185 protein-coding genes and 2 pseudogenes are annotated in these 230,686 nt (G+C 41.8%); 98 read left to right on the top strand and 89 right to left on the bottom strand.

Going from position 1 to position 230,686, the window contains the following annotated elements; genetic code table 11:
• Window positions 1-53: 53 nt before the first annotated feature.
• Complete coding sequence (locus CDG76_RS25530; RefSeq protein WP_094351691.1) at window positions 54-314, top strand: hypothetical protein; 261 nt, start codon at window positions 54-56, stop codon at window positions 312-314.
• A 46-nt stretch (window positions 315-360) separates the two neighbouring features.
• Here CDG76_RS25530 and CDG76_RS25525 read toward each other — a convergent pair whose 3' ends face one another.
• Both CDG76_RS25525 and CDG76_RS25520 read right to left on the bottom strand, forming a co-directional pair.
• Window positions 361-1,323 (bottom strand): aldo/keto reductase, encoded by a 963-nt coding sequence (locus CDG76_RS25525; protein WP_094351690.1) that lies wholly within the window; start codon window positions 1,321-1,323, stop codon window positions 361-363.
• 307 nt (window positions 1,324-1,630) lie between these two features.
• Window positions 1,631-1,936, bottom strand: a complete 306-nt coding sequence (locus tag CDG76_RS25520; RefSeq protein WP_094332552.1) for a small RNA NsiR4-regulated ssr1528 family protein — start codon at window positions 1,934-1,936, stop codon at window positions 1,631-1,633.
• Here CDG76_RS25520 and CDG76_RS37695 point away from each other — a divergent pair.
• Window positions 1,935-2,084 (top strand): hypothetical protein, encoded by a 150-nt coding sequence (locus CDG76_RS37695; RefSeq protein WP_190240981.1) that lies wholly within the window; start codon window positions 1,935-1,937, stop codon window positions 2,082-2,084. The genes CDG76_RS25520 and CDG76_RS37695 overlap by 2 nt on opposite strands.
• Before the next feature lie 17 nt (window positions 2,085-2,101).
• Here the strand turns inward: CDG76_RS37695 and CDG76_RS25515 are convergent, their stop codons facing one another.
• The 3 genes from CDG76_RS25515 to CDG76_RS25505 form a co-directional block, all read right to left on the bottom strand.
• Entirely contained in the window at window positions 2,102-2,356 is a 255-nt protein-coding gene (locus tag CDG76_RS25515) for a hypothetical protein (RefSeq protein ID WP_094351689.1), read from the bottom strand.
• A 338-nt stretch (window positions 2,357-2,694) separates the two neighbouring features.
• Window positions 2,695-5,802: a phosphoenolpyruvate carboxylase gene (locus CDG76_RS25510; protein WP_094351688.1), complete on the bottom strand. Its 3,108-nt coding sequence runs from the start codon at window positions 5,800-5,802 to the stop codon at window positions 2,695-2,697.
• Window positions 5,803-5,886: 84 nt separating this feature from the next.
• On the bottom strand, window positions 5,887-6,141 hold the full coding sequence (locus tag CDG76_RS25505; RefSeq protein WP_094351687.1) for a hypothetical protein: 255 nt from the start codon (window positions 6,139-6,141) through the stop codon (window positions 5,887-5,889).
• A gap of 465 nt (window positions 6,142-6,606) precedes the next feature.
• Between CDG76_RS25505 and CDG76_RS25500 the strand changes: the two genes are divergently transcribed.
• From CDG76_RS25500 to psbA, 3 genes are all read left to right on the top strand, one after another.
• Window positions 6,607-9,621, top strand: coding sequence for a DUF1574 family protein (locus CDG76_RS25500; RefSeq protein WP_094351686.1), 3,015 nt, complete (start codon window positions 6,607-6,609; stop codon window positions 9,619-9,621).
• A gap of 54 nt (window positions 9,622-9,675) precedes the next feature.
• The gene (locus CDG76_RS25495; protein WP_094351685.1) at window positions 9,676-11,175 is read left to right on the top strand and encodes an MBOAT family O-acyltransferase; all 1,500 of its coding nucleotides are present in this window, start codon (window positions 9,676-9,678) and stop codon (window positions 11,173-11,175) included.
• Window positions 11,176-11,537: 362 nt separating this feature from the next.
• Window positions 11,538-12,620, top strand: coding sequence for a photosystem II q(b) protein (gene psbA / locus CDG76_RS25490; RefSeq protein WP_094351684.1), 1,083 nt, complete (start codon window positions 11,538-11,540; stop codon window positions 12,618-12,620).
• A gap of 83 nt (window positions 12,621-12,703) precedes the next feature.
• On the opposite strand, the gene CDG76_RS25485 is transcribed toward psbA, so the two are convergent.
• Both CDG76_RS25485 and CDG76_RS25480 read right to left on the bottom strand, forming a co-directional pair.
• A protein-coding gene (locus CDG76_RS25485; RefSeq protein WP_223265378.1) for an IS630 family transposase occupies window positions 12,704-13,581 on the bottom strand; the annotation gives its coding sequence in 2 pieces (ribosomal slippage) (window positions 12,704-13,249 and window positions 13,252-13,581; 876 coding nt in all).
• A 176-nt stretch (window positions 13,582-13,757) separates the two neighbouring features.
• The gene (locus CDG76_RS25480; RefSeq protein ID WP_094351683.1) at window positions 13,758-14,093 is read right to left on the bottom strand and encodes a hypothetical protein; all 336 of its coding nucleotides are present in this window, start codon (window positions 14,091-14,093) and stop codon (window positions 13,758-13,760) included.
• Window positions 14,094-14,864: 771 nt separating this feature from the next.
• Between CDG76_RS25480 and CDG76_RS25475 the strand changes: the two genes are divergently transcribed.
• Window positions 14,865-15,857: a metal ABC transporter solute-binding protein, Zn/Mn family gene (locus tag CDG76_RS25475; protein WP_094351682.1), complete on the top strand. Its 993-nt coding sequence runs from the start codon at window positions 14,865-14,867 to the stop codon at window positions 15,855-15,857.
• A gap of 366 nt (window positions 15,858-16,223) precedes the next feature.
• On the opposite strand, the gene CDG76_RS25470 is transcribed toward CDG76_RS25475, so the two are convergent.
• The 15 genes and pseudogenes from CDG76_RS25470 to CDG76_RS25400 all read right to left on the bottom strand — a co-directional run bounded on the left by CDG76_RS25470 (window position 16,224) and on the right by CDG76_RS25400 (window position 65,201).
• Window positions 16,224-16,721 carry a DUF427 domain-containing protein gene (locus tag CDG76_RS25470; RefSeq protein ID WP_094351816.1) on the bottom strand — a complete coding sequence of 166 codons (498 nt, stop codon included), beginning with the start codon at window positions 16,719-16,721 and terminating at the stop codon, window positions 16,224-16,226.
• A 109-nt stretch (window positions 16,722-16,830) separates the two neighbouring features.
• A complete protein-coding gene (locus tag CDG76_RS25465) occupies window positions 16,831-18,414 on the bottom strand; it encodes an HlyD family efflux transporter periplasmic adaptor subunit (RefSeq protein WP_094351815.1) in 1,584 nt (527 codons plus the stop codon).
• 87 nt (window positions 18,415-18,501) lie between these two features.
• Window positions 18,502-21,513, bottom strand: coding sequence for a peptidase domain-containing ABC transporter (locus CDG76_RS25460; protein WP_094351681.1), 3,012 nt, complete (start codon window positions 21,511-21,513; stop codon window positions 18,502-18,504).
• An 815-nt stretch (window positions 21,514-22,328) separates the two neighbouring features.
• Complete coding sequence (locus tag CDG76_RS38590) at window positions 22,329-24,797, bottom strand: putative Ig domain-containing protein (RefSeq protein ID WP_094351680.1); 2,469 nt, start codon at window positions 24,795-24,797, stop codon at window positions 22,329-22,331.
• Window positions 24,798-25,340: 543 nt separating this feature from the next.
• Window positions 25,341-27,302 (bottom strand): beta-propeller fold lactonase family protein, encoded by a 1,962-nt coding sequence (locus CDG76_RS25450; RefSeq protein WP_094351679.1) that lies wholly within the window; start codon window positions 27,300-27,302, stop codon window positions 25,341-25,343.
• Between the two features lie 267 nt (window positions 27,303-27,569).
• Entirely contained in the window at window positions 27,570-31,862 is a 4,293-nt protein-coding gene (locus CDG76_RS25445; protein ID WP_094351678.1) for a non-ribosomal peptide synthetase, read from the bottom strand.
• Window positions 31,862-35,125: pseudogene (locus CDG76_RS25440) on the bottom strand (non-ribosomal peptide synthetase); the annotation flags it as partial. The gene CDG76_RS25445 and the pseudogene CDG76_RS25440, both read right to left, overlap by 1 nt.
• A gap of 65 nt (window positions 35,126-35,190) precedes the next feature.
• Entirely contained in the window at window positions 35,191-36,333 is a 1,143-nt protein-coding gene (locus CDG76_RS25435; RefSeq protein ID WP_094351676.1) for an acyltransferase family protein, read from the bottom strand.
• Between the two features lie 429 nt (window positions 36,334-36,762).
• On the bottom strand, window positions 36,763-37,023 hold the full coding sequence (locus CDG76_RS25430; RefSeq protein ID WP_094351675.1) for a hypothetical protein: 261 nt from the start codon (window positions 37,021-37,023) through the stop codon (window positions 36,763-36,765).
• An 87-nt stretch (window positions 37,024-37,110) separates the two neighbouring features.
• Window positions 37,111-42,069: a type I polyketide synthase gene (locus tag CDG76_RS25425; RefSeq protein ID WP_094351674.1), complete on the bottom strand. Its 4,959-nt coding sequence runs from the start codon at window positions 42,067-42,069 to the stop codon at window positions 37,111-37,113.
• Window positions 42,070-42,072: 3 nt separating this feature from the next.
• The gene (locus tag CDG76_RS25420; RefSeq protein WP_094351673.1) at window positions 42,073-44,100 is read right to left on the bottom strand and encodes a non-ribosomal peptide synthetase; all 2,028 of its coding nucleotides are present in this window, start codon (window positions 44,098-44,100) and stop codon (window positions 42,073-42,075) included.
• A 611-nt stretch (window positions 44,101-44,711) separates the two neighbouring features.
• Window positions 44,712-47,387 carry an alkaline phosphatase family protein gene (locus CDG76_RS25415; RefSeq protein ID WP_094351672.1) on the bottom strand — a complete coding sequence of 892 codons (2,676 nt, stop codon included), beginning with the start codon at window positions 47,385-47,387 and terminating at the stop codon, window positions 44,712-44,714.
• Window positions 47,388-47,791: 404 nt separating this feature from the next.
• Window positions 47,792-53,998: an esterase-like activity of phytase family protein gene (locus CDG76_RS39440; RefSeq protein ID WP_317616138.1), complete on the bottom strand. Its 6,207-nt coding sequence runs from the start codon at window positions 53,996-53,998 to the stop codon at window positions 47,792-47,794.
• 619 nt (window positions 53,999-54,617) lie between these two features.
• A complete protein-coding gene (locus tag CDG76_RS25405) occupies window positions 54,618-60,074 on the bottom strand; it encodes a phytase (RefSeq protein WP_094351671.1) in 5,457 nt (1,818 codons plus the stop codon).
• 108 nt (window positions 60,075-60,182) lie between these two features.
• Entirely contained in the window at window positions 60,183-65,201 is a 5,019-nt protein-coding gene (locus CDG76_RS25400; protein ID WP_223265377.1) for a choice-of-anchor I family protein, read from the bottom strand.
• Between the two features lie 284 nt (window positions 65,202-65,485).
• Here CDG76_RS25400 and CDG76_RS37675 point away from each other — a divergent pair, with 284 nt between their 5' ends.
• Window positions 65,486-65,644, top strand: a complete 159-nt coding sequence (locus CDG76_RS37675; RefSeq protein WP_190240980.1) for a hypothetical protein — start codon at window positions 65,486-65,488, stop codon at window positions 65,642-65,644.
• Window positions 65,645-65,730: 86 nt separating this feature from the next.
• Here CDG76_RS37675 and CDG76_RS25395 read toward each other — a convergent pair whose 3' ends face one another.
• The 12 genes from CDG76_RS25395 to CDG76_RS25350 form a co-directional block, all read right to left on the bottom strand.
• On the bottom strand, window positions 65,731-66,513 hold the full coding sequence (locus tag CDG76_RS25395) for a COP23 domain-containing protein (protein ID WP_094351670.1): 783 nt from the start codon (window positions 66,511-66,513) through the stop codon (window positions 65,731-65,733).
• Window positions 66,514-66,748: 235 nt separating this feature from the next.
• Entirely contained in the window at window positions 66,749-67,495 is a 747-nt protein-coding gene (locus CDG76_RS25390) for a Uma2 family endonuclease (protein ID WP_094351669.1), read from the bottom strand.
• A 278-nt stretch (window positions 67,496-67,773) separates the two neighbouring features.
• Entirely contained in the window at window positions 67,774-67,944 is a 171-nt protein-coding gene (gene psb34, locus CDG76_RS36515) for a photosystem II assembly protein Psb34 (RefSeq protein WP_143854172.1), read from the bottom strand.
• Window positions 67,945-68,177: 233 nt separating this feature from the next.
• Entirely contained in the window at window positions 68,178-68,348 is a 171-nt protein-coding gene (psb34, locus tag CDG76_RS36510) for a photosystem II assembly protein Psb34 (protein ID WP_143854171.1), read from the bottom strand.
• A gap of 530 nt (window positions 68,349-68,878) precedes the next feature.
• Entirely contained in the window at window positions 68,879-70,510 is a 1,632-nt protein-coding gene (locus CDG76_RS25385; protein ID WP_094351812.1) for a mucoidy inhibitor MuiA family protein, read from the bottom strand.
• Window positions 70,511-70,631: 121 nt separating this feature from the next.
• The gene (locus CDG76_RS25380; RefSeq protein WP_094351668.1) at window positions 70,632-71,573 is read right to left on the bottom strand and encodes a LysR family transcriptional regulator; all 942 of its coding nucleotides are present in this window, start codon (window positions 71,571-71,573) and stop codon (window positions 70,632-70,634) included.
• 239 nt (window positions 71,574-71,812) lie between these two features.
• Entirely contained in the window at window positions 71,813-72,601 is a 789-nt protein-coding gene (locus tag CDG76_RS25375; protein ID WP_094351667.1) for a BMC domain-containing protein, read from the bottom strand.
• 57 nt (window positions 72,602-72,658) lie between these two features.
• Complete coding sequence (locus CDG76_RS25370) at window positions 72,659-73,432, bottom strand: transferase (protein ID WP_094351666.1); 774 nt, start codon at window positions 73,430-73,432, stop codon at window positions 72,659-72,661.
• A gap of 182 nt (window positions 73,433-73,614) precedes the next feature.
• Entirely contained in the window at window positions 73,615-75,621 is a 2,007-nt protein-coding gene (locus CDG76_RS25365; protein ID WP_094351665.1) for a ribulose bisphosphate carboxylase small subunit, read from the bottom strand.
• Window positions 75,622-75,695: 74 nt separating this feature from the next.
• Window positions 75,696-75,998, bottom strand: coding sequence for a EutN/CcmL family microcompartment protein (locus tag CDG76_RS25360; protein ID WP_094327600.1), 303 nt, complete (start codon window positions 75,996-75,998; stop codon window positions 75,696-75,698).
• 6 nt (window positions 75,999-76,004) lie between these two features.
• On the bottom strand, window positions 76,005-76,349 hold the full coding sequence (locus CDG76_RS25355; protein ID WP_010995041.1) for a carbon dioxide-concentrating mechanism protein CcmK: 345 nt from the start codon (window positions 76,347-76,349) through the stop codon (window positions 76,005-76,007).
• 92 nt (window positions 76,350-76,441) lie between these two features.
• Complete coding sequence (locus tag CDG76_RS25350) at window positions 76,442-76,750, bottom strand: carbon dioxide-concentrating mechanism protein CcmK (RefSeq protein ID WP_012410633.1); 309 nt, start codon at window positions 76,748-76,750, stop codon at window positions 76,442-76,444.
• A gap of 658 nt (window positions 76,751-77,408) precedes the next feature.
• Here CDG76_RS25350 and CDG76_RS25345 point away from each other — a divergent pair.
• The 4 genes from CDG76_RS25345 (at window position 77,409) to CDG76_RS25330 (ending at window position 83,152) form a co-directional block, all read left to right on the top strand.
• Window positions 77,409-79,265 carry an NAD(P)H-quinone oxidoreductase subunit F gene (locus tag CDG76_RS25345; protein WP_094351664.1) on the top strand — a complete coding sequence of 619 codons (1,857 nt, stop codon included), beginning with the start codon at window positions 77,409-77,411 and terminating at the stop codon, window positions 79,263-79,265.
• A 124-nt stretch (window positions 79,266-79,389) separates the two neighbouring features.
• On the top strand, window positions 79,390-80,907 hold the full coding sequence (locus CDG76_RS25340) for an NADH-quinone oxidoreductase subunit M (RefSeq protein ID WP_094351663.1): 1,518 nt from the start codon (window positions 79,390-79,392) through the stop codon (window positions 80,905-80,907).
• A 287-nt stretch (window positions 80,908-81,194) separates the two neighbouring features.
• Window positions 81,195-82,325, top strand: coding sequence for a CO2 hydration protein (locus CDG76_RS25335; protein ID WP_094351662.1), 1,131 nt, complete (start codon window positions 81,195-81,197; stop codon window positions 82,323-82,325).
• Window positions 82,322-83,152: a class I SAM-dependent methyltransferase gene (locus tag CDG76_RS25330; protein WP_094351661.1), complete on the top strand. Its 831-nt coding sequence runs from the start codon at window positions 82,322-82,324 to the stop codon at window positions 83,150-83,152. Before CDG76_RS25335 ends, CDG76_RS25330 begins: the two co-directional genes overlap by 4 nt.
• 40 nt (window positions 83,153-83,192) lie before the next feature.
• Here the strand turns inward: CDG76_RS25330 and CDG76_RS25325 are convergent, their stop codons facing one another.
• On the bottom strand, window positions 83,193-83,660 hold the full coding sequence (locus tag CDG76_RS25325) for a GNAT family N-acetyltransferase (protein ID WP_094351660.1): 468 nt from the start codon (window positions 83,658-83,660) through the stop codon (window positions 83,193-83,195).
• 435 nt (window positions 83,661-84,095) lie between these two features.
• On the opposite strand from CDG76_RS25325, the gene CDG76_RS25320 reads away from it, so the two are divergent.
• The 7 genes from CDG76_RS25320 to CDG76_RS25290 all read left to right on the top strand — a co-directional run bounded on the left by CDG76_RS25320 (window position 84,096) and on the right by CDG76_RS25290 (window position 90,139).
• Complete coding sequence (locus tag CDG76_RS25320; RefSeq protein ID WP_094351659.1) at window positions 84,096-84,602, top strand: hypothetical protein; 507 nt, start codon at window positions 84,096-84,098, stop codon at window positions 84,600-84,602.
• Between the two features lie 228 nt (window positions 84,603-84,830).
• Window positions 84,831-85,154, top strand: coding sequence for a DUF6464 family protein (locus CDG76_RS25315; RefSeq protein ID WP_094351658.1), 324 nt, complete (start codon window positions 84,831-84,833; stop codon window positions 85,152-85,154).
• 291 nt (window positions 85,155-85,445) lie between these two features.
• Window positions 85,446-86,708 (top strand): ABC transporter substrate-binding protein, encoded by a 1,263-nt coding sequence (locus tag CDG76_RS25310; RefSeq protein WP_094351657.1) that lies wholly within the window; start codon window positions 85,446-85,448, stop codon window positions 86,706-86,708.
• Window positions 86,709-86,715: 7 nt separating this feature from the next.
• Window positions 86,716-87,666, top strand: coding sequence for a branched-chain amino acid ABC transporter permease (locus tag CDG76_RS25305; protein ID WP_094351656.1), 951 nt, complete (start codon window positions 86,716-86,718; stop codon window positions 87,664-87,666).
• A gap of 14 nt (window positions 87,667-87,680) precedes the next feature.
• The gene (locus CDG76_RS25300; protein WP_094351655.1) at window positions 87,681-88,283 is read left to right on the top strand and encodes a Uma2 family endonuclease; all 603 of its coding nucleotides are present in this window, start codon (window positions 87,681-87,683) and stop codon (window positions 88,281-88,283) included.
• A gap of 53 nt (window positions 88,284-88,336) precedes the next feature.
• Window positions 88,337-89,293 carry a branched-chain amino acid ABC transporter permease gene (locus CDG76_RS25295; RefSeq protein ID WP_094351654.1) on the top strand — a complete coding sequence of 319 codons (957 nt, stop codon included), beginning with the start codon at window positions 88,337-88,339 and terminating at the stop codon, window positions 89,291-89,293.
• A gap of 54 nt (window positions 89,294-89,347) precedes the next feature.
• The gene (locus tag CDG76_RS25290; protein WP_094351653.1) at window positions 89,348-90,139 is read left to right on the top strand and encodes an ABC transporter ATP-binding protein; all 792 of its coding nucleotides are present in this window, start codon (window positions 89,348-89,350) and stop codon (window positions 90,137-90,139) included.
• 2 nt (window positions 90,140-90,141) lie between these two features.
• Here CDG76_RS25290 and CDG76_RS25285 read toward each other — a convergent pair whose 3' ends face one another.
• Entirely contained in the window at window positions 90,142-90,981 is an 840-nt protein-coding gene (locus CDG76_RS25285; RefSeq protein WP_094351652.1) for a DUF4351 domain-containing protein, read from the bottom strand.
• A 160-nt stretch (window positions 90,982-91,141) separates the two neighbouring features.
• Here CDG76_RS25285 and CDG76_RS25280 point away from each other — a divergent pair, with 160 nt between their 5' ends.
• The 8 genes from CDG76_RS25280 to CDG76_RS25245 all read left to right on the top strand — a co-directional run bounded on the left by CDG76_RS25280 (window position 91,142) and on the right by CDG76_RS25245 (window position 97,091).
• The gene (locus tag CDG76_RS25280) at window positions 91,142-91,873 is read left to right on the top strand and encodes an ABC transporter ATP-binding protein (RefSeq protein WP_094351651.1); all 732 of its coding nucleotides are present in this window, start codon (window positions 91,142-91,144) and stop codon (window positions 91,871-91,873) included.
• A 35-nt stretch (window positions 91,874-91,908) separates the two neighbouring features.
• Window positions 91,909-92,148 carry a type II toxin-antitoxin system Phd/YefM family antitoxin gene (locus CDG76_RS25275; RefSeq protein ID WP_094351650.1) on the top strand — a complete coding sequence of 80 codons (240 nt, stop codon included), beginning with the start codon at window positions 91,909-91,911 and terminating at the stop codon, window positions 92,146-92,148.
• A complete protein-coding gene (locus tag CDG76_RS25270; RefSeq protein WP_094351649.1) occupies window positions 92,145-92,537 on the top strand; it encodes a type II toxin-antitoxin system VapC family toxin in 393 nt (130 codons plus the stop codon). Before CDG76_RS25275 ends, CDG76_RS25270 begins: the two co-directional genes overlap by 4 nt.
• Before the next feature lie 34 nt (window positions 92,538-92,571).
• Window positions 92,572-93,135, top strand: coding sequence for a Uma2 family endonuclease (locus tag CDG76_RS25265; protein WP_094351648.1), 564 nt, complete (start codon window positions 92,572-92,574; stop codon window positions 93,133-93,135).
• Between the two features lie 162 nt (window positions 93,136-93,297).
• A complete protein-coding gene (locus CDG76_RS25260) occupies window positions 93,298-94,440 on the top strand; it encodes an endonuclease NucS domain-containing protein (RefSeq protein ID WP_094351647.1) in 1,143 nt (380 codons plus the stop codon).
• A gap of 244 nt (window positions 94,441-94,684) precedes the next feature.
• Window positions 94,685-95,332 (top strand): histidine phosphatase family protein, encoded by a 648-nt coding sequence (locus tag CDG76_RS25255; RefSeq protein WP_094351646.1) that lies wholly within the window; start codon window positions 94,685-94,687, stop codon window positions 95,330-95,332.
• An 85-nt stretch (window positions 95,333-95,417) separates the two neighbouring features.
• Window positions 95,418-96,443, top strand: a complete 1,026-nt coding sequence (locus CDG76_RS25250; RefSeq protein WP_094351645.1) for a glucokinase — start codon at window positions 95,418-95,420, stop codon at window positions 96,441-96,443.
• A 45-nt stretch (window positions 96,444-96,488) separates the two neighbouring features.
• Entirely contained in the window at window positions 96,489-97,091 is a 603-nt protein-coding gene (locus tag CDG76_RS25245; RefSeq protein WP_094351644.1) for a hypothetical protein, read from the top strand.
• A 65-nt stretch (window positions 97,092-97,156) separates the two neighbouring features.
• Here the strand turns inward: CDG76_RS25245 and CDG76_RS37665 are convergent, their stop codons facing one another.
• The gene (locus tag CDG76_RS37665) at window positions 97,157-97,315 is read right to left on the bottom strand and encodes a hypothetical protein (protein ID WP_190240978.1); all 159 of its coding nucleotides are present in this window, start codon (window positions 97,313-97,315) and stop codon (window positions 97,157-97,159) included.
• Between the two features lie 455 nt (window positions 97,316-97,770).
• On the opposite strand from CDG76_RS37665, the gene CDG76_RS37660 reads away from it, so the two are divergent.
• The 7 genes from CDG76_RS37660 (at window position 97,771) to CDG76_RS25220 (ending at window position 103,777) form a co-directional block, all read left to right on the top strand.
• Window positions 97,771-97,938 carry a hypothetical protein gene (locus CDG76_RS37660; RefSeq protein ID WP_190240977.1) on the top strand — a complete coding sequence of 56 codons (168 nt, stop codon included), beginning with the start codon at window positions 97,771-97,773 and terminating at the stop codon, window positions 97,936-97,938.
• A gap of 15 nt (window positions 97,939-97,953) precedes the next feature.
• The gene (locus CDG76_RS25240) at window positions 97,954-98,340 is read left to right on the top strand and encodes an NACHT C-terminal helical domain 2-containing protein (protein WP_223265376.1); all 387 of its coding nucleotides are present in this window, start codon (window positions 97,954-97,956) and stop codon (window positions 98,338-98,340) included.
• A 303-nt stretch (window positions 98,341-98,643) separates the two neighbouring features.
• On the top strand, window positions 98,644-99,099 hold the full coding sequence (locus CDG76_RS25235) for a response regulator (protein WP_094351643.1): 456 nt from the start codon (window positions 98,644-98,646) through the stop codon (window positions 99,097-99,099).
• Between the two features lie 325 nt (window positions 99,100-99,424).
• Window positions 99,425-99,583 carry a hypothetical protein gene (locus CDG76_RS36505; RefSeq protein WP_223265375.1) on the top strand — a complete coding sequence of 53 codons (159 nt, stop codon included), beginning with the start codon at window positions 99,425-99,427 and terminating at the stop codon, window positions 99,581-99,583.
• 396 nt (window positions 99,584-99,979) lie between these two features.
• The gene (locus CDG76_RS25230; protein WP_094351642.1) at window positions 99,980-101,449 is read left to right on the top strand and encodes an efflux RND transporter periplasmic adaptor subunit; all 1,470 of its coding nucleotides are present in this window, start codon (window positions 99,980-99,982) and stop codon (window positions 101,447-101,449) included.
• A gap of 255 nt (window positions 101,450-101,704) precedes the next feature.
• Complete coding sequence (locus tag CDG76_RS25225; protein ID WP_094351641.1) at window positions 101,705-102,922, top strand: ABC transporter permease; 1,218 nt, start codon at window positions 101,705-101,707, stop codon at window positions 102,920-102,922.
• A 243-nt stretch (window positions 102,923-103,165) separates the two neighbouring features.
• Window positions 103,166-103,777 (top strand): hypothetical protein, encoded by a 612-nt coding sequence (locus CDG76_RS25220; protein ID WP_094351811.1) that lies wholly within the window; start codon window positions 103,166-103,168, stop codon window positions 103,775-103,777.
• An 86-nt stretch (window positions 103,778-103,863) separates the two neighbouring features.
• Here CDG76_RS25220 and CDG76_RS25215 read toward each other — a convergent pair whose 3' ends face one another.
• Entirely contained in the window at window positions 103,864-104,232 is a 369-nt protein-coding gene (locus CDG76_RS25215) for a Dethiobiotin synthetase (protein WP_094351640.1), read from the bottom strand.
• Between the two features lie 209 nt (window positions 104,233-104,441).
• Here CDG76_RS25215 and CDG76_RS25210 point away from each other — a divergent pair, with 209 nt between their 5' ends.
• The 4 genes from CDG76_RS25210 to CDG76_RS25195 all read left to right on the top strand — a co-directional run bounded on the left by CDG76_RS25210 (window position 104,442) and on the right by CDG76_RS25195 (window position 108,056).
• Window positions 104,442-104,678, top strand: a complete 237-nt coding sequence (locus tag CDG76_RS25210; protein WP_094351639.1) for a hypothetical protein — start codon at window positions 104,442-104,444, stop codon at window positions 104,676-104,678.
• Between the two features lie 468 nt (window positions 104,679-105,146).
• A complete protein-coding gene (gene psaC / locus CDG76_RS25205) occupies window positions 105,147-105,392 on the top strand; it encodes a photosystem I iron-sulfur center protein PsaC (protein WP_015175986.1) in 246 nt (81 codons plus the stop codon).
• 392 nt (window positions 105,393-105,784) lie between these two features.
• A complete protein-coding gene (gene glmS / locus CDG76_RS25200) occupies window positions 105,785-107,665 on the top strand; it encodes a glutamine--fructose-6-phosphate transaminase (isomerizing) (protein WP_094351638.1) in 1,881 nt (626 codons plus the stop codon).
• A 190-nt stretch (window positions 107,666-107,855) separates the two neighbouring features.
• Window positions 107,856-108,056 carry a hypothetical protein gene (locus tag CDG76_RS25195; protein ID WP_190240976.1) on the top strand — a complete coding sequence of 67 codons (201 nt, stop codon included), beginning with the start codon at window positions 107,856-107,858 and terminating at the stop codon, window positions 108,054-108,056.
• A gap of 3 nt (window positions 108,057-108,059) precedes the next feature.
• On the opposite strand, the gene CDG76_RS25190 is transcribed toward CDG76_RS25195, so the two are convergent.
• Genes CDG76_RS25190 through CDG76_RS37650 form a run of 3 tightly spaced genes read right to left on the bottom strand, consistent with a single transcriptional unit; the run spans window position 108,060 to window position 109,719 of the window.
• Complete coding sequence (locus tag CDG76_RS25190) at window positions 108,060-109,406, bottom strand: LLM class flavin-dependent oxidoreductase (RefSeq protein ID WP_094351637.1); 1,347 nt, start codon at window positions 109,404-109,406, stop codon at window positions 108,060-108,062.
• A gap of 18 nt (window positions 109,407-109,424) precedes the next feature.
• Window positions 109,425-109,574 (bottom strand): hypothetical protein, encoded by a 150-nt coding sequence (locus CDG76_RS37655; RefSeq protein ID WP_190240975.1) that lies wholly within the window; start codon window positions 109,572-109,574, stop codon window positions 109,425-109,427.
• A complete protein-coding gene (locus tag CDG76_RS37650; RefSeq protein WP_190240974.1) occupies window positions 109,567-109,719 on the bottom strand; it encodes a hypothetical protein in 153 nt (50 codons plus the stop codon). The genes CDG76_RS37655 and CDG76_RS37650 overlap by 8 nt, the downstream gene beginning before the upstream one ends.
• A 916-nt stretch (window positions 109,720-110,635) precedes the next feature.
• Here CDG76_RS37650 and CDG76_RS25185 point away from each other — a divergent pair.
• The 5 genes from CDG76_RS25185 (at window position 110,636) to CDG76_RS25165 (ending at window position 115,980) form a co-directional block, all read left to right on the top strand.
• On the top strand, window positions 110,636-112,294 hold the full coding sequence (locus CDG76_RS25185) for an FAD-dependent oxidoreductase (protein WP_094351636.1): 1,659 nt from the start codon (window positions 110,636-110,638) through the stop codon (window positions 112,292-112,294).
• A gap of 13 nt (window positions 112,295-112,307) precedes the next feature.
• A complete protein-coding gene (locus CDG76_RS25180; protein WP_094351635.1) occupies window positions 112,308-112,649 on the top strand; it encodes a 4Fe-4S binding protein in 342 nt (113 codons plus the stop codon).
• 169 nt (window positions 112,650-112,818) lie between these two features.
• Window positions 112,819-113,814 (top strand): sulfonate ABC transporter substrate-binding protein, encoded by a 996-nt coding sequence (locus CDG76_RS25175; RefSeq protein WP_223265392.1) that lies wholly within the window; start codon window positions 112,819-112,821, stop codon window positions 113,812-113,814.
• A gap of 26 nt (window positions 113,815-113,840) precedes the next feature.
• Window positions 113,841-115,550 (top strand): fumarate reductase/succinate dehydrogenase flavoprotein subunit, encoded by a 1,710-nt coding sequence (locus tag CDG76_RS25170; protein ID WP_094351633.1) that lies wholly within the window; start codon window positions 113,841-113,843, stop codon window positions 115,548-115,550.
• A 61-nt stretch (window positions 115,551-115,611) separates the two neighbouring features.
• A complete protein-coding gene (locus tag CDG76_RS25165) occupies window positions 115,612-115,980 on the top strand; it encodes a pentapeptide repeat-containing protein (protein ID WP_094351632.1) in 369 nt (122 codons plus the stop codon).
• Window positions 115,981-116,371: 391 nt separating this feature from the next.
• On the opposite strand, the gene CDG76_RS25160 is transcribed toward CDG76_RS25165, so the two are convergent.
• Window positions 116,372-116,914 (bottom strand): REP-associated tyrosine transposase, encoded by a 543-nt coding sequence (locus tag CDG76_RS25160; protein ID WP_094351631.1) that lies wholly within the window; start codon window positions 116,912-116,914, stop codon window positions 116,372-116,374.
• A 100-nt stretch (window positions 116,915-117,014) separates the two neighbouring features.
• On the opposite strand from CDG76_RS25160, the gene CDG76_RS25155 reads away from it, so the two are divergent.
• The 9 genes from CDG76_RS25155 to CDG76_RS25120 all read left to right on the top strand — a co-directional run bounded on the left by CDG76_RS25155 (window position 117,015) and on the right by CDG76_RS25120 (window position 124,947).
• Window positions 117,015-117,242 (top strand): 4Fe-4S dicluster domain-containing protein, encoded by a 228-nt coding sequence (locus CDG76_RS25155; RefSeq protein ID WP_012408944.1) that lies wholly within the window; start codon window positions 117,015-117,017, stop codon window positions 117,240-117,242.
• A gap of 19 nt (window positions 117,243-117,261) precedes the next feature.
• On the top strand, window positions 117,262-118,224 hold the full coding sequence (locus CDG76_RS25150; protein ID WP_094351630.1) for a HEAT repeat domain-containing protein: 963 nt from the start codon (window positions 117,262-117,264) through the stop codon (window positions 118,222-118,224).
• Between the two features lie 19 nt (window positions 118,225-118,243).
• Complete coding sequence (locus CDG76_RS25145) at window positions 118,244-119,038, top strand: DUF4058 family protein (protein WP_094351629.1); 795 nt, start codon at window positions 118,244-118,246, stop codon at window positions 119,036-119,038.
• Window positions 119,039-119,102: 64 nt separating this feature from the next.
• The gene (locus CDG76_RS25140; RefSeq protein WP_094351628.1) at window positions 119,103-120,185 is read left to right on the top strand and encodes an Mrp/NBP35 family ATP-binding protein; all 1,083 of its coding nucleotides are present in this window, start codon (window positions 119,103-119,105) and stop codon (window positions 120,183-120,185) included.
• Window positions 120,186-120,207: 22 nt separating this feature from the next.
• A complete protein-coding gene (locus CDG76_RS25135; protein ID WP_094351627.1) occupies window positions 120,208-120,807 on the top strand; it encodes a hypothetical protein in 600 nt (199 codons plus the stop codon).
• Window positions 120,808-120,914: 107 nt separating this feature from the next.
• A complete protein-coding gene (locus CDG76_RS38585; RefSeq protein WP_223265374.1) occupies window positions 120,915-121,640 on the top strand; it encodes a type I restriction enzyme HsdR N-terminal domain-containing protein in 726 nt (241 codons plus the stop codon).
• The gene (locus tag CDG76_RS25130; RefSeq protein WP_223265373.1) at window positions 121,598-124,459 is read left to right on the top strand and encodes an N-6 DNA methylase; all 2,862 of its coding nucleotides are present in this window, start codon (window positions 121,598-121,600) and stop codon (window positions 124,457-124,459) included. The genes CDG76_RS38585 and CDG76_RS25130 overlap by 43 nt, the downstream gene beginning before the upstream one ends.
• A gap of 15 nt (window positions 124,460-124,474) precedes the next feature.
• Window positions 124,475-124,684, top strand: coding sequence for a hypothetical protein (locus tag CDG76_RS25125; protein WP_094351626.1), 210 nt, complete (start codon window positions 124,475-124,477; stop codon window positions 124,682-124,684).
• Complete coding sequence (locus CDG76_RS25120) at window positions 124,681-124,947, top strand: type II toxin-antitoxin system RelE family toxin (RefSeq protein WP_094351625.1); 267 nt, start codon at window positions 124,681-124,683, stop codon at window positions 124,945-124,947. Before CDG76_RS25125 ends, CDG76_RS25120 begins: the two co-directional genes overlap by 4 nt.
• A 230-nt stretch (window positions 124,948-125,177) precedes the next feature.
• On the opposite strand, the gene CDG76_RS25115 is transcribed toward CDG76_RS25120, so the two are convergent.
• The gene (locus CDG76_RS25115; RefSeq protein ID WP_094351624.1) at window positions 125,178-126,050 is read right to left on the bottom strand and encodes a CmcJ/NvfI family oxidoreductase; all 873 of its coding nucleotides are present in this window, start codon (window positions 126,048-126,050) and stop codon (window positions 125,178-125,180) included.
• 45 nt (window positions 126,051-126,095) lie between these two features.
• A complete protein-coding gene (locus tag CDG76_RS25110; protein WP_094351623.1) occupies window positions 126,096-126,767 on the bottom strand; it encodes a glutathione S-transferase family protein in 672 nt (223 codons plus the stop codon).
• 1,040 nt (window positions 126,768-127,807) lie between these two features.
• Here CDG76_RS25110 and CDG76_RS25105 point away from each other — a divergent pair.
• The 3 genes from CDG76_RS25105 (at window position 127,808) to CDG76_RS25100 (ending at window position 131,446) form a co-directional block, all read left to right on the top strand.
• Window positions 127,808-129,124, top strand: coding sequence for an MFS transporter (locus CDG76_RS25105; RefSeq protein ID WP_094351622.1), 1,317 nt, complete (start codon window positions 127,808-127,810; stop codon window positions 129,122-129,124).
• A gap of 820 nt (window positions 129,125-129,944) precedes the next feature.
• On the top strand, window positions 129,945-130,220 hold the full coding sequence (locus tag CDG76_RS36495) for a twin-arginine translocation signal domain-containing protein (RefSeq protein WP_143854170.1): 276 nt from the start codon (window positions 129,945-129,947) through the stop codon (window positions 130,218-130,220).
• 335 nt (window positions 130,221-130,555) lie between these two features.
• Complete coding sequence (locus CDG76_RS25100; RefSeq protein ID WP_262984364.1) at window positions 130,556-131,446, top strand: formylglycine-generating enzyme family protein; 891 nt, start codon at window positions 130,556-130,558, stop codon at window positions 131,444-131,446.
• 48 nt (window positions 131,447-131,494) lie between these two features.
• Here the strand turns inward: CDG76_RS25100 and CDG76_RS39205 are convergent, their stop codons facing one another.
• On the bottom strand, window positions 131,495-131,629 hold the full coding sequence (locus CDG76_RS39205; RefSeq protein ID WP_262984363.1) for a hypothetical protein: 135 nt from the start codon (window positions 131,627-131,629) through the stop codon (window positions 131,495-131,497).
• Here CDG76_RS39205 and CDG76_RS25095 point away from each other — a divergent pair.
• From CDG76_RS25095 to CDG76_RS25085, 3 genes are all read left to right on the top strand, one after another.
• A complete protein-coding gene (locus tag CDG76_RS25095; RefSeq protein ID WP_223265390.1) occupies window positions 131,567-133,189 on the top strand; it encodes a sulfatase-like hydrolase/transferase in 1,623 nt (540 codons plus the stop codon). The two genes, CDG76_RS39205 and CDG76_RS25095, sit on opposite strands and share 63 nt — an antisense overlap.
• A gap of 118 nt (window positions 133,190-133,307) precedes the next feature.
• A complete protein-coding gene (locus CDG76_RS25090; RefSeq protein WP_094351620.1) occupies window positions 133,308-134,180 on the top strand; it encodes a bile acid:sodium symporter family protein in 873 nt (290 codons plus the stop codon).
• A gap of 166 nt (window positions 134,181-134,346) precedes the next feature.
• Window positions 134,347-135,426 carry an NAD(P)H-dependent flavin oxidoreductase gene (locus CDG76_RS25085; RefSeq protein WP_094351619.1) on the top strand — a complete coding sequence of 360 codons (1,080 nt, stop codon included), beginning with the start codon at window positions 134,347-134,349 and terminating at the stop codon, window positions 135,424-135,426.
• 75 nt (window positions 135,427-135,501) lie between these two features.
• On the opposite strand, the gene CDG76_RS25080 is transcribed toward CDG76_RS25085, so the two are convergent.
• Both CDG76_RS25080 and CDG76_RS25075 read right to left on the bottom strand, forming a co-directional pair.
• Complete coding sequence (locus tag CDG76_RS25080; RefSeq protein WP_094351618.1) at window positions 135,502-135,708, bottom strand: hypothetical protein; 207 nt, start codon at window positions 135,706-135,708, stop codon at window positions 135,502-135,504.
• 219 nt (window positions 135,709-135,927) lie between these two features.
• Entirely contained in the window at window positions 135,928-138,237 is a 2,310-nt protein-coding gene (locus CDG76_RS25075; protein WP_094351617.1) for an FAD/NAD(P)-binding protein, read from the bottom strand.
• Window positions 138,238-138,596: 359 nt separating this feature from the next.
• On the opposite strand from CDG76_RS25075, the gene CDG76_RS37645 reads away from it, so the two are divergent.
• The 13 genes and pseudogenes from CDG76_RS37645 (at window position 138,597) to CDG76_RS25010 (ending at window position 150,822) form a co-directional block, all read left to right on the top strand.
• A complete protein-coding gene (locus CDG76_RS37645; protein ID WP_190240973.1) occupies window positions 138,597-138,746 on the top strand; it encodes a hypothetical protein in 150 nt (49 codons plus the stop codon).
• 177 nt (window positions 138,747-138,923) lie between these two features.
• Complete coding sequence (locus CDG76_RS25070; protein ID WP_094351616.1) at window positions 138,924-139,286, top strand: GIY-YIG nuclease family protein; 363 nt, start codon at window positions 138,924-138,926, stop codon at window positions 139,284-139,286.
• Between the two features lie 474 nt (window positions 139,287-139,760).
• On the top strand, window positions 139,761-140,114 hold the full coding sequence (locus tag CDG76_RS25060; protein WP_094351615.1) for a hypothetical protein: 354 nt from the start codon (window positions 139,761-139,763) through the stop codon (window positions 140,112-140,114).
• Window positions 140,115-140,427: 313 nt separating this feature from the next.
• Window positions 140,428-141,741: a Tudor-knot domain-containing protein gene (locus tag CDG76_RS25055; protein ID WP_094351614.1), complete on the top strand. Its 1,314-nt coding sequence runs from the start codon at window positions 140,428-140,430 to the stop codon at window positions 141,739-141,741.
• Window positions 141,742-142,026: 285 nt separating this feature from the next.
• On the top strand, window positions 142,027-143,145 hold the full coding sequence (locus CDG76_RS25050) for a phosphotransferase enzyme family protein (RefSeq protein WP_094351613.1): 1,119 nt from the start codon (window positions 142,027-142,029) through the stop codon (window positions 143,143-143,145).
• Window positions 143,142-143,681, top strand: coding sequence for a DOMON-like domain-containing protein (locus CDG76_RS25045; RefSeq protein WP_094351612.1), 540 nt, complete (start codon window positions 143,142-143,144; stop codon window positions 143,679-143,681). The genes CDG76_RS25050 and CDG76_RS25045 overlap by 4 nt, the downstream gene beginning before the upstream one ends.
• A gap of 472 nt (window positions 143,682-144,153) precedes the next feature.
• Window positions 144,154-144,297: pseudogene (locus CDG76_RS25040) on the top strand (chaplin); the annotation flags it as partial.
• Between the two features lie 170 nt (window positions 144,298-144,467).
• Window positions 144,468-144,779 (top strand): rodlin, encoded by a 312-nt coding sequence (locus CDG76_RS37640; RefSeq protein WP_223265372.1) that lies wholly within the window; start codon window positions 144,468-144,470, stop codon window positions 144,777-144,779.
• Between the two features lie 58 nt (window positions 144,780-144,837).
• Window positions 144,838-145,755 (top strand): peroxiredoxin family protein, encoded by a 918-nt coding sequence (locus tag CDG76_RS25030; RefSeq protein ID WP_094351611.1) that lies wholly within the window; start codon window positions 144,838-144,840, stop codon window positions 145,753-145,755.
• A 397-nt stretch (window positions 145,756-146,152) separates the two neighbouring features.
• Window positions 146,153-146,392, top strand: coding sequence for a hypothetical protein (locus CDG76_RS25025; protein ID WP_094351610.1), 240 nt, complete (start codon window positions 146,153-146,155; stop codon window positions 146,390-146,392).
• Window positions 146,389-147,660, top strand: coding sequence for an ATP-grasp domain-containing protein (locus tag CDG76_RS25020; RefSeq protein ID WP_094351609.1), 1,272 nt, complete (start codon window positions 146,389-146,391; stop codon window positions 147,658-147,660). Before CDG76_RS25025 ends, CDG76_RS25020 begins: the two co-directional genes overlap by 4 nt.
• A gap of 737 nt (window positions 147,661-148,397) precedes the next feature.
• Entirely contained in the window at window positions 148,398-149,402 is a 1,005-nt protein-coding gene (locus CDG76_RS25015) for an SDR family oxidoreductase (RefSeq protein WP_094351608.1), read from the top strand.
• A 232-nt stretch (window positions 149,403-149,634) separates the two neighbouring features.
• Complete coding sequence (locus tag CDG76_RS25010) at window positions 149,635-150,822, top strand: MFS transporter (protein ID WP_094351607.1); 1,188 nt, start codon at window positions 149,635-149,637, stop codon at window positions 150,820-150,822.
• A gap of 400 nt (window positions 150,823-151,222) precedes the next feature.
• On the opposite strand, the gene CDG76_RS25005 is transcribed toward CDG76_RS25010, so the two are convergent.
• From CDG76_RS25005 to CDG76_RS24875, 25 genes are all read right to left on the bottom strand, one after another.
• Window positions 151,223-151,792 (bottom strand): PIN domain-containing protein, encoded by a 570-nt coding sequence (locus CDG76_RS25005; RefSeq protein WP_190240972.1) that lies wholly within the window; start codon window positions 151,790-151,792, stop codon window positions 151,223-151,225.
• A 254-nt stretch (window positions 151,793-152,046) separates the two neighbouring features.
• Window positions 152,047-152,520 carry an excisionase family DNA-binding protein gene (locus CDG76_RS25000; RefSeq protein WP_094351605.1) on the bottom strand — a complete coding sequence of 158 codons (474 nt, stop codon included), beginning with the start codon at window positions 152,518-152,520 and terminating at the stop codon, window positions 152,047-152,049.
• Window positions 152,521-152,888: 368 nt separating this feature from the next.
• Window positions 152,889-154,538 carry a GMC oxidoreductase gene (locus CDG76_RS24995; protein ID WP_094351604.1) on the bottom strand — a complete coding sequence of 550 codons (1,650 nt, stop codon included), beginning with the start codon at window positions 154,536-154,538 and terminating at the stop codon, window positions 152,889-152,891.
• Window positions 154,539-154,675: 137 nt separating this feature from the next.
• Entirely contained in the window at window positions 154,676-155,809 is a 1,134-nt protein-coding gene (locus CDG76_RS24990; protein WP_094351603.1) for a glycosyltransferase family 4 protein, read from the bottom strand.
• A 32-nt stretch (window positions 155,810-155,841) separates the two neighbouring features.
• A complete protein-coding gene (locus CDG76_RS24985) occupies window positions 155,842-157,311 on the bottom strand; it encodes a glucose-6-phosphate isomerase (protein WP_094351602.1) in 1,470 nt (489 codons plus the stop codon).
• Window positions 157,312-157,358: 47 nt separating this feature from the next.
• Window positions 157,359-158,309 (bottom strand): glycosyltransferase family 2 protein, encoded by a 951-nt coding sequence (locus CDG76_RS24980; RefSeq protein ID WP_094351601.1) that lies wholly within the window; start codon window positions 158,307-158,309, stop codon window positions 157,359-157,361.
• Window positions 158,227-159,429, bottom strand: coding sequence for a glycosyltransferase family 4 protein (locus tag CDG76_RS24975; RefSeq protein ID WP_094351600.1), 1,203 nt, complete (start codon window positions 159,427-159,429; stop codon window positions 158,227-158,229). The genes CDG76_RS24980 and CDG76_RS24975 overlap by 83 nt, the downstream gene beginning before the upstream one ends.
• A gap of 280 nt (window positions 159,430-159,709) precedes the next feature.
• Window positions 159,710-160,702, bottom strand: coding sequence for a glycosyltransferase family 2 protein (locus CDG76_RS24970; protein ID WP_094351599.1), 993 nt, complete (start codon window positions 160,700-160,702; stop codon window positions 159,710-159,712).
• 51 nt (window positions 160,703-160,753) lie between these two features.
• The gene (locus CDG76_RS24965; RefSeq protein WP_094351598.1) at window positions 160,754-161,914 is read right to left on the bottom strand and encodes a glycosyltransferase family 4 protein; all 1,161 of its coding nucleotides are present in this window, start codon (window positions 161,912-161,914) and stop codon (window positions 160,754-160,756) included.
• A gap of 281 nt (window positions 161,915-162,195) precedes the next feature.
• Complete coding sequence (gene hepA / locus CDG76_RS24960) at window positions 162,196-164,046, bottom strand: heterocyst formation ABC transporter subunit HepA (RefSeq protein WP_094351597.1); 1,851 nt, start codon at window positions 164,044-164,046, stop codon at window positions 162,196-162,198.
• 196 nt (window positions 164,047-164,242) lie between these two features.
• A complete protein-coding gene (gene hepC / locus CDG76_RS24955) occupies window positions 164,243-164,962 on the bottom strand; it encodes a heterocyst development glycosyltransferase HepC (protein WP_094351596.1) in 720 nt (239 codons plus the stop codon).
• Between the two features lie 1,113 nt (window positions 164,963-166,075).
• The gene (locus CDG76_RS24940; protein WP_094351593.1) at window positions 166,076-168,307 is read right to left on the bottom strand and encodes a GumC family protein; all 2,232 of its coding nucleotides are present in this window, start codon (window positions 168,305-168,307) and stop codon (window positions 166,076-166,078) included.
• A 125-nt stretch (window positions 168,308-168,432) separates the two neighbouring features.
• Window positions 168,433-169,533: a glycosyltransferase gene (locus tag CDG76_RS24935; protein ID WP_094351592.1), complete on the bottom strand. Its 1,101-nt coding sequence runs from the start codon at window positions 169,531-169,533 to the stop codon at window positions 168,433-168,435.
• Window positions 169,534-169,794: 261 nt separating this feature from the next.
• Window positions 169,795-171,108 carry an NAD(P)H-dependent oxidoreductase gene (locus CDG76_RS24930; RefSeq protein WP_094351591.1) on the bottom strand — a complete coding sequence of 438 codons (1,314 nt, stop codon included), beginning with the start codon at window positions 171,106-171,108 and terminating at the stop codon, window positions 169,795-169,797.
• Between the two features lie 346 nt (window positions 171,109-171,454).
• Window positions 171,455-172,000, bottom strand: coding sequence for a dTDP-4-dehydrorhamnose 3,5-epimerase (gene rfbC, locus CDG76_RS24925; protein WP_094351590.1), 546 nt, complete (start codon window positions 171,998-172,000; stop codon window positions 171,455-171,457).
• Window positions 172,001-172,132: 132 nt separating this feature from the next.
• Window positions 172,133-172,978, bottom strand: a complete 846-nt coding sequence (locus CDG76_RS24920; protein WP_094351589.1) for a phytanoyl-CoA dioxygenase — start codon at window positions 172,976-172,978, stop codon at window positions 172,133-172,135.
• Window positions 172,979-172,999: 21 nt separating this feature from the next.
• Window positions 173,000-173,842, bottom strand: a complete 843-nt coding sequence (locus CDG76_RS24915) for a phytanoyl-CoA dioxygenase (protein WP_094351588.1) — start codon at window positions 173,840-173,842, stop codon at window positions 173,000-173,002.
• Window positions 173,843-173,892: 50 nt separating this feature from the next.
• Complete coding sequence (locus CDG76_RS24910; protein ID WP_094351587.1) at window positions 173,893-174,900, bottom strand: glycosyltransferase family 2 protein; 1,008 nt, start codon at window positions 174,898-174,900, stop codon at window positions 173,893-173,895.
• A 38-nt stretch (window positions 174,901-174,938) separates the two neighbouring features.
• Complete coding sequence (locus CDG76_RS24905; protein WP_094351586.1) at window positions 174,939-175,892, bottom strand: glycosyltransferase family 2 protein; 954 nt, start codon at window positions 175,890-175,892, stop codon at window positions 174,939-174,941.
• Between the two features lie 221 nt (window positions 175,893-176,113).
• Window positions 176,114-177,142: an NAD-dependent epimerase/dehydratase family protein gene (locus CDG76_RS24900; RefSeq protein ID WP_094351585.1), complete on the bottom strand. Its 1,029-nt coding sequence runs from the start codon at window positions 177,140-177,142 to the stop codon at window positions 176,114-176,116.
• Window positions 177,143-177,571: 429 nt separating this feature from the next.
• Window positions 177,572-178,786, bottom strand: coding sequence for an L-2-hydroxyglutarate oxidase (lhgO, locus tag CDG76_RS24895; protein WP_094351584.1), 1,215 nt, complete (start codon window positions 178,784-178,786; stop codon window positions 177,572-177,574).
• Window positions 178,787-178,965: 179 nt separating this feature from the next.
• Window positions 178,966-179,739, bottom strand: coding sequence for a glucose-1-phosphate cytidylyltransferase (gene rfbF / locus CDG76_RS24890; RefSeq protein ID WP_094351583.1), 774 nt, complete (start codon window positions 179,737-179,739; stop codon window positions 178,966-178,968).
• Between the two features lie 492 nt (window positions 179,740-180,231).
• Window positions 180,232-182,394 (bottom strand): tetratricopeptide repeat protein, encoded by a 2,163-nt coding sequence (locus CDG76_RS24885; RefSeq protein WP_094351582.1) that lies wholly within the window; start codon window positions 182,392-182,394, stop codon window positions 180,232-180,234.
• A gap of 57 nt (window positions 182,395-182,451) precedes the next feature.
• Complete coding sequence (locus CDG76_RS24880; protein ID WP_094351581.1) at window positions 182,452-183,234, bottom strand: PP2C family serine/threonine-protein phosphatase; 783 nt, start codon at window positions 183,232-183,234, stop codon at window positions 182,452-182,454.
• A gap of 51 nt (window positions 183,235-183,285) precedes the next feature.
• Complete coding sequence (locus tag CDG76_RS24875) at window positions 183,286-183,960, bottom strand: vWA domain-containing protein (RefSeq protein WP_094351580.1); 675 nt, start codon at window positions 183,958-183,960, stop codon at window positions 183,286-183,288.
• Window positions 183,961-184,707: 747 nt separating this feature from the next.
• On the opposite strand from CDG76_RS24875, the gene CDG76_RS24870 reads away from it, so the two are divergent.
• The 10 genes from CDG76_RS24870 to CDG76_RS24825 all read left to right on the top strand — a co-directional run bounded on the left by CDG76_RS24870 (window position 184,708) and on the right by CDG76_RS24825 (window position 196,655).
• Window positions 184,708-186,093: a response regulator gene (locus CDG76_RS24870; RefSeq protein WP_094351579.1), complete on the top strand. Its 1,386-nt coding sequence runs from the start codon at window positions 184,708-184,710 to the stop codon at window positions 186,091-186,093.
• A 101-nt stretch (window positions 186,094-186,194) separates the two neighbouring features.
• Window positions 186,195-186,350, top strand: coding sequence for a type II toxin-antitoxin system VapB family antitoxin (locus tag CDG76_RS39705; RefSeq protein WP_317616141.1), 156 nt, complete (start codon window positions 186,195-186,197; stop codon window positions 186,348-186,350).
• Window positions 186,351-186,485: 135 nt separating this feature from the next.
• Entirely contained in the window at window positions 186,486-186,983 is a 498-nt protein-coding gene (locus tag CDG76_RS24860) for a hypothetical protein (protein WP_094351578.1), read from the top strand.
• A gap of 284 nt (window positions 186,984-187,267) precedes the next feature.
• Complete coding sequence (gene pheT, locus CDG76_RS24855) at window positions 187,268-189,718, top strand: phenylalanine--tRNA ligase subunit beta (protein ID WP_094351577.1); 2,451 nt, start codon at window positions 187,268-187,270, stop codon at window positions 189,716-189,718.
• 72 nt (window positions 189,719-189,790) lie between these two features.
• Window positions 189,791-190,117 carry a hypothetical protein gene (locus CDG76_RS24850; protein WP_223265371.1) on the top strand — a complete coding sequence of 109 codons (327 nt, stop codon included), beginning with the start codon at window positions 189,791-189,793 and terminating at the stop codon, window positions 190,115-190,117.
• 240 nt (window positions 190,118-190,357) lie between these two features.
• Window positions 190,358-191,923, top strand: coding sequence for a P-loop NTPase fold protein (locus CDG76_RS24845; protein ID WP_094351576.1), 1,566 nt, complete (start codon window positions 190,358-190,360; stop codon window positions 191,921-191,923).
• Window position 191,924: 1 nt separating this feature from the next.
• Complete coding sequence (locus CDG76_RS24840) at window positions 191,925-194,240, top strand: WD40 repeat domain-containing protein (protein WP_094351575.1); 2,316 nt, start codon at window positions 191,925-191,927, stop codon at window positions 194,238-194,240.
• Window positions 194,241-194,243: 3 nt separating this feature from the next.
• A complete protein-coding gene (locus CDG76_RS24835) occupies window positions 194,244-195,368 on the top strand; it encodes an AAA family ATPase (RefSeq protein ID WP_094351574.1) in 1,125 nt (374 codons plus the stop codon).
• Between the two features lie 65 nt (window positions 195,369-195,433).
• Complete coding sequence (locus tag CDG76_RS24830; protein WP_094351573.1) at window positions 195,434-195,703, top strand: YciI family protein; 270 nt, start codon at window positions 195,434-195,436, stop codon at window positions 195,701-195,703.
• A gap of 157 nt (window positions 195,704-195,860) precedes the next feature.
• Window positions 195,861-196,655 (top strand): Tab2/Atab2 family RNA-binding protein, encoded by a 795-nt coding sequence (locus CDG76_RS24825; protein WP_094351572.1) that lies wholly within the window; start codon window positions 195,861-195,863, stop codon window positions 196,653-196,655.
• Between the two features lie 135 nt (window positions 196,656-196,790).
• Here the strand turns inward: CDG76_RS24825 and CDG76_RS24820 are convergent, their stop codons facing one another.
• Window positions 196,791-197,690, bottom strand: coding sequence for an aspartoacylase (locus CDG76_RS24820; RefSeq protein ID WP_094351571.1), 900 nt, complete (start codon window positions 197,688-197,690; stop codon window positions 196,791-196,793).
• A 199-nt stretch (window positions 197,691-197,889) separates the two neighbouring features.
• On the opposite strand from CDG76_RS24820, the gene CDG76_RS24815 reads away from it, so the two are divergent.
• Both CDG76_RS24815 and CDG76_RS24810 read left to right on the top strand, forming a co-directional pair.
• Window positions 197,890-199,140: an AGE family epimerase/isomerase gene (locus CDG76_RS24815; RefSeq protein ID WP_223265370.1), complete on the top strand. Its 1,251-nt coding sequence runs from the start codon at window positions 197,890-197,892 to the stop codon at window positions 199,138-199,140.
• A 56-nt stretch (window positions 199,141-199,196) separates the two neighbouring features.
• Window positions 199,197-199,784 (top strand): Uma2 family endonuclease, encoded by a 588-nt coding sequence (locus CDG76_RS24810; RefSeq protein ID WP_094351570.1) that lies wholly within the window; start codon window positions 199,197-199,199, stop codon window positions 199,782-199,784.
• Between the two features lie 185 nt (window positions 199,785-199,969).
• Here CDG76_RS24810 and CDG76_RS24805 read toward each other — a convergent pair whose 3' ends face one another.
• The 3 genes from CDG76_RS24805 to CDG76_RS24795 form a co-directional block, all read right to left on the bottom strand.
• The gene (locus CDG76_RS24805; protein WP_094351569.1) at window positions 199,970-201,298 is read right to left on the bottom strand and encodes an ATP-binding protein; all 1,329 of its coding nucleotides are present in this window, start codon (window positions 201,296-201,298) and stop codon (window positions 199,970-199,972) included.
• A gap of 94 nt (window positions 201,299-201,392) precedes the next feature.
• Window positions 201,393-202,727 (bottom strand): tellurite resistance TerB C-terminal domain-containing protein, encoded by a 1,335-nt coding sequence (locus CDG76_RS24800; protein WP_223265369.1) that lies wholly within the window; start codon window positions 202,725-202,727, stop codon window positions 201,393-201,395.
• Between the two features lie 223 nt (window positions 202,728-202,950).
• Window positions 202,951-204,300, bottom strand: a complete 1,350-nt coding sequence (locus tag CDG76_RS24795) for an ATP-binding protein (RefSeq protein ID WP_094351567.1) — start codon at window positions 204,298-204,300, stop codon at window positions 202,951-202,953.
• 87 nt (window positions 204,301-204,387) lie between these two features.
• Between CDG76_RS24795 and CDG76_RS24790 the strand changes: the two genes are divergently transcribed.
• The 3 genes from CDG76_RS24790 to CDG76_RS24780 all read left to right on the top strand — a co-directional run bounded on the left by CDG76_RS24790 (window position 204,388) and on the right by CDG76_RS24780 (window position 208,196).
• Window positions 204,388-204,708, top strand: a complete 321-nt coding sequence (locus tag CDG76_RS24790; RefSeq protein WP_094351566.1) for a TMEM14 family protein — start codon at window positions 204,388-204,390, stop codon at window positions 204,706-204,708.
• Between the two features lie 1,099 nt (window positions 204,709-205,807).
• Window positions 205,808-207,049, top strand: coding sequence for a phosphotransferase family protein (locus CDG76_RS24785; RefSeq protein ID WP_094351565.1), 1,242 nt, complete (start codon window positions 205,808-205,810; stop codon window positions 207,047-207,049).
• 61 nt (window positions 207,050-207,110) lie between these two features.
• Entirely contained in the window at window positions 207,111-208,196 is a 1,086-nt protein-coding gene (locus CDG76_RS24780; protein ID WP_094351564.1) for a T3SS effector HopA1 family protein, read from the top strand.
• Between the two features lie 76 nt (window positions 208,197-208,272).
• Here the strand turns inward: CDG76_RS24780 and xth are convergent, their stop codons facing one another.
• The gene (gene xth, locus CDG76_RS24775; RefSeq protein WP_094351563.1) at window positions 208,273-209,055 is read right to left on the bottom strand and encodes an exodeoxyribonuclease III; all 783 of its coding nucleotides are present in this window, start codon (window positions 209,053-209,055) and stop codon (window positions 208,273-208,275) included.
• Between the two features lie 457 nt (window positions 209,056-209,512).
• On the opposite strand from xth, the gene CDG76_RS24770 reads away from it, so the two are divergent.
• The 5 genes from CDG76_RS24770 to CDG76_RS24750 all read left to right on the top strand — a co-directional run bounded on the left by CDG76_RS24770 (window position 209,513) and on the right by CDG76_RS24750 (window position 212,839).
• Window positions 209,513-210,583, top strand: a complete 1,071-nt coding sequence (locus CDG76_RS24770) for a glycosyltransferase family 4 protein (RefSeq protein ID WP_094351562.1) — start codon at window positions 209,513-209,515, stop codon at window positions 210,581-210,583.
• Window positions 210,584-210,639: 56 nt separating this feature from the next.
• Window positions 210,640-210,840, top strand: coding sequence for a hypothetical protein (locus CDG76_RS24765; RefSeq protein ID WP_094351561.1), 201 nt, complete (start codon window positions 210,640-210,642; stop codon window positions 210,838-210,840).
• Window positions 210,841-211,050: 210 nt separating this feature from the next.
• Window positions 211,051-212,073: a zinc-dependent alcohol dehydrogenase gene (locus tag CDG76_RS24760; RefSeq protein ID WP_094351807.1), complete on the top strand. Its 1,023-nt coding sequence runs from the start codon at window positions 211,051-211,053 to the stop codon at window positions 212,071-212,073.
• A 69-nt stretch (window positions 212,074-212,142) separates the two neighbouring features.
• Complete coding sequence (locus CDG76_RS24755) at window positions 212,143-212,403, top strand: hypothetical protein (protein WP_094351560.1); 261 nt, start codon at window positions 212,143-212,145, stop codon at window positions 212,401-212,403.
• On the top strand, window positions 212,393-212,839 hold the full coding sequence (locus CDG76_RS24750) for an HNH endonuclease (protein WP_094351559.1): 447 nt from the start codon (window positions 212,393-212,395) through the stop codon (window positions 212,837-212,839). The genes CDG76_RS24755 and CDG76_RS24750 overlap by 11 nt, the downstream gene beginning before the upstream one ends.
• Before the next feature lie 18 nt (window positions 212,840-212,857).
• On the opposite strand, the gene CDG76_RS24745 is transcribed toward CDG76_RS24750, so the two are convergent.
• Together CDG76_RS24745 and CDG76_RS24740 are read right to left on the bottom strand one after the other, a co-directional pair.
• Complete coding sequence (locus CDG76_RS24745) at window positions 212,858-213,439, bottom strand: hypothetical protein (protein ID WP_094351558.1); 582 nt, start codon at window positions 213,437-213,439, stop codon at window positions 212,858-212,860.
• A complete protein-coding gene (locus tag CDG76_RS24740; protein WP_223265368.1) occupies window positions 213,402-213,896 on the bottom strand; it encodes a Panacea domain-containing protein in 495 nt (164 codons plus the stop codon). Before CDG76_RS24740 ends, CDG76_RS24745 begins: the two co-directional genes overlap by 38 nt.
• Before the next feature lie 167 nt (window positions 213,897-214,063).
• On the opposite strand from CDG76_RS24740, the gene CDG76_RS24735 reads away from it, so the two are divergent.
• A complete protein-coding gene (locus CDG76_RS24735) occupies window positions 214,064-214,828 on the top strand; it encodes an ABC transporter ATP-binding protein (protein WP_094351556.1) in 765 nt (254 codons plus the stop codon).
• 65 nt (window positions 214,829-214,893) lie between these two features.
• Here the strand turns inward: CDG76_RS24735 and CDG76_RS24730 are convergent, their stop codons facing one another.
• The gene (locus CDG76_RS24730; RefSeq protein WP_094351555.1) at window positions 214,894-215,424 is read right to left on the bottom strand and encodes an orange carotenoid protein N-terminal domain-containing protein; all 531 of its coding nucleotides are present in this window, start codon (window positions 215,422-215,424) and stop codon (window positions 214,894-214,896) included.
• Window positions 215,425-215,646: 222 nt separating this feature from the next.
• On the opposite strand from CDG76_RS24730, the gene CDG76_RS24725 reads away from it, so the two are divergent.
• Window positions 215,647-216,021, top strand: a complete 375-nt coding sequence (locus tag CDG76_RS24725; protein WP_094351806.1) for a hypothetical protein — start codon at window positions 215,647-215,649, stop codon at window positions 216,019-216,021.
• Between the two features lie 297 nt (window positions 216,022-216,318).
• Here the strand turns inward: CDG76_RS24725 and CDG76_RS24720 are convergent, their stop codons facing one another.
• Together CDG76_RS24720 and queG are read right to left on the bottom strand one after the other, a co-directional pair.
• Window positions 216,319-216,954 carry an HAD-IA family hydrolase gene (locus tag CDG76_RS24720; RefSeq protein ID WP_094351554.1) on the bottom strand — a complete coding sequence of 212 codons (636 nt, stop codon included), beginning with the start codon at window positions 216,952-216,954 and terminating at the stop codon, window positions 216,319-216,321.
• Window positions 216,929-217,903 (bottom strand): tRNA epoxyqueuosine(34) reductase QueG, encoded by a 975-nt coding sequence (queG, locus tag CDG76_RS24715; protein ID WP_094351553.1) that lies wholly within the window; start codon window positions 217,901-217,903, stop codon window positions 216,929-216,931. Before queG ends, CDG76_RS24720 begins: the two co-directional genes overlap by 26 nt.
• 238 nt (window positions 217,904-218,141) lie before the next feature.
• On the opposite strand from queG, the gene CDG76_RS24710 reads away from it, so the two are divergent.
• Window positions 218,142-218,573, top strand: coding sequence for a ketosteroid isomerase family protein (locus CDG76_RS24710; RefSeq protein WP_094351552.1), 432 nt, complete (start codon window positions 218,142-218,144; stop codon window positions 218,571-218,573).
• Window positions 218,574-218,773: 200 nt separating this feature from the next.
• On the opposite strand, the gene CDG76_RS24705 is transcribed toward CDG76_RS24710, so the two are convergent.
• From CDG76_RS24705 to CDG76_RS24695, 3 genes are all read right to left on the bottom strand, one after another.
• A complete protein-coding gene (locus CDG76_RS24705; protein WP_094351551.1) occupies window positions 218,774-219,199 on the bottom strand; it encodes an ATP-binding protein in 426 nt (141 codons plus the stop codon).
• A gap of 3 nt (window positions 219,200-219,202) precedes the next feature.
• Entirely contained in the window at window positions 219,203-220,876 is a 1,674-nt protein-coding gene (locus CDG76_RS24700; protein ID WP_094351550.1) for a SpoIIE family protein phosphatase, read from the bottom strand.
• A 163-nt stretch (window positions 220,877-221,039) separates the two neighbouring features.
• Window positions 221,040-221,759: a response regulator transcription factor gene (locus tag CDG76_RS24695; RefSeq protein ID WP_094351549.1), complete on the bottom strand. Its 720-nt coding sequence runs from the start codon at window positions 221,757-221,759 to the stop codon at window positions 221,040-221,042.
• 423 nt (window positions 221,760-222,182) lie between these two features.
• Between CDG76_RS24695 and CDG76_RS24690 the strand changes: the two genes are divergently transcribed.
• Window positions 222,183-222,938, top strand: coding sequence for a WecB/TagA/CpsF family glycosyltransferase (locus tag CDG76_RS24690; protein WP_094351548.1), 756 nt, complete (start codon window positions 222,183-222,185; stop codon window positions 222,936-222,938).
• A 205-nt stretch (window positions 222,939-223,143) separates the two neighbouring features.
• Window positions 223,144-223,890: a cell division ATP-binding protein FtsE gene (gene ftsE, locus CDG76_RS24685; protein ID WP_094351547.1), complete on the top strand. Its 747-nt coding sequence runs from the start codon at window positions 223,144-223,146 to the stop codon at window positions 223,888-223,890.
• Between the two features lie 91 nt (window positions 223,891-223,981).
• On the opposite strand, the gene CDG76_RS24680 is transcribed toward ftsE, so the two are convergent.
• On the bottom strand, window positions 223,982-224,755 hold the full coding sequence (locus CDG76_RS24680) for an armadillo-type fold-containing protein (protein WP_094351546.1): 774 nt from the start codon (window positions 224,753-224,755) through the stop codon (window positions 223,982-223,984).
• A 186-nt stretch (window positions 224,756-224,941) separates the two neighbouring features.
• Window positions 224,942-225,526, bottom strand: a complete 585-nt coding sequence (locus tag CDG76_RS24675; protein WP_094351545.1) for a hypothetical protein — start codon at window positions 225,524-225,526, stop codon at window positions 224,942-224,944.
• Window positions 225,527-226,139: 613 nt separating this feature from the next.
• Here CDG76_RS24675 and CDG76_RS24670 point away from each other — a divergent pair.
• Window positions 226,140-227,036 (top strand): alpha/beta fold hydrolase, encoded by an 897-nt coding sequence (locus tag CDG76_RS24670; protein ID WP_094351544.1) that lies wholly within the window; start codon window positions 226,140-226,142, stop codon window positions 227,034-227,036.
• A 145-nt stretch (window positions 227,037-227,181) separates the two neighbouring features.
• Here the strand turns inward: CDG76_RS24670 and CDG76_RS24665 are convergent, their stop codons facing one another.
• Entirely contained in the window at window positions 227,182-227,715 is a 534-nt protein-coding gene (locus tag CDG76_RS24665; protein WP_094351543.1) for a DUF4330 domain-containing protein, read from the bottom strand.
• A 393-nt stretch (window positions 227,716-228,108) separates the two neighbouring features.
• Between CDG76_RS24665 and CDG76_RS24660 the strand changes: the two genes are divergently transcribed.
• Window positions 228,109-228,972, top strand: coding sequence for a M48 family metallopeptidase (locus tag CDG76_RS24660; protein ID WP_094351542.1), 864 nt, complete (start codon window positions 228,109-228,111; stop codon window positions 228,970-228,972).
• Window positions 228,973-229,163: 191 nt separating this feature from the next.
• Here CDG76_RS24660 and CDG76_RS24655 read toward each other — a convergent pair whose 3' ends face one another.
• Window positions 229,164-229,919 (bottom strand): metallophosphoesterase family protein, encoded by a 756-nt coding sequence (locus CDG76_RS24655; RefSeq protein ID WP_094351541.1) that lies wholly within the window; start codon window positions 229,917-229,919, stop codon window positions 229,164-229,166.
• A gap of 270 nt (window positions 229,920-230,189) precedes the next feature.
• Here CDG76_RS24655 and CDG76_RS24650 point away from each other — a divergent pair, with 270 nt between their 5' ends.
• Complete coding sequence (locus CDG76_RS24650) at window positions 230,190-230,474, top strand: DUF2470 domain-containing protein (protein WP_094351540.1); 285 nt, start codon at window positions 230,190-230,192, stop codon at window positions 230,472-230,474.
• The last annotated feature ends 212 nt before the right edge of the window (window positions 230,475-230,686 follow it).

The following is a 230,686-nucleotide window of genomic DNA, read 5'->3' as shown; positions in this document are numbered from 1 at the left end:
TAGCGGACATGATATAACGGGTTGAGAGTAAACACCCGACTTTTGGGTGTTAAGTGCGACTTTTAACCAAGTCGCGATGCGATCGCTTGCCCAATAAATATATAGCTAGCGATCGCTCCACAGCTTTTATAATCTTAAATTCATTAATAAAGTTGCTAGAATCAGATGATTATGTACCAGTGATTCTAGTCTGGATTGGTCATAATCGCGCACTCCGAGCCAGAGAGAATAGTTTTAAAAGTTACTGGCGGGATGCTTGGGTAAAAATAAATTTTGCTAGGGAGCGAATGAAACCAGAAAGATATCAGCGGTAGCATAGTCGATGTGTGAAGTTCCTCCACGGACAACACTAAAAAAGCATTATGCTGACATCAATTGCTGGATACGCTGTGGTTCTTCTCCTAGCCAATCTGGATTTTGGGCAGTGCTGTCGAAGATTGATGAGGTTTTGAACGGCTCAAACTCGCCGCTTGATGCCGCTTCTGCCGTTTTTGCTAAGAGCGATCGCACCTGCTCATCATTCATTGGCTGGAACGTCCGCACTGCTTCAAAAGCTTGCTCTAGAATTTCCATGCTGTCAATTCCGGTAATCACAACCGATGTCGGCAGATTCAAAGCATAGTGTAAACATTCAATTGGTGTTACAGTTTTTGACCGTAAAAGAATACCGTTTGCCAAGCTTTTCATTCCCAGAACGCCGATGTTTTGTTTAACTAGCTCTGGCACAACCAGCTTTTCAAAGCTTCGGTAGTGGGCATCCATCACATTGAGAGGCATCTGCACTGTATCAAATTTAAACCCATTAGTGGCTGCAACTTCCAGCATGTGCAGATGAACATAGGGGTCTTTATGCCCAGTAAAACCTATATATCGAAGTTTGCCAGCTTCCCGTGCCTCAATCAAGGCAGCATTCGCCCCTTCTTCGTGAAAAACTCGATGCGGGTCTTCGTGCCGCAGGATTTCGTGGTGCTGAACCAGATCGATGCAATCAACTTGCAAGCGTTGGAGTGATTCGTCTAGCTGTTTTGCTGCTACTTTTTTAGAGCGACCATCGATTTTCGTCATCAGGAACACTTTATCTCGATAGCGATCGCGCAGCGCTTTGCCCATACGAATTTCGCTGACTCCACCGTTGTAATCCCAACTGTTATCCATAAAGGTGATGCCGCGATCGATAGCTGTTCTCACAATGCGGATAGCCAGTTGCTCATCAACGTGCTTCAAGGCGATGTGCCAACCACCCAATCCGATGGCGGAAACTTTCTCTCCTGTACTACCGAGTACTCGATATTGCATTTCTGAATTTGACGTAGTTCCTGACATGTGTTCTCCAAGTCTTTCAGCTATTACTCAAGTACATATAGCCATCTGCCAATTCAAACACAAGGCAAAGCTGACAATATCTTGCTGAAGATACACTTTTTGAAAATATTAAGAGAAGAATCAAGAAGCCAAAATACCGATGGCAATTTAAGATGTGTGAGGTAAAAAATTGAATTGATGTGTTAAGCCCAGACGTGTGGCGGTAGGGAATTAGCAGCATTACGCTGTGCGAAGGAGGTCAGAGTTTGTCGCCAGACATAGCTAAAGTAGCTTATCTCAACGAACTCCTAACTCCTAACTCCTAACTTTATTTACCACTATAGAAAAAGGCAATTTCTTTCTCTTTTAGGGGCGCGAAATCGGCATCTACAAGTAATTGGTCGAGTTCTGCTTGGGGAATGTGTTTTGCACCAATGCGCACAATGCGCGATCGCATCGTATTAGATACACCACTGCGCTGTCTATTGCCTTCTAGCGCCATAACTTTACCATAAAGTTCTAGCTTGGCAGGGGGAATGGGAGAACCATCAAAATCAATTCCCTGTGCGATCGCTTCATCAATCGCATCAGCTCCTGTAGTAGTTTGATTCCCTGGGTTAGTTTCGGTAGGCATGGTGATTTACTCTTCTTCGCTATGGGTAGATTTTACCAGCCTTGCTGACACCAAAGTTGCCAACCCTGAAACTCATACCAATTTGAAAATCTGTAGAGACGCGATGAATCGCGTCTTTACCCAAGGATGTGTTGCAATCATTAATTGAATTGGTATCACATTAGATTAATCACGAGCTTGTCGCGTCACCACACCACCAACAAACGCCCCTAATATAGTTCCTGTCCATAGTCCTGTTGTACTACCTTGCCATATTGCGCCTGGTGTCATCCAAGCGTTGCACATCTCCTTGAAACCCCAAGGTTGGTTTTGACACTTTTGGCTATGCAGCATCATGGTGATTTGCCCACTGGTGTAAGCGCCAAAAAAACCTGATGACAGTGCCAAGAAAGTGCAAATTAAAATTCTATTTTTTGTCATTTGTCATTTGTCATTGAGAATGGGAAAAGGACAACTTATATCTTGCACCAGGCGACTAGAAGTCACGGCTACACAGACTTGTGTTGAGCGGAGTCGAAATACAAAACCTGCCTCCGCAGGTTGAAAAGACTTGATTTTGCGTTAGTCCGCCTACGCGGACTTCTCTGCGAGACGCTGTTCGCGTTCGTTTATATAGCCGCGATTTCTAATCGCTAGGGCTAGGTGCAAAATGTGAGACAAGGGGACAGGGGCAGAAACTTGTTGCAAGTTTTCACTTAAGTCATTTTGTCATCTTGTCCCCTTGTCTCCCTTGCCCCTCCGCTTCTTCCCATTCCCCATCAACCTGTATTTCTCATCCCGGCTGCAATACCATTAATAGTTAACAATGCTCCTCGCAGTAACTCGCCTTTGCTGTAACGAGAATGAATCACTCCAGAAGTAGCAGCAGTATTTTGGGACTGCCGTAGACGCTTGAGTAGTGAAACTTGGATAAATCCCAAGGGGACAATTGTCCCATTACGTAACTGCACAGATCGTTGCAATACCGGATCGCCATCTAACAGTCGATTGTGATCGGTGATTTTTAACACCAAATCCCTTGTCAGATAGAACTCGCTAGCAATTTGGTCAAAAACCTTGCCAAAACGAAGTTGATCTTCTGGTTTTGAGAGTTCTTGGACGTAGTGGTGTGCCATTTGCATATCTACTTTTGCCAAAGTCATCTCGGCCTTAGAAATCACCATCTTGAAGAAGGGCCATTTAACGTAAAAGTAGCGTAGCAATTTCAAGTGTTCTTCTGGTTCTGCGTTCAAGAATTCTTGTAACGCTGTGCCAACGCCATACCAGGAAGGAAGTAAAAAGCGAGTTTGCGTCCAGCTAAATACCCAAGGAATAGCTCGCAGACTGCTTAAATCTTTCTTACCAGATGGACGGCGTGCGGGACGGGAACTAATTTGCAGTTGGCTAATTTCTTCAATGGGGGTTACTTCGTGGAAGAAATCAACAAAATCAGGCTGTTCGTAGATTAAAGCACGATAATGTTGACGCGATCGCGCTGCTAATTCTTCCATAATCTCATTCCAGGGTTCGATATCATCAAACCCTGTTCGCAGCAGGCTGGCTTGAATCACAGCAGTAGTGATGGTTTCCATGTGGTACAAAGCCAAGTCCAACAAGGAATATTTGGAAGCTAAAACTTCTCCTTGTTCAGTAATCTTGATTCGCCCATTGATACTATGACCTGGTTGAGCTAAAATCGCTTCGTAAGCGGGGCCGCCACCACGTCCCACAGAACCGCCGCGTCCGTGAAAAATCCGCAAACTTAGATCGTAGTTTTCTGCTATTTGTTGCAGTGATTTTTGAGCTTTATGAATTTCCCAATTGCTGCTTAAAAAACCAGAGTCTTTGTTGCTGTCAGAATACCCCAGCATTACTTCTTGCAAGTTTGTGGGAAGCGGAGAGGAGGTAGGGGAGCAGGGGAGCAGGGGGGCAGGGGAGGCAGGGGAGGCAGGGGGGGATGAATTTTCATCGGTATGCTCTGCTTTTGTCTGTTCGTAGCCGCCGGCTAATAAAGCGCGATATAAGGGGAGTTCAAACAGTTTCCGCATGACGCTTCTGGAGCGTTGTAAATCTTCTACTGTCTCAAATAGGGGGACTACTTGAATAGTTCCGACGGCAATGGCGGGGTCAAAAAGTCTGGCTTCTTTGGCTAACAGTAGTACTTCTAGCACGTCGCTCACATCGCGGCACATACTGATAATGTAAGTTTGGCAGATGTTGAGACCAAATTCTTGTTGGAGCGATCGCACGACGCGAAAGGTTTCAATTACATCGTTGGTTTTTTCCGAAAATGGCAATTCTGCCGGAATTAATGGCCTGCGGGTTTGGAGTTCTCCTGTGAGCCAAGCAACTCTTTGCTCCTCGGATAGTTCGTTGTAAGGTTGGGGTAATATTTGCAGGTATTCCAGGATCTCATTCAGCGCATCGGCGTGGCGAGATGATTCTTGGCGGATATCTAACTGTGTCAAGTTAAAGCCAAAAATTTCTACCTGACAGATGAGATTTTCTAATTCTCGACAACTTAAACCTGTTTCTGTCAAGTTGCGCTGAATCATTCGCAGTTCTGCTAAAAAATCGGCTCCCGAACGATATAGGGGGCTATCTTGATTTGTCGGCGTTTCTCGATTGTACAAAGCTAAATTGCGATCGCGAGTATTTTCCAGCCGTTTCAGTACGTAAGCCAGTTTCAGCCGATAGGGTTCTTGTCGATAACGCAGTGCCAGTGCGTCATATACCTCACTCAACTGGGACTGATCCAATTCTAGAGATTCCAGTAAGTCTGGTAAAACATCACTCCAGTGCATCGACACACTCAACAATTCAATCAGATTTTTCACTGACTGAATATATCTCCCCAGCACCATTTTGCGCTGATAGCAAGCTGTTTTCCAGGTGATTTCGGGTGTAACTGATGGGTTCCCGTCTCTGTCTGAGCCTACCCAGGAGCCAAAAGAGCAAAAGTTTTTACTCGGTGGTTCTAGCCAAGGAAAGGTATTGGATAGAGTGTGTTTGAAACGTTTATACAGTTGGGGAATGCCATCAAATAAAACTTCTTGGAAGTAGTGCAGGGCATAATCTACTTCATCTAGCACTGTGGGTTTGAACTGGTGAAGTTCGTCTGTACGCCACCACAGGCGAATCTCTTCAAGCAATTGTTCGCGGACATCTACTGCTTCCCAAGGATATGCTCCTGGCGTAGTCCCAGAGTGATTTTCCAAGGTATCCAGTTTTTGCAAAAGTTGTACCACCTGTCGCTGCTTATCTCGGATGGTATGACGAACAATTTCCGTCGGATGCGCTGTAAAAACTAAGCGCACATCCAGATGTGCAATTAAACGTTGAATTTGCTGGGGCGGTACATTCAGTTTGAATAAATAGGGAAACAAGGCAGCAAAAGTACCTTTTGGTTTGACTTGCGCCTTTTCGAGATAATTCTTTTTGAGAAAGGCTGCTGCTATTCCCTTGCTAACAGGCGCGTCATCTTCTCTTTGATTAGACGAATAGTTAACATTAGACGCTGTTTCCGGCTCTATTTCCTCTGTTTCTGCTTCATAACGGCTCAATTGCTGCCGTTGTTCGTATTCCTGCTCTATGATGTTAATCAGCTGAAAATACAGAGCGAAAGCACGAGCCGCGCGTATTGCTTCGTTGATATTTAGTTGTTCAATTAATTTGACGGCTGAAGATGCTTGGTCATTTGTTGCTTGTCCTTCTGGCGAACATAAATCGCGCAACTGACGCAACAAGTCCACCATATTTTGACCACATTCTTGCCGGAGAACTGACTCCCACAATTCTTCCACTACCTGGAGACGATGGCGCAAAAATAATTCCGACACCGGGTATATATCAGCAGTTTGAGACGAAGAGTATAAAAGGGAACCCATATTCTCTATTCTTGTAAAGCTAATTACTGTTTACGGTTCTAGGTTTTGCACTTAATGCTCACCGGGTTGTTCCTGAGCAAATAATTATTTGGTGTATATCTTCTCATCTTGATTGATTTCGTGTTCATCTGGGAAATCTAGATTGGGTAGGCGATCGCCTCGAAATAATTCTTCACTAGCTTCTCCTATTGCTTCTAGTGCTCTTACTGTAGTTTTTCCAGTAATCAGCAGCAGTAATATAGACGCTGTACCTATTTGTAAAAGGAACGATTGAGGAATGGGAAATAAATCCAGATTGGATGCGGGTTTAGCTGAAGACTGTTGGTTGGTAGGAGGCATTGCTAATTTTTGGTTATGGGAAGCATGAGTAAGAAGGAGTTAGGAGTTATGAGTCAGGAGTTAGGAGTTAAGATGACTCCAACGATAAAGGAAGGGAGTTTAATGAGATAAGCTTATTGTTTGTTTCGCCCGTCAGGGGCATTAGAGCAGTGGGACGCAAATCCGGCTTTCAAGGAAAAGTTATCAACCAGTCATATAGAATTATTCTGACTCCTGGCTCCTAACCCCTAACCCCTAACTCCTAACTCCTAACTTCTGATTTCTGACTCCCTATTAGTAAAATAAACGCAAAACTCAACATTAGTCAGACTTGCAACCTATACAAGACTATCTTGTCCGATTTTGTGAGCTACGAAGGTAACAAAATTGTTAAAAAAAAACGTCAGAGTGTGATAGACCTATGGTTCTAGTTTACAAGTGCAGGCACTATCCCCCAACCATCGCTTCCTGTAAAGTTAACTGAGCATGAAAACAGTATTACCAGATCGCCAGCAATCCTTAGTGCAATGGGTGAGCCAAGCAACAGGGATCAACACTTTCGGAGTGAAAGTCCGGTTGCGGGGAAATGACCTTCATATTCTTTGTGAAGGTACAGAATGTCCGCAGCGTTGGCGTACTTTGTCTGATTTGCTGCAAGCACTACAGCAAACAAACTTAGATATCCTCACAAGCAGCGAACAAACTTCAATATATCAAGTATTTGTCTATGGCCGCAGAAAAGGGGAACAGCGCCCCTCATGGTGCCATCGAGTTCATTTGAATCAAATAGATAAGCATCTCGATCAGGTGCAACAAGCGCTGCTAGCAGACTCGGAAAAATCAAAACAACCGGGTGGGGCGCTAATTGTCTCTAACGAAAGTTTGGCACGCCAAGGCAATCCAGAAGCGATCGCTCGATATCTGAGCGAAACTCTGAGTACGTTAGGTGTATCGGTACAGGTAAAGATTAAGCTATATAAGCCCAAGAATTCTCAGCCAGAAGAAAATCGCCTGTGGATATTTTGCCAATCAAGCTATAGCCCTGATGCATCGTTGCTTGCCGAACCAATAGCACAAAAGTTGCGTTATCTCAAGCTTTCCGGCTACCAAGATGCCGTAATTGTTTCTCAGGTGAGCGGCGAAACTGCCCCTGATTGGCTGCTGCGGATAGATTTGACGCCACCAGAGGTAATGCTTAAAGAGTGGGCGCGTTGGGGGGATGTCCAAGCGATCGCTCGATTATTAACTGAGGTACTATCAGGATTAAAAGTTGGTGTCCAAGTTTCTTTGAAAGAATCAACGCTACATATTTTTTGTATCCCAGCTTTCGATCCTTTAGGAACTGCCCCGATCCCAGACAAGGTAGTGTGCTTAGAGGCGATTTTACCGCAGCTAGAAGCGATCGCTCCTCAAGGCATTCTCGCCGCCACCATATACGGACAAAAAGCAGGCGACAAGGAACCCACTTGGATTGATTGGCTGGCTTTACCCGCAGCAAACCATCCCGCCTTTGCCCTATCACCACTAGATTTGGCAAATACTGGCGATGAACCAGCGATGGTATTTTTACTAGAGCGCTTACTCAATCCTGATTTGGATTGGCGACTATTGACAGGTGGAATTCGCGTACTTCTACTGAACAAAAATCGTTTATTGCACATTATGTGTGATGCACCTGTTTGTCCACAGCGACAACAAGTAGCGAGTAAAATTACGCAGTTTATCCGCCAGTTAAAAATTTCCGGTATTATGGGAGTACGTATCTACGGTCGCCGGGCTGGGAATAAAGAACCTTTTTGGCATTATGGCGTCGATCTTGAACATCGCCAACGTTTAGTACCAGAAGCAACCCCAGAATTTGCTGCTACTTCTATATACATTAACGATTTAGTAACACCTGAGACTAGTGAGCCAATTTTGCGCCCAGACTTAACGACAGAAGAAGTTCAAAATTTTGTAACAGAAGTAGCGCGAGATTGGATAGCAACGGCGAGTTCAACTGCGAGAAAATTCCTGTTGAAAAGCCAGCTATTTACCGAAAGCAGCGAGTCAGCGGAACGTAACCACGATCTTCAAGGAATTAAAATTGCTCTAGTTTGGGGAACACTGGGATTATTGCTCACCCTCCAAACTGATTGGGTATTGGGTCGAATTATTGCACTTAATACGCCCACGCCAAAAGTAGCTAGTGCCACCCTCCCATCTTCATCTTCCGAGCAAAAGGCATCTTTGACATCTGGGAAAAATCAGACTGAGAAAACGACATTTTTTAGTAGTACTTCCAAGACAAAATCTCCTCCAAATCAGAGTTCTGTATTTAATGCTTCGGAATTTACTCAGAGTGATGATACCCCAAAAAATAATTTAGCAGCCGCACCACTGAAGGAAAAAGCAACCGCAACAGCTATTCTTTTAGCAGCGCGATCGCAGATGCCAAGTTTTAATGTCAGGCAGTTAGACGAGCAACTAGCACTCTATAAACAGCGTTTAGCTAGAACTGGTAGTCCCCCAGATGTGTTGATTATTGGCTCCTCCCGCGCCCTCAGAGGAGTAGATCCCGCAGCACTTTCTAAAGCTTTAGCAACTCAAGGCTATCCAAATCTTGACGTGTTTAACTTTGGGATCAACGGTGCTACGGCACAAGTTGTAGACTTTGTGATTCGTCACGTACTAGAACCATCAGAACTACCCAAAATAATTATCTGGGCAGATGGGGCGCGTGCTTTCAACGGTGGGCGCGAGGATATTACCTTTAAATCCCTTGCGGCATCCGTTGGTTATAAGCAAGCATTCCAAAAAACACCAACCACTGCAAATAGCAATGATTTACCTGAGAATACAGTAAATTCGGGAGAAGAAAAGACAAAGGAAGAAAAACAGGAGATTAGTACTTATGAAGCCGTCAATCAGGCGTTAAATCAGGCTCTAGCCTCTGTTTCTACCAGCTATCAAAACCGCGACCAAATTAAAAGTTTACTACAAAAACAATTGCTCGTATTTGGTAATAATCAGACAGTTGCATCACAAAAACAGTTGACAGACGGTACTTCAGATGAAAGTATTTCCCAGCAAGCCGTTGACTTTGATGGCTTTCTACCCTTGTCTATTCGCTTTAATCCCGCGAGATACTATCAAAAACATTCTAGAGTTCCCGGAAATTATGACAACGACTATAAATCTTTCCAAGTAGAAGGACAGCAAGATACTGCTTTTCAAGAAGTACTTCAGTTTACCCAGTCTCAGAAAATCTCCTTAGTGTTTGTCAATATGCCTCTGACGGCAGATTATTTAGATCCAGTGCGTAAACAATATGAGCAACAATTTCAGCAATATATGTTGCGTTTGGCTGCTAATCCCAACTTTATTTATCGTGATTTGAGTCAACAGTGGCCAAAAGTAAATGATTTCTTTTCCGATCCTAGCCACCTCAATCGTTTTGGTGCATACGAAGTCTCGAAAAAGCTAGCTAACGATCCGATGATTCCTTGGCCAGTGAAGTAGGAAGTAGGGAGTGCGGAATGGGGAGACAAATGACAAATGACAAATGACTAAAAAATGAACTTTATATCAATTTTTTATGGGCTGTTCCTATTGAGTGTGTTAGGAATTTACTGGTCTTTAGCACAACATAAATTGCGATTGTGGACGCTGCTAATTGCCAGTTTGGTTTTCTATTCATCTTTGCACATTCAATACATACCATTACTATTAGCATTAACGTTTATCAATTTCCGTATAGGGCTGGAAATTGGTAACAACACATCACCAGGAAAACATTCTCTTGATTGGCAAATTTCTAATGAAGAGTGGCAATTTGCTCAAGTTGATTGGAATCGTCGCCGTCTAAAAGTTTTGTGGGTGGGTATAATTCTAAATGTTTTACTGCTATTAGCTTTTAAGTATTTTACCCCTTTATTCAAGTTTCTTTCTCATGTGCAAACAAACTCACCAGATAGCTCTTTTAAGTTAATTGCACCCTTGGGAATTTCATTTTTCACCTTTGAATGTATTGCTTATTTAATAGATGTCTATCGCGGTGCCCCTGCTACTGATAATTTTCTTAAATTTGCTACATACAAATTATTCTTCGCCAAACTGATTTCAGGGCCGATTACGCGCTATCACAACTTAGCAAATCAATTTAATACACTAGAATTACCCAATACCAATAGAGTAGCTGAGGCGCTGTGGTTGATTGCTAGGGGTGCAGTCAAAAAAGGTATTTTTGCAGACCACTTGGGAATTTTTGTAGATTTATGTTTCGGTAATTTGCAACGGGCCGGTAGTACGGATCTCTGGTTAGCTACATTCGCTTATGGCTTGCAGTTATATCTAGATTTCAACGGTTACGTAGACATTGCCCGTGGTAGTGCTATGCTTTTCGGCTTGGTTCTACCTGAAAATTTCGACTTTCCTTATTTCAGCACCAATATTTCCGAATTTTGGCGGCGCTGGCATATAACTCTGGGAGATTGGCTACGTAACTATGTCTACTTTCCCTTGGGTGGTTCCCGTCGGGGTTTAGTCCGTACCTGCTGGAATTTATTTCTTGTAATGCTAATCGCTGGTATCTGGCACGGTGCTGCTTTGGGTTATGTCGTTTGGGGTATACTCCACGGATTAGCTTTGGTGGTTCATCGACTTACAGATTCTATAAGCGATCGCTTTGAAAATCTAGAACAATTCTGGCAAAATCCTCTAGGGATCTTTGTCGCTTGGTTTTTAACTCAATTGATGGTTTTTACCTCTTGGATTTGGTTCCGTCTACCTAATCTCCAAGACTCTTCTTTAGTAATTCGACATCTTTGGGGTTATCCGGCTGACGCCCAGTTTGCTGAAAAGGTCTATGTGGAAGCCTTAAATATGAGCCAATCCCAACTCGCTTGGGTACTTCTAGGTTTAGCTGCGCTTATGGCTGTAGTCTATGCATTCAATCGAATGCTGAAGTTAGAGTTTAACTGGCCCCTTAAGCTTGTCTTCGTGCCCCTATGTTTTTACGCTGTTTGGTTATTAGCTCCTGAAGGCAGTTTGCCCTACATCTACTTTGATTTTTAACTGGACTATCAGACAATATAGAGCTTATTATTTCGTTACAAATTGACGAGACTTAAAATGTTTCTCATAGCTTCCTTGTAAAGAAGTGTAAAGGTAAATAACTAAGCGATCGCGTCATTGAAAGTGATAGCTAGATTGTATTTAAAATGGCTTAAAAAGCCTTAATCCATTACTTTCATGACTATATGTTTATAGTAGAAAAACTTTACAGTTCGATGAGCTTTATTAAAGTATTTTATTACAGAGTATTAAGTCACAGATCGCGTCCAAGTAAATTCATGTAGACTGTATTTCAACAGGCGAAAATAAACTGCGCTTGTTCCATATTTAACAACCCATTGCACTTATAAAACAATAAAACAATGACCACAACCTTACAACGGCGCTCTGACGCTAACGTATGGGATCGCTTTTGCGAGTGGATCACCAGCACCGACAACCGTATTTACATCGGTTGGTTTGGTGTACTCATGATCCCAACCCTACTAGCTGCTACAACTTGCTTCGTGATTGCTTTCATCGCTGCTCCTCCCGTGGACATCGACGGCATCCGCGAACCAGTTGCAGGTTCTTTGATCTACGGAAACAACATCATCTCTGGTGCAGTTGTTCCTTCTTCAAACGCTATCGGCTTGCACTTCTACCCAATCTGGGAAGCAGCTTCCTTAGATGAGTGGTTGTACAACGGTGGTCCTTACCAGTTGGTAGTTTTCCACTTCTTGATCGGTTGCGCTGCATACCTCGGTCGTCAGTGGGAACTTTCTTTCCGCTTAGGTATGCGTCCTTGGATCTGCGTAGCTTACAGCGCACCTTTGGCTTCTGCTTGTGCAGTATTCTTGATCTACCCCATCGGTCAAGGTTCTTTCTCTGATGGTATGCCTTTGGGCATCTCTGGAACCTTCAACTTCATGATTGTGTTCCAAGCAGAACATAACATCTTGATGCACCCCTTCCACATGTTAGGTGTGGCTGGTGTATTTGGCGGTTCATTGTTCTCTGCAATGCACGGTTCTCTAGTAACTTCTTCCTTGGTGCGTGAAACCACCGAAACCGAATCTCTTAACTACGGTTACAAATTCGGTCAAGAAGAAGAAACCTACAACATCGTTGCAGCCCACGGCTACTTCGGTCGTTTGATCTTCCAATACGCTTCCTTCAACAACAGCCGTTCACTGCACTTCTTCCTCGCAGCATGGCCTGTCGTCGGTATCTGGTTTACCGCTTTGGGTATCAGCACAATGGCGTTCAACTTGAACGGTTTCAACTTCAACCAATCAATCATTGACTCTCAAGGTCGCGTCATCAGCACTTGGGCAGACGTAATCAACCGCGCTAACTTGGGTATGGAAGTAATGCACGAGCGTAACGCTCACAACTTCCCCCTAGACTTAGCTGCTGGTGAAATTACTCCTGTAGCAATGACTGCTCCTGCTATCAACGGTTAATACTTAAGTATTAGCTAAATAAAAAGCGCCCTCCAGAAATGGGGAGCGCTTTTTAGTTGTAATTATAGCTGTAGCCACATGAGTTAGGACGCTGCTTGCTTGAGAACGGTTTCTATTGCATCACGCAAATTATCGGATTTGAGTAACAACTTACGAACCCTACTTTTCAGCCATGCCCAACACTTTTCAATCCGATTGAGGTCTGGCGAGTAGGGCGGAAGGTAGATGATCTGGCATCCGGCGGCTTCAATTAATGAAGCAATGCGACCGCCATGATGAAATGTCGCATTATCTACAATCACCCACTCACCCGGACGCAACACTGGAATCAAACAAGTTTCTAGCCAGGTTTCAAACACGGTTCGGTTACACGCTCCCTCAACGGTAAATGGTGCAATCAATTGCCCCTCCCGATACCCAGCAATCATATTAATGCGACCTTGCCGCCGACCTGATTTAAGGTCGTAGAAGCGTTTCCCAACAGGAGAGTATCCGTAGCCATAGTTGTCGCGTTCATCCATGCCAGACTCATCAACATATACTAGATGTGATGCTTTCGGATTTTTCAGTTGTGCTAAAAACGCTGCCCGTTTGGCTTCGTCTCGTTGGCTATATCCGTAAGTTTTTTTTTACGCGAATGTCCAATCTTTTGTAATGCCCTGGAAATCGTGCGCTGGCTAATCTTTCCCTCCCATAACTGTGCCATCTCACTCTGAGTTTTATCCCCATGCTCTTTGACAAAGGAGCGAAACTTCTGCCAATCACCGATTTTGCTATTGTCTGACGATGCTTTCCTGTGTTTGGGCTTAACATCACCTGTTTCGGCTTTGCGCTGAAACCATAAGTTAATTGTGTTGCGACTGATATTGAACAATTGGCTGGCCTCACACTTTTTGAGACCATCTAATTCAATCGCTTGCATAACTTTTCGCCGGAAATCATCGCTATAAGCTTTTGCCATTGGGATGGGGTAGATGCAATGCTAACTCTTATAGTTTACGTCCTAATCTTTATGGCTATGGCTATACTTTAAAACAGGCCAAATAAATTCTCTAATAGATTTCCCTCTATAGCGATGCTTCCACATCACAAAGGCATCGTTATACAGGAACCTATCCCACTAATAATTGACATAACTCATTTTGCAACTTTTCTTTTCCCAGATATTAACTCTAGCTTCAGAAAATAACGCTGCCAGATTTGCCGCCCTAGCAAAAGTAGACTGATAATTTGCCGCACTTGTTGAATTTGTATTTGTAACGCTTGATTTCTCTGCCGTAAGTCATAAATATTCTGTTGGCTGAGATAAATATTTTCGGGTGCTTTATTCAGTGCTGCATTGGTACAACTTTCATAGGCGGTTAACCTATCTGCTATATATGCTAGCTGCTGCTTAAGTTGCCACACCCGCCAAGCCACATAGAGTAGTACCAGTGAAATCAGGGTGTTAATTATGACAACTAAAATTACCATTGTTTATCTTGACCAATATTAGCTTTGAGGAATTGTTCTATATACTTGATTTGGCTCTTATTTAATGATGAAGAAATTAAAGGATAAAATTTGTGGTACAAAGTACATCTGTATTCTGGCAATAAAAAGTAGTTAGATAATGCTCTAAGCGATATTGAAAGACTTTACTAGGTGAAAATTAGTGTAACAAAGGCTGATGGCTAAAAAATCGCCAATTTGCCAATTTTGTAACAATGATATGTCCACTCCTCGCAAAACCACAGCTACAATTGCCTTAGATTCACGACTTGGTTTGCGAAATCAACCCGTATGCTTCATAAGCCCCATCATTACTACCTCCCACTCCTTAACCTGATAATCCTAGCCAATTTGAGAGCTTTGTGGGATGTAAGCACAATGGTATAGACCCTTCAACAGATGGTGAGAGAACTACACTACACTCCTTGGAGACTCCCCAGCATCGCCTTTATTATTGTGCTTCTACCTCTACCAGTTTTCCAGTCTGTCGTGTGCAGTTAACTAATATTTTGCCTGTAAAAACCTCACTAGTGGTTCACTAACCAAAAATTGCTGGACGTGGACTTGGGAAACAGATAAGTGATAGAGGAGAAAGTCTCTTAATTCCTCTTCCCTTAACCTTTACCCCTTTCTTTGCCGAAGGCTTCCCCCTCAGCCATAAACCTCTTCCCTGCTGAAGACTTTCCCCTGGTATTTTACTAATACTTTACCAATAATGATTATCTTTTTTTATACATCCAGTAGGAGTTGAGGATGTCAAAAAAATCACCATTGAATAATTTCTTCCCAGCTATTCTTGCTACCTTGACAATTGGATTTGTTGGGTGTGGAAATCAAGCTGTAAGAACTACATTCACTCAGACTAACACCCAGGTAAATGAGAATCTTCCCCAAGTTGTAGCGACTACAAGCGTACTGTGTGACTTAACCAAGCAGGTTGCTGGAAATACAGTTAACCTCACCTGCTTAATTTCTCCTACCGCCGACCCCCAATTTTATAAGCCAAAACCGGAAGATCGTAAAGCCATTGAGCAAGCTAATCTTATTCTTTATAATGGCTACAATTTTGAACCAAATTTGATCAAGTTAATTAAAGCGACTAAAAACCCTACACCAAAAATAGCTGTCGCTCAACTAGCAGTGCCTAAGCCACAAAAATTTCAGGCAGGTGGTAAAAATATAGCCGATCCTCATGTTTGGCACAATACCAAAAATACTATCAGAATGGTGGAGGTAATTAATAGTAATTTGAGAAAATTACAATCTAGTGATGCAGAGGCTTATAGCAGTAATACTAAAAAAATTACCAATGAACTCACTCAGCTAGATAGCTGGATTAAATCAAGAATTGCCAGTATTCCTACCAAAGAACGTAAGTTAGTTACAACCTCTGATGCACTGAGTTATTACGCCAAAGCATACCGTATTTCATTGGCAGGAGGATTGCAAAGTATTAATACTAATGAAAAACTGACGGCAGAACGAGTCAGCAATTTGGCTACCAACATTAAACGGGCTAAAGTATCAACGATTTTTGCTGAGGTGGAAATCAATCCTAATTTGATTCAATCTGTAGCCACAGAAGCTGAAGTGAACATTTCTGACAGAAAGCTATATACTGAAGGACTTGGTGAACCAGAAAGCGATGCGGACACTTATCAGAAAATGATGATTGCCAACACACGCACAATTGTAGAAGGACTAGGAGGGACGTATTTGATGTTTGAAACGAAAGCTGCTAGGTAGCTAGAACATCAATTCAGTAATCCTAAAAACTCAGTTTATTAGTAGTAAGTTGGGTTGAGGAATGAAACCCAACATTTAATCCTTGTTTATGTTGGGTTTCACTGCCGTACCCCTACGGGGAAGCAAGCTACAACCCAACCTACTGGCGTGTCAAGACTAAATTTGTGCATTAGCAAACTCTTGTGGGATGGGCTTCTAGCCCGTCCTAATTGGCGGGCAAGATGCCCGCCCCACAAGAAAATTTATTGCAACATTTTAGCCTTGACACGCCACTACATTGATAGATTTTATTATCCAAAATTTAAAATCGTTAGACTCAACGCTCATGACAAGTCCAAAATCTAAAATCTAAAATCCAAAATCGATTCACCATCCCCAAGTACCAGGAGCGCCTTTAAATGGCCCAACAATATCACTGGTTATCCAACCACCGTAGAAGTTACCTGGTTGTGGTTGCACCTCTTCGCCATTAACGTAGCATTTATCCATTAAATGAGCATAAAAAGCTACATAGTCCTTGATGGATTCAAAGACTGGTGTGGGTTTGGGGTAGAACCAGGCAGCATTATGGACTTCTTTATCACCAACTCTGATTGTGTAGTAACCAGCACTTCCCTTCCACTCACAAAAGCTAGATTGCGGAGTCATCTGTAGATATTCCATTTTGATATCCGCTGGGGGAATGTAGTAAGAAGGAGGATGACTGGTTTCTAAAACACGTTTGGCGCTGTGAGTATCTACAATTACTACTCCGTTAAAGATTATTTGGATATGTTTGGTTGTGTCCTCCAAAAGAGGAGGACGGGGATAATCCCAAACTGATTCTTGTCCGGGAGCAGGTTCGATGCGTTGAAAATTAACCATCATCAAGAGTGTGGAGTGCTGAGAGAGAAAAAAGTAATCAGTACTGATGTACTTAGTGAACTAGCAACTCTCCTTGTAGAGTCACTGCGGTCTTTTAACTCAACCCTCTTTATCGTACCTCTTTAAGAGCATCAACTTGCTTGGTAAACAACTCCGTGAATAAACTAAGCACAGTCCGTTCTTCGCGCACTTTTATATTGGCACTGATGGACATACCTGATTGCAAGTTAACTTTTTTGCCCTTAATCACGAGGGATTGTTTATCTAATGAGACTTTTGCCGGAAATCTGTAAAACTGATGGGTTTGGTCTGGCGGTAATGCGTCTGAACCTATCCCAGTCACTTCTCCCTTGATATCGCCAAACTCGCTGTAAGGAAAGGAGTCAATTCTGACATCTACTTTCATACCTTTTCGCACAAACCCAATATCTTTGTTAGTGATGAAAACTTCAGCAATATAGTTTTCATTGGGGACAATTTGCAACAGTTTTGTCGTTGGAGTTGCGACAAACCCAGGATTTTTTGCTTGCAAATCGAAAACTGTTCCAGCTACAGGTGCGCGGAGTTCTTGATATTTAACATTTAACTGTGATTGAGATATTTTACTATTGACATCTGCCAAACGCTGCTCATTTTCCAGCACAACTTTCATGAATTGGCTATCGATTGTGGCAATCTGCTGTTTGTTCTGGGCTATCTTATCCAAAATGTTTTTATCAGAAACAGCCACCGTATTGCTTAACTCTTGTTGTCCTTTTTCTATATCAAACTGGAGGCGTTTCAGTTCCTCACCTAGTTGCGCTACTTCTGCCGTGCGGTTTTGAACTTCTTGTTGCTGGTTAAGATACTGAAGTTGAGAAATTCCACCTTCTTCTGCTAATATCTTCAGCTTATTTAAAATCCCCTCTTGAATAGCTAAACTTGATTTACTATCTTCCAGCTTAATTTGATTTTGAACCAGTTGTTTTTTGGTCTTTTCTACTTCTAATCGTGCTGCGGAAGACCGAGAGTCTAATTCCTGTTTGGCAACTCGTAGAAGTTGTTGTTCATCAATTCCTACTCCAGAATCTTGACCAGAATTTTTTAATTGAGTGCGGAATAATTGATTTTCTGCTACTAATCCTGCCCGACTTTTCAACAGAAAAGCAGTTTCTTGTGGCAAGTTACCGCGCAGATATAACGCTTCAGATCCATTGGCAGTACTTGCATTCATCAATCGGCGATAAATCTGGTTTTCCTTCATTAATGCAAGGCGAATTTTATTCAAAGAATTTAATTCGGCAACAGAGGCTATGGAATCAAAAGTTAGCAGTAAATCACCTGGCTTCACTTCTTGTCCATCTTTTACATTAACTGTTTTCACCACTCCGCTCACAGGAGCCTGAACTTCTTTGACTGTTCCTTGGGGTTTTAATTGCCCTGTTGCTGGCACTACTTGCTCAATTTTTGCAAAATAAGCCCAAGCAATTCCAAAGCAGGCTAGCCCCACTAGTGTAATCATGATTGTACGCGACCAAATTGGAGATTGGCGCAAGACAATAGATTGCTCAAATTCCTGATTGTTTAAGTTAGTTAAAGACTCTTGAGCAGCTTTTTGTTGTTTTGTCAGTAGCTGTGAATCGTGCTTCACTCCATTTTTGTGATTGCCGTTTTTCTGATTGCCGTTGAGGTGATTCCCATTAAGTTGAGTCATAACAATTTTGGATTTTGGATTTTGACTTTTTTGTAGAGTGGGCAATGTTTCCCGATGCCAAAAACCTTTGCCCTCAAGAATGACTAATTACAAGTTTACATCTTGTTGCTGATACAGGTAATAATAATGACCTTTAGTAGCCATTAATTCTTGATGGCTACCTTGTTCTATAACCCTGCTGTTATCCATAACAACAATCATGTCTGCATTACTGACGGTGTTCAGTCGGTGGGTAATAAAAAATACTGTATCACCCTTGAATGCTTTGGCTAAGTTGAGACATATTTGCCGTTCTGTGGGATAATCTAATGCACTGGTTGCTTCATCTAAAACTAATAATTTTGGTCGTTGTAAAACAGAACGAGCGATCGCAATTCTTTGTCGTTGTCCACCTGAAAGTGCAGAACCCCGTTCTCCCACCCGCGTGTTGTAACCGTTTGGTAAGTTCATGATAAACTCGTGGGCGCACGCAACCTGAGCCGCTTCGATAATTTCTTCGGTTGTGGCATCGGGATTGGTTAGGGCAATATTTTCCTGAACGCTGCCGTCAAATAATAATGTCTCTTGGGGAACTACGCCAATTTGTCGTCGCAGCGAATAAAGTTCCACTTTGGCGATATCATAACCATCAATCAAAATTCTGCCGGACTCAGTTTCGTAAAGTCTCAGCAGTAATTTCATCATCGTACTTTTACCAGATCCACTTTGCCCGACAATGCCGACAAATTTCCCTGGCTCAAATTCGAGGTTGACATTAGAAAGTTGCAGAGGACCACTTGTGCCAAACCGGAAGGAAACATTTTCATATTTCACTGCTCCCTTAATGGTAGGTAAGGGTATATTGTAGCGGTCTGTTTCTCCTTCTTGTGGGGTATCGACAATATCGCTTAAACGCTCTAGAGACAAGGCTGTTTCTTGGAAGCTTTGCCAGAGTTGAGCTAAACGTAATATTGGGCTGGTGACGTAACCCGATATAATCCTAAAAGCAATTAATTCGCCTAAAGTTAATTCTTGTTGCAGTACTAAATAAGCTCCTACCCACAAAACTAGTAAGCTGCTAAGTTTGTTGAGAAAGTTGCTGGTAGAGTTAGCGAGGGTAGAAGTCACAACTGTTTTAAAACCAGCGGCGACAAATCGGGCGTAACGCTCTTGCCAGGAAAAGCGCGATCGCAATTCGATATTTTGCGCTTTTACTGTTTGAATTCCTGACATCACCTCCACTAAATAAGATTGAGTTTCGGCATTGCGTTCGGCTTTGGCACGTAACTGTCTGCTAATGGTGGGAGAAGCAATTAAGGTGATGACGACAAACACAGGAATTGTGCTTAACCCGACTAATGTGAGTTGCCAACTATAAATCAGCATCACACCGATATAAACTACCGAGAATAGAGCATCTAACCCCACCGTTAAGGCAGTACCCGTGAGGAATTGGCGGATATTTTCTAGTTCGTTGATGCGAGTCGAAAGTTCACCCACCGGTCGGCGTTCAAAATAGCGCAGCGGTAAACGTAGTAAGTGGTCGATGATTTCCGACCCTAAACCCATATCGATCCGATTAGTGGTATCGACAAATAGGTAGGTTCGTAAGGTAGTTAGTACTGCTTCAAATAGTCCGACTACTAATAGCAAAACCCCCAAAATATGTAGTGTGCCAATACTATTTTGAGTGATAACTTTGTCGATAATTAACTGAACGACTAGGGGATTTGCCAAGGCTGCCAACTGCACGAAAAAGGAAGCAATAAAGACCTCTATCAGGACTCGACGGTGCTTTGATAAATAGGGTATGAACCACCGTAAACTAAAGCGTTCTTGGGGTGTTTGGTTGGTAGCAGTCAGCAGTAATACCCTAACTTTGGGCGGAAAGTCAGTTGGATCGACTTCTAATTGTTCAACCAATTGAGCGGGTTTGCAGCGCACAATTCCTTTTGATGGAACACCCACAACCACGGTATTGGCATCTACTTCATATAAAACGGCAAAATTATCACCGTAGCGAATCAGCGCTGGTGTTGGAATGCGCGTCACTGAAGCGACTGGTAACTCTATCAACTGCGCCTTGAGTCCAATTAACTCTGCCAAGTAAGCAGTAACTTGAAACGATATAGTCCCCTGACGTTTGACTTGCTCAGTTAAGATGCGGCGAACTACCTCTCGACGAAACGGCATTTCTAGGTACTTCGCGATCATTTGGAAGCAGGCGAAGGCTGAATTTAGTTCTCCTTTACCGCCAAAAAATGGGTATTTTTGTTTTGATGAATTCTTTGAATTTTGGGGGGCTGTTTGTGGAACTATTTCGTCTGATGCGTAGGGAATAATCTCTAGTTCGTCAGCGCTATCTCTATCTACTCTGGTTTCAGTTACCGCAAGTTCTATCTCATGACTATCTTCTAAGATCAAATCTGACGGATGTATACCAAGCAACCGTGCGGGGTTTTGACTGATAACCTGAATCTTGTCTCTGTCATCGTCTGATTCTAGGCGATCGCCAGGTGACAAATCCGTGACTGTACCACCGCCACTCACAAACCAAACGCTTTTGCTATCCAGTTGGTTGAAGGGAGTTTTTCCTGAAGGGAGATAATGTATTTTCGCCTGTGGTAAGGCTTTTTCTGTCAGTTCTCTGAGATTTAAAGTAGCGATCGCTTGCTTTTGCCAATAGGAAGCGAGAATATCGAAAACTTCTACCAAATAACTGCGGTTCTTACGAGCTTCGGCAAAAGCTGGATATGAAGCTAGAAAGCTAAAATATGCTGTTGCACTCAAGGTTAAACATACTACTTCGGTGGAAGCGATCGCTGTTTCACAGGCGATATCGCGCAACAAACCAATTTCGCCGATAATTTCCCCAGGTTGCAATAATTTTAGGGTGATTGGCAATTGCGTCTGGGGGTCATATCCCAACAGCCGCACTTGTCCCTCATAAATGATGGTGATGCGTTCCGGGAGACTTTCTTTACCAATGATTTTCTGGCCTATGCGATAGCGCCAGGCTTGCAGTTGTTCTGATAGATTAGCGATCGCTCCATCTGGCAACTGCTCAAACCCCTCTAGGGTGGTGAGAAATTCGGGAAAAGTGTTCTTAATATAAGTCATATAAAACAAGTTAAAGTGAGGAATTAAGTCGAAAATATTAGGGAGTATCTCTTTTACTAACAGTGGCAGTGTTTGGTTTTATGCCAGCAGTGACAAGACTTCTGTGGAATTCAGGTGTTTAAATGTGTAACAGCACAGAGGGAAATTTAGTCTAATTCCAGACCTGTATTTATATCACACGGTTACGATTGTTACGCGTTTTTCAAAATAAAGCATACTGTAAATAGATCGAGGACAAGTTATCACTTGGTTAACGCTACATAATTTATACAAATAAAATCAATCTTTAGTATTGCAACTATGCAAGATGGATACTTATTATCAAACCAAAACAAATAAACGTGCTTGTTAAATTTAGCGCTGTATATTTTACTTTATGATAGTCAACATGAAAATATCACAGATGCATTCCTAAGTAAATACCCTAGTTAAGAATTATGTAATAAAAAAAAACTTTAAATTTATGAATTATTTTTGACAAATTCTTGAATACAGGGATTGACAATATCACTAATGGCGAAAAACAGGAGCTTTCCTCGTTAAAAACCACCTATACCCTAATTATGAAATAGTTCTCCATCACTTTTTTGCTAGCTTAATTTAATAAAAATTAACTGGAAAAGTAAAGAGGAAGACTCTTTGTTAGCCTAGAGGAATCAACTATTAAATTTATGAAGAAAAGACAACAAGTGCCTTCAGTAAATTTACTAATTTAATTAATAGCTAGTCCATCTCATCGCTATGCAGAAAACAACCTCACCTCGCAACTAGGATGAGGTTGTTCGATTTTGCTAAGTAATTACTCGTATTTTATACTAAGCAAGATTAACACTCAAATTGACCTGCACAATCACATCGTTGTAATCTTTATCACCACCATTGGCTAAATCTTCAAAACCAAAGGTGTTATTTCCCAACAGCCGAATGTGATCTACCTTATCTGAATTAGCACCCAAGAATGTGAAGTAAACATTTTTATTGGCATTACCATTGAGAATTGCATCGGGTCTGCCATCCACAATAATAAATGGTGCAAACAAAGAATTCGGCTCGAAAGTGCCAGTGTAATTTGCAGTGCCTTGGTTGCCCACCGCCAAGTCAATGCCTGCAACACGCCCACGCACAGCAGCTTCGGCGTAGCCAGCCTGCCCAACAAGAATATCTGCTGTGCCATCACCGTTGGTATCAATACCACCATTTTCATCAGCTACCTGATAGAAGCCGACAAAGTTATTGTAAGATGCCTCTCTGTTGACTTGAAACTCAGCTGTTACCGATTGTGTTACACTCCGTAAATCAATCAGTTCGCCTTGATATTTGCCTTGCAGACCAGTACCTAAAGATACCTCTTGATTGGTTGGCTGAATATTTACTACCAAATTCTGAAAATTAAGAGAAAACCCTTGATCTTCTATGTTGTTATTTGTACCTGAGGGAAAAAGCACACTTGAGAAGGGGGTTTTTCCAGACAGTACAGACTGAGTAGTACTGTTGGATACCAGATAAAATCTGAGTTTGGTATCAGAGTCGAATTCTAATATGTTTTTCAGGTCGGCAAGATTAAAACCATTAGGCAGATTAGCAAGAGCGGAGAAAACCACCTTTGAACGCAAAAGAGCCGCTTGCGTATAGCCTTCTGCACCAGGGGCTATGCCGTTAATCCTACCTTGTTCATCGTCAACAGTAAATACATTTAGTTCGTTCACCTCTTTAGAGGTGTTGTTTCTAATCTTGATTGAGAGTTTTCCTTTATCACCTTTAATGTTCAGCTTAGTTTTGACACTAAAGATATCGCCTGTAATTTGTGTCACTACAGCAGTATCGTCAGCAACCGCAAGTTTAAACACATCAGTGGCTTGCTCTCCAGCAACATCCTTAGCTATGACTTTGATGTTCAAGCTACCTACGTCCTCATTCTCAGGAGTACCACTGAAGGTAAAGGTAGTAGGATTGAAGTTCAACCAAGTAGGTAGTAGGTCATTATTTTCCAGGGTTGCAGTGTAGGTGAGGATGTCTCCAACATCCACATCACTAAAGGTGTCAGCTGGGATGGTGAAATTGAAGAGTGTGTCTTCAGTAACTTGTTGGTCTGCAATTTCTTTTACTAAAACTGGAGGATCGTTGACATTCTTAACCGTGATTTTAAACACATCACTGGCTTGCTCTCCAGCACCATCTTGAGCAGTAACTTTGATGTTTATACTACCTACGTCCTGATTCTCAGGAGTGCCACTGAAAGTCTTGGTAGCAGCATTGAACTTCAACCCATTCGGTAGAGGCTTATCGTTGTCCAGAGTTGCAGTATAGGTAAAGCTATCTCCGACATCTGGATCAGTGAAAGTGTCATCTGGTACAGTGAAACTGAAGAGAATACCTTGGGTGGCTTGTTGGTCTGCGATCGCCTTGGACAAGACTGGAGGAGTATCAACAGTAAGTTTAAACACATCACTGGCTGTTTCTCCACCAACATCCTTAGCGGTAACTTTGATGTTTAGACTACCTACGTCCCCATTATCGGGAGTACCACTGAAAGTCTTGGTAGCAGCATTGAACTTCAACCCATTCGGCAAAGGCGTATCGTTGTCCAGAGTTGCAGCGTAGGTAAGGCTATCTCCGACATCTGGATCAGTGAAAATGTCATCTGGTACAGTGAAGCTGAAGAGAATACCTGGGGTGGCTTTTTGGTCTGCGATCGCCTTGGACAAGAGTGGAGCAGTTAGTACTGAAGCGTAGGCTGCCATTACTTTTGGCTGAAACGCCAGAGTAGGAACAATTGCCCCCGTAGAAACTTCCAGTTCCCAGTCACCACCTAATGCAGTACTCCCCGTTAAATCATCAGACGCCGCTACTACTGCACCTGTCAATTCACTCAGACGCTGTACAAATGCTTTACCTTGCTCTGTTTGCCCGACTTCGCAACCATACAACAGCAGTTGTGCATTTGCACTCAAAACATTTGCCCAGTCCATTAGTTGCCAAGCATAATGGTTGAGGGTTTCGTAGCTGAGTTGACTGTTTCCCAGATAAACTTGCCCTGGTGCGCCGTGAGAAACAATGTGTAGGCTGTTGATTTCCCGATGAGTTGCCAGCACTTGGCTAATTTGTTCAATGCCATTCTGGTCAGGGTCTAAGACTACAACAGAGGTGTTCGGCAATACACCTGCTACCAGACTTTGGTAGTTCTCAACCTGTGAGTCGATGAAAACTAAGTGAGTAGCAGGTATTTGCTCATACAAGTCTTGAGTTGGCTCTTTTGCGATCGCAATCGGGATAGTGTCTGACATAATTACTCTTAATTAATTAATAGTTTTTTGGTTACAGCCGTTACGTACCATATCCTGTAAATCACGTAGAAGCAGTATTTTTTTGGCATAGCCAAGGAGTCAATTATTAAACTGATATAAGAATCATATTTGATTTCTGAACAATATTTTAGATAAAATCCTGATAAAATGGGCTTTTCAGTCTCAGGATGTTTTCAAAAATTAAATCGGAATCCTAATATAAATATAAAAAGCTAATGGTAAACTTCAGTAAATATACTGCCTAAACCTTCGGATCGATATTACCATACCATCAATAATAATAAATGGCGCAAACAGAGAATCAGCTTTGAAAGTCGCGGTGTAATTAACTGTCCCTTGGTTATTCACCGTCAAAAAATGCCTGTAACACGCTGATGCACAGGTTTAGGACTGATGCAAAGGTTTTATTGGCGATCGCATTTATACATATATGAGTCCATGTAATCACCATGCAGAAAATAACCTCACCCCTTAACCGGGATGAGGTTGTATTATTTTTCTAAGTAATTACTCGCCTTTGATCTAGGCAATATTGACACTCAAATTTACTTGCACAATCATATCGTTGTAATCTTTATCACCACCATTGGCTAAATCTTCAAAACCAAAGGTGTTATTTCCCAACAGGCGAATGTGATCTACCTGATCTGAGTTAGCACCCAAAAATGAGAAGTAAATCTTCGGATCGTTATTGGCATTATTATCGAGAAACTTATCCGCTTTACCATTGATAATAATAAAGGGTGCAAATAGCGAATCAGTTCCGAAAGTGCTGGTAGATGTTGCCGAACCTTGATTGCTCACCGTCAAGTCAATGCCTGTAACACGCCCACGCACAGCTGCTTCGGCATAGCCTGCTTGTCCTACGAGAATATCTGCCTTACCATCGCTATTGGTGTCAATGCCACCATTCTCATCAGCCACCTGATAAAAACCGACAAAGTTGTTCAATGCAGCTTCTCTATAAACCTTGAAGTCAGCTTTTACCGATTGTCCTACACCCCGTAAATCAATCAGTTCGCCTTCCTTTTTGCCTTGCAAACTTGTACCCAAAGATATTTCTTGATTTGTTGCCTGAACCGTTACAGCAAAATCTTGGAAGTTGAGAGAAAAGCCTTCTTCTCCTGTGTTGGTATTTGTGGCTGAGGAAAAAACGACACTTGAAAAAGATGCTTTTCCAGACAGTACAGCCTGAGTAGTACTGTTGGATACGCTATAGAATCGGAGTTTGGTATCAGAGTCAAATTCTAAGACATTATTCACATCGTCATGCTTGAAACCTTTGGGCATATTAGCAAGGGAGAAGAAAATCACCTTGGAGCGTAAAAGAGCAGCTTGTGTATAGCCTTCTGCACCAGGGGCTATGCCATCAATCTTACCTTCATCATCATCAACATTAAATACACACAGTTCATTCACCTCTTTAGAAGTGCTGGTTTTAATTTTGATGGAGATTTTTGCTTTATTGCCTTTAGTCTTCAGCTTAGTCTTGACACTAAAGATATCGCCTGTAATTAATGTGAATAGAGTAGTAGGAGTATTTTTATCGGCAACCCCAAGCGTAAATATATCACTAGCTTGCTCTCCAGCAATATCTTTAGCAGTGACTTTGATGTTTAGATTACCTACATCCTTATTTGTCGGAGTCCCACTGAAGGTAAGAGTAGCAGGATCAAACTTCAACCAAGTAGGCAGTAGGTCATCATTTTCTAGAGTTGCAGTGTAAGTCAGGGTATCTTCAACATCTACATCGCTGAAGGTGTCAATTGGAAGGGTAAAGTTGAAGACACTATCTTCGGTGGTTTCTTGGTCAAGAATTTCATTTGCCACCTCTGGCGTATGATTGAAAGGCGCACTAAACAACGCCACCGCCGAGTCATCATATCCAGCAGTATAGAGATATTTGCCATCGGAGCTGAGAGTTACAGAAACCGCACCACCAAGTCCATCGACACCATCTGTATCATCTTTTTGAACTTCTACAAAACTCAGCTGGCCTGTTTGTTGATTGCGCTCAAACACCGCCACCGCCGAGTCATCATATCCAGCAGCATAGAGGTATTTTCCATCGGGGCTGACTGTGACAGAATAGACACCACCAAGCCCATCGACACTACTGATACCATCTTTTTGAACTTCCACAAAACTTAGTTTGCCTGTGGTTGTATCTCGCTCAAACACAGCTACAGCCGAGTCATCATATCCAGCAGCATAGAGGAATTTGCCATCGGGGCTGACGGTGAGGGATTTAGCACCAGCAAGTCCATCGACACCATTTGTATCATCTTTTTGAATTTCTACGAAACTCAGTGCGCCTGTGGTTGTATCCCGCTCAAATACCGCTACAGCCGAGTCATCATATCCAGTAGCATAGAGGAATTTGCCATCGGGGCTGATGGTGAGGGATTTAGCACCAGCAAGTCCATCGACACCATTTGTATCATCTTTTTGAACTTCTACAAAATTCAGGATTTTCTGCGTCATATTTCCCTTGAGATTGCAAAATAGTTTGTAAAAGTAATGTTCTTTTCTAGCAAAGACAAGAATGTACTATATAGCTTATTGTCTGATTTTTATTCAAACCTCAGTATATATACTATGTATTTTCCAGCTTATAACTGATGCAAGGGCTTTAGTGGCGATCAAATTTATACATACATCGTTGAAATTATTACGCGCAAATAAAACAACCCCATCCCGGAAGCGAGATGAGGTTGAAAGCTATAACTATTTCTGCAAATTAAATGAATTTTAAATGTCTACAATAGCTCGATCTATACAAGCCCTCATCTTTTCAGATAGAGTTCGGACATGGGGTTCTCTAAAAATAGAGTCGTGGTTTCCTGGGACATTTTGAATATCCAAACCTCCTAAGACCATTTCACTCCAACCCATTTGGGGGTCAACCTCCCGTTTTTCCAATGCAACGCGCTCTTCTGCTCGGAATACAGTGACTCGACCTGGATAAGCTTTTAGAACGTATTCTCTGGCTGCCTGTTTATTGGCCTCTTCGATTGTTAATTTCCGGTAGTTATAAGGTACAGTCCGCCAAATTCTTAAGGAAAATTTAAAGATAAATTTTCGGAACTTTTCTTGAAGTTTATACTTCAGCCAAGAGCTTTTGTTCCTGATTTGCTCAAGCACGTAATTAGTCCCAAGTTTTGTCAGGTTGTCCCAATGCTGAGAAACTCGCTTTTCTAATGGCGCTTGTTTAATATAATTTGGGCCAGTAGTATCAAATAAAGCTAACAGAGCTACTTTTTGACCTTGTTTTACGAGTTGTTGAGCCATCTCCCAAGCTACTAGTCCGCCAAAGGAGGAACCACCCAAAAAATAAGGGCCTTCAGGTTGAATAGTTTGTATCTCTTTGATGTAATGAGCCGCCATTTGTGCAAGCTTGGTAAAGGGAGCTTCTTTCCCATTTAATCCTCGTGCTTGTAGGGCATAAAATGGCTGATTTTCACCTAAATGAAGTGATAAATCTCGGTAGTAGAGGACACTTAAACCAATTGCATGGATACAAAAGAGAGGTGGCTTGGAACCGTTGGGCTGCATTGGTACTAGTGATGACCAAGGCATCGATTTTTCTGAGTTGGTACTAGTACTACTCTCAACCTGATTATGGCTTTCTGGCAAAAATCCTTGCTGGCGAATAATATTAGTTAATTGCTCAATGGTTGAAGATTGCAAGAGAATAGCTAGGGGCAGATTTAGACCAAATGTTTTTTCAATCTGAGAAAACAGATGTACTGCAAGTAATGAGTTTCCACCCAAATCAAAAAAGTTGTCTTTTATGCCAATGGGATGAATACCTAAAAGGTTTTCCCAGATTTTAGTTAACTGAAGTTGTAATGGATCTTCTGCTGTGGCAAATATTTTTTCTATTTTAGAATTAGTTGGATTCAGCGCAGATAAAGCTTTGCGATCGACTTGGTTATTAGCATTCAATGGCAGAGAATCGACGATGAAAAAGGCAGAAGGCAACAAATGTTCAGGTAACTTTTGCTGGAGAAAACTCAGCAGTTGCTCACTTCCAAAACTTTCTCCTTGTTTGGGGACAACATAAGCAACTAGACTTTTATCGCTAAGAACATCTTCTTTGGCAATCACCACAGTTTTTTGTACGCCTGGATATTGACCCAAAATTGTTTCAATTTCAGCCAACTCAATGCGAAAGCCGCGAATTTTTACCTGATTGTCTAAGCGGCCCAGAAACTCAATATTGCCGTCACTTAAGTAGCGTCCTAAGTCACCAGTTCTGTAAAGGTATGCTCCAGGTTCGCTGCTAAACGGATTGGGGATAAATTTCGCAGATGTTAATTCGGGACGATTAAAGTAGCCTTGGGTAACACCGATACCGCTGATGTAGATTTCACCAGTTACACCAATAGGGAGAAGTTGCGATCGCCGATCGAGGATGTAGATTTGGGTATTGGCGATCGCTTTTCCTATGGGAATTTCTGACCGAGTGCTGTCTTCAATGGCAGTCTCTGGATCGTAAACCGTTGCAGTTAAAGTTGTTTCTAGCGATCCATAAGCATTCAGCCAGCGTACTTGCTTGCCAACTTTTTCTACCCAAGTTAGATAAGCATGGCGTGAGACTTTTTCACCACCAACTATGACTAAGCGCAAACTGGCTGGTAAATTTTGTGGAGATACAGATGGCTCTTTAATTAACTCATACCAAAAAGCAGTAGGTAAATTGACAACGGTAATCTGTTGTTGAGCAATAAATGGGAAAAACTGCGTCGTCGATTGCATCTCCTGAGATTGGAGAATTGCAGTAGCACCAGTAATCCAAGTGGGAAAGAGTGATTCAATGAATGTATCGCAGCTGATACTAGGTATGAGTAGTAAGCGATCGCTCTGAGTCAACTCCCAAGTTTGGCTTATTGCCAAGCTGTGGCTGACAAGATTATGGTGGGTAATAGCTATACCGTTGGGTTTTCCATTGGAGCCGGACACATACATTACACAGGCGAGAGTCCGATCTGTGCCATAACTTTCTGGATTTTCAGTCACGTGTACGGCAATAACTTCCCAATCACTATCCAAACAGATAGCTTGTGCTTGATGCTTGGAGAGCTTCTCAACTAATGAGCTTTGGGTTAACACCAAAGATATTTGGGCATCTTCTAAAATGACAGCCAGACCATCTTGCCCAGATGTCGGAGCAATCGGTACGTAAGTTCCACCGACTTTCAAAATACCCAACAGCCCCACAATCATCTCCAGGGAAGGCTCTAGATAAAGACCGATGAGTACCCCCGATTCTACCCCTAAAGTTTGCAAGTAGTAGGCTAGTTGATTTGCCCTCTGGTTAAGTTCCTGATAAGTTAATTGCTGATTTTTATAACTGACTGCAATATTATTTGGAGTTTTTTTAGCTTGAGTTTCAAACCACTGATGGATACAAGTATTCTGGGGATAATCAGCTTGTTTGCTATTCCACTCAACTAACAATTGATGTTGTTCAGGTGCTGTCAATAGGGGTAATTCAGCAATCGGGCGATCGGGATTAGCAACAATACCTTCGAGTAAAGTTTTGAAGTGTGCCAACATCCGCTCTATTGTACTGGCATCAAACATCTCGGCATTGTAATCAAATACCATGCCCAGACCATTATCCTGTTCCCGCAAAACCAATGTCAGATCGTATTTGGTCTTGCCATGATAGATGTAGCCAAATAGAGAAGTGATAGTCAAATCAGGTAGTTGCACTGATGCCATGCCACGACCATTTGACCAAGGAGGATTGAGGGAGAATTTTACCTGGAATAGAGGTGAGCTATTGCGACTTCGCTGTTCTGGTCTAAGTTCTTCAATTAGCTTCTCAAAGGGTAGGTCTTGATGGGTATAAGCCTCTAAACAATCCTTACGCACTCGGTCTAATAATTCTCGGAAAGTTGGGTTAAGAGCAAAGTTACTCCGCAGTACAAGAGTATTAGAAAAAAATCCAATCAGCCCCTCGGTTTCAACTTGTCCTCGACCTGCACTTGCAAAGTTAATTAGTAGGTCTTCTTGTCCAGAATAACGGTAGAGCAATAGCTCGAATGCTGCCAGTAGAGTCATGAACAGGGTGACACCCCATTTTTGACTCATGTCTGTTAGGGCATGGTTTAGCGCCTTTGATAGCAGCAGGGCTGCGCGATCGCCTCGATAGGTTTGCACTCCTTGAGGACGGGGGCGATCGTAAGGTAACTCAATGATGGGTAAATTGCCTTCTAGCTTTTGCTTCCAGTAGTTTACCTGTGACTCTAAAACCTCTCCCTGGAGCCATTGATATTGCCAATTGGTAAAATCAGCATACTGTACTGGTAAGGGAGTTAAAGGAGAAACCTGACCTGCTGATAATGCTTTATAGATGGTAATCAGGTCTTGATAGAACAGATCGGATGAAGCACCATCACAAACTATGCAGTGCATATTCCAGATCAGCAGATGTTCGCGATCGCTTAATCGCAGCAGTAACACCCGCAAAATCGGCCCATTGCCTAAATCAAAGGGTTGATGAGCTTCTTTAGTTGCCAGTAGGTGAGCTTCCGCCTCTCGTTGTTCATTTGCTACTTGCCGCAAGTCAATTATTGGCAATGTCAAGGAAACATCGGTGGCAATTACTTGAGTAGGCTTGCCATTCACTGCTGGAAAAGTTGTCCGCAGAACTTCATGGCGACGGACGACTTCTCTTAAACTTTCCTCTAAGACAGCAACATTCAGATTCCCCGTAAAACGCACCACAACTGGCATATTATTTGAGGAACTATCAGGTTCAAACTGATGGAGGAACCAGATCCGTTGCTGACCAAAGGAAAGCGGCAAGTTGCCATTCCGTTCACAAGCGACAATTGGGGGAATTTGTGAACTGGCGGCTGTAGCAATTTGTCGGAGAAAGTTGATGATTTCGGCTTTTTGAGTTTTTAACTCGGTCAGCAATTCCGGTGTGAGACTATCTTTTGCGGCCCGATAGCGTAAGCGATCGCCTTCTAGCCAAAGTTTGACATCGCGCTGACGTAGCTCAGATAGTAGTTCATTTAATGTTTTCATAACTCACCTTCTTCATAATCATCAGCTGTTTCACTCTCAGCAGCTTGAACGCCTTGGGTTGCCCACCGCAGAGTTTCCACTCGTTCAGCCAAATCCGCTACCGTTGGTAATTCAAATAAATTGGACATCAGAATTTCTGCTTGCAAGGCTTGGCGCACTCGAGAAACCACTTGAATTCCTAATAGAGAATATCCACCCAATTCAAAAAAGTTGTCGTTAATTCCAACCTGCTTGACATTAAGAACCTGCGCCCAGATATCTGCAATCTGCTGTTCAATGGGAGTGCGGGGCGCTACATAATTTGCCTCCAGTTCTGGGCGGGAAGCATCTGGTTTTGGCAATGCCTTGCGATCGACTTTGCCATTGGGGGTTAACGGCATAGCTTCTAGTGCCATAAAAATCGTTGGCACCATAAAGTCAGGAAGCTGTTGTTTCAAGAATCGACGCAACTGCGAAATCACTTGCAAGCTATCTTGACCAGTTTCGGCAACAATATAACCTACTAGACTAGTCTCATTAGGAGTGTCTTCTCGAACGATTACAACGGCTTCTTTTACTCCTGGATGTTGCAGGAGTGCGGTTTCAATTTCACCCAATTCTATGCGGAAACCACGCAATTTTACCTGATAGTCGATACGACCCAAGTATTCAATATGTCCATCTGGTAAATAACGAGCCAAATCTCCAGTTTTGTATAAACGCGATTCCGGGTTTGGGCTGAAGGGATTAGAAATAAATCTTTCAGCAGTCAGTTCGGGACGATTCAGATATCCCCTTGCTAGTCCTTCGCCACCAATATACAACTCACCTGATATACCAATGGGAACGGGTTGTAAATGGGAGTCTAAAATGTAGATTTGCGTATTAGCTAGAGGGCAACCAATGCCTATTGCTTTATTTGCCGTTGTCACCTTGTAGCCTGTTGACCAAATCGTTGTTTCTGTAGGCCCGTACAGGTTCCACAGACAAGCTCCCTTCGGTAATAATTGATTTGCAAGGTCTCTAGGTAAGGCTTCACCTGTGGAAATCATCTTCAGTTGAGGACTACCTTGCCATCCGGCTGCCAGTAATAGCCGCCAAGTAACTGGTGTCGGTTGCATAAAGGTTGCCCCGGAGGTGGTTAGCGTTTTTAACAGTTGAGTGCCGTCAGCCGCAACTTCACGGCTCACCAACACCAACTTCGCACCTACAGACAGGGGTAGAAAAATTTCTGAAACGGCAATATCAAAGGATAGGCTAGTAACAGACAGGAGAGTATCCTCAGCGGTTAAACCGGGTTCTTTAGCGATCGCATTCAGGAGATTAACAGCACTCTGATGTTGAATTTGAACGCCTTTCGGTTGACCTGTCGAGCCAGATGTATAGATGACGTAGGCTAAGTTATGGGAAGTGACGTTATGTGTTGGGTTATCCAACCCGTAATCTATGGATTGCCAGTTGCTATCAAGGCAAACAATCTCTGCTTGATGGTTGGGTAGTCCCGATTTTAGCTTCTCTTGCGTTAGTAGCACTGACACCTGAGCATCTTGCAGCATGAAAGCTAAACGTTCTTGAGGATAAGCATAATCTAATGGTACGTAGGCTCCCCCGGCTTTGAGAATGCCTAAAACTCCTACAACCATTTCCAAGCTGCGCTCGACACACAGGCCAACTAGAACTTCTGACCCGACTCCTAAGCTTTGGAGATAATGGGCTAGCTGATTGGCTCGCTGATTCAGTTCGCGGTAGCTAATTTGTTGATCTTCAAAAACTACAGCGATCGCATCTGGAGCCTTCTCCACTTGAGTTTCAAACAGCTGGTGAATGCAGATATCTTGGGGATAAGCTGTTTGAGTATTGTTCCATGTTGCTAATAACTGTTGCTCAACTGCTGGCAAAATTGGCAATTTAGCAATAATTTGATTAGGGTTAGCAACTATGCCCAATAACAAAGTTTCAAACTCTGCCATCCGGCGGCGGATAGTGTCAGCGTCAAATAAATTAGTGTTGTACTGACATTCCAGAATAATTTCACCATGCGATTCCGTAGCATTGATAAACAGTTCAAAATTCTCGAATGCGCGGGGATTGGAGAAAAATTCTACCTCTAAATCGATAAAGGGAAGTTGATCGCTGTCTAAGGCTTGATCGACATTAAATATAATTGGTACTAAAGGAATGCGGCTAGAATCCCGTGGTAATACTAATTTTTTGACCAGACTGCCAAAGGTAAATTGTTGATGATCGTAAGCATCTAAGACAGCCGATCGCCGCGATCGCAAGTAGTCACTGAACGATTTTTCGCTATTAATCTGGCTACGCAATGGTAATAAATTTACACAGTGACCTACGAGATTATATTGCCCTAAAGCAGCTTGTCCGGCGGCTGGAATACCTACAACCAAGTCGTTTTGTCCTGTTAGACGGTGCAGCCAGACCTCGAATCCTGACAAGATGGTGGTCATAAAGCTACAACCGAGTTTTGTCCCTAGTTGTTTCAGGTTGGCAACTAGTTCGGGATTTAAGTGCCAATCTTCGCGGGTGGCGTTAAAGGTTCTGAGTGGTGGACGGGGGCGATCGCTAGGGAAATCTAGTACAGGTACAGAGTCAGCGAATTGTTGCAACCAGTATTGTTCTGTAGCGATCGCTTCTGGACTATCCGCCTCTTCTTCCTGCAAAGTCGCATATTCACTTAAGTAGTCTGGTTCTGCCAATTCAGGAATAATACCCTGTTGCAAGCCAGAATAAAGTTTACCCAAATCTGGCATCAACACCGCCCAAGACCAACCATCACAAATAATATGATGGGCTGTCAAAATAGCTAGATGCTGCTGCGGCTGCAATTTGACAATTTTTGCGCGAAATAGAGGGCCATGTTCCAAATCAAAAGGTTGCTCTACCTCTTGTCGCCAGATACTAGCTAATTTTTCCTGTTGTTCCTGTGGTTCTAGGTTAGAAAGTTCAATAATAGGGATTTCAATTTGCCGATAAGCAACAATGCAGAGTGTATTGCCATCTGTGCTAAAAGTTGTCCGTAGTGCTTCATGACGTTGTACTAACTTTTCCACCGCAGATTGGAAAACTTTGACATCAAGTTCGCCTTTTAGTCGCAGAGATTGAGACTCGTTATAAGCACAATTAGCAGCATCCCCCATTTGCACAGAAGCCCAAATTTCTTTTTGTGATTCTGTGGCGGGGGCGGTTAGAAGTAATTCTCCATCTGCAAATGGATCAAAATCAACCGCAGTTAATGTGGATTGGTAATCTACAGGTGATAAGGTCATAAAAGTTTATTATTTTCTCAGTTTATTGAATGTGGTTAAATCTCAATCTTTTTTTTATACTGACTTTAAATACCTTGTTTACCCAAGATTGTAGACTTTAAATAATTACGTGTAGGAACTTCTACAAATCTATATGTCAATGATGCAGCCAGTAAGATAATCATAAGAAATACTCCTAAAGATGTCAATGCTTGATATTCTGTGAATCCTTTACCAAAAGCATCGTGAAATTTATAAAACCAGAAAAAATTTAACAATTCTTGAAAAAACCAATGAACCATATAAGTTGAGTAAGATATAGTACCGATATATAGCATTAACTGTGAATTTAAAATTTTTGATATCACACCATTGTTGTTGATAGATACAGATAAAATCAGTAGAGAAAAAGCTGGTAAAATTAGCCAATCATGAATGTTACGAAAATGATGCCAGTAGTAATGCATAATCAAAATTATCCAAGTTATAGCTATAATTGCCAAAAAATTAAGATTAAAATGCTTTTTATAATTACCTCTAAGGTAAACTTTATAAGTTATAATACCAAGTATGCATTCTAGCCCGCATCTAGCTATTGAAGGGATGCCAATAATAGTATCTAAATTGCCACGGGTAAAGGTAATTAGTAGTAATATACTAAAAAGAGTAAAAGTATAAATTATAAAATCATTTTTAGGATTACTTCTTAATAAAAATAATAGCAAAAATGGAAATATACAATAAACAAAAAACTCTACACTAATTGACCAGGCTGGTTCATTCCAATAGGTATTACACCATAATAAAGGTGGGCATTTTAGGTCGAATGCTTGTAAAAGAAAAATATTGGCAACAAGAGCCGTTAAGTTAAATTTACCAGTAAAAGCAGAAGTATTTAGTAAGAATATTTTGGTAATTTCTAATCCAATAAATAGAAAAACAATAAATATATGTAGAGGATATATTCTAGCCAAACGCGAGAATAAATACGAGCGATAGTGATTTAAACTTACTTTTAAATAAAAATTATCTGCATAAACGTGGGTCATGATAAAACCACTCAGAATAAAGAAAAAGTCAACCGATAAATATCCATTTTTAAAAAAATCGCTATAGCCTGATAAAGTTGAACCTGTTTTCGGTAAACCGTAGTAAGAAAAATGGTGTACAACAACAACCAAGGCTGCAATACCACGTAGAGAAGTGAGCGATTTTATGTGTTTATACATTGAGTTTTTTGGTTTTAATTTCTACCTATAGCAATCCTATCTAAGTTGTGAAAATTATTTTTTTAACGTAGACGCGTAGTTGTTTGCCGTAGGCTACCGCAGAGGATGTAACGATCGCTCTTGCATAAAAACAAGCTACGCGGAGCGTCTAAAATAGAAAATTTCACAAATGATTTAGAATTGCTATAGAACACCGATTCAGTATTCAGGCTAATTTAATAATTAGTCATTTGAGAAAATTTAGATTTTTTTCATAATCCAGGTCATTTGCTTCCGAAGGGGTTTACCTGTAAGCGTTTCGAGTTCAGTTACGATCTGATTGAGCAAGGTAGCGTATTTTGGGTCTACTTGAAAATCTTCAAGCATGACCCAAGAATCCGATTCTCCAATATGTGCGATCGCCTCGTTAATTTGCTTGATTCCAGGTCGCTAATTCCACTTTTGCTTAACAGGAACTTTGCTGATATAAGACTGGATTTTATTTGTTTTACCCTGACTTAGCATAGTATTTGCAAGCTCAACTAAGCGGGGGATCTCAAACAAAGGGTATCCTGCAAGATTATGCGAAAACATGAAGTGAGAAGAGTTAAAGTTTTCCCGAAAGTTTGAAACATCAGTTTCAATGATTTGTTCAGGAAGCTTCAGATCGGACTTTATAGAACTCGGTTCAAGTAGATTATCAACTGACATACAAAACCTGGATAGATGAGTATTTACTATTTGCAAAAATTACAGACACTCATTACACTTTCTATGCACTTGATTTTTTAAAGCACTTCAGAAAACACTTGCGACTTGTAAATATTTCCCAGGCCGCTCGATATCGGGGATATACCAAGCGGGGTTCCCTTGGGGATCTCGTCCTAATTTGGCATCAGGTTGCGGAGGACGATTACGTAAACTGTTATTGGTAACTTCGCGGTTTGTTACTTCTATGGGCGGTGCAGACAAGAAGCCAGCAGACTGCATTTCGGCAATACTTTCTTTAAAGGCTGCCATTACAAAAGCGAGATCGGCTTCGGAATGGGCTGTCGTCAAGAAGCAAGGACGGTGATCCCAAGTATGCACTCCCTTATCCCGCAGCAAGTAAAACAGTAAATCTCCGTAGGGAAACTCTGGTAAAGACTTCACCATGAACAGGGAGCCGAAATTATAAGCTGTAAACGGAGCCTGAACTTGCTGGAAATAGCCCATAAGTTCCGCTACAAACTTATCGGTTCTGGCATTGAGATTTTGCTGCAAGCTGGGGCCACTCTGTTTTAAATGCTGAAGTACTGCTTTGGCGGCTGCTAGTGCTAAAGGATGGCGGACGAAAGTGCCGGCGAAGTAAGTCACGCCTACTTCTGGAACGGAGTCATCGCCAAACTGCCAAAACCCACCATCTAAAGCATCCATATATTGTGATTTGCCAGCAATGACTCCAATTGGTAGCCCACCGCCCACAATCTTGCCGTAGGTTGCTATGTCCGCCTTGATACCGAAATGCGCTTGAGCGCCACCTGGATGAATTCTAAATCCGGTAACGATTTCATCAAAAATCAGAGCAATACCAGCTTCTTCCGTGAAATCACGCAATTGCTGGAGGAATTCTTTAGGCTGGTATTCAGGGCGACGGCTTTGCACAGATTCCACCATCACTGCTGCTAACTCATCAGCCCGATTTTTGAGGATTTCTAGAGACTCAGGCGAATCATAGTCCACCACCAAAATATTCTCCACCATTTCCGGTGGGATACCAGGAGCAGCCGGAATTGACCGGAGTTTCTTTGTACCCCGAACAATTACTTCATCCAAAATACCGTGATAAGCTCCAGAAAAGATGGCGATTAAGTTACGTCCTGTGATGGTGCGTGCCATCCGCATCGCTCCCAGAACGGCTTCCGAACCTGTGTTGCAAAAGGCTGCTCGGTCAAAGTTGGTCAACTCACACATTAGCTTTGCCACTTCTCCAACTAAGGGAGTTTGCGGCCCAATTTCCATGCCGAGTTTGAGTTGTGCTTCAATTGCTTCGGTAATGAAAGGTGGCGACCAACCAAACAAATTCAAGCCAAAGCCATTGCTTAAATCGACATATTCATTGCCATCAACATCCCAAAGTTTAGAACCAGATGAACGAGATACCACGATGGGGTAAACCATCTCTTTCATCGTCGGGTTAAACCCAGAAACAGTTCTTGGGTCTGCCAAATAAGGGCGATGAGTTTGAGTATATTCTTTGGATTTTTGAGTTCGTTTTGTATATCTTTGGATAATTTTGTCTAAATAAGTGCGTTGTTGCACTGTGAGAGTTTTAGTCTGAGTCTTTTCAATTCGAGCAGCCGCACCGAATGCCTTTTTAGCACCATTTGACTCGGTATCTACAGATACTTGTGATTCTTTGCTGGTTTGGGTTGGGGGGATAGATACAGCCTTTTGTGGCTTGACACCATTATTTTGAGATGTCGCCGCAGGTACAACTGGGACTGTTACAGATTGACTGCTATTACCCAATAACGCCAATTGCTGGCTCATAATTTGTAGCTGCTGATTAATCACACCTTCTAGAATGCTACTAGATGCAGCAGGTTGGAGGGAAATCTTAGGTGCAGATCCATTTGATCCATTTGTATGAACTTCATGAACTACCAAGGTGGGTGATGTGTTTACAAGTGCAGGTTCTGGCAATAGGGCTTCTGGAACGATATCTGCAACGGTTTCTGTTAATCCTAATTCGGATAAAGTTTCGGGAGACAAAGCTGAATTTATAAAGTCAGCCAGTGTTCCTAAATTGGGGTAAATTTCTAGTAACTGCCTAAGTGTTACTTTGACTTTAAATTTTTTCTTTAACGCTAGCCCGACTTGTGTCAGAGATAAAGAATCTAATCCTATTTCTAAAAACGTTGTCGAGTCGTCAATACTAGCAATTTCCAATCCTGAAGTTTCTTCGATAATTTCTTTGAGCAGTGGAATAAGCTTTTGCTGAGGGGATGTTGTCATAGTTTGGGCCTTTTCTAATAATTGGGGATTTAAAAGTTTGGGAGTTGCTGCACGATTGGGATGAGGTGGAGGATCAATCCAGAAGCGTTGGCGTTCAAAGGGATAAGTAGGTAGAGGAATTCGTTGTCGCGTTTCCCTTTGATAGAAGTTGCTCCAGTCAATAGATACTCCTGCTAGCCACAGTTGTCCTACTGCCTTGAGTAATGCCGTCCATTCGGCTTCGTTCTCGGCGTTATCACCCAGAGAAGGAATCGCTATCTGTTGTTTAATATCTTTTGCTTGTTGGCGGGCTAGGGTTGTAGTTGTGATTCGCGGCCCCACCTCTAAAAGCAAGCGTTCTGGTTGCTGCCATAAGGTTTGTACACCCTCCGCAAATCGCACAGTCTGACGCAGATGTGTAGCCCAATACATCGGATCGGTTGCTTGCTGGGCTGTAATCCAGTCGGCGGTAACTGTGGATACAAAGGGAATTTGGGGTGGCGATAATTTAACCTTTCCAACTACCTCTGCAAAGGGGTGAATGATACTATCCATCATTGGGGAGTGGAAAGCGTGGGAAGTGTGTAAATGGCGACAAACAACTTCTTCGCTTTCTAATTGTTTTTGCAGAGTCGCGATCGCCTCTGTGGGACCAGAAACTACACACAGAGAAGGGCCATTAATTGCAGCGATCGCTAGTTCTGCACTCAATCGCGGCTCTACCTCTTTGGCTGGTAGGCGCACTGAAAGCATAGCCCCTGCCGGTAACTCCCACATTAAGCGACCGCGAGTTGCAACTAACATCAGTGCATCTTCTAAGGTAAATACACCCGCTATACAAGCAGCGACAAATTCGCCAATGCTGTGGCCAATCATGGCTTGGGGCTTGACTCCCCAACTTTGCCACAGTTGCGCTAAAGCGTATTCAATGACAAATAATGCTGGTTGGGTAAAGCAGGTTTGCCGCAGGGAGATAGCCGCAGTTTCGCGTAGGCGTAGCCCGCCGTAGGCATCGCTCGGTGCTGGATAGATGATTTCTCGTAAATCCCTGCCCAGTAAAGGCTTAAGCATTTCAGCACATTCATCCACTGCTTCTTGAAATACAGGTTCGTGGTTGTAGAGATTTAGTCCCATGTCCACATATTGCGATCCTTGTCCGGGGAACATGAAGACAACGGCTGGATTGCGAATTTCTGTATGACGGGTATTTACTTGATTTGGATCTAAAGATTGGAGAGCTGCGATCGCATCTGTAATATCGTGACAAACTATACTGCGTCGGTAGTTAAAAGCTTTGCGTCCTCGCTGTAAGGTATAAGCTACATCAGCTAAATTAATTTCGGCATTGTATTGCAAATGCTGCTGTAAATTAGCTGTTGCAGCCTCCAAAGCTTGACTAGTTTTTGCCGAGAGCAACAATAGCTGCTGTGGACGCGAAGATCCGGAACTTTGGATTTGTGGCGCTTCTTCTAGCACAATATGAGCATTAGTACCGCCCACACCAAAAGAACTTACACCAGCTCGTCGCGGAGTTTCACCCTCCGACCATTCAGCTAGTTTGGTATTTACATAGAAGGGGCTGTTGGCAAGGTCAATCTTGGGATTAGGAGCCTCAAAATTTAAACTAGGTGGGATCTTTTTATAATGCAGGGCGAGAGCGGTTTTAATTAACCCTGCTACTCCAGCCGCCGCAACTAAATGTCCGACATTGCTTTTAAGAGAGCCGATCGCACAAAATTGTTTAGCATCTGTATGCACCCGGAATGCTTGCGTCAGCGCTTCAATTTCAATTGGGTCGCCTAAAGGTGTAGCTGTGCCGTGAGCTTCAATATAAGAGATGGTTTCTGGGTGGAAGTTGGCATAAGCTTGGGCCATTGCAATGGCCTCTGCTTGCCCGTCTACACTGGGAGCGGTAAAGCTCACCTTATCAGCGCCGTCATTATTAATACCAGAACCTCGAATTACAGCATAGATGCGATCGCCATCATTGAGTGCATCTTCTAAACGCTTCAGGACAACCACTCCTGCGCCATTGTTGAACATTGTGCCCTGAGCGCTGGCATCAAAGGGACGACAATGCCCATCTCCAGACAGCATACTGCCTTCTTGAGCCATATAACCGCTATTTTGGGGTGTAGTCATAGATACACCACCAGACAAAGCTAAATCGCACTGATAGCTGGTTAAGGCTTGGCAAGCCTGAATGACTGCTACCAAAGAAGTGGAACAGGCTGTATTGACGCTGACGGCTGGGCCTTTGAGGTTGAGTTTGTAAGCAGCACGGGTGGTTAAAAAGTCTTTTTCATTGGCTAACATCGTTTGGAACTCACCGATGCGATCGACAATTTCCATGCGACCAGCAATATGGTTAGCAAAATAAGTATTTTGACCACAACCAGCGTATAAACCAATCAAACCCTCAAAAGACTCTGATTCATAACCAGCATTTTCTAGGGCTTCATAAACCAACTCTAGGAATACTCTAGCCTGTGGGTCCATAACCACAGCTTCAAGTGGATTAATGCCAAAGAAAGCGGCATCAAAGGTTTCTCCCCCAGGAATTATCCCTCTAGCTTTTACATAGCTAGGATCTTTGCAAAGGTTCGGATCGATACTAGGATCTAGTTCTTCATCTTGAAAGAAAGTCGTTGATTCTAATCCTTCACAGAGATTGCGCCAAAACTCATCGACATTTCCAGCGCCAGGAAATCTTCCTACCATGCCAATAATGGCAACACCATCAATAGGATCTTGGTTATCGGATGCTTGGATATTTACCATTGTTTAAACACCTTGTTGATGATTACGGCGACGAGTCCGAGCTGCTTGTTGGCGTTGGGCGCGATTTTGCAGCTTGTCAGAAGACGGTTGGCTGTTCTGGTTTGAATGCAAATAGTTTGCTAAAGAGCCAATTGTTGAATACTGAAATAGCTTCACAGCAGGTAGCTCAATACCAAGTTCCTGTTTTACTCGCGCAGCAACTTGTAGAATTGAGATTGAAGTTGCTCCCAAATCAAAGAAATTATCATCAATCCCAACGCGATGGATTTTGAGCAGTTCGGATAAAATACCTGCAAGCAGACGTTCTAAATCTGTTTGTGGAGCAATGTACGCTTGTTCCAGTTGTGGACGTTCTCTACTTGGTGCTGGCAATTTATGTCTATCTACTTTGCCATTTGCAGTCAAAGGCAGTGATTCTAACATCACAAATGCTGATGGCACCATGTAATTAGGTAGTCGCTGTTGTAAGAAACTACGTAATTTATTGTGCGTATATCCACTGTTATATTGAGGAACAATATAAGCCGTTAACTGTTTTTCACCTGCTTCATCTTGACGAGCTAAGACGACAATTTCCCGAACGTCAGGATGTTGTGCAATTTCTCGCTCAATTTCCCCTAGTTCAATTCGGAAACCGCGAATTTTTACCTGATTGTCAATACGACCTAAAAACTCAATATTGCCATCTGGAAGATAACGAGCTACATCTCCCGTTTTGTAAAGGCGCATTGCTAAATTGTTATCAAATAAGTGAGAAATGAATTTTTTGGCAGTTAGGTCAGGGCGGTTTAAATAGCCTCTAGCTAATCCATCACCACCAATGTACAATTCACCAGCTTCTCCAATTGATACTGATTGGAGGTTGTTATCTAATATATAAACTTGGGTGTTAGCAATTGGGCGACCAATAGGAATAGAGACATTTGGTTGCAGTGGGGCTGTTATCGGATGGCAACAGGTAAAAGTTGTATTCTCAGTTGGCCCATAACCATTAATTAGTTGACAGTTCTCTACTGTTTGGAGAAACTTCTGTACATGAGGAACAGATAAGACATCACCACCCGCTAAAAGTTGACGCAAGGATTTTAAAGCATCAATTTTTTCATCTACTATCAGGTGGAATAAACCGGCTGTCAGCCAAAGAGTAGTAACTTGGTATTGCTGAATAATCTGCCCTAATTCTTCTAAAGATGGTGTATTAGGAGGGTAAATTACTAGTCGCCCACCATTAAGTAAGCAACCCCAAATTTCAAAAGTGGAAGCATCAAAGGAAATAGGAGCAAGTTGCAGAATTACTTCTTCAGGCGTGAGTTGAGCATAATTAGTTTCTTTGACTAACCTAACTACACCACGATGGATAACGCTAACACCTTTGGGTGTACCTGTAGAACCTGATGTATACATGACATAAGCCAAGTTATCAGCAGTAACACTAGTGCTGAGGTTCTCTTTTTTATTTAGGGCAATTGTATTCCAATCTGCATCTAGGCAAATTACAAATGCTGTGTGAGTAGGTAATTTGGCAACTAGTTCTTTTTGAGTTAATAATACAGATACCTGGGTATCTGACAGCATGAAAGCTAAACGTTCTTGTGGATATCCTGGATCTAATGGTACATAAGCTCCACCTGCTTTAAGGATAGCTAAGAGTGCTACAACCATTTCTAAGGAGCGCTCTATGCAGATTCCTACAAGAATTTCTGTTCCTACCCCTAGTGATTGTAAATGTTTTGCTAGTTGATTAGCACGACTATTCAAATCTCTATAAGTGAGATGCTGATTATTAAAAATTAGTGCTACAGCATCAGGTGTTTTCTCTACTTGTGCTTCAAACAACTGATGAATACACGCTTGTTGAGGATAATCAGTTTGAGTATGATTCCACTCTATTAGTAGGTTTTTTTCGGATTCTTTCAAAATAGGTAATATTAAATTATCTGGTTCTAAGCTTTTTTCTGATAATGAAGGTTGACAATTAGTCATGAGTAATTCATTTTTATTTTGAGCCAATGAATTAGTTATTATTTCCATTTTTCAATTTGAACAAAAATATTTGTATCAATGAGGAACAAGGAATTGGATGTATTTAAATTTAAGATGAGATGTTTATTTTCCGTATTTAGAGAAACAGATAAAATAAAAAGCGAGAAAGCATTTTTATATTTTTTATTAGTGTTTCCACGTAGAATTTATGGTTACATTCTTAGCTTTTAAATTATATTAAAAGATTAATTTGACAAAAAATTATGCCGCAATCCTACAATATTTGTGTGAAAGGGCACTGACTCTAAGATTTAGTTCTCTTATTCTGACCTATTTCCTCCAAATCGTAGTTATTTCCAATACATCTTCATTGAAAATTAAAACTTTAGAGATGTTTGCAATGGGAATATTAACTGTACGCAGACTTATCTCAAAATAACAAGAATAATTAATACCTTGAGGAACAAGGAATACTGCGATTTTAGCAACTGATAAGTAATGTAAACTCTTCGAGGTAGGTTGGACTCCAACGAAACGAGAATAGGGTGAGCATTACAATGCTCACCCCACAATAACCAACTATTTGCTGTAGTCTACGTAATTGAAAACCGCTGTTTCAACTGATAGTTATTTCTGCCGTGCTGCACTAGGCCAACAGACTAAGCCACAACACTAGCAGAGAAAACGAAATCATTTGCTGTCAGGTTAGTTGAAGTAATTTGTAGTAATGAAGCCAACTCTGTATTTCCGGTTTTTACGATAGTGTCAGCACCCTGTTGCAATAGGGTTAGGGCACTAAACTGAGTAACGCCAATCCCGCCCAGCCCAATTTTATCAATACCGATCGCAAAATCAGTCACGATGTTCTTACTAGTTGGCAGACTGGCGTTAGCAATCCAGAACTGGTCAGCACCAGCACCACCACTCAGGTTATTACTACCACTTTGTCCAGCAAATAACACATCATTACCATCGCCACCAAACAGCGAATCATTTACACCGGAGAAGAGTTTATCATCTCCAGAACCACCATACAGACGGTTATTGCTACCTTCGCTCTTGAGGGTGTCATTGCCTGAGCCACCGAAAGATAATTGACGAGAATTTTCAACTACTGTCAGTGTATCAGCACCCGCGCCTCCAAACAGGTTATTAGTACCACTGGCTTCGACTACGGTAACTTCATCATTACCATTGCCACCATCGGCGCTAGTGTTGCTAGCAGGACTATTTGCGCCAATCAAGACCTGATCGTTACCATCCCCTGTGGACACTGAGGAGTTACTGCCGACCACCACCGAGTCATCACCCTTGCCAGTCAAAATTTTGTTACCTTTAGTACCCTCTACAAAATCTGCTCCGTCACCTGTAAATAAGGTTTGATTTGGCTTAAGGGTGACATCATCACTACTGGTAGAACCAAATTGAAGGTCTAGTGTTGTTAATCCAACAGTGCGACCATCAAACCCTGCGGCTGTAAAGTACTGAGTATTCCCTACACTTTGAGAATCCAGAATTGTTGCTTGACCATTAGTAGTTTCTTCCGAAGTCAAGACTTCTTTTGTGGAGGGAACCACATCCGGGCCTCCCACCAGTGCTTCTGTAATGGCACGACCTTTCAAATCGCCATTACTGGGAATGTCTAACCCCAGAATCCGAGCAAGTGTAGGCGTTACATCAGCATTACTGACGGGCGCATAGTCCACATAGCCTTGTTTAAAGTCAGGGCCAATAGCCTCCATGTTATTGAAGGTATCACCTCGGCCAAAGCTGCCATGCATCCCCTGCCCTTGCTGTAAAGTTGTATCAGCAATTTCTACTTGAGCTTGAGGGTTGTTTGGGTTATTTTGGTCGGTGCTAAAGGTTTTGAAGTTGATAACTATAGATGGAACTGGTGTTTTAGCATCACCTTTTAGCCCGATCGCACTCAGAGGTAAAGCACCTGGAATGGTTCCATAAGCATCGTCTACAAAAATACCACTGATGTAGTCTTTCTGTGCAAGCAAATTCACTACCTGTTTGGCTAAATCGGCATTGCCATTAGGAAGATAAATCAGGTCAGAACCACCATTGGCAGCTACAACTATCTTTGTACCTGGGTCAAGTTGACCATTAATTACCTCACCTGTACCACCAATTACACCATTCCCAGAAATAGGACGTTGACCTTGTGTAGCATCAACAGCCGCATATTGGATGTGGTTGAGGTCTGGAGGGAGAGTCGTAGGGTTAGGATCGTATAAGGGTAGACCTAGATCGTGAGCCAAATCAATTGCAACAAAGCCTGCTGGTAAAAATCCTGGGTTTACGCCCTCGTATGTTTGGGTGGCAGCATAACTTGTAGTTTTTGTCCCTTGGCTATCAATAGCTTGTTTGCTGATGGTAGAAAAACCGTGGTCGGAAGTAACAAAGACATCAGTAGTCTTGTCTAAGCCTGTACTTTTGAGATAGTCAAGAAGTTGCTTTAAATTATCATCAGCATTTTTAACCCCAGCTTTGGAAGTAGGGCCATTAATACCTGGCGTCAAAGTGTTTAAGCTATCACCCTGATTGTGTTGACTACCATCAGGATCTCTTGACCAGTACACCAATGCAAATGGTTTAGCATCTTCCTGAAACTTGGGTAAAATTACTTTGGTAGTAGCATCTGCAAAGTATTTTTGTTGAGCCACGTTGGCATCCAGTGTGCCTGGAGTTGTATTGTTACCAGCTGGCTGGACTCGCGTTGTCGGTTTTACATCTAGACCAGCAGCTTGTAAACGAGCAACAATATCTGGATCGAGTGGAACAGCAGAAGGTGAACCAGCAGTTGTAGTAGGTGGTGTTGCACCATTCGTACTGTCATCAATAATTATGGTATCGGGAGTAGGAATAGTACCTGTAGTACCACCTTCTCGGTTAACTTGGGTAACATCTTGGATGGCAACAGGCCCTAATTTACCAACTGCTGCTGTGTTGAAACCCTGCGATCGCGCGTAAGCTAGAAGTGACTCTTCATCTAAAAAGTTGTTACCGGGGAATTTTTCGTCAATATCTCCCAAAACCGCATCATTTTCGATGAATGGTGTGACACTACCATTGGCATTAGGACTAGGAAAACCAGTGTAGATAGTGTTACTAAAGTCGCCTGTATCACCAAGATAATGCCCTGTGGCGATCGCAGAAGCATTCGGGGTGGTAAATGTCGGAAACAGCGAATGACTATTGGCGAAACTAACCCCCTGCTGACGGACATTATATAAAGTTGGGGTATCAGTGGGGTTTACAGAACCGTTACGCAATCCATCTGCAACAAAAATAATGACATTTCTACCGTTGCCATTTGTATCAGCCATGCTTACTATTCCTTAAGTATTGTGAGCTACGATTAATCGCAGCGATTGTGTATCTGTATGAGCAATTAATTACGCTCAACCCAAGCAAAAAATTCTTGGCTACAGAAACCTAAATAGTATTTGGCGACAAAATGCTTAGTGTCCACAAAAAATAGTGCAGACAATTAAATGAACTTAACTTTGGTTACTGTCTCAAAAGATAGTTGTTCAATGTTTAAGGAAAGTTATAAACAAGTTAAGATTTTGGACAAAAAGATCCCCGATTTCTTGAAGAAGTCGGGGATCTAATCCTTTAGATAGAGAGAAAATCAAAATATGATTGCAATATCACTCTTTAGAGTTAGCAAAATCGCTACAGCTTAATTCATTTTGAACATTGAACCTAAGCTGTAATCATTTTTGAGCTAAACGGCACTAGCAATAAAAACGAAATCATTTGCTGTGAGGCTAGTCGATGTAACTCCAACCAATGAAGCCAACTCAGTATTTCCGGTTTTAACCAAAGTGTCATTACCTTGTTGCAACAGTGTTAAAGCACTAAATTGAGTAACAACAATACCGCCCAGCCCGATTTTATCAATGGCGATCGCAAAATCAGTCACAATATTCTTGCTACTTGGCAGACTGGCGTTAGCAATCCAGAATTGGTCAGCACCAGTACCACCAGTTAAGCGATTACCGCCCTGTTGACCAGCAAATAGCACATCATCACCATCGCCACCAGATAGGGAATCATTGATATTAGAGAAGAGTTTGTCATCGCCAGAACCACCGTAGAGACGGTTATTGCTACCGCCACTTTTAAGGGTGTCATTGCCTGAACCACCGAATGATGATTGACGAGAACCTTCAATTACTGTGAGACTATCATCACCTGCCGCCCCAAGTAAATTATTACTACCACTAGCTTCTACTACGGTAATAACATCATTACCATTGTCACCATCAACAGTAGTATTTTGAGCCGGGCCGTTTTGACCAATAAATATCTGATCGTTACCGTCTCCTGTGGACACCGAGGAGCCACTACCGACTACCACAGTGTCTTCACCGTTTCCAGTCTGAATTGTGTTACCTTTATTACCTTCTACAAAGTCTGCTCCATCACCTGTGAATAAGGTTTGATTTGGCTGAACGGTAATATCATCGCTGGTAGTGAAGCCAAAATTAATTTCTTCAGCTTGTGGTTGACCTAAGCCAGGAGCAAGATTAAGGGGCTTCTCTAACTTCAGTTGTAGAATCTCATTGTTGTCTATAACTGGATTTTGAAGATCGTTTCCAGGACGACCTGTAGAGAAGGGATAATTGTTGTCATTAGCGACCAAAATGGTATTTTTGTCAACAACCAGAACATTTTCAATGGTTTGGAATGGGAAGTCGAAGGTGGTCTTACCATCCCCATTCAGGTCGTTAGGATCTTGGATATTTAACAAGTCTGCAACTTCTTCTTTAGCGACATAGCCATTAGAATCTGTTTTAGACAAATCTATTTTGTAGATCCTTTTAAATTTAGCCGCATCCCCTTGATTGTTATCTCGTTCAATGACTAGGTACTCATTATCATTAATGACTGCTAAATCCCCAATGGAATTTGACAGATTATCCAATTTGTAGTAGCGTAACTGTTCGCTGTATTTGTGGCTAGCTAAATCAAATTCGTTAATCCGCAAAGCACCAGGAGTATCGCCTTGAACAGTACCTTCTAAGAGGAAATAAAGCTTGGTTTTGCTGGCGTTGATTGCTCCACCTTCAAAACCTTTGGAGCCACCCAAGTTAGCAAAAGCATCTCCTGAGAGAACATCGGGGTTTTGTGGCGATCGCACCACATTATACTGAGGATCGTCTCTGAGTTGATCCCGTACTTCATCCGCGATATCTGGGAAATCACTAAATAGCGCGTCTACACCTAATTGATAGAACTGCTGAATTTCTAGCTCTAGCTTGCCTTTGTAATCTGCTGCTAAATACTGATCTTCCGCACGGAAAGTATAGGGGTGAACCTGTAAACCAGCGTTGTGAGCATCTTGAATTAAGGTAGAAGGAGGTAACGTTGTCTTATCAGCATCATTAACCGCTCCATCCCCATTCACATCATCGGCTTTGCCATCACCATTAGCATCAGTACCTTTGACGCTCACAATCATCCGCTTCCAAGGGCCAAGGCCATCAGCATAAGTGGCAACTTCAGCCAAGCCTTCTGGAGTTCGCAAGTCGCCATAGGTGCGAGTGTCACCACTGACTTTCAAATCATAAGGCTGACTTTCGATGATTTTGCCGTTGATATCAATGTCACTTGCATCTAGCAATTGAACTAGTGGAATATCCACTCCAGCCGCAGGCATGATGGTATCATGTAGTTCTTTGAGGTTGCCCACTTCAAAGGACTGGATGAAGATCCGACTGGGGTCAGTGAAGTTATTTGCCTTGAGCGTATCAATTAATAACTGACTGATGTTTCTGTTGATTTTGTCTGTGGTGCCTACATAAGTGGCTTCATTGGCCAAATAGGTTGGATGCTTAGTTTCAGGATAGATGCCAATCTTTTTACCTGTCTCGGCTTCCACTTGCTTAACCAAATTGATGACTTCCGTGAGTGTAGGAATCTCAAATTGACCGTCAAAGGAGTGATCTCTAAAAGGTAGACGCTCTTCTGCCCGTAAAGTCTTAATTTCAGCTAAAGTGAAGTCTTCAGCAAACCAACCTGTAAGTGTGTTTCCATCTAAACTTACCGTTTTTTTGCGATCGGCAAACTCTGGATGTTTGTAAACATCTGTGGTTGTATTGTTGAAATTGACAGTACCATCAGCATTCAAAACTGCTAAAGCTGGCTCATGGCGAGCAATTAGCACACCATCTTTTGTCACAACAAAATCAGGCTCAATGAAGTCAGCGCCTCGCGCAATTGCTTGTTTATAAGACTCTAAGGTGTGTTCTGGACGATAGCCACTTGCACCTCTGTGACCAATAACTTTAGGTGCTTCTCCATCTAATGTTTTGAATTGGTCGGGTGTAGCGATCGGAGCTTCTAATAACTTACCAGTGGCATCAAAATGCAATAGGTAAGGGCCAAACTCGTCTCCAACCCAGATTGTCCCGTCTTTATCAAAGACGAATGACTCTACATCAAAGTCTGCACCAGTCAGTAATCTTCCAGTAGTTCCCTCATTCACAATTTCAAAAGGAACTTTGTTGTTAGGGTCAGACAGTTGAATGTAGTCTAAAACTTTAACGCTGCCGTCTCCATTCTCTGTTCCCTTAAAATTCGGGTCTAGGCGATTGATTCGTAGCAGAAAATCTGCACTATTATCTTTGCTACCGTAACCGTTATCTGACAGGAAGTACAAAGAGTCGCTGTTAGCAAATTGAACACCGCTCAAGCCCTGTATTGGCTGTCCTGGGAAAGGCCCAGTTCTGCCATTGGCTGCAACATCTGCACCAGAAGCTGGCCCATAACTAAAGGTATCAGCAGGTAAAGAAGCAAAACCGACTAACTCAACTTGGGGAACAGGTGTTGCAATCAACAATTGACCACCCCGACTGTGTTCACCATTGAGTACATTCAACTGGTTTAAATCTACGTCATTGAGTACACCGCTAGCTTGTACATCAAATAGGTAAGAACTGCGATCAAGTTGAGGATTAGAGGCAGCTTCGATAATACCAGAGCTTTCCCAAGAACCAAAGCTACTATTAAAAGCAGCACCTTGGGCATTTTGGTCAACTTCAAACAGAGGTTTGACAGTATCGGTAGCAATATCGTAAGACCAAACGCGATCGTTACGCTGTTGGGCATCTATGATTTCTCCACCAAGACCGGCTGTATCTTCTTGGAGTAAGAGTTTGCCATTGCTATCAACATTTACGTTGTCGTAGCTTACTCCTGTATTTGGGCCACCAGTTAGTACCAATTCAAAGTTGCTAATCTCTGCTGTTGGGTCACTTGCGTTCAAGCTAAAACGATAAGCTTTACCGTAAGGATTTTCAAAAGCGCCATTAGCTAGTTGATCTTCTGTTCCAGTGGTGACAAAGTAGAAAGTGCCTGGATTGTTTGGGTCTTCCGTTATATCTTCCAGACGACGGAAGTTTGTAGAACGTAGCACTCCATTGTCATTGCCATTTACCCAATCACTTAGAGAAGCACCGCTATTAAGAAGCTGATCGTCTGCACGGTCTTCTGTACCTTTGGTATCATAAACAGCCGACCGATCAACTTTAGTCCAAGTAGCTTTTACCTTTGTACCTTCTGCTAAGGTTTCATTGTCATAAGCTGTCACCTTCAAGACGTACAAATCTCCGTCTTTCAAGCCATTGGGGTCTTCTGGTGTCTGATTACCGACGAACATATATAGTTCGCCATCACCATTGTCTTCAGTTGATAGTAGAACTGTTTTACCTGAATTGGTGGCGCGATACTGAGATGTTGCTAGTACGTTTTCTTTTGAGAAGCGACCCAAACCATCTATAGATTGAGCTATACCATCAGTTGTTACTGCCCAACCCAAACTATCAGCATTCTGCTCATCTGCGGTAAAGAATATTGGGCCACCTTCAAAGCCATAAGTTGCTAAGTAGGCTGAACAGAATCGACCAAAAGCAATACCTGTTTGGGTTACAGCATCAGATGTAACTGTAATTTTGCCTAACTCGTTACCTTTGCTGTCAACTACATTCTGTATTAGGTCTTTACCACCTACTAGCTTCCAGTTTTTGTCAAATTGCAGTAGCGAAATTCTGCCGCCTGTAATTTGTCCAGAAATTGTGCTGGAAAAATCTGTTTTGGTAGTGTCGCTCAATTCATGGTTGACAAATACATAGTAAGCATCGTCAGTCTCATAAATGCCCAAACCGTCAGGGATGCCTGTAAAAGCATACTTTTCAGTGCCACTGGGGACAAAGGAACCAAATTCACCCTGTAGCAATGGGATTTCATCTCCAACTGTCAGGAGTTGATTTAGCCTGTAATTTGACCCATCGAGTGCCTTAACATAAGCGGGATCGGTCGTTCTGCCATCTTGAACAGGCTTTTGAGCAATTTGGGGAATTGCGGCTAAAAGTTGTCCACCTTCTGCATGGTTGCCGTTGAGAATATTCTGGTCTGGCGCACCTGCTACATTGTTTTTGACGGTGTGAGCCTGTACATCAAACAAGTAAGCACCGCTACCTGGTAATGATTCGGAAGGAATTTCGATAATGCCAGAACTTTCCCACTGCCCTTTGGCATCTGGGTCGTTGTATACAGTACCAGCAGCATCTTCATTCAAAGCAAACACACGAGCGATCGCTTTGGTAGTGGGGTCGAAAGACCAAACAGAAGCTTCTCGGTTTTCTGCTGCCATTACGTCGCCACCGTAGGAGGTTTGATCCTCTTGAAGCAAGATTTTGCCAGACTTATCAACTGTGATGTTGTCATAGCTGACACCTTTGCCAGGTCCGCCCGTTAACAACAGTTCAAAGTCACTGATTCCGGCTGTGGGGTCGGAGGTATTTAATTTAAAGCGGTAGAGTCTACCATAAGGGTCTTCTGCTTCGGCAGGATTATCGGTTGCTCCGGCTGCTGTCCCCTGACCTTGTTTATTTTTAGTACCTGTGGTGACGAAATAGAAAGTTCCAGGATTATTCGCATCTTCAGCAAAATCTTCAATGCGCTGGAAACTAGTGGAATTGCCCGCAGAATTAACGAAGGTTGTAAGATCGCTACCATCTACTTTTGGTGTACCGTCTGCATTTAAGATGACTGATTTATCAACCTTTGTCCAGGTTGCAACTTTTTGGGTGCCTTCGCTAACTTGACCCTCGAATTCTGCACCATTGACTTTCAGAACATACAAATCTCCATTCTTAAAGCCATTGGGGTCATCTGCGGTTTGTTGACCTACCCATAGATACAGTTCGCCGTCATCATTATCTTCTGATACAAACAGCACTGTTTGATCGGAGTTCTCTGCCCGATATTGAGAAGCTGCAACTACATTCTCTTTTCTGTAGCGACCTAAGCCGTCAAGCGCCTCTGCTGTGCCATCTGGGCTGACTGCCCAACCCCGACTTGTATCACCACCTTCTTCAGGAGCAAAGTAGACGGGAACCTCTGTACCACTAGCGTCTACGAAACCGGACTGGGCTAGATAAGATGAGCAGAAGCGATCAAAAGGACTAATAGTTGCTCCACTGGCATTGGTGTATAAACCAGTTTGAGTATTTAAAGTGTAAGTGCCAGTTGAGTCTACAATGGTGTCAATTAGGTTTTTACCACCGACGACCTTCCAGTTTTCGTCAAACACAAACAGCGATACCCTCGCACCAGTGATCTTTTCACCAGGAAATGTACTGGAAATATCTGTTGTGACGGAGCCACCTAGTTCATGGTTTACCCAAACATAGTTATAGGTTTTACCTGCGATGGTTACTTGGGTAGCACCTGTGCCATCAGGAATACCAGTGAAGGCATATTTTTCGGTGGCATCAACTTGGGGCGCTTGGTCGATGTCAAACGTGCTAGTTAGCAGGGGTACTTCATCCCCTACAGTCAATAAAGGGACGATTATTCTATTGTCAGAGTTATTTACTGTATCGACGTAAGCCGATGCTGTTGTTCTTCCGTTCTCAATTGCCATAATTAGAATGTTTTTTGGTGGATATTTGGATTTAGCTGCATCACAAGCTATTCAAGTTCTCTAATTACATCGCTTATGCAAAAAATCACCCTCTCACTCTATAAACCGAAATTATGGGAGTATTTCAGAATTACAAAAATATAGTTCGGTTCAGTCGAAATTTGCCCTTAATTCCGAATCTTTTTTCAGAGTTATTGAAAGCTGGAGTAATGATGGTCAGATGTTAACTACTAATCTGTGTTAATGAAAAAGTGTGCAACTAAATTCCAAGCTTAAGTTTGTCGATAGTAGTTATGAAAAAATTTGACCATTATTAAAGATGTTTTCATTGAAATATTAAGAAAAGAATAAGTTAAACAGAAGAAATGATTAAAATATATCTAAACTACAAAAATAGCTTTTGTTGAATTTTCAAAATAAAGAATAAAAATAATATGTAAAATTTTAGATTCCCTTGTTTTATAAGTCTTTCCGATAATTCTGAAGAGATGAAGGTTGATTTTAACTAGTTTTGATTGGCTAGCGATCGCATTTACTTTTCTTTATAATGAGTAGGTTGTAGGGACGTACAGCGATACGTCCCTACGAAAGATTTTTCTATGAGAAGCTAGGCGACAAACTAAGCCACAACACTAGCCGAGAAAACGAAGTCATTGGCTGTGAGGTTAGTTGATCTAATTCCAACTAATAAAACCAACTCGGTATTTCCTATTTTTACCAAAGTGTCATTACTTTGTTGCAGTAGCGTTAAACCACTAAACTGAGTCACGCCAATACCGCCAAGCCCAATTTTATCAGTGCCGATCGCAAAATCAGTTAGGATATTGTTGCTAGTTGGCAGACTGGCGTTAGCAATCCAGAATTGGTCAGCACCAGTACCACCACTGAGGCGATTACCACCCCCTTGACCAGCGAATAGTACATCATCACCAGCGCCACCAAACAGGGAGTCATTGACATTGGAGAAGAGTTTGTCATCTCCAGAACCACCGTAGAGACGGTTGTTACTACCATTACTTGTGAGGGTGTCGTTACCTGAGCCACCGAATAATGATTGACGAGAACCTTCAATTACTGTGAGATTATCATCACCTGTCGCCCCAAACAAATTATTACTACCACTGGCTTCTACCACCGTAATTTCATCATTACCAGCACCACCATCAGCACTGGTATTTTGAACTGGGCCATTTTGACCAATAAATATGCGATCGCTACCATCTTCCCCGAAAACTGAAGAGTTATTCCCTGCAAGCACTGTGTCATCTCCGTTTCCAGCCAGGATTTTGTTATCTTGAACGCCTTCTACAAAGTCTGCTCCATCACCTGGACTAAAGAATTGTCCTGGCTCAAGATTGACAGTATCGCTGTTGCTAGAACCAAAACCGTTCGGGAAAGTAGGCTGTACAGTTGTCAGATTATTGGGTAATTCGAGAATGCCGAGTTTTTCCGCAGCCGTATTACCCGTAATGTTGAAGTCGTTGTCGTTAATCAAGGCTAGAGTATTGGGTGCTACCAATGCCAAACCTTCTAATTTTTCCACCCCGGTGTAACCCAACTGAGCAGCATTAGCAATCAAACTCTTGCTGACAGGGGTAATATTGGCAGTAGCTAACTCCGCAGAGGTCAGTTGTTCAATAGTTTTACCAACTGGCAAGGTAAAGTTAGCAGGGTTGTTGATGTTGGTCGCCCCAGCTAAATCAATTTGGTAAATTAGTTTATTGCCAGCAGATGTACCATTATCATCTCGTTCAACTACTGCAAATTTGCCGTTACCCAAAGAAACTGCATCGCCAATCTTATCGGTTCCTGGTAGACCTTCTAGGCGATATAAATACTCTCCTGTTACCTGCTTGCTGACAATATCAAACTCTAGAATTCGCAGGTTGAGAGAAGCTTTGGAAGTCGCATCATTGGCGACATCTGGATTATCAATTGGACTCTGAATAAAGGCATATAATTTGTTACCTTCTAGGGCGACAGCTTCAAATCCTCGGTTATTGCGGCGTTGGGCATAAACTGCTGGCAATACCTCACTGCCAAAAGTTCCAGCGGATTGATCTGGGTTGGGTGCTGTGGCAGTTCCTTGAGGGATAAAGCGGTCAATCAGTTTACCATTAGTGTCAAAGTGGTAAATTGCCGGACGATACTCATCCACCAACCAGTAATCTCCATTTTCCGCAATTACAATCCCTTCTAAATCAGCACCCAAAGGATCGTTAGCTAGAACATTGTTGTCTAAGTCAACGGCAATTTCATCTGTGTAGGCTAAACCGTTTCCTACAGCTTGCAAGTTAGGCAATCCTGTTAATGGGGTCGTTCCATCTTGGCGGAATAGTTCTGTTCTGTTGGTAATGCTGATTTCACCAGTGGTGCGGTTGAGTTCAAAGCTAACTATTTCTGGTTGGAAGTCGGGTAATAAAAATGGTCTTTTGACACCATCAGGTTCTCCATTGGGGCCACGATCTGTGTTGGTGACAAATTTCAGGTTGCCATTTGCTGCAAACCCTTGGAAATACAACCCAGAAAAACCACCCAAGAAAATATCTTGATTTTCAGAGGTTGTACCTAACTTGGGTAAGTTTTCAAATTCATAGATAGTCAGCTTGGGTTGAGCAACAGGATTGCGGGGATCGTAACTAGTAGTGTCGATATTTAGAGAATTGGGGAAGGCATTGGCAATATTTTCCCAAGGTACCAGCTTAAAGTTAGAACTGACATTTTCCTCTTCACCTTCATCGCTAACTATTTTGGCAGGTTCATTGGAGCCATCTTGAGTGACAAATAAACCAAATGGAAAGTTAGGCCCCAGTGGCACGTTAATGACATCAGCACCATCTGACTCTTGTACGCTGTCAATTGGCCCATTATTACCAATGGCAAAGTTACCCACATATTGGTTGTTACCTTCACGAGTGTAGGCAACAAAGGTGCTATCGCCTTGGCTGGATGCTAATAAGTAGCCTGTGCCGTTTTTGCCGTAATAAATCGTCAGTCCTTCTACGTCATCTGTGAGATAAGTACCACCTAAATCTCTGACTTTATCAATTAACTTACCAGTTGTGCCACCGTTTGGTTCTGCTTGGAACTTCCAGATACCTACATTTTCTTGTCCAATGTAGAGGAAGCCAGTTTCTTGGTCTACCACCATACCCTCAGTTTGGGGATCGCGTCCTTCAATTGTGGGTATGGTGAATTCCCGTACCCGTTCAGCCCCAATTTGGCCATTACCTTTGTCAATCAGTTTAAACTGAGCTATGTCTCCAGTTTCTCGCCGACTGGTAAAGACATAGTAATCATTGGTTACAGGGCTACGGTATAAGGTAAGTCCGTAAGAACTGCGAGTTGATGCAGAATAGGGAGGTTCAAAAGGTGCTGCTTGGAAGATAGTAGCAATATTGCTATCGGTGATATCTTCCAAGTATTGTCCGGGGGTAGTGGGGTTGGGGTTAATTTTGAAGATTGCTAGTTGATCGTTGTTGCGATCGCTAGCGACAGCAATATCAATAGATTGATTGCCTAATTTGAAACCGTATTGCAAGTCAATGTTATTGTAGCGAATGCCACCAGGATTAACTGTTTGCAACAAATTTCCAGACAAATCATAAACTCGCAGTCCAGCATTTTTGACTGAGGTTAGTACTAGACTATCAGTAGCATTTGTGGCATTAACATAAATGGCAGGATCGTCAGCATCAGCATTTTGATCTACAGCAGGTAGTGCTGGATCTTCATCGTCAAATAAAGCAGGACGAGTTTCTAGTGTGGGTGCAGCAGTGGGAACTAAGTCTGCACCCAAGGTGAGGATTTGGGTATATTGAGTGCTACCAAAGTTGTTGTCACTCACCAGCACAATCGACTGACGACCATCTGCTAGTTTGGGGCCGAAGGCAATACCCTCAATGTTATCCACTCCTGTTATTGGGTGGTTTGCATCAGTAGGCAGATTCAGGTCAGTTAAATTCAACAGTAAGCGCTTTTGAGCGGGTTTGATCGCTGCTAGTTGTTCAGCACTCAAATTATTTAGAGAATCGTAGAAACTAATGTCAGTTGCACCTTGCAATGAAACTTCGTAGATTTTGATCGTGTTGCCTACACCTTGAGCAAATGAACGTTCTAACGCTAGGAAAGTGCCACGATTATCTATTGCTAATAAGTCTGCCAAACCATTGTCAGCTGAACCTGTGCTAGGGTTGGGCGCTTCGGGAATCGCATCGGTAATGTAGAGGTATTCTTTTTCTGGTTGTCCAGTAACCAGATTGTATTGTAAAATCCGGGAACGGCTACCACTGGTGAGCGAAGCCTTTAATCCATCTTGGGACAGTGCGTTTTCAGTCGCAGTGAATAAGGTTTTCTGGTCGGGTGTAATGGTGAGGCTTTCAAAGGCTAAATTATTGTAAACACCTGATGTCTGCGTATCACCCGCATCAACAATGCCGTTGCTGTTGGTATCTTCAACTACTGGTAGGAATTTGCTGGGGACAGATAGCGATGCCACTTCTTGCCCTGTGGTCAGCGAAAACTCTTTAATAAAAGGATTACTAACGCGACCAGCAGCAGGGTTTACTTCACCTTCAGAAGAGATGAAAACAGTACCATCGTTAGTTAAAGCGATACCTTCTGGGTCAAGGCTGTTGGTTGCAAAAAAGTTGCCGTTGGTATCTTTCAGGGTTGTGACATTAGTAAAATTCACCCCGGAATCGCTGGCAGTGAAGGTATAAAAACGTGCAGGGGCAACTTGGGAGCGATCGTCTGAGATTGCGTAGTAGCGGTTATTCGCAGCATCATAGGTGACACCAGATAATCCACCCACTGGAGTTTGTACCCCATTTACCGTTCCTGCTGCACCAGTAGGGATAAAGCCAGTGACAAAGGTAGTTTGTCCCAAAAATCCTACATTAGGAATGGTTTTACCTGCTTCAGTTGGACCAGCTTGCACATCTGCGAACACTAAGCGATGGTCAGAACTGGGGAATGGAAAAGTACCGACTGGGGAAAATGTTGAATCAGTATTTAGAGGCCAAAATACTCCTGAGTTGGCAATTGTCAGGTTAGCTGAGGGTAGCACATAGTCAGTCCGCAGGTTTCCGGGAGTCGTATCAGCAAAGTCTGCGGTGTCAAAGCTAGGATTACCATTTTGGCTAATGTTTGCACCAGCTTGTAAGTCTGCTTGTTGAGAACCACCCAGACTGGTAGGAATAACATTAGTATTGATATTGGGATTTTGCAACAGTTGGCGAATAGCGTTGTCAAAACTATCACCATCCAACGGATCTGCATTTTGATCGCCCACAATCACAAAGCTTGACCCAGCATCAATACCGCCCGTTTTCCCCTCATCATCGTAAATGTAATTACCATTACCAGGGGTAATATAGTCTGCCCAAAAGCGGATCTCGTCGTGGTTGCGCTTACCGTTGCGGTCTTCCACACCATCAAAGGTTGGGGGTGTGGGGTGGCTGGCGAGGACATGAATTGTCTCACCGTTTACTTGGATGGGTATATCCCAGTGACTTTTAGAAGAAAGGCGTAGAACTGCCAATTCCTCCTGAGAATACCAATCATTTGGCTGTGGTGTTGTCGGATCGTCAGGAAGCAAAGCATTAGGCATATCCTTCCACAGAAAATTTTGGAAGGTGCGGATGTTGGCTGTGTCGATGGGATATTTGGACAACAGCAACATCCCGTATTGACCAGGGAAATTCCCAAATCCGAAAGCATCATCGCCATATCCCGATTCGCCTGGGGTTGTAACTGCTGTGCCATTGTTGTTCAAGTCAAACCCAGAGGCAATACCTGTATTGGAAGGAGCGATGTAGAAGTAAGGGTAGTCAACGGGTGTTGTACTATTCTGGCTAACGGCTAGGTAATTTTGCCGGAATAGTTGAACTGCCTCCGGGGAGTAGTCAAACTCGTTAATTAGCAACACATCCGGGTTATTACGCTGGATGATTTCTGCAACTGCCTTTGCTTGAGCGTTGTCAGGGGTAGACAAATCGCTGACTAACTGACCTTCGGCATTACGATTCAAAGAAGCGTTGAATTGAGAAAAGCGAATTGTATTAGTAGTTACCATGTTTAATTCTGAGATAGATTCTAGACATGAGACTGCTTTGAAATTTGGGAGTGGGGAACCGCAGAGGCGCAGAGTACACAGAGAAATCGGAGTTTGATTAAATCTGCGTTAAATAAAGACGAAACGAGTATCTGTTGCCAAATTTGTATTGCGGTTTAACCCGTTTTCCACAACAGCAATTAATTCCGTTCCATTGTTGGTGAAAATACCTACAGCCGATCTAACTGACCCTAGTGAGTAATTGTTAGCAACTCCCTGAAGCTGAATTAAATCATTTGCTTGAAAGTTGAGAATATCGGCATAATCATTGTTGCGAGAACTGGTATAGAAAGCTGAAGTGGCATCACCTAAAACGTAAGTATCTACACCTTGTTCGCCGTTAAGGAGGTCAATTTCGTTTGTGCCACCGCCCCAACCAACCAGACGGTCATTACCATTGCCCCCAGAAAGTCCGTCACTGCCAAGTCCACCTAAGATGGTGTCATTGCCATCGCCACCAAGGAGTACATCTATGCCTCCCTTGCCATCCAGGTAATCATTGCCTGCTCCACCGTCGATTAATTCACTGGTATTAGTGCCGATGACGCAATCGCTCCCTGCTAGAGCATTGACTATGTATCTGTTCAAACCAGTAAGTTCGCTGACAAAGATGATGTCGTTACCAGATGTCGCCTTGTTATTGGCAACAGTCAAATCAAAGGTATCGCTAACATTACCGCCTTTACCATCAGCAGCGGTAACTGTGACTGCGAAAATGCCGATTTGGGAGATAGTGCCGGATATCACACCTGTGTTGGCAATGATACTAGAACCAGTGGGTAAACCTGTAGCACTGTAAGTCAGGGTGTCACCTGGATCTACATCAGCAAATTTGTTACTGATATTGAAAGAAAAAGCTCTATTAGTAGAAATGATTTGGTCGTCAATTGGTTGTACTACCGTGGGAGCATTATTTTTAGGGAGATTAAACCGAGCCACACTAGGGTCATGATCGCTATCCTGGTCGGCAAACTCTGAATTGATATGAACTACATCATAGCCATCCAGGTTGTTGAGCAAGTTGTTACTAACTAAAACGTGGTCAAGGGTTTGGGCGTTACCTTCAAAGTTGTAGGTGTAACGCTCATTTTGCGGCAGAGTTTCAATTAAGGAAGTTAGCCCGGCGCTTTCTACAATGCTGACAGGGTTGGAAAACTCAAAGTCATTTAAGTCACCCGCCACTACTATATTGGCATTGGGGGCGATCGCTAAAATACTCTCAACAAAATTTTTCACCAGGGTAGCTTGTTGCTGACGCTGGGTTTCACTACTAAGAGTTGGTGGTTGATTCGGCCCAAATAATGGTTGGTCGCCACCTTTAGAATTAAAGTGGTTGCCAATTACATAAACAGTTTCACCGTTGAAAGTAAATTCACCTACTAACGGCTTACGACTGCTGGTAAAGGCGGAGTTGGTGGGGTCAATTAAACCAGGACTATTAGAAACTGTAGGAACACCAGAGACATTAGTAACTGTGGTGCTGGTGGTGGAAGTACCGCCAGGGCGATCTACAAAGTTGACACGATTGGGATTAAATAAGAAACCTACCCGGATATTTCCACCAGGTTCACCGCCGTTCGTATCGTCTACTGGGTTAATTTGGCGATATTGATACGTGGGGCCACCAGCAGCAGTAATTTCATCAATTAACTTTTGGAAGGTAGTGCTGGCATCAACTACGCTATCATTTGTTGCACCGTTGTTGTCCTGAATTTCTTCGAGACTAATGATATCTGGTGATTTGAGATTATTAACAATGCGGTTAGCCAAGTTGTTAAACTTGGTTGGATCGTCACCTGGATCGAGATTTTCGACGTTGTAGGTAGCGATCGTCAGTTGGTTGGTGGTAGAAATTAGGCTAGTGACTTCTTTTTGAAGGTTACTGTTCTGTACTACTGTGGGAGCAGCCGATATTAGAACTTCATAGTTGTTAAAGCTGTAGTCAACGACACCGACAATATTACTAAGTTGCGTACCAACATTAACTTCAGGTAACACTAAAAAATTGTTCAGATCATCTATCTGAATCCGCTCAGGATTGAAGTCTGAAGCACTAATCAGGCTCCCACCGCGAACCGTTCTACCCGTGGCATTTGCGCCATTATCTGCTAATACCCAAATTTCTTCTGATGTGCCAAAGTTTGCAGTGGGTGAAGTGGTAATTGGGTTATTCACCTGTACCAGCATTCCTTCTAGGCTTTCATAGAAGTCGATGCCATCCTGGGGAGGATCAAAGGTGGTTGTTCCAATTTCGATATTAGCGATCGTGTCGTTATCGATTACCGTTGTCGGGATAGTTCTACCACCATTACCAAGGATTGTAGTAGTGGGTAGATCGTTGCCACTAGAAACGGTAACAATTGTGGGAGTGGTGATTTGTGTTTTGGTTAAATTATTGGCATCGTTACCGGGACGAAATTCTGTAACTGTTCCACTGACTAATATGGAATCGCCGACGGATACGGTTGGTGCTGATGAGGTGAAGACGAAAAGACCTTCAGAAGTGCGTAGTTTACCGCCGTAGGCATCGTCGCTGTCTGGAGTGGGGTCTTGCAAGTAAAAACCGTTACTTGCTTTAATCGTGACAATTCCCGCTACATTGCTGACAGTCTGATTTCTAAAGGATGAGATATGCCCCGTTCCCTGAATGTCGCTAATCCGAACAGATGGAGTTACTTCAAATACCGCAACCGTCTTGCTGACTTCGGCTGTAGTAACTAACAAAGGCTTGCCTGTGGGACTGTCAGCCGCCGAGACAAAGGTTAGCCCTTCGATCGCAGTATCTTCAGGAGTGTTGATATATTGAACAAAACTTGGCTTGTTAGGATTTGTCACTTCGTAAACGATGACATCGCCAGTGCGTTCTAAACCAATAAAAGCATAGGTGCGGTTGTTGATGACTCCGATCGCCACGCCTTCGGGTTCAGGCCCTTTGTTATCGCTGCGGGTATCAAAGGTATCAGCTGCACCATCTGAGTTAAACAAAGTTGGTACTTTGGTTGCCGTAATTTGTTCAAATTGGTCGCCACTGTCGAATATCTGATTGCCGCTGGCATTCCAAATCGAAAAGGAACGTCCCCCAAATGCTTCGATGCGGTCAAAATCTCCGTCTCCGTCCGTGTCTCCTGTGGCATTTGTAACGGTTAACCGTCCCAGGTTAGTATTTTGCTTCAGGGCAGCCGCATTCGGGAAAACTGTTGGATCTAAGACATATCCATTTGCGCCTACCCGGATTTCCTCGCTAAAACCAGTGTAGTCGCGGGAATCTCCTTCGTTGGCGGTGATGTAGTAAGTCTGTCCGTTGGCGGTGAAGCTAGCGATCGCATCGGGTTGATATAACCCAAAGACTGGCCAATTCTGAATATTAATTTTACCATCGCGATCGCTAGCATCCAATCCGTTACCTGGAAGATTGTAATTTTTCGTACCCAGAGGCAAAATATTGGTGATGGTGGCGCTGGCAATATCCAGAATAGCGATCGCATTATTTTCTTGCAAGGTAATCCGCGCAGTTTGACCATCTGGAGATACAGCAATATACTCTGGTTCTAAGTCTTGTGCCACCGTCGAGCCGGGGCCAGTAATCCGCACACCTGCGGCTTTGAGTGTTGCAATCTGGTTATTGAAGCTTGTAAACGAGGCTTGGGCAACGGTTGCATTCGCCACGCCACCAGCAATGTTAATAATACTGACTGAACCTTCAGGATCTACCGAATTTGGTTGCCCATAGCTGTTGGGTTCTCCCTCATTTGCTACTAATACCTTCGTGCCATCGGGCGTAAAGGTGAGCATATCGGGTAATGCACCCACCGCCACCGAGTTCAAGAATGTGCCGGCGGCATTGTAGAAACTCACCTGTCCTGTCTGTTGGGCGTTTGTGGTGGTGTTTTGAATGGCGTAGGCGACTGCGACAATACCATTTTTCACTGCAACGCTGTTGGGAATAGCTTGTGTCCCTGCGGGAGGCGTAAATCCTGTTGCCAAAGAACCAGCTAAGGTTAGCGTTCCTGTATTGCTGACATTATAAATTTCAACTATGCTGCCAGCAACCACAAATAAGCGATCGCTTCCTGAATCAAAGGCGGATATTTCGGCTCCATTAGTACTGGTGAAGCTGCCAATTTTCTTCAAAATGCTAGAGTTATTGTTGGTCGCAATATCGTTATCAGCGATCGTAATATTCTGGGAAGTAGTGCCGAGTGTAATACCTGCGGAAGGATTATTGATTGTCAGGGTAGCGGTTTCTGTGCTTTCAATCACAGCATCATCGACAACGGTGAAGGTGACAGAACCTGCGGTTTGCCCGTCAAGAATTGTGATGATATTGTTGCTGAGATTGTAATCTTCGGCGGTGATGTCAGTTCCGGCTACACTTAAGTTAACTGTTTGATTCCCGGAAACAGGATTAGAAGCAGTAGCGGTGACAGTAATTTGGGTTGTACCTGCTTCAGTTCCTGAGTTACTGTTGACGGATAAATTGATTATGGGATTTCCACTAGCGATCGCCAAGTTTGTGGTGTTAGGAATTACCGTTGCCCCGTCACCTCCGACATCAACTGTCCAATTAGCACTGTTGTTAACCAACGCTTTATAGTTGACAAAACTGGCTTCTCCACTACGGGAACCAGTATACTGACCATAGTCAGTGCTACTGGTGAGTTTGATCGCATTAACTCCATCAGTTAGCCCAACAGTAGCCAAACTGTTGTTATTCGCCTCACTGGAGACGGCAGTCAGAATTGTAGTTGGGGCAGTGCCACTATTTCCTAAAAAGGCATAAACAGTCTCAGCAGTTGCACTGAGTCCCAGGTTACTTGAGTTAACAACTGTAAATGTACCAATAGATGATGCGCGACTAGTGCTGTCAATTGCACTAAAGCGAACTACAGTACCAGCGGCAATTGTCTGAGATCCCGTATTCCATACAAACGAAGATTCAGTGCTACCAATGGCGGTTGGACTCGAAGCTGTGCCGTCACTAAAATAAATAGTTGTATTCGGATCTATATCTACAAATGTGACAATAGACCAGCCATCTTCATCAGCATTGAAAGAGATAAAAGCAATATCGCCTTGTGTCAAAGCCATTAATAACGTCTCCTTCAATTTATTTTGTATTGTTTCAAAATCGCCTGAAAAGCTGATGTTCAGTAATAATTTGCAAACATAATCAAGTCACATTGACAATCGCAATATCACTATCAATAAAAACTATTTTGTAGTCAAAAAAGCTACGTATTTTACTAGTATTAATCCATATTCAGCAACTTTAAGTTATCTCAGCAACGTTAAGAAACTGATAGCAAAAGGTTAAAAGAATAAATAATATACAGATGGATTTAGATCGAATACCGTTCGGTTAAGGTTTTTTGATGAAAATTATAAATCACAAAGACGCGATAAATCGCTACAATAATCAGTCTTTTGTAGAGACGGCGATTTATCGCGTCTCTTGCCTTAACCAAACAGTATTGGATTTAGATACCCGGCATCTCGAAGAAGTCCGAGGGACAGCAATTTTACGCCCATAAAAAAAGGCAGACAACATGTCCGCCCCACAATAAGTAGTTGGATATTTTTTATTTGAAAGTCATTTTGTATTAAAAGCCACTCTTGCTTACCGGAACTTACCAGGGCTTAGACGAACACCGTTAGGTTGAGACTGACGACGAATTGCTACTCCACTCCGCAAATTGTTTCCAGTACCGCCATCTTGACGATCGAGGAAAGGTTTCAGATTAATCCCACTTCTAGATGAACTAACCCGATTATTGCCACTGCCTAGAAGTGTGCGTCCTAAATTATATAATTCGTTGCCTCCACTACTGCGATCGCCATAAGTGTTAACAGCTATAGTCTGTTGTCCACTGTCAGCAGTAGTCAAGTTCTGAAAAATGCTATTGCGGATAACAACAGGATCTTTTCCACGGGGGACTGTCAGCACAATTCTACAGGTTGGATTAGCTTCAGTTGTGACGCAGACAGTATTTTCGTTATTTTCTACAGATGTCTGAAGTTCTTGTAAACCATCTGGACGATAAAGTTCCAAGCGACTGGCAATTGCTGTACAACGCCTTTGTGCGTCCCAACCACCACCTAAAGCCGCAGGTGCTGCCCAAGGAAAGAATTGTCCTGGTTGACTTTGTGGCTGATACATGACAGTGTACTGTCCATTATAAGTTTGACAGGTAAACCGAGTTGTACCATCAGCGGAGGGTGAAGGTGGTACACCTGTCGATGTGTCTATTGGGACTGGTGCTGATGTGCCACCTGATGGTACTGTTGGTACTACTACACCATCGCCAGTAGAATCATATTGCGCCATTGCTGCCGAATTGCCCAAACACAAAGATAAGCCAAGACTGCCCAAAGATATCAACCGCAGCATTTGTGATGACATAAATCATCCTCCAGGAGAAATTAAGTAGGGAATTGATAGTTTAAATGACGAATAATTCTGGCTTTTGATTCAGCAAAAACTTATTTTTTTCCTTTTGTGCTTTTTTGTCGGCGAGTAGCTTTTTCACCCGTTTGAATTTCTGTATGATGCCCCACTCCTTGGTAAACTTAACGGGTGCAGCACTTATTTGCTTAAACTGAGTCACTCAAATACTTGAAAATTTTATTTGTATATGCTAAGGCAAATTATTTGGATCGATACCTTGAGATTCTAGATAGGCAATTAGCCGTTCTTTTTGCTGGCGTTCCTGTTCGGCACGTCGGCGTTCCTGTTCGATTTGTTCCACTGCCCAAAGTAACAAATTACCTCCCTCATCCCACCAGCGCAACCAGTAACCAATTCTGGCTTCTTTTGTTCCTTGCCAAGTTCCCAGAAATAAACCCATTGAATCAATCCAATGACGACCATTTTCATCAGGTTGCTTTAACTCGTAGCGCCTGTTTTCGAGTTGGTAAAATTCTAATAAACCACCATTTGGATCAAAAATTATGTAAATTGGGACTTGAAGAATCTGCTCGTAAAAAAACCATTTTCCTGGTGGATAGGTTCGTTTAAAAGAGTATTCTCCACCCTCAGTGTCAGATAGAAATTCCATCACAATTGCTGGAATATCTCCATCTAAATTAGGTGTATAGCTTTTGTGTTCTCCTAAAACCTGATTTCCCGATGGCACATAAACCCAGTTGGGTGCTTTAGCTATAAATTGCCCGTTTATCGTCGCACAAAGTCCAAAATTTGAGGCTATTAACATCTGCGGTTGGATGAAACCACTTATTTCAAGGCTTTCACGCAAAGCACCAGCCAATAGTGGCTGACCTGTATTTTCCACTGGTTCATCCTCTAGGTGAAAATCTGCGGGCAATGCTTCCCAAGATATTACCAGTTCTGTTGAAGATTTAGCTTCACCGAGTTGGGTTGCCATAAACACCCCTTTTTATTGATTTGTCTTTATTTTATGGCTGACCAGTGGTTTGTTGCTGACGGGGCGACAAAATATGTTATTGATTTGAGCGATACCAGCCAATAACTGTGATGCTTGGTGTCTGCCTTTGGAAGAAGACTCGTTAACGCACTTGTTTGACAATATAATACACTCGCCGTTTGGGATGTATAAAAACAAAAAACCTCGGCTAAATTAGCCGAGGTAAAGTCGAGAAGTGAGATTAACGATGAGATACAGCGATACCGAAATCTAAAATCTTAGCTAACGCTAAAACCAACCAAAACTAAAGCAGTGACGATTAAAGTTGCAAAAAGACTCTGTAAAACGTATTTACGTTGTTCCCAAATTGCTGGGTACTCAGAGTAATACATCTTGGGTTCTGCTGCGTAGTTGTTGAGAATGCCTTCTTCGTTAGTGGTGGTGTACATAGTTTTTTCTCTTCTTTGTTTTGTTATCTTATGTAACTAAATATAACGGTTTTGTTACAAATCGTCAATAAGACTTGACAAAAAAATACTGATGGTAAATATAAAACTGACTTATCAGCACACCACTGCCGTTTGGGATACGTAAAACACAAAAAACCCCGGCGAAACTAACCGAGGTTATAGAGAGAAGTTTGAATGACGATGAGATACAGCGATACTGAAATCAAAAAATCTTAGCTAACACTCAAACCAACCAAAACTAAAGCGGTGACGATTAAAGTTGCAAAAAGACCCTGTAAACCGTATTTACGTTGTTCCCAAATTGCTGGGTACTCAGCGTAGTACATCTTGGGTTCTGCTGCGTAGTTGTTGAGAATGCCGTCTTCGTTAGTGGTGGTATACATGGTTTTTTCTTTTCTTTGTTTTGTTATCTTATGTAACTAAATATAACAATTTCGTTACAAAGCGTCAATAGGACTTGACAAAAAAAGACTGATGGTAATTATAAAGCTAACTTATCTGCGATCGCGGATTCTGGCAAAGTGATTCGAGTCTGCCAACACCGGATGTCTCTTAATATCATGTCCGCTTGATTACTTACTAAACCTCAAGAACCCCACCCCGCCAAAGCTGCGCTTTGTCTCCCCTCCCGAAGAGCGGGGAGGGGTTGGGGTGCAATGACTGTGGGAATCATAACTAATTATGCGGACATGATATAACTCGTCGCTGCGCGTCTAAAGAGTTTTTTAACTTGATTGCAATAAAAAACCCCAGTAAATTGGGGCATAATTGTACTTGTGTGAAAAAGTCGAGCTAGAAGTTTCTGAGGCTGCTAACCTTTCTTCAACTTGGCTGTGTCAGTGGCTCCAAATCAAGAGGGATCGAATCCTATAGCTGATTTGCTCTTTCTGCCTCCTTCAATTTTTAAGATTCCCTAAATTTCTAACCCAACTACCATTAAGTCGGGCGGATGTTCAACATTAAACTGATAATATATCTCTCGTCGCTCTTGGGCTGGAAGAGTTAACAGCCATTCTAAAATCCCCATTTCACCGAGTTGAATTTGTGGGTTGCTGCGACTGAGGCGTACTTTAATTTGCTCGTTGCGGCTAACTGGCAATTGTTCAGTTAATTTTAGATTTACTTCTTTCTCTAGTAAGTTAGTAACAATCAACCGATAACTATAAGTAATCCGGCGCTGGTTGCTAATTAATCTTTTATCTACCAGGCGCTCAACTAAGTCGCGTTCAATTTTTAAACCTTCGTCAATTCCTAAGTTCAGTTTGAACTCTTGCCCTGGTGAAATATTTTCTAAATGAGTTGTCCCAATAAAAACGTTGTCGCGGAAAATATTTGCTTTGCCTGGTAACAAAGTCGCACCGTTGGGACTATTTTTCACATTCGCTTGTAGATAAGCAAAACTTACCAAGCGCGGCATTGCCACATAATCGAAGCTACAAGGATAATCATCATTGAAAATTGTAGTTTTATGAGGTGCGCCATCGCTGGGAATATTACCACCGCCATTCAATTTAAAGGTAACTACACTACCTTCTTTGGATACTTCTGCTGTAACGGTTTCTGCTGCGATAAGACTATCCTCTGCAACTTCTTCTTGTTCTTGCCAATCTGCTCTGGCAGCAGAAGCAGGCGGTTCTGGTATGCTAGGCAGTAGTGGTGCCTGGGCAGCTAGTCGAGATCGTCGCACTCTTTGAGGAAGTGGCGCATCAATATACCAAGGTTCAAGTTTAGGTGGAAGTGTACCTAATCCCGGTTTAGCGGTAGAAAGGGTGAGATTTGCACCAATCCAATCTTCGCCAGTGCTTTGAGTGATTTCTGCAAGGTAGCTCAGATGCACAATATCGCTGGTAGTGCTAAAGCGCAAGTCATAAAGCGGATTCCAGCTAGCACGATTTACTATGTAAGATACCTCTAATTCAAACTCTCCTTCACCCGCTACTTCAACGGCTACAACTAAGCTAAAACTCTCTTTAGGATGGGGCGTTTGGATTATTTGCAATGAGGTGTAGAGTGCTTGCAGTTGTTTATCTAATTCCTGCTGTTGAGTTTTGCACTCTCCAGATGCGATCGCATACTCACTATACTGGCTTCCAAGAAAGTTCAAAAAATCCAAAGTTTCGCTGAGGCTGAGATTTTTTCGAGACAAACTTTGTGAAAAGGGTTCTTCTGTTTTTTCGCGTAAGCCAGCGATAAAACTAGATTGCAATGCTAAAGCATCTACCTGAGCTTGCAGGTGGCGTTTTTCTGCTTCTAATTGCTGAATTTGCCTTGTCAAATGTGCGACTCGTTCCACTACAGGTTCAGTAGTGTAAATGCGATCGCTACTAACTCCCACCAAGCGCACCCCTACCGTACCTGTACCGCTAACCCTGATAGACTCAGTTTCTAGAGTCATTGGCACTGGGGTAATTACTAATTCCTGTTCAATTCCTGTTAAATCAACTACACCTCGCCGTGTAACCAATGCTCTGTCAGCATACACGGTAACAGCTACAATCTCGCTTTGTACTGTTTTGCGCCAAGATGGTATTTCCGGGTTAACCACTGCCAGTTTTCCCCCATTTTTAATCATTCTGCTGGTTAATTGTCAATGTTTACCGGTCTAACAGTCAACCCCTTTAGAGAATTCGTAATTCATAATTACGAACTACGAATTACGAATTCTCTTATCCATGAATTTGTTCAAACGTGCTATGAGCAGTATCAGCTTTTTGAGCGACAAAATTCTTTGCCGCAGCTAGTAGATACTCATAATAGGCACGAGCGACGATAGATAGCTGCTTGCCAGATGGGTAAACCATGTACCAATGCCGCTGAATGGGAAAGTGTTGTACATCTAAAATGCTGAACTCTGAAGCGTCTGATAGTAAGGTATGACGGGATAAAACAGAAATTCCTAAACCACCTGCGATCGCTTGTTTAATTGCTTCGTTACTTCCCAATTCTAGCTTGACTTTTACCGTTACCCCTTCTTCTTCAAATAGCTTTTGGACGGCGCGACGAGTTCCTGAACCTGGTTCCCGCATAATAAAAGGTTCGTTAGACAGGCGTTGTATAGGAATATTTTTTTCTTTGGATAAAGGATGATTAGTCGGTGCAAAGACTATCAAAGGATTTTCTAGAAATGGTTCACAAGTCACATCTATATTGTCTGGAATTTGACTCATAATATATAAGTCATCCAAATTTTGACTCATCCGTTCCAAAATTTGTTCGTGATTTGTGACTTGCAGCGAGATATCAATCCCTGGATAAAGTTCGCAAAATGGTCCTAACAAACGTGGGATAAAATATTTTGCTGTTGTAATCACTGCCAAACGTAATTGTCCCTGCTTTAGCCCTTTTAAATCTGCCACCTTCATTTCATACTGGGCTATATTGTGAAAAATCTGCCGACAAGTAGCAAATAATTCCCGTCCTGCTTCCGTCAGATACAATCGCTTTCCCACTTGCTCAAATAATGGCAAACCTACCGATTTTGTTAGTTGCTTGATCTGCATAGAGACTGTAGGTTGGGTGAGAAACAATTCCTCAGCAGCACGAGTAAAGCTACTGTGCCGTGCCGCCGCCTCGAACACCTTTAACTGGTGCAGCGTCGCTTGGTTCAAGGGTGATTCTCCTATATATAGCGATTAATAGATATAAAACTAGTATTGCTGAACACTGGCAAATGATATAGTGATGCTCACAGAAAGTTACGAGTTTTATCATAGATAAAACTCTATCAGTGTTATTAAAATAAAGGTATTTTATTTATAGATTGAAAAAGCTATTATTCAGAATAGCTTAAGCGTAAGATGCCTTCCATCTAAACGATGAATGATGATTTGACAAAATTCATCTATCATCATTCATCATTCCATAATTCTTCTTGAACTTTTGTAGGTAGCTTGGTTAAGTCTGGTAATCTTAGTACCTCGATTTCCGCAACTTGTTCTTTAATATTCACTGGCAAGTTTAACGGTTCGCGTTCTTCTATCCAGCAGCTTGCTAATGGCAAAGTTAACTCCATTTCGTCCAGCGGCCGAGGAATTACCATCACTGCATTCAATTCCCCAATGCGTTCTGCTTCAAACATTCCCGCTTCCACTGCTACCGCCACATTTGCTACGGAACCCCGAATAATAGCTGTACACAAACCCGCACCAATTTTTTCATAAGCTGCTAAATGAACATCAGCAGCTTTGAGCATCGCATCACACGCTCCGACCATCGCGGGAAATCCTCGCGTTTCTACCAAACCAATTGCTTGATTACTCAGACGGCTGTAATTGCCCTCTTCCATCAATTTAGTGAAACGGGTTGTGATGGGAAGCACTATATCTAGGTTGGGATAAGGTCGGGGAATCACTAAGCTAGAAACCAACTGACCAAACTGTTCAGCCGTTTGCACACCTGATTCTACCGCCAGACGCACATCAGCAATTCCACCCCGGACGATCGCAGTACAATGACCACTACCAGTTTTTTCATACCCAACCAAGTGAACTCCTGCCGATTTCAGCATCATATCCGCCGTCCCAACGATCGCCGGAAAGCTACGGGTAGAAACTAAACCCAAAGCAGTATCTTGAAAGGTTTCTTGACTACTCGCTCCCTGGATGGTGCGAATAGACCGTTGATTATATGTTTCCATGATGAATTCTCCAAAATACGGAAAAAGGCGACACCTTACAATTAACACTTACTCTGACTAATCGTCAGGGTTTGGGTCGTTCAAGGATTGTCTGTGAGGAAACAGTGTAGTCAACAGTCTGCTTATGCTCCCTTGTCCATAAATTTGAGTCCCAAAACCGTTAGGGGGTTCTGTGGCGGACTGACTGGGGTCTAAGTTATGTTCTGTAGACGGTTCGGTGGCTGACTCCAAAGTGGAGTTAGCATCATTGGTCGGTTCCTCCACGAGAGGAGACTGACTTTCGGGAGTGGTGGGAGATTTAAAATAAGAAATCGACTTGTTTTGTTTGAAATCTACAAAAGCCGAAGCTGAGAGGTTAGTTGAGGAAACTACCTTTTCCTTAACTCCACCTGAGCTATTTTGCTCTTCCTTCGGTGGTGTATTTGTAGTAGAAGTTGGGTTATTTGTAGATGCTTCTAGCTGTTTTGTTGGCTCAATCTGCCGACTAGTGTCTCCTAAAATTGAACCAGGCGGTACTACTTGTTCAGGTTCAACCGAATAGTTAAAAACTGTAGTAGCCGAACCAATACAAGCATTTGCGCCAATTTTGCCTTTGCCAATCATCAAAAAACCGGCTCCCAGGTTTGCACCTGCTTCTACTTCTAGAGTGCCTTCATGGACTTGGAGAATTGCTCCCATGCCAATACAGACCCCTGGCCCAATGACGATCTTGCTATTTACAGCCGCTTGGAGGATCACCCCAGGTGCAAGTACCGCGCTTGGATGAATAGTCACCTCACCACTAATGTAAGTATCAAAGTTATTGCTGAGGCGCAGTAGCGGCACAGACATGGAAATTTTAACCTCGGAAGCCGGATGTAGTTCTGAGTGGTGAGTGCTGAGTGGTGAGTGCTGAGTAATTAGTATCTTCTAAAATCTGAGTTTACAGTTGGTGTGACTGGTGTCTTTAAAGTGTTAACTCAGCACGGGCTAAACCCTAGCTATCCGCTAACAGCACTTTTAACTCAGCACTACTATGGTCTTTGAATAATCGTTTCTAATACGCGACGCTTGGCTTTAGGGTCAACACCAATTAAGCGCACATATTCACCTTGGTATTCGCCAAGTTGTCTTTCTATGGCGGCGATCGCTTCTCTTTCTGAGGAGGCTTGAATTTGACCGGTACTAGTCCAGGAACCTGTACGGAACCGCCGTTGATCTACGTGTTCAATGCTAATTTTTGAGCCGCTAGCCAATAAATGCCGGAGTTGGTCTACTACTTCACTACTCAAGCGGGTAGCAGTAGCTGTGGCTGTGGCTGTTGCAGAGGGCGCACTACTAGTAGTAAATGATTTCTGACCACCAGAGGAGGCTACTTGACCATTTGGACGTTGGATAATGGTTTCTAGTACCCGCCGTTTGGCTTTCGGGTCAATACCAATTAAGCGTACATATTCCCCTTCGTATTCGCCGAGGTGTGCTTCTATGGCTGCGATCGCTTCTCTTTCTGAGGAGGCTTGAATTTGACCGGTACTAGTCCAGGAACCTGTACGGAAGCGGCGCTCATCTACGTGTTCAAGGCTAATTTTTGAGCCACCAGCCAATAAGTGCCGGAGTTGGTCTACTACTTCAGAACTCAAACGGTTACTGCTAGCTGTTCCCGTACCAGAGGGTGCTGCACTAGTAGTAAATGATTTCTGACCACCAGAGGAAGCTACTTGACCATTTGGACGTTGGATAATGGTCTCTAGTACGCGCCGTTTGGCTTTGGTGTCAATACCGATTAAACGTACATACTCGCCTTGATGGCTTGCTATACATTCTTCCAAAGCGGAGATGACTTGATTTGTGGAAGTTGCATCAATTGGCGTGCAACTAGTCCAGGAACCAGTGCGGAAACGACGCTCATCTACGTGTTCCATGCCAATTTTGTAACCACCTGCCAAGAGTTGGCGGATTTGCTCTAGTGTTTCGCCACTGACTTTGCCACTGCTAGAACCGTTACCGTTACTATTACCATTACTACTGCTGTAACTGCTATTGCTACGACCAGTCGGCGCTTTAAAGCTGGTTGCTGGTTTTGCATCATCATCGGGACGTTGGATGATGGCTTCTAGCACACGCCGTCTATCTTTGTCAATGCCAAACAGTCGGACATACTCGCCGCTATGCTCATTTACACAGCTTTCTAATGCTGCGATCGCTTCACCGAGCGATCTTGGTTCGATTGGTTGACAACTAGTCCAAGAACCCGTGCGGAAACGTCTTTGATCTACGTGTTCCGTACCAATTTTATACCCTTGCCCCAATAGATACCGCAACTGATCTATTGTTTCTGCACCCAAGCTATTGCTCGACACTTCACTACTCCTTTCCAACTCTAAAACAGTAATACCATTACCTGTATAAGATTTAGCGTTCTCATCCCGGATGGGTGCTATACATTTGCTATCCGCAGCACAGAGATAACCAGCTCGTAATGCTTGATTAATCCCAACCACATGATGAGCAAATTCTTTATCCTGATCTTGCACATCTGGCAAGCGATCGGCTTGCTGCTGGCTGGTAATTATCGCTCCCGAAGGTACATACTTACCTGGGGGGATCTCTACGTCTTGAATTAAAGCGTGCATCATCACGATGCAACCTGCACCCACCCTGGCATTAAACACCGTAGAGCGAAAGCCAATGAAGGAATTATCACCTACATAAGCTGGCCCGTGAATTAGAGCCATGTGGGTAATGCAAGCGTTTTTACCAACCCATACTGAGTATTTATTTTGGTCATCGCCAATTACTCGACCTTCCGCTAACCCATGAATGACAACACCATCTTGAATATTGGTGTTTTCACCCAGATAAAAAGGTGTGCCTTCATCCGCTCTAATCGTAGTCCCCGGAGCAACGATTACATTTGCACCTAGTCGTACATCCCCAATCAAATTGGAGAATGAATGTACAAAGGCAGTTTCATGGATTTCGGGTTCAGCTAAATTCCTTGACCACGGGGTTGGGGGTGCCGCCGTGCTGCGGACTGCCATCGCGAGATTCCTCCTGTATTGTCTGTCATTAGTCATCTGTCCTTTGTCGAGAGCTAATGACTAATGACTAATGACTATCGATATTGATCTTTTTTGCTGTAAATGAGGCGATCTTCAACGTAAATAGTATCTATGATCGCCACAACTGCTGCATCCAATGGACGCTGTTCATTGCCAACAACTTGACGAGCGGCACTACCACGAGTGATGAGTACCCACTCATCTACTCCTGCTCCCACAATATCTGCTGCTACTTCATACTCTGGTAGGATATTGCCGTTTTCATCTACTAATTGTAACAATAGTAGTTTCACACCTCTAAGAGTTGGATCTTTTTGGGTGCTAACTACTGTGCCGCGAACTTTGGCAATTTGCATTACAAATTACGGTCTTCTACCAAAAGGACGAATTGCATTCACATTTTCCCGGAACTGCTCTACGTCTTCGGTATAACGAATTGGGAGGACGTATTCCAAGTTTTCGTGAGGACGAGCAATGATATGAGTAGACAGCACTTGTCCACCATTGACCCGCTTTACAGATTCAACTCCTGCGGCCACAGAAGCTTGCACTTCCGAAACGTCACCCCGAACAATTACCGTTACCCGACCACTACCGATTTTTTCATAACCTACTAAAGTGACGCGAGCCGCTTTCACCATTGCGTCAGCAGCTTCCACTACTGCTGGAAAGCCTAGCGTTTCAACCATTCCCACTGCAATTGACATTAGTTTTAATCCCTATTTCAAAGTTTTTAGCCTTGGACAAAAGTGATGCTCTTTTCAGACAAAGAGCTTTAATTACTTTGTTTAAACAGCTTTTAAGTACGGAATTGTTCCACCGCTTCTGTGTAACGTATCGGCAAGACGTATTCCAGGTTTTCGTGAGGACGAGCAATGATGTGAGTGGATAACACTTCACCACCAAAGACTCTTTTTGCCGCTTCAACCCCAGCTGCTACAGAAGCTTGCACTTCCGATACATCTCCCCGAACTATCACGGTGACGCGAGCGCTACCAATTTTTTCATACCCTACTAAGGTGACACGGGCGGCTTTCACCATCGCATCAGCAGCTTCCACCACTGCTGGAAAGCCCTTCGTTTCAATCATTCCAACTGCAATTGGCATCGCAGAACTCCTACAAAATTAATGCAATCTGTACTGTCGTTTGAATTTTTTGACGGGGAGAGCCTGATCTTATAGCTAAGAAAACACTTCCAAATTAAGCATAGGAAAGCTTGGCGTTCCTGGCAATATAAATTACTATAATAGTTTATGATAAGAAAGTTTTAAAAAACTTAACAAAAAGTTATCTAGGCATCTGAGCAATTAAAGTTTACAGATTCCTTGAGCTGGCACTTATGCTTTATAATTTCTTTATCACATTTACAAAACGACATTCATAACCAAGGCTAATCCTATCTGATGAGAGGTAAGCAGCGGCTGTATGTTTTGCTGTATCTATCTTTTCTCAAATATTTCTAAGTGTACAATGACTAGGTGAAACATATATAACTTTTTCAAATATATCGTATAAATTACTTTGGTTAAAGTAGAAATATAAATGTAAAAAGGTCAGTGATATTAAGGCAAGTAAATGCTTTTGCTTATGTAAAGTTATATTTTACTTATATTTAATAGGGTAGCGTTAAGTAAAAGTACTTCTAGAAGTTTAGTTAAAATAATAGTAAAAAAACATCGATATTTTGGTAAATTAATTTTATTAAATAAATAATTGGTTGGAATTTTTTTTAAAATCAAGGCTGAGTCATCAAGGGAAATTTAAATGGATCAATTTCTATTTTCAACAAGTTGGTTTGTGCCTTTGTATAGCTTATTGGGCGCAATTTTGACCTTGCCGTGGGGAATAGGAATAATTCAGCGAACAGGGCCAAGACCTGCGGCATACATCAACTTGTTGACGACCGTTTTAGCTTTTATCCATAGCCTGTTTGTATTTAAAAATATCTGGGATAGAGATCCAGAAAACTTACTAATCAATTGGTTCAAAGCAGCAGATTTAGACTTATCTTTTTCCTTAGAACTATCGCCAGTCAGCATTGGGGCAACAGTTTTAATTACAGGGTTAAGCTTACTGGCACAAGTTTACGCTCTGGGTTACATGGAAAAGGACTGGTCGTTAGCGCGTTTTTTTGCGCTGCTGGGATTCTTTGAAGCGGCGCTGAGTGGTCTAGCGATTAGTGATTCTTTGTTTCTCAGCTATGCTCTTTTGGAATTACTGACGCTTTCGACTTACTTGCTGGTGGGTTTCTGGTACGCTCAACCACTAGTAGTAACGGCGGCGCGGGATGCGTTTTGGACTAAACGGGTAGGAGACTTGTTGCTGCTGATGGCTGTAGTGACACTTTCTACCTTAGCCGGGAGTTTGAACTTTTCAGATTTATATGAGTGGGCGCAAACAGCTAATTTAAGTCCAATGACATCGACGCTGCTAGGGTTGGCACTAATTGCTGGGCCTGCTGGTAAATGTGCCCAATTTCCACTACACCTGTGGTTAGATGAGGCAATGGAAGGGCCCAACCCCGCCTCAGTAATGCGAAACTCTCTGGTAGTAGCTGGTGGTGCTTATTTACTGTATAGATTTCAACCATTATTAGCGCTGTCGCCAGTTGCCTTGAATGCTTTGGTAGTCATGGGTACGGTGACAGCGATTGGAGCCACATTAGTCTCCATAGCTCAAATTGACATTAAGCGATCGCTATCTCATTCCACCAGTGCATATATGGGGTTAGTGTTTTTGGCGGTGGGGTTACAGCAAGGGGGTGTAGCCTTGATGTTGCTGTTAGCTCATGCGATCGCCAAAGCATTATTATTTATGAGTTCTGGTTCAGTTATCTTAACTACCCAAAGCCAAGACTTAACAGAAATGGGCGGTTTGTGGTCACGGATGCCAGCCACCACCACGGCCTTTGTAGTCGGTTCAGCCGGGATGGTAACACTGCTCCCCTTGGGAAGTTTCTGGGCAATGTTAGCATGGGCTGACGGTTTCGTGAATATTAGCCCTTGGGTAATTGGGGTTTTAATATTAGTCAATGGTTTGACAGCATTGAATTTGACGAGAGTATTTAGATTAGTCTTCTGGGGTAAACCGCAACAAAAGACCCGTCGCACCCCAGAAGTTGCTTGGCAGATGGCCTTCCCAATGGTGTTTCTGACAGTGCTGACTCTGCTTTTACCTCTGATGCTACAGCAATGGTACTTACTACCAGATTGGGAAAGTATTAATTGGTATGTGGTGTTAGCCTTGTTTGGTTCTACCGTAGTGGGGGTAGGCGTAGGGTGTACAGTTCATCTGCACAAAGCTTGGTCACGCTCCAGAATCTTGGCGTGGAGATTTATGCAAGACCTGTTAGGTTATGATTTTTATATTGACCGAGTTTATCTTGTAACCGTGGTAAGTGTAGTAGCACTGCTATCTAAAATTTCTGCTTGGAGCGATCGCTACTTGGTTGACGGTTTAGTAAACTTGGTTGGGTTTGCGACCATTTTCGGCGGACAAACCTTAAAGTACAGCATTTCTGGGCAATCTCAGGGCTATATGTTGACCATCCTAGCAGTTGTCAGCGTCCTGGGTTTTTTCATCAGTTGGTCATTGGGTTTACTAGATAAATTACCTTTTTAAGAGTGCTGAGTGCTGAGTGCTGAGTGCTGAGTTAAGGAGTTAAAAATTTATTATTTTCTCCCTGCTCCCCTGGTCACTGAGCGTAGCCGAAGTGCTGCCCCCCTGCTCCCCTTACCTAAAGTCTATGCTTAGTGTTTTAATTCTAGTGCCGTTAATCGGCGCAGCTTTAATTGGTTTCTCCCCCTCTGGCATTAGTGGGAAATTCGCCCGTGTGGTGGCTTTGGTTTTTGCCATTATCGCTTTCTTGTGGACAATCGTACTAGCAATTCAGTTTCATCCAGGAGAAATCACTCAACAGTTTGCCGAGTCTATCCCTTGGGTAGATGCTTTAGGCTTAAACTATAACCTTGGGATAGATGGTTTATCTTTACCGTTGCTGGTTTTAAATGGATTGTTAACTTCCATAGCCATCTACAGCAGCGATGAATCGCTAGAGCGCCCTAAATTTTATTACTGTTTGATACTATTATTAAGCGCTGGGGTGACAGGAGCCTTTCTAGCACAGGATTTACTGTTATTTTTCCTGTTTTACGAATTGGAACTAATTCCGCTGTATTTGTTAATAGCCATTTGGGGTGGCGCCAAACGGGGTTATGCTGCTACCAAATTTCTCATTTATACAGCCGTTTCGGGAATCCTGATTTTAGCAAGTTTCCTCGGCATGGTTTGGCTGAGTGGTTCCTCTAACTTTGCACTAGCAACCTTGAACACTACGACTTTACCTCTAGCAACACAGCTTTTATTGCTAGCGGGAATTTTGATCGGTTTTGGGATTAAAATTCCCTTGGTTCCCTTCCATACTTGGTTGCCAGATGCTCACGTTGAAGCTTCGACACCGATTTCTGTGCTATTGGCTGGGGTGCTGTTGAAGTTGGGAACCTACGGCTTACTGCGCTTTGGCATGAACTTGTTACCAGAAGCTTGGAATTATCTGGCTCCTTGGTTGGCGACTTGGGCAGTAGTGAGTGTTCTGTATGGTTCATCTTGCGCGATCGCCCAAACCGATATGAAAAAAATGGTAGCATACAGCTCCATTGGGCACATGGGTTACGTGCTTTTAGCGGCGGCGGCGGCCACACCTTTAAGTGTATTGGGTGCTGTGATGCAAATGATTAGCCACGGCTTAATTTCCGCCATGCTGTTTTTGCTCGTAGGAGTTGTGTATAAAAAAGCCGGAAGCCGTGATTTAGCAATCATTCAAGGATTACTGAACCCAGAACGGGGTATGCCAGTAATCGGTAGCTTGATGATTGTCGGAGTCATGGCCAGCGCTGGGATACCGGGAATGCTAGGGTTTATTTCTGAATTTGTAGTTTATCGGGGAAGTTTTCCAGTTTTTCCAGTGCAAACCCTGTTATGTATGCTTGGTACTGGTTTAACAGCAGTTTACTTCTTAATTCTCGTTAACCGCGCCTTTTTTGGACGTTTATCTGCACAAGTTACCAACTTACCACGTGTGTATTGGAGCGATCGCATCCCAGCTGCAATTTTAGCTGTGCTGATTGTGATTTTCGGCATTCAACCTGGTTGGTTAGTGCGTTGGACTGAACCAACAATTACAGCAATGGTAAATACCCAAAACGTCGTATTAGCAGTGTCCTTGGATAAAGCAATGGGGACTAGTACCGCAAGGCGGAATTAAAAATTAAAAATGAATACAGCATAAGCGTTTCATAGATTTGAAATGGTGAGGCAGTCCGGTCTTCTCCCAAGGGGAGACGCCAAAGGCGATGGGGGTTCCCCCCATGAGGAACTGCCGAACCCGTTAGCGCAGCGTTAGCGAGTCATCGAGCGTCAGGGGTGGTTTACTTCCGCCGTGCTGTACTAGGGATTAGAGACAAGGGGACAAGGAGAATAACCATGCCCAATGACAAATGATAAATGACAAATGACAAATGACTAACCCCTAAACTTTTTGGAGAGATGGCAATGGTAACTATTAAAAAAAAAGCTAGTCACAATCCCTTAGCTGAGTATATTGAACGTCTACAAAAAGGAGATGCATTACTCCCCGATAGTCCAGAAAATGTGCTGGAAGTTGTGGGTATTCTTAAAAGCTATGGGGTAGTTTTAGATGCTTACTCAAAAAATCTTAACTATATTGCCGAACATCAGTTTTTAGTATTTTTCCCATTTTTTAAATACTTTAATGGAGAGGTTTCTTTTCAGAAATTACTCCGTCACTGGTGGCATGACCGAATCAATTTTGAATATGCCGAATATTGCATGAAAGGCATGATGTGGCACGGTGGCGGCGGATTAGATACGTATTTAGATACACCAGAATTTCAAGAAAGAGCGCAAGCTGTTATTAACGCAAAATTTAAAAATAATCCTTTCATTCAGAGTATTAACCAACTATTTCCAGATTTTTTAACAGAACACTTGCGTGTCTCTGCTTACTACACCGGTTTAGGTCAATTCTGGCGAGTCATGGCTGATATGTTCCTTAACTTATCAGACCGCTATGACCGAGGCGAAATCAAATCGATTCCCCAAGTTGTAGAACACATTAAAGCTGGGTTAGTGGCAAATGCATCAAACCCAATTACCTACGCTGTCAAAATTCGAGGTAAGGTCTATGAAATCATTCCCAAAAGCGTTGGTTTGACCTTCTTAGCAGATACAGCAATACCTTATGTAGAGGCAGTATTTTTCCGGGGAACTCCTTTCCACGGCACTGTTTCATACAACGCCCAAGGATATCAAATTCCCCCAGATCAAACCCGATTTGAATATGGCGCATTGTATGCCGATCCTTTACCCATCGGCGGCGCGGGTATTCCTCCTACCTTGTTGATGCAAGATATGCGTCATTATCTTCCAGAATATTTGCACGAAATTTATCGTCGCAGTCTTCGGGGTGAAGATGATTTGCGAGTCCAAATTTGCATAAGTTTCCAAAAATCGATGTTTTGCGTGACGACAGCAACGATTTTGGGACTGATGCCTTATCCTTTAGATACTAAAGATCCAAATGAGCAAAAAGATAATCGAGTTTATTTAGAGAAGTGGATGAGTCGGTTACAAACTTCGCGGTTGCTGGATGTGAATAAATGACAGATGATTCCACCATTACTCACGAGGCATTCAAGCAATTCGAGCGTGACAAATTTTCTCTTGTAGCTCAAGAATACGATCGCGCGATCGCTGTTGTGACTTCTCAGGTAGATGAAGCGATCTTGGATGCCGTCGGGGCCAAGTCTGGTATTCGATTGCTGGATGTGGCTTGCGGAACTGGCTGGCTTAGTGCCGCAGCACTGAAGCGGCAGGCTATAGTCACAGGATTAGACTTTGCAGAGAAGATGGTGGACATTGCCAGAGTGCGATGTCCTCAAGGATCATTCCATCATGGGGATGCTGAAAACCTAACTTTCGAGTCGGGCCAGTTTGAGGCGGTGGTTTGTAACTTGGGTATCCTCCATTTCCCAAACCCAGAAAAAGCGATCGCTGAATCCTTTCGCGTACTCAAACCGGGAGGGCGGTATGCTTTCACCTGCTGGACACCGCCAACGCGCAATCCGTTTATGGCTCTGATACTGGGTTCGGTGCAGACTTATGGCAGTATGGATGTGGATTTACCTTCTGGGCCACCCCTGTTTCGCTTTGGCGACCCCACTGAATGCGAAATGGTTTTAAGCGCTCAGGGATTCACTCAGGTGTCTGTCACGGAACTGCCCATCAAGTGGACTTTCTCTACACCTGAAGATGTGATGCCAAAGATTATTGTAAGTTCGGCGCGTCTGGGGTCGATGTTGGCAATGCAAAGCGATGAGCAACGGCGTAATATTGAAAACGTAATTATTGAGGGAGCCTCAAAGTATGTCACAGAAAATGGTGTGGAAATTCCCGCTTCTGTGATGCTGGCTGTAGGTCATAAACCATAAGCTAGAACAACTTTTTTGAAATTGCTGGAATCTGATGAATTTAGCAATTTTTGAAGTGTTTTTCCATGACAAAATTTATCAATTTTTGCCCTCTACGCTCTACCTCTTGCTTTTTGATAACAATAAATCCCTGACTTTCAAAAAAAGGTTTAGCTGTAATACTGGCTTCGGTAAATAACTTTTCCATTCTTAAAGAATTTGCTTTTAATTCAATCTGTTCTAAGATTTTCTTACCAACACCTTTCCTTTGAAAATCTTTATGACAATAAAAACGGTCAATATGACCATTAGCCTCTAATTCTCCAAAACCAATAATTTTGTCTTCTTCTGCTACATAAGTAAACTTACTTCCTAAACTTTTAATCCAAACTTCAATATCCATGTTTGCTGGTGCCCAAGCAGCTACTTGTTCTTCTGTATAATCGTGAATATTCACTTCATGAATAGTGTCGTAGAACAATTTCATAATTTCTTTAGTATCAGCTATTTCGTATATTCTTATTTTCATAAAGTAATTAACGATCGCTAACTCTAATTAACAATATTATCAGTGTTGATGAGTCTGAATGTTTACACAGTGGAGCATATTTGACGGCACTATTCTCGCTTCATCATAATAGACTTCTGGCATGAATCAATGAGCTTTCACCCTAAATCCCTCTCCCAAGCTTACACGGTGTATACACAAGTCTGAAATACCTAATGAATCTGGGTTTTACCCCACCCTAACCCTCCCCTTATAAAGGTGAGGGAACTGGATTTCCGGTTTCCCCCCAATATATCGGGGGGATTAAGGGGGGTAATTCGAGTTGTGTATACACCGTAGCCCAAGCTTGGAGAGGGACTTTAAAATTCGCTGATGTTCAAGGTAAATTCTTTTAGTACAAAAGTACTATTTACTGCTAAAATGCCTTACAAGTCAGCTAGCCTTGTTTGAGGTGGTATGAAAAAAATCCAAGACACGGACAAAAAGCCCATTTTGCGGAAAGTTTCGTTGTTGCAGCCTAAATCTGTAACTACTGCTATAGTGCCACTGCGACCCCAAAAGGAAAAAATCATCAGCGAAGGAGAGCGTTTGATTGCACAAGTTGAACGTATCAATCGGATGGCAGGAGAGTTAGAAGCAGCGATATTCGAGTTGAAAGCGATCGCTAACACCCTAAATACTCAAAAAAGCTACCCAGTTCTCAATCAGGAGCCATGCAAAAATATTGGTCAGTATTTTACAGTTAGCGTTCCTTGGGTGAAACGAAAGCCTGATAACTCATTTATTTTGACGACGCGAAGAGTTGATTTATTCCGAGCCGAAAGGGAAGCCACACAGTTAGCACAGCAACTTCGTCAGCAAACCAAAAAAAGATTAGCATCGCAGCCACAGACAAAAAACAAGATTGGGGTTGAGGCTGACACAAAATGCTTGTTTAAAAAGGTGTTAGTAAACAAATCTTAAAATTATCAACATTCAACGGCATCTCACCCTTAAGGTTGTAACAGTTATGCTGATTGAAGTGGCAGAAGGAACTTATTCCTTAAAATTGCTATATACCACACTGCCATTGCCTCTTTGCCATCAACTATGGTTGCAAAGAAACAAAGCTACCCTAAGATTTGCACTTCCGTAAAATCAAAGTGTAACATCAGGGACAATCAATCAGCGCACAAAAGGGGTAAAAAGAAGGTGTTAAAGACACTTTTAGTGATTGCCGTTGGTTTTTTACCGTCCTTGTTTTCCCTGTGGATGATCCGCAAAACCCAGCGATCACGCTTGCGGATGAGGCAAGCAGCCATGAATTTTCCAGTGGTACAGGGACGGCACAACGTCAGACCTGTAGAAGGCGATCGCTATTATTTAGAAGGCGTGGGTTATTTAATTGGCGATATCAGCTGCAAGTTTAATGCTCGGTCTGGTTACATCCGCTGTGCGATCAATCCTGAAGGCCCATGTAACGGTTGCCGTCACTACGAACCTAGAGAACTAACTGGTAATGAAAAAAGTACTTAAGATTGCTTACTTAATACTCAACCGACCTAAAATTACCTGGTTAACACAGACGCTCTGACGCGGATAATTTTCCAGCGACTTCATAGCAGTAGAACCAGGGAATGATAAAATCATTACTAATTATAATAATTTGTATTTACAAGCACTTTGAATATTTCTCTTTGCATGGTGAAATAAGAATGATTTAATAGAATTCGTGCAAAAGTGTAAATCTGCATTATTTTGTTTGCAGATTATAAGCTTTACTATTAACTCTTGCCGAATATCTCATAACTAGATGATTATCTAACGATGAACAACGCGATCGCTCGGACAACAGCATTATTATCAACTTGCGCTTTACTACTAACAGGCTGTGGTGGTGGTACTAGCACAGTCACGAATTCTCCAACTAATAGTCCAAATAGTACCCCAAATAACACTGCAACCAATACCCCAGCGACAACGGGTACATCATCTGGTGCTATTCCCATCGGTATTGGTGTTGCCCAAACTAGCAATGTGGCATTACTGGGTCAAGAACAAGTCGCTGGGGCCAAACTTGCCCAGAAGTATTTCAATAGTAAAGGTGGTGTTAATGGCACACCAATTAAATTAGTTTTTCAAGATACTAGCGGTGATGAAGCAGGAGCAATTAACGCTTTTCAAACTCTAATTAATAGAGATAAAGTTGTTGGAATTGTCGGGCCAACTTTGTCACAGCAAGCCTTTAGTGCCGATCCGATTGGCGAACGGGCAAAAGTACCAATTATTGGGCCATCAAATACTGCTAAAAATATTCCTGAAATTGGTGATTACGTTGCTCGTGTTTCTGCACCAGTTTCCATCGTTGCGCCTAATTCGGTAAAAGCTGCACTTAAGCAAAATCCTCAACTGAAAAAAGTTGCAGTTTTATATGCCCAAAATGATGCATTTAGCAAGTCAGAAACGGAAATTTTTCAGCAAACAGTTAAGGATCAAGGGCTGGAATTGGTAACAGTCCAAAAATTCCAAACCAGTGATACAGATTTTCAAAGTCAAGCTACCAATGCAATTAATCTCAAACCAGATTTGGTAATTATTTCTGGCTTGGCTGCTGATGGTGGTAATTTAGTTAGGCAATTGCGAGAACTGGGTTATAAAGGTTTAATTGTCGGTGGAAATGGTCTAAATACATCGAATTTATTGCCAGTTTGTAAAGCACTTTGTGATGGGGTATTGATTGCTCAAGCCTACAGTCCAGAACATCCAGGTGAAATTAATGCGGCATTTCGTAAAGCCTATATTGAAGAATATAAAAAAGAACCACCCCAATTTAGCGCCCAAGCTTTTGCAGCAGTCCAAGTTTATGTCGAAGCACTCCAATCTTTAGATAAAAAGAGCAAAATTAACAAACTACAGCTACCAGAATTACGGACGCAGTTAAACAAACAAATACTTGAAGGAGTATACAATACACCATTGGGTGAAATTGGTTTTACTCCCACAGGTGAAGTTGTGCAAAAAGATTTCTATGTTGCTCAAATCAAAATGGAAAAAGACGGGAGTCAAGGTAAATTCACATTTCTAAAATAGTTGCAACATGAATATCAATATCTTTTTGCAGCAATTATTAAATGGGTTATCCATTGGCAGCGTCTATGCCATTTTTGCCTTGGGATATACCTTGGTTTATTCTATTTTGGGCATTATTAATTTAGCTCATGGGGCGATTTTTACCTTGGGTGCATATTTCACTTATGCACTTATGGGTGGGAATTTTGGATTTAATGGCTTGTTAGCTAATGCAGCCTTGCCGATAAAATTACCATTTGCTATAGCCTTGATTTTAGGAAGCACCTTGGCGGGATTGGTAGGGGTATTGATGGAACGAGTTGCTTTTCAACCTTTGCGCCGTCAAGGCTCCGATCCTTTGCTAACTGTTGTTTCCAGCTTGGGGGTAGCAGTGGTAATTGTGAATTTAATTCAATATTTAGTAGGTGCGGAAAGTTATACATACCCCGCAAATACTTATGGTAATTTGCCACCTGCGATTAACTTTGGTAGTTCAGAAAACCCAATTCCGATTCGCAGTGTTCAGGTGGTAATTTTTACTGTGTCAGTTGTAATTGTGGCAATTCTTACCTATTTTATCAATCGAACTAAATATGGTAAGGCAATGCAAGCGATCGCAGAAGATCCAACTACAGCTAGTTTGTTAGGAATTAATAGCGATCGCTTTATCATCCTAACATTCTTCATCAGCAGTTTTTTAGCAGGATTAGCAGGAACTTTAGTTGCCTCTAGTGTTAGTATTGCAGGACCATATTTCGGCATTGCTTTTGGTTTGCGAGGTTTAGCAGTAATTGTCTTAGGTGGTTTAGGTAGTATTCCCGGTGCAGTGTTGGGAGGTTTGTTAATCGGATTAGTAGAGGCGTTTGTCCCTGCTGATTATTCTGGATATAAAGACGCAGTAGCCTTTGCAATTTTGTTTATCATGCTATTAGTTAGGCCCCAAGGTTTGTTAGGGCGGCGGTTTATTCAGAAAGTTTAAAGAGACGTAGCACGATGAAAACATATACTAAACAAAAGTTAACTTTTGACCAATTTTTAGAACAGTGTCCACAGTCAGGTTTATATGAACTTGTGGATGGAGAAATTGTAGAAGTGCGTGCAACCAGAAATCATGATGATGTCGCTGACTTTACGGCTGACTCTTTCAAAGATGAAATTAAACGTCTAAATCTTAATTACGTAGTAAAAAACACAGCAGTCTTTAAAACTATAACTGCTAATGGAATAGAGCAAGGGCGCAAGCCTGATGTAAGTGTCATAGATAAAGATAAATGGCGCTCAAATCGTTCTGCTTATGCTGCACTTGAAGAACCTATCCAATTAGCTGTAGAAGTGACATCAACTAATTGGGAAGATGACTACATTGATAAATTAGATGAATATCAACGCTTAGGTATTACAGAATATTGGATTGTAGATTATTTGGCAATTGGGCTAAGAGAGTATTTGGGAAATCCAAAAGTTCCGGCTGTATTTGTTTTTCTATTAGATGCTGAGGGTAAATACCAATGTACACACTTTAGAGGTTCAGAACGAATTGTGTCACAAACTTTTCTTGAACTGGCGCTGACAGCAGAGCAAATATTAACAGCTTAAAATTTGATAAAAGCGATAGTTTGGTTAAGTTTAATCAAAATATATTAAATAAAATGGCTGATTTTTTCGCTACTTACGCTTCTTTAATTGTCTCTATGGTACTAGGGGCGCTATTAGGATTATCACTTTATTTACCCCTAATGACAGGACAATTGTCTTTAGCTAGTCCAGGATTTTATGCTTTAGGTGGATATATTGCAGCAATTTTATCCACAAAAGTTTTTACATCTAGCAGTAGTTTGTTTCCAATTCCCTTGTTGTTATTGGAGATGTTAATTGCTGGTGTAATTTCTGGATTATTAGGTATCTTAGTGGGAATTCCAGCATTGAGATTGCGAGGAATTTATTTAGCGATCGCAACTATCGCTTTTGTGGAAGTTCTGCGCGTCATCTCTCTCAATTTAGACATTACAGGCGGTGCTGTCGGAATTTTTGGCATTCCTCAACCTTTCCAAACACAACTTGAATATTTATGGATTGCTCTGCCATTACTATTAATTAGTATGGTGCTACTTTATCGTTTAGAACGTATCCGCGTCGGCAGGGCTTTTATCGCGATCCGCGAAGATGAATTAGCTGCGGGTGCAATGGGAATCGATCCGACTTATTACAAAGTTTTGGCGTTTACATTAGGGGCTATGCTTGCAGGGGTTGTAGGTGCAATTAGCGCTCACTTCCTCAATACCTGGAATGCTCGTCAAGGTACTTTTGATAGCAGTATTATATATTTAACTTTTGTTTTGATTGGTGGTTCGAGAAGTTTTTTAGGGCCAGTAGTCGGAGGTATGGTGTTTACAGCTTTACCAGAGATTCTGCGAAGCCTAGCTGATACTGGTGGTTTACCTAGTTGGTTAGCGCAGTTTTTGCGAGATGGGAGATTAATTATTTTTGGCTTTTTAATAGTAATAGGTACAATCTTTTTCCCTCAAGGGCTAATTACTCCAGATGTTTTTCAAAGACGGAAAATTATGGAAAAACGAACCGCGAAGGACGCAAAGGGCGCGAAGTAAGAAAAGTTTTAGAGAGTTATTGCATGGGTCATATATTCATAATAATATGCACAAATGTCACATAGTATTTCAGAAGCTAACAGCAATATTGTCTTAGAAGCAAGAGCATTAACTCGCCGCTTTGGTGGTTTAGTGGCGGTCAATAATGTATCTTTTAGTGTAAATCAACATGAGATTTTTGGACTGATTGGCCCTAATGGTGCTGGCAAAACAACACTGTTTAATTTGATTACTGCCTTCATTCCACCTTCTAGCGGTAAATTAATTTATCAAGGTGCAGAAGTTTCTCAACTGCGTCCCCATCAAATTGCTGCTTTAGGTATCGCCCGTACCTTTCAAAATATCCGCTTGTTTGGGGAATTATCAGCGTTAGAAAATGTGATAATCGCCCGACATTTACACACTAAAAGTAATATGATTACAGGTGTTTTAGGATTACCACCAGCACCTCGTGAAGAATTAAAAACTAAGCAAAAAGCTTTAGATTTATTAGATTTGGTGGGATTAAGCGATCGCGCTGACGAAAAAGCCAAAAATTTTGCTTACGGCGATCAGCGTCGGCTAGAAATTGCCCGCGCTTTGGCATTACAACCACAAATTTTACTCCTCGATGAACCGGCGGCGGGAATGAACCCAAATGAAAAGCAGCAATTGAGTGAATTTATTCGCAGCCTCCGCAATGACTTCAATTTGACGATCGTTCTGATTGAACACCATGTACCATTAGTTATGGGTTTGTGCGATCGCATTGCTGTATTAGATTTTGGTCAATTAATTGCTTTGGGTGAACCCGCAGTTGTCAGAAATGATCCGGCTGTAATTGAAGCTTACTTGGGAAATGAATGAATTTACGTAGACAAAACTACCAAAAATTCGTCTAAAGAACTCACTGCGATCGCGCTATCCATTAAAGTTTCTAATTGCTCCACATTCTTGCCCTCAAGCCTTATTTCTGCCTCATGAGGAATTTCACCAAAGCGTTGTTCCAATACCCGGATTAGCTGCCGTAGCGCACCCTGGTGAATACCTCTTTGCTCAATTTCCTGATACCAAGGCGATTCTCGCAATACTGCCATATCCCACCTCATGATTTGTTGCACTAAAGGCGTGTCTAACACAAAGCTAGCAAAAAATGCCAGCAATGATTCTAATTGGTTCAACTGTTCATCAGCTCGTAGCGCCTGTAATGCGCGTTGCACAACTGATACCTCTCCCCCTCCTCGCAGGATTGGCACAAAGGGTAACAACGATGGTAGTGGTTGCTGAAACACTATTTCAGCATCGATTTCCCACAAATTAATCGTGCGATAATCTTGGATAGCACGTAATCCCAAAAATTCCTGCTCGTAACTACTGACAATAGTTAAGCTGGATGAAGGCGGTAAAATGTTGATCAGTACTGGGTAAGTTGGCAGTCGATAGCGTTCTTGTGCCAAGGCAGTATATGCTCTCATCCGTAAAGGGATCTGTGCCGTGTAACGCAGTTGTAGTTCATTGAGTACGAGAAAATCGCCGTGAGTGGCACTGTATGCCTTCACCAACACATCCGTTTCGCGGCTAATCCACTGAAACTCAGAGCCGAGAATTTCTTTCGCCACGACTTCAGGACACTGTGTTACCCACTTTACCCATGCATCGGGAGCTAAATTAATTAGTCGTTTGCTACCAATATCTGCTACTTTTGCCACTGGACGCTTGATATCTTTATCAGTAATTAATAGTACATCATAAAGATTGCGGTATTATGGCGTTGGTTTGAAGTTGAAGCAATGTCTACGCACTGTTTTAAGAAATGTATGATTGATGTATCTTAGATTTTGAATCAACATTTCTGGATGTAAACCGCCAATGAATGCCGATAGTAGAGCAAACTATACAATTTTAGAAGTTCAAGAACTTGATGTTAATTATGGCGGCATCCAAGCTTTAAAAAAGATTAATTTAATTATTCAAAAAGGCGAGGTAGTTACTCTAATTGGTGCTAATGGTGCTGGAAAAACGACTACACTCCGTGCCATCTCTAAAGTAGTTAATCCTAAGAGTGGCGTAATTATCTATAATGGACATAATATTACTCGTCGCCAAACTCACGAAGTTGTACAACTTGGTATCGCCCATTGTCCAGAAGGACGCAGAGTATTAGCGCGGCAAACTGTATTTGATAATTTACTTTTGGGTGCTTATATTCGCTCCAATAAAGCCGAGATCAAAGCAGATATTCAGCGTCAATTTGAGCTATTTCCCCGCTTGTCACAAAGACGCAATCAACTAGCAGGAACCCTCAGCGGTGGCGAACAACAAATGTTAGCGATCGCACGTGCTGTAATGAGTAAACCACAACTCTTACTTTTAGACGAGCCTAGCTTAGGTTTAGCACCTGCGATCGTCCGGGAAATCTTTTCTATTATTGAAAATCTCCGTGCTACAGGGGTGACTATTTTGTTAGTTGAACAAAACGCTAATCTGGCACTACAAATTGCCGATCGCGGTTACGTTCTAGAGGCTGGTTCTATAACTTTAACAGGCGCAGCATCAGAATTGATTAGTGATGAGCGAGTTAAAAAAGCTTATTTAGGGTGATGATTATACTAGAGTAATAATCCAATAAATTTCTTATGAACTGGATTAGTGTCGATGAAATAAAACGTGACTTATTAGGCTATCTTCAGCGTGTTGAAGCTGGGGAAACTCTTGTAATTATACGTGGTGGAAAGCCAATTGCTGAAATTAAACCGATGGTAAAAGCACCTGATCTCTCTAGACCATTCGGACTCTGTGCAGGAGAGTTTATTGTACCCGATGATTTTGATGAACCACTGCCAGAGAATATTATAAGTGAGTTTGAGGGTAAATGAAACTCCTACTAGATACCCATATTTTCCTCTGGTTTATTAGTAGCGATCGGCGTTTGTCAAATACGTTTATAGAGATTATTCGTAATACGGATAATGATGTATATCTAAGTATAATTTCTATTTGGGAAGCAACCATTAAGTATCAATTAGGCAAATTAACTTTACCTCAATCACCTGAGATTTATCTGCCGATACAGCGTGAGCGGCATTTGATTACTAGTCTTCCTTTAACAGAGGATAGTGTTGTACAACTTAGCAAGCTTCCTAATATCCATCGCGATCCGTTTGACCGAATGCTAATTTGTCAAGCTTTGCAGCATGACCTTACTATTGTAACTGTCGATGATGCAATTCGTGCTTACCCAGTTAAAATTTTAAACGATACATGATTGTTGTATGTAAAAAATTAGGAAGTAGAAGCAGATGGTAAAATCACCAACTAAACCCCTAACTTTAGAAGAGTTTTTGAAACTACCAGAAACAAAGCCTAGCTCAGAATACATCAACGGTCAAATTATTCAAAAACCAATGCCTCAAGGAAAACATAGTATTCTTCAGGGTGAACTAGTCAGTAATATCAATTCTGTAGCTAAACCCCAAAAAATTGCCCTTGCATTTCCAGAATTGCGATGTACTTTTGGTGGACGTTCAATTGTCCCTGATATAGCTGTGTTTGCTTGGGAACGGATTTTATTAGACGAGCGTGGAGAAGTGGCAAATGTCTTTAAGACATATCCAGACTGGATAATTGAGATTCTTTCGCCTGATCAAAGCCAGACTAAAGTAACCGGAAATATTCTACATTGTTTAAAACATGGTAGTCGCTTCGGTTGGCTGATTGATCCAGATGAGCATTCTGTTTTAGTCTATCCACCAAAGCAGCAACCAGAACTTTTACAAGGAGAACAAGAAATATTACCAGTTCCCGATTTAGTTAGCGATTTTCAATTAACTGTAGGGCAACTATTTGGATGGTTGAAGTTATAGCTTTTCCTAACATCATAGCCCCCTCCTCGCTTGCGGGGAGGGGGTTGGGGGTGGGGTTCTTGTACCTACTCAACTGATAACTGCTATATAAGCAATTGTATAAATTCCTGTCTAGCTTTGGGAATACTAAAAGTAGTAATTTACTCAAGTTAGAGCGAGATAATGGATTTAGTGAATTTAATAAAAACGGGTAATAGTTGGAAATTTGCGACTGAAGCTGATTTAGAAGATTTTGTCTGGGCTAATTTAAAGGAACTTTTCGGATTAATTCCACTAAAGCGACAATATTATGTTAATGGTCAAATTTGCGATATTTTAGCATTGAGAGAAAATAAACAGTTAGTGGTATTGGAATTGAAAAATGGTGAAGACAGATATATTATTCAGCAATTAACTCGATATTATGACGCTTTACTGGAAATAAAACCTTTACAAGACGAAATAGACTATCAGCAACCTATTAAGTTAATAGCAATTAAGCCTGATTTTCATAGAGATAATTTTACAGATAGAAAATATAATCATTTGTCTATTGACTTCTTTGAATTTGCCGTTTTAGCAGATGGGGTTAACTATTATTTACAGATAAAAAATTTAGATAATGGTAAAGTTTCAAAAATAGAAGTTCCTCATCAGGATAGAGAAAGGAATGAAGATATACCCCCACCTTCTAGAGGGCTGATGAACCGTCTAGCCAAATGCTCCTCTGAACAACAAGAGGGAATATTGAAAATTCGTCAAAAGGTTCTTAGCTTTGACAAACGGATGCAAGAAATGTCTTTTGCTGTCAGTTTTAGATATGGAAATGGTAATAGAAAAACAAGTAAATTCTGCGCTGAATTTTATTTTGATAGTAAAGGAACACCAATTTTATTTTTATGGTTAGGGTTAAAAAATAATAGTAGTGATCGCATAAGTAGAGCAAGGATTTGGACAGATTGGCAAGGGAATGCTTTGTTAGAAGGATATGTACCCAGTGGAATTGGTGCAAAGATGAGTTCATCCAAAAAAACACTTTTGAAGAGAGCACAAATAATGAATGAATTAGCAGAAAATGAAGATTCTAAATATCGAGGAGAATATAAATATATTCATCAACATTTTAAAGATAGAAACAGAATAATTAGTAAATTTAATAACTCTGAACCTGTAACATATGAAGAAATAAAATTACTAGAGATTGATGTAAATAAATTTCCTGTTAATTATGGTGGTGAAAGACCTAATACATATAAATTTGATCGCTATGATTCCATAAATGGATTAGTTGATGTAGCTTTAGAAAAATGGCGACAAAGGCTATAAGCAAAGTATGACTATCCCAATCCTAAACATTTCAGCAGATTACTATAGTCGAGATTGCTTTAGAGCCTTGGCTCTAAAGGTTTTAAGAAAAGCTACACTGACAGCACTTATAACTTTTCCTAATCGTTAGTATTATTAAAAATTATTACGATTTTGTCATAATATATTAATATTTATAGCCCTCCTTGCAGATATCTATATATTTGTTTAGCGGCGAATTCTATTCACCGGAATAATTAAACCCATGAGTCAAATAATCTGGATAGCAAGACACGCTAACCGCCTCGACTTCGTAAACCCTGATTGGTTTCTTACAGCCGAACGACGCTACGATCCACCCTTGTCTGATGATGGTATGGTGCAGGCACAGCAGTTAGCTAGACGATTAAAAAAAGAAAAGATTGGTCATATTTTCGCTTCTCCTTTTCTGCGAACTGTACAAACAGCAAACGCAGTTGCAGAAATGCTCAACTTGCCGATTAAACTCGAAACAGGCTTGAGTGAATGGCTAAATCCAGTTTGGATGACGGAAGAACCCGAAAGACTCTCAACTCCAGCATTAGCAAAATTATTCCCCAGAATTGACACCAGCTATACTTCGCGCATCGCCGCCAAATTTCCTGAAACTCACGAAAAAGTGCGAGAACGTTCTGGGCAAACTGCTAGATGTTTAGCTACTGAGTTCTTCCCAGAGGATATCCTGCTAGTGGCGCATGGTGCATCTGTATTGGGCGGAGCAATGGGGCTAGTAGGAGACATTGCCAAAACAGAAGTTAAAGCTTCTTTATGTTCTCTGGTAAAAGTGGTACGCCAAGACCCAGAATGGTTATTAGAACTAACGGGAGATACTTCCCATTTAACCCACATAGAAGAAGTTATTCGATTTGCTTAAACCTCTGATAGAGATTTGGGTTCATGACTTCTGGTAGGTTGGGTATATCTTACAAAAAAAGTAATTTAATTCACGAATAAATTCTATGACTTTGTTACTAGCAGGAGACATCGGCGGTACGAAAACTATTCTGCAATTGGTTGAAAAATCAGACTCACCAGCTTTACATACTATTTATCAGGAAAGTTACCACAGTGCCGATTTTCCTGATTTAGTACCAATTGTGCAGAAGTTTTTGGACAAAGCTAACACACCAGTACCAGAAAAGGCTTGTTTTGCGATCGCAGGCCCCATTGTCAAAAATACTGCCAAACTGACCAATTTAGCCTGGTTCCTAGATACCGAACGTTTAGAAGAAGAATTGGGTATCCCGCATATTTCTTTGATTAACGACTTCGCCGCCGTTGGCTATGGCATTTCAGGTTTACAAAAAGAAGACTTGCTGACGTTGCAAGTTGGCAAACCTCAACCCGAAACCCCCATTGGAATTATTGGTGCTGGTACTGGCTTAGGGCAAGGATTTTTAATTAAGCAGGGGAACCACTATCAAGTCTTTCCCTCAGAAGGTGGACACGCTGACTTCGCGCCTCGAAACGAGATCGAGTTTCAACTGTTGAGATACCTGTTGGGTAAACATGATATCCAGCGCGTTTCTGTGGAACGTGTGGTTTCTGGAATGGGTATTGTAGCAATTTACCAGTTTTTGCGCGATCGCAAATTTGCCGCCGAATCACCAGATATCGCCCAAGTCGTTAGAACTTGGGAACAAGAAGCCGGACAAGAAGAGAAAAGTGTCGATCCCGGTGCTGTCATTGGTACGGCTGCACTAGAAAAACGCGATCGCCTCTCGGAACAAACTTTGCAATTATTTATAGAGGCTTACGGTGCAGAAGCCGGCAATCTCGCCCTGAAACTCCTACCTTACGGTGGCTTATACATCGCTGGTGGAATTGCGCCTAAAATCCTGCCTTTAATCCAAAATAGCGGTTTCTTATTAAATTTCACCCAAAAAGGTAGAATGCGCCGCCTCCTCGAAGAGATCCCCGTGTATATTATCCTCAACTCACAAGTCGGCCTAATTGGTGCTGCTTTATGTGCTGCTAGGTTATAACAGCTGGCATCATCAGTGAGATCAGCATCTCAAAGGGCAAAAAATATGACAGTTAAAAGTCTGTTGCCACTAATAGCCGCCACGATAGTCTGTGGTGGCTCTGTTCTTGTGGAAGCGCGTCAACCCAAATCTCCGGTAGCTGTTGTCAAACCAAAGGTTTCTCAACCCGTGCAGCCAAAATGGAAGTTATTCACCGCTCCAGATGGACGTTTTACAATTTTGATGCCGGGAAACCCCAGCAGAAATACCGAATCCCAAAAAACTTATATGGGGGAAATTACCTTAGAAATATTTGCCGCTCAACCACCAAAACAGCAAGTAGCATACATAGTTGCTTACAATGATTTTCCTTATAGTTACGGTCAAATGGCTGATCCTCAAGCTGTACTTAATAATGCACGGGATATGGCTTTAAAGACTACGAAAAGTAATTTAATTAGTCAACGAAACATTCGTAGTTACAATAATCATCCCGGCAAAGAAATTGAGTACATCAATTCTGGAGGGAATATTACTAAAAGTAGAATGTATGTTGCCGAAGGAAGACTATATCAAGTAATGGCAATAACTACAAAAAAACAGCAGAAGACACTAGCTAAAACTATTACTGGGTATTTAAATTCTTTCAATGTAGTTTTGAAAAAGTGAAATAAATAAAACTTCTAGTATATTAGCCTTGTAATCAATTGCAGAGCTAATATAGCTTTTCCTAGTCATATAAGTATATCAGAGCAAGCTCCTCGCTTGCGGCGAAGAGGGGGTTGGGGTAATACGGTTTGGTTAAGGTTTTTTGATGAAAATTCTAGATCGCTAAAGATGCGATAAATCGCTGTCAAGACGAAAGACTGATTATTGTAGAGACGGCGATTCATCGCGTCTCTTGCATTAACCGAACAGTATTCAGTGTTGGGGGTGGTGTTAATTTATGCAAGAGGTATAGCGTAGAGTATGTTATGGCTTCCCCAATCCACCACAAACCTAAGAAAAATTTTGGGTTCTCGCTAACAACATTTTTCCATTAACTCCAAACTTCTAATTCTTAAATTCTTCTGTCTTTTAATTTTTTAACTCATCTTATAGAACTTATACGCTAATCAACATTTAACAATTTATGCTTTGAAAATCAAACATTGTTTGAATTTAGATATTTGTAAAGCTTAAGATGTATAACTTTTGAATTTGTGACAAAAATTTAAAACTTGAGAGTATTTATTGAATTTTGTATAACTTTAAATGAGTAAAATGTTATTATCACAGAGAAAGCTATAAGATTGCAGATATTAATAAAAGTTAAAGTCCATGATTTGAGGAGCAGGGTTTTTGTCCTATGGTCAAGCGATCGCTCCAAGCATCACTTACTGGAATTCAAGAGGCTAAAAGGGCATTTGCTCTCAAGGGGTGGATACAAGACAATCTAGCCGCAGAAGTCAATCTCAAGACTAGACAACCGATTTGGCGGTTTTTTAGCGGTCGTCCGCTTAAGCGTCATACCTAGAACGGGATAAGGACTTTGCCCATATCCACGCCTGTGGAGATGCTCTCTCAAGCATTCTCGGCATTGTTCTGGATTGTTGGACTTCATAAATCTCTGCAACAACTCTCGGACGAATTTCCCAATTCTCGTCAAAGTCAAGAACGATTTGAACTATGGTGGCAGACGAACTATTCAACCTGGGCTGAACAGTTAAAGACAACGGTGATTAATTATCGAAACATTAACCACCAGTGGGAGTTTAGCATTGAACAACAGCAAGTGTTACAACGTTACTATGATGCTAATCAGTTACGACTCGATTGCCTGCATAGCAATTGTGAAGTAACCCTTGCTATCAGGCAAGAAATTGAAGCCAGCTTATTATTGCCTCAGAAGGAACTTGAGGACAGGGAATGGGAATAGTTTTGTTGATTAATTCTTTACAGCTATTTTCAGTTAATTGAACCACAGATTTTCGGAGGTAACATACCGCGCCCTTTTTTGAAAAGTTTTTCTACGTTTTGTGTCGTAGTTAATCAATTCATTTAGGAAATCAAACAACACCCGCTCATAGTATAAGAACAGAACCTAGTAATTCTAACCATTTAGTGGTTTTTTAGTGGTTCTCTAGTACTCTTTATTTTACCTATCCGTTTGTCTCGTCTCCTTAAGACTAAGGATTTTTCAGATCGCTTTGCCCTTAAAGTCTTAATCGCAGGTCTTATTATGAATTTAATCAATGACTTTTGCTTGGCAGTTGGGATACTTAAAGGTGTACAAGTACTCGTTGTAGACAACGATCGCGATAGTAGAGAATTGTATGCTTTTTTACTCGAAGACCTAAGCGCAAATGTAATTACCGCTGGTTCCGTAAAAGAAGCTTTAGAAACCCTGAGTTGGTTCACACCCAACATTATTGTCAGTGAAATTAGGTTTTTAGGTGAAAGTATTTATACATTGCTAAATACATTGAATGCTATAGAGGCAGACAATGATAAGCATATCCCAATCATTGTGACTTCAACATCTACCACAGGTACTTGTGACCAAATTCCAGATGTAGACTTTGAAGAATATTTCCTTAAGCCATTCGACCTTGACGAATTTGTTTCTATGATTGTGAATCAAGTACAGGAAAATATAGCGGAAAATTTTTGCACCGAGCTACTAGTTGCAAACTAGTAGGTAAGTTTAAATATGTGCGTTGTTTAACCGCCCTGAAATAAATTTCTAGACTGCATAGCTAAAACCCTTGTTCAAGATACAACTGTAGGTTAGACCAGCCTACAATGTAAACACATGGGTTTGAGCGAATGATAAGCAATGCCCACAAAAATTACAAATATACTTATTCATCCACCTCAGAACTCCGTTCATCCACCTTTGAACTGGATTCATCTACCTCAGATACTCGTTCATCCACCTTTGAACTGGATGAATCCGCCTTAAAGACTGGTTTTGTTAAAGTAGACCATCGGTGCGTTAGCCTCCGGCGTAACACACCGTTATGGCTTTTGCTATTGAAAACCAAGGTAGTAGGCGGATTACAGAATCTCAGGTATTACCAGGATTAGCTATTTCTTTATTAAACGATGCATTACGGCGAACTCGTCAAATAAATCAAAGTCAAGTTGGTGCTTGGTTGTTAACCCAATTTCAGCAATAATTACAAACTGCTTTGCGGTAGGGAATGGGGAGTAGGGAAAAAGCAAAGGATACAGACTAACTAAAGCGCGATCGCACTATAGCAATCCTATCTGATTTGTGAGAATTGCCAGCCGTAGATTCCCAGCTTCTCAAAAAAGTCGGGGATCTTGTTTCTCAGAAATAGTTCAGGATTGCACTAATATGCTGTGGCTAAAGTCACCCTTTTAGGTGAAGACATACAGAAATACGAATGCCTAGTATTAAGGAAGATTAAGCAACTGTGAAGCTTATTGTGCGTCTAGTTGTTAATTGACTCATACAAATTTAATCCCAAAGCTTTAACAACTCCGTATTCTCCACTTGTCCTCAAACTAAAAAATATTCTTATACCGCAAGATTTACAGGTTTCTATAATATGGCTACGCACATAGAAATTCCAGTTATTGGCAAAGTTAAGTATCCATTGCGCTGGCTGATGGGGCTAATGGCGGGGAGTGCTTTGCTTGTGGGTACTATAACAACTTACACCTTGGTAAATCAAGGGACAAATAAAGAAGATATTGCTCAACTAACTGTGCCAGTTGCAGCCCAAACCGTCACGTTGCGGATTACAGCTAGTGGCAAAGTCGTGCCAGTTCAGAGCGTAAATATTAGTCCGAAGAATCCCGGAGTGCTGTCGCAATTATATGTGGAACAAGGCGATCGCATTCAACAAGGGCAAATTCTCGCCCGCATGGATAGCGCCGGTATTGAGGCTCAAAGGAGCCAGTACCGTGCTAACTTAGCCCAAAGTCAAGCACAGCTAGCCGAAGCCCTTGCTGGTAGTCGTCCTCAAGAAATCGCTCAAGCTAGGGCGCGATTAGCACAATCTCAAGCCCAATTAGCCGCAGCTAAGGCTGGTAATCGTCCCCAAGAGATTGCTCAATCTCAATCTCAAGTAGATGCGGCTCAAGCAAGGGTGAATTACACCAGCGAACAGGTAAAGCGTTACGAATATCTATATAAAGAAGGAGCAGAGAAAAAACAATTACTCGATCAAGCCATCAGCGACGACAAAAGTGCTAGAGCCAATTTAGAAGAAGCGAAAAAACGATTTTCGTTAGTCCAAAGTGGGACTCGGAGTGAGGAAATCGACCAACGCCAAGCTGCTGTTAACGAAGCACGGGCAGCATTGGTACTCTTAGAAGATGGAACCCGTTCTGAAGAAATTGCCCAGCGTCAAGCTGCTGTTGCATCCGCTGAGGCTCAGTTAAAGGGTGTACAAGTGCAGTTGGAAGATACTATTATTCGCGCTCCTCTGTCGGGAATTGTTACCCAAAAGTATGCCGAACCAGGCGCGTTTGTCACACCCACAACTTCTGCATCTACTAGTGCATCGGCAACTTCCAGTTCAATTGTCGCCGTAGCCAGGGGTTTAGAAATATTAGCTCAAGTTCCCGAAGCCGATCTTGGCAGAATAAAACAGGGACAGCAGGTGGAAATTGTCGCTGATGCCTATCCCGATCGAGTTTTTAAAGGTCATGTGCGCCTGATTGCTCCCGAAGCAGTGGTGGAACAAGGTGTGACATCCTTCCAGGTGCGGGTTGCTCTCGATACTGGCATAGATAAACTGCGTTCTGGCTTAAATGTGGATCTGACTTTTTTAGGCGATCGCGTTAATAATGCCTTGGTATTACCAACGGTGTCAATCGTCACCGAAAAGGGTAAAACTGGCGTACTCGTACCCGATGCAAAGAATAAACCCCAGTTCCGCGAAGTTACAGTTGGGGCACAAATTCAAAACCAAACTCAGATTTTAGGGGGAGTTAAAGAAGGCGATCGCATTTTTGTTAATCCACCCAAAGATTACAAAATCGAAAAGGCTAAAGAACAAAATAATTCATAATGACGCTCTCTACGAGACGCTAAAAGCGTAGCTTGCAACTCTTACAGAGTACGCGGACTCGCTACCGCTACGCTAACGTAATTCGTAATTAAGTAGAACGATGTGGAAAAACCAAACTATGTTAATAAAAATTCAATAGACTCAAACCCTCTTCCCTCCTGCCTCCTGCCTTCTCCCAAGGGGAGACGCTAAAAGCGATCTGCCTCCTGCCTCATCCAAACGATAAATATTTACACCGACCTACTTGTATAAGATATGAATTTCCTCGAAAGCATGAATATGGCGGGGAAAACCCTGCTGTCAAATAAACTGCGTAGCGCCCTCACGATGTTGGGTATAGTTATTGGCAATGCTTCGGTGATTGCCATGATTGGCATTGGCGAAGGTGGGCAGAAGTATGTGAATAAACAGTTGCAGTCATTAGGGCCAAATGTGCTATTTGTACTGCCAGGTAATCGAGAAACTCAGCGGATCTCCTTTGAAGTGCCAAAAACTCTGGTGTTGCAAGATGCGGATGCGATCGCTTCTCAAGTCCCAACTGTAGTAGGAGTTGCACCAGAGTTAAATAGAAGACAGGTAATTACATACCGCAACAGAAACACCGATGTCAACATCATTGGCACAACTCCCAGTTTCCTATCTGTGCGGGATTTTGAAACTAATAAAGGCAGGTTTTTCTCAGAGATAGACATCAAGCGAAGTAACCAAGTGGTGGTGCTGGGTGGAGACTTAGCAGAAAAACTATTCGGTAATAGTAACCCTGTAGGACAGCAATTGCGAGTTGGAAATACCAGCTTTCAAGTGATTGGAACGTTAACAGCCAAAGGTTCTAGCGTGGGAGCAGATTATGATAATGCTGCCTTAATACCAATCACCACATCAGCAAACCGACTGGTGGGCAAGAATTCTCCTTATGGTATTGCCTTAGATTATCTGGTTGCTGCTGCTCGTGATTCCGATAGCGTGGATGCAGCAGAGTTTCAAATTACTAATTTGCTACGTCTACGACACAAAATTAATGGTGAAGATGACTTTACCCTTCGCAGCCAAAAAGATGCTTTGCAAACTGTCGGTCAAATTACAGGTGCATTAACAATTATGCTAGCTGCGATCGCAGGTATATCCCTGTTTGTCGGCGGCATTGGCATTATGAATATTATGCTCGTCTCCGTCACCGAACGCACCCAAGAAATCGGATTGCGAAAAGCGATCGGTGCAACTGAGCAAGATATTTTGCTACAGTTCATCATTGAAGCAGTGATTGTTTCCGCAGCTGGCGGCTTAGTCGGGACTGCGGTTGGTATCAGTGGCATCCTATTAGTGGGAGCCTTGACTCCTTTAGAAGCAAGTCTTTCTCCTGTAGCGATTACTATGGCAGTTGGTGTCTCTGGGGCTATTGGTTTATTCTTTGGCGTTGTTCCTGCACGTCGAGCTGCTAAACTCGACCCCATTGTGGCTTTGAGAAGTGCTTAGATAAATCATCACAAAGACGCGATAAATCGCCGTCAAGACAAAACGACTGATTATTGTAGAGACGGCGATTCATCGCTTCTCTTGCCTTAACCGAACAGTATTGATATGAGTCCTATAGTTGAGCGATCCATAAATGCATCGATGCGCGATCGCTACAATCCATTGAAGTAATTTTGCTGAAAAACGGGAAAACTATGGTTAATCCCTAATGGGGAAATTTCTATGAAAATCCTGAACAGCAAAATGCTCAAAAAATCTCTACTTAACTGTTTAATTTTACCTTTTTCTCTAGTGCCCTGGCTGTGTGTGGGAGCGCTTTTTGATTCCCAAGCCAATGCTTTACCAGGACAAAGTACAGAAGAGGTAGGCACTTGGATTAAAGCACATCCGACACTCCGCCCCAGGAGAGGGGAGAAATTATTTGTGCAAAAGACTGATACTGCTGCCCAACGATTTACTTTTCAAGCGTCGGTATTGCCTCCTGGTAGGGTGGAGTTTTCCAAAGACCGTGGCACAATTCGGACTGAGCGCATTACTATGTATGATGCTATTAACGGCATGACATTTACGCGTCTCCAAGAATCCTTGCGGGTGATTTATGGGTTGGAGATTTATCAAGACTACGATCGCGCCCAAGTCGTGTATCAATATCCCAACCAGAAGGTAGTTAATTCCGCGCGTCTGGCCAAAACTCCGATTCGGGAAGCCTTAAAGGGAGAATTACGAGTAGGCGATCGCTATGTATATTGGGTGGAAGTTGCCCAACCCAAGACTGGTAAAGCTTTTACCGGTCAAATGACAGTTTTGCTCAAAACTGACCTAGACAAGTTAGAAAATGAACTGCAAATTCGTTAATAGGCATCTATCTGAGTGCTGAGTGCTGAGTTAGAAGTGAGGAATTATTTTCCTTGTCCCCCCTGCTCCCCTGCTCCCCTGCTCCCTCATCTCTTCCCCAACTCCATCGGAGCTAAGGTTTGCCATATACCCGAAAAGATACTTTCAGCTGCTAAGGAAATTCGTAGTAAATCTTCTTTGAGTAGTGGTGGCCAATCAACCCCGGCTTTACGCCCTGCACCAAATAGCTGTTGCGCCTTAATGCTTAATTGATAAAGGGCCAAAGCCAGTTCTCGGTCTAGGCTCTTTGCATCTTTGAGGGCTTCAAACACCACTTTCAATGCCAACAAAATCGAAGTGATCTGACCGGGTACCGGCGGTTTGCCCTGTTTCATACGCGTTAACAGTGCATCTGGGTTTTCCTCGGTTGTGATTGTCTGATCTATGAGGAGTTTCCTAGCTGTTTCGTAATTCATGTAGTCAGTTTAGCGCACATTTTGCTTCAGCAGTAATACTTAATTAAAAAGTCATAAAATGACTTTCTAGTTATTTATAGCAATCTCTGATAATTTGTGAAATGATAGGCGTGGGGAAAATGATCAGGAATTGGCGATGCTCTAGGTTAACCAGATAGACTGAATATAATATCTTTGAAAAATACACCTTACTAGGAATCAAAAGTAAAATGATCTCACCGAATTTACTAGAAATTGAACGCTCTATCCTTGCCTTGTCTGTAGAAGAACAACTTTGGCTGTTAGAAAGTATTGTTCGACAAATCCGAGAAAGGGAGTATGTAAAAGATAATTTTAATGATGCTAAAAATTTAGATGAGCAGCTGCAAGTAACCGCTAACCTGCCAAATATTCAAACACAAATTCCTACTATAAATGATGAATTTGCAATTTCTGAAATCCTCTGATATGTAGGAATAAACATTATGAAATTGCCAGTCATAAGAAATTAAATATACAACTTATCAGTGAGCGTAGGCGCAGCCCGCCGTAGGCATCGCAGTCTCTAAATTAATCATTTACATTGCAAAAGCAGTTTTGTTCAGTAATAAAAATAAGTTTTTGCGTAATTTAGATTGCCAAACTGTTTTCATTTACACGGGGATGTGGCGATCGCAAATTCCCTTTTAATTTTGTTTCATCTATCTTTACGATTCAACCCCATTATGGTATATCACTGTGGTAAATACGCTCTGATAATGTTGCTGATTATCAGTCAATAGGGACAATCTCGCAAAAAGAAATTTTAACGGTGCTTATTACATTGTTTGAAGTTATGTAGCCTTTTGATTACGGCCTATCAACCACTGCGGTAGACTATGCGTTGATTATGATTCTTTCGCAGAGAAGAACACTCGAAAGGAGCCGTTTATTCAATGTCTCATTCCGTAAAAATCTACGATACCTGCATTGGCTGCACCCAATGCGTCCGCGCTTGCCCTACTGATGTACTTGAGATGGTTCCTTGGGACGGCTGTAAAGCTGCTCAAATTGCCTCCTCACCCCGTACAGAAGACTGCGTGGGCTGTAAGCGTTGCGAAACCGCTTGTCCCACCGACTTTTTGAGCATCCGGGTTTACCTGGGCGCTGAAACAACTCGCAGTATGGGTCTAGCTTACTAAAAAGCTGAGTGCTGAGTGCTGGGTGCTGAGGCATAAAGAAGTCAATCAGAAACACAATTTCTTGATTCTTCACTCGGAACTCGGAACTCGGCACTCAAGTCTTTGAAGTGTCTCAATAGCAAGCACCTTTACGATCGTAGAGTGGACATTGCCCGCCTTACGAAATCGCAATTTTAGATTGGGGATATAATCTCTGGGTATCTAAATCCTAGAAGCTGTATTTGTACCGTCCAGTCAAAAGCTGACGGGGAATCCGCTGTAAAAAAACCTAAAATCTATAACAATACCTAGTGATAGAGGGAGTAAAATACTCCCTTTTTTCTTTGCAAAACGTCCACTTTATGCTACCTACTATACTGGATTTAATCATCCTGAAAAAAGTGGCGTGAAGAATGTGCGGAATTGTTGGATATATAGGCACTCAAGCGGCGACAGATATTTTACTGGCTGGACTGGAGAAACTAGAGTACAGGGGCTACGATTCGGCTGGAATCGCCACTGTTTGGGAAGGTGAGGTAAATTGTGTGCGGGCAAAAGGCAAACTGCATAACCTGCGTTCTAAACTGGAACAAATAGAAACCCCTGCCCAAATTGGTATTGGTCATACACGCTGGGCAACTCATGGTAAACCAGAAGAGTACAACGCCCATCCCCATTTGGATACAGCAAAGCGAGTCGCGGTGGTGCAAAATGGCATTATTGAAAACTACCGCGAGTTACGCGAAGAACTCAAAGCCAAAGGACACATATTTCTTTCTGAAACCGATACAGAAGTAATTCCCCATTTAATAGCCGAATTTTTAAAGAATCTTCCTCCCTCATCTTCCTCATCTCCCTTCCTAGAAGCAATTCGCCAAGCTGTTAACCACCTAAAAGGCGCATTTGCGATCGCAGTTATTTCTGCGGACTACCCCGATGAATTGATTGTTGTTCGCCAACAAGCACCCTTGGTAATTGGTTTTGGGCAAGGGGAGTTATTTTGTGCTTCTGACACCCCTGCGATCGTTGCCTACACCCGTGCCGTACTACCTCTAGAAAATGGCGAAATTGCCCGCCTCACACCTTTAGGCGCTGAGATTTACAATTTTGCTGGCGACAGACTGAAAAAACAACCCCGACTGCTCAACTTCAATCCGGCAATGGTTGAAAAGCAGGGATTCAAACACTTCATGCTCAAAGAAATCCATGAGCAACCAGGGGTAGTAAGAGCTAGTTTAGACGCATACTTTAATCCAGCCGAATCTACCGAATCACCAATCAATCTTGGTTTACCTGAAGATTTATATACCGATTTAGAACAAATTCAGATCGTCGCCTGTGGTACCAGTTGGCACGCAGCATTAATCGGAAAATATTTACTCGAACAACTAGCAGGAATTTCAACTCAAGTACATTATGCTTCTGAGTATCGTTATGCACCATCACCCGTGACGGCTAACACATTAATCGTTGGTGTTACTCAATCAGGTGAAACAGCCGATACCCTAGCAGCTTTGACAATGGAAAAAGAACGTCGCCAAGGGAAAGAACCCAAATATCAAGCGCGACTACTGGGCATTACCAATCGCCCAGAAAGCAGCCTTGGTCATTTAGTACCGCATATTATAAGTACCCTAGCGGGAATTGAAATTGGGGTAGCAGCGACGAAAACTTTTACTGCTCAACTGATGGCGTTTTATGCTTTGGCATTGGATTTAGCAGCTCGTCGTCAGACAGTTTCAAAAGATACATTAGATCAAATTATTAATGGGTTGCGGCAGATTCCCAAAGAAATTGAAGCAACTTTGGAAACTCAGGAACGTTTAACCGAACAGCTAGCCCATGAGTTCGCCGAAACCCAAGATTTCATTTTTATAGGAAGAGGAATTAACTTCCCCATTGCTTTAGAAGGGGCGTTGAAATTAAAAGAAATCAGTTATATTCACGCCGAAGGGTATCCGGCTGGAGAGATGAAACATGGCCCGATCGCACTTTTAGATGCGAAAGTACCAGTAGTTGCGATCGCAATTCCTGGTAGTGTTTACGAAAAAGTTATTTCTAATGCCCAAGAAGCCAAAGCCAGAGATTCTCGCTTAATTGGGGTGACTCCCGTCAACGATGGCGAAGCTGCGGAAATTTTTAACGATCTTCTTCCCGTCTCTCATGTGGAAGAATTACTTTCTCCGATTTTGACAGTAGTTCCTTTGCAACTATTGGCTTATCATATTGCCGCCCGTCGCGGTTTGGATGTCGATCAGCCTCGTAACCTTGCTAAAAGTGTTACCGTGGAATAGTATAATTTTATACCCAAAAAATAAGTATGATGGCTTCTGAAGAAGTTCTATGGCTTGCAGAAGCCATTTTTATGGCAATAATTATAAGTATAATATATTTATTAATACTTAAGTAAGTATTCGCTGGATTTGCAGTAAAGGGTAAAATTATACTCCGAGCTAACGCAGCAAAGAAGCGCAATTGAGGCAGATGCCTGCGGCGGGAGAAGAAGCTGATTTAGAGGAGTTAAGTGCATTTGATCCAATACCTTTTCAGATCATCGCTGTCAAGCGATCGCTAGAACAACTTCTACCCAGGTTATTACTAGCTGACTTGGTTGAGCTAGGGAAAACCATACAAGTTGGCATAATTCTGACTGGGAAAAGAGATTTTCATCACATTGTTGTGTGATGTCTAGCTGACAGACGCAGTAGTGGTCTGGAAGAAGCGGTTGGCGGGGCGTGCCAGCCCCAGATTTTCGCGCAGCGTCTTGCCCTCATAGTCGTGGCGGAAAATTCCCCGTCGTTGGAGTTCTGGCACAACCTTGTCTACAAAGTCATTCAACCCTTCAGGAAGAAAAGGGAACATAACGTTGAAGCCATCAGACCCTTCCTCTGTCAGCCATTGCTCCATATCATCGGCGATCGTTTGGGGTGTGCCGACGAAGGCCAGCCCGCCGTAACTGCCGATGCGTTGAGCTAGCTGTCGAATGGTCAGGTTCTCGCGTTGTGCCAGCGCTATCACTCGTTCGCGTGAGGTCTGTCCGGCGTTAGTCAACGGGATTTCCGGTAATGGGCCGTCTGGATCAAAGCGTGAAACATCGTAGCCAAGGGCACTGTTCAGGCTGGCGATCCCACTGTCATAATGTACTAGACTGTCCAAATGAAGACGTTTGGCACGCGCCTCTGCAACGGTTTCACCCACAATTACTAAGACACCTGGAAGAATTTTGATGCTATCTGGATCGCGTCCGATCGCCTTTACGCGACCCTTAATGTCGGCAAAGAAAGCCTTGCCTGCCTCTAAGCTGCCAGCTGATGCAAACACAACCTCGGCGGTTGCGGCGGCCAGTTGACGACCTGCTTCAGAGGCTCCTGCCTGGACGATTACCGGCCAACCTTGGACAGGTCTGGCGATGTTCAATGGCCCCCGCACCGAGAGATTTTTTCCCTTATGATCCAGAACGTGAATTTTTGCGGGATCGAAATAAATCCCTGATTCCACATCTCGAATGAAGGCATCGTCAGCAAAGGAATCCCAAAGACCCGTAACGACATCATAAAATTCCCTAGCCCGCACGTAGCGTTCGTCATGTTCTACCTCCTCTTCTAATCCAAAGTTGAGCGCTGCATCTGGATTTGATGTGGTGACAATGTTCCAGCCAGCGCGACCGCCACTGATATGATCCAGAGATGCGAAACGGCGAGCGATGTGGTAAGGCTGGTCATAAGTTGTGGAAGCGGTGGCTACCAGCCCGATGTGTTCGGTGACGCTGGCAAGGGCAGAAAGCAAGGTGAAAGGTTCAAAGGATGTGATAGTATGGCTGCGCTTGAGCGCGTTGATTGGCATATTTAGCACTGCTAAGTGATCTGCCATGAAGAATGCGTCAAACTTGCCCTGCTCTAGTTTCTGGATGAATCGTTTCAGCGCTGGGAAGTTGAAATTAGCGTCAGGCAAAGCCCCAGGATAGCGCCAAGCGCCTGTATGTATGCTTACCGGGCGCATGAAAGCACCCAGTTTTAATTGCTTCGATCTGCTCATTAGCCCTCCGTATCATGTTTAGAATGCTGGGGCGATGTCCCCTTGAGGTAGTTGTTGATTCTTAAAAGGAAAGGAGTCAATTATCTTAGCGCAGACTTGCACAATAAACAGATATTGGGCTACACCAACCACACGGAAGCGGTAGAAATTCTCTCTTTCCTCATTCATCCGGCGATCTAGGTTCTTGCGTAGGCGTAGCCCGCCGCAGGCATCGCTTTTTCGGAATGTGAGGGGCGTACTTATCAAGCAGTTTTTCAAATATTTCCAGTTCTAAATTAGTAGTCCAAGCCGGACGAGTTAGAGTTGTAGTCATAAATTTTCCTTTGAGCATCATACTAATTCGTAATGAAATTGACTTTTTCTCCACTCCACTCAGACATAGTTTTCTAGAACCTTTGTAGTTCGGACTAAAACTTTATACGGTAAATCGATAAGTTTATAGTAGTATGCTATAAGATTTGCATAGGTGAGGATAAAAAACAAGGTATATCTCCCCAGTCCCCATTTAATTTGGAGGTAAGAATGTCAGCACCACGCTACGGTATTTGGGTATCTGTTGGCAATACGCTTGGGTTAAGAAGAATAGTAGGTTGGGTTGAGCTTAAGCGTTACCCAACAAAGCCTTGATAATGTTGGGTTTCGTTCCTCAAACGCCACTTGCTTCAAGTCGGGAAACCGCAAGGGCGCAGTGGCTCCCCAACCTACGCCAGTTTTAGTTTTTAGCCTTAACCCAAGCGTATTGTATCTGTTGGGGGTAACTTTGGCCCTCTCAATACGCTAGATGAACCGATTGATGCTAGTTATGAACGTACGCGATCGCTAGTATTTAGAAGCAGAACGTTTAGGATATGTCGCAACCTTAGTCGCATAGCACCTTTTCAACTAGATAAGAAATTAACTTGCAATACTTAATGTTTGATAAACTAACAATTAGAGTATCATGTTAACTGTAATTCGCCGTACACTCTTTGTATATATTATGCAAACTCTATCTACTGCATAAGTTAGTCAGACAAATCAGCGAGACCTCTGGTATAGCGATCGCTAACGCAATTTTATAGACAAAAAAGCAGATGAGCAAAACACGCCAGTAATAGTAGCTCATTGTCGAAGATGACACCGATGACAAATTAAGTGGTGCTTAAAACGCAATCGGGTGGATCTTTGCGTGTAGAAGCTGCTCACAGTGGCAAAGAAATTATGTTGACTGCTAAAAGGAGGACAAGGAATTGATAACAGAAAATGAACTACAACTATCTGCTGATGTACTGGTAATTGGTGGTGGTCCTGCCGCCGCATGGGCAGCATGGGCAGCCGCATCCCAAGGAGTCAAAGTCATCATTGTTGATAAAGGTTTTCTGGGTACGAGCGGTGCTGCTGCTGCTAGTGGTAACGGCATCATGGCTCCTTCTCCAGAGAATTGGGATAAAGTTTTATCGGAGCGTTATCGCATAGGAAAAACCCTCGCTAACTCACGTTGGATTGAGCGTGTGATCGAAAAAACTTGGCTCAGTTTGCCCTTAGTGGAAGATTGGGGCTATCGTTTCCCCAAGGAAAATGGGGAATCTGTACGCCAGAGCTATTATGGCCCTGAATATATGCGGGTACTTCGCAAAAACCTCTTGCGTGTTGGCGTACAAATTTTCGACCAAAGCCCGGCTCTAGAACTTTTATTGGCTGACGATGGCTCAGTAGCTGGGGCAAGAGGTGTGCAGAGGCAACATCATCGTAACTATACCGTTCGTGCTGGTGCAGTAGTCTTGGCGAATGGCGGTTGTGCATTCTTGAGTAAAGCATTAGGGTGCAATACCAATACAGGTGATGGGCTGCTGATGGCAGTGGAAGCTGGGGGGGAACTCTCTAGTATGGAAGCTTCCAATCACTATGCAATTTCGACCGCTTTTAATGCCACAGTGACGCGGGGTGTTCCCTTTGGCTGGGCTAGTTACACCGATGAAGCCGGTAACGATCTTGGTGGCTATATCGATGGTCGTCGCGATCCATCGTTCCTTCCCAATGCCCTCCTGAAAGGCTCCGTTTATGCCCGTTTGGATAAAGCCACACCTGAAGTCAAGGCAGTAATTGAAAAGTCTCATTTCATCTCTTTTCTACCCTATAAAAAAGCTGACATTGACCCCTATACAGAACGAGTGCCTGTAACCCTAATTTTAGAAGGTACAGTCCGTGGTACAGGTGGAATCCGTTTGACTGATGATAGTTGCGGTACAAAGGTTCCTGGACTCTACGCCGCCGGTGATGCTGCATCGCGGGAGTTTTTAGCCGGGTTAGCTTCTGGAGGCGGTGGTCCTAATGCTGCTTGGGCAATTTCCACAGGGCAATGGGCTGGAGTTGGGGCGGCTACGTTTGCGAAAAGTTTGGGCGCTCAAGCAAATGAACGGGTTGCACGTCCTACCGGTCAAGCCGGATTGCGATCGCCTATGGCAGGGCGTACATCGCCTTCACCATCTTCTGAAACATTCGATAGTGAGGCGATCGTGCGCGGCGTACAAGACCAGATGTTCCCGTTAGAGAAGAACTACTTGCGTTCTGAGCAGGGACTTCTGGATTCCCTCGCCAAGTTAGAAACGCTGTGGCAGCAAGTACAAGGGAACCCGAAACAAGATACAGTGCGCGATGTGGAGTTTTCTCGTCGAGCGGCTGCTCTGACGGCTGTAGCGCGATGGGCATACTTTAGTGCTTTACATCGCACGGAAACACGCAGCGAACATATTCGTATGGACTATCCCGAAACCGATCCAAATCAGCGTTATTACCAAGCAACCGGCGGCTTAGAAAGACTTTGGGTGAGACGTGATTGGATTAAGGATGCCATCGCTACACCACCAGCACTAACCACTCAAACCACACCCTCTGTATCAAAGTTGTAGTAGGAGCAGAATCATGATCGAGCTTGTCAGCCATAAACTCTGTATCAATTGCAATCTGTGCGTCCAAGTATGCCCTACCAATGTCTTTGACTCCGTACCTAACCAGCCACCTGCGATCGCTCGACAGGAAGATTGTCAAACTTGTTTTATGTGTGAGGCATATTGTCCTGCGGATGCGCTCTATGTTGCACCCGAATCTCACACCAATGTTGCAGTCGATGAGGATGATTTAATTGAAAGTGGCATCATGGGTGAATATCGTCGCATCTTGGGTTGGGGATATGGCAGAAAAAACAATAGTGAATTAGATACTGCTCATAAACTACGCCAACTACCGCGCCCCTATCAAAGTTAATTTCAGTAGGCTTGATTCTTAGTTGTATCCCTCTCCTAAGAATCAAGCCTTTGCAGCAAGTTTTTGGTCAGATATAGGCTCAATAGCACCCTGAAAAGTAATTTTTGTGACGTTATCAGAGTTCTCATTAGCTAGAAAAGTTGCCTTAGTAACTGGAGCAGGACAAGGTTTGGGACCCAGAATTGGCATATTTGCCTTATTCTTTACCTGTGGGTTAACTTTGACTCTTGTGATATCTGCGTGTTCTGCCAACAAGACAGGTAACTCTGTAGCAACACAGACAGCAAATCAAGGTGTAGTAGTTCGTATCGGCTATCAAAAAGCGGCGACTATTCTCAGCGCTCTCAAAAACCGAGGTAATTTAGCGCAAACTTTAACGACTGCTGGTGCTTCGGTGACATGGGCAGAATTTCCCGCAGGCCCACCTATGCTAGAAGCAATGAACGCAGGTAGTATTGACTTTGGCTATACAGGTGAATCACCACCAATATTTGCCCAAGCCGGAGGTACTCCCTTGCTTTATGTTGCTTACGATCCTTGGAGTCCCAAAGCTGAAGCAATTATTGTTCCGAAAGATTCACCAATTAAAACGGTTGCTGACCTTAAAGGGAAAAAATTAGCCTTTGCTAAAGGCTCGAACACTAACTATCTTGTTGTCAAAGCTATAGAAGCTGCCGGATTAAAGTATAGTGACATTCAACCAGCACATCTAACACCAGCAGATGCCCGTGCAGCATTTACTGGTGGTAACGTTGATGCTTGGGCAATTTGGGACCCTTACCTAGCAGCAGTTGAACACGACACAAAGGTTAGGATATTAACAGATGCAACAAATTTAGCACCGAATCGGGGTTACTATCTTGCGCGTCAAGAGTTTGTTAATTCTCATCCAGATTTGTTGAAAACCCTGTTAGATGAAGTCAGCAAAGTAAATGAATGGGCAACAAATAATCCAGAAGAAGTTGCCAAGTTTTTAGCACCAGAGTTAGGTATCCCCGCAGCAGCATTAGAAATTGCCGAAAAACGGCGAAAATATGGCGTTTTACCGCTAACAGATGAAATAATCACTCAGCAACAAAACATTGCCGATACTTTTTACAAAATCAAGCTAGTTCCCAAGCAAATCCAAGTCAAAGATATTGTTTGGAACGGTAATAAATCTTAGAAGTTCTTTCCTACTCGCAAAAGCTTATGGACATCAACACCCAACAAATAAAAACGGATGTACTTGTCATTGGTGGCGGTACAGCCGGGACAATGGCTGGAATTAAAGCCAAACAAGCGAATCCCGATGCAGAGGTGCTGATCTTAGAAAAGGCTAACATCCGACGGAGTGGTGCGATCGCAATGGGTATGGATGGCGTGAATACCGCAGTTATTCCCGGTCATTCCACACCAGAACAATATGTGCGCGAAATCACCCTTGCTAATGATGGGATTGTCAACCAAAAAGCCGTATATCAAACAGGCAAATTAGGTTACGAAGTCATCCAAGAATTAGAAAGTTGGGGTGTGAAATTTCAAAAAGATGCCCAAGGCAACTATGACTTAAAACAAGTGCATCGTGTGGGTAAATATGTCTTACCCATGCCGGAAGGTAAAGACCTCAAAACCATTCTTACCCGCCAAGTTAAACGTCACAAAGTCAAAGTGACAAATCGCGTTATGGCAACCCGTGTATTAGTCAAAGCAGGACGTGCTATTGGGGCGGTGGGATTTGATGTCAGAAACGGTGATTATATTATCATTCAAGCTAAAGCCGTTATCTTATGTACAGGTGCTTGTGGCAGATTAGGATTACCTGCTTCCGGCTATCTCTACGGCACTTATGAAAATCCTACTAATGCCGGAGATGGCTATTCAATGGCTTATCATGCAGGTGCAGAACTCAGCAACATTGAATGCTTTCAAGTTAATCCTTTAATCAAAGATTACAACGGCCCCGCCTGTGCTTATGTCGCCGGGCCTTTTGGCGCACATACAGCCAACGCCGAAGGAAATCGCTTCATTAGCTGTGACTATTGGAGTGGTCAAATGATGTTGGAAATCTGGAAAGAATTAAATTCTGGGAAAGGGCCAGTCCAATTAAAAATGACCCATCTGGATGAAGATACAATTGCAGAAATTGAATCCATACTGTGGGCGAATGAACGACCGAGTAGAGAACGTTTTCATCAAGGTAGAAATGAAGATTACCGTACCCACGGCGTAGAGATGCACATCTCAGAAATAGGCTTATGTAGCGGTCATAGTGCTTCTGGTGTATGGGTAAATGAAAACGCTCAAACAACCATCCCAGGTTTATATGCAGCCGGAGACATGGCCAGCGTTCCCCACAATTATATGATTGGGGCATTTGTTTTTGGTCGCATAGCCGGAACTCATGCCATTGAATATATCCAAGATTTAGATTTTCTTGAACCAGATACAGATTTTTTAGAAGCTGAAAAAGCCAGAATTTATGCACCTTTAACTCGTCCGAATGGTGTACCTCACACCCAGGTAGAATATAAATTAAGACGCTTAGTTAATGATTATCTGCAACCACCAAAATCAGGTAATAAAATCGAGATTGGTTTAAAACATTTTGTGCAATATCAAGAAACATTAGATTTAATGGGCGCTCGTGACCCTCATGAATTGATGCGTAGTCAAGAAGTTCACTTTATTCGCGACTGTGCAGAAATGGCAGCCAGAGCATCATTATATCGTCAAGAAACTCGTTGGGGGCTTTATCATTACCGCTTAGATTATCCAGATAAAAATGATGATGAATGGTTTTGTCATGTCAATTTAAAGAAAGATGAGTTAGGGGAAATGGTATTGTTTAAGCGTCCTGTAGATCCTTACATTATGGAAGTAGATGCAGTCAAGGATGTATATAGTGTTGCTGTTAAGTGAAATGGTCATTATAAAATACTCTACGAAGCAATAATTTTCGATCTCGATAATACGATGAGTTATGGATAGGAAGGAATTGATCCAGCGATATGCTGCTGGGGAGAGAGATTTTAGAGAGGTTGACTTGAGTGGTGCTGTTTGGGATAAATGGGAAAACCCAATTGGTGCGCCCGATTTGAGTGGAATTAATCTCAGTCGAGCCAAGCTGCGTAAAAGTCGTTTGGTTGGTATCAATTTTAGTGATGCCAAATTTATTCATGCTGACCTGATTGATGCCAAACTGAGTTGTGCTAACTTGAGTCGTGCTGACTTGAGTAGTGCCAACTTGATAAACGCTGACCTGATTCGTGCCAACCTCAGTTGCGCCAACTTGAGAGATTCCGACACAGAAAATATTTACACTATAGTAATCTCTCATTTTATTGGATAAAATTAATGCTAAACCTATTTTATATATTTAATTATTCGCTAAGATTAATATCGCTTGATGTTGGGTTACGGCGCAATATAAATTGTTCATTGTGTTGCTAAGATACTAACTTGCGCCTCCACCCAACCTACAATAACTTGTGCTAGTGCGATCGCTATATCCCGTAGGTTGGGTGGAACGTAGTGGAACCCAACACATGACATCGGGAAAACAGAAAATATTCACACTATAATAATCTCTCGATTTATTGTAAAAATTAATGCTAAACCTATTTTATATATTTAGTTATGCACTAAGATTAATATCGCTTCATGTTGGGTTACGGCGCAATATAAATTGTTCATTTATTGCCAAAATGCTAACTTGTGCCTCCACCCAACCTACGAATAAATTATTCGTTTCCGACATCTTCGGGAAATTCTATCTCTATCCCTGAACCCCAATTTATATCGTAAATTCCTTTATTTACATACAAACTGAAACTTGAATAATTCCAATCTTTAGGTGCTTTAACGTATCCATGCTTGACAGGATTATAATGAATATAATCAACATGACGAATGAAATCAATTTCATCTTGAATTTGATGTTCCCAAAATCTGCGTTGCCAAACAGCTTTTTCACCTTTATTTTGACGTGACAAAGAGATTTTTCCTTGATATTGAATATCACAATGATGGGTAAAATAATTTTTTATTAATCGCCAACGATCCGAAAAATCACTATCCCCTGGTGGTAATGTCCAAATACAGTGTATGTGGTTTGGTAATATGACAATGGCATCTACAATAAATGGAGATTTGCTCATTACTTCTCTGAATGCTTGTCTTAACAGCAGAATATTTTCTGCATTACAAAGAAATTCCCGGCGGTTATGACTAACAACGGTAAAGAAAAATGTACCTCCTTCTATCTTGGCCCTGCGATATTCCATAATGCCTATAAACAACCTACAATTGTGAGATAATTCATGCAAGCTTATCCCATTTATTTTACCGTTTAGCAGTTTCAGTACAAAATCATGGAGTTATTTTATGGCTTTAATAAATCAAAGAATAGATGTTCCTGTGATCGTTGATGAATCGAAATGTTTAGAAAAATGCACAGCCTGTATTGAAGTTTGTCCCTTGGATGTATTGGCGAAAAATCCAGAAACAGGCAAAGCCTACATGAAATATGATGAGTGTTGGTTTTGTCTACCTTGTGAAAAAGAATGTCCAACCAATGCAATTACAGTACAAATTCCCTTTTTGTTACGTTAACTATCTGTGGTAAAAATTAATGAATGATGACCTAAAGCATTGGCTAGAAATGTTGCGATCGCCTGACCTAAATGATCGTATAGTAGCTGTCAAAACCTTGCAACATCTAGGCGATGATGAAACAATTGATGCTTTAATTATAGCTTTGAAAGACGAACATATTACTGTTCAGAAAATAGCGATCGCTGCCCTTTGGGAAATTGCTAATCCTGTTGCAATCCCGGCTTTAATTGAATGCCTCGGTTCAGTAGATACAGATATTCGTACTGAAGCCGCATCAGCATTAAACGAGTTAGTTACACAAGACCATTTGTTACTTTTACTAAATAAACTCCAAAGTAATGATGTAAATATTCAATTAAATATTTTAGTGCTTTTGCGGAAGATACATGATATTCAATCTTTACCCGACATTTTACCATTTTTAGAATCAAAAACCCCTGAGTTAAGAGAAGCCGCCGTTACGACACTGCGATATATAAATCAACTAGAAAAATGTCCACAAGCTTTAAATTTAATCTTTGATAAAGAAGCAAGTGTACGTCGTGCTGCTGCTTTAACTTTAGAACATTTACAAGATGCAGAAGTGATTACAATACTTTGTCAAGCACTTACAAATGATAGTGACTGGCAAGTTCGTCGGAATGCAGCTAAGTCTCTGGCTATTCATGCAAATAATCAAGCAATTTCAGCATTAGAAATAGCTTTAAATGATGAACATTGGCAAGTGCGGAAATCAGCAGCACAAGCTTTGCAAAAAATTCCAGATATTCAAGTTATGCCAAGATTAATTCAAGCATTAACAGATGAATATGCAGATGTCCGCAAAGAAGCTGCGATCGCACTTGGGAATTTAGCTCACCCTGATGTTATTAACCCCCTGCAACAAGCCTTAGATGATCCTGACAAAGAAGTGTCCATCCAAGCGCAACGGGCAATTCAGAAGATTCAAACAGATAGAATAGTCTCAAGGGAGCAGTAAATAACTAAGGGAAAGCTTAATGGACAATCCATTTCCTGGAATGAACCCGTATTTGGAACAGCCTGAACTTTGGCATCAAGTTCACAATCGTTTGATTGTAGCGATGTCTGACGACAAGCTGCTTCGCATCTACGCTGATGACCTAACTCCTCAAATCGTCCCTAAATACCGAGTTTCCATCGAAGAGCGAGTTTACACTAGTGTAGATGATATCTTACTCGTAGGAATTGCTGATATAGCAGTTGCTAAACGTAACACTACAGATAACAGTACAACTTTGACTGCTGCAAAACTTGCTGAACCCAGTAAAGTGAAAGTTCCTGTACCTGAACAGATAACTGAGCGATTTTTAGAGGTGCGAGCAACTCCAACCAAAGAAGTAGTTGCTGTGATTGAAATACTTTCCCCCAAAAATAAACGCTCCAAAGAAGGTAGAGCCGCCTACGAAAGCAAACGACAGAAAATTTTGGCTTCTGCAACCAACTTAGTAGAAATTGACCTCTTGAGACAAGGGCAGCCAATGCCTATTTTCGGAGCATCAACCACAGATTATAGTTATAGTATCTTGGTCAGTCGCAGCCATAACAGACCTGATGCAGATTTATATACTTTTGATTTAAAAAACCCAATTCCTGTTTTTCCTGTACCTTTGCGTGAGGGAGAACCTGAACCGATAGTTGAATTACAAAGGTTATTAAACGAAGTTTACGAACGTGCTAGATTTGACTTGGCAATTGATTATTCACAACCTTTAAAGATAGTGCCCTCGCCCGAAGAAGAAGCTTGGGTGAGAGAAGTTTTGCAGAGGATCTAAATAGAGCGATCGCTTTTACTATACTGCAACTAGCAAATTTCCGCTCCCTAAGCTTCTCTTAACTATGTCTAACCAGCAATCCCCCTTTCAGCATCCAGAAGATCGCGTAAAATCAGATACTAGTTTATATCAGCAAGAAGTCGTCCAACTACTCAAAGAAATCATCGAACCTATTTTAAATAATGACATTGTTAGTTTGGGAATGGTGCGAAATCTCCGCATAGTTGATGACTACGTTTATTTGCGTTTATATATTGGTTCTCATCAACACCAATTACAGCCAGAAATTCAATCTAAATTATCATATCTATCTTGGTGTAAAAAAACTTATATTCAAATTTGTACAATTCCCGGTGTTAAAAGAACTCTTGCAATTTCTAGTGGTAAAGGTGGTGTGGGCAAATCCACAACAGCGGTTAATATCGCCGCAGCTTTAAAATTACAAGGTGCAAAAGTAGGATTATTAGATGCTGACGTTTATGGCCCCAATGTTCCCCAAATGTTGGGTTTAGGACAAGCTGATATTCAAGTGATTAATACTCCCACAGGTGATAAGTTTTTACCTCTAGAAGTTCAAGGAATAAAAATCATGTCAGTGGGTTTACTTGCAGAAGCAAATCGTCCGTTGGCATGGCGGGGGCCTGTATTGCATAAAATTATCACGCAATTTTTGCAAGATGTGGAATGGGGAGAATTAGATTATTTATTGATAGATTTACCTCCCGGTACAGGTGATGCTCAAATTACAATTATCCAAGAAAGCCCAATTTGTGGAGTCATTTTAGTGACAACTCCTCAACAAGTGGCTGTTGCAGATGTACGACGTAATATATATATGTTTCGCCAAGTGGGTGTTCCTGTCCTTGGCATCATTGAAAATATGAGTTATTTAATTTGCGGTGATTGTGGTTCACGTACACCAATTTTTGGTAGTGGTGGTGGCGAACAACTGGCCGCAGAATTACAAGCGCCTCTGTTGGGACAAATTCCCATCGATCCCCGCATTTGTAGCGGTAGTGATACTGGAAATCCGATTGCGATAAGCGAATACAGTTCACCAGCAAAGGAGGTTTTTACACAAATAGCTACTTCATTAAATACTACTTTTACATTACACGATAAAACTAGGCAGCTTGACCCAGCTTAGTAGCTTCAGGAACTTCAATCAATTGCCCTGTTTTGACCAAATAAGGCAAAAGAAAGAAAAAGGAAAATGCGATCGCTGCGGTTTTTCCTTTTCAATCCGCAACAGTTTTCATCCTGTTCAAAATATCTGTTTCACCAGAGGCGATCGCATACCCTGGATTTGGATAAATTCAGAAGACGTACAAGACGGGTTGATTGATCGCAGGGGATTGTTCAAAAAGGGCGATCGCCTCTGCAACTGTTTCGCCTACAATAACCAAAGCACCTGGAAGAATTTTGATAGTTTTGGTTCAGAACACAAGCCCATTCGTTCAGAACACAAGCCCATTCGTTCAGAACACAAGCCCATTCGTTCAGAACACAAGCCCATTCGTTCAGAACACGAGTCCATTCGTTCAGAACACGAGTCCATTCGTTCAGAACACGAGTCCATTCGTTCAGAACACGAGTCCATTCGTTCAGAACACAAGTCCATTCGTTCAGAACACAAGTTCATTCGTTCAGAACACGAGTCCATTCGTTCAGAACACAAGTTCATTCGTTCAGAACACAAGTTCATTCGTTCAGAACACAAGTCTTTGAGACACCCTAGAAAAATAAGTTTAGTCAAAGGTGTGCATTGATGTCACGCAAAAAAATTCAAACTATTAAGAAAACCTATAGGTCAGTTTCTACAATAGCGTTACACTCTATAACGGACTAAGCCTTTATGTAGATCCTGTAGCGCCTGATGAACCTAGCCGATATCCTCAAAGACTCAAACTACAAACTGTCGCAGTTTACTGCGGCGGAAATTGAGCAGTTAGAGCAGAGCATTACTCTGAAAGCAACCAAAAGTGGCGAAGTGCCTTATATCGTTTGTTTGGTGCGTCAGAAGGCAATTAAGCTTACGCCAGAGGAAGCAATCCGGCAGCTATATTTACAGGTTTTGATTAAACGCTTGCACTATCCTCTCAGTCGCATTGAAGTTGAGTATGGGGTGAACTTTGGGCGCGAGGTGAAACGGGCAGATATTGTGGTAATGGACAAAGACCGTCCAAACACGGTGTATATGCTGGTGGAGCTAAAGAAGCCAAAGCTCAAAGACGGGAAGGATCAGTTGCGATCATATTGTAATGCCACAAATGCGCCGATCGCAGTTTGGACAAATGGCGATCAAATCTCCTACTACCAGCGCAAAGATCCTAATTATTTTGAAGATATCCCTGGTTTGCCCAATGTTAATCAAACCCTGGCAGATATTCTTCAGATTAAGTTTACCCTGGAAGACTTGATTGCTAATGACAAGTTGATCAAGGAGAATAAATCTCTCAAAACCCTGATCGAAGAAATGGAAGACGAGGTGCTGGCGAATGCTGGGGTAGATGTATTTGAGGAACTATTTAAGCTGATTTTTACGAAGCTCTATGACGAGTGGTATTCTGGGCAGGGAAACCGCGTAAAACCCGTTCTCTAGAGTTTCGCAATACGGGACAAACAGAAGCAGCGCTCAAAACCAAGATTCAGGATTTGTTTGATGGGGCAAAGAAAAAGTGGGAAGGGGTGTTTAGTGAAGATGCTAAAATTAGCCTCACGCCTTCGCACCTGTCGGTTTGTGTGTCGTCCTTGGAGAATGTGAAGCTGTTTAACTCCAATTTGGATGTAATCGATGAAGCCTTTGAGTATTTGATTAACCAGAGCAGTAAGGGAGATAAAGGACAGTTTTTTACGCCGCGCTATGTGATTGATATGTGCGTGAAAATGCTCAATCCCCAAGAGGATGAGTACATGATCGATACGGCGGCGGGGTCATCTGGGTTTCCGGTGCATACGATTTTTCATGTGTGGCGGCAGATTTTGGCGGATGAGGGATTGCAGGCGAGTCATTTGTTTTCGTTGGAAGATAAACCACCCCGTTGTAGTGAATATGTGGAAGAGAAGGTGTTTGCCATCGACTTTGATGAAAAAGCGGTGCGGGTGGCGCGGACGCTGAACTTGATTGCGGGGGATGGGCAGACGAATGTATTGCACCTGAACACCCTGGACTATGAACTGTGGAATGAAGTAACAGAACAAGAAGAATGGGATAACATTTATAATGCTGGGTTCAAACGGCTGAAACGGTTGCGACCGAAAGGGAATAAAGATTTTCGAGAGTTTCAGTTTGATGTGTTGATGGCGAATCCGCCTTTTGCTGGAGATATCAAAGAACCGCGCATGATTGCCCGCTATGATTTGGCAAAAAAGCCGGATGGTAAGTGGCAAAGCAAGGTAGGGCGCGATATTTTGTTTATTGAGCGCAATTTGGACTTTTTGAAACCGGGGGGTAGAATGGCGATCGTGTTGCCCCAAGGACGGTTTAACAATTCATCGGATAAGAATATTCGAGATTTCATTGCCGAACGCTGCCGGATTTTGGCGGTGGTGGGGCTGCATGGCAATACGTTTAAGCCGCACACGGGTACGAAGACTTCGGTGCTGTTTGTGCAGAAGTGGAATGATGACCCGAAGGCGGGCGCACTCTGCCCTCGACAGGATGACTACAACATCTTTTTTGCGACAATGCGGAAATCGGGGAAGGATAATTCTGGGGATAAAATCTGGCGCAAAATTTCATCGTCTAGTTCACCACCTGATGACGAACTCAGCGAATTGATGCCGCCTTCTCCGATGCAGCGAGTGGTGGGAGTAGAGGGCGATTTTTTGCAAGATGTTCACGGTCATTTAGTGGTGGATCATGATTTGTATAACCACGAAGGACTGACGGAAGACGGCATTGCGGAAGCGTTTATTGAGTTTGCCAAAAAGGAGAAGCTCAGTTTTTTTGAATCCAGCCCATCTGTTGCGCCGTTTGATGCTGTGAGGTATCAGCAGTTAATGGATGGGCTGGAAGCAACAGAATTAAGTTGGAACGAAGTTTTAGATAACAATATCTATTTCAGAATTGATTCTGAATACTACTACAAACGTTTCATAGAAGCAGACAAAGTAACTCGCAGGAAAAATTGTCAAAAAATAAGTGAAGTTGCTACTGTTACAGATGGAGAGCATGGATCGCCAGATATAGATGAAGATAGTGGAATAATTTATTTGTCTGGACAAAATGTTAAAGGAAATTTTCTAGATTTATCCGACATACAATATTGCTCAAAGAGACTACACAATAAAAATCTTCGATCTTCCGTCAAAGTTGGAAATGTTTTAATTTCAATAGTTGGGACAGTTGGAAATGCCAGTGTTGTATATGAAAAATTTACTGGTAATACGGATAGAAATGTAGCTACTATTAAAAATATAGACTCCACTTTTTCCCCTTATTTCGTATCTACTTTTTTAAATTCATACTATGGAAAATCTCAAACTGAACGGCTTTCTACTGGTAATGTTCAGCCTTTACTAAATTTACTTCAAGTAAAATCAATCCTGCTTCCAATTTTAGAACAGGAATTTCAAATAGAAATTCAGAAAGTAGTCCAAACCGCTCATGATTTAAAGAATAGGTCGTCTAAGTTTTACCAACAAGCTGAGGATTTGCTGTTGTGGGAGCTTGGCTTGAAAGGCTGGCAACCCACAGAAGAAACCGTTGCCATCAAGAGTTTTTCTGAGTCGTTTTTGTCGTCTGGTCGCCTCGACGCTGAGTATTATCAACCAAAACAGCAAAAAGTAATGGCAATCATGGGTCAGTCTGGTCTTTGCATTGGGGATATTGTCTCACTAGCAAAACGCAAGTTTCAGCCCGAAAAACAAGGCACATTTAACTATATCGAAATTGGCAATCTCAGTGGAGAAGGCTTTGCTAATAGTGAAGTGGTGGCTATGGAAGAAGCCCCTAGTCGAGCGCAATGGTTTGTCAAAACTAACGATGTAATTACGTCAACAGTTCGCCCTATCCGCAGACTTTCAGCCTTAATTGAATCCGAGCAAAATAACTACATTTGCTCGTCTGGTTTTGCTGTTCTCAAACCAACCAAAATTGAGCCAGAAGTTTTACTAGTTTATTTGCGATCGCCTATTGTCTGCGAAATTCTGGATCTTCATACGACTGCCAGTATGTACCCAGCAATTTCAACTGAGGATTTATTGAAGATTCCAATCACTGTACCAAAAGAATCTACTCGTCAAAAAGTCACAGAAAAGGTCAGGGAATCTCGCAAAGCGCGGGAGCAATCCAAGCAACTGCTAGAAATTGCTAAAACAGGAGTAGAACGAGCGATCGAAACTGATGAAGCGACAGCAACAACTTGGATCAACCAGCAGCTTGAAGCGTTAGGAATCAATCTATCAAACTCAAACTAACCTAATGGAGGCGCAATGTCTGAGATTACTATAAACCCAGATCAACTTAAGGAAATCTTGAAAAGCGCGATTATCGAATTAATTCGTGACAATCGAAAAGAAGTCTCTGAATTTCTGGCAGAAATTATTGAAGACGTGGCAATGGAGCAAGCGATCGCCGAAGGTGAAACAACTGAACTGGTTAGCCGTGAGGCCATCTTTCAACTTTTGGAGCCGAAAGCGTGAAAGCCGAGTTTAGGAAAAGCTTTGAAAAGGATCTTGAAAAAATTCGGGATGGCGATTTGCTAGCAAAAATAAAAGCCGTGATTGAAGAAGTTGAAAATGCAGAAATTCTACTGGATATAAACAACACCAAAAAGCTCAAAGCAGATGGGAATTACTACCGTATCCGAGTTGGTAACTATCGAGTTGGGTTTACCGAGGATGAAGGTGTGATTACCTTTATTCGCGTACTGCATCGCAAGGAAATGTATCGATATTTCCCGTAGCCAAAGGTGGTTGCTAGAACTTCTTCTACAATTTGGCTCATTTTGAGTTTATGTGGGCAATAAGCCTGACGGCATAGCTAACGCTTACCGCTAGATTAGCAAATAGACCACGAGGTAGGGGCGCAAGACCTTGCGCCCCTACAACAGGTGTGTTTAAATACACGAAAACTGATGTAATTTGTTTGACGCAGAGGCGCAGATAGTAGGAGTTTGAGACAAGTTTTTGCGATCTATGCGGGGTAAAAAACCAATGTTCGGAGTTCGATGCTTTCTCGTGGGGGAGCGTTGGCTGGGCTGGTGGGGTCTTCAAAGGCTGTATGGGCGGCAAAACGGGCGTGTCCGTCTTCTGCGGAGTCAAAGCATTTGATAAATAGTGCTTCGTCTCTGTGCATTTGCGGGAAATAGAACCATTTATGTTTGGAGTTATACGTGACTCCGTATGTCTCACCAACGCGATCGCGGTACACTAAATCACCAGCTACAAGGTCTGTTATTGCAATGCTTTGCGCGTCACACACTGCTAATGGTGACTCTTGAATTGGTGTTGCGATCGCTCGCCAAACATTGATGATGGCAAATCGTTGTTTTAGTAACGTATCAATATGATCATCATCTATGCCTCGTGCTGCCAGTTCCAAACGGGCGCGAGTATAGCCAGATTTGGCGGTGAAGTCGTTGTGTACACGCTTGGCGGGTTCTTTAATATTATTCTCACCTGGCTTTGACTGACCGGCGTTACGCAAGGTGTGATCGAATATGACTACCTTCGTTGCACCTGTCACTTCTTTTAACAATTGCTCGGCTTCTGGATAGTAGACGCGGCGTACTTCGTCTTCATCGTAAAAGTTGCGAACATTAGTATTATGTCCAGTAAAGGCGAAACCTTCTCGATCTAACGAGATGTTTTCTGAGATAGAACGAGCATTGTAAATTGGCAGTTTGTGCGTCTGATAAGTCGCATTTGTGCGGGGAATCCCGGCTGGCGGTTCGTAAGTATAGTTAACAGGTTTTTCTGCCGTTGGAATCAGGTAAGTGAGGTTAGCCTCTACGGATGCCAGATCCAGGGAAATCGGTCTGTCTATAACTTGGTTATTTAAGCTCATAGGTTATCCCATTTTGGATTTTGGTTAATTAGTTGGTCATGTGTCCTATTTTTGAGATGCACCAACGGGAAGAGGTTCACCGAGAACTTTGGCAAATCTTTGCAAATAGAAGTCCACAGGGTTTGCTACTGCTTGGATTGAGGAGCGATCGCCTACCAGATTCCACCATGTCTGCAAACGAGGTGTTTCTGCCGGTAGTGTGAATTTGCGGAAGTGTTCTAAGAGTGGTAAACGTTCAAACCAAGGATAGAAGCTGATATCAACTAGGCTAAACTGATCTCCTAATAAGTAATCACCTTTGCCTAATCCTTCCTTCTCAATATATAAAAGTGCTTCTGTGAACTCTTTTCGTCCTTGTTCTTGTTCGGTGCTATCTTTACCGCGCAGCAATTTATTAAAAGCCGGGACAAAGCGAGTATTGGCGTAGTCTATCCAAATCCGAGCGATCGCTTTAGCTGCGGGATCGCGGGGTAATAAAGCTGGTTCTGGAAAAACTTCATCTAGATATTCATTGATAATGGCGGACTCGTAAATTTCCACATCCCCATGTTTGATAGCCGGAACTTTACCATAGCCCGAAATCTGCGTGTACCCATCTGGTTTATTTTGTAGGTCAATTTCTATCGGAGTGAAGTCAATACCTTTTTCCAGTAAGACGACACGAGTCCGTTGAGAGAAGGTAGAGGCTTTGGCGAAGTATAGTTGGATGTTGCTCATGAAATCTTTTCCTTGTAATAATCGTGACATGCAGACTATTTGAGATTGCACAACTCAACCTAAAGCAATAAAACAGAAGCTGTTCATGAGCGATCGCCCACTATGGATGAAAGAAACGATTCTGTTTTCTTAGGAGCTAGATGTGTTGATTGGTGCAGTTAAATAATTGATTGGCAGGTATCTACGTCAGTTTAAATGATATACTACAGTTTATCGGTCGATTTAATGTACTTTAAATAGTATACAGTCTTTATGAAAATATGCATACCTAATTATTACGTGTAACTAAATAAATACTTAGACATGATCAGTGCGTTCATCTGGCAGCCAAACAACTTGGACACGATAAACTCTGGCTTGTTCAATACGATCGCGCTTGGCTGTGATGTCAACTGTGTTTAATTGAGCATCAACCACCTCAAACCTCTGCTGTTTAGCGGTAGGGGTTGGGCTATTCGACCAAACATGGTATGTTATGCATTCTGGTCGTAGTGCCGACTGTTTTTTTTGCTTTAATACTAAGTATACAAACTTTCTGAGTTGCTAACATTAAGCTTTGCTAATACTATTTCAAGCTGGTGATATGCAAGTCTGCTAAAATTTCATCAAAAAAATTAGTAGAGACGTTGAAATGCAATGTTTCTACCAATGTCCTCATCCGTGCAAATTATCTTAATCCAAGGGTAAGGAAAAAGCACTATGAACAGAGTGAACGCAAAGCGGACTTACGCCCTAACAACTAGAAACGTCTATCCCCCCTTAACCTTGGTTTCTTACCCTCGGAAAACAATAATCGAATCCAGATTCTGAAACTTAGATTGAATCAAGGTTTGAGGCTTTATTTTTTAACAGAAACTAAAATTTATAGACAAAAAATGAAAGCCAAAGCCTCATAAACCTTTGGGTTATTGCATTCTCCAAAAGTGACAAAAGAGGATTAAAAAGAGGGTTAGGGGATCTTTTGTGGGTAAGTCCTAACAACGAACGAAGGATAAAAACCTTAAACAGGGTTGCAGTAATTTTCAAATAGGGAAAACCTGATGATACCAAGTAATAGAGAAAAAGTCCAAAAACACAAGCCAAAGTTTTTTTTTGAACTTCCCCCTGCACTTAAATCTGTAAATTTTTCTTGCTTCGTTATTGGACAAAGTTTATCTTTTTTTGGGTCTTGGATGACTCAAATTGCTTTGATATGGCTAGTTTATCAACTAACTAATTCGGCTGTATTGGTTGGTGTAGCTGGATTTACAAATCAAGCTATGGGCTTAATTATTACACCCTTGGTAGGAGTATTGCTAGATCGCTGGAACTTACGATATGTTCTATTAACTACTCAGCTAGTATCTATTCTGCTATCTTCTATCTTAACTTTTTTAACTCTTAGCAATAACATCAATGTTGCATGGATTATTGCCATAGGGACGATTCAGGGAATTGTAAAAGCTTTCGATTTACCAGCACGCCAGGTAATTATTCCCAGACTTTTGGTTCAGAAATCAGATACTTATAGCGCAATGGCTTCCCATTCATTTTTGATTAATACAGCGAAGTTTGTTAGCCCGATGATTGGGGGTTTACTGATTGCTAGGTCTGGCGCAGCTTCCTGTTTTTTAGTAGATAGTATCAGCTATCTACCATTTGTATCTGCAATCTTAACTATCAAAGTCAACCCAGTTATCAATAATTCCTTGGCTCAAAAACCCCAAATGTGGAAAAACCTTAAAGAAGGGTTTGTTTATGCATACGAATTTTTGCCGATTAAATATTTATTAATATTACAATTCACTATTTGTTTTATGGGAATGACTCATGTCAATCTGGTGCCGATTTTTGCTCAAGAAGTACTAAATGGTAACGCTGAAACTATGGGGTTTTTGATGACAGCTTCGGCTTTGGGTTCCATAGTTTCAGGTATTTATCTCATCTCTAGAAAAAATGTTATGGGACTGGGAAAAATTATAGCAATCTCTGCCGCACTTTTAGGTTTAGGTTTAATAGTTTTTTCTCGCTCAACAAATTTAGAGATTTGTCTAATACTCATGTTTATCATCGGCATGAATAATACTCTAACCTTGGCTTCAATCAGTAACTTTATGCAATCAATTCTTCTTGATGAAGATAAAAGAGGTCGAGTAACTAGTATATTTACAACTGGTTTTTTAGGAATACTGCCTTTTGGTAATTTATTTTTCGGAGCATTGGCAGGTTACTTTGGTGTTGATAATTCTTTATTCTTTGGCGGTGCTTGTTGTATTTTAGGAGCATATTTCTTTAGTAGACAACTGCCCAAAATAAGAAAAATAGTGCATCCAATTTATGCAGAGTTGGGCTTAATTACCCAGTCCAATAAAGGCTAAATCCGTTTTTATGGGATGTTGTCTGGAAGCGATGTCCACGACGGACTACACCTAGTTATCTCAACTCAACCTTTCAACAACAACCGCCTTTGATACTTAATCAAAACCTATCGTGTCGCGTTTCATCCACAGTCTCAAGCAGAGAATACGACGCTGTGCGCCTGTTTCTCTGAGGCTTTCACGCTCTTGCTAAGTTTATAGTAAAAACCTCTTGATTTTTATCACCGATTGTGAGAAAGTCTGATTTAATGTCTACAAAATACGGTAAAACGATACATTTACAGGATTATTTAGCTTGACTGGAAACAAGCGGTGGTTTTAGCTGTGCTTTAATCCCGGCAACATCCGATCGGACTGATTACAACTACAAAACTATAACAGCCATGCAATGAAAGCATAATATCGGCATTCAGTGCTGGTATGACTGTCAGGAGAATCATATCAAGTTTGGGTGATTACTTCTAATAAAATCTATCAATGTAGATTGAGTTTAACGGCAGTAAAACCCAAGATGAACAAGGATGAAATGTTGGGTTCCCCTGCGGGAAGCCCCTTCTCTACTAGACGCTGTTCCCATTCGGTTCTACGTTCTTCAACCCAACCTACAGATATTATTAAGTGTTTAACCAAACCTGATATCACTCCTATGCAAGTTCCCTTCCAGTAAAGTAACCCCAAATATCATCCCAAATCTCGTTAGATTACCCTGTTTCTCTAGAGGTGGGCATTTCGTGTGTGGCTAGTTGTTCTAGTTTTCAGATGCTCATGTATTCACTTATGACTAAATTTTTGCATTATTTTTTCTAGTGGAGAACATCTCATGCAATTAGATCCAAATTCTCATCAAGGTTCCGAGCAAGATACTCAGGCTAATAGTGAAGATAAACTGAAACAACCCCGCGTAGCTAACAAACGTTTTTTTGGTAGTCATGCCAGCAGACGCTCATTTCTCGGTCGCGCTGGTTTGTTTAGTGCCGCTAGCGTTGTTGCAGGAGTTTTAGGTTCACCTTTCTCCTCAAAGAACGGAGGAGATATTGGAGATATTGTACAAGCCCAAGCCGTCAACAGGCGGTATATTTCATCAAGTAATAAATGAATTTGAAGAATTTTGTATCAATCATTATGGCTCTTTAAAAACTAATCTCTCCTCTGAAGCTAAGTTTGAAATATGGGTTTATAAAGCAATTTAATTTTAAAATTTTACATAATATAAGTCTTAAGAAAAGTTGAATCTTATTGATGAACTACAGATATTCAATTAGAAATAGCAATAGTGAGAATATTAGAGTTGTAAAAAAACATTACTTTCTCACACTAATATTCATTCAGGGAATAGCGATCGCACTTTTATTCATCAATACAACCGCATTTGCAGCCACACTTAATCCCTGTCCCGAAGGTATGGCGATGATTTCAGGAGGAACGTTCAAAATGGGGTCTGATAATTCCAGTTTTGTGGAAGAGCGATCGCCTGGAGATGTAACGGTGGCTAACTTCTGTGTTGATAAATATGAGGTGACAAATTCACAATTTGATGAATTTGTCAAAGCCACAGGATATGTGACAGTTGCAGAGCGTCCCTTATCTCAAGAACAGTTTCCCAATTTACCCGATGAGCAGCGATTACCGGGTTCCTTAGTGTTTGAGATGGCAAAACCGGGTGTCAAGCAAGTTTCCTTTCTGAGTTGGTGGCATTGGACTACTGGTGCGAATTGGCAGCATCCCTTTGGCCCAGACAGTGCAATCGCTAGCAAATCCAACTACCCAGTTGTTCACATAGCTTACGAAGATGCTTTAGCCTACGCCAAATGGTCAGGAAAATCTTTACCCACCGAAGCCCAATGGGAATACGCCGCCCGTGGTGGCTTGGATGGTGCAACATACACTTGGGGCAATGAATATTCTGAACATAGAGCCAACACTTGGCAAGGAATTTTTCCCTTTTTCAACACCAAAGCCGATGGTCACTTGGGCATTGCTCCCGTCGGTTCTTTTGCACCTAATGGTTATGGACTCTATGATATAACCGGCAATGTGTGGGAATGGACTACTGATTTCTTTCAAGTCGGACGCGATCGCAAATCCCATCAAATTAATCCTATTGCCTTAAATCAAAGCTTTGATCCCAATAAGCCCAATGAATCAGAACTACACGTCATCAAGGGGGGATCGTATCTCTGCGCCCCCAATTACTGTAGCCGCTTCCGTCCGGCGGCGCGGGAGTCAGAATCACCCGATACGGGAACTACTCATATCGGGTTTCGGCTAGTTAAAAATTTGCCCTCCAGCACACTACCTATAAATCCAAAATCGTTCGACTGAGCGTAGCCGAAGTCCAAAATCTAAAATCCAAAATTGTATGACTGATCCTCATAAGAGAGATTCTTTGTATGCATCTCTCAAGTTAACTTCTGGCGCGATCGCCTTTTTGACAAACAAGCGATCGCTCCTGATAAACCCTTCTTTACCTACTTTGCCACTGGCGCAACCCATGCGCCACACCATGCGCCCAAGGAATGGATCGACAAGTACAAGGGTAAATTTGATCGAGGTTGGGATAAATTACGCGAAGACATCTTTGCTCGTCAGTTAGCCTTGGGTGTAGTTCCCGCCGATACTAAACTGACTCCTCGCCCGGCGGAACTCCCAGCTTGGGATTCCCTCACTCCCACCGAGCAGAAAGTTTATGCGCGTCAGGCGGAAGTATTTGCAGGTTTTCTCAGCCATACCGATGCACAAATTGGTAGAGTTATTGACGCGATCGATCAACTGGGTGAATTGGATAACACCTTAGTCTTTTTCATCGCCGGCGATAATGGTGCGAGTGCTGAAGGCGGCTTAACAGGTAGTATCAATGAATTAAAAGTCTTTAATGGCGTAGCAGAAAGTCCTCAAGAAGTTCTCGCGGCTTTAGATGATTTAGGCGGGCCAAAAACCTTCAATCATTTTCATGCAGCTTGGGCTTGGGCAGTGGATAGCCCCTTCCAATGGACAAAACAAATTGCTTCTCACTTCGGCGGAACCCGCAATGGTTTAGTTGTGGCTTGGGGCGATCGCATCAAAAATCGTGGTGGACTGCGAAGCCAATTCCATCATGTAATTGATATTGCTCCCACAATTCTGGAAGCTGTGGGGATTGAAGAACCAGAGGTAGTCAACGGTGTAAAACAACAACCCATCGAAGGTACTAGCCTTGTCTATAGCTTTGATGATCCTGCTGTACCATCCCATCACAAAACCCAGTATTTTGAAATGTTGGGCAATCGTGGCATTTACGATGAAGGTTGGGTAGCAGCCGCCCGTCATGGACGCTTACCTTGGGAGCGTGTCTCCAAAACTACCTTCGATGAAGATAATTGGGAACTATACGATATTACCAAAGACTTTAGTGAAGCCAACGATTTAGCCAAGCAGAACCCTGACAAGTTAGCGCAACTACAAAATCTATTTCTGAAGGAAGCAGAGAAATACAAAGTTCTGCCCTTGGACGATCGCTTACTTCAACGGTTTGATGTCAAAATCCGTTCCAACCTAATCACGGGACGCAATAGCTTTACTTATTACACATCTGTTGCAGGGATTCCCGAAGGCAGCGCTCCCAATATTAAGAATCGCTCCTTTAGCATCACTGCCGATGTGGATGCTGTCAAAGATGGTACTGAAGGCGTTTTAGTCACCCAAGGCGGACGTTTTGCGGGTTGGAGTTTCTTCTTGAAAGAGGGTAAACCCACCTTTGCTTACAACTTCTTAAATAGCGATGTCTACGACGGGCTACGCCTACGCACAATCATTCAATCTTCTCAACCAATTGCGATCGGTAAATCCCAAATCAAATTTGACTTTGCTTATGATGGTGGCGCTCCGGGAGCAGGTGGTACTGGTAAGCTCTTAATCAATGATCAGCAAGTTGCGGAAGGCCGCATTGATAAAACCGTAGGCTATCGATTTGGTTTAGATGAAACCTTTGATGTTGGTCAAGATACTGGCACATCTGCGGTAGATACTTACCAAACACCCTTTGCATTCACCGGCAACTTACAGCAAGTCACCCTGGAATTGAAGTAATAGGCATTGGGCATTGGGCATGGAGAAGAGACAAGGTAGAGGCTTGTTCAATAATTCCCCCTTGTCCCCTTGTCCCCCCTGNCCCCTGCCCCTCCGCCCTCTGCGTTGAAAAAAAATCATGAACGAAATCTTGCCACTAATCGATAAACTCGCACTTTTCACATTTATCGTGTTCACCATGCTGGGTGCAGGGTTAAGTCTCACCGTACAACAGATTTGGGAACCACTTCGCAACCCTCGCTTAGTTATCTCATCGCTGCTGACAAATTTTGTACTAGTGCCGCTTTTTGTATATTTGTTACTACAAGTAGTACATTTAAGTGAACCACTAAGAGATGGCTTACTGATTATGGCAGTAGCATCAGGGCCTCCAGCATTACCTAAACTTGCCCACATAGTCAAAGGCAATATAGCTTTCTCGGTGGGATTAATGATGTTGCTAATGCTGGGCACAATTTTTTATATGCCGATTGTACTGCCCTTAGTGGTAGAAGGTGTGCAAATTAACTCCTGGGACATTGCCAAACCCCTATTGTTAATGATGGTTAGCCCATTGATCATTGGGTTATTCATCAAAGCAAAATTGAGTGCGATCGCCCCTACTATCCAGCCGATTTTGTTCAAATTATCTAATGCTGGATTGCTTTTGGGTCTAGTAGTCAGGCTGATAGTTCACACTAACGATATCATTGGCTTATTACAAACAGGTGCAATTTTAGTTTGTGCCGTTTTCATAGTCTTCTCCTTTACCGTGGGTTATCTTTTGGGCGGCCCTGGTATCGATACTCAACGAGTGCTAGGAGTAGGAACGGCTCAACGCAATTTTGCCGCAGCATTATTAGTAGCTACAAGTAATTTTGAAGATCCCAGCGTAGTCAGCATCATCATGGTGACGAGTATTTTAATGATGATCGTAGTTCTGATCGCCGGGCCAAAGTTCATAGAACTAGACCAAGGAATGGGTGTAGAGATAGAGCAGGTAGAGGGTTAATTTATAGTTAAAAAGTCAGGAGCTTGACTAAATAGCTAACTCTATCAGAGCTAATTTGTAAACTCAAGTAAAGTACAGAAAAAATGGTAAGCGAAGAAGTAAACCTGCATCACAATCTGGCAAATACCCGTATTAAACTGAATTATCCCGCATTTATGCAACACTCATGTGGCCTAAGACAGAACTGATAGATTTGCTCAAGATTACACACCCAATAATTCAGGCTCCGATGGCCGGCGCTTCCACACCTGAGTTGGTGGCAGCCGTTTCTAATGCAGGAGGTCTTGGCTCCTATGGGGGTGCGGCCACCCCACCAGCCAAACTTCGCTCCTTTATCAGGCAAATTCGAGAACTGACAGACCAACCCTTTGCAGTTAATTTGTTTGCACCAGCAGTTGAAGTGTATGAACTTGCGCCTGAGCAGTCTTACCCAATGTCTGAGCTATTAAAAATATGGCATAACGAACTTGATGCGGGGCCTGTTCCCGAACCAATACCGATACTAGGGCCATTCCTAGAACAATTTAATGTCCTGCTTGAAGAGAAAATACCTGTATTTAGTTTCCACTTTGGGCCTGCACCAATTGAGGCAATTCGTGAGATACACGCTATAGGCTCAATTGTGTTAGCTACCGCAACAACAACTAGTGAAGCAAAAGCTCTGGTCGAAGCAGGAGTCGATGTGATCATAGCCCAGGGCTTTGAAGCCGGAGGTCATCGCGGTACTTTTGCTGTGCCTTATGAACATGGATTGATTGGAACAGCAGCCTTAGTGCCGCAAATAGCTGATGCGGTATCGGTTCCAGTCGTCGCGGCAGGGGGAATTATGGATGCTCGTGGAATCGTTGCTGCATTTGCACTTGGGGCAAGCGGGGTACAAATGGGAACCGCTTTTCTCGCCTGTCCTGAGAATAATATCCCGGAAGTCTATAGGCAGGCGGTACTCAACTGTAAGGACGAAGACACGGTTATTACTGAAGTATTTTCCGGCAGGCCCGCCAGAGCAATCCGAAATCGATTTATACGTGAAATGGAGAATCACAAGGACAAGGTACTGCCATTCCCGGCTCAAATGTCTATAGGGCGGGTTTTACGTCAAACTTCTGCTCAACAATCAAGTCCAGATTTTGTCAGTATGTGGGCAGGACAGGGAGCAGGATTAGCTGAAGCTCTACCAGCAGGGGAACTGATCCAAAAAATGATCCAAGAATTTCTTGCCGTGACTGCTTCCTTACAAGTCAAATAATAAGTTAAGAGTTAAAACCAACCTAGAAATTTTCAATTTCAAGATGCTGGAAACCTGAGTAAATTGTTGGTTATGTTATTCATTTGAGGGAGAAATTGAGGGTATGACAAATATTGCATTGATTGTTGGGGCTGGTAGTGGACTCAGTGCCTGTTCTGTCTGTGTTTGGTTTGTCTGAAGACTTAGTTCAGCTTGGAGTGATTCAACAATGAAATTTACCAGAGCTAGTCGCTCATTGGGCGACAAATTGAAAGCTTGTTCTTTAATTTCTTGGAGTGACATAGGCGTATGTTAACTGAGCCAATATCTAACATTCTAGAGCCATTACTCAACAGATATAATTTAACCCGAAGGCTGATGAGTTTCGACTACTTCCCTACGGGACGCTACGTGAACGACTACGTTCAACTCTCGACTACTCAGTTACTTGAGTTTCGACTACGCTCAACTACCGCGTAGTCAAAACCAACAACTCAGGTAAATTTATTACTAGAATTCATCTTAGATATACATAGCAAAGTAATCATTGTAGATTTCTGTATTAGTCATAACTGTGAGTTCTATTTGTTTTTGTTCTTCATCTGTTGCCGAATTCGTAGCCTGGTCTAAACTTTCTTGAGGAATAAAATCACCACAGTATTCATTCGCCGGTACGGTTGCATTCATCTTCTGGGGATAACTCAATTTGAGATTATTCATGATGGTAATGAATTGACTACGGCTGCGTTCGCGCAGCGCTCCGTAGGAATCGCTAAATCTGGGATTAAGCCGCTTTTCTTCGCCAATGGTGGAAACTGTGCGTCCTTTATAGTCATGGGCAGGATATACCAAAGTCTCATCTGGCAAGGTGAATAAGCGTTGTGTCACCACATCGTATAAAGTTCCAGGATCGCCTCCCTGAAAATCTGTGCGTCCACAACCACGAATAAATAAGGCATCACCAGTTAACAGATGGGTTTTATTCACCAAATATGTTATATGACTGGCGCTGTGTCCTGGTGTGAAAATTGTTTCGATGATTACCGATCCCACCTCTAAGGTTTCGCCACCGACAAGGGAGCGATCGGCTTTTGTCACAGCAGTATTCTGGGGAACGATCACCTCACAGCCTGTTTTTTGCCTGAGTTTGCCTGCCCCTGTAATATGATCGGCATGAAGGTGAGTTTCTAGACAGTAGCGTAGCTTTAATCCCAGTTCACTCAAAGATTCCAAATCGCGGTCAACTTGCTCTAATACAGGATCGACTAGAACAGCATCTCCTGTTTGCTTATCGCCAATTAAATAAGTATAACTACTAGTTGCAGGGTCAAAAAATTGCCGGAATAGGAAAGTTGACTGCGGTATCTCTGCACTGCGCTCGCTTAACAAAGGCATCGTCGGAATAGGACGCACACGCACTGGTAGCGACTGCAACAACGCTTTAGATAATTCCTGCGCCTGTCCCCGTAATTCTGGAACGGCAATAGTTTCCCACAAGTCGCCTTTGCGCGGGGTTCCCAAGGTATAAAACAGCGTCGAAACGTTACCGTCTGCTGCATATAAAGCACCGTGGGTATCTGTATCTAATCCTAAACCGATAGCATTGGGGCGAATTAATTTCTGCGATCGCAAATCAGTAATCAGAGGATGAAGCGATCGGCGATAATCTGCTGCTACCCCTGTACAATTAACTACTCGACGAACGTGCAAGATATTATTACTTTGGCTTTTGCGCTGGTACACGGTAACAGCTACACCGTCTGGCAAAGCTTGATATTCCCGAATCCGCCCGGCAGAGATGGTGAGTTGAGCAGAATCCAGCATTTGGGTTACAACATCCGCCACTTTTGGGGCAATGCGGTGACGATGCACATCCCAATAAGGTGTCAGATGACGCAAAAAACGTTGCTGTTCTTCAGTCGGTAGTTTTTGCCAGATTTTCTGATTCATGGGACGCAGAGAATCAATTACCGCTCGCCAGTCGTAGCCTTGGGTAGCCGCAATTTCCACCTCGGCACGTAGCCGACGTAACCAGGAGCGCACACTTTTTGGTGAATTTTCTGGCGTTAAGAAGCAGGGATAAGGTTGAGCCGCTTGATGTTTGAGGGGAAATAATCCCCGTCGGGACACAGCATAAATTTTACCCCGATGTTGGCGATCGCTCAGAGATAAAACCATATCCACCATCGTCAGTCCCGTACCAATTAGCAACACAGGTGCATCAGCATCAAGGTCTGCTAAAGCATCGGCTGACCAAGCATTCCGCAGATAACTTTCATCATTACTGTTTGGGTTTTGAATGGCGGGGGGTGCAGAAGGTGAGTTCCCCAATGCCAACACAACTCTATCTGCGGCAAAACAGCGACCACTACGTAGAGAAATCATTGCGCCTTTTTCTTCAGGCTGTACCCCTACTACTTCATCGGTGAAGCGTTCTAGTCGCACATCACTGGGTGCTGTGGCTTCTGCTTCTGCTAAAACCGATTGAATATATAAACCAAAAACCTTACGAGGTATGAAGGTACTGGCATTTACTTCTTCTGAAAAAAATACTGTTAACTCATCGCGGTTGTGCTGAAGCCAACGTAACAAATGCCCTGAATCGTGAGCAAATGCACTCATGTTGCCTGCCGATACATTCAGCAAATGACAGTTGGTATCTGTACTGTAGGCGATTCCCTTGCCAATCTGATCGCTACGCTCAATCAGCTTAATGGTGAGGGGTTGGCTGGCAGTTTTCAATAGGTGGGTAGCGACTAAAGAACCACTAAAACCTCCGCCAACAATAGCGATCGTGGTTGGAGTATGGGCAGTTAAAAAACTAGGGTTCATGGCGGTTTTAGTTACAATCAATAGTTATACTGAGTTCATCAAGTCTCTTGACTGGCACTCAATGCTTTTCCAACCCAGATGAAAGAATTAAGATTTGATTGCTTATAGATTCTTATAATACCTGCTTTCAGCTATTAAATACATTTAATTGATAAATTAACCGTTGTTTTGGGTTGCACAGTAGACTTCTTGCAGAAGTGGGGAAAAGGATAAGGGGTAAAGGATAAAGAGTGCTGAGTAAAAAGTGCAAATCCTAATGTAAGCGATCGCACCCTCTGCGACGGCATTGGTACTAAGAGCAATTAGAATGTTCCCTTCCCTGCGGGACGCTACGCGAACGACTTCGCTCAGGGAACGTTTTGCTCAGGGAACGTTTTGCTCAGGGAATGTTTTACTCAGGGAATGTTTTGCTCAGGGAACGTTTATTAAGGAAATTAATTACTGCTACTGCAATGCCTGCGGCGGGCGTAGCCATTGCACTTTCGGGATTTCGGGGCGATCGCATCTAAAAGTCAAACAATGCATTTCTTAAAATAGGCGACTTTGCTGATCTAAAGTTGACTCCTAATAAAAATTCAGAAGGAGTGTTCCCTGAGCGAAGTCGTTCGCGTAGCGTCCCGCAGGGAAGGGAACAATTTACTTAGGGAACACTTTTTCTAATAGAAAGCGATCGCGCAAATCAATTTATGCCTTATATGTACATTCTTAAATGTGCTGATGGTAGTTACTACACGGGTAGTACAACGGATATTGAGCGGCGGCTGTGGCAACATCAACAAGGTGAGGGCGCAAACCACACGGCAAAACGGTTGCCTGTGAAGCTAGTTTTTTGTGAGTATTATCAGTGCGTAGTAGATGCTTTTGAGCGTGAGAAGCAGGTGCAAGGTTGGAGTCGAAAAAAGAAGCAAGCTCTAATTTCAGGGGATACAAATTTGTTGCATAAGTTAGCCGAATGTCAAAATGAAACTCATTACAGTAGGCTGGCTAGCTTCGGTGGTGATGGCTTCGACACTTCAACACAAAAACGCTCCCTGAGCGACTTGTACTGAGCGTAGTCGAAGTAAGTCGAAGGGAGCGACTGATCTTGTAGCAGTTTCCGCTTTCCTTGCAGCAACTTCCGCTTTCACGTTTCCGTGTTTCGCGCAAGCTGTAGCAACTTCCGCTTTGCTTGCAGCAACTTCCGCTTTCACGTTTCCGTGTTTCGCGCAAGCTGTAGCAACTTCCGCTTTGCTTGCAGTAACTTCCGCTTTCACGTTTCCGTGTTTCGCGCAAGCTGTAGCAACTTCCGCTTTGCTGGCAGCAACTTCTGCTTTTACGTTTCCGTGTTTCGCGCAAGCTGTAGCAGTTTCCGCTTTGATGTTATACCAATTCGTAATTGGTAATTCATGATTCGTAATTAGAAATTGGTATAAAGCAAATATATTTTAGGCTTTTTTAGAAAAATCAACAATTCCACGTATGACAATCTTTTCAACAATTGTCCACTATAGAGTTATGAGAAATTGAGAAAATGAGTATTAATTATGGGAAGGCGAAAACGCAATTCACGTACTCTTGGCAAAGCTGAACTACGTCTAGCAAGCGTTAAATCTATTAGTCAAACTCTCGATGTCGGAGAGGGGTTAACAGTCAAAGATTATACTGAAAAAATCGAAAGGGTGCGGCAATCTCTAGAAGCATACAATACCACGCTCTCCACTATTGATGTTTTACTAACCCAACTCGTCGAAAATGAACAGGATTTAGCAGACTATTCAGAAAAAATTTTGCGTGGTGTCGCTTATAAATATGGTAGTAATAGCCACGAGTATCAGATGGCTGGAGGTACTCGTAAAAGCGATCGCAAGCGCACTGTGCGTCAAAGCGTGGTTTTGTAGAAGTAATACCATTTTGGATTGAAAATTGCTCTCTGCGTCTAGGCTTGCCAATCCATCTGGGTTTTGTCTGGGAAGCGATGTCTACGACGGGCTGCGCCTACGCATCCGTCGCAGACTCAAGCTGTTGATTTAGCTTTGCGTTTGGGATGCGATCGCCTATGCAATATCTTAAGGTGTAGCGTCTGTTACTAACATCGTTATTTTTTGGTCAGGTTGGGGAACTCTATAAATAGGGTTTAGTAATTGCCCAGCGTTAGATGTGGGCTGCTCTGAACCGTGTTGTAACAATATCTGAAGTTTTAAGGATCGGTTGATGGATAAATCAATTATTCAGTTGGTTGACGAGTTACCGACTGACAATATTACTGTCAAAGTTTTAAAAGCTCTTGATTATGTAGCACCAGGTGAATGGAGCAATTTAACTGGGTTTGACAATAGTATCCGCGCTATTACTGGAGAAACCGATGCTAAGGTAATTCAGAAAATCCGCGATCGCGCTGTTACTTTATACGAAGATCCTCAAAAAGGCTACCAGTTTGCCATCAAACTTTATCAAACAATTGATAAGGCAGACACAGCGATGGCAGCGGCGGCTTTAGCGAATAAAGTTAGTGAAAAAATCGGCTTTCTCTCTTTTTTAGGTAAAATTACTCCTAAAGCTGATGTCACTCAATCTATTGATTTATTATTGAAAATTGCCGTCGAAATCATTGCCTTTTGCAAACTAAACGGTATTCCTCAACCTAATCCCCAAGAGTTTGCTAATTCCCTGACTAACAACTATCAAAATGCATCTCTAATGCGGATGGTAGCTTTAGTTTGTCTAGATGGAATTCTGCCCTTGGGGCCTGATTTTCTCAGCAAAATTCACGGAGTTATTAGTGGCACTGATTCTAGTGCAATAACTCAAAATCCCGTTTTTTTAGCTGTTAATAACTTTCTTCCAGGCAGTAATCCGTCTGATAAAGTTGGTTTTATCAGTCAGGGTTTCAACTCTGTGCAAGGCTGGATGAATAATTTAGTATCCAAGACAAGCATAACCCCGCAATCAATTTCTAGTCATTTGGGTAATTTTATTCAGATTGCTGATGATAATTTAGATTTAGTTGCAGCATTCCTAGATCAAACTACCAATTATTACGAGCATACAGGAATTCAAACTGTCGTTCGCAGTTTGATTGTGCAAGCTTATGCTCTAGTAAAAGAAGACATTAAACAAGAGGAGCAAAAGCCGATTCAAGATGTCTCATCTGCTGCTAAATCAGATAAATCAGATAAGACTCAGTATGAAGTCAGCAAAACAGTAGAAGTCTGGGATAATGATGACGAGGATTGGTATCAAGGAACTATTGAGAAAATCCAAGATGACCAGTTCTTTGTTCATTACCTTGGTTACGGTTCATCTTATGACGAGTGGGTGGGCGAAGATGACATTCGGACTCGCGATCTTCGCTCCACTGATGAAAATGGATATGCAGTAGGTCAAAAAGTAAAATGTTGGGATGATGACCAAGAGGCTTGGTATTCCGCAACGATTCAGCAAATCCAAGGACAGCAATACTTTCTTCACTACGTTGATTATGACTCATCTTATGACGAGTGGGTTGATAGCGATGAGATTTCCTAACTATTGAATTAGCAAGGGGTTGACGAGAATTGCAACCCGCAGATTCCCGACTTTTCAAAAAAGCCGGGAATCTTGTTTTTCACGAATGGATTCAGGATTGCTCTAGTACTTTTAAAGATTTATAATTGACATCTCGTTAATCAATTACGAATTACGTTAGCGTAGCGGTAGCGAGTCCGCGAGCGTCATTACGAATTACGAATTACAAATTATCTTGATACTTGCGCTACGATATCCCCTATTGCTTTCGTGCAATGTACGTGAGGAGTAGTACAGGTAAAACAAATGATAAAAGAATTCAATACACAAGGTGCAGAAAATCTGGTGGCGATCGCTAACCAATTCGCCCAACTGGGGAAGGTTACAGGCGTTAAAGCATTTGGCAGTGGTAATATCAATGATACCTTTTTAGCAACTCTAGATTCCTCAAAGGAACAACATTTTGTCCTGCAACGCATTAACACACAGGTGTTTCGTCAGCCACAACTGATTATGCAGAATATGCGTACCTTAACTGAACACGTTCAAAAAAGGTTGCAGGATACACCCCTTAATCGTCGCTGGGAAGTGCCACGCGTATTGTTGACCAAAAACGCTCAAGACCACTGGAAGGATGCAGACGGCTCATTTTGGCGGGCAATCAGCTTTATTCAAGGCTCCCAGTCTTTTGATAGTATGCGCGATCGCTCATACGCGAAAGAAATCGGTTATGCCTTGGGGATGTTCCACAATTTGATCAGCGATTTGCCAGCAGAAAAACTTGCTGACACTCTCGAAGGGTTTCATATTACACCGTTTTATCTCCAGCATTACGAGGAAGTTTTGGCGAAAACTAGTGTGCCTCAATCTTCGGAAGTTAATTATTGTTTACAGTTTGTTAGCGATCGCCAAACCTTTGCACATATCCTAGAAAATGCCAAAGTTGAAGGTATCTTACCACTACGTCTGATGCACGGCGATCCAAAAATTAACAACGTGATGTTTGATATTGTTACCCAGCAAGCCGTCAGCGTCATCGACCTGGACACTGTGAAACCCGGTTTGGTACATTATGATATTGGTGATTGCCTGCGATCGGGTTGTAATCCTGCTGGTGAAGAAACCGAGAATTGGGAAAGTATTTATTTCGATACCGATCTGTGTCAAGAAATCCTCCAGGGTTATCTCGCTGTGGCCAAGGCATTTCTGACCGAAAATGATTATGCATACATATATGATGCCATTCGTCTAATTTCTTTTGAACTAGGACTAAGATTCTTTGCTGATTATTTAGCAGGGAATGTCTACTTTAAAGTTAAGCACCCAGAACATAACTTGGCAAGAGCGATCGTCCAGTTTAAGCTGACTGAAAGTATTGAATCTCAAGAAACGCAGATTCGCAAAATTATCCAAGATATGAAATGAGCAACCAGACATTTTCCCTGCAACCTTTCCCTTCTACAGAGTCCTTTCCTAATTTGAAAATTACAGGCAATCTCTCTCGAAATGCTAATCAACTTACCATCTGCTACAACCTTGGAGGTGACTTAAAAGAAATTGCAATTGCCTCACCATCAAATGCACCATCACGCAAGTACGAATTGTGGGAAGACACTTGTTTTGAGTTCTTTCTTGGCATCAAAGATTCTCAACGGTATTGGGAATTCAACCTCTCTCCTGTCGGACACTGGAATGTCTATGGCTTTGATGAGTATCGTCAAGGGATGCAAGAGGAAACAGCTTTTGAAAAGCTACCGTTTAGTGTGCAGAATCAAGCTGATGGTTTAGCACTTGTGTTGGATGTCGATTTGGATAAAATTATCTCGGCAGAACAAGAAATTGAAGTTGCAATTACTACCGTTATCAAACACAGAGATGGTGAGGTGACTTACTGGGCGTTAACTCATCAAGGCGCGGAGGCTGACTTTCATCTCCGAAACAGCTTTATTCTAAGGTTGTAAGTTATACCTAAAATTAATCTGAAAATACTAATAGGGTATCGACTTTTGAGTGTCAACTCATTTCTAACTGCTATAGAAGTCTTTTAACTGTTAGTTTGCCATCTCTAAGCAAGAAAAGTGGGAAAAGTAGGAAAAGTAGGATCTTGAGTAAAAACTGTTGACAAGCTGTCAAATAACCTGTTAGTTTTCAAGTGGCTCTCAGGCACAATAAATTTAAAAGTAAACGGCTTATGCCTTATCAAATAGGAATTGTCTGTTTTTTGATAATTCATGCAAGAGAGTCATAGCACACTCAATTACTTTGAAAACAACTAAAAAGAGTACAACCATTATGTTAAAAATATTTTCAACAAAGAAACAAGCACCTACAGTCACTCAAGAAGATAGGGAATCGTTTGAAGACCTAGAATTGTTTGAAGAACTAGATGATGCTGATTTATTGACTGTAATTGGCGGAATTGATGTTAATGCTGGTGCTGCTGTTGGTAGTCCTGGAGTTCTTTCGGGGAATGTTATTCAAGTACCTGTTCATGTACCCGTTAACGTTTGTGGTAATAGTATCAATGTGATTGGTCTACTTAACCCAGCTTTCGGGAATACTTGTGTAAATGCTTAACAATTTGCGCTCTATTGACTATTACGATTAAATGGCGATCGCAAGCATGTTGGATAAATTTTTGAAAGGTTAAGGGATTTTGTTTAAAAACTAATACATTTGATCTGAAGCAAATTAAGCGTTACAACATGCTCAAATCAATGCAACTTCAATTAATGAACAAAAAACTTATGACAAAAAACAAAATTGCTGACTTAGAAACTAGCTTGTTTGAAGAATTGAGTGATGCAGAATTAATGGCAGTAGTAGGAGGTTTTACGTTAGACTTAATTGCCAAACCATGTGTAGGTTTACCTGCTAAAGCTAATGTTCAATCTGTACTTGCTTTAGTAAATGTAGGAGTTCAAGATATTCCTGTTTTAAGTTCGCCACAAAATCAACAATGTTTAGAGAATTCAACACAAGCAAAAGGAGATGAACCCCTGTCATACATACTAGATAATATACCAGTTTTGTCTGGAAATGGTTCTGTCGGTAGCTGAAACTTAGATGGGATATATAGCTATTGACTATTACGATTAAATGGCGATCGCAAGCATTATGTATTCAATTTCTCTGATAAGTTCTTTGGTGGTTGGCAGTGTATTTCTCGTGACTGGTGTTGTCAAAGCACTTGCACCAACAAGGTTTCTTATCCACATCAGTCAATTGCAGTTATTTCCGCAAAAAGTGAATATAGGTGCAGCGATCGCTTTTACAATTATAGAGTGCGTCCTGGGAATATCCCTGATTTTGCGGCTGTTTCCCCAGTGGCTATTTATCGGTACAATTGTTTTACTATTGCTCCTATCAAGTTTAACTTACTGGAGTACTTCGACCAAACGCACAGATGATTGTGGTTGTTATAACGGTCTAATTGATATCAGTCCCAAACAAAGCTTACTCCTCAATGCTCTCTACATTACTTTGATGGGGTTGGCTTGGTTTTATCCGGTTGCCGATATTTTAACTGTTTCACAACAAGTGACAGCATTATTGATTTCTTTAACAACAAGTTGTCTATTAACTGCTGTTTCATACGTGTATTTATGGAAGAAGAAAAAACCTATACTAGACTTAGATCCGCTTAAAATTAATCGTCCTTGGCAACCCCAATGGCTAAAAGAATATTCCGAAAGCTTAACAACAGGAGAAAAACTGGTTGTATTTTTAATGCCTGGTTGTCCAACGTGCAAAAACTGGCTTAAAGTGCTGAAAGTGGTTCACCAAAGAACTGATTTACCTGATGTAGTAGCGGGAGTTCCCCAAACATCAGAACAAGTTGAAGAATTTGTTCAATCTAATAATATCAACTTTCCGGTAGTGGCAATGAGTCCTACTGTCGTGGCACGCTTAACCAATGCTTTTCCAACTGCTGTATTGTTAGAGGAAGGTATAATTCGAGAGAAATGGTTGGGAGTAATGCCGCTAACCTTCGTGAAACGCGTTAAGCCAAGCTTATCTGTTCCTAGCACCTAATTCTGAATCTGGTGCATCTTTGCTAACGCCGCGCGATCGCTGGAAATCGGCGCACCCTTCAGGATTTTGCTACAGACTTGGCGCAAAATCTCAAATCCAAAATCATCTCATTTAGCGGTGAGTCATAACCTACAATCTGACTTTTCACGGTATGTAGAAAAGGTCATTTTGAAATTTTCCCAATCCCTGATTTTGCCGTGAGCTATTTTCATTAACTCTAAGCTATTGAGAATTAGCTTGTGGAAAAAGTCACACTTTTTCGGGGCTTGAGGACTTCCCGTGAAAAGTCAGTAAATAAACTAATTTAATTATTTCGTTTGATAGAGTTAATTAAAATTTAAAAGAGTAAAATATTAAGCTATATAAATAATAAGTAAATTATCAAAATATTAGCTTTATGCAAGAAAAATATGGCAATCTTCAGGGTATAAAATCTAGTCAAATCAAACAATTACAACTGCTTTACAAGCAAAATCAACCAAAAGATAGATTCATTTCGCCGAAACTTGCCCAAGCCTTAGCTGCACTTACTAAAGAAATTGTCTCTGAGCAAGACAGGGTGCTGCTGGCAGGAGTGCAGACAGAAGATGTATCTGTCCAATTGTTTGAGTATGCGGTTTATCGGAGGGCTAAATGAACTCAAAATATAACTTTCAATACTTTCAAGGGAGTTCTCTTTCCGATCTATTTGCTCAAGACATCACAGATGGATCTTATGGGTTTATTCTAAATTACCCTGCAACTGCCAGTTGGGCTGCTTATCCCAACCTGGAAAAATATTTTATTCAAGATGGCAGTAGTGAAGCCACCAAAACCTCCTTTGACAAGATTTGCCAAAAGGAACCTTGGAAAATTTTAGCTGTGTTAGGCGATCGCATTCCAGGAATTATGATTAATCCGCCGCCAAAGTCGCTGCTTGCATACTGGCAAGAGCATTTTGGCTTCAGCTACTCCAATAGGTTGATGATGGATCGCTTAACTTATCTGGACGATCTCAGCCACAGCGAACGCTTTGACAAACTCATCACTCTATTTCCCTTCGATCGCCTCAAAAAAGAAAAACACGCTGTTGATTCAGACACTCATTACCGTTTACTCAGCAAAGTAACCCTAGCTGAACTGGGGGTACAATGTCCAAAATACGAGAGTTACGATTTACACACTTATAGTCTAGAAGACATTCATTTACCACAATTTCCCTACTTAATTAAAACGTCCCACGGACTCTCAGGGGAAGGCACTTATATCATCAAAAGCCTCAGCGATCTGAACTACTGTCTCGAAGAAATTAAGAAATACCTAGATATTAAGTTGCTCGATAGGATTATTGTCTCGGAGTTCGTCAAAAATGAGGTACAGAATTACTGCGTACAGTTCTATGTCAACAAAACTGGAGAGATAACCCTCATCGGCACTACCAGCCAACTCGTCACTCCAGAAGGTAACTATTTAGGGGGACTGATTGACTACCGCAACACTGACATGAGCAAGTTCTTTGAGATGATTGCCGCCATTGGTCAGTATGCTCACAAACAGGGTTATTTCGGCGTGATTGGGTTCGATGTGCTGGAAGATCGGGACGGACAATTTTATGCGATCGATGCCAATTTCCGAGTTAATGGATCGACTCCGTTGTGCTTGCAGCGTCACACCCTACTGGGACTGGGAAAGGAAGTTGCTCAATATTCTAGTAGCTACCGCATGGAAGGAACATTAGATTCAATTTTAGTCACCTTAAAACCAGAACTAGATCGCAAAGACTTAATCGTTCTGTCGGCTTTAGAGAGGGTCAAATACGGAAAAATTTACACCGAAATTTATGCGATCGTGAGTGGAGAAACTATCCAGGAAATGCAGCATATCGAGCAGAAATTACAGAATAAGGGATTACAATGGCTCCCTTAAACAGATTTAATCAGATAAAGTTGCAGCATTGCCACACACTGTAGCATTGATTTGGGTGCAACCCATCGCCCTAGAAACTCAAGGAAGCGGGAGGTTAAATTAAATCTGCTTTCGCATCTGTCTTGAGGAGTGAATCAGACTAAAAAGCTATTTGTAAAAAAAGTAAATAGCATTAGGAGATTGTGTCATTTGAAAGTTGAGTCTGAGAGGTTGTTTGAAAAGTGTTTGGCTGTGGTTTGAATGACATTTTCACCCCTCTTGTAAAGGCTACGGCGTACACACAAGTCGAATTACCCCCCTTATTCCCCCCTTTCCAAGGGGGGAAACCGGAAAATCCAGTTCCCTCCCCAATACATACGGGGAGGGTTAGGGTGGGGTAAACAAATATTTGATACACTACTACAGACTTTTCAAACATCCTCTGAAAGTAAGTAAAAGGCGACAGATGAGATTTTGTGAGATTTGTTGACTAAGTTCCTGATGTTTATTAGTCGAAAGTCTTAAAAGTCTAGAAAATGCTTACATCTACTTCCTGTGGCGCTTTCAGATTCCCCAATAGACAGAGAAATGCAACCGTAATAATAATTAACATATATATATGTATTAGGAGAGTTATTAAGAAATATTTTTAATAACAACTAATACTAACAAAAGGACTGAATTATCTACTGAAGCTAAGTCTCTAACGCCGTCGAAGCCAATTCCCAATCCCTAATTTATTTTAAAAAGTAACACTTATGCAATTAAAGCCAATCAATCAGCAAGTCGTTTCTGTCGTTGGAGCTTCCAGCGGTATCGGACGTGTCACAGCTCTTGAGTTTGCTAGACGCGGCGCAAAAGTCGTAGTCTCGGCTCGGAGTGAATCGAAGCTAAAGTCTTTAGTGGAGGAGATTCGCGGCTTTGGCGGTGAGGCAACTTTTTACGTAGCTGATGTGGAAGTATTTGAGCAAGTTAAAGCGATCGCAGATAAAACTGTGGAAGTGTACGGGCGACTCGATACATGGGTACATGTCTCTGCTATCGGCATCTTTGCCACTTTCGACAACACAACACCAGAAGAGTTTAAGCATGTCATTGATGTCGATCTCATGGGACAAGTGTATGGTGCAATGGCAGCCCTACCCCATCTGAAGCGTGAGGGACGGGGGGCACTGATCCATGTCTCTTCAATGGAAGGTAGGCGATCGCTCCCCTACCAAAGTGCTTACTCGGCAGCCAAGCACGGGGTTGAGGGCTTTATCGAAGCCATGCGCCTTGAGTTGCAACATGAAAAATGGCCGATCAGCGTCACGAGTGTGAAACCAGCGGTGATTAATACCCCCTTTTGGAATAATGGTCTGACGAAATTAGGCGTAAAGCCTTCCGGGATACCACCTTACTACGACCCCAAACTTGTAGCTGATGCTATCCTCTACGTAGCCGAACATCCAACTCGTGACTTCTTGGTTGGGGATGTAGCTAAAATATTAGATGTGGTACAGCGCATCTCACCATCATTAGTAGATTCACTGTTACTGCTCGTCGGCTTCGATTTACTACGTTCTTCTGAGGCGAAGTCTGAAGATGCACCAAATAATTTTTACCAATCTGTTCCTGAAGACGACAGAGTTAAGGGTGATTTTAGTAACTTAGTTATACCTAGCATTTCCGACTGGCTAGATAAAAATCCGCTTCTTCAGTGGGGTGCGATCGCTGGTACAGCAACATTAGCGTTCCTAGCAGCTCAAGTATTCAAAGATTAAGGATAAATAAACTTTTCGGAAAATTTGCAATCTAGTTTTTACAAGGATTTGAGATAAATCCTTGTAGACTTTTTAGCAACATGGTGATGAGATTTTGAGATAATTACTAATAATGCCATTTGGTAGTTATAAAAATATTTTTAACTATTCATACTTTGCACAACCATAAATTTCTTGATTAATTGAGTAAATCTCAGCAGTTAAATTGTCCGATCCAGGAGCATTCCAGCCAATGACAGACTATCAACGCACCTTACCGCCTCAGTGGATAGGTTCGGCGATCGCTTTCTATGCCTTTATTGCCATTGGCATCGCTGAAGCAGGATTAGGAGTTCTTCTGCCCTCCATTCTCTCTACCTATAACCTGACTCCAGCAACCGTCACCCTGCTGTTTCTCAGTCAAATTAGCGGCTACATTCTAGCAGCATTCACCAGCAGTCTGGTGAGTAGTCGGCTGGGATTAGCGCGAATGCTGTTGATTGCTGCGGGTGCGCTGACGATGGCACTGACAATCTATGCCATCTCACCTTCCTGGTATCTCATGGTTGCGGCTGGATCGGCGTTGGGATTGGGCATTGGGTTGATTGATGCAGGCATTAACACCTACATTGTGCAAGATTCCCGCAGTGCCAGTTTGATTGGTTTGCTCCATGCTTTCTATGGTATTGGCGCTCTTTCAGGCCCCGCGATCGCTACTACTTTGTTAGCAGTTGGGATGAACTGGCGACAAGTTTATGGGGTATTAGCCGGGATTGTCAGCCTATTCATTGTGAGCGTGCTGGGCGTAATCATCTTCAACTACACGCCAATGACAGTACGGGTATTGCCATCAAAGACAACTGCGTTAGAAAATCTGGGCAGAGCGCTGCAAACTCCGATAGTATTGCTAACTGGATTACTTTTGCTGGTTTATGTTGGCACTGAAGCCTGTATCGGCAACTGGGCATACACTGTGCAATCTGTCGCTCGTCACACTCCCACGCTGATTGCTGGTTACAGCGTTAGTGCCTACTGGGTGGGATTAACATTGGGACGTTTCATCTTAGGTTATTTCTTGCAACGGCTTGGAGCAGTCCGCACAATCAGTATGTCGCTCAGTCTTGTAATCATTGGATTGCTTGCTTGGTGGCAACTGCCAGATCAATTGATTAGCTTACCGTTAATTGGCTTTGGGTTGGCAGCCATTTTTCCTGCAACCATTTGGTTAATCCCTCAACGATTGCCAGACCCTCATGTTCCTGCGGCTGTTAGCATTGCCACTAGTGCCGCCAGTTTGGGGGCAGCGATCGTACCCACTGGAGCAGGCTGGGTTGCAAGTTGGACAAGTTTAGAAATCATCCCAATGTTGATGCTGCCATTGGCGCTGTTAATGGTGGGCTTACATTGCTGGCTGGTACAACATTCGGTTACAGGCAAGTAAGTTTTCGCACTGAATGGCACTAAGAAAAGCTCAAACACTTATAGTTAAACAGTTTACAATTTCTTGCGTAATTCATGCTGGGGTTTTGTCATTAAGGGGTAAGCTTTTGGGCGGCGTTTTTGAACTCGTGCTTCACTTCTGCCAAGGCGATCGGTAGGGCGGCAGATCAAGCATTCAAAAAGGAAAGATAAATAGACCTGTCCGAAAATTTGCAATCAAGTTTTTACAAGGGTTTGAGAGAAATACTTATAGATATTTTGGCAATATTTTAAAAGAGGTTCATCTAGCCACTGCTTCACACGAATTTTGGCCGTCTGGGGCTAATTACGCTCTTTTAAAAGAGTAAAATAACAATAGTATTTTAAAATACTTTATTTCTCATAATCTCAGTAGATTTCTATTAAATGTCATAGCAAAAATCTTGTAGAGCAGTAACTGATTGTGGTAGTCCCTGCCTTAAAAGCGATTCTAAGTATTCTTCAGATGTTTGAGGGGGATTCTTAAGACTACTTCTATGCCTCTTTACCACTTTGCAAATTTCTGTTGGGTTAAGGTCAATCAGATGCACAATGAAGTCATCTGGATGCTGGGACTCAATACCATATAGTGAAAGAGCTTGAGCAGGAAAATCTTTAAGGTCAAAAGTGACTATAATACTTGCATTACAACGAATCGCTGCGGCGAGGACATGGCGATCATCTGGATCTGGAAGTTGTAAACCTGCGATCAGTGCCTCATAACCTGTAACGAGACAATCTCGGACATGGCTATTCATCAGATTTTTAGTTCTGGTAAGCTTCTCAAGCGTGAGATCAGGACGATTCTTTAAAAGGTTTCTAATCCATTCTGAGTGAATTGCATCCGTCCACCGTGCCCTAAATAGGTCAGTGACTGCAAGCCGCATAAGAAAATCTCTCAATGGTGCTGGATATAAGACACATGCATCATAAATAGCTGTAAAATTAGACACTATAATTGCTCTATTAGTTTGAAATTATTACCCCTAACAGTGGTAACAAATTTTCTTTATAAATGTCCTTTATACTAAGTAAATTTTTGATCTTAACTTATAGTTTCAATCGCATTAAAGTTAAAACTAAGTCAATTGGTTACTAGAGGGCTTCCTGACTTAGTTTACTTGATTGTTAGATGTACTTTTATTCCTAGAGTTGCCTTTAGCAGAGCATCTGGCTAATCATGCGAAACTGTTATGTATCAGGATTCTTATTCGTACCCCATATTTAGTTCTTGAGCTTGAGCAGTAAGCTCATCAAGAGCTTGCATTCGTAAAGTATCAATTTGATTTTTGTAACTGAGTAGATCCTGATAACGCACCCGTCGTCGCGTTCCTACTTTACGGTATGGCATCTCTCCAGATTCCAATAACCCTACCAAATAAGGACGAGAAACATTTAAAATATCAGCTGCTTCTTGTGTCGTCAGTTCTGCGTGTACGGGTATAAGAGTAACAGCATTACCTTTAGCCATTTGCGTCAAGATGTCAACAAGCAGATGAAAAGCAGCTGCTGGTATGGTAACTGTTTCACTTATAGCGTTATCTTGCACAACTTTGATAGTGCGGTATGCATCATTATCCCGTACATAGGATGCCAAAGTTTGACTACTTTTTTTAGCTAGCGTAGCATCTTCTTCCGTAGGTACAGCAGTCCTACTAGATTGATATGTACTGAGTGTCATAGATATCAGCCTCTCTCTGTCTAATATCGAATTGCACTCCACTTATCCATACGAAAATATGGATTGCAATTTCATTATACCACCATATAATAACTCTTATTCAAAATGAACGCAATGTACGAAATGAGCGAAACAAACTTTTACAGTAAGTATCCCACCAAAAGTCCTCCAACCCCAGTTGGAGGACTTTTGGTGAAAGAAAAATCAATTTTTATCTTCTAATCCAGCAATAGACCAGTAAAAAGTCATTTTTCACTGGCTTGTGGCAGTAGCAACAGGCTTGGGATCGGTGCAGATACTGTAATGTGGTGATGTGCGCTCAGGCGATCGCTACTTCTAAAACGTGACGATTTTACACAAAGTTATACTTAGTGAGACAATTCAGCTTTCAGATGGTCGGCCAATCGAATTGCCAAGGCAACAATGGTAAGTGTCGGATTAGCATAGCCTCCTGTAGGGAAAACCGAGCTACCTGCCATAAATAAATTAGAGATGCCGTGAACTTGACAATTTGCATCGACTACTCCTTGTTTTGGGTCGTGATGCATACGTGTTGTTCCCATATTATGATGGGTACTAAGAGAAGCAACTGGACGATCGCCATCTAATTCAATCTGCAACTCACCCAGTCCGGCGCTAGCAAACTCTTGTGCAAATACTAACTGCGATCGCTTCACACTGCAAATATCTATTTCGCTCCAATAATTAATTAATTTTGCTTGCGCACAACCCAGCTTATCTAGTTGATTACTGAGTGTTACCCGATTATTTGGATTTGGGGTTTGTTCTGTTTGGCTAAGAACTTCAAACTTTGTATATTTCTGTTCATTACCTTCACGATCAGACCATCCTCCATGACTTAAATCAGGGAATAAATATTCCTTTTTGAGATTATATTTATACCAATCAGCTACTAAATCATCAATATTCGTCATCACATTTTGCAAATGCTGAAAAATATTTTTAGGTAACTGTCTTTGTCGAACTGAAGAGAACAAAATTTTTGCAGAAGCCTTTGCCGCCGATCTATACCTTCCATCTCTGGGATATAACAACGCGGTCATATTTAGTAATTTCTCGCGGCGCATCACTTGTTCCGTCAGCGCAAACTTTCCCATGACTGTGACATTATTCACGCGGCGTAAATCATACAAAGCCATCGAATTAAAGATTTTGCGATTTTGCGGAACAAGCATACCACAACGGATAAATGGATGATCCATGAAGAATCTACCCACTAAATCATGTTGATTGCCTAATCCATTCTTTTGAATTCTGTTTGATAGTAATAATAAACGCGCGTTTTCAATCCCACCTGCGGCTAAAATAAATACTTTTGCAACAACCCAAAATTTCTTACCAGATAAACAAGCAACTTGCACGCGTTTCACTGTTTGGGCGGTTTCATCTGCCTCAATTTCTACCACATTGGCGTTGAGGAATGTAGTTATATTAGGAGATTGATTAATTTGGTGGCGATATTCATTGGTGAAAATATCGCGCGGGCCAAACTGAAACATACTGGTAGTAACTCGGTCGCTTGTGAAATGTGTCCGAGGAGATTGAGCATTTTCCCAAGCCTCAGCTTCATAAGCAAAAGAACCGAGTTTACAGACTGCTTGCGCGCGCTCATAAAATGGATTCAGGTGAGATTTACTAAAAGGCCAGCCACTGTATGGAACCCAATCTCGTTTTTCAAAATCTATTTCGTCTAACGGTACGTGCCTCAAACCAAGTTGATTTTTATTAATTTCAATATTCCAGACATTAGCCATTCCACCAAATTGACGATGACGCATATCTTGTAAGGGTGGAAAAGGATCTCCAACCGTTTCGCCTTCACCAAGAGATGCAGTTTCTTGATTAAATTCCAAATCACCACTTTCTAGTAAGCAAACTCGAAAGTCTTGCCCAATTAATTCTCGTGCGAGTGTAATTCCTGCTGGGCCAGCACCAACTATACAAACTTCAGTATTGATAATTTCATCTATTGGCAATTTGCGGCTATCAATCAACATTGATTTAGTTCCTTTTGCATAAATGTTTTTTATATTGCGCAGATGCATAAAGGGTATTAATTATGAGGCGTAAATGTGTTTGTAGTAAGGACTTTAGTCCTGGATTTTTAAGCACTAAAGTGCTTACTACAAACCTATCAAAACTTTTGCGATAGAGGACTAGGCATTACAGAGCGAATTGCATTAATAAAATTTTGGGCATAATTCTGCGTTGAGAAATCGAGGGCGCGTTGTCTGGCAGCTATTCCCGCACTCTGGGCAAATTCTTGCTCGTCAAGATAGCGGAGAATTGCGATCGCTAATTTATCCGCATCACCGTAAGGTGTTAATAGTCCATTCATGCCATCGGTAATAATCTCTGTGGGGCCGCCTGCACTGCCAGCAATTACAGGTTTACCCAGTGCCATCGCCTCAATAATCACAATCCCAAATGGCTCATTATCTGATGCATGAACAAATACATCCATCGCCTGCACCCATTCCGGGATATTGCGCTGTAGCCCAGCCATAATTACTTGGTCTTTCAAGCCCAAGGCGGTGATTTCGGCTTTTAAGAAGTCCTCATAATCCGGTTCCAAATCGTGTTTACCACCAACCACCACACAATGGGCATCGGGATACTTCTGTAAAATTTTGGGCATCGCTTGCACCAATACGTGCATTCCCTTCCATCGTTGCAATCGTCCCACAATTCCAATCAACGGCCCGTGTAAAGGTAAGCCTAGTTTTCGCCGTGCTTCTTCTGGAGTTGGTAAAGCATTAGGCTCAAATCGGTCTAATGCGACACCAGGATAAACTAAAGGTGTTGGTCTGTGGGGCCAAATCTCTGCCTGTGCTTGCTTACCATCTTGCGAAAGGGTAATAATTGCCCGCGCTGGGATTAAAGTTGCGATTCGCACCAACCAAGTTTTATCACTAGGTACTTCTAGTTGATACCACACAGCAGGCAAGCCCGCCAACATCGCCGCCAAGCCTCCAGATATATGCGTAATCCACATCCAATTGACAATTATATCTGCACGTTCGCGGCGTGCGATCGCAGCAATCCGCAAAACAGCACCAATAAAACGGTGGATTTGCCGTAAACGTCCACTTTCTACAACTCGCGCATCAATACCGAGAGACTTTACTTGTTCGACCATCGGGCCGTCTTCTAAAAATATCACCAGCCACTCAACACCAGCATTACGTCCCTGCTGCACCAAATCCCAAAGCATCATTTCACCACCGCCTCGTTGCTCGGCCAGTGGCATGACAATAATTACTTTCATAATCTATAAAAGTCCTATTTAAGTTGTAAAATTTATGAGATTCTCGATTTCTTGGAGAAGTTAGGAATATTGGAGAACATCTGAGGATTGCTATAGTACTTATGTCCTGCCATAGCCATAGCTAAAAATCCCCAAAGAATCATCCCTGACACACTCAACATCCCGCTACCGATAACTAACTGTGAAGCAGAACTGATCCCAATGGCGCGGGCAGCACTGACAAAACTATCGAAACGACCTTCACCATAGCTGCTAACAGTAATAATCAAGAAAATTAATCCACCCATATAAAATATGCCTCCAAACCAACCAAGGGTGAAAAACATATCTAAAATGCCGCTATCAATTACTACTACTTCAATTTGACCAGTTTTTTCGTTGACCTTCCAAATATTTCCTAAGCCATTACCTAAAGCATTAGAAAGGGCTAAACCAAGATTTCTGTCGTAAGTTCCCGATCTATCTTTAAAGCTGCCATCTTCTTGAATATTAGAAAAAGTTTCAAAACGTGCTGCCACTACTCCAGCAATTGGTTCGATAGTTGTCAATGGCACAACACAAATAGCCATGACCACAATTATGGTAATTAAGCGCATTTGAATTTTGGCTCTGACTGAACCCATAATCATAATTATTCCAAATAACCAGCCTCCCCAATTAGTACGTGCTTGTGTTAATAGAAAAGATAAGTAACCAACAGCTGAAGCCGGAAAAATTAAGTTTCCTGAACCGGTAAATAATAACAGTAACCCAGCCTGCATAACAGAACCAAAGGGGCCGACTGAGTGTAATGTACTCCAGACGCGCATCCCAAAAGGTACAGGGTTTCCCGAACTCATGAATAATTTTGATTGTATGAGCCAGTATCTATCCCACTCAGGAGCTACCACAAATTGATATACGCCATAAGTTCCTAAAATCAACACACACCAGAGAAATGTTCGCTGAATGTTCTGGCGATAGCTGGGATAATCTCGCCAGTTGATAAATAAGTGAAAAGCGAAAATAACCGGACTGAGCCAATCCATCAATCCGCGTGCTACAGGAATAGGTGCGTTGTAAATTAGACCGATGAGAAAGCCATAAAACACTCCGATAAAAGCCAAAACAAACGGCAAACCCCCTTGGCGAGAAGCGCGGGGAAAGTGTCGCAAAAATGTTGCTATAGTTATAAACACCACTAAGTAGGGTGCTATGAGCATTTGCCGGCTAGCATCCCACCCTACGCGATAGTCAACTAAGCGAGTCGCTAAGGGCGTGAGAAACCAAATCCACCAAGTAAAGCCAATGTAGAGAATGGGATGTCGCCAATATAAAAATAAGGCTACTACTAAAGCTGTCGCCGGGTAAATTAGGCGCAATGCGGCAGTAACACCACCAAAATAGCAAACTACAGTTAGTAATATAAAGCCTGCGATCGCCATCCAACCCTGTAGCGATCGCTCTTCGGGAGAATAGTTTTCTTGTAAAAAACTATTGAAAAGTATCTGCTTAGAATTCATTCAATTTTAGATGTACAGATAAATAAATTTGGCAGCTTCCAATAAATTCAAATTTCCTTAATTTTGAATTTTGAATTTTGAATTTTGAATTCTTGATATCCCTGCCAACGCCCACGCCAAGATGCTAATAACTTTTTCCCTGCCAACTGCCTTTGACTAGGTAAAAATCTCAGACATTGTACTAAGCCCAAACTATCGCATGTACCTACAAATACTGCCCAGAACAAAAATGCAATCCGGCGGATAAATGGTAAATGTTCTAGTAAAACTAAGGTTTCATTATGGACTAAGTTAATAAAGGCAATTTCATTAAAGTTATTTCGCTGATCTTCATCAAAACGTTGTGCTGGATAATGATCTACAGCAACGCTAGGATCGTAAATTATCTTCCAACCAGCCCGCTTTAATGCCAGGGTGAATGCCATTTCAAAGTGTACTTGCGCTCCAGTACCACGCATCCGCTCGTCAAAGCGTAGTTGTCCGATAGCTTGGGTACGAAAACTCATGTTTACGCCCTTGAGAATATCGACTTCGCGGGGTTCTCCCACTCCCAGGTGATGGTTGCCAATGACTCGCCCAAACCATTGCAACTGTCCCACTACTGGGCGGGATTCGTCTTCTAATTTGCTGCCGTGGTATATCCAATCACGCCCTCCCAGTCCGCCGAGGCGACTATCACAGGTAAAGTAAGCCGCAATCCGCTCTAACCAATCGGGGTGGGGTGCGGCATCATCATCAGTAATGGAAACAATATCGCCCTCCACTGCTGCTAATCCGGCGTTGAGAGCTGCTACTACCCCTGGTTGTGTCACTTTCACGGGATGCAGTGGCAAATTGTGCGCTGTGTATTGGGCAAGAAATTGCCAAGTTTCTGCATCCGTATCGCGGACAACCACTATCACCTGATCGACTGGTTTAGTTTGCTCCTGTAGCGCCAAAAGGCAGCGTGAGAGGTCTTGTGGACGGCGATAAGTCGGTATCAGAACGGTGTTCCGCATTCTTGCTTAACTCCTCGAATAAATCCACATAAGTTTGTGCCATAGTAGTCCAGCTGTGTTGTTCTGCCACAGAACGAGCAGCTTGACTCATTTGCTGCATAAGCATGTCTACACTTACCAAGGACATCATCGCCACAGCTAAAGCTTCGATATCATTTGAGTCGGTTAAGACGATGCCACATTCTGGTGTCACCAACTCTGCACCTCCGGTAGCTGTGGCAGTAATTACTGGTAGTCCTGAAGAAAGTGCTTCTAACAATACGAGGCTACAAGCTTCATATCGGGAAGGAAAAATAAATAAATCTACTGACCGCATAATTTCGGGGATATCACGGCGAAATCCGACAAAATGCACGCGATCGCTTAACCCCAAGGATGCCGCTAGTTGTGGGAAAGGACTACCTTCGATATGACCTACTACCGCCAAATGTAAATCGGGAACTTTCACCAAGGCGTGTAATACTGTATCTAAATTCTTTCTGGGTGTGCGGATATCTCCAGCGAACAGGGCTAGGGTGACATTCTCCGGTAAACCTAATTTTTGGCGATTGCTTTCACCAGGGGTAAACTCTTCTAAATCAACGCCATTGACAATTACCCGAATCCGAGAACGCGGTACACCAATGTTGACTAATTCTTGGGCTACCTTTTCAGATACAGCCACAACAACCTGCGCTTTTTGGAAAGCTTGTTTTTCCCAACGGGCATTAAAAGCCGTAAATAGCCACTGGTAAAAACCATATAAATCGCGGCGGTTGCGGGAAATATGAACAGGCGATCGCAACCATGAACTGTGGACAAAATGTACAGCATTTACATCAGCCGCAGCCAGATTAATTGCTCCATTGACTTTAACTAAATCAATATCAGAGCGATGTTTACGTAACCAATCTGCACTTTTTTGGGCAAAGATGAAATTACGTAAAAATTCTGTAGGATAGCCTTTGACTGGAATTTTAATCCAATTAACTTGACTATTTTCTTCTAGTTCTGGTGCAACTTCACTAGCTAATAATGTCAAGTGATGACCGCGACGTATTGCTTCCTTAGCAACCTCATAGTTTACCCGTCCCTGACCATCACCTTTTTTGATTTTATGAGTAACAATACAAAGTTTCATACACTACTTCCTTAAGGATAAAATCCTTGAATCACCCCTCCCCAACCCTCCCCGTATGTATTGGGGAGGGGGCAAGATTTCAACTTTCCCCCCTTTATAAGGGGGGATTAAGGGGGGTCTATTCGACTTAGGACTTACGCAAAAATTGCTAAAAAGCTTAATTTATCGAACCGCCAAGACGCCAAGAGCGCCGAGAATTCGTAGAGTGTGCGTAAGTCCTACGACTTATTCAAGAGGTCTCTTTAACAAATAAATTCCTCAACTCAGAGATATTGAGATATTATTTCGATATTCCTATTAACTTACTTGCTAAAAATTGCGGAGTAAAACTAAGACTAAGTGCTGCCATAGTTCGCACATTAAATTTTTGTTGATTTAGAGCTTGCCAAAAATAAGGACGTGCGGCGGCTATCTGTTCGCTTCGTAGCAAACCAATTCCCAAAGTAGTATTAGCTTCTAACCATTTCTGCTGAAAATGAGTTCTAAATTCCTGTAACCGAGGGTCTTCCATAAATACTTGATAGCAAAACATTTCGCTTTTCGCTTTACGAATTTTTGCTTGTACATCTCGACTACCACTGAGCATAGTATCAGTTTGCTCATGGGCACGATATCGCGTCAATCTTTCTGGACAATAGTAAGCGCCATAACCAGATATACAGAATAGATAGGTTAAATATAAATCCCACATCCCAGCAACTTCTGAGGGAATACTATACCAATCCACCAAATTATTGCGAATCACGCAAGATGCAGCAGTAGGTATACTTTTATCTACTAACCCAATTTTGGAAAAAGGTTTATGAATTCCTTTTGCTAGTTTATCTCGCTTGTAAGCGCGTGTATTTTCTTCAGTACCAGCATGATTAATTATGCCATTAGCATCTATAATATATTGGTCACAAAAAGCGAGAATTAAATCAGAATTTGCTTCTAGTGGTGGTACAAGCTTTGCTAAAAAATCTTCATTCCAAATATCATCATCATGGAGACTAGCAACATATTTACCTTGCGCTATGTTAAAGCCATACTGCTGATTAGCTAACATTCCCACATTTTGCGGATGCTGCCAAAATTTGATGCGTGAATCACCAAAAGATGCGACAATTACTTGGGGATTTTCTGAACTACAATTATCAGAAATAATAATTTCAATATTTTGATAAGTTTGTTTTATCGCACTTGCGATCGCTTGCTTGAGATAGTCTGGTCGATTATAGGTGGGGATAACAACGCTGACTAAAGGTTGTTGACATTCTTGATGTAATGACATATTTTTCTCACTTTATATTTTCTAAGTAAAAGATGCACTATTTAATTGAGCTTATTTAGCTGGAGAGATACTATATACTTTGTTGGCTTGGGAAGAGAATTCAGCTATTGTTTTTGTATAAATTGTTCGGAGATTATTTACATGAGCAGCCATTGTAAATTCCTTCATCAATAAAGTATGACCTTGCTCACCCATGTATCGGCTTTTTTGATAATCTCTATACAATTCATTAATAGCATCAGCCAGCTTTTGGATATTATTGCTTGGAACAAGAATACCCGTTTCTCCATCTCGTAAATGTTCTGGAATCCCTCCGACTGCACTACCAATTACAGGTCGGCAACGAGAGTATGCTTCTAGAGTTACAAGACCAGCAGGTTCAGGCCAAACACTGGGAAAGATGACTGCAAAACACTGTTGATAAAGTTTATCTAATTTATCCGAATCGCACCAACCATGCCAAGTAATTCGCTTATTCAATCCGAGTGTGCTTGCTAACTTTTCTAATCGCGATCGTTCCCAACCTTCACCTGCAATATCAAGTTGAATTTTCGGGTCTGTATGTATTAAGGTTTTCAGTAACCATTCCAGACCTTTATCAGAAACAATTCGTCCAGCAAACAAAATTCGATGATTTTGATGTACTTCCAAGCTTAGGGGTGAACTTGCTGTTTCTGGTATAGAGATTCCACAATGTAGCGTTATAACTTGTTCTGGGGATACACCGTTTTGAATTAACTCTTGCCGCACATATTCGCTATTCGCAATGAAAGTAATTTTTAGCCTTTTCAAGACATCTAAAAACTGATGAGTGGTTTGAAGTTCTCTAATAGTTCTTAAAGGTCTACGGCTACCACATTTATCGACTAATTTACCCCAGGTACATCCTAAGTAAGAGAAGTTGCGATCGCAGATTGTCCGTTGCTCTGCTAAATACTTTGTGCCACTAGGGCAGTAGAATGAGTGATTATGAACGCTGAAGATAGCAGGACATTCGCCTGTAAGCTGCAATAGCAAATCTGGACTATGGATGTGCAGCAGTTTGAACTGTCTTTGATCGATATTTTTAAGTGATTTTATCACGCGATCGCTAACATTAGGTGGTCGATGTTTAAACAAAGAAGCTAAATAAGTTTCAACACCTCCGCTCCCACCGACACCGAAACTTGAGCATTGATAAATGAGGTCTTTGTCAAAGATTTCCTGGGACATATTTCTATGAATTTTAAGTATATAGGGCTAATTCTAATAACTTATTTGTAGAGGTAATAAGTGTTTAAAATCTTATTTAGGACTTACGCACTGGTAACGGAAAACGAACCACAGAGGGCGCAGAGGTCACGGAGAAATGAGAGTTTGAGAGGGTTTTTGTGTAAGTCCTATTATTGTTCTACGATTTCGCAAAATTACTCATACATATTTAGGGATTTACGGCTGTAGAGATGTACAGCCGATTAATATGTTGTAATTACTTTGGTAATTGGATGTTGTTTCTAATCTGGCTGCCTTAGTTCATACTGCATTTGATGATATTTCCAAAGCTTGCCTTTTATTTCCAATAGTTCTTGATACTTACCTTGCTCTACTATCCGTCCCTGTTCTAAAACTACAACTTTATCTGCTTTAGAAATAGTAGAAAGACGGTGAGCGATCGCTATTACTGTTTTACCCACAGATAGCTTTTCTAATGAATCTTGAATTAAGCGCTCAGATAGCGAATCTAAGGCACTAGTTGCTTCATCCAAAATCAAAATTTCTGGGTTCCGTAGTAAAGCTCGTGCAATAGCAATTCGCTGTCTTTGTCCTCCAGATAATCTAACACCCCGATCTCCTAATTGGGTATCAAAACCTTCGGGCATTTCTAAAATAAATTCTAGTGCATTCGCTAGTTTAGCGGCTTCTTGAATTTCCTGATTAGTCGCTTCTGGAGTTCCGTAAGCAATATTCTGCCAAACATTAGTATTGAAGATGAAGGTATCCTGACTGACGACAGCTATTTTGCGACGTAGAGAGTTAATTTCAAACTGCCGGATATCGATTTCATCAATGTAAAGATAGCCATCTGTAGCATTATAAAATCGGGGAATCAAATCAGCAAGAGTTGTTTTACCAGCACCAGATGCTCCAACTAACGCTGTCATCTTTCCCTTTTCAATCGTCAGGGTAATATTATGCAGCACTAGATTTTCATCATCATAGCCAAAATCCACAGATACTAAATCTATTGACCTGTTTAATCCCTTAAACTGAACTCTGCCATTTTGAAAGTAATATTTTTCATCACTTTTCAACAGATTTTTAATATTGTCTGCTGAACCATGTAAAGTACTAAGATATGCTCTCGTGCCATTAATATCTTGAACAAATGGAATAAAGCGAAATAGTACAAAGAAAAAGGTTAGCAAAGAAGCAACTTGTAGCGTTCCATTAGTGACAAGACTAGTGAATGCCAAAATAATCATTCCGATCAATACCGTAGTCGCTACCGCTTCGGCAATTGGCTTCACAAGTGTCCAGGTAAATACAACTTTTGTTGTGCTACTTATTACCTTATCGCTAGCTTTATAGTAACGCTGACGCTCAAATTCTTGAGTACCACAAGAATGAACAGTGCGAATGCCATTAATAAATTCTATGGCTGTTGATGTAAAATTAGCATTAGCAGTTGTCATACCAAAACTCGATTCTCTGACTCTGGCATTCAGATTTGACAACCCTACACCTAAAAGTGTAAATAGTAATGCTGAGATTATCGTCAATTGCCATGAGATCAAAAACATTGATATTAAGTAGACAAAGGTTGTGAGTCCTCTAGTTACTAAAAAAGCTCCGCCACTAAAACCTTGTCTAATCCTTTCAATCTCTGTAGTAATTGTGTTAATTAGTTCACCAGAACGAGTTTTACTAAAGTAACTTAGCGACAAGGATTGTAACTGTTCAAAAATTTGCTTGCGTAAGCGATCGGCAAGATGTAGTTGAGATAATTCAGTATAGACTTGAGAAAAATAATTAAAGGTGGCACGTAACCAAGTGCTGAATAGAATCAGCAAAGATACCCGATATAAACGATTAATTGCTGAGGTCTTGGCTCCCAAAATCCAAAGATCAAACCATTCTATTCCTGTTTGGACAGGTTGAGCATTGGGGCTAGTTAAGCTTTGCAAGAAGGAAAGTAAGAAACCAATACTTACACCTTCAAAGGTTGCGGCCAAAATTGAGAAAACCAGAGCTAAAATTGCAATTTTGCGAAAGTGTTTAAATTCTCGCAAGATCAAATAGTTGTCCTGCCAAAAGCTGCTAGCTTTGAGCAGATTACTGAGTGGTTGAGGAAGCTGGAAATTCATGGATTTTATAATAATAGTTTGGCAAGGTAGATAGACCTCTATAGATCGATACAGTTCAGAATGAGCAACAAAACTCTGATGTAGAGATGCAATTTATCGCGTTTGGAAAACTAATTATCTAGAATCGGATGCTACATAAATAATTTTTTTGACCCTTAGTGCGATAAATGAAATTATCAATTACCGCACAGATAAATTACAGAGTTTGGCTATCCAGATGTAACAGGTGAGACTGTGCCTCTACTTCCCAGGAAGCTGTAATTTCTGGTAATTTATTTAGCTGTACTGCATCTTCCAAAGTCCAACAACGAGATCCGGTTAAACTCATGTCACCCCGTAGCACGTTAAATAACTGTGGCAGATTGTCGAGATTGTATTTACCCATCCAACGCCCTAGTGGTGTGTTATTGTGGGTGCAAAAACTCATCGCTTGAAAGAGTTTACCCCGTTCTCCAACACGCCATTCATGACAAAAAAGTGGCCCTGGCGAGTAAACTTGCATTAATACAATCAATCCCAACATGACTGGACTTACTAATAGCAGCAATATAAAAGCAGCAATCCAATCAATTACTCGCTGCAATTGTCTGAAGGGTTGGTTAGGAAGTTTTTTACCGGCGGGTATGCTTAGAAATATTGGTTTTTGAGCCTCTTCACACGCATCTGCCCAAAATTTGAGCAAAGTCTCACCCAATTTTGGATCTATGCTGACCAAACTTACTGGAGAATGTTCTAAGCATTCTACTAGCGATCGCTTATTATCTAATGAAGCCAGATATGGTTGTTTCACTCGTCCAAGCGGCTTCACCAACAACTTACCCCGTCGCCACAGGAGTGTGCAGTACCCACGATTATCTTGCTGTGACTGGGTTACATCATATAAATTCTCTAGAGTTGGAATTATTGAAGTTGTCATAATGTCTTTGGGTTTATACAGGAGTGAATTACTGAGGCGTTATCAAAGGCTATTAATGCCAAAGACCCAAATCCGAATCTTGTTGTAAGTCCAAAAAGTTGGAGATAATTGAGGGCAAAAATATGCTATAGTATTTGCCACTCAGCCAAGCACGTATTACGTAGAATTCTGCTGGTGTAGAGATTTACAAATTAGACAGATACTAATTAGATAGGTAGCAATCACCGCTACTATTAACATTCATGGGCAAATCTTGATTCTCCGGAAACTACTGACAGTAGAGAAGTGTAGAGGGAAATTACCCATGAATCTATATCTACGTTTAATTACGCTGAGGTGTTCATTGTCTCGATAGATTTGAAAAACCAGTCTGCTCTTGTCTTCTAGCCTTTATGAAGGTGCTTTAATCTCTAGAATATAAGACTATATAGAAATAGCGATCGCTCAAATAACTTCTTTATTTATTCTTTAAAGAGTCAGTGATTTCTCTGAAAATCTGTGAAGATAGCATAAATATACTGAATTCTTCCCGATCGCAACAAAATTCAATTTGGTTCATCAAAACGTAAAGGCAATTCATGAATCATTGCTGTCAATTTAAGCTAAAAGCCAGTCTAAAACCAGCTTTTAACAGATTGATTGTCTCGTTCCCAGTCTCAGACTGGGAATGCCCGTCCTTGAGGCTCCGCCTCTTTTACTCGCGGCAGCGCCCAATGAACCAATACGCTTGGATTAACCATTTTTTCTCTTCTCTCTGTTTCCTCTGCGCCTCTGCGGTAGCCTGCGGCAAGCCGCTTCTCTACGAGACGCTGCGCGAATGCGTCTACGTTAAAAATTTGACTTTGATAAAGAGTTTTAGCCTTAACCCAAGCGTATTGCCCAATAGACCTCTTGCACAAATATAAAATTTGCCCTCATCCCCCAACCCCTTCTCCCATTTTTGGGAGAAGGGGAGCCAATTTAAAAGTCCCTCTCCCATTTTTGGGAGAGGGATTTAGGGTGAGGGCAAGAAGTCTAATGAACAGCATTTCTAACCAGAGGCTAAAAACGAGAAAAAACGCAAAATCCCCAACTTCTCTAGGAAGTCGGGGATTTATCATTTAGCCGTACTAGCTACTTTTCTACAGCTTGACGTAGAGCCAATTGCTGTTGTTTGACATTAGGTACGTAATTACTACTAGAGTTTGATACCCCATTAGCTACAACCCCAATCAGATTTAACTTACTCAACATAGCTGTCGCTTGATTAAGCTGACTTCGCGTCACAATACCAATGCTTGCCACCATAATCACACTACGACAAGATGATGCGGTAAGCATCGCATCCACCAAACCGAGAACAGGGGGCGCATCTATCAGAACCAAATCATAGTTTTCCTCAAATGCTGCCATTAATTGCATCATTCGAGGGGAACTCAACAGATTAGCTGGGTCGGTAGGTTTGGGGCCAGCGGTCAAAATATCGATGTAGGCGGAACCTGAGTATTGCAGACTAATTTGGTTGGGTAGAGTTGTATCACTCGCCAATAAAGTTGAAAGCCCCTGCTCATTAGGAAGATTCAGTTGATGGTGCAAACTGGGATCGCGTAAGTTGGCATCAATCAGCAGTACCCTTTTATGTAAACGAGCAGCACTCATTGCCAAACCCAACGCCAAAGCTGATTTACCCTCATCGGCTAAAGCCGAGGTAATCATCAAAGATTTTAAATTAGTAACAGTATTTAAAAGTTCAATGTTTTTGTAAATCAGATCCAGCGATTCCCAACGCGGTGGAGATTGCAATACCTGAATCGTCCAGGGAGCGAGAACTTCTGGCTTGCCAAAAGGCAACTTGATCATTGATTCTCTGGGTTTAGCTGGCGGTAACTTGGGAGTTGTCCCCAACAACGGCATGGCCATTTGCTTCTCTAACTCAGCAGTGGTGTGAACTGCATCATCAGCCGATTCGCGGATAAAGGCAGCAATGCCTCCTAACATTAAGCCAACCACAGCACCTAACAGCAAATTCTGTTGGAGATTGGGGCCTAATTGTGCGCCTTTTTGAGGATCTTCTACCACTTCCCAATTAAATCCACCCTTGGAAAGTTCTTGTCGTAATTGTTGTTCTGCTCTTAAAAGCTGCTCTAATCTTTCACGACTAAATTGCAACTGCGGTAGCATTCGATTGTAATAAGCCAACAGAGGCGGGAAGCGTTTGATTTCCAAACGCAACTCGTTTTCTTTCTGAGCCAAAGTTTGATCGCGAGCAGTTAAAGCAACTATAGTTGTCTGCGTTTCTACTAACTGACCAGCAAGGCTGAGATCGATTTGGCCGAGCTGTCCTTTTTCGAGAAGAGAGTCTCCAGAAGTGAATGCACCAGCAGACTTTTCGCCTAAAGTTCTTCCTACCTCTTGTTGCAATAATTCCTTCTGGCCCTGAAGCTGTTCTTTGAGCTTTTGCACACTCGGAGTTTGATCTGTAAAGCGTAAGCGTTCTTGTGCTAATGCCAATTCGCTTTTTTGGATTTCGTTTAGTAAGCCTTGATAGCGAGTAGACTGACTCAAACGAGAAGCAACTAGAGCATTTTGGGGAGAACGGTTAAGTTGTTCTTCTAAAGATTTTTGGCGTGCTAAAGCTTCCCCATACTGAGCGCGAGTTGTCTGTCTTTCTTGGGAAAGATTATTTAAAGCTGTTTCAATTGCTTTCGCCTGTGACTCTGGATCGATTAAGTTCTGATTTCTGCGAAATCTTTGTAAATTTGTTTCAGAAGCGTTTACTTCTTCACTAGCTTTACTTAGCTGTTCCCTAATGATTTGCAGACCTTTCTGTAAACGCGAAGTCTGTTGTTGTTTGTTATATTCCAGATAAACTTGTCGAATTGCATCCAGAACTTTTTGGGTTTTTTCAGGATCTCCAGCAGTATATTCAACTTGAAATATTTTAGTAGCGACATTATCTTCTTTGCTCCTGATTTGAGTTAAAACCAAAGAAGCTTTAATTTCAGCTGAAGTTATATCTGGATAATTAGACTGAAGTTTATCAACTGCTTTCTGGATGAGTCCCGAACCTTGCATCAAGTTAAGCTGAGTGGCAGTATCTATGACCACATTAGAGTCAGTAAACTGATTGTCTACCCCCGCACCACCTTCCGTTTTACCTTGATAGTTAGGTTCTACTAGCAGTTGCATAGAACTTTTATAAGTAGGCTTTGTTTTTACAGTTACTATGCTAGCAATCGCAATAGAACTAATTAATACTGCTAAGAACCAAGGAAATCTCCGCACAAATACGGCAAACATTTGCCCGTAACTTGGTTCATTTTCAGAAGCTGGAGCTAGATGAGGATTTAGACTAGTTTGAACCACTTTTATATCCTTGTCTTCAAGACTTACGCTAAGAGATTCTCCGAAGAATACCTATTTTTTTACGAACCGCCAATCAGGGGAGAGCAAATAAATAGGTAATCTGATAGTGGAAAGAGATTCAGAAATCAAATGAATAATTGCTGCACACCACAAGCTTGGTTAATAATTTGCTCAACCTTGCCAAAGAATGCATTTTCTGAAAAATTTGCTACTGCATGATTACGGATGCGATCGTAATCCCAAGAAATGCCGTTAGCTTCTAGTAAAGCAACTTGTAGAGAATCGGGTGTTTGTCTTTTGAAAAAGACTCCTGTTTCACCTGGTATTTGAGTATCTAATACTCCACCCGCTCCATAAGCGATGACTGGTGTACCGCTTGCATTAGCCTCTACTGGAACTAATCCATAATCTTCTAAGGCTGCGACAATAATAGACTTGGCTTTGGAAAACAAGTCTTTGCGAGTTCTATCACTTACGTGTCCCAAGAACACAATATTTTGTAATGCTTTGGATTTTAACCGTGCTAGTTCTGGCCCGTCACCAGATATTAATAGCCGCCACCCTAACCAATTAAAAGCTTCGACTATTATATCAAGTCGCTTATAACTGATCATCCGGGCGGAGGCCAGATAATATTCATCTTTTATATCTGAAAAAACAAATTTACTAGTATCAATTGGATAGTTTACCATCATTGCCTTTTTGCCATAAATCTTTTCAATACGGCGGGCAACAACACTAGAATTAGCAATGTAAAGGTCAGGCTCCTGTGCATATTTCAAGTCTACCTTTCTCATGACTTGAAATACTTGTTCGATTAAAGGAGCAAAATATCTATAGTCCCCGTACTCTCTTAAATAAGTTGCTGTATCCCATAAGAAACGGGTGACGTTATGGCAAAAACAAATGTGGTGGGCATTGGGATTTTTTCGTACTGCTTTGGCAAAGCTGGTGCTACTACTAATAATTAAATCGTAGTCTTGCAGATCCAAGGCACGAAAGGCAGGAAAATATAGAGGAGCCATCGACCTGAAATATTTTGCTGCACCAGGAATCTTTTGTAAGAAAGTTGTATTAACTATGCGATCGCCTAAATCGATAGTTTTTTGGGGATCGTACAAAGATGTGAAAATATCTGCTTCGGGATAGCGCTTACAAAGCAGTTCAAACACACGCTCTGCGCCACCTCGCTGGGTTAAATAATCATGGACGAGAGCAATTTTCATGAAATTTGACCTAAAGTTTCGATCGGGTTTGTTGAAACGCTCCCCAGCAAGTTACTATCAACAACTTTAGTTAAATCGGCGGTTAGAAACCGCGTCTACACGAGGCTTTACCCACCTACGTGGGTTTAATTTCAAACCCTCAGTTTTTTCTTAGTCCGCGCAGGCGGACTTTGCTTGTGTAGCCGCGAATTCTATTCGCCTTGGCTCTACTCTACGCCCCTACAGCCAATTCATTTGTGGCAAATGTTTTGAGAACCGATATTATCCAACTGCTACTAAGATTTTTTCTGGAGCGAAATAGGTGTTTTGCTCAGTTCGTAGTTGGTCGCAGAGTCTGCCTTCAGGTAATTCTACATCCTCATAAGTGAGGACTTGATCTTTAGAAATATCTCGTTTGAGGCGACACCCTTCAGCTAAACCCATTGGTAGAAGATTTTGCTGTTGGACGATATCGGAATTTTCACATTGTCCGTAGGTCATGTAGTAGCCGATCCCATCTAAGGTTTCTCCTGCTTTCAGGTCGATTTTGGCGGTGGTGACAACATCTACTAGCGGGCCTGCTAGTGGAGACATAACGGCATCACCAAATAAAACAGCACGCGCTACGGACAAGGGAACTTCAAAATGACAGAGGTGATAAGGAGTATAGAAGCTGTAAAGTGGGCCTTCGCCTAATTTGTATAAGTTGAGATAGTGGCGTTGCTTGGGGTCGTCGTGAGTGGCAAATACATATACGCCTGGGCCTGGTTTTGCTCCAACTACATAATCGACAATGCCACCCAGTTCTTTGAGTTGTTCAACATCATATAACTGGGTCATTTCATCGACATGACCGCTGAAGTCATATCCCAACATTCCCCGTTTGGCGACTTTCATGCCTGTGGCATTGGCAACGATCGCTTGCTCGAAGGAAATTTTGCTTCCGTCGGCAAAGCTAGCCACCATGTGGGGCTTTTGACCCCAACGTTTAGCAAATCCTTCCTGGGTGGTGGGATTGCGATAGGGGTCTTGGAGTCCTTTAATGTTACCGCACAATAAGGGAGTTAAACCAATGCTTTTTACAAAGCGATAAAGGTTCATTTGTACCCCTGGCTGATCGCCATCACAAGCGCTGAGAATCACGCCTGCTTTGTCGGCATACACTTTCAGGATGGGGCCAATGGTGCCGTCGAGTTCGGCATTCATCATGATCACATGTTTGCAATGGGCGATCGCTTCCATAACGATCTGAGCGCCAAATTCCACTGCACCTGTGACTTCGATTAATGCATCGATGCCTTCAGCCCGACACAGTAACTTAGCGTCTTCTGTGACTGCATACTTACCGTTAGCGATCGCATCTTCTAATTCGCTGACAGTTGCAACAACTTGAATATCTTCAATTCCTGCTTCCGAATAAGCTTGTTTAGCTGCACTAATCTGGCGATTAGAGATAGCAACTAACTCCATTCCTGGCACTGAATTGACAATTTGGTTGGCAATTCCTCGACCCATAAAACCAGCACCGATCATTCCCACCTTGATAGGATTTCCTGCTGCTGCACGGGTTTGTAAGGCGCGATCGATAATAATCATGAACTAAACTCCTTTTTAGAACTGTTTGTTGTGTTACAAATTCTCGATAATTTTGCACTTAATAATTTTTTACAGCTAAACATTAAGTACATTTTCATGGTAATTATCATTAATGATAGCTACTAACTGGTTGCTTGCTAGATGCTATAACAGCAGTCTGTTTTTCCAGCTATGATTTTTGATAATTTGCTCCACAGCATTTCTGTAGGCTTGGGCAAACTTTTCTTATTGATTTGCTCTTGCATATTCCCTCCCCTGCTCCCTGCGGTATAGTTTTTGGAAGTACCTTACCTCATACAGAGGAGCCAGTGTGTTGTGCTAAAAACACCTGGCACAGAGAAATAGTCTATACGCCAACAGTCATCATTCTCAACAAGGGCCAATTTAAATCTTTCTCGGAGATTTCAGTCACATCTAGAGGCCAATCAATGTTAAAGAATGGGTCGTCATAGCGTAAACCTCTTTCATATCCTGGGGTGTAAAATTCACCCACTTGATATACAACTTCAGTTTCATCGGTGAGCGCTTGATAGCCATGAGCAAACATTTCTGGAACATATAAAGCGCGGCGATTTTCTGGAGTTAGCTCTACACCAATGTGTGATAAAAAGCTAGGAGATTCAGGACGCATATCAATAATTACGTCGTAAATTGCGCCTTTAGTACAGCGAATTAATTTTGTTTCTGCTGCTGGCAGAACTTGATAGTGCATTCCCCGGATAGTGCCTTTTTTGTAATTAAAAGACAGGTTACATTGGGCAACTGTTGGCTTTAATCCGTGTGCTTCAAATTCTTGAGCGCAGAAAGACCGAGCGAAAAAACCACGGTGGTCTGGCTTTTCTTCTAAATCAATGATGAATGCGTCTTTGAGTGCAGTTTGGGTGAAGAGCATGAATGAATAACCTTGATAGGAATATTGACGACAACAAAACTTGGCAAATTTAAAAACTTAACTTGTTATAAACCTCATCAAGAATAGTCTTGAGTGAATTTTGAGATTAACAAGCAGCTTGCTTTAACTGAACTATATGGCGCTATTAATCACTGGTTCAGTTAACTTTGGTTGGGGAAAAGTATTGTCTCGATATTGAGTACAAACTTCTGGGCGATCGGGAGAAGTAGATGTATAGCAGGAGAATAGAGTTAGCCTATCTTCTGTGCGTGATGTACCGTGATGTATGGCTTTTTTGGGATCGACAATAATGACTGTTTCTGCTGATCCTGTACAAGATTTCCAAGCCTCTTTCGGGATGATTTCATTTAGTTCTTCATCTGTGATACCTAAATGACCAGATTGCCAAAGCTTGTAGTAAGTACGGTAATAGTTTAATCTAAATAAAGAGGTTAAAGAGGCTGGGATATATTCAAAGGGACCATGCTTTTCTTCAACATCATTTAAGTAAATAATGATTTTGATCATGCGGCGGTCTTCTGCATCTTTATGCCATAGTTGTGTACCAAACTGACTTTTATTAGGGAAATCTTTGCGGAGATGTACACCATGAAAAATGATTGGCAGACCAATGTAGTTTTCAATGATGTTTAGAAGCCTTTTTTCGCTTCCCCAAGTAGCAAATTCAGGTAAATATGTAACTGTGTAAACTTGGGGAATTTTTTCATTCAAATCGTCATGATTGCCAGATTCCATTTGCGACGAATAACCATAAGCTGCCTTGAGCAATTCTGGTGTTGAATCGAATCCCAATTCAGCAAGTGTGGTAATATGAATACCATCATATTTAAGGTCGTCAAGAATTTTGCGATCGCTTGCTTCTAGTGTAGGCAAATTAGCAGTGTGTTTCAAAAGTGCTAATCTGTAAACGAACTCAGATCCCAGTGAAGATATTTTGCGTTTAATCTTGATCAGCATTGCATGACTACCTTTAGTACACTATCGGCTATTTTCGACTTGCTGCCTTAGCTCTGCTCTGGGATAAGTATCATCCCAGTATTGGGTGCAGAGTTCTGGCTTTTCAGGGGGGTTGGCGGTGTAACAAAAGAATAGTGTTAAGCGTTCTTCTGTGCGGACTGTGCCGTGATGCAAAGTATTTTTCGCATCTACAATCAAGACAGTACCTGCTGGGCCTGGGCAGGATTTCCAAGCTGATTTGGGGATGACTGTTTTCACTTCTTCATCATCGATGCCCCTATAGCCTGACTTCCAAAGTTTGTAGAACAGCCGCATATAATTCCAACTAAATAAGGAAGTTAAAGAGCGGGGAATGTATTCAAAAGGCCCAGTTTTTTCTTCGACATCATTCAAGTAAATAAAGATTTTGATGATGCGACGGTCTTCGGAATCGCCATGCCATAGTAGCGTGCCAAACTGATGTTTGCTAGGGAAATCTTTACGTAAATGTACACCGTGAAAAGCAATAGGCAGACCAATATAATTTTCGATGAGATTGAGAAGTCTTTTCTCCATTCCCCAGGCATAAAATTCTGGTAAGCCTGTAACTGTGTAAATTTGTGGTAACTTTTCATCTAGATGGTCGTTGTTAGGATTTTCCATCTGAGACAATTGCTGGTAAGCAGCTTTGAGCAGTTCGGAGCTAGAGTTGAAGCCTAAATCTGCCAGTGTTGTGACATAAACACCGTCTTTTTTGAGAGCTTTGAGAATGTTGCGATCGCGCCCTTCCAATGCTGGCAGATTTCTGCTATGCTTCCAACGAGCTACATAATATTCAAAGTCAGCAGATAGTGTAGATAATTTGCGTTTAATTAGATTAAACATGTGGGAAACTCTTTCTAATTTCAATGTTGATTTATCAGTAATTTATTAGCTTATGGCTCATAGCTCCGTATTTCTTGAGCAGGTATTTCACTTGATTCTGCTAAACTAAATTCTTTAGAAATCATCACGTCAAAAGCACATAAACCGACTAAAGCCAAAAATGGGACTACTGTCTGAATGGCAGACATAGGCCATCTTCTTAAAGCACCTAAGAAAACTTTCAAGTTGACTTCTTTACCGTTTTGCAAAAGCATCCGCCGACAAAACTGCTTAGAATATCCACTCTGCTCCAATTTCAAAATTACTTCGGGTATGTGTTTGTATTGCATTAAAAGTGCAGATTTTGGTTCTTTCTGCCAATAACTCACACCCACAACACATTCCAAATAAGTCTCTTTCGTAACAATTACACGACCATTAGAGGCACAATACCCGGCTAAATATGCTAAAGATATCCAGTTATTCTCAGCATCTTGCCAATTTTGTAGAGCGCGTTTCACTAAATCAGTGCGGTAGATTGTAGCAGTCAGAAAAATGACTGCACCGACACTTTTTGAGAAACAATGCTCAAATATAGCTTTACCATCACCATCGCCATCTTCACTATCTATATCAAACCAGCGATTACCAACAATTGTTGGTGGATGAACTGGTTCACCAGTCATTTGGTTCCGACCGGAAAAGTTGAGAAACAACAATGATAAATCTTCATATTGCTTAAGTTTGCTAATCACATAAGCAATGGCTCTATCTTGAATTGGGTCATCATCACCAATCGTCCAAACATATTTTGTTGTACTAGAATTTAGGCAATACATAATATTTTTGACAACGCCTAAATTCTGAGGATTCTTATTTGATTTAAATGGGATACTGCTAAGTATTATTTGCCATTTTTTAATCACATCCTGAGTATTGTCTGTTGAACAATTATCAGAAACTAAAATTTCACAATCATCTTCAAAACCTTTGATAGCTTGAGCTAGCCATGCTAACTGTTTATCCAGTAATTCAGCACGATTATAAGTCGGTATAGCAATGGTCAGTAATTTCTGCATGGTAAAAAATAGTAGTTAATAAATTGATATATGAATGGTTACAGGTTAGTCTCTAGCTGTTTGGGTGGAAAAAGAATTGCCCAAGCTGATATGCTTAATAAACGTAGGTAAGGAATAAATATCTTGATTGTCAATAAAGGCCAACGTTTTAAAGCACCTAATAGGATTTTCAAGTCAGTTTTTTGATGGAAATTCTGCCAAATCATTTCCTGACAAAATTTATGAGGATATCCTACCTTGAGTAGTTTTATATAAACTTCAGGTATGTATGCATATCGCATTTTAAAGTTCCATGTCGGGTCGAGATCCAAAAGACTAGCGCCCATAGTACATTCTAAATAAGTGTCTTTAGTGACGATGACACTTCCATGAGCAGCACAAAATGCAGTCCAATATGCTTGAGATGCCCAATTATTAGTAGCAGACGGCCATTTTTGTAAAGCGCGTTGCACTAGATTTGTGCGATAAATTGCTGCTGATATAAAAAGTACACCACCAAAGTTTTCATTCAGATAACTTTGAAATACAGTTTTACCATCAACTCTTAATTCGTCGTTATCACTATTCAACCAGCGTTCGACAACAAGTTGACCTGTTTGTTTTTGACGACCAGAGAAATTTAAAAACATTAGTGCTAAATCTGAATGTTTTTTTAGTGTTTTTAACACATAATCTAGGGTTCTCTCTTGAATTGGATCGTCATCACCAATTGTCCAAACATATTTACTAGTTGGAGCTTTTAAGCAACAGGCAATGTTACCCATAACCCCGATATTTTCACTATTCCTGTTTGAGTTAAATGTTACATTGCTAAGAATTGTCTGCCACTTTTTAATAACTTCTTGGGTATTATCTGTAGAACAATTATCAGAAATAAAGATTTCACAGTCAGACTCAAACCCTTTAATAGATTTGGCTAACCAAGTAAGTTGTTTGTCTAAAATTTGGGCACGATTGAATGTTGGAATTGCGATAGTCAGCAATTTATTCATCTTCTGCTTTATTTATTTGGCTTTTTCTCAAAATGTAGCGATGCAATGCAGCGGCAATCTCTTTAGCTTTCCGATGGCTAAATCGTCTCCTAATGCTGAGATGAGCGCCATAAAATTTAACTCGCTGATTGCAAATAATTTGATGGATGAAATAAGCCCGAATCAACACTATTTGATTCGGAAGCTTAAATTATTTGTCTGTTGCTGCTAGACGACTTTAGCTACTTTTTATTCCAGAAGAAATCTTTGTCAATTTGCTCTGTCCGAATTAGATACTCTAGCTGTTTTAAGCGAGTAAATCCTCTAAATAAGAATGTATCTTCAGCCATGTGTATCTGACTGAATAAATCAAATAGCTGCTGGGCACCAAGTTGGGCATTCCAATCACATTTAAATCCGGGTAGGATTGTGTTGATTTTCTCGAAGGATACGCGATAGCTGCGGTTATCTGAGCCGTTGTCACCAAAGGACAATTTACAATCTGGGAAAACATCAGCAATAATTTCTGCGATTTCTTTAACGCGATAGTTATTCGCTGTATCTCCCACGTTGAAGATTTGGTTATGTACAATGTCTCGTGGTGCTTCTAAGGTGCAAACTATTGCTTTGCAAATATCCAATGCGTGGACTAATGGCCGCCAAGGTGTGCCATCACTAATCATTTTGATTTCTTTGCTAGTCCATGCCAACCCTGCTAAGTTGTTTAAAACAATATCAAAGCGCATTCTGGGAGAAGCACCAAAGGCTGTTGCATTCCGCATAAAGGTGGGAGAGAAGTCATCGTCAGCGAGTGGTCTGACATCTCTTTCTACGAGAGTTTTGCATTCTGCGTAGGCTGTTTGGGGATTAACTGGGGATTCTTCTGTGACATCACCTGCGGTAGCAACACCGTAGACACTGCACGAAGACATATATACGAAGCGACGCACACCCATAGCCTTAGCCAGACTAGCCAGACGAACTGAACCTACATGATTAATTTCGTAGGTAATATTGGGTGCCAATTGTCCGGCTGGGTCATTGGAGAGTTCCGCCATGTGAACTATGGCTTCAATACCTTCCAAATCATCAGGGGTGATGTTGCGGATATCTTTGTTGAGGGTTTTGGGTGTGACTCCACTAGGGTTGTAAAGCCAACCAACTTTATAGAAGCCGGTATCTAGACCAATAACTTCATGTCCTCGTTCAATTAACAGAGGCGGTAATAGCGAACCTAGATAGCCTTCTGTTCCAGTTACTAATATTTTCATTGTGGTTAATTCCTTTGTATGGTGTTGATGAGTTAAATTCTTCGTTTAGCATGGACGCACAGATGTACGCCCTAGAGTGTGTTGCATCTAGAAGGGAACCGCTATATTTTTCATTTGGATGCAATAACTTGACCTCTCTCCAAACCTCTCTCCTCTTAGGAGAGAGGCTTTGAATCTTACCCCTTTTCTTGAGGTTGGAGGTCATTGGACTCAACCCAGAAGCGCTATATATAAAGTTATTACATAGTTTGCCGACTAACCCATTGGGTAGCAGCACTCTATAGCGGTTCTGAATTGATGCACGACACTTTTTTGTTTGTTGTGGAATGGGTATCTTAACCGTCCCTTGTATTTCGAGGCAAAGAAAGATGCCCACTATACAAGATTCATCCCTTACCTCAGCAGTCCCGGAAATAACAACTATGATATCTATGCAGTGACTACACTCTCTAGATGCGAAAGTTGGGGAATTTCTGCCACAAGTGCTTTGCCGATTTCTAGAGAAGATGTGGCAGCAGGAGAAGGAGCATTGCAAACATGAATGGAGTTTTGACCAGAAACAATCAAAAAGTCGTCTACAAGCTTGCCATCGTTCATTAAGGCTTGAGCGCGAACTCCTGCATGGGTGGGAACTAAGTCTTCTGCTTGCACTTCGGGAATTAGTTTTTGTAAACTTCTGGTGAAGGCTGCTTTGCTAAAAGAACGAATGATTTCTTGAATGCCTTCATCAGCGTGTTTAGCTGCTAACTTCCAGAAACCGGGATAGGTGATGACTTCCAAAAAATCTCGTAAGTCAAAGTCGGTTTTTTTGTAACCTTCGCGTTTGAGGGATAGAACTGCGTTTGGCCCTGCATGGACGCTACCATCAATCATCCGGGTAAAGTGGACACCCAGGAAGGGGAAATCTGGATTGGGAACTGGATAGATTAGTGTCTTGACTAGATAGCGTTTTTCTGGGGTGAGTTCGTAGTATTCTCCCCGGAATGGCACAATTTTGGCTTGGGGTTCAACTTGCCCAAGTTTGGCGGTGCGATCGCTATGCAATCCAGTACAATTAATTACAAAGCGGGTTGCAAAGCTACCTTTGTTTGTTTCCAATACCTGATTTTTACCACTTGGAGAGATTTTCAGGACTTTTGTATTCAGGTGTAAATCTCCACCCTGCTGTTGAATTAGCTGGGCATATTTCAAACAAACTTGCTTGTAATTAACAATACCAGTTGAAGATACGCGAATTCCACCTACACATCTTACGTGAGGTTCAATTTCCTTGACTTCTTCGGGGCTGATTCTTTGGACTTCTATGCCATTGTCTAAGCCGCGTTGGTAGAGATTTTCTAAGCGTGGTAGCTCTTGTTCTTCAGTTGCAACAATTACCTTACCACAAACTTCATGGTCAATTCCATGCTCTTGGCAGAATTCTACCATTGAACGAGAACCATCACGACAAAATTTAGCTTTGAAACTCCCTGGCTTGTAGTAAATACCAGAATGAATTACCCCGCTATTATTGCCGGTTTGGTGAAATGCCCATTGACTCTCTTTTTCTAGTACTAAAATACGCGCATTGGGATAGCGTTTTCCTAAAGCCAATGCTGTCGAGAGTCCAACTATTCCCCCACCTATAATCGCAAAATCATACATTAGTATTATCGCACTTCAAATTACAGTAAATACATAAAGTTATTTGGGATTGGGTACTGGGTACTGGGTAATGGGTAAGAAAATATGAGTAAGATTTGGTTTGGATGTGAATCTTCATTCAAATCTTCCCAATCCCTAGTCCCTAGTCCCCAGTCCCCAATCCCCAGTCCCCAATCTCCTTACCATACCTTCCAAGGAGCCTGATTGTTCTTCCACAGCCCTTCGAGATAGTTTTTATCGCGTAAAGTATCCATTGGTTGCCAAAACCCATCATGTCTGAAAGCTGATAGCTGTTCCATATCAGCTAGCTTTTCTAATGGCTCTTGCTCCCACACTGTAGAGTCATCAGCAATTAAGTTGATTACTTCTGGTTCTAAGACAAAATAGCCGCCATTAATCCAAGCTCCATCACCTTCCGGTTTTTCCCGAAAGCTGGTGATTTTGGTTTGCTCATATCCTAAAGAAATAGCACCAAAACGTCCGGCTGGTTGAACAGCGGTAAGTGTTCCTAAGCTATTTTGTTCTTTGTGAAATTTAACTAGCTCGGTGATATTAATATTACTGACACCATCACCATAAGTAAAGCAAAAAGTCTCGTTACCAAGATGTTCGCTGATTCGCTTTAAGCGTCCGCCTGTCATTGTATTATCACCCGTATTTACTAAGGTGACGCGCCAGGGTTCTGCATAACCAGAATGCACATTCATCTGGTTAAAGCGCATATCAAAGGTAACATCTGACATGTGTAAGAAGTAATTAGCAAAATACTCTTTAATGATGTAACCTTTATAACCGCAACAAATGATGAAATCATTAATGCCGTGTGCAGAGTAAGTTTTCATTATGTGCCAGAGAATTGGCTTACCACCAATCTCAACCATCGGCTTGGGTCTAACACTGGTTTCTTCACTGAGGCGTGTACCAAGACCTCCAGCCAAAATCACCGCTTTCATGCAATTACCTCGGAGATTTGTAGGGATATGATTATTTGACTTTTTCGAGATGAAGCGGATGCACTTAAAGGGAGAGAAATGTATTTCTGATTTCTGTTTCTCCGTCAATAATCTAACTGTAATTTCCGATGAAATTATAAAGGAAAGATAAATTAAAATCTTTTCTATATAAAAGCTCTATGAATATCTATAAATACAGAAATAAATTACTCAATGAAATAAAAATGTTACCTATAAAATAACTAGGGTTAGCTGGCGCTAACCCTAGTCATATCATGTCCGGGTAATTAGTTATGATTTCCACAATCATTGCACCCCTCCCCGCCTGCGGGGAACTCGGGGCCCCCTCTGGGGATTAGGGGCAGGGAGACAAAGCGTAGCTTTGGCGGGGTGGGGTTCTTGAGGTTTAATAAGTAACCAAGCGGACATGATATCAGGCTTGATTTTTTCAATCAAAACCAACAATATGCTAGTAACAAAACTTACTTGTTTCTAGTTAGTTTTTTCCATGTTACTTGAGCCTTGGAATAAAGGGTCACATTTGTTTTCGATGACTACACACATATTACTGAGTGCTTGTTGATAATTATCCATGTCATCTTGCTCAAGAAATATTTTGGCAGATGCCTGTATATCTTCGACAGCTTTTGTCTGGTTTTTGTTAGCTTCACTACCGCCATATTGTGCCAGTTCATAGCGAACCATACCTCGTTTGAGATATGCTTTTGCTAGTTTAGGGCTTAGGGTTAATGCTTGGTTAAAGTCAGCGATCGCTTGATTATATTCTTGCTGATAATTGCTGCTATATTGAGCAATTTGATAATAGACAACACCCCGCTGGAAGTAAGCTTCGGCTTTGGAGACATTAAGTTGTATGGCTTGAGTAAAATCTGCGATCGCTTTTTTGTAAGCTTGTTGAGATTCACCGCTGTATTTAGCCATTTGGGCGCGGACAATTCCCCGTCTGACATAAGCTTCAATTTCATTATTATCCAGACCGATGGCTCGATTATAGTCTGCGATCGCTAGATTATATTCTCGATCGGGATCGTTGCTATATTCGGCGAGCATATAGCGGGCATTGCCCCGATTTACCAGAGCTTTGGTTTGATTGGGATTGATTTTCAGAGCTTGGCTATAATCTGTGACTGCTCCTTCGTAGTCTTTCAGGTTATAGCGGGCATTGCCACGATTTACAATTGCTCTAGCATGTGTAGGTTCTTGTTCAATTGCTTGGCTAAAATTGACAATTGCTTTGTCATAGTCTCGCTCTTTGTAAGCAATATAACCTTGCTGATAAGAATCAGCGAAGCTGAGTTTATTATTTGGCTGGGAAGACTTGATTGTTTGTTGGGTGTAAGCATTTTGGGAAACTAACGGCTGAGTAAATTTAATCATTACATCTGCATATCCCAATAAACCAAAACCCAGCAAACAACAAATAATCGGGTACAACTTTGACTTTTTGGAAGGTTTATATGAACCGCTAGGAGTCATTGGCTGCCAGTAATTAGCTAGCTGCGGTGACATGGCGCGCTGGGGAAAATGCGGTGTCTGATTGTAGCGTTTTCTCGCTTTGACTCGCGGTTGGAGATGTTCTCTAGCTTCTATAGCCCGATGTGATGGGAAGGGGTCGCGTCCACCTAATCGCACTGTACGTTCGCACCACGGACAGCTACGCATGTGGTTGTTGTAGCGATGCTGGGGATTTGTCGTACAGGTAATTAGGGACTCTTCGGCTTCAGCGATGGCTGAGAGCCAAGTCTGGGCACTGGGGCGTAGTTGTGGGTTGTTATGACCCTCTTCAAAACAACGGACAAATAATTCCTGTAAACTGGGATGGAGAATTTCCCAAGGGGGGGCAATAGGTGTCGGCAGGTAGGGTACGTAACGCTTTTCGCTGTAAGTGAAATGACCCGATGCAATGCGTGCTTCGTAAGGTGGTGGCTCAATCGCACCTTGAAAAATCCCCGAAAATGGGTGGGTGCCTTCCATTAAGAGTTGAAATACTAGCACCCCTAACCCAAATAAATCGTGAGAGATTTCGCGATCGTGCTGGGCAAAAGTTTTATTCTGTAGTTCTGGTGGAGTAAACTCTGGTTTACCTACTGGGCAGCGATAAACAACATTGCTGTTTGGGTCGGTTACTTGGAAAGAGTCTGTATCTATCAAAGTCACCAGTGCTGTATCACTGACGAGGATATTAGACTCGTTCACATCACCAATGCAATATCCACTAGCGTGCAAAGCGGCAAAAGCTGCCGCCAGGTTACGAGCCGTGCGGAGCAGGTACTGATAGTTGAACAAGGGGCAATGTTGCCGACGGGTTCTGGGGTTGTAAAAGTCGATGATTGGACGCATCCCCTGAATACGTGGCATCAAAAAGCCCAGGATGCTATTTTTGCCATCTGCCGCCCGTAATAAATCCTCTGGCCAAGCGATAGAGATATGCCCTAAACTCGCCGTAGGGTTTTCTGGCGGGTTGGCAAGCATCGCCTGGAGTTTTTCAGCATGGGCAGTGGTTGGCTTGTGGTAAATCTTCGCCACCAAGTCGTTATCGGATGGCACAGCATAAACACAAGCTTCACCGCCACGTCCCAAACTGACATTGAGACTGAGGATTTCTTTTCTGGGGGAACAACGTAGTACCTGCATAATGAAATTACCGCTAACGGAAGTTATTGTAAGATGTGAAACCTGTAAATCGATTGCTCATGAGTCGTTGAATGCGGCTATAATGAGTGTTAAATCATCATCAGTGCGTTGCGTAATCCGCTCTGAGCGTAAAAATTTTACCAATTGCTCCTTCGCTTCTGTCTTATCCTCAGTATTGGCGACAAATTCAAACAGCGGAAAAAAGAATGGTTTGTGAGGTTCGCCAACAACCATATTCAAAGCCAGCATTTGTAATCCGTCGGTGATGATACCAACGTTTACTATGTCTGTGCGCCATAATCTCATTTGTGCTGTATCTAAGGCATGAGGCGAAGTTAAAAAAGTAGTTTCGTTGATGTATTCACCACTATCAGGCATCGTCAGTGCCAGCAGGTTGCCCATACTATCTTTAGCCACTGCCAAACCATCGCCTATCTGAACTACAGCTACAACTTCTGGTGTGGCAACCAGCATAATTAAGGTAGTTGCTAAATCTTGAGGCTGTTTATCACAAGTAGCCGCCTCATCCTCTACAGCTTTTTTGGCAGCTAATATGGCATCATTTAAGAGCGATCGCACCAATGTATCATCAGTCAAACTTTTTCGGGTCAGCCCCTTGGTAGAAATGTTTTCGATTGCTGTCTCCACAGCAACCATCGCTCCCACTTTCCCAAGGCTAGCAGAACCCGCACCATCTGCTGCGGCTGCCACTAAAACATTATCTGACAATATCTGCCAGTGATGAGCATCCTGACATAATTGATTGTTTTTTAAGTGACTTGTACCACATACAGAAGCAGCCACAATCCGCCATTGAGCAATCTGTTTTGATATGTTCATAAATTTTTTTTCAAGCAGCTAGCTGTGTAAACATCAAGCTGCAATTTTTAATTAAACAGTCCCCCAACCAATGGGCGGTAGTGCTACCTGTTCGTCTACTTGGGAATGAGAAACAGCCGACATACTAGTTGACAGCCAGACAAACATCTCGATAAAATTTAATCCTTTAAGCTTTAAGGGAGTACGTACAGTTATTTGATTTAAACGCGTCATATTCGCATTTTCTACACCAACTGTAAAGAATGCTACCCGCTTGTTCGCCTCGTCTCCCTGTAGGCGCTGGGATGCTTGCTCTACCACTTGTTCTAACTCACCTTGGGGTTCTCCATCGGTAATCATAAACACCCAAGGACGATAGTAAGCAATCCCGTTGGCACGATACTGAGATTTACGCTCTTGAATTATGTCCAAAGCTTTATGAATTCCCGCACCCATTGTAGTCAAGCCTTGGGCTGTCAAAATCGGCGGATTGAATTGATCGGCAGTCACAAAGTCTTGTACTACATTGATATTACTATCAAAAGTGACGATCGCCACTTCCACCCGTCTGGCAGCTAAAGAATTTTTGACTAATTCATCCTTTAAGCTTAGTAAACCTTGATTTAAAGCCTCAATCGCCTCTCCTTGCATCGACCCAGATGTGTCTAATAAAAGTACACAAGGACAACGTGGTTCTGGGTTCTCAGCAAATTCTACTACTTCATCAAGTCTTAATGTATCATGCATAACTTTTTGTGTTATGTTAAAGTCCAAAGCTTTATTTCCCTTTGCTCAGAGTATATAGTTTCAATCGCCGAGGCGACTACAGAATATAGTATCTATTGGTAGATGCTCTAATCTTTATTAAACAAATTATTTTCATGAAGTTCTCTATATATTTAAGATGAACTTGAGTACAGCTTAGTTTAGCAAAAAAGAGTTTATCAAAACCCAGCATTATCTGTTGTAATGTATCTACCAAAAAGTTATATCCATTAAACCTACAGTACAATAAATACGTAAACTTTCCTAGATAAGTTTTTAAAGATTTTATGTAGAAGAATCGTTTCTTTAAGGAAAAGTAATTAACCATAATTAAGCTCGTTCACTCTAGAAGTATACCAGTGTAACTGCGCGAACTTGGAATCAAATTTGCCTCTGGAAGTGAGTGGGCATAAATAAACATCATTATTAAGGTCTTCACTCAAGAGTTGTCAGTAGTTAGTAAAATCCAGAATTAACCAACCTCTACTGATAATCTAGCTATGATAGATGCTTACCTTTATTCACACTTACTTGTTTTTTGAGATAGATTAAGTAGAATGTGTCAAATGTAACAAAGGACTTAGGAGCCTTACATTTTTTAATATATGTACATATTTTCAAATAAATAATTTGTGGGTAGAAAAATATTACAAAGAAGAGAATACTTTATAGATCATATTTTCAATCTACAAATGTTCGGTTGTTGATTCCGCAAAAAACTTGAAAAATATGAATAACTCAGGTACATTCACCAAACTACGTCCTCTAAGTTTGTTAAGACAATTATCCAATTGTTCCGACAGTACTTGTTTACAAGTATTGAGTAATTCAGTTGCTTGGTCGATTTACTTAGAACAGGGCAAAATAACTTACGCTACCCATTCAGTGGAACCCTTTGACCGACTAGAACGCCATTTGCGACGCCTCAGCCAGCAAATTCCACTCCTTACTAATGAGGTTCGCGTACAAGTAAGACTGATGTTTGAACCTGACTCACACAGTCAGTTCATCAAAGATGACAGTAATTCGAGAAGCCACCCTCCTGAGTATCAGGCTATATCATGGCTTGTTAGTCAACAACATCTACATTCTACACAAGCAGCAGTACTGGTTCAAGAATTAGTTAAAGAGGTAATTGAATCATTTTTACTTATCAAAGAAGGTACTTATGAATTAACAGAACCAATTGAGAGAATGCCAAAAATTTGTAGGCTAGGTGTAGAAAAAATTCTAGAGTATTGCCAAGTAAAATTACAGAATTGGCAGGCTTTTACACCAAAAATTTCTTCTCAATATCAACGGCCATATCTGTTGATTAACAGTAAGTTTGATGACCAAGATTTACCAAATCTACAGCCAGATTTAATTAACTGGATGAAAGGTTTTAGCCTGTGTCATCTGGCTGTAATTTTGAATCAAGATGAAATTCAACTAGCTCGCAATTTATACCCTTACATCCTTAAGGGTGCGATTATCCTTCATGAACCCGATCCACCTTATGATAAATTACCAAAGATTTTTGAGGAGCAATCGCTTTTCTCAAAATTGATTTCAGGGTTAGTTGACACCAAACAAGAACTAAGTAGCACTGTCAATTCTTACCCAAATATTCCTGAAGAGAAAATAGTTCCTGTTCAGCGATTGCCACAGATTTCTACTCCTTCAAAAGAAAACTTTCAGGAACCAACAATATCAAATAACATAAATTCTGCTTCCCAAAGAGTAACGGCTGCTACTGTAACAGTAAAAAAAGTCCACAAAATCGTTTCTGTAGATGATAGCCCTACAATTCTTAAAGAAATTAGTTATTTCTTAGAAAATGAAAATTTTTCCGTAGTGACTATTAACGATCCAGTGAAAGCAGTTTTGTCAATTATAAGGCACAAACCGGATTTAATTTTGTTGGATTTAAACATGCTAGGAATTGATGGTTATGAGTTGTGCCGAATTATACGAAATAATTCCCTATTTCAAAACACTCCTATTATCTTTGTTACTGGGAATAAAGGGATTGTAGACAAAGTAAAAGCGAAATTAGTTGGGGCTTCTGGATATCTGACTAAACCGTTTACTCGCGCGGAATTACTGAAAATAGTCTTTATGCATTTGACTTAAATTAACCACTCCAATGAGTTTTTTATGCACATTACTTTGTGCGATAATCTACACATGACTACTAATCTCGAAATTGACAAAAACTTAATTAAGGAGAGCTACTGGAACTTGGCGATCATCCAACTAAGAATGCTGTTGTTGAAGAGGCATTACGAGAGTATGTACAGCGTCGAAAACAACTGAAAATTCTGGAGCTATTTGGTACGATTGAATACGACGATAATTATGACTACAAGCAACAGCGCCGGAGTCGATGAAAGTCATTGTTGATACTTCAGTCTGGTCTTTAGCTCTCAGACGCAAAAACTCAACTCTAGGAGAAAACAGAACAATTTATAAGTCTACTTTCTGGCTCAACTAATAATAAAATTCCTGACTATGGAGCATAAAAAATGAAAAGTGTAGTGAGCGCAGCAGTTATATTAACATTGATTGGTGGAGGAAATTCTCTTCCTAGCTATGGACTTTTATCAAATATCAAGCCTTCAAACATAGAAGTTCAATCAATTGCTCAAGGTCATCATCAACAATTGATGGCTAGAGTTGGAACCACTTTTAATACTCCATTTTATCTAAAATATGGAAAGACAGCTTACCTCCCCACTGAAAATATTGAAATCAAATTTTCAAAAGTTATCCAGGATTCTCGGTGTCCTTCTGATGTAACTTGTATTTGGCAAGGGCAAGTTATTATTGGATTAGACATCATAAAAAATGGTAAGCAAGTTTCAACATTAATGCTAACCCTTGTCCCAGGTCGTGATGCTTTACCAATTCAATTTTTAGATAAATATTCGGTGACATTGATAGGAGTTTCCCCGTACCCAAATAGCAAAAAGACGATTGTACTCAAAGACTACATTGCTAAAATTGTTGTTAGTAAACCGTAGATGACTAACCTTTGACACGCTTTTGTCTGAAACAAAACACCCGGATTTCTCGCTTGTGAAAAATCCGGGCGTATGTAGTTTAACGTCAAAATCAACCAAATAAAATAATGTCTTACTTCCCTGCGTAGATACATTCTCAGTATTTACTTAATTTTTACATTGGCAGTCTAACGTAGTAGGATTGTTCAAGTGAAAGGGTACGCCTTGCAGGGCGAGTAGCCATCGATCGCTAGCAGGCACCCTAAAATAAGAGCAAAAGACGATTCCTAAAACAAGCACACTCCATGCGTATTTCTCTAAATTGGCTGCGCGAACTAGTAGAGATAAAACTTAGTCCAGAAGAATTAGCCGAAACCCTGACAATGGCGGGGTTTGAGGTTGAAGAGATTGAAGACCGCCGCACTTGGGCAAATGGCGTGGTGATCGGCAAAGTGCTTGAGCGTCAACCCCATCCCAACGCCGATAAATTGAGTGTTTGCCAAGTCGATATCGGTACAGGTGAAACTTTAAATATTGTCTGTGGTGCTGCCAATGTGAAGGCAGATATCTATGTCCCAGTGGCAACTACGGGTACTTACTTACCCAACATCGATTTAAAAATTAAACCTGCAAAACTACGTGGTGTCCCATCTCAGGGCATGATTTGTTCTTTAAAGGAACTCGGTTTGCCCACCGATGTCGATGGAATTCATATTTTTACCCAGGAAAATTTACCATTGGGTAGTGATGTCCGGCCGTTATTGGGTTTAGATGATGTAATTTTAGACCTCACCGCAACTGCTAATCGCGCTGATGCTTTGAGTATGGTAGGTGTAGCCAGAGAGGTAGCAGCTTTAACGGGTGGAAAGTTGAGCATTCCTGAACCTGGTGAAGTCTCTATTCCCAAAAATGCCGGAAATTTAGCTTTAAAAATTGCCGATACCCAAGCTTGTCCTGCATACATCGGTACGGTAATTGAACAGGTGAAAATTGCTCCATCTCCCGAATGGATGCAACAGCGTTTGCGGGCGGCTGGGGTACGTCCCATTAGTAATGTGGTGGATATTACTAACTACGTTTTGTTGGAATGGGGACAACCACTGCACGCCTTTGACCGCGATCGCATAAAATCTGTTGCAAGTAGCCAAAATTTAACCATCGGCGTTCGCTTCGCCAATAATGGGGAATCTCTCAAAACCCTGGATGGACAAACTCGCACCCTAGCATCCCAAAATTTGTTAATTACCGCTAACGACAAACCCGTTGCACTGGCGGGAGTCATGGGTGGGGAAGAAACGGAAGTCCATGAAGGTACTCAAAGTCTAGTTTTGGAAGCAGCTTTATTTGATTCCGTGGCAATTCGCCGTTCTTCCCGGAGTGTGGGCTTAAGAAGTGAGGCTTCTGGCAGATACGAACGGGGAGTTAACCGCGCTGAGTTGGAAACAGCTAATCGCCGCGCTTTATCCTTAATTAGCGAATTAGCTAGTGGAACTATAGTCCAGCAAGAAATTGCTGACACCCGCCCCGATCCGTCTACTTGGAGTCGTTCTATCGCCCTGCGTTTAGACCGAGTTAATCAGATATTAGGTCCCATCGATTTAGAAGAGGATACAGGTGAACTGCAAAAACAAGATGTTGAGCGCATCCTGACTGCATTGGGATGTAAATTAACTCCTTCAGGAGAAGATAGCAGCCATCAACCTACGTGGTCAGTTTCCGTCCCACCCTATCGTTACCGTGACTTAGAGCGAGAAATTGATTTAATTGAAGAAATCGCCCGTCTCTATGGTTACAACAAATTCTGTGATACTTTACCAGAAAAAGCGGAAGCTGGTTATCTACCTTTAGATCAAGAACTAATTCGCAAATTACGAGCTTTCCTCCGGGCTGAAGGATTGACAGAATTAATCCACTATTCTTTAGTCAAACCAGGAGAAGACAGAAATATAGTCCTGTCCAACCCCTTATTTGTCGAATATTCAGCGCTGCGAACCGATTTGATATCTGGGTTAATTGATGCCTTTCAATACAATTTAGAGCAGGGTAATGGTGCCCTTAACGGCTTTGAAATCGGGCAAATTTTCTGGCAAGAAGAAGACGGTTTGCAAGAAACAGAAGCCCTGGCGGGAATTATCGGAGGCGATCGCACCCTTGGCAAATGGTCAAAAAGTGGACGCGAAGAACCCATCACCTGGTTTGAAGCCAAAGGCATTTTAGAAAGTGTATTTCGGCAACTTAGCTTGGAAATCGAATTTCAACCCGATCGCCGCGACGATCGCTTACATCCAGGACGCACCGCTTCTCTATGGATTCGGGGTAACAGACTGGGTATTTTTGGGCAACTCCATCCCCAATTGCGACGCGAAAAAGGTTTACCAGATTCCGTCTACGTTTTCCAGTTGGATCTAGATGTGCTTTTAGATTCGCTAGAACAAGATGAAGTTCTCGTCCCCACATTCCTGCCCTATTCTACATATCCAGCTAGCGATCGCGACATCGCCTTTTTCGCACCAGTGAAAATCTCAGTTGTCGAAATTGAAAAAGTAATTACCAAAGCTGGTAAAGAGTTGCTCGAATCGGTGGAATTATTTGATGAATATCGTGGTGAAAACGTCCCCGAAGGACAGCGGAGTTTAGCATTCCGCTTAATTTATCGGGCTAGCGATCGCACTTTGACTGAGGCTGAAGTTGAACCAGTACACAATAAAGTCCGCGAAGCTTTGGTGGAAAAATTCGGCGTCAACTTGAGAAGTTAGAAGTTATATAAAGTTGGTGCCCAGATCCCCGACTTCTTGAAGAAGTCGGGGATCTAAATCCTGCTTAAGTAAGTGCCATTCGCCAGTAGGGTGCGTTATGGACACGCCGAAATAGCAAATGGGTTCGCCGAATCAACAAATGCGATCGCCGAAATAGCAAATGGGTTCGCCGAAATAACAAATGGGTTCGCCGAAATAGCAAATGGGTTCGCCGAAATAGCAAATGGGTTCGCCGAATCAACAAATGCGATCGCCGAAATAGCAAATGGGTTCGCCAAAATAACAAATGAGTTCGCCAAATCAACAAATGCGTTCGCCGAATTAACAAATGCGTTCGCCGAATCAACAAATGCGATCGCCGAATCAACAAATGAGTTCGCCGAATTAACAAATGCGTAGGCGTAGCCCATAGGTGATAAGTTGAGACAAAGTGTCTTTTGTCAATCAGTTAAAATACTCAAAATATCTTTAATAATAATGATAATCGTGTATGGGTAGACGGGGAGGAGGCGATCGCATCTAATAATACTAATCCCAGTTGCTTGAATACAGTAGTATTACATACTACCAATCAACAGTATTTACTATATAATTTGCTCTGACGCTACTCATAAAAAAATAAATATTCGGTCATAAGCCATGATAGAATTTGCCGCCATTACTTCAGTGATTAGTAAGTATGCTCCTCAAGTTAGTCAACTAATTATTAAACAAGCTGAAAAAAACGAAGCTGTTATCAAAATTTTACAGGAATTAAAACTCAATCCTACCCAAATTCCTGATGATGTTGATACTGTTTATGGTTACACTCTGGTAAAGTATGGTGTATTTAAACCTGAAGCAATTTTAAATTTGTTTAGAGAAAAAGAAATTAAAGATTATTTTTGGGATGCTTACAGTAATAATGATCCCGTTAAATTTAAAGATCAAACAAAAGAATTTCTTCATCAAAATAGCGAACTAAAAGCCCAGATAATCAATGCTAAAATTAACTTTTTGGGCGAGTTAGAAGAATTTGGTGAAGTTTTTATTACAATCGCTAAACAAACGAAAGCCTCACGATATCAGTCTTATCCAGATTGGAATTTAGATGTTTATCCCAAAGAGTTTAAAGCCTTAATATTTGAAAAAACACGCTTATTCTGCGGTCGTGATTTTGTGTTCAAGGCTATTCAAAAATTCTTCAGCACTCAACCAAAGGGTTATTTTACTGTGGTTGGGGATGCAGGTATGGGTAAAAGTGCGATCGCTGCTAAATATGTTTTAGCTACTAAAGTTCTTTGTTATTTTAATGTTTTCGCGGAAGGACGCAACAAACCAGAAAAGTTTTTAGCAAGTATTCGTCAACAATTAATTAAGCGTTATTCCCTCCAAAATGCAGAAAATGTCGATTTAAGTACTTTATTGCAAAAAGCTAGTGAAGAACTAAAAGGACAAAAACTTGTCATTGTTGTTGATGCGCTAGATGAAGTAGAGCAAGAAGGAAATGGTAATCTTTTAGATTTACCAAAACATCTTCCCGATGGAGTCTATTTTTTACTGACTAGAAGACCTTATAATCAAAAAACAAAGCGTTTAACTTTGTCTCCAGATACTCCTGTAGATGAATTAGATTTAACAAAAAGTGATTATACAGCCTTGAGTCAGGAAGATGTCAAAGAGTATCTTCACTTATTTTTGAATAATGAGCAAAAACTAAGAAACTGGATTAATGAGCGCAATATTTCTGAGGATAATTTTACTCAGGAAATAGCTGTCAAGAGTGAAAATAATTTCATATATTTGCGTTATCTATTACCGGAAATATCTAAAGGTAAATACAATGATTTAACTTTAAAAGGATTACCGCAAGGTCTTCAGGACTATTATTGGACTCATTGGAATCGGATGAGCATGGATAAGGAATCTAATGAAAAGAAGGTCAAAACACTGTATATATTGGTGGAAAGAGGTGAGCCAATATCTCTAAACATGATTGCAGAAATTCTTGATGAGGATAAACCGGATGTTAAATCGGTCTTAAATGATTGGGTTGAGTATGTAACACCCAAAGTAAAAGAAGATGTAAAAAACCCTTATTATAGTATTTATCATCGCAGTTTTTTAGATTTTCTCAAAGGACAAGAAGAACTAGATAAAGGTCGAAAGCTGTTTAGAGAAGTTAATAAGAGTATGGCTAACTATATGGCAAAGGAGATAGAATAAAATGGGCGGACTTGCCAATAAAATAGCCTTAAAAACTGATGAATTTCAAAGTTTATTTCTAGGGCAGTTTCCTGAAAAACAATTAAAGGTAGGGAACTCAGAAACTTATTATCGAACTCTCACGGATTTTGATTTTATTTCTTTAAAAATTCAATATCCGAAATTTGGAATAGAAGCCCTAATTAGGGATTATGCCTTAATTGAAGAGCCGGAAATATTACAGAAGTTAGAAGAAGACGAAAAACTAGAAACCGAACAAGTCAAAATCCTCAAATTAATTCAACGTGCGCTACAGTTATCAGCCCATGTTTTGAATCAAGATCCTAATCAATTAGTAGGACAATTATGGGGAAGGTTGCAGAGTTTTCCCCAGCCAGAAATTCAGACAATATTGTCAGATGCAGCACAAAGTAAAAGTGAAATTCCTCGATTTCGCCCCATTACAGCCAGTTTAACCACTCCAGGGGGAAACCTAATACGCACCCTGACTGGTCATAACCGCCCGGTATATGCAGTAGCGATCGCCCCAGATGGAAAAACAGCCGTTTCTGCTTCAGAGGATTACGCCCTGAAACAGTGGGATCTAGAGACAGGAAAGGAAATCTCTACCCTGACTGGTCATAACCGCCCGGTATATGCAGTAGCGATCGCCCCAGATGGAAAAACAGCCGTTTCTGGTTCACATGACAAGACCCTGAAAGTGTGGGATTTGCAGACAGGAAAGGAAATCTCTACCCTGACTGGTCATAACAGCCATGTAATAGCAGTAGCAATCGCCCCAGATGGAAAAACAGCCGTTTCTGTTTCTGGTTCAAATGACAACGCCCTAAAACAGTGGGATCTAGAGACAGGAAAGGAAATCTCTACCCTGACTGGTCATAACCGCCTGGTATATCCAGTAGCGATCACCCCAGATGGAAAAACAGCCGTTTCTGCTTCAGAGGATAAGACCCTGAAAGTGTGGGATTGGCAGACAGGAAAGGAAATCTCTACCCTGACTGGTCATAACGACAGTGTATATGCAGTAGCGATCGCCCCAGATGGAAAAACAGCCGTTTCTGCTTCAGAGGATAAGACCCTGAAAGTGTGGGATTTGCAGACAGGAAAGAAAATCTCTACCCTGACTGGTCACAACTCCTGGGTAAGTGCAGTAGCGATCGCCCCAGATGGAAAAACAGCCGTTTCTGCTTCATCTGACAACACCCTGAAACAGTGGGATCTAGAGACAGGAAAGGAAATCTCTACCCTGACTGGTCATAACGACAGTGTATATGCAGTAGCGATCGCCCCAGATGGAAAAACAGCCGTTTCTGCTTCATCTGACAACACCCTGAAACAGTGGGATCTAGAGACAGGAAAGGAAATCTCTATCCTGACTGATCATAACTCGAGTGTAATAGCAGTAGCGATCGCCCCAGATGGAAAAACAGCCGTTTCTGCTTCAAATGACAACACCCTGAAAGTGTGGGATTTGCAGACAGGAAAGGAAATCTCTACCCTGACTGGTCATAACGACAGTGTATATGCAGTAGCGATCGCCCCAGATGGAAAAACAGCCGTTTCTGCTTTAAATGACAAGACCCTGAAACAGTGGGATCTAGAGACAAGAAAGGAAATCTCTACCCTGACTGGTCATAACTCCTGGCTAAGAGCAGTAGCGATCGCCCCAGATGGAAAAACAGCCGTTTCTGCTTCAGAGGACAAGACCCTGAAACAGTGGGATCTAGAGACAGGAAAGGAAATCTTTACCCTGACTCTGACTTTCTGGGTAAATACAGTAGCGATCGCCCCAGATGGAAAAACAGCCGTTTCTGATTCATCTGACGACACCCTGAAAGTGTGGGATTTGCAGACAGGAAAGGAAATCTCTACCCTGACTGGTCATAACCGCCCGGTATATGCAGTAGCGATCGCCCCAGATGGAAAAACAGCCGTTTCTGCTTCAGAGGACAAGACCCTGAAAGTGTGGGATTTGCACACAGGTAAGGAAATAGAAGAAATAAAGAAAAATCTTTTCAAGTATGCCATTTACATTTTCAAGCAACGATTTAATTTACTAAGAATAAAGGAAATCTCTACCCTGACTGGTCATAACGACTCGGTAAGAGCAGTAGCGATCGCCTCAGATGGAAAAACAGCCGTTTCTGCTTCAGAGGACAACACCCTGAAAGTGTGGGATTTGCAGACAGGAAAGGAAATCTCTACTTTTATTGGTGATAGTCCTATAATTTGCTGTGCAGTTTCCCCAGATGGATTGACAATTGTAGCAGGAGAACCATCAGGGCGTGTTCATTTTCTCCGTTTAGAAGGGGGTTAAAAAATGAAACCGATCATTGAAAATCCTATCAATATCCCCAGATATCCCCTAGAATTTCAGCAAATCATTACCGCTAAAAATCAAAACTTTGTCGGTCGTGAATTTGTCTTTGCTGCTATCAACAAATTTCTCAATCAATCTGACCGGGGCTACTTTACTATTATCGGCGATCCTGGCATTGGTAAAAGTGCCATTCTTGCCCATTATGTAAGTCAAAATCCGGGAGTTGTTTATTACAATGTCGAAATTACTGGTAAAAATCGCGTTGAGGAATTTCTGACGACGATTTGCACTCAATTAATAGAAATCGCCCAAAATCAAGGTATTAAAAATCTCACCGCTAACTTTCCTGACTCTACCACAGAAGACAGTGGTTTTTTATCGTTGTTACTGCAACAAATCAGCAATAGATTGCAACCAAAACAACGCTTAATTATTACTATAGATGGCTGCGATAGAATTGATATCAACAATCAACCACGCGGCTCAAACATATTCTATTTACCCCGTTATCTACCCGAAAAAGTTTATTTTATCCTTAGCCGTCGTCCTTTTTTGGCAGATAAATCAGGTTTATTAATTGAAACACCAGCCCAATCTTTAGATTTATCAAATTACCCTGAACAAAATCGCGCTGATATCCAGAAATATATTAAAACTTATTTAAATGAATTATCTCATTCTGTAGAAGCTTCTGCGGCTACCCACAGGGTGCGTAGCCTGAGCGAAAAGAAGAATCCCGGAGGTGTTTTGCTCAAGATGACACAAGGTTTTGATGATGAAACGAATTTTATGTATGTTAAAGAAATATTAGCAGCTATTAATGAGGATATTTACCCCCAAAATTTACAGATATATTACCAAAATCATTTAGAAAAAATGAATTTAGCAACCCGTAAACAGCAACCAATGGCTTTGCAGGTGTTAAATATCTTAGTTCAAGAGCAATCAATATCAATAGAAGCGATCGCTGAAAGATTAGATACAGATGAATATGAAATCAAGGTAATTTTAGACAAATGGCGAGAGTTTTTACATTTAGAATCAATAGCAGCAGAAATACATTATAGTATTTATCATGCTAATTTTCGTGATTGGTTGAGGCAACGAATTGAGTCTAAAGTTTGAGTTAAAAGGGCGCTTAGAAACCGCCAGAGTAATATTTTATTAACCAGTAGGAGTAACAAGCAATTATGACTAAATATGTACTTTGGGGTACTTACTGTGAAGACGTTCTCGAAAAACGCACCCCTCACCGTCAAGCTCATTTAGACGGATTAGCAAAACAGAAAGAATCCGGTGTGCTGATTACCATTGGCCCCACCAAAGATGTCACAAAAGTTTTTGGGATTTACGAAGCTGAAGACGAAGCTACTGTCCGCCAGTTGATTGAAAATGACCCTTACTGGAAAAATGGGATTTGGACTGAATATTCTGTCAAAGAATGGATTCAAGCTCTTTAAGGACTTCCAGCTAAAAAACATCCCATCCCTGCGGGGCGCAAAGCGCCCCTAAGAATTGTGTGTAATCCAGGCAATTGAAAACTGCTACAAGTAATCTCATGGCCCAAAGGGAGTAATCTGAATAGAAAAGGCAATTAACGCTTTTGGTTTCAAATAAATGAAAATTTGGCAGGTTGATTTTTATCGTCGTCCCTCACAAGATGCATCTGGACAAATTTTATGGGATTTGTTGATTTGTGACGCAACTCGCAGCTTTGAGTATGAAGCCACCTGTCTCCAGTCAGCAGCAAATTCTAATTGGGTTACTACTCAACTTGAGCTAGCCGCAGGTGAAAAATTGCCAGATGTGATTCAGGTGTTTCGTCCGCAGTCACTAAGTTTAATTGAGGCGGCTGGACGCAATTTAAGTATTAATGTCGAACCTACCCGCCACACCTTGGCGTTAAAGCAGTGGTTACAAGAAAAGCAATATCCCTCAACGCTGGATAAACCACCCCCAGCACCATTACCAGAAAATCTCTGGGGAGAACAATGGCGTTTTGCAAGTTTAGCTGCTAGTGATGTAGAAACGAGATTTAGCGATCGCCCCATTCCCATTTTGCACATCCCAGAACATCTCAAACCAATCAATTTGGGTTTAGCATCAACAGTTCCTGTTCCTGGGGTAGTAATTTATGGGGGACGGCAATCAATGCGTATAGCACGGTGGTTGCAGCAAGCCCGTGCCGTCAGCTTGAACTACATTTCTGGCGCACCGGATGGCTTAATATTAGAAGCTAGCTTGGTAGATAGATGGATTGTTGCCACATTTGAAGATCCAGAAGTTACCACAGCAGCCCAAGCATTTGAACAACGCAAGCAGCAAAGCCGAGGATTGCATTTTTTGTTAGTTCAACCCGATGATTCTGGTATGACTTATAGCGGCTTTTGGTTATTGCGAGCAGAAAATTGATATTAATTGCCAAAAATATTTGTCTGCTTAATTTTTATAGCTAAAGAAATCGACTAATTTGTAGTTCTGGGATTTGTGGTTTAGGGGTTTAGGGAATAAAAATAGAGATAAAACTGAGGCGAAGGTGATGAAAAATTAAACTATTTCTTCCTGCTTTTGACTTAAATACATCGCAATTCCTTTCTCGTAGTAAGCTGCTTCATTAATAAAAATAGGATAAACAGTAGACGCTCCTTCATAGAAAATATCTTTTCCTTCAAAAGTCAGAAACATTGGATCGCCTGGATGCAAAGGTTCATAATCCCTAAACTGAAGCTGGGGGTGAATCATGGCTTGAATTTCCCCGCGTAGGCGCAGCCCACCGTAGGCATCGCTTCTAGGATAATCGACAGTTCCAATGTATTTATAAAGTGTAAGGTGATTGCTTGTCTGCGGAATATTCCCTTGATTGCACCCTTCAAAATAATCTAAAACTGCATAAATAAGCTGTTCTGTTTCTTGAAATAATTCGGCGTTTAAAACATTTTGAGCCACAGCCCCAACTTCTATAACAAAACCCAATTCGCACAAAGAACGGAGAAAACCATTTTCTTTGGATTCCTGATTAATACAGACTTTCACTAAAGGATTAATAGAACTTAAATAAGCGCCTAAGCGCAGTAATAAAGGATGCATATCACAAAAAATCAGACTTAACCCCATATTGGCAGTTGTGCTATGCAAATCAACAATTACATCTACAAAGGGCTGATTTCGCGGTTGCAGTATCTGTTGGATTGCTTTCGCCCGCGTATCTTCATAACTTGAGAGTTGGGGATTTTGTAAGCCTTGATTAGTGAAACAACGATTTAAATCTTTTTCAATGTATCGTTTGCCTTCTTCAATAGCTTTGAGATTACCAAGTAATGCCAGAGTTTCAAAACTTGCCCTGTTAATTAAATTAGGATATTGCTGAAACTTTTTGACTAAATGTACTCCTGTTAACTCATTACCGTGATTTCCTCCAACGATCGCAACTCGTTCAATCTGACTCATAACAACCTCATATCTAAAAAACTACCCTACAGTTATTGAGAATTGGTGCAAGATACAAGATAGAAGTATACCTGCTGCTGACTAAATCTTGTAAAAGACAGACGCGATGTCTACGACGGGCTACGCCTACGCTCCATGTTCGAGTCAAAATATGATAACTGTTAAACTGTTGGTTTTGGTATAAAAGGGGAGCAAATTTATGGAGAAGGACTTTCAAGCGATGCCTCCAGCGGTCACTGAGCGACTTGCCTTGAGCGAAGTCGAAAGGAGCCGAAGTGCGGGCTACGCCTACGCTAAACTTTACAAAAACGCCCTCCTCAACGACGTACTCCCCTTTTGGGAAAAATATTCTCTCGATTGGCAGCAAGGCGGCTATTTCACCTGCCTTGATCGCGAAGGCAAAATTTATGATACAGACAAATTCATCTGGCTACAAAACCGCCAAGTGTGGACTTTTTCCATGCTTTACAACCAGCTAGAAAAGCGCGAAAATTGGCTAAAAATTGCCAGCAACGGCGCTAATTTTCTCGCCCAACATGGTAGAGATAGCGATGGTAACTGGTACTTTGCCCTCACCCGTGAAGGGAAACCATTGGTTCACCCTTACAACATCTTTTCTGATTGCTTTGCGGCGATGGCATTTAGTAAATATGCACTCGCTGGCGGCGAAGAATGGGCAAAGGATGTAGCTATACAAGCTTACAACAACGTATTACGCCGCAAAGATAACCCCAAGGGCAAATATAATAAAACCTATCCCGGCACACGCCCGATGAAATCATTGGCTGTACCAATGATTTTAGCCAACCTGACTCTAGAAATGGAATGGTTGCTGCCAAAAGAAACACTAGAGAATGTCCTAGCTGAGACAGTCCGCGAAGTGATGACCGATTTTCTCGACCAAGAACGGGGACTAATGTACGAAAACGTTGCCCCTGACGGTTCCCACATCGATTGTTTTGAGGGGCGGTTGATTAACCCAGGTCACGGTATCGAAGCTATGTGGTTCATTATGGACATCGCGCGTCGCCAAAACGATACCAAAACTATTAACCAAGCCGTTGATGTGGTGCTAAACATCCTGAATTTTGCTTGGGATAACGAGTATGGCGGATTGTATTACTTTATGGATGCAGCAGGTCATCCCCCACAACAATTGGAATGGGATCAAAAGCTGTGGTGGGTTCACCTAGAGTCTTTGGTTGCATTAGCGATGGGTTATCGCCTGACAGGGCGTGAGGTCTGTTGGGAATGGTATCAAAAGATGCACGATTACACCTGGTCACACTTTGCTGATTCAGAATACGGTGAGTGGTTTGGCTATCTGAATCGGCGTGGAGAAGTATTGTTGAACCTCAAAGGCGGCAAATGGAAAGGATGTTTTCACGTACCGCGTGCATTGTACCTTTGTTGGCAGCAATTTGAGTCATTGCAACGCCTGCGGCAGTAAACAACGCAGTCAGTTTAATCTCTGTTAGTGTACAAATAGTATTGGAAAGATGTCTCATGAATGCTGTGACACCTAAACGATTTGCGATCGCAGAATACCATCAATTGATTGAACTCGGATTTCTGACAGAGGGCGATCGTATTGAATTGATTCGAGGGGAACTGATTCAAATGACAGCAAAGGGAACACCTCATACAGTTTGTAGTTCTATCCTGTGCCGTCAATTGGCTCGGCTTCTAGGCGATCGAGCAGTCATCCGCGGACAAGATCCGATCACCCTTCCTAATCAAAGTGAGCCTGAACCGGATGTTGTAATTGCAAAAGGAAGAGATGAAGATTATCTTGCTCATCATCCCTATCCAGAAGATATTTTGTTAGTAATTGAAATTTCGGATAAAACTATAGATTACGATCAAACAATCAAGTTGTCATTGTATGCAGAAGCTGGAATTTCTTATTACTGGATTGTAAATTTGCCGGCTCGTCAACTTGAGCGTCATAGTGAGCCATATCAAAATGCTCAAAATAAGTTTAGCTATCTCAGCAAGCAGATTTCTCTATCTAACCAGTCAGCGGCGATTCCTGGATTTGAAGATGCATTATTAGACTTGAGCCGATTGTTTCCAAAGGATGCTAGTGAATGATTTTGTTGGTGCGATCGTCTATGCTGTAAGTAAGCATTTTTCAGTTTTCTAATACATAACTACAAACTTTGGTTTGAGCCTGTATTTGAAATTTTGGTTTCAACTTCACCACTATTTCCACATCACAACCTAAAGCATCTTATGAACTTAGGATTGGCTAGGCTTACCAATTACTAGAGAGTAAACTACAAACTAAATTCCGCTGCGCCATCTTCATCCACATCTGCATCCTTAGCCACACCAGTAGGTTTAAATTTAGAACCATGAATTAATTCACCAAACACAATTCCTGGATTTTGGTGAAGAATATTCAGCACACTCATAAAATCTCGCACAATTTCCCCTGGTGTCATTAATGCTTCTGCACCCAAGCGATTAATAATTTCTTGTACAAACTCCTTCAACTCACGATTTGTCAAAGTCTGTTCATACCCAAAATTTAGTGCATGAATCTCAGCTAAACGTTGCAGAAGCGTCAATATTTCTGCTTCACTCAACGGGTTCAACCGAATCACTGGCCCTAAATGTTCCTGAACATTAGCTTGTGCAACAAAACGACTTTCTTTTGTGCGTCTTTGCCAAGCTTGGTCTGCAAAAAGTCCGCGTTTGGGGTCTTCTAAAAATTTAGTTGTTCCACCAACAACAATACCAAGATGTTCTGCTTTGCACTGCATGGTATCGTTAAACATTGCGAGGAGTCGATTATAATTCTTTTCCCGCGTGACTGTAGTAGATATTTGATATAAATGTACAGCTTCATCAAGTATAATTAACAATCCTTTATAGCCAATCTCAGCGACAAATTTAGCAAATAGTTTTATATAGTCATACCAACTATCATCATCAATAATGACGCGCACTCCTAAAGCTGCTTTTGCCTCAACTTTAGTAGTAAATTCTCCCCGCAACCAGCGCATCGCCGCATTTTTTAAATTATCATCATCCAATCGGTAGCCACGCCAATAAGCGATAATCACGCTACCAAAATCAAAACCGTGAACTAAATCTTCAATATACTGAACTACTTCCCTAATTTTCGATTCAACTTTGTCATCAAAACCATCGTCATTCGGACGCATTCCAGTTTCTTTAACTACTTCTTGTTGAATTTTATTAATCCATCCTTCTAAAATCGAAACTAAAGCACCACCATCAGGACGAGTTTTTGTAGCTAGATGGCTCATTAATTCTCGATAGGTAGCTACACCTTCATGGTTGCTTCCAGCTAATCGCCGCTCAGGCGATAAATCAGCATCAGCTACTACAAAACCTTGCTCCATAGCGCGGTTGCGAATTAGTTGTAATAAAAAACTTTTACCAGAACCGTAGTTACCAATTATGAAGCGAAATGCTGCGACACCTTCTGCAATATCATCGAGATTTTGTAATAGGCTTTTTAGTTCTTTTTCTCGACCTACTGCGATATATTCAACTCCCATTCTTGGTACTACCCCCGCACCAAGGGAATTGATTAAAGCAGTGGATATTTTCTTCGAGATTTTGAGCTTTGCCATGTATTACACTTCACTTTATTCTAAACGCAGAAGCACGCAGTAAGTAGGTAAGGTACATCACCTTACTACTAAATCTTACGACGGCAATAACAATTTAATTTGACGAAGTATGTCTAGCCATCAGGCCTTCATACATCGCAATAATTTTTTTGACATCTGTTATATACTCCTGATAAACTTTAGGACTTTCGGAATCAGAATTAATTATTAATTCCCCAATAGTATCATTTGCCTGTTCATTTATAGAATCGATTAATAAATTTGGCATAGTGATATTTGCTTCGGCAATTTTTTTAATAGTACTATTGGGATTATCTTGTTCAACTATAGCTTTTAATACTTGTAACTCATGTCCTGGAAGATTTTCGAGAAAATTATTCCATTCTTCGGGAATATTCTCCGATGTCTCAAATTTCGAGTTTTTAATAATATCTGAAGATGCAATTATTTCAGAAAATGGAAACAATTCAATATCATCTTCTTGGGAATTGTCCGACAAAGGCTCTGGATTCAATGTTTCTACTTGTTGTAGTAATTCCCATACTTGATTTTGTAATGAGTCTCGTTCTTCTTGCAATAATGAAACTTGTCCTTGTAGCTGCTGTAATTCGGCTTTGTGTTCTGCTAGTTGGGTTTGTGAAGAATTAAGAATAGCTTGGATATTTTCTCTTTCGGTTTTCGTTGCAACAAGCAATTGATTGTTTTGGGTTGTCTCAACTTCTAGCTCTTGAATTGCAATTCGCAGTTCGTATAATTTTTCTTCTAATTGGGGTTTGAGTCTGCCTAAAAGAGTTAAATTACTTTCAACTTCTTGTTTATCGTGTTGTAGCTCGGAAATTTGACTTTGCAATTGGGTGATTTCAGCGCGAGCTACATTACAATTTGACTCTAAACGGCGCTTCTCTGCTGTGAGGATAGAAAAAGCATTGTTCAATTCAGTTTGATTGTTCTGCAAGTTATTAATTTCAGTTTGCAGTTTACTAATTTCTGTTTCTAATTGCTTCTTTTGTCCGGCAAATGTTCTTAATTCTCGATGTAGACTATCTCTTTGGCTACGGCTTTCTATGACTTGATTTTGCAGATGTTGTGATTCAGAATATAATAAATTATGATGTTCCTCAATTTGATTTATTTCTCTGACTACGCGAGCTTTTAATCCCTCCATATCTTTAATTCGCTTGCGGACAGAACCTAAAACATACATTTCATAATTTCTGCGCCGCTTGTCTATGAATAATGCTGTTGTATGGATAGTAACGGCAGTAATTACACCTGTGAGAAAGGCTTTATTAAAATCCCAGCTGGGGACAAGGCTAAGACCAAAACTCACACTAAAGGCAACTATCACTAGTATAAATCTATTGCTGATCGTTACTGATTGCATATTGCTGGTTTTTAGCGTAGTAAAATTATCTGAATAAGTAGTCATACTAATTTATAATTCGTAATTCGTAATTCGTAATTAAACAGCACATATACATAAAATACTTAATTTAAGTGGTTTGTAATTCATTCTTCTGTTTGGTTAGTCAAGATATTTTTCCCATACTTAGTATCATAATTGTTATGAAATATCTAATTTTAGTTAATATTGCATAACATTGTTCTGTAAGTTACAAAAAAGCGCAATCATCAATGAAACAATATTAGTGTTAAGTGTTGGATATGTTTTTATTTGCATGAAAAAGTGTTAAATCTGCTTTTAAAAAATCAACAAACTGCCGTGCTGTACGTCCAGAACGACCATTATGACGAGTTGCCCATTGTAATGCCTGAAATTCTAAATCTTCTTGGGTAATATTAATTTCAGCTTGTGCCACTAGATGTTGTACAATTTTTAAATAAGTTTTCTGATTGGCTGGTTCAAAAGTCAAGGTTAAACCAAAGCGATCGCTAAACGAAAGCTTCTCCTGCATCGTATCCCAGGCATGGATTTCTTCGTTATCCTTGGGAGTCGGTCTATCCACAAAAAACTCCCGAATCAGGTGGCGGCGATTGGAAGTAGCATACACAACTACATTTTGCGGCCGCGCGGTTAAATTACCTTCTAAAACTACCTTGAGAGCTTTAAAGGCATCATCATCTTCTTCAAATGAAAGGTCATCGACAAAGATAATAAATTTTTGTGATACACCTCGTAAATGTTCCACGATTTCTGGTAAGTCTTTTAAATCAGATTTTGCCACTTCTAATAAGCGGAGGCTGCGATTGCTATATTCATTCAACAAAGATTTCACTAAAGAAGATTTGCCAGAACCGCGACTACCGTAAAGTAATACGTGCAGTGCCATCTCTCCTGATAATAAAAACTCTGTATTTTTCAGCAAAGCATCTTTTTGAGATTCGTAACCGACAAGCGCACTCAGCTTAATTTGGTCAGAATACCGGATACCGATAAACTGCCCAGATTGCCATCGCAAAGCGCGATATTCTGCAAATAAACCAGAGCCACATTGCCGATAATAAGCTGCTAACTCTTCTACAGCATCACCCCAATTATCTAACTCTTGTAGATATGTAGTGAATTTTGTCTCTACTCCTAGCAATTCTTGCTCTTTATACCACACTACTGGCGAAATCGGCATGTGAGCTACGCCTTGTACCCACTCGCTCAAAGAAGCGCTGCTACACTCATATAGACTTTGCAATACTTGTAAATCATGCTGAACTGCTGTTACTAAAGCTGGGGGCAAATCTTCAAATTCTCGCACTCCCGCCAGCCTTGTAAAAGGATTCTCAGAAAAGAGAATTTGAGTAATTAAATAGTCTTCCCAGTTTTGATTTCTAGCAGCCAAAGCGTGAAAGTAACTGCCGTAGGCTTGGAGACAACCTCGTGCATCGGCTTCAGTGTAACGTATAGCTTGCAACAGTTCCAGAAATGCCATCCCCACTTCACCTTGTAGAACAGATTGGTACAGTAAAAGTGAGGCTGCTTGGCGCTGGAGATATTGAACCCTTGTATATGAGGAAGTACTTGCCATTGGCATCGCTAGATTATCCATTAATCAACTGTGTGGTATAGCTAAATAGCTATGGTAAATTGTCTGCTGACCCTGGCAGTAAAGTCAAAGTCTACATAGGTTTTAACAATGAATTTAGGTATAGTTGCTGCTTTTGCCTACGGCATATTAGCGATTGTTGGTGGCGTTATTGGCTACATACAAGCTACAAGTAAAGTTTCACTCGTAAGTGGTAGCATTAGCGGTTTATTACTAATACTTGCCGCTTACTTTCAACTCCAAGGACAAACTTGGGGTGCGATTTTAGCAGTGTTAGTTACTGCTGTTTTAGTAGTTGTTTTTACATTTAGATTGGCAAAAACACGTAAGTTTATGCCTGCGGGATTAATGACAATTTTGGGTATGCTGGCATTGGCGGTGATGGTGAATCAATTGGTGGCTTTAAGGTAGCATTAGTCTCTCAGCAATAACCACCCTCCTGTTTTTTTGGTATGGCATGACTTTCCCTGCTTTGAATTATATTAGTACATTTATATTACTGTGGGTTGTTATATCATGTCCGCTTAATTAGTTATGCTAACCACAGTCATTGCACCCCACCCCTTAATCCCCTCCCCGCAAGCGGGGAGGAGAGACAAAGCTACGCTTTGGTGGGGGTGGGGTTCTTCGGGTTTAATAAGCAATCAAGCGGACATGATACACCATTTCACAAAAAATATGATACAGATGCAAATGCCCAAACCTATGCTACGTCTTACTTTCTTAATTTTGAATTTTGTTAGCGCCGGCGGCAAGCGAGTCCGCGTACTCTTACAGAGAAGCAAGCTACGCGCAGCGTCTGTCTGCGACACGCTGCGCGAACGTAGAGAGCGTCATTTTGAATCTTTGAATTGGTATTACCCTTGCCTTTGAAAAATGCCCTGTTTCAAGCTTGACAAAAGTACACTTACATAAGATGCGCTCATGTAGGGTTTGTTTGCGATCGCCCATTGTCATCTACAATTTGTAGGTGACAAAAATAACGTGATAACAAGGTTTCCAGACACAAATTCTGAAAATTAAATCAAAAAATAATTATTAATTGCTAAAAAACTCCGGTTTTTTTGGCTTTGTGATGATAAATAAAAGTAATAGTGTTGAATGTCATGCTTCGTATCGCGAAGGATTACTCAAATTCTTCGCTGCTTTGAGGATGACTACTGAACATCAAACAACATCTGCTACCAATCAGTTTTTTGCTGGGGATGCTTCTTTGCCACAAAAAAGGCTTTACCACAAAACTTACTCTAGATGTATCTAAGTAACTATGCTGATAAAGTGTAAAGATGTTACGGTATCTGGGAGCCAATTTTAAAGGAATTGCAAAGGAATTGGTGCCATTTTGGCAGGTTTTACTCCCAAATATGAGATATTAGTAGATTGTAGAAATCTTTATTGTTATTCATTCACATCTCTCTTCTTGCATTAGTTCCTATCTACTGAAAACTCTTAAGACCAAGCAAATTTGACACGATAAGTTTAAGTAATTTAATGAAGTAGGAAATAATACATGGTATTATCACTGTCTTCTCATAACGTTATCCAGTATCTGCAAGACGCGGGTCTGTGTAGCTCAGAAGATGGCCCATCAGACAAATCTGAGTTGCCAGGAAGTAGTCAGAACAATTTCAATTTACTAGTGACTTTAGCAGATAATCGCCAGCTGCTCATTAAACAAGAATGTAACGTTAACAACAATGACGGCGCGCCTCATGAATTGTTTCAGGAGTGGCTGTTTCACCAGTTGCTACAACAGTTTCCAGTTCTAGGTAATACTTCAGCAATCGCGCCATTGGTAGTGCATTTTGACGAAGAAAATTCGATTCTTGTCCGTAGCTACTTGAATGAATATCTAGAGCTTGCGACATTGTACCACAAAAATGAGATTTTTCCACAAGAAATTGCCTCTGCCATCGGCACAACTTTGGCGGGACTGCATCGCGCCACCTACAACCGCCGAGAATATCGGGATTTTATGGCAACTGCTCCCCAAGGAGAGTTTCGCTACGGGTTTTACAATCCAGCCCAAGGGGTAGGGCCGATTGGGCCGGAGATTTTTGGGACTGTTCCCACGGATGCACTAAAATTCTATGTTCTTTATCAACAATACGAGAGTTTGGAATCTGCGATCGCAGATTTGGCATATAGCTGGAATCCTTGTTGCTTAACTCACAACGACCTGAAATTGAACAACATTTTGGTGCATTCCAGATGGGAGCAATTAGACAATTGTCTTATACGACTAATTGACTGGGAAGCTTGTTCTTGGGGAGACCCAGCCTTTGATTTAGGAACTTTACTGGCAAGCTATTTAGAAATTTGGCTTAAGAGTCTGGTAGTAGACCCCACCATTGAGTTAGAAGAATCTCTACATTTGGCGTTAACACCGTTAGAGATTTTACAACCTTCAATTATTGCCTTAATTAGGGCTTATATAAATGCTTTCCCAATGATTTTGGAATACCGCAGTGACTTTATTTCGCGGGTTATCCAGTTTGCGGGGCTGGCACTAATTCATCAAATTCAGGAGATGATTACGTGCCGGAAACACTTTAATAATGTTGAACTCTGTATGCTGCAAGTAGCTAAAAGTTTACTTGTAATGCCAGAGCAAGCTGTACTGACCATTTTTGGGATGTCAGAGTCAGAAATCCTGAATCCTGTGGCAAAGATTCATAAATTTCCTCAGCCTGTAAAGGAGCAGCAGTTACTTCGGATTTATTACGAAAAAACTCGGCTACGTGGTTGTTAATACTAAAGGATAAAACTGCTCTACAGCACCAGTCATAAATACTTCAAGTCTGAATGGATTAATGCTAAATTCCTCTATTAATCAATCGCTAAATTCTCTATTTGATATTGCTCAGAATATCCAGATTGAGTCTAATTTTTGTATTTACCATCCCAATTATCAACCCTTCGCTCTGCCGACTAAAATAGCCGATAGATTTCAGCAAAATTCCGTAGATTTACAACAGAAGTATCTTACTCTCCTGCTGCGAAATTTTCTCTATGGAATCTATTACAATGGCTCTCTGCAAAGTACTTTGGCAGTCAATACTGATAATACTAATCAACCGCAAAAGCATAATTTAGCAAATTCTATTTTGGAGATTGACTGGGACTTTTACGAACAACTGCACGCCAGTAATCACGGCATAGGTTACTTTGACCCTCGATGGCAGGTGTTGCGGAGAGAACCTGATGGGACTATGGCTGTGACTAAAGGCGGTTTAACACTTTATGTTGAGCCAGATTGCCATCTAGAATCCAGTAAGAAATCTACCAAAGTGGGTGACATGGTAGCAATCTGGATGCCCAAAAATCGACTGCAAAACGGCTCTTACTTAGCAGTTAGCAATGTTGGACAGGAACGGCAAAGCAACCCAGACGCCGATTTAGGAGCAGGGCGAATCTACTTTAACTTTACGGCATCTGGTGCGATCGCTCTCATGGAAAGCTTGACACTGCAACTAAATGCAGCCTCGATTCCCTTTAGCTTTCAGGTTCTCCACAACCCTTCTGCATACGGACGCTATGATTCGGGGCTACTTTACTTTGAACTCCCCGACTATCCAGCAATCCGCACAATCCTTCAGACTGTTTATATCGAAAATCAATCCCATTTCCAGCCCGAAATTCCCTTGTTTACCAAATTTTTAGCTCCAGGGTTAGGTTTAGCTGAAGAACCAACCCAAAAATTTGCGGCACAAGAAAGTTTTGGGATGAACCGTTGCCAAATCGTCGCAAATGCTTTGTTGGAAGCTTGGCAAAAAGGTAAAAATGCGATGGAAGAAAGGATGAGGGTTATTGACCAACACTTTGCGCGACACCTAATAGATTTACAACGTCCTTATCTCAATCCCAGTTCTGAGGATATATATAAGCCGTTAAATTGATGGAGAGTGTGAAAGAGGCAGGGGAGCAGGGAGCAAGGGAGAAGAATTTTCCCCTCTGCCTCTTATCCATGCCAATTCAAAATTCCACAATTACCGGCACATGGTCGCTAGGTTGAGTTAACTTTCTGGGTGCGACATCAATGATACAATTTGTAGCACGCTCATACAGGATGGGCGTAAGATAGTGATGGTCAATTCGCCAACCTAAGTTGCGACGAAAAGCGGCGGAGCGATAATCCCACCAGCTATAATTTCCGCCTTCTGTGGTGAATTTGCGGAAAGCATCGGCAAATCCCAGTGCCAGAATATCCCGTAAGGCTTGGCGCTCTGTTTCTGTTGCCATAATGTGATTTTCTGTACTCACTTGCTCGTGAATATCCTTATCTTCCAAGGCGATATTGAAGTCGCCGCATACACAAATTGCAGATTCTGACAACACCAGCAATCGCAAATACTCGTGTAGCGCTGTCAACCACTGCAATTTGTATTCGTATTTCTCCGTTCCTACCGCTGCGCCATTGGGAACATATAAGTTTACAATCCGAATACCATCAACTACACCTGTAATCACGCGCTTTTGCTCGTCCCATTCGTGGTGTAAACCTGGCAAAATTGCCCTAAACCCGCTACTAACATTTACGAGTGGCTGGCGGCTAATCAGGGCTACGCCATTATAAGATTTCTGTCCTGACATATAAATGTTATAGCCTAACTCCTCAAAAGGCGATCGCGGAAATTCAGCATCCACAACTTTGGTTTCTTGCAAGCAGAGAACATCAACGGGATTTAGGGTTAACCAATCGATAACCTGTTCAAGGCGAGTGCGAATTGAGTTGACGTTCCAAGTAGCGATTTTCATTAGTTAATTATCAGAATTTTTGTAAATTACTAATTACAAATTATGTAATTATTGTACAATTACTTAATATTTATATTTTCTGTTATCTTTCCCAATTACCTTTAAATGAAGCTTTAATGGCTTGATCCCATTGAATATTTTAGTATTGTCAGCTACAAAACATTCAATTTTGTAAGTTCTGCTACAAAACATTCTACCTCTTTATGATCCCCAAGACAGATGCAACAAATAATAGATTAGCTGTACGGTTAGAAGTGTAGCTCAGAGTTGAGTTTTGCCGATAGTCAGTTAGATTTGTTGGTAGAAAATTTGCGGTACGGTTAACCGTTATTGCGCTTTTGATAGCCTGTTAGGTTAATTTAAATGTCAAAAGAGTAAGTAGAAATGCTCTTTACTCATAAAATAATGATCTAGCTGATTATTGAGGACAATTTCATAGACTGAACCAGAAAAACTTATGAAAATCGCTCAGGTTGCCCCCTTATGGGAAAGGGTTCCACCTCCTAATTATGGAGGAATAGAACTGGTAGTGAGTCGCTTGACTGATGAACTTGTTCGTCGCGGTCATGAGGTAACTTTATTTGCCTCTGGTGATTCTCAAACTTTGGCTCATTTAGAAGCAGTTTATCCACGTGCATTACGCTTAGACCCAAATGTGAAAGAGTATGCAGTGTACGAAATGCTAGAACTAAGCCAAGTTTACCAGTATGCCGACCAATTCGATATTATCCATTCTCATGTAGGGATTTCGGCATTACCTTTAGCGACTTTGATAACAGTAACTCCTACAGTCCACACCCTGCACAATAATTTTACAACTGACAACCGTCACGCATTTAGCTACTACCAAAAGCAACCATACATCAGCATTAGTAATTCTCAGCGTCAAATCGATCTTAATTATGTTGGCACGGTTTATAACGGAATTGAGCTAGCAGATTACCCATTTGTAGCTCAACCCTTAGAACCTCCTTATTTAGCATTTTTAGGTCGTTTTTCGCCAGATAAAGGCCCGCACCATGCGATCGCCATTGCTAAACAAAGTGGTTGGCGGTTGAAGATGGCAGGGAAGGTTGATGCAGTTCACTCTGAGTTTTTTGAACAAGAGATTGTCCCTCACATAGATGGTCAGCAAATTGAATATCTCGGTGAAATTAACCACACTGAAAAAACTGAACTTCTGGGCAATGCTGCCATAACTCTTTTCCCGATTAGCTGGCAAGAACCTTTTGGTTTAGTAATGATTGAATCAATGGCAACTGGTACGCCAGTAATTGCCATGAATTTCGGCTCCGTACCTGAAGTTATTGCCCACGGTAAAACAGGTTTTATCTGCAATAGCTACGCAGAAATGGCGGCAATGATTCCACCAGCTTTGGAACTCAATCGTGAAAACTGTCGAAAACACGTAGAAAACAACTTTAGCGTTAGCCACATGGTTAACGGATATGAAGCTGTTTACAGACAAATTATTAAAGACCGCATAGAATCGAATGGCCGCATTCATGCAGCCAACATTCAATTTTAATCAACTGCTTTTTTGACTTAGTTTAAAACAACAATTTTTTGAAGGAGGACATTGGTATGAGTACGAGAGCCAACACCTGCCCATGCTGCGGTGGTTCCCTCCTGCGTCATGCCCGTCATGGTGAACTATATTGGTTTTGCCTGTCGTGCCGACAAGAAGTACCACTATTAACTGTACCGCTATTAAATACTACTCGCCTGCCTAATGTGGAAACCCGGAACACTGGAGTGGTTCCTCAGCCAGCGGTGAATACCTAGTACCGCAAGGCGGAAGTCAAAAGTCAAAAGTTTTGTATATCAAGGCTTTTGCAAGTTTTCAAATGGTAGGTTGATTTACGCCGCGCTGTACTAGTTTTTCGCTATTTTCGATTCATAAAAGCTTACTATAAATCAAGACTAATTTGTTTAAACCTATCAACCAACTTCAACTGGTAAAATCAGATGAAGCTAATTGATAGGTTTAAAGTTTTGTTAGCAGCGTTACTTCATGGTCAAGAAGATTTACGCCTAGAGGAAGTTTCTGACCCCACTCCGGCGGCTGGCGAAGTTGTGATGCAAGTGGGGGCAGCAACAACTTGTGGTACAGATTTGAAAGTCTGGCGGCGTGGTGGTCATGCCAGGATGCTGATCCCGCCGACGCTATTTGGTCACGAAGCGGCTGGGCGAATTGTTGCTGTGGGTGCAGGGGTGACAAATTGGCAAGTAGGCGATCGCATCGTTGCGAATAATTCTGCTCCATGCATGAAATGCTTTTTTTGTCAACGTCAAGAATATTCTTTATGCCCAAATTTGACATGGAATAATGGTACCTTTGCCCAATACCTGAAAATTCCTGCACCGATAGTAGAGCATAATTTGTTGCAGATTCCCGATGAGTTGCCGTGGGAATTGGCAGCGATGACGGAACCTTTAGCTTGTGTGTTGCATGGTGTAGCGCGTTCTAATATTAAGCCCAAAGATAAAGTAGTCGTCTTGGGAGATGGAGCAATTGGGCTGATGTTTGTGGCGGCGTTGAGTGAGAAAGCTGAAGTTTTGCTGTGGGGAGGTAGTAACCACAGGTTAGAAATTGGTCAAAAATTGGGTGCAGCCCAGACCTTTAATTATCATCAAATTCCAGATATTCCCAGTGTAGTGAAAGAACTTACCCAAGGATGGGGTGCAGATGTAGTAATTGAAGCTACTGGTGTCCCAAGCGTTTGGGAAACTGCGATCGCTTGTGCCCGTCCTGGTGCAACAGTCAACTTATTTGGTGGATGTCCACGGGATACCAGCATTACTGTGAATACAGAACAGCTACACTATAGCGAACTTACCATCAAAGGCGTGTTTCATAATACACCAGAGTATGTGCGATCGGCCCTTGCACTCATAGCTAGTCGTAAAATTCCCTTTGAGTTACTTATTAGCGAACAACGACCATTAAAAGATTTAGAACAGGTGTTTTCTGATATGAAGGCGCGTAAAGTAATTAAGGTAGCAATGATTCCTTAGTATTTTGGCAGCCAATTCATAGGGCACACTACAATGACTATAGCACCACAGACTTAGGGCTAAAGCACTATGAATCCTCAAGTCATTACCCCAGTATTGATGATTGAACCCTCATCATGGCTCCGCTCTGGCATTACCATTGAGAAAGTTGATAATGTTAACCTTGCTAAGTTCACAGATGAGTTACATACTCGTCTAGAAGAATTGCTTGAGAAACGAAAATCTGGATTGCTGACTCCTGAAGAAGAAGCAGAATATGCTGGAATTGCTGAACTAGAGCGCATCCTGACTTTTATTAACGCTAAACTGATTGCCAGTCGTGGGTGTTAAAGATGGCACTCGGCAATTTGTGCGCGAAAGAGCTAAATATCTGTGTGAATATTGCCACTCTCCAGAACGCTCCAGTTCAGATCGCTTCACAATCGATCATCTCATTCCACAATCATTAGGTGGCTCAGATGCAGATGACAATTTAGCTCTAGCTTGTCGTCGCTGTAATGAGCGTCGTTACAACTTCACAACTGGCGTTGATCCTGAAACTCAGCAAGAAGTCGCCCTATTCAATCCTCGTCAGCAACAGTGGGTAGATCACTTCATCTGGACAGGCGATGGACTAAAGATCGTTGGCAAAAGTGCTACAGGTAGAGCAACTTGTCATCGACTAGATATCAATGATGAATTTCACAACCAAGGATTTATCCAAGAATCTAGGCAGTTATGGATACAAGGAGGGTGGCACCCACCTGTAGACGATCCTCGTCTTTGATGCCTGAACTAGCGATGTCTATAGCTGCCAACATCGTGCAACAAGAATAAGACAACGATCTCCTATAAAAAGGTATGGCGCAAAACCACAATTTGAGTCATCATCATCTTCCATCTTGTAAAAGATAATCTCGTCTCCTAACCAAGGTTGCACAGACTTGAGCCATATATTAAGTGCTTCCTCTTCTGACTCATCTGGACGGAATATATCTTGCATCCAAATTGCAAAATCAAGCGCCTCAAGCACCTCGGCGGAATCTTGCATATCTTCCTCAGTCCACCATTCAGGTAATTGGGAATAATCATAGTCATTTGGATAAAGATTTCGGCAAAGTGTCAATAAATCAATAATTTCAATTTCTGTAGTCTCTTCGTCACAATCAAATAGGGTAAAGTCTTCAGGTTTTGTAAAAACTCGAATATCAACCACTCCGTGGTTCCAGGTTTTTCTGCCACCTAGCATTATATCTAGAGATTTTTGCATTGCTGCATCAAAACCAAAGTTTGGAATTATGTATGTATTGCCAATTTCGATAGCCTCATTCGCGTAGGATTTAGCAGTTTCACCATGCTGCTGAATTAGTTTTTCCAAATTGATCATCTGTGATGTTTTCTTCGTCGGCACGAGATCCGTAGTACTCCTTCATCCACTGTTTCTGAATAACTTCGTTGGAAGCTTCATCAAGTGGTAGATTTCCTCTACCCAAATTCCAGGGTGTCTCGGCATGAGTCATCTGCTCTAGTTCATAACCATCACAAGCAAAGTATTCTTGTGCAACCTCATCTAGAAACTCTTGAACCTCTTGGGGTAATTCTGGGTTAGCATCTTCTAAAATTGGTTGCCATCCAAAAAGCCTATACTTCTGGTACAACGCAGGTATCACAGGGCCATGTATCCAGGCTTGAAAATCCTCTGGGAATAGAGGAGTGTCATTGATTGCAAGATGCCAAGCCTGAGCATAGTACACAAGCTTTTGCAGCTTTAGATTACTGATAAAAGAGCCTGTTTCATTTGCTAACCAGATAAAGTAATCTGCTACGTTAAAACATGACAACACTACAACCACCCCCTTCAGTATGCTAGATAATAGTTAGCTTTTATTTGCTCTACTACATCACCTTAAAGAGTTATCACAGCAAGAGCTTGGAAGAATTTCTCTGCTTCTTATAGTTTAATTGAGCGATCGCTATAATTGCATCTCTACCAAATAATAACTAAATCCTTATGGCAAACACTATTTCAATTACCGATTCTCTAGTTCCTAACCCCGTCCCTAAATCAACAATTATTCGTTTGGAGAATATCTTTAAAATATATGGCAGTGGCGAAACTGAAGTTAAAGCACTTAACGATGTGAATTTAACTATCCACGAGGGCGAATATTGTTCAATTATGGGGCCTTCTGGTTCAGGTAAATCCACAGCTATGAATATTATTGGCTGTCTAGACCGACCCACAGGCGGACATTATTACTTAGATAATATTGATGTGGCACAAATGGATGATAAATCCTTGGCACACATCCGTAATAAAAAGCTGGGTTTTGTCTTCCAGCAATTCCATTTATTACCCCAACTCACAGCATTAGAAAATGTGATGCTACCAATGGTCTATGCTAGTGTGAGTCCGAAAGAAAGAAGCGATCGCGCAACAGAAGCATTGACGCGAGTAGGTTTAGCAAATCGCCTTAACAACAAACCAACTCAACTATCTGGTGGACAACAACAAAGAGTAGCGATCGCCCGTGCGATCGTCAATCGTCCCGTGGTACTCCTCGCCGATGAACCCACAGGCGCACTTGATTCGCACACAACCCAAGAAGTCTTAGATATTTTTGGCGAACTCAATGGCAGTGGAATCACGGTTGTTATGGTGACACATGAACCAGAAGTTGCCCGTCAAACCCAGCGCATCGTTTGGTTCCGTGATGGTCAAGTAGTACACTCCAACCTCACCCCAGCCGACTTGAGTCAGTTAGCTGTCTCGTAGTTTGTTAAAGTCCGCAGAGGCGGACTTTGGTTTGTGTAGCCGCGATTTCTAATCGCCAAAGCTGATTACAAACTTGATGTTTTTCCAGTTTCTGCTTGCGTTGCGATCGGCTTAACATCCGTGTAACCCACTTCACCAGCTATTGTCCGAAACACTGACATTTGCTCTTCAAAATCTAGTCCTTCAATTTCGGAAAGCAGATCGTTAACTGCCTTACTTGCCTGGTAGCTAGCTGGCATTCCCACCACCGTATCCCCCATAGCTACCGCCCAAGCATACCAAACTAGCAGCTGGTTGTTTTCTTTTATCGCCCCATAAGCACGGGAATATTCTGTGTCTTTGCGGTTAACGATATCCCGCATAATATCTAGTTGCTGCTCATCGGATAATTTAAAATAATCTCCGAGCAGAATTGGTGCTAACTCTGGTTCAGCCGCAGCAGGAACCGCTGGTGTGATGGAATCACCCATTTTTTCATAAACAAAATAGAACCAAGCTAATTTGGCATCGGTATCTAAAGCGTTAAACCCATCCACAAATTTTTGAGTTTCATTGCTCTGAGCTTGAGAAATACTTTTGTCGTAACTTGCAGTCATAATTTTATTTCCAAAGAAATTTTACACATCAAACAAAGGCTTACCAAAGTTTGAGCATCAGATTCTACTATCGATAGAAAGAGTTATATTAATTGCAAATTCCAGTTTTAATCTACCTTTTAATAGAGGTAAAGTCTCTCCCAAGGGAGCATGGAAAGAACTAATTACTTTGCTATGCTCTTTCAAGTAAGCAATAAAAAATTTAACCTAAGGATTTTAATTATGCCTGATGAAGTAAAGCCCAATGTTAATGAAGCTCCCACCCATGAGGCCCAATTAGCTGCTGAAAGCATAGCTAGTGGTGAAGAAAAAGCACCAACGGTAGATTTTGATGCTGATTATGCAGCTGCACAAAAATTCAGCGTGAGTGAAATCGATCGCACAGCTGAAGGTGGAGCAGCAGCCGAATCTGCTACTGCACCTAAATATCAAACCTCTAAGCCACAAGAGACAAGAACTCAAACACAGTCAACTGGCAATCCTGATGATTTTATACAGTTAGCAAAAGAAGTTGGGAATTCTCAGGCTGGGGATGCAACTAATGTTAGTGATGATTTAGTAAAACAAGCTTTAGAAAAGGGTGAACGGAAAAATTAATTTTTCCTGATATCTTGCTAAACCTCGTCTACGTTGAGAACCGTAGTTTTGTAGGTTGGGTGCAGCGATAGCGTAACCCAACATAAAATTTGGTAGTAATGTTGGGTTGCGTTTCACTCCACCCAACCTACATAAATATATCTTTTAAAAAACTCTAGGTTTCAACATAGATGAGGTTTATTTTGTCAGATGGGCAATGTCACCAATATGAAAGAAAATTGAGGTTCTCGGCATTGGTAGACATTGCCCCCTCTACTGTTTTGAACTATTGTTAATCCGCTTTTGACTATTTATTAGTTAACGACTGTTCATCACTCCTAGTAGTTCGCTAGGTTGCTGAATTAAATAATCTGGATTTTGCTTGGCTAGTACTTCCGATGAGTTAAAGCCCCAAGTGACTGCAATCACTTGGATATTTGCTTTTTTTGATGCTTCTATGTCTCTGGTTTCATCTCCAACATAAATAACCTCTTGAGGTTTGAGTTGTTTTTGCCTCAAGACATTATTGATGATAGTTGTTTTGCCAAAAATTGTAATTCCTGAGTAGATAAAGTCAAATAGGTGATTTAAATCATTGATTGTGAGGAATTGCGTCACATTTTCTTTAGAATTAGAAGTGATAATACCTAGTTTATATCCTTCATTTTGGAGTTCTGTTAATGCTTCCTTAATACCCAGAATGGGCTTTAATTCTGGGATTTTGTTTTTTAATTCCCCTTTAACTTTTTTAACTAAAAAAGGGATCTTAAATAGAGAAACTCCTGAGTACTTAATGATTTCCCTAGATGTTAAGTTCTTGAGGAAGGATAATTGTTCTGGGCTTATTTGTCTATAACCAAAGTCTATAGCTAAACGATTAGCAATACTTACAAGGGCATCTACTGTATCAGCAATTGTGCCATCAAAATCAAAAATAATTACTTTCTGGGTCATTCTTCTGCCTGGATGCGTCAAGATTAGCTAGGGCGTTGCGTCGTAACATTTCTGGCTTAATCCGCCGCAAGGCAGATGCTGGAAATCGTTTATCCCACTCCCGATCTGAGATTTGGGCTAATTCTAGCAGGTGGGGAGCAATATTCCCAGGATAAGGCTGAAACTCTTCAATATCAGTTGTTTGGGCAAAACGTTGATTCCAAGGACAAACATCTTGGCAAATATCACAACCAGCAACCCAGCCTTGCAAATTAGATGCGATCGCTTCTGGCAATTCCTTGTCACGATTTTCAATCGTATGATAAGCAATGCAGCGATTAGCATCGACAACAAAAGGCTGAGTAATTGCACCTGTGGGACAAGCCTGAAGACAACGAGTACAGCTACCGCAGTGTTCTGTGTGTGGGCGATCGCTCTCTAATTCTAAATTTGTCAACACTTCTCCCAAAAATACCCAAGAGCCATATTCCCGTGTAATCACATTACCATTCTTGGCAATCCAACCAATTCCGGCAAGTTGAGCCAACACTTTATCTGGCACCGGGCCAGTATCTGCATAATAAAGAGCTAATACGCTTGGATCAAGTGATTTTAGCCATATAGATAGCTGCTTGAGTTTTCCATGCATCACCTTGTGATAATCCCTTCCCCAACCATAACGGGAAATTTTGGCGTATTCCTCACTTTCAGGACGTTGATGTGGTGTGTAGTAATTCAGCGCTACACACACTAGCGATCGCACCTCTGGCATCACTAAGCGGATATCCTGACGCTTTGGATTAGCCATCCATTTCATATCAGCCTGATAACCTAGTTCAATCCATGCTTGCAACCTCTGGGCTTCTGTGGCATTTATCCGATCTACAGCAGTAATTCCAACTTTGTGAAAGCCCAACTCGCTGGCTTTTTCTTTCACCAGACTGCTGCTCGTTACAGAATACTGATTCATTTTTTTATCTGGATTTTGCCCAAATAAAGGCGCTTTAATTATATATTATGTAGCCAATACATTTAATTAAGATTTGTTACCTACCCAACATATAGCCTGTCTTAAGGTGCGTAGCAGTTCAAGACTTCCATCGTTAGAAAGATTTATTAATATGTAGCAATCTATCTCAACAGCAGCTTTTTTTTTACTTATTTTTGTATTGAAATTAATATTCAGATAGCATAATACAGGTAATTTTATGACCTCTGCTGAATTTATATCGCCAGCGCAGTTTAAAGAAGAATTCCAGATTGAGGGAATTACAGAACCAAGCGTACTGCGTTATTTTGAAACCTTAAATGCAGGAGAATTTGAGGCAACTGCTGCCTTATTTGCGATAGATGGTGTAATGCGTCCGCCATTTGAATCTGATATTGTGGGGACAGATGCGATCGCAGCCTACTTAAAACAAGAAGGTCAAAACATCAAAGCTTACCCGAACACAGGAATAGCCGAGACTTTAGAAAATGGTGATATCCAAGTCCAGGTAACAGGCAAAGCACAAACTTCGTGGTGTAGTGTCAATGTCTTGTGGCTATTTATCCTTAACCAACAACGGCAAATTTCTTATACTAGAATCAAACTTTTAGCTTCTCCTAAAGAGTTACTTAATTTACGTCGCGAAAAGTAAGTAGCAAATAACTACAAAGGGCAAAGTTTTAAACCAATATTTCTCACCCAGTCACACAGAATTCATGGATTTATTCTGAACGGTAGTTGCTACCCTATGGGAACGCTAACAGCCAACAAGTCAGGATAACGCAGTACCTCCCTCCTGAATTCTGAATTCTGACTCATAAATAGCATGACTTGAAAAATAGTCACTTTTGTCTATTGGACTAATTCGGGTAAAGTAGCTTCTAACTTCAGACAGTTGGCGCCATTAACCTGCAATTTGTAATCTACTTTATCCATGAGACGATTCATAATCAGCCAACCATAACCACCTTCTTGCTTTTCCATCGGGTTTGGAGCGTAGTAGTTAGACATATCAAAGCCTTCGCCGTAGTCCCAAATTTCTAGGGCAAAATCCCGGTCTTTCACTTCTAAACGTAGTAAAATGGGTAAATTTGGTTGATCCTTGTGGGCGTGACGGACTGCATTAGAGTAGGCTTCCACTAAAGCCAGTCTCAAACGACTTGATTGGCGCGACCAATCCACAGATTCCCCTAGCTGAATTTTCAAACATCCCAACAACCAGTTTTCAACAATATTCAGAAAATTCAAGTCGCTTGGTACATGAAGCTCACTTTTCATGACTTACAAAATCTCCAGTGAAAGTATAGTTTGATCGTCTTCTTGAACGTGATTATCTGCCTGGATGCGAGCTAATAAATGGTTAAGAGAAAGTGGTTGTTGCTCTTGTTGTAAGAGTTGCCAAAGACCATCTTGATTCAGCATCGAACGGTTCACTGACTCAACCCCAGCCTCAGTTTTTACTGTTGAATCAGGATTATTTGATACCATTGCTTCTGTAATTCCATCGCTGGCTAGTAACAATGTGTCTCCAGCAGCGAGAACCAAGCGACCAGACTGTGCCTGCCACTTAGGCAAAATCCCCAAAGGAACGCTGCGAACTTTCAAGTAATTGGGGTTTTCGGCTAAAGCACCTTGGCGTGACCATAATATTGGATAAATATGACCGGCATTAGTGTAGACCAGTTCCTTAGTGCTAGGGGTATAACAAGCTAACACAAGAGTGACAAAATAATTGTTGCTAATTAAATCTTCACTGAGAGCGTGGTTGAGGTTCTGCATGACCACATTCGGCTCTGCTGGTGTCTCTTGAGATAATTCTCGGCGCAAAACTGAAATAATACTAGCCATAAATAAAGCTGCTGGGACGCCCTTGCCAGAAACGTCACCCACTGCCAGCCACAAGTCGCCTTTAGGATGGACAAAAACTTCAAAAAAATCGCCTCCGACTTCGCGCGCCGGATAGCAGCAAGCTTGTACCTTTACACCTTTAATATCAGGTAAACTTTGGCGTAGCAGGTTGTATTGAATTTGGCGAGCCACCTCTAACTCAGTGTGAATCTGTTGTTGCTTTTCTTGGAGACGTTGGTAGAGTTTTGCTTGAGAGAGGGCTAAGGCTGCTTGTTCGGCCACACCTGCAATTAGTTGGATGTCTTCGTCTTCCCAAGGGCGATCGCGTCCCCATTGGTGGAGGGTCAGCACAGCCAACAGATGCTGATGGTAGCTAAGTGGCACAACTAAGTGGTGACTAGGATTACCGTTATATATATCTTGAGCAAGTTGATAATGACGGGTTTCCAGCACCTTTTCGATTAAAACACTGGAGTCGAAGACGGAATCTAATACATCAGATTTCGGATCGTGGTAGAAAAACTCGTCTTGTGTGAGGCGATCGCCCTCTACTGGTTTGAGCAAGCAACTGGTAGCTTCAAATGTTTCTCCAATAGTTGCGACAATTTTTTGCAGCATACTATCGTAGTCTAAAGATTCCCGAATTGCTGTTGTTACCGCATTAAACAAAGATTCTCGCCGTAGGGCCCGACGTAATTCTTGGGTGCGCTTCTTAACTAGGCGATATGTATCAGTAGCTTGCTCAACTAAACCTCTGAGCCGTTCTGGATTCCAGGGTTTGGTAATGTACTTGAATACCTGACCGGAGTTAATCGCATCTACCAAATCTTCGACATCAGTAAAACCAGTTAACAAAATCCGAATCGTGTCTGGAAAGCGCTCTACGGTGCGACTAAAAAATTCAGTCCCATTCATTTCTGGCATTCTTTGGTCAGAAATAATTACCGCCATTTCGCCAAATTGATCCAAGATTTCCAAAGCACCAAAGGCATGATTGGCTTTATATACTTGAAAATCTCGCCTAAAAGTGCGGTAGAGTAAATCTAGGTTATCTGGCTCATCATCTACCACCATGAGCTTAGGTTTGTCCGTACCAATCTCAGCCATATTTGACTTTTGTTTTTATATATTTGAATGGCGAGATAACATGATGTTTATCCCACCTAATAAATAAGAGAAAATCAGAAAAGCCATTCACTTTGAAAAGTTATATTTTCAAAGTTATGAGTTTCCCTTGATTATCCTCAATCGAGCCACACCAAAATTAAATTTATCCAACTAACCCAGAACGCAAGGCGCGGACTGCTGCTTGGGTACGGTCATCGGCACATAGCTTATTCAAAATATTGCGAACGTGAGTTTTAACAGTGCCAACTGTGATGTAAAGTCTTTCCGCAATTACTGCATTACTACAACCTTCGACAATCAACTGTAACACTTCCAATTCCCTTTCTGTCAGGGTGTAAGGTTGAATTCCTTCCAGATTCTCAAAAGTATCAGGGTTAGGAGCAATAGTCTTGGAATCGACCAAAACCGATTCCAACTTTTGAGGATTTTGTTGCGCTTGTTGTAATACAATCCGAGCGATCGCTGGATCGATCCAGGCGTTGCCATTGTAAGTTACTCGTACTGCTTCCAGCAAATTATCAAATTTGATATCTTTCATACAGTAAGAGTCTGCACCAGCGGCAAAAGCTGCCAACACCGCTTCTTTGTTATCCCGCAGCGTCAAAATTAATACTTTTGTAAGTAGCTGCTGGCCATTAGTAGTAGATTTTACCTCCCGTGTTAACTCAATGCCATCCTTATCTGGTAAACCAATATCGACAATGGCAATATCTGGTTGTAGCATTTTTAACATTTTTAGACCATCAGCAGCATTAGCAGCTTCACCTACAACTTCAATTTCATCCTTTTGCTGTAGTGCTGTACGAATACCCACACGAGTTAGGTCATGATCTTCAATCAGAGCGATACGAATTTTACTCATAGCCAACTTCAGCCCGTTACACTATAACCATAAAGTTGAGTTTCGTGACATACTCCCACACTAACTGCAAGCAGTATAGTGGGGGCTTCTATTCCCGGAACCAGAGTTGCGAGTTGAGCGTTTTATACTGAGTGAATATTACACTTTAACAATAAAAGTTGGACTGGTTCAGCCCAAGTACAAGCGCCCAAGATTAATAGACAGAGGAGTGAAATTAATTATGTGTTATCTAAAACCCTTAGATATACGTAGCAAGGCTGCGTATATACATTCTTGTTCACTCTTATGTCTATTTAGTTTAATTATGCTTACTCTCGTTGCAGGGCAAAGGGGAATCTCTTTTGCCTAAGTTCTAATATAAAAAAATTTGATAAACTTAACATTCATGCAAAATCTGGTGTGAGTATTACTTAAGAATAGGCTATGTCTAACGGCAATCAAGCATTTTCAGTGTTGGGAATACCAGTTCATGTGATGGCTGACTATCCAGGCTGGTTGTTAGAATGCCTGCACACAGGCAGAGGAACTCATGTCGTAACGCTCAATGCAGAAATGACTATGCAGGCAGAGCGAAATCAATTATTAGCTCAGGTGATTAAAAATGCTGAACTGGTGATTCCAGATGGAGCTGGGGTTGTTCTGTATTTACGATGGCTGTTATGGCAAAAAGTGCAGCGTTTTCCAGGGATTGAATTAGCAGAAAAACTTTTGCAAGCACTTGGGCAACAGAATACAGGGACAAAGATATTTTTCTACGGAGGAGCGCCTGGAGTAGCAGCAAATGCGGCAGATTTTTGGCAGCAGCAAATTCCAGGTTTGAATATAGTCGGCACTCACTCAGGCTACCATTCTCCAGAAGAAGAAGCACAATTGCGACAAACTCTTGCTCAATTGCAGCCACAAGTGATTTTTATTGGTTTGGGAGTGCCGCGTCAAGAGTTATGGATTGCCGAAAACCGCCATTTGTGTCCTCAAGCAATTTGGATTGGCGTTGGTGGCAGTTTTGATATTTGGTCGGGAACTAAAACTCGCGCTCCCGCCTGGTTAGGAAATAATAATTTGGAATGGTTGTATCGACTTTATCAAGAACCTTGGCGCTGGCGCCGGATGTTGGCTTTGCCAGCGTTTGCTGTGAAAGCGTTTGTTTATCGTTTGACAGCAAGGGGTGCAATTAGTTAAGAGTGCTGTTAGCGGATAGCTAAGGTTTAGCCCGTGCTGAGTTCTGGGTGTTCCTACTTAGTTAGTATTAAAGTCTTGAAAAAATTTTAAATTTTCTTTGTTGAAATTTAAATTCCCAGGCGAAACCTGGGAATCCTTATTTTGGGGAGAATGTCACATCTAAGCAGTCAAACTGTTTGGTTGTGGGTATGAGGAAAGTTTAACAATGCCAGTATTAACAACTCAAGTTAAGAAAGACTTTTCCGTTCGCGGAGAGGACAGTGAAACTCAACAGCACGGTAGCAATACTACTACAAAGGTACAATTGCAATCTGTAACCAAGACTTATGCTAACGGCACTCACGCCTTATTGAATGCAAACCTTGAGGTAAAAAAGGGAGAATTTCTGTTTATCACGGGGCCAAGTGGTTCTGGTAAATCAACGCTCTTGAAACTGCTGTATGGCCAAGAGTTGCCTACCCAGGGAGAAGTAATTGTTGATGAATGTAATGTAGCGGATTTGCGGGGCGATCGCTTGTCATTATTACGGCGACGGATTGGTATTGTGTTTCAAGACTACAAACTGATTACCCAACGAACAGTAGCAGAAAATGTCACTTTTGTGCTGCAAGCTCAAGGGTATACCCGTAAAGAAATTCAACGACGTTTAGAACCAACCCTAAAGCTGGTAGGTTTGCTGAGTAAAGCTGATTGTTTTCCAGATCAACTGTCTGGAGGAGAGCAACAGCGGGTGAGTATTGCCCGTGCGATCGTTGGTACACCACCCCTACTGTTGGCCGATGAGCCTACTGGAAATCTCGATCCAGATAATTCCTGGCAAGTAATCCAGATTCTCCAGAAGTTAAATTCCTTTGGGGCTACGGTGATTGTTACCACCCACGATGAACAATTGGTACGGCGGTGCAATAATCCGATAGTGCAAGTTTGTAATGGAAGCTTGTCTCGAAAATAGTTATTTGTCATTAGTCATTGGTCATTAGTCATTTGCAAAGGACAAAGGACAAATGACAAAGGACAAATGACAAAGGACAAATGACAAATAACTAATAAACGTGGTGTTTGACTTTTGCTGATACGGGTACGAAAGGTACTGCTGTTTTGAGGGGTAGCACTTGTAGGCGATCGCAGGCTTGTAAACTCTTAAAAGCTGCCTCTCGCACTACAACTTCTTCCTCTCGACTGAGTAGGAGTTGCAAGCATTGGACAATATCTTGCTGCACTGAAGAGTCAACTCGCTTACGGCTGATGAATTTACTGAGTTGACCTAGAGCAATCAACCGCTTCAATGGATCTTTTTCTGTTAAATTCATCAACAACCGATCGAGGTGGTCTTCTTCTCGATTTTCATAGAAGTTGACAATTTGCCATACCAATAAAATTAAAGTTAACAGGGTTCCCACACCTTGCGCGATCGCACCAGCGGCAATCCAGTGACTGTGAGAATCAACCCATATCGCTGCTGCCATGTAAGTGCTGACAGTAGCAATACCACCACTGATGACTGCTAAAGCTAACCGACGATTTGAACTATTTAAGAAATTACGTATTTTTGACCAGCGCAATTGCCAGTCCCACTCCTGCATTGAGTAAACCAATACCATTACTCCAATGCCGATTAAGAGAGCCAGTAGCAGTTTCCAGTTCCACAACAACATGGCAATGATAATTGTCAGGAACCCAAGAAAGCCCCCAGGGCCAGAGAAACGTTTAAATGTTTGCTGCTTTATGGCTCCCTTTGTCTTGAATTTTGGAAGCGACCAGTTCCAGTTGGGGATTTGGTTGATCAATTGCTGCCAAGAAGACGAAGCCTGTGCCACAGTGTTTACCTACTTGATTACGAAATTACCTATTGTATAAGTTTTACTATGGATGAAGGAAGGATGAAGGCTTAAATCACAAAATGCCCGATTTTATAGACGGATAGTAGACGAATACAGCATAGCGCAAATTAAGATACAATTTTCAATTGCTAAGAGCAAGGGCATCTTGTACGTAAGTCTTAGTTAAAGACAAAAACGAAAGTTATCAAGGGTGAATTGCCCATCAAAAGTACAAAAGGTAACGCTGTAAATGTTATTCACATTTATAGATAATAAGGTATTAGGGGAGATTGACGAGTCGGAATTGGCAAGATTAGAGCCTGGTAGTGCAGTTTGAGCGAGTAGTTGCCGATCGCGATCGTAGGCGGAAAGCACTAGCCGTTGCGAACTAGTGACAAAGGCACTAACCGAATTAACTGGACGCAAGAAAGTAGCTTCTAAAAATCCGCTTTTGGGCGCTCCCATTAAGACTATTAGCCCTGAATAGGTTGGAAATGCTGGATTTGATGGCTGTATTGCTAGAGAATTGTGAAAAATGACTCCCCAACGTTCATATTGACGCTCTACTGCTTCAAAACACTTCAAGTCTTCTAAGTCTAAACAAATACAAGTAGGTACAGTAAGTTTGGCAGCATCAAAAACTGGCTCGACCTGACCCCGCCTAGCTGAAGCTTTAATTTCGTTTTGTATATTCAAGTTGTCAAGCGCAAATTTAGCGTCTTCAATCGTTGGTAGTTTATTTGATTGAAGAGTAGCCTGCTTTACCATGACATCCCGCCTTACTATTACTTAGATAAAAATCAGATTAGTTATACATCAAAAGCTGTGTTTTCTACATATATAAGTAGAATTAACAGCTTATTAAAATAAGCCTTTTAACTATTTTTGACGTGTTGACGCTCAAAATTATTTATCGGTTTTTTGATAGACTACCATAAAAACTTATGCTGGATTCACGCTGGAGCGAGCCTCGCTACCATGAAAAACCCTTATAGAACAGTAATTTCAACGTTCGATTACTTTATTTTTATGAAAAAAAGCACCAAATCTTTACAAGTAATCCAGTAATTTTATATCTACTTAATCTGACGCTAGCGAGAAGTCTGAGAGTGATTGGTTCGCTGATAATTACAATGAGTAGCGAGTTTGAACTAGACACATGAAAAGTGCTGAGTAAAAAAACTGCCTACAAGGGACGTTGCTCTTGCTAAGTACGCAAGTCCTCAGTGCTTGTTAATTTACTTAGCACTAAGTGCGGTAAACATCTAGGGTGACGAAAGGGGAGGCGGATAAATTATCGAATCTTCTCTTTGTGTGCCTGCCTCCCAGGTATTGTGTCTTACTTCTGCCAACGAATCACTACAGTCAACAAAAAATACTTATGTTTCAACCACTAGGATTTGAACAACGCTCTATAGATACCTCACTAGGTAGAATGGTATATTATACTGCTGCTGGAGCGCCTTGGGAGGATGATGTGACAGCCAAAGACGATCGGGAAACTTTGGTATTCCTGCACGGCTTTGGTGGTGGGTCTTCTGCTTATGAATGGTCGAAAGTTTATCCGGCTTTTGCGGCTGAATATCGGGTCATTGCGCCAGATTTGCTCGGTTGGGGTAGGTCTGAACATCCAGCACGGAGTTATAAAGTTGAGGATTATTTGACCACGATTCGGGAATTTTTCGAGCAAACTTGTACTGGGCCAGTAACAGCGATCGCTTCTTCTTTGACCGCAGCATTTACAATTCGGGTAGCAGCAAATCGTCCTGATTTATTCAAGTCTTTAATTCTTACCACCCCCGCCGGACTTTCTGACTTTGGCGAAGACTACTCCCGGAGTTTTTTTGCCCAGTTAGTTAGCGTTCCCATTGTCGATCGTTTACTTTACAGCACTGGAATTGCTACTAGTGGTGGTATTCGCAGCTTCTTAGAACAACGGCAATTTGCTCAATCCAATCGAGTCTACCAAGAAATTGTAGATGCTTATCTAGAATCTGCTCTACAGCCTAATGCTGAGTATGCAGCACTGTCCTTTGTCCGTGGCGATTTGTGCTTTGATTTATCCCTTTATATTCAACAATTAGCCACTCCCACCGCCATTATTTGGGGAGAAAAGTCAGAATTTACAGGCCCCTCAATTGGTCGCCGCCTTGCTGAAATCAATCCCCTAGCAATCCGATTTTTTCAACAGTTGGAAGATGTTGGATTAACACCACAGTTGGAATTGCCAGCAGTGACAATCGGGTTAATTCGCAAATTTTTGCCTTTGCTTAATTAACATGACTAGTAGAGACGCAAAATTGGACTGGGCTTCTCTACGAGACGCTCCGCGAATGCTCCGCTGCGCTAACGCGTCTCTACATTATTTTTCACCAGATGTTTAATAAGATTGCTAGAGAAAATTATCCACAAAAGTGATAATACTATTTGTCTTTCAATCTGATATCAATGACAGTTGCATTGAAGTTGTAGTTAAAGCCTTCTAGCTCAAATGGCATCCCAATTTTAACTTTACTGTTACCCAAAACTGGTCCGCTTTCAGTAACTTGAGCTTTGCCATCTAAAGTTAAAAGAAAATCTGCACTATAATTGTTGCTTTTGGGATCTGGCAGTTCTTTAACAGTACCATCCGGCTGGAAAACATTGATTGTTCTAGGTAGCTGTTGAATAGATTTAATTTCAATCTGTCCGTAAGGCTGATTGCGGATAATCACATTGGTTTTTCCACCTTTTTTTAAACCATTGTCAATTAATTTTTCCGGGTCGCGTACATTCAAACCACGAACTACTAAGTCTACTTCTATAGGTACTGTTTTCGCACCAACTTGGGCAACAGAACCAGAAGTGCCAGGAAAAACAAAGATGCCAAAGATAACTAGCAGAATTACCAGTGCAGCACCTAAATCGAGGAGATTAATTTTGCCAAACAAGCGACCTTTTGAATCTAAAATAGCCATAAAAAGTTTTCCGATGTAATAGTGAAGTAATGGATTGTAGCCCGAAAGTTTTCGATGGAAACGGTAATTTTCCCTATTTGGTAATAACTCAAAGTATTCGGGGGTTGCGGTTATGCGACAGTTTATCACAAGTTCGTAATTTCCGAGGCACGGCAGCTAACCCTCAAACTTTTACCAGTTAATACTGACGCACCTAGAAAGTAAAATCTAGTGTTTAAGCCTATCTCTAGAGAGAATCCCTAGCCTCCCGCAATTCGGTAGATTTGCATCAAAATTATCTGTATGACAACTCCTTTGATCTTGAGTTAAGAATGCAACTTAGGATACTCTAAATCCGTCTTATAATTTGTCCCCTCATTTTATGTTCTTCCGAAATAATCTTCAGAGTGTATTATGTTCAATTGGAAAGGTTTTGCTGCAAATTACCGTGTATGGCGGCGTCGCTGGTTTTATCCCCTAATTTCAGTGGTAGTCGCCCTGAGTCTGTGCCTGAGTACACCTTTACCTGGAAGAACTTTAGACTTCTTGCCTCTTATATTGCAGGGAGTCCAGGTACTTCAGCTTTCTAATATATCCGATCGCCAGGAAACTGATATTGGCAAGCAGATTAATCAGCAAATACTAGGGAGTCAAATCCGACTTTACCGTAATTCTGAAGTTAATAGCTATGTCGAACAAATCGGTCGGCGTTTAGTGGCTAGTAGCGATCGCCCCAATCTTCCCTTTACGTTCCAAGTAGTTGAAGATGATGCTATTAATGCCTTTGCCACTTTAGGAGGTTATGTATATGTCCATACGGGTTTGCTGAAAGCCGCCGATAATGAAGCGGAACTCGCAAGTGTCATCGCCCATGAAATTGGTCATATTGGCGGGAGACACCTGGTTAAACAGATGCGGCAAAAAGCGATCGCTAGTGGTTTAGCATCAGCAAGTGGTTTAGATCGCAATACAGCTGTGAACATTGGTGTAGAACTTGCCTTGAATCGTCCTCGCAGTCGTCAAGATGAATTTGATGCCGATCAAAGAGGGTTAAGAACTTTGACACGCGCTGGTTACGCCCAGTCTGGGATGGTTTCTTTTATGCAAAAGCTGCTGAAAAAGGGTGGTTCTACTCCGACATTTTTGAGTACTCACCCCGGAACTAGCGATCGCATTGATGCCCTCAAACGTGCAATTAACTCTCAACCTAGTAATGGAAAATCTGGCTTGGATAATGCTAGTTATAAAGCAAATATTAGACCATTAGCGAAGTCTTGAGGAAATTGCGAAAGAGGAGGCAGGAGGCAGGAGGCAGGAGGCAGAAGGCAGGAGGCAGAAGGGAGCAGTTAGGAGGCAGTATTTCGACTACGCTCAACAATCAGACAGGGGGCAGAAGTTCTTTAATTTTGAATTTTGAATTTTGAATTTTGAATTTTGAATTAATTTCTCCCCCTCATTTCAAATATTCCTTAATTCCTATTGCGGCGATCGACTTTAATTTTGGCTGGATCAATGTTAATTACAACCTCTTCTAAAGGCAGGGTACGGACATAGTTTTTAAAGATATTAACTTGATAAACCAACTGATTTGTGACATCTAGTCCAGTCAACCAGCCACTCCGGGGATGATAAGCGCCAGTATCTATGTCTAACCATCCCTTTCCTTGGGCCAGTTTACCAGGAGAAACACCCGGCAGGGTAAAGGTAATGGTGTGACCGATGATAATTTGTTTATCTGGAAAGTAGGGTTTTTCAATACTGTGAAATTCCTCTCGTATCCAGCACAGTTCATCGGCAGTTTGTTCTGTCACCGACTTGGAAGGGTCAACACCAGCATGAGTTAACCAAATATCCCCTAAGTCAAGGTATGTAGGCAAAGTTTTTAACCAATCCAGATGGTCATCAGGAATTGGAGCCTCTTGGTAACTGGCCACGGTAGCTTGCCCTCCACCAAACAGCCATGCTTGCATCGTCGAGGAGGAAGTCCTTTCATTCGTCAGAATGTTTAGTAACATCTGCTCATGATTTCCCAACAAACATGAGTAGTTATTTTGCTTGACAAAATTAACTACTTGTGCGCTATGAGGGCCGCGATCGATTAAGTCTCCCAGAAAATAGACTCGATCTTCTGACGTGGGGGCGATCGCCTCCAACAATGTCATTAAACCTTCATAGTGTCCATGCACATCCCCAATTACAATTCGTCTGGGGCTAATTTCGCTCATTGTCTCTTAGCTGCAATAGTTTTGGCTAATACTTCTGCTACAGTTTACGCTGTCTGGTTTCCGCAATGAAAGGTAAAAATACTGGATAATGTTTATTTTAATTTAATTCTTGTACGAGTAATAAACTTAACTTATCAAATATATACAACGGCAATTGTTTTTCAAATATAACTTATAATATCGATGGTGTAAGACTAGCTTTTTCTGCTAATTTAAACTACTTAGCCGAGAATTTAGGCTCTTGCCATATTCATCACTTTTAAGTTCACAATGTCTAATGGTTTCTCTGCTGAAATTAGTTCGCGCATCTGCAAGCACATGAATGACGATCATGCTGATGCTGTAGTTATTTATGCTAAAGCTTTTGGTGGTGTTACTGATGCAATCGCAGCCGAAATGCTGTCAATTGATGCACAGGGTATGGATTTAACAGCGCAAGTCAATGGGGAAACTGTACCAGTTCGCATTCAATTCGATCGTGTTTTAGTAGATGCGGAAGATGCTCATCAAACTTTGATTGCAATGGTGAAGCAGGCGCGGGTAAAGGCTAAATAGGAAATGACAAAGTAATTGACACTAAATCTGCGATACATTTAATCACATATTTTTGTACATATAGCAATACTAGACTGGGGAAAGGTTAAAGGGAAAGGGAAAATTCCATACCTTTACGCCTTCCCCTTTTCCCCATTTCTACAAGAAGTCTACTGAATCATATTATGTCCGCTTGATTACTTATTAAACCCGAAGAACCCCACCCCCAACCC

Source organism: Nostoc sp. 'Peltigera membranacea cyanobiont' 210A (assembly GCF_002246015.1).
Lineage (GTDB): Bacteria > Cyanobacteriota > Cyanobacteriia > Cyanobacteriales > Nostocaceae > Nostoc.
This window is presented reverse-complemented; position numbering and strand designations above follow the sequence as displayed.

Bases quoted from the DNA above. Each gene is read 5' to 3' on its own strand.
- CDG76_RS25525 (WP_094351690.1), bottom strand. From the start codon at position 1,323: ATGTCAGGAACTACGTCAAATTCAGAAATGCAATATCGAGTACTCGGT.
- CDG76_RS37695 (WP_190240981.1), top strand. From the start codon at position 1,935: ATGGTGATTTACTCTTCTTCGCTATGGGTAGATTTTACCAGCCTTGCT.
- CDG76_RS25520 (WP_094332552.1), bottom strand. From the start codon at position 1,936: ATGCCTACCGAAACTAACCCAGGGAATCAAACTACTACAGGAGCTGAT.
- CDG76_RS25515 (WP_094351689.1), bottom strand. From the start codon at position 2,356: ATGACAAAAAATAGAATTTTAATTTGCACTTTCTTGGCACTGTCATCA.
- CDG76_RS25510 (WP_094351688.1), bottom strand. From the start codon at position 5,802: ATGGGTTCCCTTTTATACTCTTCGTCTCAAACTGCTGATATATACCCG.
- CDG76_RS25505 (WP_094351687.1), bottom strand. From the start codon at position 6,141: ATGCCTCCTACCAACCAACAGTCTTCAGCTAAACCCGCATCCAATCTG.
- CDG76_RS25500 (WP_094351686.1), top strand. From the start codon at position 6,607: ATGAAAACAGTATTACCAGATCGCCAGCAATCCTTAGTGCAATGGGTG.
- CDG76_RS25495 (WP_094351685.1), top strand. From the start codon at position 9,676: ATGAACTTTATATCAATTTTTTATGGGCTGTTCCTATTGAGTGTGTTA.
- psbA (WP_094351684.1), top strand. From the start codon at position 11,538: ATGACCACAACCTTACAACGGCGCTCTGACGCTAACGTATGGGATCGC.
- CDG76_RS25480 (WP_094351683.1), bottom strand. From the start codon at position 14,093: ATGGTAATTTTAGTTGTCATAATTAACACCCTGATTTCACTGGTACTA.
- CDG76_RS25475 (WP_094351682.1), top strand. From the start codon at position 14,865: ATGTCAAAAAAATCACCATTGAATAATTTCTTCCCAGCTATTCTTGCT.
- CDG76_RS25470 (WP_094351816.1), bottom strand. From the start codon at position 16,721: ATGGTTAATTTTCAACGCATCGAACCTGCTCCCGGACAAGAATCAGTT.
- CDG76_RS25465 (WP_094351815.1), bottom strand. From the start codon at position 18,414: ATGACTCAACTTAATGGGAATCACCTCAACGGCAATCAGAAAAACGGC.
- CDG76_RS25460 (WP_094351681.1), bottom strand. From the start codon at position 21,513: ATGACTTATATTAAGAACACTTTTCCCGAATTTCTCACCACCCTAGAG.
- CDG76_RS38590 (WP_094351680.1), bottom strand. From the start codon at position 24,797: ATGTCAGACACTATCCCGATTGCGATCGCAAAAGAGCCAACTCAAGAC.
- CDG76_RS25450 (WP_094351679.1), bottom strand. From the start codon at position 27,302: ATGACGCAGAAAATCCTGAATTTTGTAGAAGTTCAAAAAGATGATACA.
- CDG76_RS25445 (WP_094351678.1), bottom strand. From the start codon at position 31,862: ATGAAAACATTAAATGAACTACTATCTGAGCTACGTCAGCGCGATGTC.
- CDG76_RS25435 (WP_094351676.1), bottom strand. From the start codon at position 36,333: ATGTATAAACACATAAAATCGCTCACTTCTCTACGTGGTATTGCAGCC.
- CDG76_RS25430 (WP_094351675.1), bottom strand. From the start codon at position 37,023: ATGTCAGTTGATAATCTACTTGAACCGAGTTCTATAAAGTCCGATCTG.
- CDG76_RS25425 (WP_094351674.1), bottom strand. From the start codon at position 42,069: ATGGTAAATATCCAAGCATCCGATAACCAAGATCCTATTGATGGTGTT.
- CDG76_RS25420 (WP_094351673.1), bottom strand. From the start codon at position 44,100: ATGGAAATAATAACTAATTCATTGGCTCAAAATAAAAATGAATTACTC.
- CDG76_RS25415 (WP_094351672.1), bottom strand. From the start codon at position 47,387: ATGGCTGATACAAATGGCAACGGTAGAAATGTCATTATTTTTGTTGCA.
- CDG76_RS39440 (WP_317616138.1), bottom strand. From the start codon at position 53,998: ATGGCAATTGAGAACGGAAGAACAACAGCATCGGCTTACGTCGATACA.
- CDG76_RS25405 (WP_094351671.1), bottom strand. From the start codon at position 60,074: ATGGTAACTACTAATACAATTCGCTTTTCTCAATTCAACGCTTCTTTG.
- CDG76_RS25400 (WP_223265377.1), bottom strand. From the start codon at position 65,201: ATGGCTTTGACACAAGGCGATATTGCTTTTATCTCTTTCAATGCTGAT.
- CDG76_RS37675 (WP_190240980.1), top strand. From the start codon at position 65,486: ATGAAAATTATAAATCACAAAGACGCGATAAATCGCTACAATAATCAG.
- CDG76_RS25395 (WP_094351670.1), bottom strand. From the start codon at position 66,513: ATGTCATCACAAATGCTGCGGTTGATATCTTTGGGCAGTCTTGGCTTA.
- CDG76_RS25390 (WP_094351669.1), bottom strand. From the start codon at position 67,495: ATGGCAACCCAACTCGGTGAAGCTAAATCTTCAACAGAACTGGTAATA.
- psb34 (WP_143854172.1), bottom strand. From the start codon at position 67,944: ATGTACACCACCACTAACGAAGAAGGCATTCTCAACAACTACGCAGCA.
- psb34 (WP_143854171.1), bottom strand. From the start codon at position 68,348: ATGTATACCACCACTAACGAAGACGGCATTCTCAACAACTACGCAGCA.
- CDG76_RS25375 (WP_094351667.1), bottom strand. From the start codon at position 72,601: ATGGAAACATATAATCAACGGTCTATTCGCACCATCCAGGGAGCGAGT.
- CDG76_RS25370 (WP_094351666.1), bottom strand. From the start codon at position 73,432: ATGTCTGTGCCGCTACTGCGCCTCAGCAATAACTTTGATACTTACATT.
- CDG76_RS25365 (WP_094351665.1), bottom strand. From the start codon at position 75,621: ATGGCAGTCCGCAGCACGGCGGCACCCCCAACCCCGTGGTCAAGGAAT.
- CDG76_RS25360 (WP_094327600.1), bottom strand. From the start codon at position 75,998: ATGCAAATTGCCAAAGTTCGCGGCACAGTAGTTAGCACCCAAAAAGAT.
- CDG76_RS25355 (WP_010995041.1), bottom strand. From the start codon at position 76,349: ATGTCAATTGCAGTGGGAATGGTTGAAACGCTAGGCTTTCCAGCAGTA.
- CDG76_RS25350 (WP_012410633.1), bottom strand. From the start codon at position 76,750: ATGCCAATTGCAGTTGGAATGATTGAAACGAAGGGCTTTCCAGCAGTG.
- CDG76_RS25345 (WP_094351664.1), top strand. From the start codon at position 77,409: ATGGATCAATTTCTATTTTCAACAAGTTGGTTTGTGCCTTTGTATAGC.
- CDG76_RS25340 (WP_094351663.1), top strand. From the start codon at position 79,390: ATGCTTAGTGTTTTAATTCTAGTGCCGTTAATCGGCGCAGCTTTAATT.
- CDG76_RS25335 (WP_094351662.1), top strand. From the start codon at position 81,195: ATGGTAACTATTAAAAAAAAAGCTAGTCACAATCCCTTAGCTGAGTAT.
- CDG76_RS25330 (WP_094351661.1), top strand. From the start codon at position 82,322: ATGACAGATGATTCCACCATTACTCACGAGGCATTCAAGCAATTCGAG.
- CDG76_RS25325 (WP_094351660.1), bottom strand. From the start codon at position 83,660: ATGAAAATAAGAATATACGAAATAGCTGATACTAAAGAAATTATGAAA.
- CDG76_RS25320 (WP_094351659.1), top strand. From the start codon at position 84,096: ATGAAAAAAATCCAAGACACGGACAAAAAGCCCATTTTGCGGAAAGTT.
- CDG76_RS25310 (WP_094351657.1), top strand. From the start codon at position 85,446: ATGAACAACGCGATCGCTCGGACAACAGCATTATTATCAACTTGCGCT.
- CDG76_RS25305 (WP_094351656.1), top strand. From the start codon at position 86,716: ATGAATATCAATATCTTTTTGCAGCAATTATTAAATGGGTTATCCATT.
- CDG76_RS25300 (WP_094351655.1), top strand. From the start codon at position 87,681: ATGAAAACATATACTAAACAAAAGTTAACTTTTGACCAATTTTTAGAA.
- CDG76_RS25295 (WP_094351654.1), top strand. From the start codon at position 88,337: ATGGCTGATTTTTTCGCTACTTACGCTTCTTTAATTGTCTCTATGGTA.
- CDG76_RS25290 (WP_094351653.1), top strand. From the start codon at position 89,348: ATGTCACATAGTATTTCAGAAGCTAACAGCAATATTGTCTTAGAAGCA.
- CDG76_RS25280 (WP_094351651.1), top strand. From the start codon at position 91,142: ATGAATGCCGATAGTAGAGCAAACTATACAATTTTAGAAGTTCAAGAA.
- CDG76_RS25275 (WP_094351650.1), top strand. From the start codon at position 91,909: ATGAACTGGATTAGTGTCGATGAAATAAAACGTGACTTATTAGGCTAT.
- CDG76_RS25270 (WP_094351649.1), top strand. From the start codon at position 92,145: ATGAAACTCCTACTAGATACCCATATTTTCCTCTGGTTTATTAGTAGC.
- CDG76_RS25265 (WP_094351648.1), top strand. From the start codon at position 92,572: ATGGTAAAATCACCAACTAAACCCCTAACTTTAGAAGAGTTTTTGAAA.
- CDG76_RS25260 (WP_094351647.1), top strand. From the start codon at position 93,298: ATGGATTTAGTGAATTTAATAAAAACGGGTAATAGTTGGAAATTTGCG.
- CDG76_RS25255 (WP_094351646.1), top strand. From the start codon at position 94,685: ATGAGTCAAATAATCTGGATAGCAAGACACGCTAACCGCCTCGACTTC.
- CDG76_RS25250 (WP_094351645.1), top strand. From the start codon at position 95,418: ATGACTTTGTTACTAGCAGGAGACATCGGCGGTACGAAAACTATTCTG.
- CDG76_RS25245 (WP_094351644.1), top strand. From the start codon at position 96,489: ATGACAGTTAAAAGTCTGTTGCCACTAATAGCCGCCACGATAGTCTGT.
- CDG76_RS37665 (WP_190240978.1), bottom strand. From the start codon at position 97,315: ATGAATCGCCGTCTCTACAATAATCAGTCTTTCGTCTTGACAGCGATT.
- CDG76_RS37660 (WP_190240977.1), top strand. From the start codon at position 97,771: ATGGTCAAGCGATCGCTCCAAGCATCACTTACTGGAATTCAAGAGGCT.
- CDG76_RS25235 (WP_094351643.1), top strand. From the start codon at position 98,644: ATGAATTTAATCAATGACTTTTGCTTGGCAGTTGGGATACTTAAAGGT.
- CDG76_RS36505 (WP_223265375.1), top strand. From the start codon at position 99,425: ATGGCTTTTGCTATTGAAAACCAAGGTAGTAGGCGGATTACAGAATCT.
- CDG76_RS25230 (WP_094351642.1), top strand. From the start codon at position 99,980: ATGGCTACGCACATAGAAATTCCAGTTATTGGCAAAGTTAAGTATCCA.
- CDG76_RS25225 (WP_094351641.1), top strand. From the start codon at position 101,705: ATGAATTTCCTCGAAAGCATGAATATGGCGGGGAAAACCCTGCTGTCA.
- CDG76_RS25220 (WP_094351811.1), top strand. From the start codon at position 103,166: ATGCTCAAAAAATCTCTACTTAACTGTTTAATTTTACCTTTTTCTCTA.
- CDG76_RS25215 (WP_094351640.1), bottom strand. From the start codon at position 104,232: ATGAATTACGAAACAGCTAGGAAACTCCTCATAGATCAGACAATCACA.
- CDG76_RS25210 (WP_094351639.1), top strand. From the start codon at position 104,442: ATGATCTCACCGAATTTACTAGAAATTGAACGCTCTATCCTTGCCTTG.
- psaC (WP_015175986.1), top strand. From the start codon at position 105,147: ATGTCTCATTCCGTAAAAATCTACGATACCTGCATTGGCTGCACCCAA.
- glmS (WP_094351638.1), top strand. From the start codon at position 105,785: ATGTGCGGAATTGTTGGATATATAGGCACTCAAGCGGCGACAGATATT.
- CDG76_RS25195 (WP_190240976.1), top strand. From the start codon at position 107,856: ATGCCTGCGGCGGGAGAAGAAGCTGATTTAGAGGAGTTAAGTGCATTT.
- CDG76_RS25190 (WP_094351637.1), bottom strand. From the start codon at position 109,406: ATGAGCAGATCGAAGCAATTAAAACTGGGTGCTTTCATGCGCCCGGTA.
- CDG76_RS37655 (WP_190240975.1), bottom strand. From the start codon at position 109,574: ATGAATGAGGAAAGAGAGAATTTCTACCGCTTCCGTGTGGTTGGTGTA.
- CDG76_RS37650 (WP_190240974.1), bottom strand. From the start codon at position 109,719: ATGACTACAACTCTAACTCGTCCGGCTTGGACTACTAATTTAGAACTG.
- CDG76_RS25180 (WP_094351635.1), top strand. From the start codon at position 112,308: ATGATCGAGCTTGTCAGCCATAAACTCTGTATCAATTGCAATCTGTGC.
- CDG76_RS25170 (WP_094351633.1), top strand. From the start codon at position 113,841: ATGGACATCAACACCCAACAAATAAAAACGGATGTACTTGTCATTGGT.
- CDG76_RS25165 (WP_094351632.1), top strand. From the start codon at position 115,612: ATGGATAGGAAGGAATTGATCCAGCGATATGCTGCTGGGGAGAGAGAT.
- CDG76_RS25160 (WP_094351631.1), bottom strand. From the start codon at position 116,914: ATGGAATATCGCAGGGCCAAGATAGAAGGAGGTACATTTTTCTTTACC.
- CDG76_RS25155 (WP_012408944.1), top strand. From the start codon at position 117,015: ATGGCTTTAATAAATCAAAGAATAGATGTTCCTGTGATCGTTGATGAA.
- CDG76_RS25150 (WP_094351630.1), top strand. From the start codon at position 117,262: ATGAATGATGACCTAAAGCATTGGCTAGAAATGTTGCGATCGCCTGAC.
- CDG76_RS25145 (WP_094351629.1), top strand. From the start codon at position 118,244: ATGGACAATCCATTTCCTGGAATGAACCCGTATTTGGAACAGCCTGAA.
- CDG76_RS25140 (WP_094351628.1), top strand. From the start codon at position 119,103: ATGTCTAACCAGCAATCCCCCTTTCAGCATCCAGAAGATCGCGTAAAA.
- CDG76_RS38585 (WP_223265374.1), top strand. From the start codon at position 120,915: ATGAACCTAGCCGATATCCTCAAAGACTCAAACTACAAACTGTCGCAG.
- CDG76_RS25125 (WP_094351626.1), top strand. From the start codon at position 124,475: ATGTCTGAGATTACTATAAACCCAGATCAACTTAAGGAAATCTTGAAA.
- CDG76_RS25115 (WP_094351624.1), bottom strand. From the start codon at position 126,050: ATGAGCTTAAATAACCAAGTTATAGACAGACCGATTTCCCTGGATCTG.
- CDG76_RS25110 (WP_094351623.1), bottom strand. From the start codon at position 126,767: ATGAGCAACATCCAACTATACTTCGCCAAAGCCTCTACCTTCTCTCAA.
- CDG76_RS25105 (WP_094351622.1), top strand. From the start codon at position 127,808: ATGATACCAAGTAATAGAGAAAAAGTCCAAAAACACAAGCCAAAGTTT.
- CDG76_RS36495 (WP_143854170.1), top strand. From the start codon at position 129,945: ATGCAATTAGATCCAAATTCTCATCAAGGTTCCGAGCAAGATACTCAG.
- CDG76_RS25100 (WP_262984364.1), top strand. From the start codon at position 130,556: ATGGGGTCTGATAATTCCAGTTTTGTGGAAGAGCGATCGCCTGGAGAT.
- CDG76_RS39205 (WP_262984363.1), bottom strand. From the start codon at position 131,629: ATGGTGTGGCGCATGGGTTGCGCCAGTGGCAAAGTAGGTAAAGAAGGG.
- CDG76_RS25090 (WP_094351620.1), top strand. From the start codon at position 133,308: ATGAACGAAATCTTGCCACTAATCGATAAACTCGCACTTTTCACATTT.
- CDG76_RS25085 (WP_094351619.1), top strand. From the start codon at position 134,347: ATGTGGCCTAAGACAGAACTGATAGATTTGCTCAAGATTACACACCCA.
- CDG76_RS25080 (WP_094351618.1), bottom strand. From the start codon at position 135,708: ATGTCACTCCAAGAAATTAAAGAACAAGCTTTCAATTTGTCGCCCAAT.
- CDG76_RS25075 (WP_094351617.1), bottom strand. From the start codon at position 138,237: ATGAACCCTAGTTTTTTAACTGCCCATACTCCAACCACGATCGCTATT.
- CDG76_RS25070 (WP_094351616.1), top strand. From the start codon at position 138,924: ATGCCTTATATGTACATTCTTAAATGTGCTGATGGTAGTTACTACACG.
- CDG76_RS25060 (WP_094351615.1), top strand. From the start codon at position 139,761: ATGGGAAGGCGAAAACGCAATTCACGTACTCTTGGCAAAGCTGAACTA.
- CDG76_RS25055 (WP_094351614.1), top strand. From the start codon at position 140,428: ATGGATAAATCAATTATTCAGTTGGTTGACGAGTTACCGACTGACAAT.
- CDG76_RS25050 (WP_094351613.1), top strand. From the start codon at position 142,027: ATGATAAAAGAATTCAATACACAAGGTGCAGAAAATCTGGTGGCGATC.
- CDG76_RS25045 (WP_094351612.1), top strand. From the start codon at position 143,142: ATGAGCAACCAGACATTTTCCCTGCAACCTTTCCCTTCTACAGAGTCC.
- CDG76_RS37640 (WP_223265372.1), top strand. From the start codon at position 144,468: ATGACAAAAAACAAAATTGCTGACTTAGAAACTAGCTTGTTTGAAGAA.
- CDG76_RS25030 (WP_094351611.1), top strand. From the start codon at position 144,838: ATGTATTCAATTTCTCTGATAAGTTCTTTGGTGGTTGGCAGTGTATTT.
- CDG76_RS25025 (WP_094351610.1), top strand. From the start codon at position 146,153: ATGCAAGAAAAATATGGCAATCTTCAGGGTATAAAATCTAGTCAAATC.
- CDG76_RS25020 (WP_094351609.1), top strand. From the start codon at position 146,389: ATGAACTCAAAATATAACTTTCAATACTTTCAAGGGAGTTCTCTTTCC.
- CDG76_RS25015 (WP_094351608.1), top strand. From the start codon at position 148,398: ATGCAATTAAAGCCAATCAATCAGCAAGTCGTTTCTGTCGTTGGAGCT.
- CDG76_RS25010 (WP_094351607.1), top strand. From the start codon at position 149,635: ATGACAGACTATCAACGCACCTTACCGCCTCAGTGGATAGGTTCGGCG.
- CDG76_RS25000 (WP_094351605.1), bottom strand. From the start codon at position 152,520: ATGACACTCAGTACATATCAATCTAGTAGGACTGCTGTACCTACGGAA.
- CDG76_RS24995 (WP_094351604.1), bottom strand. From the start codon at position 154,538: ATGTTGATTGATAGCCGCAAATTGCCAATAGATGAAATTATCAATACT.
- CDG76_RS24990 (WP_094351603.1), bottom strand. From the start codon at position 155,809: ATGAAAGTAATTATTGTCATGCCACTGGCCGAGCAACGAGGCGGTGGT.
- CDG76_RS24985 (WP_094351602.1), bottom strand. From the start codon at position 157,311: ATGAATTCTAAGCAGATACTTTTCAATAGTTTTTTACAAGAAAACTAT.
- CDG76_RS24980 (WP_094351601.1), bottom strand. From the start codon at position 158,309: ATGCGGAACACCGTTCTGATACCGACTTATCGCCGTCCACAAGACCTC.
- CDG76_RS24975 (WP_094351600.1), bottom strand. From the start codon at position 159,429: ATGAAACTTTGTATTGTTACTCATAAAATCAAAAAAGGTGATGGTCAG.
- CDG76_RS24970 (WP_094351599.1), bottom strand. From the start codon at position 160,702: ATGTCATTACATCAAGAATGTCAACAACCTTTAGTCAGCGTTGTTATC.
- CDG76_RS24965 (WP_094351598.1), bottom strand. From the start codon at position 161,914: ATGTCCCAGGAAATCTTTGACAAAGACCTCATTTATCAATGCTCAAGT.
- hepA (WP_094351597.1), bottom strand. From the start codon at position 164,046: ATGAATTTCCAGCTTCCTCAACCACTCAGTAATCTGCTCAAAGCTAGC.
- hepC (WP_094351596.1), bottom strand. From the start codon at position 164,962: ATGACAACTTCAATAATTCCAACTCTAGAGAATTTATATGATGTAACC.
- CDG76_RS24935 (WP_094351592.1), bottom strand. From the start codon at position 169,533: ATGAAAATTGCTCTCGTCCATGATTATTTAACCCAGCGAGGTGGCGCA.
- CDG76_RS24930 (WP_094351591.1), bottom strand. From the start codon at position 171,108: ATGATTATTATCGATCGCGCCTTACAAACCCGTGCAGCAGCAGGAAAT.
- rfbC (WP_094351590.1), bottom strand. From the start codon at position 172,000: ATGCTCTTCACCCAAACTGCACTCAAAGACGCATTCATCATTGATTTA.
- CDG76_RS24920 (WP_094351589.1), bottom strand. From the start codon at position 172,978: ATGCTGATCAAGATTAAACGCAAAATATCTTCACTGGGATCTGAGTTC.
- CDG76_RS24915 (WP_094351588.1), bottom strand. From the start codon at position 173,842: ATGTTTAATCTAATTAAACGCAAATTATCTACACTATCTGCTGACTTT.
- CDG76_RS24910 (WP_094351587.1), bottom strand. From the start codon at position 174,900: ATGCAGAAATTACTGACCATTGCTATACCGACTTATAATCGTGCTGAA.
- CDG76_RS24905 (WP_094351586.1), bottom strand. From the start codon at position 175,892: ATGAATAAATTGCTGACTATCGCAATTCCAACATTCAATCGTGCCCAA.
- CDG76_RS24900 (WP_094351585.1), bottom strand. From the start codon at position 177,142: ATGAAAATATTAGTAACTGGAACAGAAGGCTATCTAGGTTCGCTATTA.
- lhgO (WP_094351584.1), bottom strand. From the start codon at position 178,786: ATGTATGATTTTGCGATTATAGGTGGGGGAATAGTTGGACTCTCGACA.
- rfbF (WP_094351583.1), bottom strand. From the start codon at position 179,739: ATGAAAGCGGTGATTTTGGCTGGAGGTCTTGGTACACGCCTCAGTGAA.
- CDG76_RS24885 (WP_094351582.1), bottom strand. From the start codon at position 182,394: ATGCAGGTACTACGTTGTTCCCCCAGAAAAGAAATCCTCAGTCTCAAT.
- CDG76_RS24880 (WP_094351581.1), bottom strand. From the start codon at position 183,234: ATGAACATATCAAAACAGATTGCTCAATGGCGGATTGTGGCTGCTTCT.
- CDG76_RS24875 (WP_094351580.1), bottom strand. From the start codon at position 183,960: ATGCATGATACATTAAGACTTGATGAAGTAGTAGAATTTGCTGAGAAC.
- CDG76_RS24870 (WP_094351579.1), top strand. From the start codon at position 184,708: ATGAATAACTCAGGTACATTCACCAAACTACGTCCTCTAAGTTTGTTA.
- CDG76_RS24860 (WP_094351578.1), top strand. From the start codon at position 186,486: ATGAAAAGTGTAGTGAGCGCAGCAGTTATATTAACATTGATTGGTGGA.
- pheT (WP_094351577.1), top strand. From the start codon at position 187,268: ATGCGTATTTCTCTAAATTGGCTGCGCGAACTAGTAGAGATAAAACTT.
- CDG76_RS24845 (WP_094351576.1), top strand. From the start codon at position 190,358: ATGATAGAATTTGCCGCCATTACTTCAGTGATTAGTAAGTATGCTCCT.
- CDG76_RS24840 (WP_094351575.1), top strand. From the start codon at position 191,925: ATGGGCGGACTTGCCAATAAAATAGCCTTAAAAACTGATGAATTTCAA.
- CDG76_RS24835 (WP_094351574.1), top strand. From the start codon at position 194,244: ATGAAACCGATCATTGAAAATCCTATCAATATCCCCAGATATCCCCTA.
- CDG76_RS24830 (WP_094351573.1), top strand. From the start codon at position 195,434: ATGACTAAATATGTACTTTGGGGTACTTACTGTGAAGACGTTCTCGAA.
- CDG76_RS24825 (WP_094351572.1), top strand. From the start codon at position 195,861: ATGAAAATTTGGCAGGTTGATTTTTATCGTCGTCCCTCACAAGATGCA.
- CDG76_RS24820 (WP_094351571.1), bottom strand. From the start codon at position 197,690: ATGAGTCAGATTGAACGAGTTGCGATCGTTGGAGGAAATCACGGTAAT.
- CDG76_RS24815 (WP_223265370.1), top strand. From the start codon at position 197,890: ATGGAGAAGGACTTTCAAGCGATGCCTCCAGCGGTCACTGAGCGACTT.
- CDG76_RS24810 (WP_094351570.1), top strand. From the start codon at position 199,197: ATGAATGCTGTGACACCTAAACGATTTGCGATCGCAGAATACCATCAA.
- CDG76_RS24805 (WP_094351569.1), bottom strand. From the start codon at position 201,298: ATGGCAAAGCTCAAAATCTCGAAGAAAATATCCACTGCTTTAATCAAT.
- CDG76_RS24800 (WP_223265369.1), bottom strand. From the start codon at position 202,727: ATGACTACTTATTCAGATAATTTTACTACGCTAAAAACCAGCAATATG.
- CDG76_RS24795 (WP_094351567.1), bottom strand. From the start codon at position 204,300: ATGGATAATCTAGCGATGCCAATGGCAAGTACTTCCTCATATACAAGG.
- CDG76_RS24790 (WP_094351566.1), top strand. From the start codon at position 204,388: ATGAATTTAGGTATAGTTGCTGCTTTTGCCTACGGCATATTAGCGATT.
- CDG76_RS24785 (WP_094351565.1), top strand. From the start codon at position 205,808: ATGGTATTATCACTGTCTTCTCATAACGTTATCCAGTATCTGCAAGAC.
- CDG76_RS24780 (WP_094351564.1), top strand. From the start codon at position 207,111: ATGCTAAATTCCTCTATTAATCAATCGCTAAATTCTCTATTTGATATT.
- xth (WP_094351563.1), bottom strand. From the start codon at position 209,055: ATGAAAATCGCTACTTGGAACGTCAACTCAATTCGCACTCGCCTTGAA.
- CDG76_RS24770 (WP_094351562.1), top strand. From the start codon at position 209,513: ATGAAAATCGCTCAGGTTGCCCCCTTATGGGAAAGGGTTCCACCTCCT.
- CDG76_RS24765 (WP_094351561.1), top strand. From the start codon at position 210,640: ATGAGTACGAGAGCCAACACCTGCCCATGCTGCGGTGGTTCCCTCCTG.
- CDG76_RS24755 (WP_094351560.1), top strand. From the start codon at position 212,143: ATGAATCCTCAAGTCATTACCCCAGTATTGATGATTGAACCCTCATCA.
- CDG76_RS24745 (WP_094351558.1), bottom strand. From the start codon at position 213,439: ATGATCAATTTGGAAAAACTAATTCAGCAGCATGGTGAAACTGCTAAA.
- CDG76_RS24735 (WP_094351556.1), top strand. From the start codon at position 214,064: ATGGCAAACACTATTTCAATTACCGATTCTCTAGTTCCTAACCCCGTC.
- CDG76_RS24730 (WP_094351555.1), bottom strand. From the start codon at position 215,424: ATGACTGCAAGTTACGACAAAAGTATTTCTCAAGCTCAGAGCAATGAA.
- CDG76_RS24725 (WP_094351806.1), top strand. From the start codon at position 215,647: ATGCCTGATGAAGTAAAGCCCAATGTTAATGAAGCTCCCACCCATGAG.
- CDG76_RS24720 (WP_094351554.1), bottom strand. From the start codon at position 216,954: ATGACCCAGAAAGTAATTATTTTTGATTTTGATGGCACAATTGCTGAT.
- queG (WP_094351553.1), bottom strand. From the start codon at position 217,903: ATGAATCAGTATTCTGTAACGAGCAGCAGTCTGGTGAAAGAAAAAGCC.
- CDG76_RS24710 (WP_094351552.1), top strand. From the start codon at position 218,142: ATGACCTCTGCTGAATTTATATCGCCAGCGCAGTTTAAAGAAGAATTC.
- CDG76_RS24705 (WP_094351551.1), bottom strand. From the start codon at position 219,199: ATGAAAAGTGAGCTTCATGTACCAAGCGACTTGAATTTTCTGAATATT.
- CDG76_RS24700 (WP_094351550.1), bottom strand. From the start codon at position 220,876: ATGGCTGAGATTGGTACGGACAAACCTAAGCTCATGGTGGTAGATGAT.
- CDG76_RS24695 (WP_094351549.1), bottom strand. From the start codon at position 221,759: ATGAGTAAAATTCGTATCGCTCTGATTGAAGATCATGACCTAACTCGT.
- CDG76_RS24690 (WP_094351548.1), top strand. From the start codon at position 222,183: ATGTCTAACGGCAATCAAGCATTTTCAGTGTTGGGAATACCAGTTCAT.
- ftsE (WP_094351547.1), top strand. From the start codon at position 223,144: ATGCCAGTATTAACAACTCAAGTTAAGAAAGACTTTTCCGTTCGCGGA.
- CDG76_RS24675 (WP_094351545.1), bottom strand. From the start codon at position 225,526: ATGGTAAAGCAGGCTACTCTTCAATCAAATAAACTACCAACGATTGAA.
- CDG76_RS24670 (WP_094351544.1), top strand. From the start codon at position 226,140: ATGTTTCAACCACTAGGATTTGAACAACGCTCTATAGATACCTCACTA.
- CDG76_RS24665 (WP_094351543.1), bottom strand. From the start codon at position 227,715: ATGGCTATTTTAGATTCAAAAGGTCGCTTGTTTGGCAAAATTAATCTC.
- CDG76_RS24660 (WP_094351542.1), top strand. From the start codon at position 228,109: ATGTTCAATTGGAAAGGTTTTGCTGCAAATTACCGTGTATGGCGGCGT.
- CDG76_RS24655 (WP_094351541.1), bottom strand. From the start codon at position 229,919: ATGAGCGAAATTAGCCCCAGACGAATTGTAATTGGGGATGTGCATGGA.
- CDG76_RS24650 (WP_094351540.1), top strand. From the start codon at position 230,190: ATGTCTAATGGTTTCTCTGCTGAAATTAGTTCGCGCATCTGCAAGCAC.